Genomic DNA, 230,686 nt, shown 5'->3' on the forward strand with positions numbered 1-230,686 from the left:
CATCACCATAATCTAATCTCAGCTAATAAAAAATTTTAATTTCTCATTCGCAGTTATATTCGTTGTAAAAGAACTGATTATTTGCCTCAGCGAGTTTTTGTTTTTGAGGGAAGAGGACTTCCGTCTTTTTGACTCGTTTGGCTTTGCCGGCGATTTCCCATGCGGAAAAGGCCGTAAAAACCAATGTAGAGAATTGATGCGACCGGTCAAGGAAAAACGCAGATAATCGATCCAATTTTTCACAGGAAAATCGGAGAAGAACCGGAAAAAAGAATCTTGTTTGCACTGCGAAAAATGCCGATATCCAGGCACTCAATCACATATTTCTAATGTACCTGTATTTTCGTAAAATCGATCACCACCATTGTCTTCTAGGATAACCCAGCCATTGGAATCATATTCTAATGTATATCCTCCATTTGCTATCCCGATGGGACGGGTTCCACCACTGGCATAATTATAACCATAAGCACCACTGTTCTCCGGGAATCCATTCGTATCATAATCGTTATACGATTCCGTACTTGAGCTCATTTCGTTTTTCCTAGATAATAACCTTTGGGATGAATCATAAGTATATGTATAATGTTGTCCCACAGTGTTGGCTGGCGTTATCAGTTTATAACTTTTTAAACCCCTTTGAGAAACCGGTACAGGAGACTCTGGCGGATCGATTAAACCTAATTTAGCGGCTTTTGCAGACGCATAAGTCCTTACATAAGAAACTCCGGATGCAGAACAGGTGTATACTAATCCGGAAGTAGAACATTGATACGTACTAATAGTCGAAACACCATCATGCTTTCTGACTGTTTTTGGTACGGCCATACAATTCCTGCCGAGTAAGGCGAGAACAAGGGAATCGTTTTTAGAATCTTCTCCGCAATTCAAGTGAAAAGTTAAAAGCAAGAACAGGAGGGAAAATAGGATGCGATTTTTCATTTATATGGGTTCTCCAATATATGAATTTTTGTTTTTAAACAGTTTTAGATTATTAGTGAAGCATTAGAATTCAGTAATGCGATAGCGATGCGAAGGGGAAGTCGCGAATGCGACCGGAGCGACAGCGTAGCCCGTAGCAGCGCGGACTCCCGCGAAGCGGGAGGATCGCCCAACGTTTAAGATCAATCGCAAATCTGTAAGGACCCGGTATTTACAAAACCATAGGAATCTCCGTCCTCGAGTCCAATGGCCCATCCTTTTGAATCGAAAAGGATACTAGTACCGCCGACTGTTATATTACCCGGGCGCTTACCTTCTGGTCCATACGAATAGGTCGCACTGACTCCATCTACGTCTAAAGGAAATCCGTTTGAGTCATAATCTCCATAAACTCGATCATTAGAGTTAGTTGCATTGAATGCAGACACTAGGCGGTGAGAAAAATCATACGTGTAAGTAAAATCATATAATATGTTAGTCTGGTCGGAAGCGCTTACCGACTTATTTCTAAATAACCCTCTTTGAGAAGGAAAAAATCCGAAACCTTGATTGCCTGCAGGAGGGTTTACGACTCCCAATAATGCTCCTTCGATAGAAGAATAGGTTCTGGTTTGGATTACGTTGTCTCCGCTGCAAATATAAGCCTTACCTGATACTGAACAGTCAAAGTCTACAATAGGATTTCCACCTGAATCTAATACAGTGATGTCCTTCGGAAGGCTGATACATTTTTTGTTTAATAACAACGCAAGAACAGCATTCTGATCATCTGATGAGCCATCACAATTCGTGAATATTATAAGAGGGAGAAGTAACCCGAGAGCGTAAATTTTCATATATAGATTCCTGAAGAATATGGTAAAAAACTTTTTTAGTTTCAACCAACCGGGATTCTAACATGGGTGGGTTTAGGGAACAAGATCGGCTTCTACTAGGATTTCTTTCATTTCTTAGTAGAAATACTAAAAGGAAATATCACCTCACAGGGATTCTCCTAAAGGGATGGCTTTCTCATATTAATACTCTTCAGGTTCTGCCGAATAATTTTCGCCGATTGAAAACGCGCAAATACGAGATAGGTGAGTATAGGATAAGCCGGTTTCCTCGGCCCAAACATTAAATTGTTCCTGGATTGCCGACAGATCTTTTTTGGATTTTCCAGTCGAAGACAAGGAAAGTCCTATATCACGTAAACATAATATCACATCGGAAGATAGAATAAAGGAATCCCTTCCGATAAAACGTAAGAAGTATTGGCCTGTGTTGCCGCCTAATCTGGAGCCGTGTTTAGAAAGAAAATCCAGAAGTCCGATCTGGTCCTGGATTGGCCAATCCGCTAGAAATTTTCCGAAACTACCGTGTTCTCGAGCAATATCGACGACAAACTGCGCATTCTTTCTTACTGATGAAATCTTTTGCGCATTACGTATAATTTTTTCGTTCAATTCTAAGGCGTCCCAAAATCGATTCGGCTGCTTGAGTAATTTTGCGGGATCGAATCCCAGGAAAACTTCTTCAAATCCTGGCCATTTATTTTCCACAACCTTCCAGACAAAGCCTGCGGAGAAGACCCGCTTAGCCATTTCACTAAGTATTCGATCATCAGGGAGACGACCGAGTTTGCTCTTTGGACTTACTTTGGGAAGAAGGGATTGCAGGGCTTTCTCCCCACCTTTTCTTTTAGCCGCTCGTTTTTGAATCTTGTCAAAAGAGACCATTCATACTCCTGAATACAAACGATAAGATCGTAAAATAAAATATAAGTGGAAAACTCAAATCTACTTAGTAAAGGAAAAATCAAAACCGATTTCGTCTTCAGAAAGTAACTTTAAGACACGGGGAAGTAATGCGATAGCGATGCGAAGTGCTTTAGTCCTGGCGAAGCCAGGATGAGCGCGAATGCGAGAACACGTAGCAGCGCGACTCCCGCATCGCGGGAGGATCGCCCATTTCTTCTTCGTGCGCATGTTGGAATTCCAACATGAGTTGAGCGTGCGAAATTTAGTTGTGAAGATTAGGAAACTGTGCTAAGGGAGTTTTGCTGTTGTCTCTGGTACCACCGACCGGCCCCCACCCAATGAGGGTGGGGCCCTTTTAAAAAAATTCCCAACACACTGTCACAACCTCCCTCTTCGAGCGTCTTTCTTTTAAAAGAGGAAACAAATGAACACAAGATTCAATTACGCCAAAGTATATCCCCAAGTTTTGGAAAAAATGATGGAGATGGAAAACTTTGCGAAGAACTCAGGAATTGAAACAAAACTTTACGAGCTAATCAAGATCAGAGCCTCTCAGATCAATGGCTGCGCTTTTTGTATTAATATGCACACTGTGGATGCCAGAAAATTAGGAGAAGAAGAAAGAAGGATCTATCTTTTAAACGCTTGGAGAGAAGCTCCATATTATTCCGAAAAGGAAAGAGCTGCTTTGGAACTAACAGAATATGTGACTAAAATTTCAGAACATGGAGTTTCGGATGATCTGTATACAAAGGTTCGAGCTCATTTTGAAGAAAAGGAATTTATCGCCTTGATCGTTGTGATTAATACAATCAATTCCTGGAACCGGATCGCGATCTCTACTGGGATGACCGCTCCAAACTAATAAGCGGATTTTTTAACTTCATACGTTCCTTCTAATCGAAGGGCGTATGAAATATCCGTTTTATCTATATTTACCCTTACTCTAACTTAGTTGCTTCCAAGGTTTTTGTTAAAGACTGAGAAGTACCCTTTAGTCTTTCTAAACTAGTCCTGAGTTTTTCCGTGATCTCGGACATTTCCATCGACCTTTTACTCAGATATTCAATCCCATTCAAGATTTGTTTAGCTCCATTCGATTGTTCTAATGTAGAATTTTTCATTTCTTTGGAAAGATCGCGGATCTGCTTATTCTTATCTTCCACTTCCGTAGAAAGGCTTTTCTGTCTGTCTACAGAATCGCCCACTTGCGCAAGCGCTTCTCCAATAGAACCAATCCCGGAAGTCAATTCACGAAAAGCTTGAACCAATTCTCCGAATTTTTCAGAACTTGTATCCGAAGCTTCTCCCAAGGCGCCGATCTGTTTTACGATCTCTTTTGCATTTCTGGAAGAAGAATCCGCGAGTTTACTTACTTCTTCCGCTACAACAGAAAATCCTTTTCCTGCTTCTCCTGCTCTTGCTGCTTCTATGGCTGCATTCAAAGAAAGTAAATTTGTTTTTCCTGCAAGGTCCTGGATCACTCCCAAAATTTTACTCACTTCCTGGACGGTCCCCTTAAATTGAGAAAACACGTCTAACGCGATTCTGACTGTGCCCTCGCCTTCTATCGCAGTAGCTGCCGAACCTTCTCCCAAACTTCTAGCAAAAGATACTGCCTCGAATACTCGAACCATCTGATCTTTCCATTTATCGATAGAAGTAGAAGTATCATCCCCGAACTCGTCCTGTTGTTCCGCCATCTGTGCGATAGATTCTATATTAGCCCCCATTTCTTCCAGAGTGGCTGATGTTTCTTCTACCATACTTGCTAGGTCACGGCTACTATCCTCGTTCGCCTTGGCCACTTCCTCCACATCTATTAAGGATTTGCGAAGTTCTTCCGCAACCATTTCGGAACTTTGCAAGATTTCCTTGGCGGAGGTATAATTTCGGATTGCTCTTTCTTCTGCATTTTGTGCTTCTTCTACTAATCTTCTTACGAACTTGGTTGCATAAGAGATTGTAACTCCGAACGCGAATAAGAATACTCCCATTAAAATTACAAGTGGGGATCTTAATCGGATCATTCCTTCGTAACCCATCGTAAGGAGTTGAGGATTCAGAATCGTTAGTGCCATTGACATTGCAGTGAATTGAACCGCCAAAACTGTAGAAGTAATAAAAGTGAATCTAGGATTGAACCTAAAAATGGTTCCCGCTAAAATTAAAAAGTAAATCCCGTAGTTGGCAGGGCTCAAGATCCCATTCGGTTTCCATTGATCCTCGGTTCCAAAATATCCTGCCTGTACGATCGCGTAACCGATAAACTCCATGAAGACTGTAGCGTATTTCAGCCAAGGTCTATAGCCGAAAAACTTCATTACAGAAATGGAAAAGAAGATAATAAAGGAATAAGCTACGATCCCGCCTATATAATAACCTAAAACAGCCTGAATCCCACTTTTCCAAACTAACCCGAATGCGGTTCCGAAAATGAAAACTATGGTTAAAAAAATTCGCAGATAGTTTGCAGCAACTTCCCCTTGGCGCTCCAGTTCCAAATTTCTATTCATTATTCCTCGGTTAGGCGGTTTTAGTTTTTAGGCTAAAATCGTTTCAAATCGACCGAGTGTCAAGCAGGGATATTATGCAGATCTAATTTAGAAGAATTAAAAGTCAATTGGGACCATTAATGCGAGTTCAAGAGTACTCATGTGGATCGTATATCCTGAATCCTTGAACAACGGTCCATGCCAACTTAGCCTTGCTTTTACGAACCCGAATTTGGGAGTTTCTACATAGATCATGTATGCAAAAACTTGTTTGTCTTTTGCATTAATGCTAGTCCTAGATAATGCGCTCAAAGCTAATAATTCCAGAGGATTGTATTTATCCTGCAAATTCGCATAAACTAAAAGTGATATTAGATCCGTAGAAAAATGAGTCCCTTGGCTGGCGAGATATGCTCCCATGAATTCCAAATTGTTACCTTGGCTTAAATTTACCAAAAGATAATTGAAGATTGGATCTCCTCGCCTTAAATCCACCAAACCGGAACTCAATTGTAAAAAACTCAAAGTGTTCAGAAATGTGTCTCTATCACCCATTGCACCGTACATTTTTCCGATTGTTTCTCCCGGATCTCTAAAGTCGACATTACCTCTCATTCTCATGTCTGCTAAACCAAAACCGAGACCCATACGAAATCCATCTACTTCCGGATTCCCCCAATAGAATGTCGGTATTATATAATTATAATCTACTTTAACGTTTGTTCCTAAATCTGCAGTGACTGAATTTTTATCATTCTTTCCAGAGCTATTACTACTAGAAGAAGAGGAACTCGAATCCGAAGAAGAGCCTGCATCCGGAGCCGGCACAGAATAAGATTGTTTATCAAATTCTTTTCTGGCAGAATGGAACAAAAGTTGAACTCCGAAAGCTTCGTTGATCTTTAAGTCCTTACTACGAATATCAAAAAAGAAATTCGGCCTTTGAGACTCCGTCGTCATTGCTGCGGATCTCCCTCTTCCACTTATATCCAAGTCGGAAATAAAATCGTAACTTCCCCCGGGCTGTATGGAAAAAAACCTGGCCTTATTACTTTTAGGAACACCTAAGTCTCTATCGAACTTATTTGCTTTTTGTCCGGAATCGTAATGATCTCGGATCTCTTTTAACACATCCTCATCCAGATCTGCCTTTATGGGGGAAGCGAAATTAGAGATGGGAAATAAAAGACTGATCAAAAATAAGAAATAAAATTTTGCCTGAATGTTTCGCTTCATGTAATATATAGGAGAATATTCCTTCTTTCAAACCTACCAGAGTCAACTAACAAAACGGATTGAATAAGTAATGCTATCATTTAAGATGGGAACAATGGATTGGAGAATCACTTCTTTACTTATACTAAATTTATCCTTCTTCAGCCTTGGTTGCTTAAAAACATTTCCAGTTTTAGAAGAACCTAGTCCTGGACAAGAAGGTTTAGTAGCCTTCGGGTTGATTGTAGCAAAGGGAGGTATCTCAAATGGGATATTCACAGGTTTAGAAGAATCCATTCCGAAAGAAACAAACCTTTCTTCTATCTCAGGCCAAAAGATCAACTTAGAGGATCGAGGCAAAGAAATGGAAGGGGATGGAAATTACAGATTTCTCTGGGTCCAAAAATTACAATTAGGTAAATCGGAAAATGGAGTCCCTAAATATTTCGTAGTTACTAGACTCCCCCAAAACCAGTCTCTGGTTTTGGATAGCGCGTCTTATTCTTATACAACCACTCAGACATATACAACAGTAAACAAATATGGGCATGTCCAAACACATACTTATACCGTGCTTCATACCAGCTCTATTCCGATTGAATATGATCCATTAGAAAAATCTAAATTTTCTTTTTCCAATCCAGGAGGATTAGAGATTCGATTTATAGGAAATTTTATCGCACATCCGAAAGGAATAAATTTATCATTCGGCGGTCCTTATACAGGCACTTATGTTCTAACCAATCTGGATACTTATCTAAACGAAAATCCGGCTCTTATTTCCGATTTCAAAAATAAATTTTACGGTAAAGAAGAAGTAAGCCCAAAAGGAGCAGAGATCCATTTTCTAAAAAGATTTATCAAAGAAAATCGATCTCGTTACTGGCAGGACATCGCAATCAAAAAACTTTTCAGATTGGATCCGAAAATCAGGGAAGCAGCTATCAAGGCAAAAATCCAGATCCCCTCTCAGGATTTGAATTCTGAAAATCCTATCCAAGAACAAAACAAACTTTAAAATTTCTTTTCCCTACCTAATAGTTCGGCTAACAAAACACCTGTGAGCACCAAACTGCATCCAATCAAGCCGGTCGCATCCAATCTTTCTTCCAAAGTAAAATAGGCAAGAATAGCGGAGAAGACAGGCTCCAAAGAAAAAATAAGTCCTGCTCTCGTAGGAGAAATTCCCTTTTGGTACTTTGTTTGCAAGAATGTGGTTCCTACTGAAGAGATCAAACCATTGTAAAATAACGCAGGCATTACTCTGAAATCCATTTTGATAAACAAAGGTTCGAATTCAGTCCAATGTAAGATGAATGCCAAAAGAAAAGCGAATACACTAGTCACCAATGTTTGGGATAAAAGAAGAATATCCAGAGGACAGGACTTACTTGCCTTATCCACATAGATAATGTATAAGGAAAAGAAAAACGCTCCCCCCAAAGTAAGCACATCGCCCAAATGATAGGATATTACTAATTTATGATCTTCTCCTACCGACTCAGCGGAAAGGAAGAATAAGCCGAACATTACAACGATCACTCCCAGGAGATTTCCCGAGCTGGGCATACGTTTTAGAAATAAAGTCTGTAAAATAGGAGTGATAACAACCAAGGTCCCGGTCAAAAATCCGGACTTAGTTGCGGTAGTATATTTTAAACCGACTGTCTCGAATGCAAATCCAAGAAACATCCAAAAGCCCAATAGAAACGCCAAAAAATATAAATACTTGTTTGTCTTCCAATCTGGATACGATACCGGGTTCTTTCGGTTTTTAAGAAGAATATAAATTACAAAAACAAATGTCGCGATCGCAAATCGGATCCCTATAAATAAACAGGAAGAAATGGAAACCAAACTTAGTTTCGTAGCGGAGAAGGTTCCACCCCAGATCAAGGTACAAAAGATTAAGGCGGCCTCGTTTTTATATCTGTTCATGATCTTATTGGGCAGCCGCTTTCTTCCTTAAGACGATATCAACCGCTTTCCAGGATCTCCAAGTGGTTCCTTCCCAGTTAACTGTTTCGTATCCTTCTTTTTCGACTTTCAATTTAATACCTCTGATCCCTGGAAAAGATTGGAAGAACATTCCATCTTCCTTGCGAGAGGTTCGAACTTCTCCATGATAAAAAAGTATTTTTTCATATTTGATATTCGCTACTAATGGAGTCCCATGTTCGTCTTTGATCTTAAAGTAAAGTTTACTTCCATCAGCAATTTCTTCCAAAAGGATCGTCCAAGCCGGCCTTAAAGACTCTACAATTTTAGGAACATCGGAGTAAGGAGGATTTAAATGAGAAGATTCTATTAAATATGCAAGAGTTCCGTATTTAAAGAAATAATAATCTTGGTCGACTCCATCCACACCGTAGATATTTTTTTTGGCGCTGAAATTATGATTTGGATTTTTACTTTCTATGGAAGACGCAATCTTCTTACCCAAATTCCAAGCGAAGTCCGGCTCCGGATTAGAAGTTCCGTCTATCGTATAAGGAACTAAAATACAATTCGCAAAGGCGTGATAGCTGATAGAAGCGGCAAACCTTTCCTTTTCCGCTAAATTCATCATCGCTTGAGTTTCAGGTTCAGATCCTGGATAAGGCCCTCTAAAAAATACACTATTGGACAAAGAAGAAGTTTGGTTCGATTTTGTTTTTCCCCAAAAAAATGGATAGTTCCGATTGATATCCACCCCCGGATTATCTTTTTCGGAAATCTGTCCCCAACCAGGATATCCATTCTTTCTTCCCATAGACATATTCTCATGCCAGAATATTCTGGAGCCGTCAGGGTTCACGATCGGAACTATCCATATCTTCAACTTCGCAAACAAATCACCATACTTCTTCTTATGTGCCAGAAGTTCATAGATCACATCATAACAATGTTCCACAGAAACTACTTCATTAGAATGATGAGCGCAGTTAAATAGAACGGAAATTTTATCTTCGTCCGGAATGGCAATATCCGTGAGTAAGATTGCTGGGATCTCTCTTCCTCTGCTCGATTTTCCGATGATCTTGTGCTCAGTATGTTTAGGAAAAAGGCGATGTACCCAATATAAATAATGAGAATTTAATATATTATCCTTATAACCTTTCTTGATATCGGCTAAAGCAAAAATAGACTCCGATAAAGAATCCTGGTAATTTCCGGAATAGTATTTGAAAGGCATTCCCTTTGCGATATTGATCCCTTCTTTAGGAAAACCATAAACTTTTAGTTTTTCCCTAGGTATCACCGCATAACTATGATCCTTCTCTATAAATGTATAAGGAACTTCCCAAGAAGTTGCCTTCTCAAATTCTTCCCTTGCGTTTTTATCTATTTTTAGAAGAACAGAAATCGAGCCGTCGTTTAACGGCCTAGAAGGAATGGTTTCCCTAAGTATAGAACAGGAAACTAGATATGAATAAAAAAATAAGCCGAGTAGAGAGACCCGAAAGAAGCCCGTCACAGTAGTAATTTTCTGGAAGGGAATCGGAAAGAAAAGAAAGATTCAGTAATAGAAGGAATATTTATTGTTCCGTTCGGGAAAAAGGCTGAAACCCTTTCCCGAATCGGTAATGATCTTTAAATTATTTTTTCTGCCAGAATTGAGAACGGCCTATCAAGGAGAATCCTATATAACCGCGGACTTCTAATTTTTTTCCACCCTCGGTTGCTTTCAGACTACATTTGTACCAAGTTCCATCATTTGGATCTAAGATACGTCCGCCCGTCCATTTGTCTCCATCAGCCGATAACCCTTTAATGATTACCATTCCTAAGATTGGTTTATCTTTTTCAGGTCCATCACATTCGGTACAACGAGCAGGTTTTCCATCCTTATCGTTCGGATCAATAAGGCTCAGGATTTTTCCGAAAATTTTTCCGTCCTTCTCATAGATCTCAACTGTAGATTCTTCCTTGGTTCCTGCGTCATTAAATGTTCTCCAAACTCCTGTAACTGGAGCAGGATCGGCGGAAAGACTAAATGCTCCCGCAAAGAATAAAGCGAATAAGAATATTACGTTGATTCTCTTCACAAAATCACCTCGTTAAAATAGAAATAAAACGGGGAGAACTCTCCCCGCCACTTGGAATTTTATTTTTTAAGCCAAGTCTGAGTTCTACCGATCAATGAGAAACCGATGAACCCTCTAACGCTCAATTTAGCACCACCATCAGTGGCTTTTAATTTACATTTATATATTTTACCGTTATTAGGATCCATGATGGTTCCTCCGGTATATTCGTCATCGTCTAGGCTTAAACCTTTGATGATAACAAGTCCAATAACCGGTTTGTCTTTATCTGCACCTTCACACTTGGTACAAATTTTCGGCTTGCCATCTTTATCCAAAGGATCTCTTAAGCTAGCGATTTTTCCGTAAATTTTGCCGCCAGCCTCGTAGATCTCTACTACGGACTTTTCTTTACCGTCTTCGTCATCAATGGTTTTCCATTTTCCGACTACTGGAAGCGCGTCAGCAAATGTGGATTCACCCACTAAAAACGCCGCCAAAACGACAAACAAAACGAGTGATTTTTTCATTTTTGATTAACCCCTTAACGTTTCTATTGAAATCGGTTATATTTAGTCTTCTTTGGAACCTAGCAAGCAAACTATTCTTCGAACCAATTTTTTTGCTCAAAAAACCATGATTTTACGGGAAAGAAATAAGGTTTTACGCAAAAACATGTAGTCTTATAGGTTAATTATAAGAGAAGCCCGGTTTTTACTAGTTTTCTCAGAGTATTCTTTATGTTTTCGAATCGTTTCCTCCCCTATTTACGCGTATTTCTATCCGTCCTTATCTCGGTATTTTTCCTTTTTTATTGCTCTCAAGAAGATAAAAGTTCCAAAACAAATGATTTAGTCGCGTTATCCTTACTCACAAACAGGGATCAGGTTGCGGAGGCTTTGACCTCGGCTATGGATCCTATATCAGGTTCTATGGAAGGTTTAAGCGGAGAAGGCGCATCGGTTGCTATCCGAGGAAATCGTATCAGTTGGCCGGAAAGGATCAGTGCCCTAGGACATCGAATTTGGAATAAAGGACCTGATTTCGGAGAATTAGAAGCCTATAATTTCTCATTTAGTTGTTGGGGAGGCGGAAATTATTCTAGACAAGTATCTTCTACTGATGCAAACGCGTATGACTTCTTGGATTATATTCTGAATGGGAACGATCCTTCTTCTTCTTTCTTAGTTTCTAAAGAATTCGGGAATTGTAAATTTTTGCCTTTCAGCAATTGGACTATCGATGGGTTGACTGAAAACATTTGGAGTAATCTTTCCGCTTCTTCTCCTTTCGTACAAAACGGTACGAACTTGAAAATTGGAGTAAATCGTACGATCCAAAATTCATCCCAAGGAATTTCCATAAAGGCTACTGGAACAGGCGCACCACTTTCGTACGCCGCTGGAACTCCAACCACTAACCAGGCCTATTCTTTAACATGGAATAATATTCTTACTGGAGCTTCTCCTGGAATTTCCTCATATTCCCAAGATGTTTCCGTTTTGAGAGAAGGTTATTCAGGAACGGATCTGATTTTTTCTCACCAGGTTTCTTCCTTGAGTTCTTTGCAGTACGGTGCGGATAGAAGCGACTCTAATCCTTTATCCTGGTACCGTTTATGGAGTGCCGGTTCTTTACAAGTAGTCCATTTGGAAAAAAATTTCACATTAACTGTTTCGGTAGATGAACCGGTAAAATGGAAATACGTGGATTGCCTTCCTAGATCGGGAAAAGTATCCTTCACCCTGAGCGGAGATCTGACAGGTACCGGATCCATCTCCTTCTCAAGTGGATCAGGATATTATGTGTATACGGTGACTGATTCTAATGGAAATAATTCTACAGAGCAGGGAAATCTAGATTTCTCTTCTTGCAGCGTTCCACTTTTTATTCTCTAAAAATTTCTCTTGCATAAGAATGCGCCTGGGCGAATCCTCTTGGGAAAGGACTCTTCCAGGTTTGATGAACTCATATTCCTTTCGTCCGATCCATTTTATCATTCTATTTTTATCCATAATCTTTTTGGTCGCTCCTCATGTGCTTGGATCTCCAGATCCGAGCAAACCCTGCTACGGAAAAAAGATCAAAGGAATGCAATGTATTCCGGAAGGATATTTTATCCGAGGAAGTAATACACATGATCCTGACGAGGCCCCGGAACAAAAAATTTATCTCAGCGACTTCTTCATAGATCTTTACGAAGTCACAAATGAGGACTTCAGCAAATGTATAGAAGAAGGTTCCTGCAAAGATTGCCTATATAATGGGACCTGCGATTATATTGGCCCGGCTTACGGCGATCTGTATTTAAAACCCAAACAACCTGTGCTCGGAGTCAGTTGGTATACTGCAAAAGAATACTGTGAATGGTTGGGCAAAAGACTTCCAACGGAAGCGGAATGGGAGAAGGCAGCGAGAGGTCCGAAAGGGAATTTATTTCCCTGGGGCAACAGACCCGCAAACTGTAAGTTAGCCGTCATCGAAGAAGATGAGCGAAAAGGTTGTGTTTATAAAAAAATCAATCCTCCGAATTTAATGCCCACGGCTCCGGTAGGAAGTAGACCTGCCGGAGTATATGGGCTTTTTGATATGGCCGGAAATTCCTGGGAATGGGTCCAGGATTGGTACTCCGAAAATTACAAAGTTTGTGGAGAAGCCTGCAGCGGAAAAGATCCCAAAGGTCCCTGCGAAGGAGAAGATAGTTGTCCCGGTTTTGATAAAAAAACCTTAAAAGGTGGATCCTGGTGGTGGCCCGCAAGTTATGCAAGAGGTTCCAAAAGGAGAGCCCATGTCCCTCAAAATTACCCGGAATACCACCATTTTGGGTTTCGTTGTGCAAAAGACGCAGGTTAAAAAGCTATACAACTGACAGTGCTCTTATAAACAAATACGTAAGAAGCCAAAAATGGTTATGCGAAATGAAAACAAAAAATCCAAAGAAACCTATCGTTTCTCTCTTGTTGGTCCTCCTACTGGGACAATGTGGACCTACAGAGCCTTCTCCAATCACAGGAATAGAAACTCCATCTACAAATTGGGAACAAGAAAAAAGTCCTTATATAATTTCTAACTGGGCGTTTTCCGAAATCCCTCCTGGTAATTTTTTCCATGGACATTTCCCTGTTTTGCCAGGGCAAAATTCCGAAAACCCTTCCGGCCAAGATTCTTACAAAATAGAATCCTTCTTAGCTGCGCCTTCTAATATCTCGAATTATAATCCCAAACAAAAAGATTCCTCTTTTGTATTCTTTCATTCCGTAAAAAGAAGCAAAAACGATCTGGATATATTACTTTCTGCTTATGTACCTTTTTGTCCGTCCGGATGTTATCTGGGAGTAAAATCGGAAGGCAAAGAGCAACTGATTATACCGGGAGAATCGGAAGATTCTTCCAAACCCAGGATCGTAGTTATTCCATTCCAAAATGAAGAAGTGACTCTGGCCTTACAGTTATTCCCTTTTAACGGCCCCAGAAACATGATGGAAAATCCGATAGTGGGTAGCTTTTCGGAAATCCAAACCGTCTATCTGGTAAAAGCGCTTCGAGTATTATTATTTAGCTCTTTGGAGTTTTTTTCATTCTTCTTTTTTGCGTTCATTTATATAAGAAGGCCCCAAGATAAATTTAATCTTTCCTTCTCTCTTCTAAACTTATCTTTAGCTATCTGGTATCCCGCGTATGAAGGTTGGTTCCAATACGTAGTGGACTCTCCTTGGACTTGGGTCATTTTCGGATATTCCCTGGGAGCATTCCTTCCCATTCTATTTTATGAATTTACGATCGGAATCTTTCAGGCACCCAGAAACATCCCAGGAAGAATATTACAATTTCTTTTTATTCTGTTAACCATCTGGCCGTCTTTAGAATACGGACTCACAGGAGGACATCAATACTTCGGGAAGGTTGCCTTCCAGATATTTTTAGTCATATTAGTATTCTTTTATATGAATACTCTCTATATCTTTTTCAGATACAGATGGAGCAGTATTCTATCTTTCAGATGGGTGGTCACAGGCTTGATACTTGTCGCAGTGTCTTCTTTTTACACTGTGATGAGTTTCGCAGGTTTCGGCACGGCTCAGCCTTGGGTAAACGAAAGCTTTTTAGTGTTAACATTACTTTTCAGTTTGGCACTCGCAAAAAGATACGCAGAAGTTTTCAGAGCCCTAGAAAAATCGGAAGGTAAGCTCAAATCATTAAACGAATCTTTGGAAACAAAGGTAGAAGAAAGAACTAAAATTATAGAGCTCCAAAAAGCGGAACTTGTACAAAAAGGAAGAATTTTAGCGAAGGACCTTTCTATTGCAGGAAAGATCCAAAATGCGTTACTTCCAACGGAACTCCCGGTTATTCCTAATGCAAGGATCTCTTATAGATACAAACCAATGATGGAAATAGGCGGAGACTTATTGGATGTGATCTACGACCCTTCCACAAGTTCTTTAGGAATGTTCATCGGAGATGTAACCGGTCATGGTGTTTCCGCAGCACTGTTGGCATCCATGCTAAAAATGACTCTTGGGGATTGGTCTATTCTTCTACAAGATCCGTCTTCTCTTCTATTACATATTCGTAATCAATTCGAAGGCAAATTGGACGGTCATTTTATCACAGCCACTTTAGTAACCGTGGATCTAAGGTCCGGCAAAACATTAATCGCAAATGCAGGACATCCGGAATGTCTTGTATTGAGAAAAAGTGGGCTCGTAGAATTTTATAGGCCCAAAGGAGTCGCGATCTACGAGGCGATCCCAACCACTTACCAAACAGAATCAGTGGACTTATTACCTGGAGACAAGGTAGTATTATATACGGACGGAATTCCCGATTCCAGAAATTCGGAGGGAGAATTTTTCGGAGAAGATCGTCTATCCGACCTGCTGAGGAAAAATTCTTTTAGACCTCCTGAAGAACTTTGCGATTCGGTCATACATGGAGTTCAATCCTTTCAGGGAGAATTTCAACACCAAGACGATATGGCATTGCTGGTAGTGGAGTATTTGGGTTAATTTAAAGAGTCTATATTTTTCCAATTAATAGAAAACGCGCGAACGGATATGGATTTCCGTCCTCCTATCGATTCAGGCACGACTATGTTCCGTGATTTTTAAAGAAAGTAATGAATTTGAATATTTGGGTAGATGTAAATCTTCTGCGAGTTTTGCTGCTTCATTCAAATACGAATTGATTAGATCGGAGATCTGCCTTTCTAACTGGATTTCTCCCAAAAGCCCTAAAACTTCCTGCTTTTTATTCCTTTTCCAGTCTTGCCTTTTGTCTTCCGGAAGAAAATAGATCATAGAGGAAATGTCCTCATTTTCCAAATCTTCATTCAGATCTTGGTAATCGTCCAAAAGTCTCCAGGCCACACCAAAGAATTCGTACATTCTCTTTACGAGTTCAGCTTGGTCTTTGGAGAAAAAAGATCTGGCAAGCAAATACGGTTGTAAGGACCAAATTCCCATTTGAGAACGAAATCTGGAAAGATGAGCTTCTAAACTTTCTGCAATCCCTAAATCCACAATGGATTTAAAGTATCTGTCTATAAATTCCTCTGCGATCAGCACACCGTCATGCACTTCTCTACCAAATAATTTGCTAGATTGAGCATATCTAGTCCAAGCCTCAGTCCTAAGCTGAAGAATGATATGATTCGCTCTTAAAGATCCGTCTGTTAAATGATCATCAAGAGAATGAAGTAATAATGCAGAAGAGTGAGACTCGAGTAGCAAAGTTAGCCATGGATTTTCCCAAGGCAATCCATGAGCAGACTCATTTATCCAATACAGGATAGAATAACTTGGACTATAATATTTTCTTAAAAAATTAAATCCTTCCGTTACGCTATTCTCGGAATATTTATATAAAAATAAGACCGCCTCAGTTCTGAGAGAAATCGGCAATCCATAACAAATACTTAAAGCGGAACGATTCAGTAACTTGCAGAATTCTTCCGCCTCTCCGGGGTTATCCGAAAGACCGAAATCAAGCCTTTGCATGGCCACATATTGGAGAAATTTATTTTTTTTACCATTTATTTAATTTCTTCTAAGAAATTTTTGTGATAATTAAGGCTTTTCGAAGTTTCTTTCCGGAAATAATATTCCATTTTAGCATTTTAGAATTTAATAACAGTTTACCCTAATCAAGGTAAGCTATTTTCAGAATGTTGGATACAAGTTTATATTATGTCGCCTAATTTGAGGGCAATCTCTAAAAAAAGATACGTTATACTTCTTATTAATCTAAATCAAAATTCCATAAGATTATAAAATCGGAATACAGATTCCACTCCTTCCTGGATATTTTTCTTGAAGATTTTAAATCTTAAAAAAATCCTCCACGGATCGGCAGGAAGTAGTTTGAGAACTTTTTTAGATTTTATTCATACAGAAAAAACGAACCATCCTCAATTTATACTTAGCATACAAAAAGAAGATCCCAAACTTTTACAGAATTGGTTCCAAACGATAGGTTATGATGTTTCTACCTGGGAATGTTCCAAGGTAATTGAAACATTTAGGACTACATTAGGTCATAAAAGAAAGGACTTGGACCCTTCTTCCCTACATTAAAATTTTATAATAACTATCCTAGGACTGAGTTCAGGTCACGGGAAATTATATCGCAACCCCAAACAAGACCTGCAATTGAGCTCCATAGGGATTCTGATGAGTTCTTGCTTCTTTTTCAGGTTCCTGCCAATCTTTCTGCAATTGTCTATAATCCCAATTTGTATTGGTGCCGTACGAACCTCTTTGTTCATGAGTGGTTCTATCAGGATAGAATAGAATATTTCCTCCCACATGAATAAAAAATCCAGAGTTGAAAACATACCGGAAACCTGCCCCCGCAGAAAGAAAAAGTTTTTGTTGAGAAATATTCCAAGCATAGTCCCTATAATTTCCGCTTGGAACATAGGTCTCTGTCTTTCTTTGTTTTTCCGAATATGTTTCTAGTCCTGCTCCTGCCGCAAAATAATAAGGACCGGAAAAAGGAAACCATTCCATTTGGAGTGCCAATTGTCTTTGGATCTTTTCTGAATTTGTAAGCGTGAATACTCCTGATAGATCAGATTGCACGCCATTCACATCCAAATCGAATCTTTGGATTACTCTTTGTTCTTGCCATTGCAGAGAAGCGGCCAATTTGGAAGAAAATTGGATCCCTGAACCGAACCAACTCAAACCGTTTGAAGTAAACCCTCCAATGAAAAATTTTCTGGAATTTCTTCTTTCTGCCTGCTCGAGTTCACCTGGAACAGGAGCAAGATTATTGTTTCCTTGGGCAAAAGCCGCAGGTGCAATAAATAAGAAGAATGCAAAAATAATTTTTTGAACGAGTTTTTGTTTCATACGTGTCCGTCCAGCCGATCCAGGATTCCAAATTTCTTTGGAAAGGTCAAGCTACTCGGAGGAGACGTAGACAGTTCCTCCTTTATTTAAAAATTCTTGGGATTTTTCTTTGAATCCTTCTTCCATAGCCTTCTCGTCCGAGATCCCTTTCTCTTCCGCATATTTTCTAAGCTCCTGGGTCAAATGCATGGAACAGAAATGAGGCCCACACATAGAGCAAAAATGCGCCGTTTTCATTCTATCCTGAGGGAGTGTCTCGTCATGAAAGGACTGGGCAGTATCGGGATCCAAGGAAAGTGCAAACTGGTCTTCCCATCTGAATTCGAATCTTGCCTTACTCAATAGATTGTCTCTTTCCTTGGCGCCTGGGTGTCCTTTAGCAAGATCTGCCGCATGCGCAGCGATCTTATAAGCGATCACTCCCTGCTTTACGTCTTCTTTATCGGGAAGTCCCAAATGTTCTTTTGGAGTTACGTAACAAAGCATCGCGGTTCCATGCCAGCCAATCATTGCAGCTCCAATCGCGGAAGTGATATGATCATAACCGGGTGCAATATCAGTCACTAGAGGCCCTAATGTGTAAAATGGAGCTTCCTTACAAATTTCCATCTGCAGATCTACATTCTCTTTGATCTTATCTAATGGAACATGACCAGGCCCTTCTATCATTACTTGGATATCTTCTTTCCAAGCAATCTGAGTAAGCTCTCCCAATGTTCTTAATTCTGAAAATTGTGCCTCGTCGTTTGCATCCGCGATACTTCCCGGACGTAAACCGTCACCCAAGGAGAAGGATACCCCGTATTTTTTCATCACCTTGCAGATTTCTTCGAAACCTGTATAAAGGAAATTTTCCTGATGATGTGCCAAACACCATTTTGCGATGATAGAACCACCTCTGGAAACAATACCCGTTACTCTTTTGGAAGTCAGCGGAATATATCTAAGAAGCACTCCGGAGTGAATTGTAAAATAATCTACACCTTGTTCCGCCTGCTCTTCCAAAGTTTCTAAAAATACCGAAAGACTTAAATTCTCCGCCTTACCTTTTACTTTTTCCAAGGCTTGGTAGATCGGAACCGTTCCGATCGGGACGGGAGAATTTCGAATGATCCATTCTCTAGTCTCGTGGATATTTTTTCCTGTGGAGAGATCCATCACAGTATCGGCCCCCCACTTGATAGACCATCGGAGCTTCTCCACTTCCTCTTCAATGGAAGAAGAAAGAGCTGAATTACCTATATTCGCATTTATTTTTACTAAAAAGTTTTTGCCGATGATCATAGGCTCCAATTCAGGATGTTTCTTGTTGGAAGGAATGATTGCTCTTCCTCTTGCAATCTCACTTCTCACAAATTCAGGATCCATTCCCTCACGGAGAGCCACATATTTCATTTCTTCGGTTATCAATCCCTGTTTTGCGAAATACATTTGAGAATGATTTTGAACGGGAGAAGGACCTGAACTTCTTTTGCGGATCCATTCTTCCCTAAGCTTAGGGATTCCTGCCTTCCAATCGGAAGGATTCCATCCGTCTTTCCAAGGACCTTCGGTAGTGTACGCGTGATAAACAGTTCCGTCAGTTAAGCGAATTTCTTTGCGAGGGATCTCGGACGGAGTTAGAGTTTGATTGGATTCCATAGTTTTTCTCCCATGTCGGGGAGAATTCCGGAATCTGAAAAACGGGGAAAAGAAAAAGGATCCGGGAAAAAGTCCATGCGAAATTTATAATCTTTCGCGAACCTAGATCTCGGACATTTGTTTTTTTCCGTTTCCCTTCGCAGGCATTATCCTGATCAGGTTCCGGGGACTCTCTCAGAGACTTTTGGTCCCACCCCCAACGGTTCTCTCCATCTGATTCCTAAATTCTAGTCTTGCAAGGAGTTTTTCCAAAACTTATCGCTCGAACTAGTAAGAGAAAATTCACTGATTTTTCTCAAAGTTTAAAAAATTGAAATTAACGAACAGACGTTAAGCTTCAAATAGAAGAGGAAGTGAATGTTTATTTTTTACAACAAATGTTCAAAATAAAATCCTATATAACGGACTTTTTTATTTTATTCAGAATATCTGTTTGACACTCAAGTCCGCATCGATATTGTCCTGTCCAATGCTTGGGCCCAGGATATAGACATAAATGGTCCAAGTGAAAAACCACTCTACTATACGAAAAGTTTAAGGAGCTATTTAAATGGTTCGTAACATCACGAGAGCTTTGTTAGTTTTCGCCGTACTTTGTTCTTCATTCGGCTTGAGCGCAAAGTCTTACATCACTGGAGGCCTCGGTCTCCAATTTGACCTGGGATCATTGGGCGATACAATTGCAACTGATGGTTTGGATGCATCTGGAAGCTATGCTACTACTGATTCCACTGGAACTCAGGGTGGGGTTCTTCCTCGTCGTGCAATCATTCCTGAAAACCGTTTGTTAAGTTTACAACACACTACAAACGGATTGATCAGCGCTAAAACTAGCGGTGCGATGACAGGACTTACTCTATCCTTAGGATATGAGCACGATTTCGGAAAGGCTTTCTTCTGGAGAGCAAACGCGCACTACACTCGTAAAGTTGCGGGTGGAGAAACTGACGCGAAATTCTTAGGACAAAATTTCTACGATATTACTTGGGACTACCATGCACTTCAAGTTCCATTTAACGTAGGTATCAAACTTTCCGTTACAGAAGATACTTCCTTCTATATCGGAGCTGGGGTTCACTACTTCAACGGTGGATGGAGCTTAGCTGGAAGTAACCGTTTGAATGACGTTCATAATGCAGTAGTAAATGCTTTAGTTGCTGGCGGACAAACCCTTGCAGAAGCAAAGTCTTCTACAATCGCTGGACTGCTTGCTGACGGAACTGATCCTTCTGCTAACTACGAAAAAACTACCTTCCAAGTTTCTGGATTTGCTCCAAACTGGTTGATCGGAGCTCAATCTAGAATTTCCGATAAAGGTCATATCTATATGGAAGTTGAGACTCTGTTCTCCTTCAAATATGGAATTGGTCACCCAAGATCACAAGGTGGTATCGAAGGTTTAGCACCTTCTGTTGCGTATCCTCAAGTTCTTGGTGGAAACCAGTACAGATTCGGATACAAACACGAGATCTAATTCAAGGTCTTTGTTTGGATTATGTAAAGGCTCTCCGAAAGGAGGGCCTTTTTTATTTTTATTTTCTTTTTTTAAACACGGGCTTCTTCTCTGAAATTAATAAGCGAAATGTAAGTTTGCCCATCCCTAAGGGTATAAATTGGCTTCGTCGAATTTTATCACATAACGATCATGTAATGAATTAAATCGAAAAAAAGATGGCTACTCCTAAGCATATCTATTTCCAGTGAAAATGTTTTCAAACCCCACCCGGAGATAACCATGATACAAACTGCCAGAAGAACATTTCTCATCTTTCTTTTCATAGCACCTGGGATCTACTTAAATGCAAAAACATATGTAATGGGTAGTGCCGGATTACAATTCGATTTAGGAGATTTGGGAAATACAATCTCTACAGACGGTTTGGATTCATCTAGTAATTACGCGACTAAGGACAGCACAGGAACCACAGACGGAGTTCTTCCTCGATTAGCAGTCATTCCAGAAAACCGATTATTAACCTTACAACATTCTTCCAATGGTCTGATCAGCGCGAAAACAAACGGCGCAATGACAGGACTTACACTTTCCTTAGGGTACGAACAAGATTTCGGAAAAACATTCTTCTGGAGAGTAAACGCACATTACACTCGCAAGGTGATGGGAGGAGATACGGAAGCAAAATTTGCGGGACAATCTTTTTACCATATGACTTGGGATTACAATGCAATCCAGATCCCTGTAAATATAGGAATTAAACTTTCCGTTACGGAAGATGCGGCTGTATACATAGGCGCCGGAATACATTATTTTAAAGGTGGATGGAGTTTAGCAGGGCATAACCGCTTGAACGATGTCCATGAATTTTTGGTCGATGCAGGTGTTACGGATACTACTATCCTAGGCTTAGTCGCAGATGGAACAGATCCTTCTGCCAACTGGGAAAATACTAGATTTAACGTTTCCGGCATTGCCCCCAACTGGCTCGTCGGTGCTCAAGCAAGGGTTTCCGATAAGGGTCATATATATATGGAAATGGAGACGTTATTCTCCTTTCAATATGGAATTGCTCATCCTAGCTCGGAAGGTGGGATAGCCGGCCTCGCTCCTAGCGTCGCCTACCCGCAAGTTTTAGGAGGAACCCAATATAGATTCGGTTATAAACACGAGATCTGAAAATTTTAAATTAGATCCGTTCTTCCCAAAAGTGGTACAAATTTTACAGGCAATCGGTTTGTCTCATCAAATCGATTTTGTTTTTTCCTAAGAGTAAGAAGAAGCTGGACTTCTTCCTTCCATTCTACGGGAAACACCGCGATCCCTTCTTCTTGTAAAGATTCAAAAAGGAAACTTTCTGATCCTGGTATTTTTGGAAAACATGCAGAAGATACAAATTTAGAAATTTTTCCTTTTGTTTGGGTGAGAAGGTTCGCGTCTCCGAATAGAATCTCATTTCTTTCTGTAAATCCAGGAGACCAACTTTCCAAAACCGCTAAGGATCTTTCGTACAATTCAGGTACGATTTCTATGGAAAAAAGTTTTGCCCCCAGAAGATCCAAAATTGCAGCCAGATACCCGGAACCAGTGCCTATTTCTAAAATTGTATCTCCGGGCCTTACCCTCAATTGGTTAGCGATGTATGCGACTATATAAGGCTGGGAAATGGTTTGTTCTTCTCCGATCGGAACAGCTTTGTCTTCGTAAGAACATTCCCTGTATTTTTCAGGAAGGAAAATATGTCTGGGGACTTTTAGGAAGGCAGAAAGTAGATTTGGATCCTTGATCCCTCTTTCCGAGATTTGTGTTCGGACCATTCTTTCTCTTGCAAGAACAGTCCCAGCATCATCAAATCTGGAGACGAAGCCTAAATCAGGATTTTCCATTGACGTCTAGGCCGGACTCAGTATTTTGGTTCTGGGTTCGGCTTTGTAGCTCAGTCGGTAGAGCAGAGGACTGAAAATCCTTGTGTCGGCAGTTCGATTCTGCCCGAAGCCAAAACCCGCTTATCCCTTCTTTCTTTCCTCTCCCAGTTTCCATAATTCGGTAAATACCAGATCTTCCACTTGTTTGCAAAGTTCGGGCTTATATAATTTTTTCACCGGTGGTTTAGGATATATATGTATCTCATCCGTGTCCGGTATATAAGTAAGCATCCGTAAAATCTGGTCCTCCCCTTCGATCTCGTACATCGTGTAGGACATCCCCTTAGCTGGGATGATTTGAGAAGTTTCCAAGTATTTCATGATTCTACTGCTCTATCAAGTATAGATCTTTTGGAAAGAGATTTATTCTTCTTACAATTGGAGCCCTATCGGAGTGTAAACGCACCGATTCCTCTTATGACTATATGTTAAAAAGCTTGTACTAAAAAGCCTTTTCATATAATCTTTCCCAATGACTCGGTCCTCTCTTAGAACTGACGGGGCTTTTCTTGTCGGGATCACTGGGATGATCGGTGGTGGCAAATCCACTGCGACTCAGATCTTGGAAGAATTGGGCGGAGTGAGAATCAGCGCTGACGAGATCGCCCGTAAATATACGGATCCGGACAGCCCGATCTCAAAGGAACTGATCGATTCCTTGGGTCCGGAAATTTTGGATGAGTCCGGCAAGCTAGATCGAAAAAGGATCGCAAAGTTGGTATTCGGGAATCCCGAAAAACTGAAGATCCTAAACTCTTTAACCCATCCAAGGATACGTAAGGAGTTTCTAGAAGTACTGGGCAGCTTAGCAGAAGGTTGTTTGGTCCTGTGGGAGGTCCCACTACTTTTCGAAACGGACTCTTATACCCTTTGCGATGCCACTGTCTGCGTAATTTCAGACCCGGTAACTTCTTTGGAAAGGACAGTAAAAAGGGACGGGATTAGCAAAGAAGAAGCGGAAGCTAGAGCAAAAAGCCAGCTTTCACTTCAGGAAAAAGCGAAGAAGGCCGACTATTCCATTAAGAACACAGGGGATTTGCAAGACCTTCGTAAAGAATGCGAACATTTGTACGCTGAATTAAAAGGAAGAATGAAATGAAGGAAAAAGTTTTCTACGTCATCAATCTGGATAATAAAAGGATCTCATTGCTCTCCCTATTTTTAGTGGGACTTCTTTTTTCATTCTTCTTCTTAGGCGTTTCCGTCGGAAGAAAGAGAGGCCAAGTGCAAGATGACCTGGCTCTCAATTCCAATCGAGACAATATGCAATCATTATCATCTTCCACTGTGAACCAAGCAATGGAGGAATCTTCTGCGACTTCTAATATTAAAAAAGAAGAAGAAGTTAAATTCAGAAATCTTCCTCCAGGCGCAGAAGTTGTGGATCTAAGATCCGAAATTTCTCCTGCAAAAAAGGAAGAACCATCCAAGATAGAAGTAGAAGCCCCATCTTCTTCTCACACTGAAAAAAAATTAGTTCGGAAAGAAAAGGAATCCAAAAAATCAGTCCACACTTCTCCTCGTAAGGCGGCGGTCCACAAGGCTGATAATGATTTTTTCGTTCAAGTAGCAGCGTTCAAAACCAAAGAGAAGGCAGATGAACTCAAGTCTTCTTTAGGCGGGAAGTCTTACGTGAAAAAAACCAAAAACGGTTATTTTACAGTCCGTATGGGAAATTTCCCTTCCAAGGAAGACGCGGAAAAATCCATGAAAAAACTTCCCGGCAATTTGAAAGAAAACGCTTTGGTCTCTAAGGAATAATTTTTTTAGATATTTCCCCGGTGGATCTTCTATATTTTTTCAATTGACCCAGGAACAGTAAAACTCCAAGTTCGTTGTTAACAGAAATGGATCTGAAAGACCTCGAACCAGTTCGTCTTGCCGTTGTCAGATCCACAATCGAAAGATTGCGTCATACGTATTCGGATCTTTTAACATCGATTAAGGGCTACGACGGAATCCCCTCTTTTTTCGAAAACAATCTCTACGCTCCCACCAACAAAGAAGAAAGAGATAATGCTCTCGAAAGTTTGTACGAAAAATTGAAAACGGTCGCCGGGAAGGCGATGACCGATAATATCCATCAGATTATCCTACTGAACAAACTCACAGACTCTTTGGATTTCGAGACTGCTAAAGTAGTGATCGAAAATAATTTAATGGAGAACGGAGAGATCCCTCAAGAAAATCTTTATGCTGCCTTAGGTGCAGTCGGCAGATTCGAGGAAAGAAGAGCTCAGATCGGTATGGTTGGTGAAACTCTCAAATTTTTCTTTTCTCTTTCCAAACTTCCGATGGTAAAACTGATCATGGCACCGATCAAAGTTGCTGCATCTATGGTAGGGGCCACTTCTTTAGTGGATACTATGGAAGCAGGTTATAATCTATCTACAAAGATCAAAGACTTACAGCCGTTTATCGAGTCATTCGTAGATAGAGAAAACAGACTTTTAGGCAAACTGATCAACGGCGAAAAACACGAATCGATCTAATTTTAATTTTCGGAACAATTTCGTTTCGGATTCCCTCTTGCCTTTTTTTAGATTTCTTAAATCCTTTGCTCCGGCCGGAACTTCGGCCTTGGGGCAAACTCATGTTTATAGGACATTATAGCGTTTCTTTCGCTTCTAAAAAAGCCGAACCCAAAACTCCTCTTTGGGCGAGTTTTATCGGGGTTCAGTTCGTAGATATTCTATTTATGATCTTTATCTTATTCGGGATCGAAGGTATTCGATTCGTTCCTGGTTTTACCGAAGTGAATAATTTCGATCTTTATTATATGCCGATCACACATAGTTTAGTGGGAGGAATCGGCTGGTCTATCCTATGTTTTCTAATCTTCAAATTCGTCTTTTTAAGATCTAAACCATATTCAGATTCTTTAAAGAACAAAATTTCAGGACTGATCGGTTTGACTGTTCTTTCTCATTATTTTCTGGATCTTCCGATGCATACAAAAGATCTACCGATTCTATTCGATTCAGGTCCTAAAATAGGTTTCGGGCTTTGGCATAATAGAATTCTTTCTATCACGACTGAGGTAACTCTTACTTTGATCGGATTGGTCTTATATTTTAGAGCGACAAAACCGGGTTCCACTTTCGGTGGAAAATACGGAATGCAGATCTTCGGCGGAATACTTTTGGTCTTAGCGGTTGCGACTCCATTCTTCCCTCCTCCACTTACAATTCCTGAATTTTCTATCCAGGCGTTAGTAGGTTATGTGATTCTTGCTTGGGTTGCAGGCTGGTTGGACGGCAAACGGATTCCGATCGAATCTTAATCTTCGATTAATCATCTTTCTAATCCATACAGTCTTTAACGGGATCCCACTTATAGTTCTACATGGACTACAACTCGAGATCCCAGGTTTTTCTGCACCGATTGCCGGAAAAATTCAGGTCCTACAATCTCTTTGACTAGACCTTTTGGGTTTACTGATTACTTGTTTTGGACTATCTTTAACTTTCTTTTTATTTAGAACTAGGAACTAAAAAACCGCATAGGCTAACAATCCGAAGGTTCATTTTTTCTATTCGGATTACAACTGTGTAGTTTTCTCGTTTTTAGAAGTCGAACAGTATTGGCCGAAATCACTTGGCCATTCGTATATTCGCATCAATTCGTTAGAATTAGAAAAGGCAAAAAATAATGGCGGCAAACTCCATACAGACTACAAATTTTTCGGAAAAAGGAGCGATCAGCATCAATCGGATCCGGATCGGATTCTCCATCGTAATGCTTGCGGTAAATGTTTTAGCTTTATTTTCACAAGCAGGCTCCCAACAAGCGAGCACACTTATCAACTTTCTGATCGAACTTACAATTTTCGGATACGGAATTGCTCAGATCATTCTTCTGAAAAAAGGAAAACTCAAAGGTTCTTTTGTAACCTTATGTGTATTCTTGGATATTTTGATGTATTCCCTGATCTTCATAACGGTCACTGTGTATGCCGCCAATAAAGAAGCAATGGTCGGAAACCTAAAAATGCCGTTCTTTATCATGCTGTATTTTTTTGTGATGATTTATTCCGGTCTTCTTCTTTCCCCTAGAACCACTTTGCTTGTTGGATACTTGGCATTTATCGGAACATTCTCCATGGATTATTTCGCATGGTTGAATGGGGTGGAATTCAAATACAATACCGATAAGGCTGATGAGATTTCAGTATTTTTCGAAATCATACGATTTGTATTTTTCATCTTAGGGATCCATATCTTAACTTCCGTAGTTAAATTTTTAGTTTCGGTTTCGGATGTGGCAATCAAGTCAACAGTCGATGCGGAAGCAAAAAGTGAAGAAGCCGAGAAAACCAAGAATAGGATCACTGAAGAAGCAACTGTCTTAAACAAAAATACTTCCGAGATGAAAAACGAAATGGATACTCTGAATTCGGAGATCCAAAGCCAGGTCTCCAGCATGGAACAGATCAGCGCTTCTCTCGAAGAATTAGCTGCCTCCACAGACAGCGCTGCAGAATTTGTTAAGGCTCAGTTCGGAAAGATAGAAGAATTGAACAAAGAAAGTGACACATTAAACTCTATCTTAAAAGAAGTAAGAATTTCTACCGATTCCTTATCCAAAACGACAGAAGAATCCAAGGTTTATAGTAAAGATGTATCTGGTGCAATGGAAATATTAGGAAATAATTTCGGAGAAGTTAGTAAATCCTTCCAAAAAGTCCAAGATGTAAACGATATCATGAGAGAAATTGCGGACAGAACCAACTTACTTGCATTAAACGCATCTATCGAAGCAGCAAGAGCTGGGGAACATGGAAAAGGGTTTGCAGTTGTCGCACAAGAAGTAGCAAAACTTGCAGATAGTGCGTCCGAAAACGCGGCCACAATCTCTAAAATTATCGGAGAAGCTGCAAAACTGATCACAAACGGAAACACAGCGGCAGAAGAAACAAAACGAAAAGTTTCCGTCCAAGAATCCGGATTTACTTCCATTGTAGATAACCTAGGCCAATTGAGATCCAGAGTGGAAAACCAAGGACGTATCCACGAGTCCTTCTTAAAATCCTTCCGAGAACTATTCGATCTATCCCGACAGATAGAATCCATTGCAAGCGAGCAGAAGAACGGAACCAAAGAAGTGGTCCAAGCCCTTTCTTCCATCGAACAATCTTCGAATCTTATTTCGGAAGGTTCCAATAGAATGAGAGCTAGTTTGGAAGAACTTTCGGAACAATCCAAAAGATTGGTAGTTCAATAAGGTCTCGCCGGGCAGTTTTTAGAAGTTCAATATTCTTGACTTCCCGGCATCTGTTGAAAGACTGACTTTCGTAACCCGTCGCGAGTGTGGTGAAATTGGTAGACACGCCAGATTTAGGTTCTGGTGCAGTAATGTGTGGGGGTTCGAGTCCCTCCACTCGCAAAAACTTTCCTCTTTAAAACAACAAAATCATTTAACTAAATAAGATCCAAGGGACTCGAACGGCTGAGTCTGAGAGCGAAAATAGCTCGCGTAACGAGCGTATATTTTCGCGTCCGAAGCACAGGATGTGCTGAGGCAGGCGAAGCACGCCGCGGAACCAAGTCGAGCAGGATGCGAGACTGTGTAGCGGGCGAGTCCCTCCATTCGCAAAAACCTTCCTTAAAATATATTCATAAGTCTATCGCGAACTTGCCGCCAAATCGTTTTATATCTTTGAGTTTTTTACTTGAAGTTTATCCGTTTTATTATATTAAAAAGATCTTATAATGAATCGATTTTTATTTATCTCTTGTTTGTTTTTTCTAACCTGCTCCGCAGATCCCGACAAATTCGAATATCTTCGATCGCCTAAAAAGGCAGTAATCTCGGAATTTAATAGACCAAATTTACTTTTTGGAATGGCAGAAGATAAGGAATTCTTTGCAAAAATAGAAGACGGAGTTTATCATTTCCGATTTTCAGATACTAAGAATAAACATATAAAGTCACTTTTTACGATAGCGTATGATGGGGACTTTGAAATTGAGGCATCTGTTTCGGGCAATAAAGATAAGCCTGAATCGTATATAGGAATTGCACTTACTGATTTAAATGAAGGAGAGGATTTTATAGAATCGTCTGTGAATTGGAAAGATTCCTTTGCCGTGGCTAATCAAGAGAAATGGATTATGTATAGTAATGGGAATCAAAATATCACAAGCAAATTCCAGATTTTGACTATACGAAAAGTAGGATCGGATCTTTTTTTCTTCAAAAACGGAGTCTTCAAATATCAACATAAAATCGGAACGATCAAAAGTTTCAAAGTTGCAATCTCCACCGGAAATTCCGGTAGAGGCGCGATCGATTATTTTAAAATCATCCGATACTAAATCATTTATAATCTTAAACTCCTTAATTTTTCGCAGCAAGAGGACAGCTAACTCATGATCACTTTACATATACAATTTATAAAATTTTTTACGGTTTGCGCGTTATCGATCGCTTTCGTATTTTCAGCATGTAGTTCGATAGAACAGAAAAATAATCCTGAAACTATTTTCGTTGAGGATATGTTTGTAAACTATCCGATCCATTTACTTGCGAGATTCGGAAATTCGAATCGAATCGAAACCTTCTTTAAAAACAATTATTCCGATATCGATAGGGTCTCTCCTCCGGATGATTGGACCGCGTTAATGATAGCCGCCGCGTATGGCAATTTAGACGTAGTTAAGTATTTAATTTCTAAAGGTGCAAAGGTTAACTTTCGCTCTCCAAAATGCGGATGTACGGCCATATTAACTGCGACCCACCAACTGGAAACAAACGAAAATCATTATAAGATCGTCGAACTTTTACTTTCAAAGGGTGCGGACCTTAATGCCGTCGATAACTTGGATGATGATGCGATTACGGTTCCGGTAAAAAATAAAAAATACGAAATAGTCAAGCTTCTCCTCACAAAACATAAATTTAATATACGAAGAAAAAATAAGGAGGGGAAATCGGCAATCGATTACGCAAAAGATAATAAAGATACCGAAATGATTAAAATATTAGAACCATATACGGCCGGCAATCTTTGATTCATTAGATTATTATAAATTAAAACCTCAGCGATAAGCTACGAGGCCTGAATCTTCCATAAAGAGTCTTAATCCGCTTTCTCTTTCCAACTCTGGAACAAAGGCAACATAGCTTCCGCTAAGGCCAGGTCGGATTTTTCGGTGATTTTTAGATTATATGGATTGGATTCTACCAACTTGGGGGTGATACCTTGCCCTTGGGCCCAGGTGCATAGATCGGTCGGTTCTGTTGCAGATGGTTTTTCCAGGATCTTTTTCAGAATATCCCCTCGGATCCCTTGGGGAGTTTTCATAAACCAGATCTTTTCTCGGTTAAGAAATTTTAGATGATCCTTCTCTTCTTCCAGAACGGTTTCGTGATTTTTAGAAGCGAGTGAGGCCACTCCAAATTCTTCCGTAACGCTGGATAATCTGTCTAGATCGTCCGGAGAAACGAATGGTCGAGCTGCATCGTGGATAAGTATGATATCATTGGTTGCAAATTGAAGACTCGAAATCCCAGCCAACGTGGATCCATGTCTAGTGTCTCCGCCTTCTACAATTCGATCTCTTTCTCTCAGAAAGGGGGAGCAAAGCGTTTCGGATTTTAAGATATAATCCTTATGAGAAACGAGGACTATACTTTTGGTTTTTCCCCAATCTATAAAAGTTTCCAAACTATGAAGTAAGATAGATTTTCCGTTTAATTCTAAAAATTGTTTCGGAAGATCGGACTTCATCCGGGAGCCTGTTCCTCCCGAAAGAAGTAGTAAATAAATATTACCCGAGGGAAACCAGGACTTCATTCTGAAGGACTTGTTCCAAAGTTTGTTTCTTACGAACGAGTTTTGCGGATCCGTCTAGATCGATCAGAACTTCTTGGGTTTCCGGATAAGAATTATAATTTTTTACCGACATGGAAGAACAATAAGCTCCTGCTCCTTCCATCACTACCAAGTCTCCGATCTCAGGAACTTCTGTGGTCCTAAGTTGAGGGCCGCCGCCTTCTTCTTGTGTGATCAAGTCCCCACTTTCGCAACAATGTCCTACGTATACAAACTCTCCGGTCTTTTGTTCCGACTTTTCTTTTTCGGGGATCACTACCAGTGGATGTTTTGCAGCGTATAGAGCCGGTCTTGTATTCACATCCATTCCCATATCTAGTTTTACGAATGTATATCCCCCGTCCCCAGTATAAACGATATCATCTACCTGAGTGAGGATTGCTCCATTATTCACCATTAGGAAGGAACCAGGCTCGATTTCCATTTTAAGCTGAATCCCTTTTTCTTTGGCGTAATTTTCAAAGAGTTCTTTTACAGGCTTCCCGATGGTTTGAGGATCGGTCGTTTTTTCACCGATCATTCTTCCCACTTTGAAACCTCCGCCCAGATTCACAGTCCTACAATCAGGGAATTGTGCTGCGATCTCTAAAGTATAATGTGCCACAGCCTTCCAAACTTCTGGATCGGAACCGGATCCTATATGCGTGTGAATTCGAACCAGTTTGAGCTCGTATTTAGAAACGATCTCTTTTACTTTTCCGATTTCTTCATGCCAGATGCCGAAGGAGGATGTTTTACCTCCTACATCCGTTTTCTTGGTAGCTCCGGATCCTAGACCTGGATTAAAACGAACGCTCACTTCTTTTCCTGGAAAGTTTTTTCCAAATTCTTCCAATTGCCTCAAAGAACATGCGTTGAACTGGACTCCTTGAGGAATCAAATCCTTTAAGGATCTTGCCAATTGTTGAGAAGTGAGTAGAATATCGGAAGGTTTGAATCCTGCAAGTATCGCACGTTGCACTTCATGTTCGGAAGATGCGTCTATATGGATACCCTTCTTCCTTAATATTTCCAGAACCGTGCGCCCCGGATTGGCTTTCATTGCGAATCGAACGGTGAGACCAAAAGCGTTAGGAAAGGAAAGTGCATCGTCGCAACTTTTTTCGATTCCTTTGCGAGAGTACACAAAAACTGGGGTCCCGAAATTTGTTGCGATTTTTCTAGCTTCTTCGGGAGTCAAAAATTTAAGATTTTCTATTGATTGCATAGGGTTAGAGGGTTTTCTAGATCCTTCTAGGCCATCTTTTAGGGCGGTCCGGGTTTTTTCAAAGGCAAAATTCCGATATGGCAGGCAAAATCACTCATCTCGAAGCTCTTTCTCAAGTCTGCAAACATCTGGATCACGGAACCGCAGAACAAAGAAAGATCGCTAAACTTTTAAGAGAAGAAGGTACCCGTAAGTTTGCCAATATAGGCGCGATCGCTCCGGATATTTTTTATTTTTATCATGTTCTTTCTCCTGTTCGAACCAAAAAAGCCCTACCTTGGGGAGATCTAAGTCATCACGAAAATGTTTTGGAACTCATCCTGAATTTTCTGGACGGGGTTCTTACTGTAGAGGAAGGAATTTATAGAGATCGTTTTCTCGCATTCACTTTAGGTTATATCATCCACTGCGCCGTGGACATTGTCACTCACCCTTATATCTTTTTTATCTCCGGTGATTATTATAGTCCGGACAAAGAGATTAGCTCCAAAGCACAATACAATCATATGAGAGTAGAGTTTGCTTTGGATTCTTGGCTTCTGGATTTCAGATGGGGAATGACCCCGAAAGCTTATGATTTCGTGCAACATGTGGACGTGATCTTCAAAGGAAAAGACGGGAAGAAAAAAATGGATCCGATGCTTTGGAACTTCTGGCTAAAAGGTTTAAAAGCAACTTTCCCGAAAGAGTTCAAAGAAAAATATATAGGTTCGGAAGAAAAGATCATCCCTGGAGATATTCTGAACGAATCCTTCTTAGGTTATTTGTATTTCCATAGATACTTGGATTCCAGAAGTAAGATAGTAAGAGCAGCACTTAGCTTTTTAGATAAGATCACTTTACACAAAGTAAATTCTTCCGTTCTAATGCTTCCGTTAAAAGAGCATATAGACAAAAGAATCATGAATGAAGAAAAAAGAGAATGGTCTTATCCTGCAGACCCGAACCTCATCCGAAATGATTCTTTTGTAGAACTCATCAACAAGGCTTGTGAGGCCGCAAAGGATGCAGTCACAAATGCTTGGGGTTATGTTCACGACAAAACTTCTCGGTCTTCTATGGTTAAAGAATACCAAGGATATAATCTAGACACCGGACTTAGGTTCCATGGTATAGATAAGATGCGCCAATTTTCTCCTTTATAAAAATCAGAAATAAACCAAATGAAACACGAACCCGTAGATTTTTTCACAAGATATTTTGTAGTACTTTTTAGGGATAGGATCCAATCTCGTTTGGATTCTTCCGATCCTGTACGCAAACTGATCTATCTTGTTCTGGGTCTTATCTTCTTAAACGGATTTTTATTCGTATTCTCTATCAAAGATATTTGGCAGGTCCCTAAGGCGGATCGTTACGAAAAACCTTCTCTACTTTTCGGATTGAATACCGAAGGGAAGTACGAACCTATCGCGGAGTTTTATAGATTTTCCAGAGTAGTGATTACCGACGAAGATCTTCCTGGTGGTTGGGATGATAATAAGGTCATTCGTTGTTTTGTCTCTACGGAAGATAATAATTTCAGATCTCATAAAGGTTTGGATCTTCGAGGGATTTTTAGAGCAACCATGGTTAACCTTCTTGCAGGAAGAGTAAAAGAAGGTGCATCTACAATCACACAACAGGTTGCCAGATTAAAATTTTTAAACACGGAAAGATCCTTTTTACGTAAGGCAAGAGAAGCATGGCTGGCCCTACTTTTAGAATTAGTATTCGATAAGAAAACCTTAATAGGTATATACTTAAACGAAATCCCTCTTGGACACGGAACCATAGGCGTGGGTGCCGCTGCAAAGTTCTATTTCAGAAAAGATATCAAGGACTTAAGCTGGGGAGAAGCCGCCCTACTTGCAAGTTTGACCACAAGACCCAAGGAATTTTCTCCCTTAGTAAATCCGAATACATCGGCCTCCAAGGTAAGAGTAGTATTCAAAAAGCTGGTAGAAAACGGGATCCTGGATGTGGAAACCGCTGAGAGAGAGTTCGAAGCATTCTCCGAATATTATATAACCTTAAATCGTTCTCCGAATGACTCCGCATTCTCCGATCGTCTGAACAAATTCCCATATTTTACGGAATACGTGCGTAAGAACCTGGCCCGTTATATACCTTCTCAGCAGATCTATGAGGGCGGTTTAAAGATCTATACCACCCTAAATATACAGCACCAGACCCAGGCGGAAAAGGCATTGGCTGCAGGTTTGAAACAACAGACACAATTGTCTAACCAAAGGGCTTTTACCAAGATCGATTCATTCGAGGACACCTACGGTTCTACATTCAAACTTTTGGCGGAATTACATGATCTTCCTGAATTCAAATTTAAGATTTCCCGCTCTTATCGGACCTTCAATAGGGCCTGGCAGGAAGAATTCAGAGACGATTTAGCCGTTCTAAATTTGATTTCGGGCACAGAAGGTTTAGCGGAGGCAATCGACTGGAATTATAGGACCCAAGCTACAGAAGACCATTTACTTCCTGTAGAAGGTGCGTTAATCTCTATTCGTCCAGATACGGGTCATATCACCGCAATGGTGGGAGGCTCCGGATTCCGCTCCGACAACCAACAGATCCGTGCATTCCAAGCATATAGACAACCTGGCTCCGCGTTCAAACCATTAGTATATGCTTCTGCGATGGAATATTATCATGAACATCCCGACGATAAGAAGAATGTTACGGCAGCTTCTCTATTCGATGATTCTCCGTTGCAATATGTTTTAGAAGACGGAGATGAATGGAACCCAAGCAATTATTCAGGAGAATATTCCGGATTCATCCGTTTGAGAGAAGCTTTAGAACTTTCCAGAAATAGCGTCGCAGTCCGATTATTGGAACATACTGGTCTAAACAATCTTCTACCTAGACTCGAAAAACTTTTACAAGTAGAGAATAGAAATCTTCCGAGAGATTTTTCTATCGCATTAGGAAGTTTTGAAGTTTCTCCTTATGAACTTGCAAGATCTTATGCAGTATTTGCTTCCGGAGGAAAACAAGTATTTCCTCTCAGCGTTTTATATGTAGAAGACGAACAAGGAAATCTGATCAAAGATTTCAGAAAAGAATTCGAATCCAAAGAGAGAAAAAGATTACTCTCGCCGGAAACAAGTTACGTGATCACTTCGATGATGGAAGATGTGATCAAAAAAGGAACCGGAACAGGAGCCAGGTCTTACGGACTCACTCGCCCCGCCGCGGGAAAAACTGGAACTACAAATAATTTTAGAGATGCTTGGTTTGCAGGTTATACTCCGGAACTTGTAGCGGTCGTTTGGGTTGGTTATGATACCGGAACACTTTCACTCGGTAGAGGAATGTCGGGTGCAGTTGTAGCCGCTCCTATCTGGGGAAGATTTATGGCAAACGCGCTCTCTCACGAAAAATCAAAATCATTCGATTTCGGAGACGCAAAAATTGTGCGTAGGACCATCTGCTCTATCTCCGGAAAACTTCCAGGCAGTCATTGTTACCAAACGGAAGAAGAAGTTTTCGACAAAGATACAGTTCCGAAAGAAGTCTGCGAAGATCACCGCGGAATGACCGAACCGGATCCGACTCCTACCCATACCACAGACCCGGGAACTACCAAAAAGAAAAAACCGAACCTCTTCGAAGGCGATGAGGACGTAATCCGGTAAGGTCTTATACAAAAAGAGTTGTCGATTTCGGAACCACTCACCAAATAGATGAATCAGCAGTCAGGAGTAGCAGATGGCCATCGGTAAGGATAATAATAACAGCGTAATCGGCCCAGGTTCCATTTTTGAGGGCAAATTCTATATCGCTGGTTCCCTACGTATCGACGGAAAATTCGAAGGGGAAATTAAAACCGACGACGCATTATTTATTGGAGAAACCGGTAAGGTTCGCACTAACATTTCCGCAAGAGAAGTGATCGTAGCAGGAACTTTGATCGGAAACATTAAGGCGGAATCGGAAGTCCGCTTGGAAGAAACTGGACGTCTCTTAGGGGATATTATCGCTCCCGCTCTTTCCCTGGCAAAAGGTGTGGTAGCGAAGGGTAATATCACCGTGACCGGCGGACAGAAGAAAGACGTTAAAAAGATCGTGGAAGAATCTTTTGGCGGCACAAGGACCTTGGACAATGGTAAGGAAGAATAACTCTTAAGTCCCGAGTTCTTTTTCCCACCTCTTAGAATTGTTCGAATCAAAAACTCGGGTGGTTCTCCGCCCGATCGACCGATACTCATAGTATGATCTTCAAGAAGCCCAGGCAATTGACCGCAGGAAAAGAAATCCTCCGGACAGATAATTTCACCCTGATCTACCTGGGCGCTTTCCATTTCCATTATTCCTTTTATTTCAGAGGAAATCTATATCACGGAAATCTGGACTTCAGAAGACGTAAGTTCCGCGTTATCCCTCTTGTCGCATCCGTCATCTTTATGGTCCTATTTTTAGGAATTTGGATGAGTCCTTCCAATGCTTCTATGGAATCCGCATCCACAGAAGTAACCGAGAATGATTCGGAAGACTTAAAAGCCAAAAAAGGCGATGAAAAGTTTCTAGAAGAATCAGAAAAAGCAAAGCTCACCATTCTAATGGCAAATGAGATCAAAAGCGCCTCGGATAAAAAGAAACAACTCAAAGTGGTTACGTACAAAGTTAAAAGAAACGAAACACTTTCAGAGATCGCAACCCGCTATAAAGTCTCCATGGAATCCATCGCTGGTTCTTCTAATATCAATTTGGAAGACACTTTATACCCGGGACAAATATTACAGATCCCGAATAAACAAGGCCTACTATATAAATTCAAAGCAGGAGATACAGTAGCTAAGATAGCTTCTCTTTATAAAGTAAACCTGGATGAAATTTTAGAAGAGAATAAGCTGGATGATTTGGACATTCTTCGTCCCGGCCAAAAAGTTTTCCTTCCAGGTGCTGTGATCCCGGACCCTGCACCTAAGTGGGTGGTGCCTGTTGCCTCTCATGTAGTCACTTCCAATTATGGATGGAGAACATTCCCACAACATAAATTCCATGAAGCATTGGATCTAAAAGCGAACTACGAAGCAGTGATGGCGGCTCGTAACGGTAAGGTAGTATTCTCAGGCTGGATGGGTGGTTACGGAAACGCGATCGTCATCGAACATAACGACGATTTCAAAACATTATACGCTCATAATTCCAGACTAAACGTAAAACGTGGAGACTACGTGGTCGCAGGCAAGAAGATCTCAACCTCCGGATGTACAGGTTACTGTTTTGGTCCTCACTTACATTTCGAAGTAATCCATAAAGGAAAATCTGTAAACCCTGGAAAATATCTAAAAGGCCTTAGTTATAAACGAGGCTCTAAGCCAAACCATTAAGATTATATGATGTTCCGAACTTTCTTTTTTCTCATTTTCAGTTTTGTTCTTACTTTAGGCTGTGGCCCTTCCGTCTCCGAATATCTGGAAAAGAGAACTAATTCCCAATATTCTGCCACTCATGGGATCGAGGTATTTTTTAATACTTCCAGGGCAGTCAATCCAGGGACACAAGTCGCTTGTTCTAATTCTTATTTTCTGAATTTCGGAAATATGGGAACCCAATCAGGCTCCTGTCTCGTAAATGTTCCAGCAGATAGAGAGATAGGATCCCTCCCCTTTGGTTTGGGAAATAAAGAGAAATCATTTCAATTCTTGGAACATAGGGTTGCCATCGAAGGAAAGACCAAAGAAGAGCAAGAAAAACTTTGGTGGAAAAGAATAGAAGAAGACCCTTTCGAAGAAGCGATCGTGTTCGTTCATGGATTTAATGTAAACTTCGAAGAAGCTATCTTAAGAGCGGCTCAACTTAAATACGATCTGAAATTTCCCGGCAAGGTAGCGCTATATACTTGGCCTGCGGGAGGAGATGGTTCCATGCTTGGAACATTCTTCCTTAAAAGCACCTACGAAAAAAATTTAATCTCTGCAAGAAGCAGCAGAGATTCTTTCAAAAATTTCCTGAAAAGAATGGTCTCTACCAAAAAGAAAATCCATCTATTGGTACATTCTATGGGCCATCAGGTAGTCCTAAATTCGGTTTCAGAACTTTCTAGAGAATGGGGGGACAAACCTTTCTTGAAAGAATTGGTTTTGAATGCCCCAGATTATGATACCGGCGAATTCATTTTGATCCTGGACAGTTTATTAAAATCTTCAGAAAGGATTACACTGTATTGTTCCCCTGGAGATTCTGCATTGTTTGCCTCCGCCCAGATCCACCAGACAGGTAGACTAGGCGCCTGTTCCAAATTTCCAGGCGTGGATGTGGTCAATGTAAATCCGATCGATGCCTCTTTATTGTCATTGGGTCACGGATATTATTCTTCCCGTCCCATCTTGACTGATCTATACCAATTGTTTTTAGGCCTTGGAGCAGAGAAGAGACTATTCATCCGCAAGTCCTACGGAAACGAAAACTATATTCTCCGAAATTAAATCCTTCTAAATCCGGAATCGATCCATCCGTCCCTGGGATGGAAACATCCGTTTCCTAATCCACGTTAGACGATATATCAAAAAATTTCCAATTTTAGTCCGAAAGGATTAGAGAAGTTTTTATATTCTGATAGTTGTTTCAAAAAAGATTACAAGATAATAAGTAACCTCACAAAAATCTCACTTATATTCGATTTTACTTGCAAAGAAGGCTTTCAAATTCTTTTGCACATTTCCGCAGATATTTTCATTCATCATTTTACATTTATATGGTTGAAACAATCGGTTTTATTCGTAGATTAGAAGTATGCTCACAAAACCTAAGATCCTAGTTGTCGAAGATGAGATCATTGTCGCAGTCAACTTGGGCCAGAAACTTAAAAAATTAGGTTACGATCTTGTAGGCATCACTTCCTCCGGAGAGGAGGCCATCCAAAAGGCAGAAGAGAATCATCCGGATCTTGTCCTGATGGACATCAATATTGAAGGGAATCTGGATGGGATTCAAACTGCCGAACTTCTTCGAAACAGATTTCAAACACCCGTTATTTATCTTACCGCATACGCCGACGAGAACACTCTTAATAGAGCCAAAAGAACTCAGCCTCTGGGTTATATAGTAAAACCGTTCGAGTCCGACCAGCTCCGATCTTCTATCGAAGTGGCTTTATACAAGAACGAGCTGGAACACAGAAACCGCAAAAACGAAGAATCCCTAAAATCCACTTTGAACCAAATGGAATCGGGGATCATCACTACCGACGAAAATGGATTGGTATTATTTTGTAATCCTGTAGCCGAAAAAATCGCAGGTCTAAGTTACGCGGAATCCATTGGACTTTCCCTAACAAAGATTTTAAGATTAGAAGATCAAAATTCTTCTTCTTATACTCTTCCTGTCTTGGATGTATTAACTTCTCTCCAAACAATTGAGAAAAATGGAATATTCGCGATCGATGGGATCGGAAATAAAACGGCAGTTTCTATCCAGATCTCTCCTATTTTAAACACTGAAGGAAAATCCAGCGGCTCGATTACCGTTCTTCGTTTAGGAGAATCGGATAATACCAACCAATCTTATCTGAAAGAGATCCATCATAGGATCAAAAATAATCTTACTGTTATTTCATCTTTGCTGAGTATGAATGCTTCCAATCTGAAGGACCAGGAGACCCTGGATATTTTCAAGGACAGCCAGCATAGGATCCAGGCAGTGGCCCTTCTGCACGAAGTGCTTTATGAAAATCACGACCTATCTTCGATCAGCTTTGATCTGTATGTACGCAAACTTACGGACCTTCTTTTCGAAGTGTATAAGGTAGATCGTTCCAAGTTCAAACTAGTATTGGATATCCAGACTCCAAAGATACCAAGCGAGATGGGAATGAACTGTGCTTTAATCATCAACGAACTTCTTACTAACTCATTCAAACATGGATTCAAAGGTAGAGAAAGTGGTTCTATACTGATCCGTTTTAGTTTGAATGACGAACGATATTTCTTAGAGGTCAAAGACGACGGCGTAGGTCTGACTGATACAATGCCTCAGACGCGCAATTCAGGCTCTTTGGGACTTTCCTTGGTAGATTCTTTCGTAAAACTTCTAAGAGGAAAACTGAAGCTCGAGAACGAAAACGGCTGCAAAGCTACACTTAGTTTCCCAGTAAAACACGAGACCTAAAAAACGTTTTACTCGTCGGCTGAATCGGATAACTCTGATCCCGATGAAGACAAACTTTGAATTCTTTGAAATCGTCGAGAGAGAAGACGGGGTCGCCATCGTCTTCTTAAACCGTCCCGACAAAAGAAATGCGATGAACTGGAGTTTCTGGAGAGACCTTCCGGATGTAGTCGAAGAAATTAACTCGAACCAAAAAATCCGTTCCTTCGTAGTAGCTGCAAGAGGTAAATCATTCTCCACAGGTTTAGACCTGGACTCATTCTTCCAAGAATTCGGATCCGTAGTACAAGGTACATACGGGGATGATCGTAAAAAATTCTACGAATTAATCCTAAGAATGCAGAAAGGAATCAACGCAGTTTATGATTCTCCTAAACCTTCTATCGCCGCAGTCCAAAAACATTGTATCGGTGGAGGATTAGATCTGATCTCTGCTTGTGATATCCGTTATGCGACTTACGATGCAAGTATCTCCCTAAGAGAAGCAAAGGTAGCAATAGTAGCGGATATGGGTTCCATCAACAGGCTTCCATCCATCATTGGACAGGGAAATACAAGAGAACTCGCCTATACCGGTAAGGACATAGACGGAGAAGAAGCTCTTAGAATGGGACTTGTTTCTAGATTGTTCAAGGACCAGGACCAACTTTTGGAAGGAGCTATCGCAACCGCTTCCGAGATCGCTGCCAATCCAAGAATAGTGGTAGAAGGTACTAAGGAAGTAATGAACTACTCCGAAGGAAAACCTTTAGCTGTAGGTTTGAACTATGTCGCGGTTTGGAATTCCAGCTTTATGGATTCCAGGGATTTTAGAGAAGCGATGAAAGCCTTTAAAGAAAGAAAAAGGCCGGAATATAATAAGAGCTAACCTTACTGAGCGTGGATGTAGGAGTTCCTACAAACGATAATGCGTTTTGTGGAATTCCAACATCCCTGTTAAACGTATAAATCCAAAAGTCTGGATTTTCCTTCGGAAGCCTGGGTCTGTAACTGCGCTTCTACGTTCAATTTCAAAAGTTTAGAATTCATATCCGACTGAGCCTGGAATATTTCCCTAGGCAGATTGGCGATTCTTTCGATCATGAGAGATTGGCTGGTTTGGTTGCCGATTTCCATTTTCTTTACCTCGATTAATAAGGGGATTTTTTCTTTCCTTTGCCCCCGTTTCAATCATCGGTTGATCTGCGGAAAACTTGATTATTTTAGGAATTTTTTTAGCCTGTCCCAGTCGTGGGTTTTAGGGAACTAATCATTAGCGCCATCCATAGGGAAAGGCAGAGAGAATTTACTAAGGCATTCAACCTATACAAGGAATCCCTGAATTTTACCCAAAATCCCAAAACCATCCTGAAGGTGAAAAACCGCCAGGCCTGGTGCCAATATTATATTGGAAATACCAGGGAAACTCTGAACCTTTTCCAGGAATTGCAGGACCGATTTTCCACTCATCCGGAAAGCAGGCTCTATTATGCGAATTACTTAATCAAAGTTCATAATTATAAATCCGCGAAAAAGATACTCACTTCCGCAATCGAGCTCTTTCCAGATCAATTGGAATTGTATCTTACACTTGCAAGTCTCTTAAAAGATACCGATAGATCCAACGAAGCGATCCAAGTATTAAAACAAGCTTTGTCCCAGGAAAAACTTTCTAGAGGAAGAGGGATTAAACGAAAAGATATCTGGTCTGAACTGGGATATTTGTATTATCAGAGGGGAGATTATAACTCCGCGTTAGCCTCTTTAAAAACAGCCATGAGAATGGACGAAGAAGAAACCTTTTTGCATTACGATATGATCGCTCAGTGTTATCTGAAAGTTTCGGATCATAAGAACGCGCTTAAGTTTATTGATTTGTATATTAAATATTTCGGAGAATCGGACGCAGACATACTCGTTGTAAAAGCGAGAGCCCACGCCCAATTGCAAGAAAGCCATTTGGCCTGTGCTTCCCTGCTACAGGCCTACTCCATGGAAAATGGTCTTAAACTTTCCGCGGAGGATATGGTAGATTTCGGTCCACTATTGCAGACCGGCTTTTTTGATACATTAGAGAATGTTGAAATAGACGAAGCCTAATCACTTCTCCTCTAATTTTTTCTTAGCAAGTTCTTGGATCTTCAGAAAATCTTCTTGCTTCAAATTGTTTTTTTCTCCGACCGGGGAATTACTCAGCTCGCTGTGATTATGAACATAAGGAATCCCGATTTTTGACAGATCGGCTTTATCGATCACAATCGTTTTTGTTCCTTTTGTAACGGTGAGATAATCGGACGTAGGAATCATCTTAGAATGATCTGCACTATTCTCTAGTTCCACCTTACCTTGGCAATGGCAGATAAGAGTTACACCATCCTGAACCGTAGTGTAAAATTTAGTTCCTCGAACTCCTGCGGTTGTCGTTGGAGTTCCTAAACTCAAACCCTCACCTTTTACAAGTTTATTGGAAAGAAGCCAAGATCTTCCCTTCTCTTGGAAAAACTTTTTGTCCGATTTGATATCATCGAAACGAAATCTGGAACCGGATTGGATCTCTAATAGGGAAGCGTTCTCCCCAAATGCAATCATTGCAGTGGCGCCTTCGTCTGTAATCAGTACGTCACCGTTTTGGATCTCTTTGCCGATGTCCGCCTTGGATTTTTCGGGACCTCTTTCTAAGATCACGTTCCCAACTACGAATGTAATCACTCCCTTGCCTGGATCCGCTTCTTTTTTACCGCAAGAAAACAAAACACATGTTAAACCTAGAAAAAATAGAGCTGTTAGCTTTTTCATAGCCGTCGATTTTGGAAGCAACTCGAAAGGAAGTAAATCGATTTTTAAAAAGGAAGATGATCTTATAGTCTATCTCAAGACTTAAGCCATCTATAAATTTCCGGTCTTGGGCTTCAAAAGCCTGGATAACAGGCTCTTATAATTGTTCTAAACGAGTAAGAAAGTGTAGAAAAATCTTTTTGACGCTTATTTTCTCTTAACCTTTTTTTTAGGAGCTGGGACCCTCCTCTTCGTTGTCTTTTTCTTAGGAGCTGCCTTTGCACTTTTATTATAATCCAAGGCGAGGCCGATCCAATACTCAAATTCCTTTTCGGATTTTAATTCTTCTACATTTACGAATACGAATCCTTTCATCAGATTTCCATTATGGATCATGGGCCTTGCTTTTTTCTTTTCTAATACGGATTCGTAATCTTTAGGATCTATTCTGAACATAAGTTCTTGGTCCCTGACACAAATGCACATCTTTCCGTTTACCATAAAGCAGAGACCGCCGAACATTTTTTTCTCTTCCACTTCTTTTTGTTTGGTGAGTGCTTTTCGAACACGTTCAGCGATCTTTTCGTTAATTGCCATATACTTTCCTGAAAAGATCAGAATATTCTTCTTTGTGCGACTTGATAAAGAACAAATTTCTTAAACTAATCAGAGTGGAATATTCGCAAGCTGGTTCACATCCTCTCCTGGGACCAGAATAAATTCTCCGTTGGAACCTTTTAGCCTACTTTCTAAAAACGGTTTGTATTCTTCGGAATGATAGAAGTTTTGCATCGCATCTTTGGAAGGCCATTCGATGATTAAAAATAGCTGAGGGAGTTTTCTGTCCCCCTCTATCTTCTCCATATTTGTGGTCCGGGATAGATATCTTCCCCCAAATTTCTCCACCATCTTAGTTACATTGCGAACATAGGCGGGAATCCAACGGGCGCTCGTGATATTCAATTCTGCTACAGAATAATACTTCATGACCTTCTCCCATCTTAGATTTTGAAAACTAAGCAAGCCTTTTCGGGATTGATTTGAGATATAAACTAGTGCTGCCACCGGTAATCTACACAGCATTTATTTGAGAAGAATGGAGAAATTCCGGTATATTCTTATCATCTCGAACGAATTTTTGAGGGTGATATTATAAGATCAGTCGAATCTTACTCGGTTTTAGTGCAAAATCCTTTCCGGAAAAGCGGGATATAAATATATCCACCGAGGAAAAAATGAACAAAGAGCATTTCGATGTGATCACTGTAGGCGCAGGTTTATCAGGGATCAGCGCCGGCTATCATCTGCAAAAACTTTGCCCGGGTAAAAAATATACCATCTTAGAAAGTAGATCCGATATAGGCGGAACCTGGAGCCTATTTCGTTATCCGGGAATTCGTTCCGATTCGGATATGTTTACCTTGGGATATTCTTTCCGGCCTTGGAAAGAAGCGAAGGCAATCGCCGACGGACCTTCTATCCTAAACTATGTGAGAGAAACAGCATCCGAATTTGGAATAGATCGTAATATACGTTTCGAACATAGAGTAACGTCCACTTCTTGGTCCAGTAAGGAAAATTTTTGGACAATCAATGTAGAAGTCGGGACAAAAAAAGAAAAACGTACATACACTACGGACTTTCTTTATATCTGCAGCGGTTATTATAATTACGATAAAGGATTCACACCCAATTTTCCAGGAGTAAAAAACTTTAAAGGGCAGATCATCCATCCGCAACATTGGCCGGAAAATTTAAACTATAGCGGCAAAAAAATAGTAGTGATCGGAAGTGGTGCCACTGCTGTCACCTTGGTTCCATCTATGGCAGATGAGGCTTCTCATATTACGATGTTGCAAAGGTCACCGACTTATATTACGAGTCTTCCATCCAAGGATATAGTCGCAGATTTTTTAAGATTCATTTTACCTGCGAAACTGGCCCATCATATCACTCGTATCAAAAACATTCTTATTCAAATTTGGTTCTATCAAGTTTGTAAAAGATCGCCGAATTTCGCCAAGTGGTTAATCAGAACAAGATTGAAAATTTCTCTTCCGAAAGGATATGATATAGATACACATTTCAAACCGAATTACCAGCCTTGGGACCAAAGAGTTTGTTTGGTTCCCGACTCCGATCTATTTAAGGCGATTTCTAAAGGAAAGGCGTCTATCGTTACGGACCATATCGAAACTTTCACTTCCAAAGGTATTAAATTAAAATCAGGAAAAGAATTGGAAGCGGATATTATAGTCACTGCGACCGGATTGGAATTACTCGCAATCGGTGGGATCCAGTTGAAGGTGGACGGTGCAGAAGTGGACATTTCTAAACAATTTACATTCAAAGGTCTGATGCTGAGTGGAGTTCCGAACTTTGCATTCTGCGTAGGTTATACGAACGCGTCCTGGACATTAAGAGCGGATCTAACTTCAACCTATGTTGCAAGATTGCTTAATCACATGCAAGCGAACGGTTATAAACAATGTATGCCTGTTTGTGATCCTGCCAAAATGGAGAAGGAGCCGATACTCGATCTGAATTCCGGATATATCCAAAGAGCGATAGACCAATTCCCTCAAAGAGGGGCGAATCGACCTTGGAGATTCCATCAGAATTATCTAATGGATCTATTCGATATTAATTTTGCCAACGTAAATGATTCTAACTTATCCTTCGGATAAACACAAAATAGGAAGAAGAAAACCAAATGAAAAGTTTTAAAAATAAAGTTGCCGCTATCACCGGCGCCGGATCAGGAATGGGAAGAGAACTTGCAATTCAGCTCGCCGAACAGGAATGCAACCTTGCATTATCAGATGTAAACGAGGCAGGCCTTGCGGAAACAGTCCAATTAGTAAAGAAGAAGAATCCGAATGTTTCTATTACTAGTCAAAAACTGGATGTGTCCGACCGATCCGCTGTTTTTGATTGGGCTTCCAAGGTAGCTAAAGATCATAATAAGGTAAATTTAATATTTAATAATGCAGGCATTGCTTTCGGGTCCACGATAGAAGGATTCGAATCAAAGGATTTCCAGAGAGTAATGGACATCAATTTCGGCGGAGTAGTGAATGGGACCCAGGCCTTTCTACCCCATCTCAAAGAAAGTGGAGAAGGACATATCATCAATACTTCCAGTGTATTTGGAATCATTGCCGTTCCTGGAACTTCTGCATATAATGCTTCCAAATTCGCAGTCAGAGGGTTTACCGAAACCTTAAGACAAGAATTGGATTTTACCAAAGCAAAAGTTTCTGCAACGAGTGTTCATCCAGGAGGGATCAAAACTGCGATTGCAAAAAGTTCCAAAACTAACGATAGCGTAAAGGCTCTTGGTTTGGATCCGAGTACGGCAGGAGAAAAAATGTCGGCTCAATTTATCACGAGTCCGGAACGGGCGGCAAAGGTGATCTTAAAAGCAGTGAAGAAAAACTCTCGCAGAGTTCTGATCGGACCTGATGCAGTGTTCTTGGATTTGATGCAAAGAATTTTCCCAAGCTCTTATCCGAACATCATTACTAAGGCACTTATGGGAAGAATGGCAAAGTAAGAATTGAGATGAAGAGCAGACTATTTATTTTACAAGACAATAGATATTATGCTCTTCGAGTTCTTTTAAGAACTGAAATTCTTGGGAGTTAGGATCTTCAATTGATACCTTATAACTCTTATCTTTTGAAGTATCGACCCATATAATAACAACAAAACGATACCCTAATCTATAAATAAAAGCCTGCCCTATCGCTTCACGGATACTTGATCCTGTTCGGATTACCTTTACCTCTATTGCAACTCCATCTTTGCCGATGCTCATATCAGGACGATGGTCATGTCCAAAAGCAGTGATCCTAGTCATAACCTGCTGAATGTTTCGCTGGTCGATGAAATCATCGAAATTCGGTTGCAGAGCACCGGAAAGCCTATCTTCAAATTTACGTTCATCTTCTGCGTTGATATCTAAAGAAAGACGACCTACGATTTTTTTAATCGTATCTAAACTTTCCCAATAATATCCTGTTTTCCGGTTTGCTACAAAGACAGACATGATTTCACCTTTAAAAGAAAAATAATTTTTGTTTTACACTTCTTCTACATCAGCATCAGCTGCATTCTTCTTTATAGACTCGATTCCTTTTAAACATGCTTGTTTAGAAGAATAACCCTCACCGGTTGCAATAATCTCTCCATTAGAAGCTTTTAATCTAAATCGATATTCTCCGCTTTTATCCTTATAAACCTCAAATTTTGCAGACATCCGAAACCTCCAAACGATGGGAGGCAATACTGCATAACGTACGAAGGAAGGTCAATTTATTTTTTTTGTAATATATAGTATTTATAAATAAAAAAGGGGTAACGATCCTGATAGAGCATTCCGCAAAAAGAACTATGATATTCTAATCCAGGTGATTAATTTTCCGTTTATAAGACTACTGAGTGAAATTAATTATTCAATGCCAACCTAATACCCACTCCAAACTGTAGGTAAAAAGTATTTAATATTCTCCCAGTAAATTGGTCGGAATAGATCCGAGTACTTTGCCTATAAAATTCAATCATATAAAAATACTTAGGACTAGCATGATAGTTGGCACCAATTCCTACTCCCCACGAAAAAGCACGGCCATTCGTCATCGCCGAATTTCGAGCTAAATAATCGTCTCTGGAACTTGCATGTACATTATCGCTTACGGGGAAAGTCATCCCGGCTTTTACTTTAATATATGGATCAAATTTATGTTTTGGTAAAAGATGAGCAGAAAGAAATGTTAAAGCCGATACATCGGAATAAACCTGAACATCTTTCGGTAAAGTTGTTACATCTTCATTTAATGCGAAATGAATTTGTTTTTGAACTTTTTGCCTAACTGCGTGAACAGCTTGGCCTTGAAAAGTAAATCCGTAGCCGATATAATCAGTCCATCCGGATTCCAATTCGATCCCATATAGACCGCTACTTTGATAAATTGGGCGATCATATGTGGAAATTGCAGGCATTCCAACTATATTTCTTTTTACTTCACCGACTTGAATTCGATTTAAAAGAGTATGATCGTATTCTTTTTCCGCATCTATGAACGAGCCGCTTGGCGGCCCGAGAGGTCCTCCATAAAAGAAGGAAAAAGAAAAATAGTCTTTAGAGAATCCTATTTTAGAATTCGTTTCTTCCGCATACGTCGAAAAATCATTTCGAGGGACCATTTCGGCCAATAATAATTCCGGAAATCCAAGAATGAACGAGAAAAGGAAAATAAATCGTTTCATCTTTTTACCCCTTAAAAAGTCGCTAACGTATTAAAATGATTCGACCTTACCTTGGGACAAATTGGTTCCCGACTGAATTACTTCTTACTATAACATTAATGAATTTTAATTTTTAACAAATCTAATGCCACATCCACGATCATATCTTCTTGGCCACCGACCATTTTTCGTTTACCCAATTCGATAAGAATATCAACTGTTTTGATGCCAAATTTGCGAGATGCTTCTTCTGCATGGCGTAAAAAGCTAGAATAAACGCCCGCATATCCGAGTGCTAATGTTTCCCGGTCTACTCTCACAGGTCTATCTTGCAAAGGACGGACTAAATCCTCTGCTGCATCCATTAAAACGAATAGATCTGTCCCATGATTCCAATTCATACGCGAAGCCGCCGCTATAAATACTTCCAAGGGAGCATTCCCTGCACCTGCACCCATACCTGCAAGACTCGCATCGATTCGATCGCATCCCTCCTCCACTGCGATAATAGAATTAGCTACTCCTAAAGAAAGATTATGATGAGCATGGATCCCAGTTTGGGTATCCGGTTTCAGAATATCTTTCATAGCGCGAAAACGATCTCGGATATCGCTCATATTCATGGCTCCACCGGAATCCACTATGTAAATACATTCCGCTCCGTAACTCTCCATCAATTTACCTTGTTCAGCTAACTTCTGAGGAGAAATCATATGGCTCATCATTAAAAAACCGACTGCATCTATTCCTAAAGATTTTGCGTATTCTATATGTTGTTTGGAAATATCCGCTTCCGTACAATGAGTCGCAACCCTAACCGAACGAACACCTGCATTATAAGCATCTTTTAGATCATGGATCGTTCCGATACCAGGAAGAAGTAGAGTCGCAATTTTTGCATGTTTCACAATTTTAGCCGCTTCTTCAATCATCTCCAAATCAGTATGAGCTGAAAATCCGTAATTGAAGCTGGAGCCTTGGAGTCCATCTCCATGTGCGATCTCAATGCTATCCACTTTAGCATCATCAAGTGCATGTACAATATTTTTGACGTGAGCGAGCGAGTATTGATGACGGATTGCATGACTTCCATCCCGCAAAGTTACATCTGAAATAAATAGTTTTTTGTTACCTGGGAGATTCATTTCACAATCTCTTGTAGTTTAGAATTTTTGAATTTAGCGATCCTCTCTCCGATTGCCAGAGCGGCAGAAGTCATTATATCAAGGTTCCCTGCAAAAGAAGGCAGATAATGTGCCGCTCCTTCTACTTCTATAAAAACGGTAGTTTTTAATCCGGAAAAAGTTCCTATGCCAGGGATCTTTAGAGGTTTGTCTTTAGGAACGATGTCGAATAAAACTTTTTGTTTCAAACGATATCCAGGCACGTAACCTTGGACTTGTTTCACCATTTCTAAAATCGATGTTTCAATTTTAGATTGGTCCTCCAATTTCGAGAGAATATAAATCGTGTCTCTCATCATCGGAGGAGGTTCTGCGGGGTTCATCACTATAATAGATTTTCCCTTTTTTGCTCCGCCGACCAATTCTAATGCCTTCGAAGTTGTCTCCGTAAACTCATCGATATTAGCCCTAGTGCCTGGTCCAGCAGATTTACTGCTAATAGATGCGACAATCTCAGCATAGTAAACATCTACGATCCTAGAAACTGCATATACAATCGGAACGGTTGCCTGGCCACCGCAGGTGATCATATTTATATTTTTTTGATCTATATTCCGATCCAAGTTCACCACCGGAACACAATAAGGCCCGATTGCAGCTGGAGTTAAGTCGATCATTCTTATATTCGGATTTTCTTTTCTCAAAATTCCATCGTTTTCAACATGAGAAGAGGACGAAGTAGCGTCGAATACGATCTCTATTTCATTAAAATTTGGAAGCTCTAATAAACCTCGCACTCCTTTGTGAGTCGTAGGAACTCCCAATCTGCTTGCCCTTGCCAATCCATCCGAGTTTTGATCGATACCTACAAGAGCGCCTATTTCCAGACTTTTTGAATTTCTTAAAATTTTGATCATCAGATCCGTTCCAATATTCCCGGACCCTATAATAGCGGTTTTTACTTTTCTTTCCATAAGAAGAACCTAATTTATAAATAAATATTAAACCATTTTACAAGAGACTCTTCCGAGTCCTTTGATCTCTGCGTCCAAATCGTCTCCAGCCTGAATGGATATCATGGGCCCTAATGCACCGGATAAAATAATTTCCCCTTTTTTCAGGCCTTGGCCTCTCTCTATTAGATTTTTTGCAAGCCAATAGGCGGCTCTTAGCGGATGATTCAAACACGCAGCGCCGGATCCGACAGATTCTACCTTTCCGTTCTTTCTAAGAAACATACCTGCGCCGGCCAGATCGAGATTTCCCAAAGTGATAGGTTGATTACCCAATACAAAAAGACCACATGAAGCATTATCAGCCACAGTATCCTCAAGTTTGATCTTCCAATCTTCAATAGCACTATCTACGATCTCCAGAGCAGGAAGAGCATATAAGATAGAATTCAAAAATTCTCCGTAACTAGGTATATTTCCTTGTATATCTTGTGCCAATATGAAAGCCACTTCTGCTTCAACTTTAGGCTGAAGAAGTTTTGAAGTCGGCACTTCATCCGAATCCAAATATTCCATATCAGAGAAAAGAGTTCCAAAATCGGGTTGATCTACACCTAACTGCGACTGAACTGCTTTAGAAGTCAGCCCTATCTTCTTACCGATCTCCTTTGCACCCGTTCCTAATCGTTCTATATTATTGATCTTAGCTATTTCATAAGAAATTTCTAAACCATGAATACCGAATGTTTTAGTGATCGGTGGAATCGGCTTCCCGTTTTTTCTAGCTCCCAATAACGCAGAAGCGGCGGATCTAATATTCGAAAAATTTTCCAAATCGCCCATATTAAACCCCAACAAACGATTTCAATCGCTGGTTTCTAACGGGAGAAATCACACCAAGCTGATGTTTTAATTCTTCGACAAGTTTATCACCGTTTGACCTTGACATGCCGAATACGAATTTGTCCGGACGAAGTAAAACTAATGCATTTTTCTTATATCCTGCTTCATAGAACCAAGGCTTTAAGAGGCTATAAATATCTTCTACTTCGCTCAGATCCGAATCAAAGTCTCGACCCACTCCACGAATGCCTTGAGGCCTTCTTCCTTTTTCATAAATTGTAATATACTTAGTACCGATAGAATTCAGAAAAGATAGAGACTGATCGGAAAGGCCTTCTCTCGGATCAATACCCTGTCCAATCAAAGCGAAAGAATTTCCGATGATCTGATCCATTTTTTTATTTGTACCGTCCATGATCTGAAGATCCGGTTGAGGTATCAAAGTGCCTGCATGACGGTTGGCAGAATTCCTTGGTAAGCCAAAATATTTTCCATTCTTATATTTAGGCTTAGGTTTAAATTTTCCTTCCTGGAATATTTTATACAAACTTGGGATCGATTTAATTATTTTTAATATACCATTTCTCAACGTAGCAAGAAACTTATTTTCCAAAGAAACTACGTCCTTTAGGATCGTAGAAACTTGGATCATAGCTTTGGCATGAAAGTATCTTTCATTCTGATATGTATCCAATAACTTTTCGTTTGCTCTTCCATCGATCACTTCGATCAATTTCCATCCAAGATTAAAAGCATCTCGTATCCCTGAGCTCATTCCTTGCCCCATAAACTGAGGAGTCATATGCGCCGCATCGCCTGCCAAAAGAACACGACCGTCTTTCCATTTTTCCGCAACGAGTCCGTTAAACGTGTATACCAATCTGCGTTTTATTTCGAAATGATCCGGATTCACATGTTTAGACAATAACATCCGTATTGTCTCCGGCCTTTCCATGTGTTCCTTAGAAGTTCCTGCTTTTAGCCTAAATTCGAATCGATGGAAACCGTCAGGCTGAGGGCAACTCACGACAGGTCCGTTCGGGTCGCAGTAAAAATTGAAATACGGTAAATGACGAAGTCCTAATTCCAAATTTTTCTGTCTTAAGTCTACAACCAGCCAAGGTTCCGGAAAATTTTTCCCTTTTAATTTTATGTTTAAAAATTCGCGTACTTTACTTCTTCCACCATCGCAGCCAACAACAAACGAGGCTCGAATAGATTGCTCATCCTCTTGTTCCTTCGGTTTAGGATTTTCAGATTTCTGCCCATAGGCCGTTCCTTCGGAGGCAATATGATAAACAGTCACGCCCTCCGGATCCTGTGCAAGAGAACGAAATTCTCTACCTCGAAGAACTTTTACATTGTCGTATTGGCCTAACTTTTCGCTGAGTTTTGTTTCCAAATAAGGTTGGTATAAAAAGTTAACGATAGGCCATCCATTTGGAGTTCCTGTCGGCATATATTGACCGAGAGGCGTTCCATCTTCGTAGGTAAATTGAACGGGGATATCGAACATCATATCCTTATGTATTTCATCAGCAACACCTGCTGCCTGAAAAGCCCTCAGACATTCATCGTCCGTGTATACCGCCCTAGCGTTTCCGTAAAACACCGGCTCCTTTTCGAGAATGATAACATTTAATCCTCTTTTACCTAAGATATGAGCAAGAGTAAGTCCGGCAGGACCCAATCCTATAATCGCAACATCATAAATGAGCCTATTCGATCTATTTAAATTTTCCATAATATATTATTCCTCCTAGATTAGAACGGGATGTATTCCGAACGAAATAAAGAGAAAACTCCTCTTCGAAATTCATTCAACCTAGATAACGCAGTAGAAATCTCCGGCTCATGGCCCCAAGCACTGATCTGTTTATATTTATTCTGTTTCCATTGGATTTCGCTTACTGAGATAGGATTCCATCCTATTTCTAATTCAAAACCGGAAGGAGTAACGATATAGAAAGATAGCTCCAGATCGTTCGGATGTTGTCCTATCCCATGGGCGATTTCAAATCCTAACTCCTTACAACGCCGGTATGCCTGAGTCATATCCTCCAAATTTTTCACTTCTATATTCAAATGTTGGATCTTAGTAGAAAGTGGGTCCATGCGAAGGCCTCGAGTTGCAGCTATAGCGATGGAGTGATGGCGAGGATTCATTCTTAGGAAGGTAATATCCAATATTACCCCGGACATTTTTTGTTCTATTTGATCACTAACCCTTGCTCCAAAGATTTCCTTCCAAAATTTGATCAGCCTTTCCGGTTGTTTGGAAACTATAGCCACATGACCCATTCCGAACTGTTCCGTTACAAAACCTTTAGATAACATATTTAAAGGTGTTTCAGTTAGAATAGGATTAGTGAAGATCTCGATCTTCAATCCCTTAGGACCGGAAAATTCCCAAAAAGCTTCAATTCCTCTTAGGCTCGCTTCGATCCCGCTCCCTCTTCGAACTTCTACTTTTCGTTCTTTCAATTTTTCTAATATTTTCTTAAGAGAATTCTCATCCTTAATCTGAAACCCTAAGACTGTAAAATCTTCTGCGTCCCCCTTCCTAATAAGAAATCGCCTAACGTGCCAATCGATCCGGAAAGATAGTATGTCTTCGGACAAATATTCCGCATGAAGACCGATTGCATCCTTTCCCAATTGAAGCCATCTATCCAAATGATTGGACTCGATGATTACATACCCTAATTGTGCGGAATTGAATAAATCCGCCGGACCGTTCTCGAACATTTAACGAATCCTCCCGGATACTTTCGATTGTGAATGTAAAGAGATAAAAGATTTCGTAATGGAATTGAACTCTTCCGCTCTCTCCCATTGTACCCAATGCCCTGTCTTATTAAATAGATATAGATCGCAATTCGGTAAGCGTTTTTGCAATGAAGGGCCACCACTTGGTCGGTTTACCTTATCCTCAGTTCCCCACAGCACCAATGTAGGGATCTCGCATTTCAAAAGTCTTGGATCTCTTGTGAAATCGAAATTTTTAAAATTTGGAATCCCTTTGGGTCTACGTAGGGGAGGAGCTTGGATCACTTCCGGATCAATACTGGACTTATACCTTTCTTCAATTAAGGCAGAAGGAACGTTGATCCCTTCGAAAACCAAATATTCTCGAATAAATTCAGTAATTTTTTCTAAGCTCGGCCCTTTTCCCGAATAATAATTAAAAAGTCGGTTTAGACCTTTCGTTGGAAGAGATCGAGTCGTATCCACCCCACCAGGCCCCATTAGGATAAGAGAAGAAATCATATTCGGTTTTTCTAATCCCATTCGAAGAGCACAAGCCCCACCCAATGAATTTCCAATCACATGGACCTGAGATACTCCGAGAATATCTAAAAATTGTAACATTGCAGTCGCGAGATCCCCGAATGGATCTTTTCTATTAATTCCTTTCGTTGATCCTCCATAGCCCGGCATATCCGGAACAATCACCCTGAAATTTTCCCCAAGAACTTCTATATTCTTAGAATAATTCGATATTCCGGAGGCCCCGGGCCCGCCTCCATGTAACATTAAAACCGGCTCACCTTTACCGGTTTCATAGAATTGGATCTTTCTAGCTCCGACAGATAATTTCTTTAGTTCTGGCTTCGAATCCGACTTCCTCAGTTCCATATTCTCTTCCTTAAAGGTTTTCTTAACCCTGATCTATCCTTGTTTTCGAACGTTTATTCTAAAATGAATAGAATATTTATGAGATATCTCTCATTTTTTAATATATTTTTATTTTTGCAACATTCCTCATAATAAAATTTTGTCAATCAAAAATAAAGATCTATTCTAAGAAATGAATCTTATTTTTGCTAAAAAATTCATAAAACGGTTTGACGGTTATTTATTTTTTGAAATATATCTCATTTTTATGCAGTATATATAATTATGAGAATTTTATTTTAATCGTATAATTATAATTTTAAATCGTTATATAGAATATGAAAACTCGGAGGCTTTCTTATGCGTAAACAAATCAGCGCAATCGACGTGCATCATCATTTTATTCCTTCTTTTTATACGGAAGCCCTCTATCGACAGGGAATAAAGGTAGTTGCAGGGGCTCCTCTTCCTTCCTGGAATCCTGAACGTTCTTTGGGGGCGATGGATATAAATGGGGTCCGAACCGCGATTACTTCTATTTCATCTCCGGGTGTATATTTTGGGAATCGTGAAGAGGCTGTTTCTTTGGCTCGTCGTTGCAATGAATACGCGAGAGAGATAAAAGAATTATATCCTGGAAGATTCGGATCTTTCGCGATTCTACCGATGCCTCTTCCTAAAGAAGCAACTCAAGAGGCGATTTATTCTTTAGATACTTTGAAAGCAGAAGGAATCGTCCTACTCGCCAGTACCAGAGGAAAATTTTTAGGAGATCCTGACTTTGAGGAGCTTATGCTTGAACTGGATAAAAGAAATGCTGTTGTATTTGTACATCCTGATATTCATCCAAGTAGTGAAACATTAGGTTTGAAAACTCCCGGTTTCATATTGGAGTTCCTCTGCGATACTACCCGGGCGGCAGTAAATCTAATCTATACGGGCACTCTCGAGAAGTATCCTAGGATCAAATGGATTCTTGCTCACGCAGGAGGATTTCTGCCTTATGTGGCATGGAGAATATCTTTGGGAAATCTTCTGCCGGAAATTTCCGAAAGAACTCCTCAAGGTATTATGACCTATCTTAGAAGGTTTTATTTTGATACTGCTCTATCCCCTTCTCCTTTTGCAATGGCTGCGCTAAAAGAATTAGTGGAACCGGATCATATTTTGTTCGGTAGTGATTTTCCCTTTGCTCCCGAACCTTTATTTGTGCATCAAAGAGAAGAGCTTAGTACATTAAAAGAATTTGATCCTTCTACTCTTGCCGGAATTGACAGAGGCCACGCTTTGAAACTTTTTCCAAACTTAGCAATGAAGGGAGAAGTTTCAGGAAAAGCGCCTATTTTCGATCGAGTAAATCTAAGTACAGCGATCAAATTCCAAGTAATCAAACGGTTTGTAAGTTTGGCTTCGAGAGCCAGGAAACGTTAGTTAGAAGGTAGTTTGAAAAAGAATTTTTACTCTTTCCAAACTCTATCAAAGGCTCTTTGGCTGATATTCTTAGCGGTAGTCGCAGAAACGCCGAACGCTTTTAGAACCAAAGCTATCATTTCCACGTCATGGGATTTATTTTTCACTCTACCTTCCAGAATATTCCTGATTCCATAATGTAAAGCACCAACATACAAACCCAAAGCGGATTCTTCGGAATCGATTGTAAACTTTCCGACCTTGATAGCTTTTTGCATATCTTTCATAGGTTGGGCTCGAAGAAGTTCGCTCATTCTGGGTGCGACCGCGGCAACACGAATCAAAGCCCAAGCCCAATCTGCATCGTTTCTTGCTCTTTTTAAAAAAAGCATTCCACCCAATGCCATTCTCTCGGCCCCATCCGTGATATCAGGCATCAATCGCACTGCTTCTGCAACCAAGGATTCTGCCAAGGCTAACGCAGATGCTTCTAATAATTCTTCTTTCGTTTTGAAATAATTATAAAAAGTTCCGTTCGCAATTTCGGCTTCTGCAGAAACTTCTGCGATCGAAGTTTCTCCCGCGTCTTTGATAGCGAATAATCTTAGAGCAGCATTCATAATTTGCGCTCTTGTTCTTTCTCTCTTAGGAAGTAGAACTTTTCGACGCTTCGCAATTGCCATGAATACCATTTCGTTGGTATCAATTGCACGAGCAACTACAATATTGAGAGAGATCTCATTTATTGATTGTTTTATATCAATACATATTACTCGCTGGCCTTATGGATTTACTTTCTTATAATACACCTGGATTACTTTTCCCTGCTATTTCTCTTTTGATGTTGGCATTCACAAATCGATTTTTCGGGCTCACTTCCCTTGCAAGACAACTTCTGGAAAAGTATCGGGAAACAAGAGAAGAGCTGCTTGTAGCTCAGGTAAAAAACTTAAGATTTCGGATCTCACTCGTAAGATATTCTCAGTCGTTCGGAATTTTGAGCCTGATCTCTTGCACACTCTCTATCGGGTCGATTTCGTTACATAACAATCTAGCTTGGTTTTTTTTCGGAGCATCTCTCTTATTAATGATCTTCTCCTTGGTTTATTCTTTACTCGAAATCCATTACTCGACCAAAGCACTAAAAATAGAAATTGAAGACGCATTAAAAGAAAATTCCCATGAATAGACAACTATTTATAGTTGACCAATATTTCATTTTTGATAATACTCTCATTTATAATCGACATGCCAACACGCATTCCTAAACGATCGGAAAAACCGATTAGCAAGGCTCAAGATATCGCCTACATTAGATTAGGTAGAAAAGACCTAGAGTCTGCGTATCGTTACTATATCGATTTCGGTCTCAAGGTCAAAAGTAGAACGGAAGATAGAATTCTTTTCCATGCTATTAGCTCCGGATTCCCCTGTTGGTCTATCGAAAAGGCCAATAGGGATTTTTTACTCGGTTTTGGGTTTTTCGTTTCGGACAAGAAACAATTTGCTGAACTACAAAAATTAGATGGAGCAATATTCCATCCAAAAGGAAGATTTGGGGATATTCCATCAGTCACTCTATTCGATCCTTCCGGTCTCCCGGTAGATGCAGTTAATTCTTCTTCTCATCAAATATCGAAAGTGAATTCCAAGAGAATTTGGAATCATTTTGATATAATCAAACGTATCAATACGCCTCAGCCGAGTATCTCAGGTCCTCCGAAGGTGATTCGATTAGGACATGCAGTTTTTCTAAAACAGGAATTCTTTAAAAACGCACAGTGGTATTGTGATACCTTCGGCCTGATTCCTTCTGATATTCAGTTACTACCAAAATCAAAAGAGCCTGTTCTGGCCTTTCTTAGATGTAATAGAGAAGGAGAATTGACTGATCACCATACGATCGTAGTTGCCACTGGAGCAGACGATCGTTTAGAACATTGCGCCTTCGAGCTAAAAGACTTAGATGAAATCGCCCAAGGAAGGGAATGGTTGCTCAGCAAAGGTTGGAAGCCTGCTTGGGGATTGGGAAGGCATTTATTAGGAAGCCAGATATTCGACTATGAAAGAGATCCAACTGGAATGTTAGTCGAACATTATACGGATGGAGACAAATTTGATCATTCAGTTCCTGTGGGATTCCATGAGATAAGCCGAAAAAGTTTATATCAATGGGGACAAGATATGCCCGAAGATTTTTTGGATACTAGATTGAATTTTCAAAGCTTAAAGGAACTTATCAAGGGATTAATTGCAAAAAGAGAGATCCGAATCAAAACGTTAATACAAATGAAAACGATGGCTTCTAAATCCCCCAGAAAATGGATTAAATACTAAGGAAGAGAGAATGGCAAAGAATTATATTCGATATGAGAAAAACAATAAAATCGATTGGGGATTTTATAAAGACGGATCGGTAACACCCTTAGGGTTCGGAGATCTAAGCACAAAGGAATTTTTAGAGGCTATACAAAAAAATTCAAAAACAAAAATCGAAACAAAATACACGTTAGACAGACTTTCCATTCTTTCTCCGATTACGGCCCCATGTCAGATCGTATGCCAAGGAGCGAATTATAGACAACATTTAATAGAATCAGGGTTAAACCCGGATGACAAAACCTATAATATGTTTTTTACTAAATCGGATGCCTCTCTTTCTTCTCCTCTAGGGAACGTGATAAAGCCAAAACATGTTAAACTTCTGGACTATGAAATCGAATTAGGATTAGTCTTCGGCAAAAGAATAGATTCAAATTCTAATGTGACTTTAGGCAATGCCTCCCAATTTGTCGCCGCATTCTTTATGGCAAACGATATTTCCGCAAGGGACATTCAGTTACCTCAACTCCAATGGTATAAAGGAAAATCTTATAGGACCTTTTTACCTGCAGGGCCGATGCTTGCGATTTTAGAGCCGGGAGATTTCGAACTTCTAGAAAATTTAGAACTAACCTTATTGGTAAACGACGAGATCCGACAACACGATACTGCTTCTAATTTGGTTTATAAACCTGCCGAAACAATTTTAGAACTATCAAAATTTTGTAATATAAATCCGGGAGACATTCTCATTACTGGTACTCCTTCCGGTTGTGCACTAAAAGCTCCAGGAAAATTGATCCAAAAGATCGGCGGCCTTTTATCTGAAAAGAAAAAATGGGAACTGTTTATAAAGGGCCAATCTAAACGAAAAGAATATCTGCAGCCAAAGGACAGGATCCGCTCTTCGATCCGGACTGCAGACAGGAGGATCGACTTAGGCGACCAAATTTTAAATGTAGTGCAAGATCTTACTTAGAAACTTCGACTTTTCTATTTAACTTTGCCCATTGTAGCTTTGCATTTACTATAAAGATACCTAAGATCACGAGAAAAGCTCCGCCAAGATCGAACACGTTAGGAGCTTCTCCTAAAACCCAAGAAGTTAACATTGCAATCACCGGGATCAGATTTCCAAAAATGACCGCTTTATCAGGGCCTACAGCTTGGATGCCGTAATTCCAACAAAGATAACCTAAGAAGGTACTCAAGCCTGCCATATAGAGAATGGATAACCATGCCGAGTTGGGAATATCCTTAAACCCTACGCTCCAGTCACCGTTGATCAAAGTTAAAACTAATAAAGCGATAGTTCCGAATAAGGCAGTAAATGCGGTTGTTTGGATTGTAGAGACTCCCGGAATATATTTTTTCATTCCTACCGAATAAAAACTCCAGCAAGTAGCCGCAATCAAAATGGGAAGTATCCCTTCTCCATGAAATGCATTAGTAAGAGCCACCATGCTTCCATCGGAGATTACAAGTACAACTCCTAAGAAAGAGATCAAGGTTCCCAGGTAATGCTGAAATTTAATTTTAGTATTTAATAGAAAGTAAGAGAGAAAGATAGCGATCGCTGGACTAGCTGCAATCACAATCGCAGCATTCATGGGAGAGGCTTTTTTCATTCCCATAAAGAAGAAAAAATTGAATCCAAAAACCCCGATAATCCCGAGTGAAACGAATACGATTAAATTTCTTTTATCTACCTTTAGTAATTTTCTATCCGTAAGAAGTACGAATAAAAACAAGAACAGAGTAGCAAATATAAAACGGAGTGCTCCGGCTAAACTCGGCGAAAAAGAGGCAAGCGCTTCTTTAGCCACATGAAATGTGGTCCCGGTAATCAAAGCAAAAAATACTAGATAAAGATATGGCTTAATAGATAACATTTTGAATTCCTATTCTGTTTTTAAAAGAGTCTCATATTCTTTTAATTTCGATTTCGCAAGTCGGATCATCGATTCTAGATCCTTCTTCTTTTGTTCTAACTTTTGTAGATGGGTCTCTAAGATCCGGATCCTTTTGTTTAAAGGTGGTTTGAAATTTTCTCCACTCTCTACCTTGTCTAGAATACATCCTTCCAAGAAAAATTCCTTAATATCATCCAAGGACATATTCATTTCTTTTAAAGCTTTGATTCCCTTAAGATGGCGGATCTCCTTCTCAGAATATTTCCGATCTTTTCCATACATTCTTTCCGGTTTGCGTAGGATTCCGATTTTCTCGTAATAACGAAGTGTATAAGGACTAAAATTCGTGATCTCTGAAATTTCCGAAATACTTAGAAACTTACTCATTCTGATTCTCCGGATTCCTTTAAATCCTATAGATCAGACTCACCTAGAGTTAGCTCTAAGTCTAAATTTACTTCTAAATTTAAGAAAATTTTAGTTTTGTAAGGAAACGGAACAATTCATAGGAGCCTGGATTAGTTCTTTTTGCTGAAGGGTCAAAATACGAATGAATACCGAATCTATTTCGCAATTATATTCACTCGAAAAATTCGAATCCGATGCCCCACCTTTCTCCGTTACAAAGACACGAATAGAAAAACTTACACCTAAACGATCGGCTTTATCGTAACGGAGAATAACCTTACACGGCCTTATGTTTGCAGAACATTTCGCATGATCGAAATCAATACCGTTCCATTCAATTTTAATCTTAGGGTGGATTTCTTTGGAAGTGAATATAAAGGAATGATCTTTTAGTAGATCGCCAAAGGGTCTATAAAGCATATTATACTCATAATCAGGAGAAACTATATCCTTACTTTTAACCCAACCTATTTGATTTTCATCACTTTCAAGTTTGATTTTAACCCATTCAGTAAGCTCGGAGCCTTTATTATTTTCAGTCGACTCCTCATTTGAGTCCAATTCACTTAAAAGAAATATACCCGCATTGTGCGGAATACGGTTTTCAAGGGAATCACTAGATTCTTTAGGCTTTCTGTATAAAATGGTTCCTTCCAAAGGATGAATAACGTATTTCGATTCATATTTTAAGGAAGAAGCTAATGCATGATACTCTAGATCATCCACAGCTACTTTGATAAAATTTTCGCTCTTAGCGCCTACGATGCCCACTTTAATCGATGTGAGTTTTCCTGAAAAATCCGTTAAGATCCTAACCTTCTTAACAACAGGATATTCTAATTCGTTTGTATAAGCGCGATCATAGTTCTTACTCTCTAAAACCTTCAAAGGTTCATTTCTTAAATAGAAAATAGGACAAGATGAAAATAATCTGCAATCCGTATAACAATCAAAAAGAAACAAAAGCGGGAGACATAGAATAATGACTGAATAATAATTACAAAATAAGATTTTAAATTTCAATTTGAAACCTCAGTGATTAGAGTGTCCTGGTATTTAGTACCTTTATACACGCTCAAAATCTCAATTGCCAGAAATGTATGCGAAGTTTTTACTCCACCTTCAGAATCGTTTAAATATTCGAACTTAGGTATAGGTAAGTCTTGATAACCATTCAAATCTTTTAAAGAAACCTTACCCTTTCCGATCCTATATATATCATAAACAACTGGGCAACATTGACTCGCGGCCGCTACCCCCGCTTGCAGAACATATACCTCAATTTCCTTTGGGCGATTATTCGCGTAAAATAATTCTTTCGATTTTCCGAAACCTGACCAGATTTTTACAGGCTTATCTATATCTATCTGAACGATAATAATCTCGCCAATTCCATCGCCTGAAACGCCTTCCGACCAAGCAGTCTTGGTATTTTTATCATTAGCCGAATAAGCAGAATATTGACATGACCATTTTTCGTAGTCGATTCTGCCATAACCTAAATCATCTTTTTTAATTTTAGGAGGTGTTCCCGCTGCTTTCAATAATGACGTAGACCAATACTTAAAATTTCCCGGTTTTCCTCCACCCTCTAAGCTAGAAATAATTTCACCGTTCTTTAATTTACTTATAATACTCCGATCGCCTTGATTCGTACACGGACTTAATTCGTACGATTGGGATTTCATACCGTAACTTTGAAAAATCAAACAAATTAGAATAATTTTGATATTCAGTAATCTTTTCATTACTACTCCATTAATTATTAAATATTCCTTAAAGTAAGCAAAGATTTCCATAATCTCTTATTGCGGAAACCGACATTCAATTTAATCAATCCGATCGTTCAAATAAATATTTCCAAGACCACGTAAATGTATTTTAAAACAAGGGAGATGTCCGGTCCGAGAATCTTTCTCGCTAAAAATAAAAAAGTTTAAAACTTTCTACATTAGTCTTCGATTCTACATATGGAAATTATGAATTTGCAAAAAATGAAATCATATATCATATTAGGACTTTCTATTTTAATAGCATTACTTGGCGGATTATTTTTTCACCACCGATCATCTAATATCCATAATTTGATAAAATTAGTATCAATTTATTCGATCGGCATATTCTGTCCCATCTTTCTAATGCTGAATATCTATCATTTTATAAAACCGCCCTTTTCTTCGATAGCGGTCACCATATCCACAGTCTACCCTGCGTTTTTTATGATCTTTGTATTCTTAACCACCGGAGAACCCGATTTAAATCATTTTTCATTTTTAATCATCTCGATAATTTATCTAATTTTAATTCTTACCGGGCGAAAAAATGCAAAATACGTTTTCGCTATAATTATTTCGATTTCCAGTGTACCTTTCGGTTTACTTTATTTTAAAAAGTTTAAACAATTCGGAATATTTCTTACCATTGCCTTGGCATTGCCAATTGTCATAATCTGGTCTATTTATAAATATTCCGACCCTAACAGCTTCGCAATAATCGTTTTAATAAGCTCAACCCTTTATATCGTATATTTTTCAGCTCTGTTGTTTTCGATTCTAAGAGGTGAAAAGGATAAAACCATAGTTTCTCAAACTGAAAATCAGATCAATTTGCGACTCTTCCTCTTTTCTTTATACTGCGTAACGATTTCATTTTCCGCGGCCTTAATTATCGATTTCCTATATAGTGAAAAACTCAATATTTATATGGCCAAAGGGAGCGCTCTAGAGCCAAATATTTTGGACGGGGACATCCTAATCGCAAAAAGAGATAATTTTGTAATCAACCGGGGAGACGTTGTTTTGCGATCCTACGAAGATTCGGAAAGCCTTGTTAGAATTATAGGAATACCGGGCGACAATATCGAATGTATAGCAAAGAAGAATTCTTCAAATTTGTATCATATGGAGATCTTTATTAATAATGTTCAACTCCCGATAGAGCTAAATTATAATTTTCAATTTAAGGACTGGGAAAATAATACGCGACCGGAGCTCGTTAGTGACGATGCATATAATGAAACAATAGATGGGCACACTTACCAGATCATTGTCCCAACTGATGATATAATACACAAATTCCTTGGAGGTTTTCCGAACGTCCTTCCAAATCATTTTACCATTCAACTTGAAAATGAAGAATACTATCTTCTCCCTGATGATCGACAGTATTTCTGCTACTTTTCATTAATTGAAAAAGAAGTCTCGCGGTCAAAAATTGGAGGAAAACTTATTTATAGAATATTTTCGTTCGATTGGGCGAATAAAAATTGTAGAGATTCGAAAGGAAAAATTAAGCCAGACAGTAAAGAATACTGCGAGGAAAATCTTTGGCCTCGAATCCATGATTCAAAATTCCGATACGACCGGATCGGACCAATTTAAAATAAATAGTTTAATTTTTTACGATATGATCGTACGTTTTTGACTCCTATTAATACTTCCGTAGCCCAATATTTATAAAAAAATTTATTACCCAACGAGCCGACTCCCTTCATTGGAGCGCAAAAAGATTCTTCTACAAGAATTGTTAGTCATCACTAAATCTAAGCGTTTTGTCAGTCTTATTCTGAATTTGCAGGTTTCCATTCTTTAGATGTAATCTTCTTTCTTCTTTAATTTCATAATCAACAATTTCCTGGAATTGTGCTGGGAACTGATTAAACTGATAGAATTCATTTTCACCAGTTTTAAAAGTTATAACATCCTCGAAGTCGGAATCGTTTTTCTCTTGTTTAAAATCCTTAAAATCTATAAATCTCAGACTCCCAGTATTCATTAATATAAGCTTTTCTTCGAATTCTAAATTAGAAACTCCTGATTCACATTTTTTCTTGATCCTATCTAGATCCCCTCCTTCGAGCTGAAGTGATTTATACAAGTATATATATAACCCATCGTTTGCCCAAATATATTCGCCGATCATAGCTCTTTCTTTTTTAATACAAATCTCTGGATCAATTATAAAAACCGCCGTTCCTTTTTTGGAAAAGACAAACGTATTGCCGGATCGTAAATCATTGATACCCACCTCTTTCCATATTCCGAACATTTTAACGGGGAAAGGTGGGAAATTATTGCCGCTTTCTTTACAACAAAATATAAAAAGGAAAACCAATGAGATTGAATATAGTTTTCTATGTTTATACATACAACTCATCATTGAGCATAAAGAGATCCAAAGATCACGCCGACGCAGTCCGATTTTATCACTATTCATTTAATACTCATAATCCGAACCGAGGACCACCTTTCCTTCAATCCAAAACCGCCCTCCCATACATCAGAATTAGAAAAAATTCAAGTATAAATTCCCTTCAGGCAGAATCGCAAAAACACCACAATCCAGCAATCAACACTGACTATTTCCTTAAAATAACCAAAAAGATTCTAAATGACTTCTACCCAAAGCATTGTTCAACTCCTGAGTGTGACAATAGAATCTTAGACAAGGTAGGATTAGGCAATGATATGGTAGTATCGAATCTTTACCTTTCCTTCCAATCCTTTTACAATCCTATATATAAATTGCCTATTGTAGGAGGATCGAGATGGAACGATTTTTTAAAAAGGATAATTATGAAATCGGCATCACACGGACAGAATCTAAAAACATAATTGTTCTCCCGTATATATGTTTTCTTTTCTCTATCTTATCCGGATGTTGCGTGTCAAGTAAATACCCGAACTCGGATCATTTCAACGGGAAACGTTTTCACAATCCAACCCAACTTGAAGAAAATGGAATATGGAGAACTTTAAAACTTCTGGCCACAATTGATTTTGAAGAATGGCCAAAGGAGGTTCGAAATGAAAAAACAAAGCTTATTAAAAATCCATTATATAAAAATCAAATCGCAATCACTTTCATTAATCATGCCACTGTATTGATCCAATCCCGTGAGATAAACATCCTTACCGATCCGGTTTGGTCTGAGAGGATTAGCCCGGTGAGCTGGGCAGGAACAAAAAGAGTGAGAGAACCAGGTATTCAAATAGAGGACCTTCCTCCGATAGATCTGGTCGTAATCAGTCATAACCATTATGATCATCTAGACTTGGAAACTTTAAAATCGCTCAATAGAAAATTCTCACCTAAGTTTCTTGTTCCTTTGGGAGATAAGGAACTATTACAATCTGTAGGAATTCCAGATACAGATGAGATGGACTGGTGGCAAACAATCAAAATAGAAAGGAAAGCAGAAGTAACTTTTGCTCCGACCCAACATCTTTCCGCAAGAGGTATGTTCGATTGGAATCGCAGTTTATGGGGTAGTTACATGATCACAATAGGGAATAGAAAAGTATATTTTGGCGGAGACGCTGCGTATTCTTCTCACTATAAAGAAATTAAAAGACGTTTAGGCGAGCCTGATATTTCTCTTTTACCGATCGGAGCTTATGAGCCTAGGTGGTTTATGAGGTTAGTTCACATGAATCCATTAGATGCAATTCAAGCTCATTTGGATTTAGGTTCTAAACTTTCAATAGGAATACATTTTGGAACATTCCAACAAACAGAAGAAGCATTAAACGCACCTGTTGAAGAATTAAAGAAGGAATTACTTAAAGCCGGATTGAATTTAAGTAATTTTATAGTACAGAAAGAAGGAATAGTACAGATTTATTAAATTTTCTAAATCGATTTTAAAAGGTCTCGACTATCGCCGAGTATTCTTCCCAAAAACAATGTAATGCTAAAGATCGCGCAAATGTAGTCCGATTCTATCACTACTCATTTAATACTCGTAATCCGAACCGAGGACCACCTTTCCTCCAATCCAGAGCCGCCCTCCCTCGAAGAAATATTAGAAAAACAGAAAATAGAAATCTTTCTCCAACACCTTTACCCAAACACTACAACCCAGCTCTCAACACTGACTACTTCACTGGAATAACAAAGAAGATCCTAAATGACTTCTACCCAAAGAAGTGTCCAACTCCTGAGTGTAAGAGTAGAATATTAGACAAAGAGATCTCTACAAGACTCGATCTAATTAGATGTCCTCAATGTAGGTATCTAACCTCAAGACTAAGCTACACTCCCCTTCACCATTTCAAACTACCAATATGGATGTTCGGATATGTCCTTTATGAATCTATAATACAATACCCAAAGGTAGTAACAGCGACAGAACTAAGTAAGAAGTTAAGAATAGGATATAATGCCGCAAGCTTACTCAAGAGAAGATTCCAGCTATTCGCTTCTGACCAACTTCCAAAGTATAAGCAACTCACTTACGAAGCGTTGAGTGATCAGTTCAAGGACTTCCTACTACCTCCGAATGAAAATAGAGACATCACCAAGATCATGTCAAAGCGGCCATACGTATGCGTAGACACTGCTGTATTGTATTCTGCAGGTGAGAGAGCAAGCCAAGGAAGGAAAAGATACAGCCACAGAGGACAAACCTCTTCTATATACCTTTCAGAAAAGCTTGGTGGTAAACAAATAGGAACTCTTGTCCAGACTATAGCAATCAAGCAAGGACCAGTATTCTTTTCATCAGTCCCAAACCAGAAAGCAGAAACTCTGGGACCTTTAATTAGAGAACACTTACCAACGACCACTCCCTTATTCACAGACCAAGGATACCCATGGCTTTGGGGAATATATAGAAACCACAGGTCCGTAAATCATAGTGCAAGATCAAAGGACAATAGGTTTAGGTTTGCTCGCAATAGATGGAGTAAGAATGGAGTCCATAACCAAGTAGCAGAAGGAAACCATAGAGTCCTTAAGACTGCCTTTGCTTCTTACGGATACATAAAGCCAAAGTATTCGCAAGCATATCTGAATGAGTTCAGCTTCATTAAGAATGCGAATGTATTCGGACTCGATATACTAGTTGAAGGTGATGATTCTTGTTTGAGTAGGGATCGTTCTCCTTCGGAAAAGAAAACGCCCGGGAACGGAGCGGTTGCGATTCGAAGGAAAGGATTTGTCCCTAAAAGTCATAAGAAAAAGCGGGAAAATTGGCTTCAAGTTTCCTTAAGAGAAAACTCATATAAGGTCCTTCCACTTGAATCTGTTCCAAAGATTTTAAGTCACACAGGATACGGAATTCTTAATCCTTTAGACAAAATTGAAAAAGCAAACAAAACTTTAAGGAAGGAATTAGAAAGATACAATTTCTTTTGGACCAATGATTCTATAAAGCGATTCAAAAGAGATCGAGAACTTGAGTATCAAAAGACAGCTTTTAAAATTTGGAATCTAATAAACTCCAAAGAAAGAGATTCCAAACATACTGTAGAGCAAATTTGCGATGAACTAAATATTCCAAAACATACAGCTATGACCATTCTGAGGAAATGGCTGAAACTAAAACTAATCGTTAAAAGGAGAGTCGGCTATAACTACTACGACAGAAGAATCAATTTCTATATCAAAGTTATAAAGGATCAACTACCCCACGTTCTCTATACTAATTTCCGGCAAAAGAAGAAGAATTCTTCCGGGGTTAGTAAAAATGAAAAATAACCCTAAGAAGAAGGATTATAAGTTTGTAGCGAAAGATTTCTATAAGCTTCTCGAAATCCAGGAATGGAAATGCTTTCTTACGGGCAGAACATTAGAACCTGAGAATACAAATGCAGAGCATATTCAACCTCTTAGAAAAGGAGGAGAACATGAGTTTAAAAATATCTGCTTCGTAGTAGAGCCATTAGCTAAACTAAAACGTTACCATACGGAAGCAGAGATAGTTCATTTAGCTTATGAGATCATCCTTTGGAAAGGTCCTAAGTATGGATATAAGGCTCCTATTAAATCGATAGGAGGAAGAAAAGTAAAATGAAGCCTAAAATTCCCTATTGGTTTGCTAAGAAGATCGCAGACATTATCAACTTTAAATACCAGACTTTTAAGAGAGAAAAGGTTCCAGATCCGAAATGGACCGATTGGAAAGATTGTCAGAAATTTAATAGGAATAGATTTGAAAGTCTCTTAAAGGAGAATCGCGTCTCTAAAGCAGAATATAGCCCAGCTTGGAAATTTAGATCTATCCAAATTAAGAATCGTTTACAAAGTACCTTTTTAAATTCGCTCCCCTCAATTCGCGAATCCTATATTAAGAAATCGATCAATGATTTCTCCAGAAAGAAAGATTCGTTCGAGAAATTAAGCCCCATTTTTATGGAAGCCGCTCATCTGAAGATGACAAGATTAAACTGTTATGCTCGGGATCTTAGCGATAATGAAAGAGCATATAGACCGAAAAAATGGTATCTTTGCGCTAAGAGGAACTATCTAAGAATGCGATCTGGTTTATTTTCACATATCGCTGATGATTATTCCAAATGGGATCTATGCTTCATGGCAAACCGTAGATCTTTTGATAATATTAAACTCAATTCTTGGGAAACTACCTTCTTGAAAGTAGAAAATGCTCTGAAGATAACTTTTAAAAATGAAAGAAAATTATAACCTAAATAAATTAACATTAGAAATGGAAGATCCTCTTCTGGATCGGAAGGAAATTATTATACAATTCCTTTCCTGTTTCGATAGACAGATCCTAAAGGTAACAACTTGGGAGGGTGAATCGACTGTCGGTTTTTTTAAGTTTTTCTTAACTGATGATTTAGAGGAGAAGCAAATTGTATCCACTCCATTTGATTATGGAGAGATTCTATTATTTGATACTTATGGAGAAATGAATGTTTTTGAGGTTGGGGAGATAGAAACGATCGAAGTAATTACTGATCCTGTTACATTAGCAATTTTTGAAGAACATGGATTAATTAGTTACTATTTCAATAATAAATACTGTTAGAAAATACTAAGCTGAAGCAAAGGTGGAGTAGACAAATGTAAAGAGTTAGAATAATATAAGGGTTATCTACTCCACCCAGCAAATTAAAGGAGAATTTCAGCAGAATTCAGTTAAACCAGAATCGATACATTTCTTCTATAAAATCTTTAGCCGTTATTGGATATCCTGATTTAGAACCAATTACTGAATCGATCCCACAATTTGGGCAAAGAGCAGTTTTACCTCTTGGATCTTCTTCGTCACACCAGTCTAGGATCTTTTCTGGATCAAAATTCGTTTGGCAATAGAAACAACAACACAATTCACTATCCATAATTTCAGAATGATGAAATATAGAATGCTTATGAGCTTTTCTTAAAAACTCTTCGGTAAACTTCATTGGCCTATATTCTCTTGAATCGATTTTTCTAAAACCTTCATTTACAAAGTACCCAAAGTCTATTTGATCTAAATAATATTATCACCCGCGCTTGAAGTTGTATTAAACAATGAGGCACAGGAAGGAAAGCTCGGATAAACAACGACATTTGTTATCGCTCCTCCAGCACAATCTGATAAGTAAACTTCTGCAAGACAAGTTTTAAGGGGACCTGATTCCACGTAAGCGTAGCGATTTCTACAGCTTCTAAGTTCTCTCAATTCGTTGTAATTGCTATTAGGAACTAAACCCTCACCACATTCATTGCTGAAAAGAGTTGTAGATCCTTTTATCAAAATATCATTCGTGTATTTCGGATCGCAGGAAGTTGCTTTTATTAGAACCGCATTATAATATTCCGATAAGGCTTGGTCTCTTGGAATCTTATTATCACTTAGATCATCTCGAATTTTCCAGATTGGATCAAGAATACAATTGGATAAGAGTAACTTAGCAACAATTAAGTATCTCATAAATTTTCAATTAAAGGATTAACTATTCTCCGACCTTGAACATCTCTTGGAAAACCTACTCTTTTGGGGCCACACAACCGAGATAATAAGAAACTCCAGCAGCTTTTGCATCATCCGGCGTTCCAGTATAGGCTTTTTCAACAGATATCGCAAGCAAGGCACATTCCGCTGGAGACAGCACTCTACCTCCACAGCCTATACAAGGCTCGCAATTATAAAATGACAAGAATGAAAAAGGAATAAGTAAAGAAATTAAAGATTTCATCATGCGCGCTTAAGGAACCTGAAAAATTCCTGCAACTTTCAAAATCTTACGAATCTCTAGCCCCTTCAACTTAGAGTAGAGATATTCTAAATTAGAAGGTCTAAAGTTCGTATTCTTTCTAACAAACTTTGATAGCTCATTCTGGTCATAATCAAAAAGTTTTTCTAATTGGGAGTAGTTATACGTTTCATATAGCTTCTTTAAAGTTTTACGAAGGAATTCAGTTCTTACTCTATCTATCCTATCAATTCGATACCGGGGTTTTCGAGAATGAGCGAAAATTATTTCAATATTAGGAAGCTTGTTGTATTTGATTAGTCCCAGAGCTTTATTTGTTTTGGCTAATCCACCGAATAATTCCAATGCTGCCTTGTCGTATACCATTGCAGACTCTTCAGCGGTTGCAAAGCTTCCTAAATTATATTTAACTCCATCTTTGCTAATTGTCGCTACATACGTGTTATTCTTCTTATTATAAGTAGTCCCCTTATAAGATTTTCCATTTGAGTTCTTCTTTCTAGAATATGTTTGTTTTCCTCTATCGATAACCATCAAATTTCTTTTCCTATTATCAAATGGATTTCCGTTTTTATGTACGACGACTTTCTTAACATCAGATAGACCTAATATCTCTCGATGCAAAAGAACCATTCGGCTTTTACCTTTCTTCAAGGTAGTTCCACATATCAACTTTGTATTTCCATTTTGCTTCACATACCAGTTTCTCGATTTTAAAGATAAGTAATCTTCATCATCAACGATTGCAGGCTTTCCGTTGGTCGTATGAATTTTTCTCATAACTTACGATAACCAGAAGAAATTGATCTTAAACTATAGATTCACTGACAATTTTGTAAGCATTAAAAATTTGTTCAGTTAATTATTTGGGATTTATTATTGAGGCGTCTACATGCCTAATTTCTGCTGGAGGATAAATTAGACCTAAGGTAAATAGTGCAAAAAAGAAACTACCAGCAAACCTAGAATCATATCTGTCCGTAATAATTATTCTTAAAATTGTTTCCTTGTTTGCTATAATTTTCACAGCTCCGCAGCTCAGCTCATCATAGAGGGACCATCCGTCGTCTATAAAATTCATTTTACATCCGATCGTTGAATTCTCGTTAAATAATGCTCTGATCGAAACTCTATCAGATGCATCTGAATTTTCCCTAATTCGTAAATTACCAGTATAACTACCTTCTAACATAGGTATTGAAATACCTTTAACACCAACTGGTATTATCTGATTTGAAACTGTATCGTTTTCCACCTGGTCCGACTTTAAAGGAATCTTAGAAAGTGAAAATTTAAGAATTTCTAAATTTAAGTATTTTTGTCCGGATTTATCTTCAGCTACTATTCGAAGGGTTCCTACTCGGGCATCATTTGGTAGACTCGGAGCAATTGCTATCTCGGCTCCAGAACAACCAAAAATGAATAGGACTACAGTAAACTTCTTCATTGAAATATAAATCCCTTGTTAGCAATCTGTAAATACAGTTCCACCAACATTACATTGACCAGGTGGCAGTATAATACCATGAGTCACTCCATACCACATCCGATGTTAGGTTAAAGCACTTTAGTCTCAATTAATTGAATTCTTGAGATTTACTTTAGTGTGGCGAATGTTCATTTGAGGGGAAGCTAATCCAAAACTTATAATACCAATAAAAAGTGCCTCCCCAAAGAACGACTCAAATTTACTCGTTATTTCTAATTCAATTTCCGTAGTTTTACCATTACGAATTTTGAGTTTAGTACATTTCTCTATATCTAAAAAACTCAAGCCTTCTGCCACTTCAGTATGACTGCATTTAGAATTTTCTGAAACTCTTGAGTCAAAAACTATTCTGGAATATATATTTTCGAAATCCTCACTCCCACGAATCTGAATAAAACCGACAAAGTCTCCTTCCGGAATCGAAATTTTCTGATTCGATGATTTCGAAGTTTCTATTCTTAACCTTTGAAATCCAGAGATCACACAGTCCAAAGATTCAAGATCTTTTTCCGTTGGCGCAATGCAAATTCTTTCCAATATTAAATTATCATAATTAATGCCAGAATTGTTAATAACAATAAATTTGATCGTTCCTTCTTTCCGATCGGACTTCTTTATCTCATATTCAGATGGAATTACCAGAATGTCTTGAGAAATGCATCGTATTCCAAAAATGAATATTATTATGAAAAAAATATTTTTCATTTTCTAATCGCAATCATAGAATACGGTTCCGCCAACGTTACACTGCCCCGGGGGTAAAATCATTCCACGTTGAACACCATACCACCACAATAAATATTGCACTAATGGATTTTGATCAAAGTGATATTGATAAAATATTAGGACAGCCATAATCTTTGCTTCGTTTGAAAATTCCTCATAAGGAAGATATCCACCTGAAGATTTATATAAATAAATTCCAATATCTACTAAAATACTGACCCTAAACCAGGCCCAAGAAAACTCTAAAAAATCCAGGCAAAATCTTTATCGAATTGAAGTTTTGCAACCTGTGTATGCTCAATAACACTTCTCCTTTTTAGTTAACTGGTATAAGCACATATTCAGAGAAGCATTGTAGAGATCAGAGTTTTGAGCATCCGGCTCTAATAGGGAGTAACATGCCAAATTTATATCAGCCTGATTCGATACACACGTACCAGGTAAATGGCAGTTATTACCAACGCAAATCGTTACCAATGTTTGAAAAAGAATTATAATTATTTTCTTCATTTATCCACTATTCCGTCGTAATCGTACAAGCTGTATATAAAATAAATGTAGTAGCGAAAACTTCAATTTCAGATGGACCGCGATTCGGTGTACCATCCGGATTTTGTGTCCCGTATGGAGAGCCATATTCAGTTTCCCTTCCCCAAAAGAAATCACTTGTTAAAGATTTCGTAGAGGAACAATTTGTATTACTAACTTCAAATATTTTTCCAAAAATTTCGCTTAAATTAAATGTAATTCCCCTATTAAATGGGTTATAAAGTCGATTATAATGTGACTCAAATCGATTATAAATAGCCCAATTTAGATAAAATAGAGCAGTACAAAATTCTTCACCGTGCTCGTCTTTACAATCTTCGCTTTTTGCATAGGCATCAACGATCCTTGCAAAATTATAATTTGCGGTATTCGTTATCTTACTTCCCCATGATCCAGTCGAAGACTGCCACCAGCGACCTACTCTTCGGGCACTAAAAACTCGATTGGCAACATCGTAATGATATCTTTCATCATGCACAAAAAATCCACGACTGATTCCTGCTCCTATAGCATTACCAAATCGTTGTAAATCGCTTCTATGTCTTACTTGTCCACGACCATACCCATAACCTAATAGGAATCCTTGTTCCGGGGTTAAACCAAACTGAGGAGCCGCATAATATCCTACAATCGCCCAGGCTAAAGGAGTTGAAATATTATTACCGCTCGCATCTCCGTAACGCACAGGATTTCCTTCCGTATACATGTAGCGGTTAAATCCTTGTGTCCTATTTGGATAGATAGCTGTGTCTGCTTGAAGAAATCTTGCGATCGTTGGATCGTAATATCTAGCATTATAATAATATAATCCAGAATCTCGATCTTCCACCTGACTTGTATATTTAGATCTAAAAACGTCAGGTCCGGAGGAATCTGTACGATCTATTTCACCGTAAGGTTTATAACTTATGTGAGATGCACCGGGCATATCCCCGCCAGAAAGTGGGTTTCCTTCTGCGTTTGTTGCCATCGTTATAGAACCCATATGATCCGGATGAAAAAACACCATTCCTGGAACAGGAGTTCCGGAAATAGTACCTCCATCTGTTGTTCCACCATCACCTGGAGGTGAATCAACGGATGGTGTATTTCCGGCTACGGCTAGTGGAAGTAAATCCCAAGGAGCAGTCCCAGATCCTCCGTTATTCATAAGTTCGTCCAAACATCCAACGCTAAAAGAAAATGAAAAAAGTACGATCAAAGGTGCGGATAAAACTCTAACCCATGCTGGCGATAGAGATTCTTTCTGTTTAGAAAATGCTAATACGAGTCCTAAAAATATGATTGAAGCCCATGCGAAAGCTAAGAATCCATCAGAAAATTTGCCGTGAGAATTATATACATACCCCAGAATGAAATTTATTAATCCAGATTTTGCTCTTCCATTCCATTCTTTCCAAAATGCTGTGTCTGCCATACCCGGTTGGTTATCGGTAGTGGCTGCTGAAATGAGCGTAGCATCTGTTCTAGCGAATTGAGCAACAAGCTCTCCCTTCACACCTCGAAGATAAAGAGTGTGTTGATCAGCATAACCAGGACGACGTAGAACTTCATAAAGAGGATCAGGAGAATAAATTACCGAAAGATCAGTACTTCTGCTTTTTTTAATACGATTTCCAGCGAAATCATATAGCATGCTCAACTGATCCCCTCCATTGAGAGTATGTGTAATCAGTTTACCGTTAGCATCGTAAATGAGACTTTCTCCGTTCCGGGAAATCATATTCCCCGCAGCATCATACGAATAATTAATCGTTCCTGTATTTGTACTATTTACTGAAGTTACCGCATGAACATGGGAAGAATTTCCATATGTATAAGTATAATCTCCTTTTTTGAGAAGATTTCCGCTATCTGTATACTGATATGCTTCCGTTCCATATTTACCAACGGCTTGGACTAAGCGGTTTTGTTCATCATAGGTGTAAGTTTGGTTTCGTGCGGCATTTTGGAGATCATTTATCTTTTTGATATTTCCTTTAGCATCAAATTCCAAAGCCACCTGTTGTGAAACTGTACCATTTTTAAGGTTCGTCTGATAACCGGTAGGTCGATCATAAATTGGGTCATACCCGATATAGGAAACTACACCATTACCTGTCGTTCTGGTAAATTGAAAAGAACCAGATGCACCTGGAAACGGACCATCGTAAGAGACAACAGGATGGTCATAGCTTCCTTTATCGGGTACATCCATTCGGATCCCGGTGAGATGATTTCCTTTGGAATATACATTATGTGTAATACTTCCGTCCGGATAAGTCGCAGAAATTACTCTCCCCATTGAATCATACGCATATTTAAAAACAAGAGTCAGGTCATCGATAATCCGAACTTTTTGGGAGATATTACCTCGAATATCATACGTTAAATTTAATATACCAGCCGCGTCTTGGATCTGAGTAGGTCTACCTTTTCCAATAGTAGATCCATCGTAAGTAATTACTGTAGCCGGACTACCGTCAGAAGGAGTCGAAATTATCATTCGGTTTGAAGAGTCATAGGACTTTTGAATGCTTTTTCCGCGAGAGTCCGTTTGGGAGATCAAATTTCCTTCGGAGTCATACGCATAAGAAATTGTTCCTGAATTCGGATCGGTTATACTTGCTTTTCTGCCGGCTGCATCGTAGGTCAGGGTCGTTGTTCCGTTTTGCGGATCAATCGTTTTCCAAAGACGACCTCCTGTATTATACGTATATTGGATCGTTAGCCCGTTACTTGTTTTCGTAAGATCCTGATCTAATTCGTCTTTAGTAAGAGACTCTTCCAATAAGACTGTAGATCCGCTCTTTATCTGAGTTGTAATAGTTCTTCCAGAATAAACTATACTTTTGGTAGTTCCATCGGGAAAATTAATTTTTGAAAGTTGTCCTTCCGGGCCATCGTATTCGTATGTGGTAAATACCGGAGAGATTATACCTTCCACATATTCGTTAGATTCGGTTAGTACTTTCCCGAGGGATGAATAGGTCTTTGTGGATGTCGCCCAGTTATCCTGAAGAGTGGTCGCAGAACGTTTTACCAACCAACCTTGAGGAGTATAAGTTTCAATCGTAACTGCTTCTCCATTCTCATCGTCTCTGATTCGCCTTTCTACGTAAGAAGTTTGTTCTCCGGAAGTAATTCCATAAGATAATTTCTCACTCCAATCAGCTTCTCCCGGAAAGTCAGTTTGGATCAGTCGGCCGAATTCATCGTAGTATTTTTTAGTAATACCGCCGTTTGGAGCTGTCTCCTGGGTTAAAAGTCCGCGATCCGTATCATATTCTTTTAATGTAATAAGACCGCTTCCGTCGGTTGTGGAAATTGCGAAAGTATGAACAACCGGATCATACTCAATTGTAGTTTGATTCCCTCTCGAATCCGTCACAAGAACTTGGTTCCCGTAGGCATCATAATCGTAAGTATATGTCTTAGCCCCGGACGTTCCTGAAAATTCCGTTTCAGACACAGGCTTAAAATCAGAATAAGCGATCTGTGTTTTCTCTAAAATTGTACCATTGCGAGTTACAGTTTTAGCGGTCTGTCGATTTAATATCCAGCTATTCGTATCACAAACAAAAGTCCCTGTCGTCACCGTACTATACGTTTCGTTAATTTCCGTGGCTGAGGAAACATTTCCGCAAGAATCGTAACCCAAGGATGTGGACACATCCGCGACCAGGGCCCCTCCCAGATATTCCTTCCGAGTAGAGGATTGGATACGAGGATAACTTCTTCCTGCAAAAGTTCCTGTTTCTGCAACTTGAGTTTCATTTTTTACTAGAGAATAGATTGTATTCGTGCCGGATATAGTACCAATATAACTTCTTCTGGCTTCCATCAGGCCAGCATATAAACGATTTGTTTGGAAATAATCTATTTCAGTCTTTTCTAAAGTCCTAGAATTAGTTTCCGTAATTGTCCTAAACCCGTAGGAAACCCGGTTTAAGGGAGTTCCTAAATTCATTCTTGAATTTGTATAAGAGTAGGAAAGTGTCTCTGAGACCCCGTTGCCTAGGTTATTAGCAATTTGAGTCAGGATCACCTCGTTATACGTATTCGGAACATTCGGATAGGAACCTGCACTTGTGGAAATGGCCCCGCTTAGATCCGTTTTCCAAGAATAAGTAAGGACCGAACTTTTGAATTGGTTATCCGAAACGGAGGTCAAAAGATTTCCTGGAAGACCAATACCAAGCGAGTAAACTCTCAAATTTCCTACGACTGCGTTATCTGCAATATTCATTACGGATAGATCTATTTTTCTATCCGAGTTGACATCTACTAGCTGAACTTCTCCCGTTAGATCGATCCCGGCAGAAGGAGAACTAGAAAAAGTATTTCCGTTGGAAAAATAAACATTCACTCGGGAACCATTCGCCCAAACAAAATCCCCGAATCCATCCCCGTTCAGATCACCTATACCGAAAAATTTATTTTTTCCGGATTGAACATTAAGATTAATCGTGCCTATGTTCACAGCCTGGGGAGAAGTCGCCAGTTTTCCATATTCGTTCCGATAAACATAAAGAAAATCGCTATTATATGCTACAAGGTCCGGCAATCCGTCCCCATTCAAATCTCCCCACCAACGCCCACCATAAACAGGAGTGGCTGCATAGGGAGCAGGGTCTTGTCCGACAATTGGTAAGGTCTGAGTCGTTTGTGTAAAACTCGTTAAAGTAGAATCGAAAGATTGGATCACTAAATCCGATCCGCTAAAATAAACAAACTCGGGAATACCGTCCCCCTCTAAATCCAGAAAGGTTCCGTCAGAAGATGTAGCTCCGCTCAAAGAAACAGACACAGGATCTGCAAAACTAGTCCCTTAGGACAAAGAATAACTGATTGTAGATCCATCCACCACCCAAAGATAATCCGACCTGCCGTCTCGATTCAAATCAAAGCTATACGATTTCTGGTACTGGATCGGATAGTCGGTGATCGGGACAGGTGCAGGAGCGGAGATGGGGACGTTAGCATATGTTACGCTAAATGAATTGGAATTTCCATCCGAAATATAGCCAGACAAAGACGATCCAGAAGAGATGAACAAATCGTTTCTTAAATCCCCATTACCGTCCCCAAAGGTCATTGTATTAAGAATATTATATTGAAAAGCAGGTAATTTCAAACCAGTGTAGTTACTAAACCCGCTGGTCCTTTTAATATAGGAAGAAGGATAAATCCCCGAATCCACATGTCCTGACAAGTATTGTATATCTAATTTACCGTCAGAATTTAAGTCCGCCCAACCTCCTAAAAATGTGGAAACCACCTGCCCCCCATTGCATGGATCAAACCAGGTATATGTGTAGACATTGCAACTAATAATAGCCGCATTCACAGTTGCAATACAGGCCGCCCCTCCTAAATCGATCGGGGGACATGCTTGCCCCGCAACAAAACACCAATAAGCCCCTTCGATACATGGTGCCTTATCGTATAAAGGGATCCTAATATTCGCCTTTAGAGTAACCGAATCTAAATTATAATCTGTTAAATTTTGAAAGGAAGAATTGGCGGAGCTATCCGTATAACTAAAAGACAAAGGTAAATAGTCCTCGTCTCCCCATTGGGAAGAATACTCCGACCTTTCTAACGAACTGAGCCTGGATCGGCCGTATGCTCCGTTCTCGTAATTAAAACGGTATTCTCGAATTAGATTCCCACCCGTCCGGATCTGGATCTTACTGATCACTTGGTTCCAAGTCTCTTGCCCGCCCGAAGAAAACACGGATCCCATGTTCCCGGAACGAGAAGTATAAACAAATTCCACCTCCCGGTTTCCATAAGTATACTTCCAGGGATACAAGACTCCATTCGTTGTCTGGTACTGGATCTCATAGGAATTCTCCCATTGATCTTCCACTTTACTCAAAGCCCAAAATCTCGGGACAGTCCCAGTAAGAAGAACCGAACTCGTATTTCCACCGAATGTATATTTCAGTCCGCTTTGATCTACTGCTGTCCAGGTACAGGAGGTAGAACAGTCTCCTGTGGAAGTATATAACATAAAGGATTCATTATAGGTCCTAAATGTTCCGCTGCCGCTAGAAACGAGACTCCCTCCGAGGGAACTGATAAAAGGATCGGAAGAAGAAAAAGTAATTTTATCTCCCGGATCCCTCTGGATCCAATCCCATCCAGTTAAATCCCAAGCCTCACCTACGATACCCCTGCTTGCGTCCGTAGTATGAACTATAGAAAGATTCGGGACAATCCCCCCTGCACCAGGAGGCAATTCGATAGAAACACTTGCATTTCCTTTTCCGGAGGGATCCACCTGGATAGCAGGGAACGGTTGAGAGATCGGATCTGCATTTGAGGAGGAAAAAAACGATTGTATCCAACTTAATGGTTCAAAAGAGAACTGTAAAAATATGAGCAATAAAATTGCGAACTTCCCTGATTTCTTATAAACGAAGAGAAAATGGAAGAACTTATAAATTCGATTTAGTTCCAAATTATTCAAATTTTTCACATCTTTCTCCCAAAAAAAATCAATGAGACCGAAAGGTTTTCCATTGACACACATAACTCAGGTCCGACTTTAAATTTGTGTCAATTGAAAAAAAGAAACACTTTAAACTTAGGTCTAAAAACACGTTAGCGGAACAGAAATTCAATCTTTTCGGTTTCTTACTTCTTTCCCTATTCCATTGCCAGTACCTAAATATTCCAGGTACCGGATCCGTAAAAGGATCGGAAGCAAAAAGACAGATCGATTCCGCAATCTCAAGTGCAGTAAATCTTTCTAATATACTTGTCCTCTCGAATTCAACTGCCTCCGGGACCTGCGGAGGAAGCGGCGGTGGATCTAGTTCCGGTTCCGCAAATGATCCGGAACCGAACGAAACTTTTGCAAGTGCCTACTCCATCAATCTGAGTGGAGGTGTAGGCTATACTTTTTCTTTGACCGGTCAAATCTCCAGCAACGGAGATATTGATCTTTTTTCCTTTCTCAATACTTCCGTTAAAAAAGGAATCAGTATAAATTATGACTCTGGTGATGCAACTTGTACGATTTTTAGCACCACTAATGACCAAAGTTCAAATAATACTGCGACTCATACTTCCGATCCTGGCTCTACCTTTCCATCATCTGGATTCGCCGGTTCGATAAATATAGGGTTTAATGCAGGTCTAGGTGGAAATACATATTACTCTTACCTAAAATGTGAAGGAACATCAGGGCAGACTTATAATTTTACAATCACGGTCGACCAAATCTATAGTTCTACCGATGGTTCGGGCTCCAGCTCGGCCACTACGGAAAATATCTATCTCTCCCAGGCAATCTTTGATTCTCTGATCTCTCTCGATTCCGGAAAGTCTTACACAAAAGACTCGGTCGATACATGTGTAAATGCGATACGGACCAAAGGCAGTTTGTACGCAGTCGCAAAAGGAGAAGCGGTTAAACAAGCCGCCATCTGCGGGACATCGGCGGAAATACCGGATCGTAGTATCTTCTTAAAAGACGATTGTACATTAGAAGAAACCCATTGGATCCAGATAGATTCATTCGGAATCCCATAAACTAAAAGAAATAAACTATTTGATAGGAATCAACCATGCTCAAAATGAAATTTCTCCGACTGGTTTGGACGAACCGGGCAAGATGTGCTGGCGTATCTTCCGATAAGACACCGGCATGATACGAACGATAATTAGTAAGCATAACAAATTTAAGAATATTGTTCGCAACTTGAATACTCGATTAATCCCTTGGCGACTTCTATTAGTTGGTATTACCCTTTGTCTATCATCTCCTATTTTAGCGGCTGATTTACTTCTTTCGAACGGAGACGGGTTCATTCTAGATTTAATTTCCGAAGATGAACGAGCCGTCACTGTTTCTTGGAAAAACAGGGTCTATGTGATTCCCAGATCCGAAATTTTGAAAGTAGATGCCAGCCGAAAAGGACCTCATACTTCTTATCGAACCTCACATTTCATCCTGAAAGATAGTACATCTATACGTGGAGTTTTAGCCGAAGAAAAAGAAACTTCTTATACGGTTAAAACCGATTTAGGCTATTTGGATATAGATAAGTCTCGGATTAAGAATTCAAAAATTCCCCAGGACCAAGATGCAAAACTTCCTTTAGAATTTTTAAGCGAGAAAATGACCCAGCCTGAAACTAAATGGGGAGGATCTCTTTCTACTTACGGCGGAATCGGATCTATCTCAAATTCTGCTCCTCTATGGTTATCCGGCTCTTTGTTTATCGAACCAGCTTACTTTAAATTAGGAGAAAGAAATCAACTTGGTATCAGAGTTGATGCACTTGGATCAACGGGCGGAACAAATACAAGATATTCCGTACTGATGCCGGAGATTTATCTGTTTAGAGGATTCGGATTTTCCGAAGAAAGAAACTTTTACCTATCTATCGGACTAGGACCTGCGGCGGTTCAATCTAAATCCGGGGGTGAAACACAGTCCGGAATAGTTCCTGGTGCTCATTTAGAAATCGGTTACCAAGGTTGGAAATGGGATACAAGCTTTCTCAGAATTGGAGGGAAGGTTTTATGCTTCGCAGATGCCACTTCTCCATTTTGTACGGCGGGTTTGGAATTTTCTTTTGGAGCGAGACTATGAGAACCATACCTACCAAAATTTTTAATTATAGCAGTTCGTTTTTTTGCAAAGGTATTCGATTCTATCTTTTCATCTTACTCGTTACTACATTTGGTTGTGATTCCCCTTTCGCATGGGGAGAAGATAATAACGATTTAAAAGTTGATTCATTTTGGATACAACCAGGCTCTACTAAAATTACCGTGAACTTGAAATGCTCTGCTGAGTCAGATGCATACGCATATGCGATAGGATCTTCTGAATCACAAATCAGTATGAGTTTATCACAAGCGAAGGCACATTATCTTCCAATACAAGATCTAACTCCGGATTCAAATTATACTTTGGTTTTTGGATGTGGAAAAATATCTAACTCAAATCCTACTCGAATCCCTTTTACTACTTGGGTTAGTGACCAACCAATAGTTTCCAGAGGAATTTACTTAGTCGGTGGTGTGGACGGAAATGGGTATCCAATCGCTGAGATTGATTTATTCGATCCAGTAGAGTCAAAATGGTATCCTGCATTTACTTCCATTCCTACGCCTCGAAGTTTTGCTCTTACCATCTATCATAAGGGAAAAATTTTCGTGATGGGTGGAGCAAAGCGGGCTTCAGGAGGAAGCTGGACTGTAACGAATGAAGTAGAAGCTTTCGATCCGTTTACAAAGACCTGGACGACTCTTGCTCCGATGCCTTCTACTTTACATGGAGCCGTCGGCGGAAGCTCAGGAGATGAAATCTACGCAATCGCAGGAAGCACTTCCCTAAATACTACATCTGGAACTCTTTTGAATACGGTTTATCGCTTTTACCCGGAAATAGGTTTAACCGGTACTTGGGCGAGTCCTTTCACTTCCCAAACCTCTATATTTCCGAAAATTGATATGTCGGGCTGTGTATTTGATGGAACCTTTTATTTTACCGGAGGTAGACAATACAATGATGGCTCCGCATCGGCAACATCAGATAGCTATATCCCTTCTTTAAATGCTACTTCAGCCATAACAGAATCATCCTTAATTACAGCAAGACACGGTGCTGCAATCGCTTGTTACCGTCCACAGACTGGGGATCCTAGTCCAGGAGCTTCAAAATACGTTTTGATCGCAGGGGGATCGAGTGGATCTAATTTTTTTCAACCAGCTACTAGTGTAACTCCGGTATCAAACTATGAAGTTTACGCAATATCAACTACAACTAATGCTTATGCTACAGGACCATCACTTTTACAAGCATTGTACTTTCCTGCAATGGAAATTTCTTATGATCTAAATCAAGCTTACGTTTTCGGTGGAGCTTCATCTATCAATGTTCCAACTGATTTTGTTTATTCAATCGGATTATCAAATCCGACTGCTGGTCCTTGGACTCTCTCCACCCAAAGAATGCCACGAGCACGCTATGGTCACAAGGCGGTAATATTAAGATGAGATTTACGTTCAAAATTGCCTTCAGTCTTTTATTCTATATTCTATTTTCTTTTGTATCTGGAATATCTTCTGAAGAAGACAGCGTTCAATCGCAAATTAGAAGCTTAATCAACTTTGGAAAATACCAAGAAGCAGAAGAAATTTTAAAACCTTTATTAGAAAATAATCCGACCGATGTAACTTTAGGTCTTTTTCAGACTGAAATCTGGATTGGAATAGGGGAAAGCCTCTACCAAAGAAAGCAGTATAAAAGTTCCTTTCCTTATTTTTCAAAGGCATTCGATGCTTGGCCGAGCCATCCCTTATTACGTTCTCGTTATGAAGAGTTAAAAGGAAAAAAGTTAGTAGATCAAGTTAAAGTCGAAACGCCGCCAAAAGTCGGTAAGTTATCTATTGAATCTCAGACAAAAAATACCTTAATAGTTTTAGCTGATCCAGAAATTATAGAATTAACTAATCAACTTAAAGACAAATTGAAATCAAGGATTAATGAGTTAGAGCAGATAACCGTAGGCCCCGATAAAAAGACAGATTTCTTTAATATTCCGCAAATATGGATTCTATCTTTATTAGGAATCTCACTTTTGATTAATTTATTTCTATCGGTATTATTCTTCAGAAAGAGTTAGAATGAAATACTCCTCCCTATTTCTCATATTTTTAATAGTAAATTGTGTCAATAGATACGGAACAATAAAAACCGAATCTAATGGCTCAAATCCATCGACATCAATTATTAATTTCGAAGCGTTACGTATAAATGGGTATTATTCTGGTAGAGTAAAATTAAAGAAATTAGATAAATTCGGCAAGGCAACTGTTCTACATCTAAATGGAATTATAGACTTCAACCTTTCCGATACACTTAGAAAACAGCTAGCAAACGTGGAACTAGAAAATGGGATATACAAGGGAGAAATTATTATATCAAATAGAAATAATCAATTTTTCCAATATGCAGTCGAAGGAGAAGCTTCTATTGTGTTTGACTCGGAGGACCATAAAGAATTTGGAGGAAAATTTGGTGGACCTTGCATTCAAAAGGAATTTTCAAAATTAATTTGCCGTGACCTGGTTCTTTCAGGAAATTCTTTTAACTTCTCAATAGAAGATTTACAAAGCGACGAATTTTCTTTTCTATTAACTTTCGCTATTCTTACCTTTCCTGCTTATACAACATTTAAGATCGGCTTACCTATACCTTTATTTGGATTTTGGGGATATAATCGGAATTTAATTATTAAAGAAATATTATAGTGAAACTTGAAAAAAATTAAAGAGCCAGAATGAAACCATTTCCTTTTCCCTCAATAATAATCTTTACTATTATACTTTTAGGGACCAACTGCTTTGCAGTTCCTACGAATGAAAGAACTGCCTGCCGATACAGACTCAACAATACTGCAAGCTTAGTGAGTAATGATAGTTGTAATTTCGCCACTGGTGAGTTGTTAATTTATTCTGATCCATCCTCAACTTCGGAGCAAAAGGGAAAGGCAGGCTTCAATTCAATGCTCTTTCTTTCAGAATGCGTAGAATACCATAAAAGACTCGAAGAATGTAATAAGGAAATTAATAAATATATTCCAACGCTACACCCTCAATAAAGAGTCATTACCCCCGGATATACCCTCTTAATCACATCATGCCATTTATCATCAGGAATCCCAGTAAACCACTTCTCTATTGCTTTCGTTAACAAGGCTTCATTCAGTTTATCGCCTTCGATAGAAACTTCACCTACGGCCAGTATTCCACCATCTTCAACGGAAATTCGAATTAATTCCGCTTACCCCGTCACTACAGCGAATTTCTATACAAAGCCTTACATTGATGGGAGTGATTACTTAGAATGGTAAATCATATTTTTCGATTTGTCTACATTGGCACCCGTTTAGCGGATCTACAATATCGGGTACCAATGTTTTCTAAAGATAAGACTAACTCCTACTCTTTCAGATCTTTAAACACACCCGAAAAATTAGCATCGAATACCTCACCATCGTCAGATAGTAGAATAAAAAGATTCTTATTCAATTTCTGATTCGTGAATCTAATAATATAGTAACCACTTCCTTCTTTTTTGATTGCTCTAGAGGTTACGGCTTTATCGTTCCATGTCGCATCCAGCTCGACTCCTTCTATTTTTTCTTTCTTGGAGATAATGGAAGCGACACCTTTCGCAGCAGCAGAGATTGCCTCTTTTTTTCCGAGTTTTCCCGCTTCTTCATGTTTATGGTCACCGTGAGCATATACGTTTGCACCAACCAGCAGTCCGATAATCGAAAATGCGAGTGCAGTGTTTAAAAATTTGTTTTTCATAGTTTTTCCTTTATTAATTATTTTGATTCTTTTAATGAGTATGTGTCGTTCCATCACCATGGGTGTGAGCATTTTCGTTTAACAGTATCTTCTTCTTGTATCCTTCCAGGGCGGAAGGTTTTGATTCTGCCTGCATTTCCTCATGAACATGATGATGATCGTCCCGATTCAAAGGGAAATCATCCGGATATGCGGAATGCGAGTAACCATGCAATTGCATAATAAATAGTAATGCACCGACGAATAAGAGACCGGAATTTGCCAATTTACTGAAGCTTTGGAAGGATTGTGTTTTTCTCCAACCGGATAAGAGAAGGATCATCAATCCAAGAGCAAATATCTGCCCTGCTTCCACTCCTACATTAAACGCAAGAATATTCCAAACAAGACCTTCTTCCTGCAAAGGTAACTGTTGCAAACGTGTAGAAAGACCGAATCCGTGAATTAGACCAAACGCAAAAACCATCCACAATAGGTTCGGCGATTCGGTATTCAGATATTTCTTAAATCCATCCAAATTATCGAAGCCCTTATACACTACGGTGAGTGCAATAAAAGCGTCTATTAGAAAGTAATTGGCTTGAATACCGTATAATGTGGCGAAGATCAAAGTGATCGAATGTCCTACGGTAAAAGCAGTGATAAACTTGAATACGTCTTTGAACTTAGTAAGAAAGAAGATCACTCCGAATAAGAAAAGCAAATGATCGTATCCGGTCAACATATGAGAGGCCCCAAGCTCGAAGTATTGCCAGGACCCTGCATCCAATATTTTTTGTTTATCCGCATCCGACATACCATGAGCGAAAGTATCCGCACCGATGAGTAGAATGGATAATATATACAGTATATTTTTCATTTTATTTCCTCGAATCTTATTAAAGAGTTTTAATTTACACATTTTATTTTCGAATCCTTCTCGCAAATTTCGCATATACTACCGGTATCATGATGAGGGTAAGAGCGCTTGCGCTGATCAGTCCACCGATAACGACTGTCGCCAAAGGTCTTTGCACTTCGGAACCCGGCGATGTGGACAATGCCATCGGTAAAAATCCGATCGATGCTAATAACGCTGTGGTTAATACAGGTCGAAGTCTATGCTCTGCCGCCTTGGCGATCGCCTGTTCCGGTTCTTCTCCCGCATGCTCCGCCTCTTTCGCGAAAGAAACTAGTACAAGTCCGTTCAAGATCGCAACCCCGAATAAGGCGATAAATCCGATCCCTGCGGAAATACTGAAAGGCATTCCTCTTAATAAAAGCGAAAATACTCCGCCGGTCACTGCAAACGGAACATTCAAGAAAATGATCAAGGTCGGATATATCTCTTTAAACGCAGTGAATAAGATTATGAAAATTGCAACCAATGTCACTGGAACAACTACAAGCAACGTGTTCCGGGCTGACTGGTATTTTTCAAAATCCCCACCGAGTTCGTATCTGTAACCTGGAGGGAAAATAATCTTTGATAGAACTTTTTTCTCCACTCGATTCACTGTGCTTAGCATATCGCTTCCTCTCACATTGAATTGAACGAGTGCGTATCTGTTCTGGTCTTCGTGATTGATTTGAACGGGTCCGTCTTCTATGGATATGTCTGCGAGTTCTCCGAGAGTCACGATCCTACCACCGATCCCGACCGGTAAGGTTTTGAGACTGATCAGGTCCTTTTCGAAATTCCAATCGGACACAACGGCTACATCGAAACGTTTCGGTCCTTCAAAAACTACACCCACTTTATGACCTGCGGATAAAGATTCAGCAATCTGATTCAGGTTTTCCATCTCGAATCCGTATCTGGCCATTGCTTCTCTTTTTGGCCGAATCTTTAAATAACCTAATCCGGTAAGTTGCTCTATCCTTAAATCTGCGACTCCTTCTATGTTTTTAGAATGAGCTGCGATTTTTTCAGCGAATGACTTTAAGGTTTTCAGGTCCTCTCCGAAAATTTTGATCCCTACATCGGCCCGAATTCCCTGCATCATCTCGTTTGTTCTCATTTGGATCGGTTGAGAAACTCCTACTGCGACTTCAGGCACTGCCTTAGAGACCACTTTTGAAATTTCCTCTTCCAATTCTAGTTTGGAAAATCTCCACTCGCTTTGCGGCTTCAATTCCAAGAATACATCCGATTTATCGATCCCCATCGGTTCGTTAGCAAGTTCCGGAGATCCTGTTTTAGAAACGATGCTTGAGATCTCCGGAAATTTCTCTAAAAGGATTTTTTCTATCTTTAGAGTAGTATCCAAAGATTGTTTCAAGGAGCTGGAAGGCAGACGGGAAATTTCCAGAAGAATGGAACCTTCGTCCAAGGTAGGCATAAATTCCGCACCGATGAACACGAATCCAAGGATGGAAAGGGAAAAAACACCTAACACAGAATAAGCGACTCTTCTCGAATTCTCCATACATTTTTTTAGGAAAGGGGAATACCAAGCGCTGATCCTTCTAAAGAAAGGTGTTTCTTCCTGCCTATTACTTTTGGGGTCTATAAAGTAAGAGGCTAAGACTGGGATCAATGTTAAGGTTAAGATAAACGCGCCGATCATCGCAAATAAAACGGTAAGCGCCATCGGAATGAACATCTTTCCTTCCGTTCCTGACAAGGTAAGAATCGGAAGATACACGATCCCTATGATAATCTCTCCATAGATCGTGGCTTTTCTCACTTCCATGGTAGCGCTCATGATGATATCAAGTCGTTCTTCCTGGTTTAATCTTCTCCCTTTCTGTTTTGCTACTTCGGATAATCTTCTAAAAGAGTTCTCCACCAAAATCACAGCCCCATCCACGATAAGTCCGAAGTCGATCGCTCCTAAAGACATTAAATTCGCGGTTTGATCCCGAAACTTCATGATAGAAAGAGCGAAGAACATTGCAAAAGGAATAGTTAATGCGATTACAAGACCGGATCTAAGATCTCCGATCATTAAAAGAAGTATGATCATCACAAGGATCGCACCTTCTCCCAAGTTCCAAAGGACAGTGTTAATCGTACTCTTTACCATGAGGGAACGATCATAGAAGGGTTCTATCTCCATTCCGGCAGGTAATATTTTCTTAATCTCTTCTAGCTTGTTACGCACATTCTCGGTTACCTGAAGTGCATTTTCGTTTACAAGCATAAGAGCCATAGATCCTACCACTTCTCCTTTCCCGTCGGAAGTTGCCCCACCTTTGCGGAGAAGATACCCTTCCTCCAGCTTGGCAACAGTGGATAGATAGATCGGAAATCCGTCGGAGGTCCTACCAATAGAGATCTTGGAAAAATCCGCAGTGTTCTTTAAAAGGCCTTCCGTTCCGATCACTACATGTTCCTTATCCTTCTCTATATAACCTCCTCCCGCAGAGGCATTGTTTACAAGGACTGCGTCCGCAATATCTTTTACTCCGAGCCCGAGAGACGCAAGCTTTGGAATATCCGCGACAATCCTATATTGTTTCACCCTCCCTCCGAAAGTATTTACCTCCACCACTCCCGGAACTGTCTTCAAGATAGGATTGATAAACCAGTTCAGATATGTGGTAAGTTCGATCAGGGAATGAGTCTTACTTTTCAAAACAAATTGGTAAACTTCTCCTAACCCTGTGGAGATCGGTCCGATCTGCGGTCTTCCGTAATTGGGCGGGATTTGGTTGGAAACATCCACAAGCTTTTCGCTAACGAGTTGCCTACTTAGATATAAGTCCGCGCCTTCTTTAAAAACGACTGTGACAATGGAAAATCCATAACGGGAAATCGCTCTCACCTCGTCCACTTTCGGAATTCCGGAAACGGCTCTTTCCACCGGATAAGTAACGTATTGTTCTATCTCTAAAGTGGAAAGTGCCGGAGCGGTAGTGATAATATCCACCTGCACATTCGTGATATCAGGCACCGCATCTATCTTAAGCTTTCTTGCGGAGTCTATCCCGACTAAAAGTAGTAAGGCGGAAAAACCCAAAACATAGATCCGGTTATGAAGGCTCCAACGAACGATAGAAGTAAGAAACTCCATTATTCCTCCTCTCCGAAGGAAGACTTCAAGAATAAGGATTTAAGTTCGAAAACTCCTTTCGTGACTATATCTTCTCCTTCGCTTAGTCCTTCCTTAACTTCTATATTCGTTTCTTCCGAACTTCCTAAGATCACCTTTTTAGGTACAAACGAATCGGCAGAAAGTTTCACAAAAACAAAATCGTCGTTTTGGATCTTGAAAACGGATTCCTGTGGGACGAGGATCCCAAGGCCGGTATTTGTGACTACCTTCACCGTTCCGAACAATCCGATCTTTGCCTTTCTCCCTATATTAGAAAAAGAAAATCTAGCATGGATCGTTCTGGAATCCAAATCCACCTGCTCTCCGATATGTTCCAGAACTCCCGCAAAAACAAGATCCGGATAAGAATTCAAGATCACATCGGCCTTGCTTCCTTCCGAAATTTTAGAGAGATCTCCTTCGAAAATTTTAGCCATAAACCAAAGTCTGGAAATGTTTCCAACGGTTGCCAGGTTTTGGGTCCCCGTCACAATGGAACCGGGTAGCGCGTTCCGATTTAAAACGATCCCACTCATCGGAGAATAGATATAGTATTTCCCGCTCGTTTCTTCGTTCGGTTCTAGACCGTTGGCTCTTAGATTTTCTTCCGCCGCTTTCAAATCCGCAGCATTCACTTTCAATACCGCTTCCGCATCAATCTCTTCCTGCTTGGCAGCTAGCTTCATAGAGACTAAATTCCGAATTCTCTCCAAGTTCAGAAGAGCTGCGGAATGTTTCGTCTTGGAAGAATGAAAAGAGGATCTAAGCCTTGCTAGCTCCGGAGAATCCAGGACCGCAAGAAGTTGCCCCTTCTCAACTTTAGAACCTTCTACGAATTTGATGCTTACAAGCCTTCCCGAAACTCTGGATGGAACTTCCACCACTTGGTCCGGAACTGCGGCTACTTCCCCGATCAAAGGAATTGTACGTCTGAAATTTTTCTTTTCGATACGGATCGATTCGAGTTGAAACAAATCTCTTTGCTCCTTCTCTACTTGGATCGGTTCGAATTCCGTAGAACTAACAGTTTCCAAGACTGTACGATTGGATTTTGACTTAAAGAATTTCTTATAAACCCAAATCGACCCTCCAATCAAGGATACCAAAATAATAATGATAAAAATGGATCGTTTCACTGTTTGATTTCCTTTAAATGATCCTCGAAAGACAATCCGAGAGATCGAACAAGCTCTATCTGCGCGAGTGAGAATTCCGTCTTAGAAAGGATGAAATTCAATTTCGCGTTGGCTAATATTCTCTGAGAATTGAGAGCATCCGCAACTTTCATTCTTCCGAAACGGATTGCTTCTTTTAAGAGATCTAGATCCTTATCCAAGTCCTTGATATAACTCGGATCGTACTGCTCAATTTCAGAATGAAGAGCCAAATAATTTGAAACGGAAGATACAATCTCGGTGCGAATCAAACGTTCCGTAACTTTTGCATTTTCCTGAGCTTGTTCATGTATAGCTACTGAACTTTGGATTTCCCCTTCGTATGTTCTCCATAAGGTAACAGGGAGACTTACCTGAGCACCTACTACTCTTTCATTGAAGCCGTCGTTTTGTACGAAGCCACCTATAGTAAGATTTGGAATTTTTTGGAGTTTGACTTGCTCTAATTTTCTGGTAGCGAGTAAGATCTCGTTCTCCGATACTTCCACTTCCGGCCGATTCGTCATTGCGATCTTTACCAAACTGGAAACGTCTTTTGGGAGTTCCTTTAATTCCAAATCCGTAATATCAAATTCTATTTTTTCCTCCGGAGAAGCACCCATCAAGACGAGAAGTTCCCCTTTAGCAGTATCCGATTTTCTCCCAGCTTGCTGTAGCACTCTCCAAAGACGAAGTTCTTCCGCCTTTGCTACGTCCACATCCATAGAAGGAGCAACTCCCTCCTTTGCTCTTGCGGAAGAAAGTATTCTTAAGTCCTTTGCAAGTTCATAGAGAGTTTTTGTTTCCTCGTATTCTCTTTTGAAACCGCTGTATCTAAGAACGGAAGAAAGAATTCTTGAAAGTATATTCCTTCTAGCGATCTCCAATCTTCCTGCTTGGACTTTATATTCTTCGTCCGCAACTTCAAGAGCCTTTGCTCTCTTGCCTCCAACGAATATTTCCTGAGTTACGATAATCTGTTGATTACCCGCAGTCGGCGCAGGACCACTTCCTAAGATCCCTCCCTCGGAAGTAGTTCCCTTACGATGAGCAAGATAACCTCCGACCACCGGGTTGGAAGGGAAAAGATAAGACGCTACTTTCTTTCTACCGGCAATTTCTTTTAGTTTTAATTGTTCAATCTTGTATTCCGGATTAGAATCCAATACGCATACGGTGATGCGTTGCAGATCCATAATACCGACACAACTCGACGGACCGGAATTTCCCCCGGCCTGGGAATATAGGGCTTCCGTCATGAAGACACAGGAAAGCCCGAGCATAAATGCGCGCATGATTCCTCCATGAAGGAACCGGATTAAATATTATAAGGTTCCTTCAAGATCGCGGGTATTAAGCGATGGAGGAAATTTTAGGTGGGCGGAATAAACGGATAGGATCTTCGTAAGTGAGGATTACAGGTTCTTGGATCTGATAGAAGGATACGGAAAGGATTCCGTAGATCCTAGTCATATAGAGATCCCAAGATACGAATAGAGTTAAATTACAAGGGCAATTGATACAGATATGATTGTCCATATCGTCGTCATGATCTGGTGTGTGAATCGCGTAAGGACAATGATCCTCGCTTTCACCCACTGCTCCGCAAACCGCTTCGTTATCGATCACTTTCTGGATAACGAAATTGCAGACGAACAGAATAATGAAAAAGCGAAGTATTCCAGTCTGTATAAGCCGCAGATTCATGGTTATCTCATTACACTGGGACTACTCAGTTTCTTCATTTCAAGCAAAAAAAGGTAGGAAGACAAAAAAACCAGTCCTGCTTAAATACATTCCTTTGGTCATAAGAGTTTGATTCCAAATCTCTCTAAGATAAGGTTAAATGAAAAAAACAAGGCCACTGTTAAAAGGATACATAAACCTATTGCGGACCAAAACCCAAAACTCGCATATAATTTCGGAAAGACCAAGAACATAGGAAGAGTGGGAAGAACAAACCAAAAAGTATAGTACGCATGATTTGAGATCTTTTCCTGTTCAGCTTTTTCAAACTGCAGCCAAAGCAAAGTTAAGATGGTTACAATCGGTAAGGAGGCAATCAGTCCTCCAATCTTGTCGCTTCTTTTTGCAATTTCTGAAATCAGAACAACTAGGCCAGAAGTGACTGCGTATTTGAAGATGAGGTACAACATAATACGACAACAAGGATATGTTTCGTATTTTTAGAAATTATAATTTGGAAATATCTCGGCAGTCTATTTCGAAATCCTGGATAGATTGCAGTTGTGCGAGATCGGGAGAGATTTTTAAACCAGTCTGGCTAAATTTTCCCTTCTCCATTTTACTATATCCGATTGAAACGCGAAACGTATCGATAGAATTTATATTTTCAAAGTCCTCGCCGATTTTAAGTTTATGAGATTGTCCTGGCAATATAAGAGAAATCGTTTTAGCGAGATTTTTTGTTTGCTCTTCAGAAGTTTTGGAATTCTTTGCGGAACCGAAAAAATATCCTAACTTTGCTTCTGAATGATTTCTTTCGATGGAAGGCAAAGCCGTATTTAATAATATTACAGGATCAGAATCCCTGTTTTTGATTGTTATTTCATTTAAGATCTGATCGCAACGAATATGGTCCAATGCAAGAGAATTGGGTGCCTGCTGGAAGTCGCCTATTCCTTTACATGAAAAGAATGCGAAGAAAAAAAGAAGATTAAACAAAAACTTTGCATTCATAATCGTATACTCTTGTAATATTTCAGATGGGATCAATGAAAAGACGAAAAATCCTTTTCGAATTCGAATACATTTCTTCAAAATGTAATGAATCATCTCCGGCCCATTTGAGAAATTTTTTCATAAAAATTAAAAGCCAAAAATACAAACTTTGCATATTTTGTTTTTCTTAAGGAAAAGCAATAAGGACACTCTATGATAGAAAAGCTCGTGGAATTATCGATTCGCAAAAAAGGTACAGTCCTAATCATCGGCGCCGTATTTTGTATTATCGGTCTTTTTAATGCTTTTAAACTTCCTATAGATGCGGTTCCGGACGTAACGAACGTTCAAGTCACCGCGGTTACTTCTTCGCCCGGTTTGACCCCGTTCGAGGTAGAACAGTTCATTACCTACCCGATAGAATTAGAATTAAATGGAATTCCGGGAGCAAAAGAGATCCGCTCCATTTCCCGCGCAGGAGTTAGTTCCGTTTCCGTGATCTTCGAAGACGGGACGGATATATGGTTTGCAAGACAACTTGTAAATGAACGCCTAAAAATAGTAGGTGGTCAAATTCCACCGGAATACGGTTCTCCCGAATTAGCTCCAGTGGCTACCGCCTTAGGGGATATCTATGAGTTTACTCTTTCCTCAGACCAACATTCTCCAACGGAACTTAGAAGTTATATAGATTGGGACTTATCCAGAAAACTGAAATCTGTTCCAGGCGTAATCGAAGTAAATACGTTAGGTGGGACCTTAAAACAATACCAAGTGCTTATCGATCCCAAAAGATTAGCGGCTCATAATCTTACTGTGACTGAGATCTTGGACGATATTAAAGCCGCCAACTTCAATACCGGAGGAGGATACGTCCAAAAGGGAGAAGAACAATTAGTAATTCGAGGCGAAGGACAATTTGGAGGCATAGAAGAATTAAGACGTGTCGCAGTCAGAACTTCCGCAGACGGTATTCCTCTTCTATTAGGTCAAATCGCTAAAGTGGAAGAAGGGCCCGCGCTTCGCTTCGGTATTGCAACCCAAAAAGGAAAGGAAGTAGTTGCTGCTACGGTGATAATGCTTCTAGGACAAAATTCCAGAGATGTAGTCGATCGAGTCCGCGAAAAAGTAAATGAGGTCAAACCTACTCTTCCAAAAGGAATGAAACTGGAACCTTTTTACGACCGTTCCGAATTTATCAATAGAGCATTAAAAACGGTTTTCATGAATTTGAGCGAAGGAGCAGTCCTTGTATTTCTTGCATTAGTCCTAACCTTAGGTACTGCAAAGGGAGGTGCTTTAGTCGCTGCGGCAATCCCAGTTTCCATGTTAGTTGCAGTTATATTTATGCGGCAATTGGGAGTCGTAGGAAACCTGATGTCTTTAGGCGCTCTCGATTTCGGTCTACTTGTGGACGGTTCCATTGTAATGCTCGAATCGGTGCTCGCGGGCTTTTATCTGGGAAGAAAAAATTTCGATCGGCCTATGAACGAAGAAGAACTTCGCATCGCGACTGAAAACATTATCTCGGATCGATGCAAACGAGTAGCAAAGGCTGCAGCTTTTTCGGTAGCGATCATTATGTTAGTCTATCTTCCGCTTATGGTATTAGAAGGAGTGGAAGGTAGAATGTTTCGCCCCATGGCGATTACAGTCGCCTTGGCACTTGCAAGTGCGTTAATCTTTTCAGTTACTATCTTCCCCGCAAGTCTTGCCTATGCCTATAAACGTCCGTTTATTCATAAGGCACATGCCTGGGAAAAAATAGAAGAATACTATATTAAACTTTTGGAATGGGGATGGGTCCGAAAAAAGCAGATCATACTTTTTTCCGTTGGAATCATCGTTTTCTCCTTCTTATCCGGAAACTTCCTCGGATCGGAATTTTTACCCAGGATCGATGAGGGGGAACTGGAGATTGATGCCAAACGACTCCCCTCTACCGCAATAGATTATTCCAGAGATTTAAACATCGAAATCGAAGAGGTTCTCTCCGGATTTCCGGAAATTGCAAGTGTGGTCTCTCGTGTTGGCCGTGGAGAATCGGCGGCGGAACCGTTAGGAACGGAAGAAACCTCCGTGATGGTAAAATTAAAACCCAAAGATGAATGGGTAAATGCGGACTCTAGGGAAGAACTAATGGATAAGATCAAAAACAAACTGATCGCTGAAGTTCCATCCACTTATTTTAGTATGTCCCAGCCTATCGAGAACAGGGTAAACTCTCTTCTTACGGGTTCCAAGGCAGATGTGGTCGTAAAGATATATGGAGATGATCTAAAAACGATCAAATCAATAGGAGATAAGATTGCCTCTACCATGCAGAAAGTGCAAGGAACGGGCGACCTACGTGTTCAAAGAGTTCTCGGCCTTCCTATGCTCCAGATCAATACGAACTATGATAGGATGGCTCGGTATGGAGTCTCCGCATCTGAAATTCTTAGAACGGTAGAGATGATGAGAGTCGGCGCGAAGGCTGGAAAAATATTCGAAGGAATGAGAAGATACGATCTTGTATTAAGACTAGATTTGGAAGCGGATGATTTACCCGAAGTTGCGAATATTCCGATCATGACAGCTTCCGGTAATACGATCCCTCTCGGACAGGTTGCAGATATTGAAGTTTTAGATTCTGCGGCAGCAATCTATAGAGAAGCTCTCAAAAGAAGGATCTTTGTAGAAGTGAATATCCGAGGAAGAGATTTAGTCGGTTATATCAATGAGGCCAAAGAAAAAGTGCAACCGATTGCAGACAGTCTTCCTCCCGGATACGAAATCGAATGGGGAGGACAGTTCGACAATTTCGTCCGAGCAAAAAATAGGCTGATCCTTGTTGTCCCTGTTGCATTAGCTATCATATTCTTCATGCTTATGGCAGCTTTCAATAGTGTGTATTATGCGCTGGGAGTCTTCGCAGTAGTTCCTTTGGCAACCGCAGGTGGAATTTTGGGCTTAGTGTTACGCGGCTTACCCTTTAGTATCCCTGCCGCAGTCGGATTTATCGCAGTAAGCGGAATTGCTGTTTTAAACGGAGTAGTTTACGCCTCCACATTAAAGGAAGAAATTCAATTAGGAAAACGAATTGAAGACGCGGTAATTTCTGCTGGGATCCTTTCCTTACGACCGGTCTTAACTACGGAGTTTATCGCCGCTATCGGGTTTCTTCCTATGGCCATTTCTAGCATGGCTGGGGCGGAAGTGCAAAGGCCGTTGGCGACTGTAGTGATCGCAGGAGTTTTGGTTGCAACTGCGTTATCTCGTTTGGTTCTTCCTATCGTAATGGAAACACTTTTAGGTTGGGATGAAGCACGGATAAAGAGAAACGAAGAGATCCGTAGGAAGAAGGAAAGTACGTATATTCGGATCGATATCGGAGAGCACCACTCCACTGCCATGGTAGAACATCATAGTGAAGTTCTGATTGATGAGAATGGTCATGAGCCGGAGTTGATCAAGAAGAAGGGTCCGGGAAAGAAGAGGAAATGATACAGATTACGCATTATGGAAAGCAGTTGGTAATTCGAGTTGTAATCATTAATTTAATTTACGTTATTTCCCTCTAAACGAATATATTTCACCAATTATATCTGTTCGGAGTCTTAAGAATACCTTCTCCATCTCTCCAACAGATTTAACTGCATTTTCTTCCTCCGATATCATTTCTGAAACTTTATCAAAAGCAGAATCTGCCATAATGAGTAACTTTTTATACAGTGAATTATCTATTGCGATAAAATTATCGATGAAATTGATCCTGAGTTCACTAAGAAACGTCAGCAAAGATGAATTCAATTTTATCTTCTGGCCTATTGTTTTTTTAGATAAGTTATACTTTTGAAGATCATTAGCGATTGATTTAAAAAGTTCAAAATAATCTTTCATTCTGTAATCGAGAATTAAAGCCTTTATACCTTGAATTTTTCGATCTTTCTCCTTTTCGTCAGTGTCTAGACCGGTCTTTGTCCAAAATAAATATATGGTAGTTAATAAATTTGTGAAACTTAACACTACTACACAGATTTTATACGTTACGTCCAACCAATCCAAGTGGCAATCAGTCAATTGCAGTAGAGTTTCGTAATATTCTATCAACGGCGTCATTCAAGGATTTTTCATAAGGGAAACTACCCTTACTTTCAAACTTAACTTTTTTAAAAAAATCTTCTCGCCCAAGTTTCCGAACCACATTAACAAAAAGCTCTTCGAAAAATGAAGGATTAATCGAATATATATCAGTAGGAATTCTTATAATAATTTCTTTGTTATTATCTTCCAAATTATCTAGATTAGATTGTTTTCGGACCGTCATTCCTCGATCACGTCCAGTAAAGACTTTCGCACGGGCGTCCCGAAAGTCATCTAAATCGATGATATTTCCTTTACTCTTTTTCATGGCCAATTTACTCAAATTGTATCCTTGCGCTTATTAATGTCCCTGGAAAGTGAAATTTCCTAGTACGAACATACTTTTTATCCGGTAATTCTTCCAAATTTCCAGATGAATTAAAAGACATAACTTTGAAAACATCGTCTCCATTGCTTCTTTCGTTTATTCCATATTCTCCGCTAAATTGTATATTTGTTGAACCAGATATAATATTAAGCCTCGAAATCAAGTCTTTACCTTTAGATCCCCTTAAATTGAAGAAACTCTCAATAAATCGAATGGAACCATTTCCTCTTTTTAAAAATTTGTCTGTGGAAACTGAAGTTACTCCTTCTTGTAACGCATAAAGTGTCCAAAGAGATTCTTCTGTAACACCAGATATTCCAAGCAATTTTCTTAACGAGAATTTACCTGATAGTTCATTCATCTTACTTACAATCTCTCTATTTGGGCAATCTGGATCTTTAAATTTGTCGTAAATCGTTTTTCCAAAATTCATAATAACTAAACGAAATATAGAAATACGTTTTCCATTTTCTTCCTTTTCTTGAAAATATCCAATCGAATACCTTACTTCATTACTGGAATGTTCTTCTGCGTTTATAAGTATTTCACCAACAACAGTGCATAGATCATGCAAGTTCTCCGGTGGCAATTCTCTATTTAATCTTGCAAGGCATTCTTTAACGTAATCAACCAATTCTGTAGTATCTATATCCTTTTGATTTTCAAGATGTTTCTTCTTTTTCCCTCTTCTCTCATGAATTCGCAATTTGTACGGAATAATATCTTTATGACTCTTTCCTAGATTCGTAAAGATATCTATCGAACCAACTGTAGTCAGCATTTTTCCAACATCTTGGTTATTAATATGTCTTCCGTTAATAGTCTTTATTCGCTTTTCCTTATGATCTTTTCGTCTTTCATAAAAATAAATAATTTCAAGAATAATAATATCCAATAAAACTTGAGCACCCAGATCAATTTCTTCAGTTAAAGAATAATCGATATTAACTTCAACGGAATGCGGAAAAATAAAAAGTGACATTAGATCAGCAAGGAAATTAGTACTCTCCTCTTCGTTATCCAAAAGCGAAAATTTTTTCGGAACAAATATTACACCATCCTTGGGTGGTGTTCTTTTCTCTATTTCATCAAAATAAAAAGGTGATCGATCATCAAAAAGTAAATCATTCAAATTGGGAGGTGTGTATCGTCTCAGAAACTCACGATAGGTTAGGGCTTCTTCCGTAACTCTTGTACGTTTTTTCTTTTTTCTCTCCTTTTGTAATTTTACAAAACGCCTCCTTGCTTTTCTCTTTATTTCTTTTTCTAAACTCTTTTTAGGATGCTTTAATTTTCGTAATTCCTCTTGCTTCATTTAATTACTTTTTCACCTAATCATTCCGTGCTTCAAAACCAATTACATTCCGCTTTCAGAAAAGAAACGGAATGTGTTTTATGTTTTTATAATATTATAAAATTACTTTTTTAAATTTTGAAATCAGAAAAATCCTTTTCTTTTTCTCAACAAAAAGCTACACATCCGGTTAGCCTCATTTTGGATTAGCTGAAAATCATGTCAATAAGAACTAACGTAATAAATCTTACAGAATTTCGCAATGCAAGGACAGGGCCTCCGAAGAGGTCAGAACCTGAATCGGGACTAATGCTCGGAAAGGGCTTAACAGACCAGACTATGATTGATCTTATTAAGAAATTTTCTAATCCAGTATCAGAACGAGACTATAGAAATAGAGCATTGCTTAATTTAATGTATCTAACCGCCTTACGTGCGAAGGAAATAGTTTCCCTTAAGTTTTCCGATCTTTTCCTAGCTCCTTCTGGAGAAACACTAATCTCCTACACCAAGAAAGGCGGAAAATTGGCCTTTGCAGTTATAGCTGAGGAAACTCTATTCTTTATCCGTGAATATCATTCTACTTTCGAAGGTGACCATGCTTATTTCTTTCTCTCTCTTCCGCGAGGAAATCAAAAGGAACGATCTAATTTATCTACACGAGGACTTCAATTAATTGTTAATTCTTGGAATGTTAAAACATGTTCCAACAAATTAATTCATCCTCATAGCCTGAGACATACGGCAGCTTCAAAGCTTATGGACCTCGCCGGATCAATCGCAGTACAAAAACTCTTAAATCACTCATCACCTAACACGAGTTCGTTGTTTTATACGAAACCCTACTTCAATGCTTCTAAGTTTATTAGCTGGGAATAAAGAAAGAATGACCTTACTCGATAAACTTGAAAATAGCTCGCTTCAAGAACTGATCGAATCCGGAGAAATTGTTAGCCTTATGGTTCCTCCATATAGATACCGCGTAGAAGAATTCTATACCTGCCAGGTATACGTTTCTAAAACAGTTTGGTCCGAGTTGAATACGATATTCAGTAAATTTCGAGATAAGAAATCTCCTACGCGAATAGTATATAACCTAATGGCTGGTAGTGCAGGCCGAGTAGTTGATGAAGTAGATGATGATATAGAAATATTCTTAGTCTATTTCAAAGGACTATTCCCTTCCCTAAATAGATACAGAGCCTTTAGGAAAATTTCATTACCGAAAGACTCGGAAGATCAATACTTACTAATCTTGAGCATGAACGAAGACTAAATTCTTTTTCTAATGATTTCCATTTTTTCCTTTTCGTATTTTACTGTTTTCGAATATTATTTTAGTGGCTAAAAAAATTAACGAAAAACACGAGTGGCTTCAAATCAATGAAGAAGGTTTAACTATCTTCAAAGATATTCTTAGCTCTTTAATTGCCTTCCATGAAATGCTCCATGGTAAAATTCAGAGTTCAGAAGAAAACTGGATATTCAAGTTAAGAGTAGTCGAGTCCGATTCACCAGTAATAGCTATAAAAAGGTTCGGAGACTACGAATACTTAGTTTTCGCCAAAATAAAAGATAAGTATAATTCCTGGATCCACATTGATGGAATACAAATGGAAAGACTCGAATTAGAAAGGACCGGAGTGCTAAATCATGATGTTTTCAATATCCTCAATATGACTGACATCTATACAAAACATTGCGATCCCTATGCTGGAGAGATTCCTGAAGATGTTTAAATCTACTCATAGAAACATAAGGGTATTGTAGGTTGGATCTATTAAAACTCTATAGGGGGAGTAGATGACTAGTATTTTTATTATAAAATTTAATCAACATCTACTCCCCCTTACGTCTTATAGAGGTTTTGGAAACTTAAAAATATAAGTTCTCTTATTAGGAGTCATTTCTCTTCCTAAGCTTCTTAGTCATTCCACATCCTGGAACTCCCATACAAGCCCAAAAAGGACCATATTTCCCACTCCTAGCTTCCATTCTTAACTTACATTTGCAAATAGGTCCGAGTTTAATCTTCTGACCTTTATCATTTGTCTTTCGTTTACCCCAGGGAATTTCTGATTCACTTGTTTTATCAATCAGATAGTATTTTGTGCTAGTAAGCTCATTTGTTTTATAAACTGAAGTTCCGCATTTTTTACAAGGCACGTCTACAATCTGAAGTTGACGACTACCTGAATTATCTTTGCAGAGATCAAACTCCGCATGACAATATGGACAAATTAAATTAGCCATTTCTGATTTCCTCCTAATTTGTTTAATTAGTGGAAACAGTTCTGAAATGTTTCTAATAGAGTTGGAATAAATGAGCCAATGAGTTCCCTTCTTAATCTACATTCATTTCTTCTGAATTACTGAAATCTCCTACTAATTCCTTAGAGAAAAAATCTATGGAATTCAAACATATTACACCTATTAAAGACTCTCCTAAAGAAGTCAGAGAACGACTCATCATTTCCAAAAAAGTAAAAGATGAAATCAAAAAAGCCAACGAGAAGAGTAAACCTCCGAAAGATCCTGAAACAATTTTACAAGATATAATTCGCGGAAGTAAAGAAGGTATTATAACAGAGCTTACTCAACGCATTAAGCTTTTCTTAGTTCGTTTTTCCCCTGTTCACCTATTCCAAATACCTTTTCAAGTTTTCGTCGCCATATCTTCAACTGATGATTTTGGTCAGCAAGTTACATACATCCGAACTCTCGACGAAGACGACTTCAAACCAGAAACCATTTCAATACAGTCACAAGGAGAATAAATCTATGTCTATAAAATCTAATGTAATCTACTTATTATCCCTTTATCCTAAATCCGAACAAAAGGATCCAAACTTCTCATTAACTGAAAATAGACTTTCAGAAGAAACGCTTAAAAAACTGTATCAGGCTTTCTCTGAACCTACAACAGAGGAAGAGTATAGAAATAGAGCCCTCTTTCTCGTTATGCAGGAGTTAGGTTTACTTGCTATGGAAATAGTTTCTCTAAGGCTCTCAGATGTCTCTAAAGAGCACTCAGAGCAGTCTTACATTTGTTATATGGGAAAATGCGGGAAACAGAAATCATCAGCCCTAAGCGAGACTTCTTTAAACGCTGTAAAAGAATATCACGAGAAGTTTAAAATCGAATCCGACTATTTCTTTGTAAGCCGTCCAAGAAAAAACCAAAAGGAGAGAAGAAATCTTACTACTAGAGGATTGCAATTGATTGTAAACTCTTGGAATGTTCGAACTCTTTCTGGAAAACTCATACACCCTCAAAGCTTGCGAAATACTGTAGGTCAAAGACTATTGACCGGGACCTACCCCTAAATGATCCCGGCCAACAATCATTCTAATTCCTTATAAACATAATTGCATTTACTTACTTCAGTACCTTAGCTCAATGGAGAACTCAGGACCAACTAACTCTTTACCTAGCTTTTCAATTACATTTAGGTTGGAGTTGAAACTTTCTAAAGGATCCACTAACCCTCTAGTCAAGTATTTGATAAACATTTTCAGTTTCTGTAAGTTTTTTTCATATTCCACAAACATTTCCACAGTATCCCGGTGACATCCAGGACGATGGCTTTCATAATTGTCAGGATATTTCATGGAGACTGCTCTTCTCCAAACAGACCCCATCTCCTTTTCAATTATATCTAAGTTTTCTAATATCTTTAGAAGTGGATGCACAAAGCCTAAAGAGTTAAAGAACACTTTTGCATTTTTATTCATCACTTTTTTAAGATTGTCTTCATTCAATGTCTCAAGAGAAATTTTACCAAGTGCGTCCTTAACACTTTGTGCATTTTCTAAAACTACATTAAACTCTACTTGGTATTTTTTTTGGGCCTTTTTTTTCCAATGAGTATCATCTTTTTCCCAGAAGTCTTCCATAATTCTACGGACTTTTCCACCATTGATCAAATCTTCTGTTTCTTCAAGCTTATAGAATGCTCCATTATAGTTTCCAATTAACCACAATTGTAATTGGAAAAGTTCGTTATCATCACCTTCAACATTGACAAGTTGTATTAGATGAAGCTTTTCAATTTCCATGTTTTCGAAGGTACGTATTGCACATCCCTTTTGGCCTGCGAGTTCCGAATCAAATTTCATTAGAAAATGATACTCATCATCTAAACTATCTCCAGGAAGTGCAAGTCCACTAAACAATTGTGCCAGAGGATAAGTTAAATAAACTTTTCTACCACTGACTTGAACTTCAATTTTAGAATGCTCAGGAATATCTTTGTCTTCAATAGATATTTTTTCCAGGCTAAGCTTCTCAACGTCTTCTATAGGAAACGAGAAAGTAATTTTCTCTATCCCAATGTTTACTCCACTTGGGCGTGAGAGACAGTAGCCTTCTACCAACCCCCAATCATTCGATTCAATAAGTTCCATTATAGGAACCTCCTTAAATTTTAGTACCCAGTTCAAACTCTGGATTTTCAGGATTTGCTCCTTTCAATTTCCAGTGCTCGAACTTGGGCCTGCTTAATTAGTAGAAAATTTTCCAGATTGTTTCCGGTTTCCGACCAGGGTCCAAAATACATTTTCAATTTATGGTTCTCCATTTATAGTTTTCACTTTTTTCAAACCCTGTTCAGGACCCCGTTTTCCTTCCGGATTCCTTTTCTTTATAGTTAGTAATAAATTTTAAAAGTTTTCAGAAGTTTCTTGAGTAAGTGTCCAAATCAAAACTCAGGAATTTGAAAAATTAGGTTTTTAAAAGGTTATGTTCCAATCGAGTCCGAGATTTGCCTTATTATATGGTCAGTGGGTGTCTGGGTTTTCCGAAAGGGTTTCAAGAGCAGGGAAAGGGAATGTCTGGCTGACCCTATATAATAAGAAAAAATTCGGACGCTATTCTATTTAATTAATTAGTTTTTCTGCCGTTTTTAGCAAGTTTAAAGGCATTATGTCCCGTGAGTAGCGACTCACTATAAAAAACTACTAATGGATTATCAACGCGTCAATTCCGGTTTCATAAGCTGGAATAGTTTTTAAGACATAAGTTGGAAGTCCTGAGTAGTTCAGTAATCCACCGAGTGAAATAAGACATAAGAGCGTTGAAATTTATTTAGGACGCTTTTTATGACCTTCACCTCAACATTAGACCCCTATTCCTACTTGGGAATTGATACCGTTCATTTGTTCACCCCTAACAACAATTTGTCTTTCGATTCAGATATCGTAAAGTTCCGAACCTATGTTAAAGATGGGAAGAATATCGTAGAATACCGGACTAAATACATCAATATTAGGTTTAAAGAAATTACAGAAAGAAAAAGGGAGTATTGGTTCTATTTCTCCTTAGCTAAACTCTTTAGCGAAAGTAACCTCTACTCTGACTCTCCGTTGGGTCAGGAACATCTTCAAGAATTCCTTATCCAGAAGCTGGCTGATATAGGAATTACAATCAAAAACTGGAAGAAAGTTAAAATCGGTCGTCTGGATATATTCCAAAATGTAAAACTTTCCAGTAAGTATAGCGAATACATTCACCTATTGAAATTGCTGGATGTACCAAGAACAAGTATAGTATTAAAGAGTAATACAGTTTACCACGAAAACAAGTCTTGGGTTCTATGTGCATACGACAAACGTGAGCAATTAAAGCTGCCAGTCGGAGAAGACGAAATACTTAGGGTTGAATTAAGATTCCTGAAATCTCAAAAAATAAAGAATGTGTTTGGGACCAATCTTCTACTATCAGTATTTGATAAAATAGATGATGTGTTTGTTAAGTATATACAACAAGCCTTTGGATTTCTTGGACAAATACAATGTATGTCTGATATTATCCCTCTAGATTGTCAAAAGATTCAAGAAGCTCTTACCTTGTATTATTCTAAGACTAAGAAGAACAAGTTCTTGCAGACGACAGAGGATACATTAAATGTCATGAATATTCCATTTACCTCACCTAAGAAAACGTCTTCCAAACGAAAGCCTATAGTCGTCGGAAACAAAGAGGCAGTGCGGAAAACAAAACAGCGCAGTGCAAAAAAAGAAAAGCTACTTAAGCAGACTGGGGTATTGGCTTTAGATTTAATACAAGGCTATGGAGGGTTGGCTCAGGAACTAATAGAAGCTTTTTGGGATAAGAAAGTTAGGAAGTCAAATTTCCTTCTTTGAGAAAGCCCTTAATATAAATTAAGGCCTTAGTTAGATGTAGATAGGGGTAGTAAGGATTTATAGCCTGCTCTCCTATTCATATCTCCTAAATCGCCTTTGCCAACAACCAAAGATCGTTATTGAATGAGACTAGTCTATCTATGCTAGTTAGGCTCTTAATTTTCCTTTGTCCAACGGAAGGTATTATGTATCGACCAAGTCCCTTAATAAAGGTCTCTTGTATGCGATTAAGTACCTTCCAAGAATCAAAACCTTGGTCCTCAGGCCTTCTTACTCTAAGAACTGATCTTTCGATACTTTCCTGGTCTATGACAAAGTCGGCTCCGAATCGAAGACCTACTGCCTTCCTAACGAATAGCTTTACCTTATCCGGAGAAAGTTCTTTGGCTTTTAGAAACCTTATTTCTTCAATAAAATTATCAAATCCGTTCAATACTTGGTTAATCTTATTCTGAATCGGCTCTTGATTCTTTTTATAGTGACGAAAGACAGAGTGATCCCCTGCTCTTCCTATGTTTCGAACCATTAATTGGTTACTGCAAACAACTCGCATAAAGCCATAGAATAATTCGAGGGAGTTGGTTTGATCGTGAGAATTGCGAATTACTACATTTAGATTCCCTTCGTCTTCGATTCTATAGTCTTCGTGCTTTAGAATAACTAAGTGCTTTTGGAATCCTCTACGTGCATCAGTTCGCACATTCATTTCAGTAGCAGCCTGAACCTCCCATCCTTTGTCGAAAAAGTGTGAGAGGACATCAGAGGTATTTATTTGCATGTATCGTTCGCTTGGCTTGCCATAACTGGCATCCTTGAATACGGAAGGGACTCTTTCTTTTAACTCCTCAAGACTAATACTCATTTGAACTCCTAAGAACTAGGAGCCTTCATTCCCTTCTAACGTTTAAAAAAAAGTTTTTTTTCTGTAAACATAAAATTAAAACCGCATTTTCATTGCTAATCAACATTTAGAATGTCAAATTAATAATATATTAAGAAATCATTTATTATGGACAATGAACTAATCGCAAATTTTAGAACCTTCCAGGTCATCGGCCCACCCCCAGCAAATACAAAATGCGTGATATGTAAAAACTCTTTCACGAGCAAGAACTCACCATCATCAGAGCACCTGTTTCCTGAAAGTATCGGAGGAACGATAACTATTGATAAGCTATATTGCAAAAAATGTAATTCTAAGCTCGGCAATGAAGTGGATCGTGAATTATTTACTAATTTTCAATTTATATCTACTGTTCTGAACGTTAAAAGATCCACTAACAACCCATTACCGAATATGAAACTAAGGTCTCATAGTGGGAAAGAATTCGTTGTCAAACCCGGTGGGAGAATTGAATTGCATTCGTTAGTTGAAGATGAAATTCGAGATGGAAAAAGGAACTTAATCGTTCGGGCAAATACAGAAAAAGAGATTCTAAAAAAAGCTAAAGAAGTAAGTCAATCTTTGATGAATAAAGGGAAAACATTTAATATTTCCGAGTTTAAAAAATTAGACTCAACCTTGGTATATGAGGAGGAACTTAATAATTTTCGACTTGATTTCACAACTGGCAAACACAGCACGCTTTTATCAATTCTAAAGACTGCCTTTAGCTATGCCTTAAGTCTAAATATACCTTTAGAATTCATGGATCATATTCCTATGATTCTAAGGCGTGAGATAAAGCAAGGCAGCATTGTTATTCCTTACATTTATCCACCATTAACGCCCGATCCAATAGTAAAAGAAGATGTAAGTCATTCTATATTACTCATTGGCCTACCTGAGGAAAAAATATTATTTGCCGTTATAGAACTCTTTTCCAGCTTTAAATACTTTGTCCTTCTCAGTTCGCGATATGCCGGAACAAAATCGTCAGCGTATATAAGTCAAAATAGTATAACTGGAAGAAAGAATGATGTGCCGGAATTTTCATTATTGCTCGAAAAATATATACGACCTGAACAATTTACGCTAGAGGATTTGACAAAGGCTTTCGGGAGAGAATTCGGCTCTTTAAGAAGAATAATCGATAGAATCTTATATTCTCAGCATATAGGAAAGACTATGGATTTCGATTTTGGTCCCTTCAAAAAAGGAAATTTAGTAACCGAGAATGAAGTTGATTCGTTTTTAAAGAATAGGCCAGAACTTCATTCATCTGTTGAATTTCTTTAGCGGATAAATGAAGTAAGATTATGGCAAATGATAAGAAACATTCTAGCGATTTATTCGGAAATGTTAAACTTAATATAAACAATAAGTAATTTTAAATATGCATACCAGGTATTTGCTATTTTATTTCCAATTCCGTAGAAACCGTATCCTCCAAACAATCCTGTCAAGAATCGCTTATAATTATTCGATTCAATTTTAAAAAACTCTTGTATACACCAATCCATACCCATTGGTATTAACATTATTAAAAATATCCAATATGAGATTGAAAAATGCCAACTCCAAATTATTGATATAATAAATGTGATTTGCCCAAAGTAAACCCCAGTACATCGAGCACAGACCGGAAAAGGATGACCTTTATAAGAGAAGGATCTCTCTTCCCACTGATGACAGAAATAGGGAAAGTAAGAAAGAGACTCTCGGAGTGAATCCATTTTCTTCAATAGAACTCTTTCGATATGAGACCAGAGACTTCGAAGATTCATTTTACTTCTTATAGATTCGAGTCTTACTCTTACCCATACCGCAAAGCCCACACAGTAATCCAAACGGACCTAAGCAAATAAATCCGAAGCATGACCTTATCCATCCGAATCCTTTGGTTTTTGTTTCAATGATTAATTCTTCTTTATCTTCTTTCATTCAAGGGCATTCCTGAATTTATTGGTTTGGCGATTCAGCTAATTGAAATATACTTTTGGGATAATACTGGATCTTCTTAACTTCCAACTTAAGTAACTTCGCCTTGTAATTTCCACCTTTCAAATTATCTAAAGCCTCCCTACAGTCCTTAATATTTGCCGGAGTTAATTCTTCCTTATTTCTCACATATCTCCTATTGTAGTAAACGCAATCAATAGGTCTTTCTAAATAGAAAAATCCTTTTACTTCACGAATAATTAGAAATACACCCACTCCATTTAATATTTCTTCTGCTTGGTCCAACGAATTTGGTTTAAATTTTATGATTTCATCGGGCCATTTAATATCTCTATAAAATGGAACAATCGAAAAATTACCTCCGTTGGATGTTCTTGATTGTTGAATCTCGAATTGCAGATAATCATTTAACTCTATGGTCTGACCTTTGCGATTATATTCCTTTTTAAACTCACTTGGAGAAGCCCAAGAAACTATGTATTTAGTTTTCGCTAAATTATTATAATAATCCTTTTTTCGCAGGAACTGTATTTCACTAATTGATTTTTGCCATGCTCCATCATACTTATTTGAAATATTAGGATTTTCATAGGGATTGAAGACGGAAAGTAAGTAGTCAGTATTCTTTAATAATTCCTCTTCAAGAAAATAAGTATCTGATCCTTTTATTAAGTTTGATTTTTCAACAAAGTTTCTTTGAAGATTTTTAATAAGCATCTTCATGTAAGGGATATCCCCCAAAGCAGTAGGAGTATTATTTTTCCCACATAGAGCGTAAAATAATTCCCTGAAAATTAGATACTCTTCTTCCGATTCTATCGACGAACTATTTCGAGCTATTTTAACAGGTATTGCTAATAGCTTACCTTCCAAATCTATAGAGTATACCGATCTTTCATCGGAATCAAATCCTCTAAAATCGGCTGTTCCAAATACTGAGCAGTGCTCATTCCGATAATTTTGCTTATAATTATCATTCAAATTTTTCCATCGATCTACGATTTCTTTCTCTGATTTCAAATTAACGGAAGTACAACTTAAATTTAATAATATTATTACATTAACTATAACTAATATACTTTTCATTATTACCCTCTTTTCGAAACTGACAAACTTCTTCCAAAAATAAAAGAAAAGCTTTTTTTCTAATATATCGGATTAGCAGGTTTTAGGTGACATTGAAGCATTGCCATGAATCCAGGAGACCTAATAAGATAACCCCAGGTTTGAATCTCACTGATGCAACCATCTACATCTGATTTATAATAGTAATCTCCGGAATTGATACCGACTAAGCTTGAAGCCTGAGCATTCAAGATCGCATTACTAGCGGTCAGAACTGAAGGATCGTAGGACGCGGCAACGGCAACATAGGTATTTACTGCATCTTGGATCCTCTGCTTTACTTCAGATCCTTTTTGTCGGTCATCAGCTAACCCTGCTTCATTGAGAAGGCTGCAGGAAAAAGAAAGAAAAAAAATTAGAAACAATTTCGCATCCAATAGGAATCGAAGCATAGAAACACTCAATTAACGATATTTTTACCCACATTAGAATGTGGCTTTTATTTTCGTCAAGAAGACCCACATTAAAATGTGGCTATATTTGAAATTTTTACTTATTTTCTATTTTTTCAAGCCGCCCACATTTCGCACTGTAGGTATGATTCTGATCCAACCCACATAATAATGTGTGTGGATTCAGACGAATTTAAGAAAAGACTCGGTAAAAGAATTAAGAAGCTTAGACTCGCTGCCGGATTAACACAGGAGGACATGGACGAAGGTGATTTTGCCGTCCATTTCAGAACGATTCAAGAAATCGAAAATGGTCGGACTAATCCGAATGTGAATACTTTATTTCGGATTTCAAAAAGACTGAAGGTGAAGCCCAAGGATCTTTTTGATATTTAAGAAAAGTGGAGCTGACGGGATTCGAACCCGCATGCAGGGTTTTAATGAATGCACAAATTTTCACTCCTGCATTTATTAAGAACCTCGCTTTTCCATTAAGCTACAGCCCCTTCTTTATTTAAATTTTTATTTTTCTTTAAACTGTCAAGCATTTTCTTAAAGATGAGTTTCACAAATTAGATCAATTTATTTCTTAATCTATCCAGCTTTATTTGTTTGATAATCATTATCCTTGTAGAGTGATTATCGAGCAGTTGTCAAAAACCGGCAGCATAAACTATATACAATAAAACATTGATATTTGAATCAAAATCGTAACCTAATTTCATCAAGCGATATAATTTACGTAATAGATTCACTTAACGGTATTCCGTAAATATAATGTTGCAGATGGTCAGGCCAATTCTTTCCTAAGTTTTTATTTAGCAGAGTTAATAGCGCCGAATAATCAATAAGTTCTATTTGTGGATTGTACTTCTCAAAATCTTTCGCTTCTGCAGTAAAGGACGAAGTTGTAACCAAGATTCCTTTATTAGCTCGTTCACTATGAACAACTCCAAGGAGTTCTCTAATTTCTTTTACAGAAATAGGCTTTTTGTATTTCTTACATTGAATTAGATTTTTTGTTTTCACCCCTTTTTCAATGATCTCTGCAAATATATCTATTCCGCCGTCATGAGTTCTTTTGGTAGCCTGTGTTTCATAACCCATTAACGAGTAAAGTTTAGCAATTATGATTTCAAATCCTTCTGGCGACAAATTAGTTAAATGATCACTCGAGTGAGAGACGTTAATATATCGGGCTGTAACTATCGATGTCGCATCACTGATACCCCGAATGGCACTATCCGGCAGACTCATTGACTGAGATTCAAAATATAGCCCTATTGCGGAAAGAGCTTTAGCAGGATAATTAGGAAGAAAGTCTAAAACCCATGTAAGCCCTTCACGCGCATTTTTTATATCTTCGGATATTCTGAAATAAAGTTCCCTCGAATTAATTAATTCTTCCTGTCCTTCTTTTGAAAAAGAATATAAATATCGAGAAAGATCTTCGTCATAACTAAAATATCCATTGTTTATTAAAAAGCACCGAAGAACGGCTCTAATTTCTGATTCAGTCCAACTTTGAATCTTTTCTAAAAATTCATTTTTTATATCTGACGATGGAAAGTAATTATTCGGTGTCATCAAAGGGCTACGAACTTTAATAAAGTCAAACCACAAGTTGAAGGGTAAATCTTTTGCTGGTATAAACTTTGTCATATTAAATTTTCACTTCAGATCGCTGTATCCTCTACATAAAGATTCCATCATGTATTTTACCTTTAAAATATCGCTCAATATTAAAAAATATGAGACCTATATTTGAACTTAACTGATCCCGTCAAGATTTCGCTATACGAATATTATAAATACTAAAATCCAGACTATTATCAAAGAAAATGCGCGAAATTATTTTTTCGTTATAAATGTCTTCCATTCACAAAGCTGTATATTCTTAATTAATAGATCAATTATCGGATTAATCGCGTCAGGATATTCTTTAGTCATTTTCTCCGCAAAAAACCTACCGGCCAAAGGTTTGCTTGGAGTTCCATAGAATTTCGTAGACTCACTCTTGATAGTTTTGTAGTTTTCCGAAGCTTTGTGAAATACTGTTTCAAAATCCTTTTCCCATACGGCCATCTGTTGGCTAATTGTTGTTTCTGGAAAAAAATATTCAGATTCGGCGTAGGGCACACCTATAAATGTAAAAAGTTCTTTATTACGTTTTGATTTGTGCTTTATGTCTTCGACCTGATTCGTTGGTATTGAAGACAGATCAAAATCCGGCTTATCACCATCAAATATTACATAGCATGGTATTTTAAACTCATTAAAGAGTATAAACAAGTATGATATGGTATCAACTGATCCAGCCGAAATTATTGAAATGCGATTTGTATCTAAATCAAAGCCCTTATTTTTAAGATAGATTGGTAATGAATATTTCTCGGTCTCCCCCTCAATTATTATTACTTTCTTTGCAAAGAATCCTTCGTTCTTAGATTCATCACAAATATGATAAAATCGATGGCGTAAACTTTTCGCATCTATGCCTTCTTTGCCGTAACGATTCTTATAAAAATTAAGGAGAGAATCTACAGAAAATTCATACACATTTGTTCGAAGCTTAGTATTCTCATATTTCTCCTTCCTAAAAAGACGTATCTCATCGAAGTTTTCTACTTTTACAAAATAGCTATCATGAGTTGTATAAATTATCTGAGTACCACTTTCAGAAAAATCTCTAAAAAAATTATATGCAGATCTTTTCACATGCGAATGTAAATATATTTCTGGCTCTTCGATACCAATAATAATATCATCAGAAGCTCCCGCAGCCTGTTTGAATTGATGATAAGTTCGTAGTAAAGCAAAGATTGCAAGCCTTTGCATTCCGTGCCCTTTATAAATAAGTTCCGAATTGAATCCGTCATCACCATATAATTTTGGTAAAATTAAATCCTCAATCGCTGGGGGAGCAAATTTTAAATTTAGCAAACAGTCAATATCTATCCCAAGATTACTGTTTAGTGATCTATTAATTTCATCAATTCTTGATGCCCCGCCGGACGTATCTATTTTGCCTATTATTGTATCAATGAATTCTTTTGTTTGTTTATCTATTTCATCCTTAAGCTCTTTTCCTATTTGATTAGTTAAAAATGAAATAATGGATCCAAAGGGCGATGTTTTGGTAAGTTTTAAATCATCTTGCAAATTTTTCAGAGCCGGTATCAAAAAATATCTAGGAAGATTTCCTTTTAGAATTCCTCTCCAACCTAGGATTTTATCGTCGCCTGTGATTTTTCTTTTTGGAATGCTTCCTGAGTTCCACAATTCCTTGATCTTATTATGATATTCTTCAGGAGAAGGCTGCTTATTTGAAAAAAAAGACTTAATATCATTCCCGTTGATATGAAGATCCATCTTCCACCATTTTGACAAATTAGTTTTCGTTGGCGGTTTATCGATGCAGTTTAACCATTCATAATCTTCTGGAACTGTCCATTTCGAACCATGCTTTGATTCGTATATATTTAATTCATCGGAAGGAATTTCATCTTCATCAGATTCTTCTCCATCTAAACTTTCGGACAAATTGACTATTTTCTGCGTTATAGTTAAAGACTCATTATCATCCGCAAGGTGAAGCTTAAAGCGATCCTTTTCTATTGCTGTTAATTGAAACAGCGTAACTTCAATCTCGATTTGCTTTGTAGTGTCTTCATGATGAAAACTTTCTTTTTTAATCTTTCCTTTACTAAAATTAAAAAAAATATCTATCGCTTCAAGAACGTTTGATTTTCCAGAACTATTTTCACCCACCAATCCTGTTAATGCCTGAAATGTTATGTATACCCCATTGGAATCAAAAGTTTTAAAATTCTTCACCGAAATGGATTTAATTTTCATTTTTATTCCCTATTATCGATTAACTAAAGCGCAAAATCAAGACCAGCCGAAAGTCAAAATGAATCTCTCTCCGAATAATCCTGCAGCTTCCTTTTCATTCGACTCCCATATTTATTCCAAAAAATACTTTTCTTTTTAATGTGTCTAACGTTTTGTTTCCTTAAAAAACAAAAAAGTAATACACATGCAAACCTCTTTAAAATATCCAGAAATTGACTCTTCCGGACAATCCTTCACTCCTACTCGGCCTTGGCTTGAATTCGGAATATTTAATACTCGTAATCCGAACCGAGGACCACCTTTCCTCCAATCCAGAGCCGCCCTCCCTCGAAGAAATATTAGAAAAACAGAAAATAGAAATCTTTCTCCAACACCTTTACCCAAACACTACAACCCAGCTCTCAACACTGACTACTTCACTGGAATAACAAAGAAGATCCTAAATGACTTCTACCCAAAGAAGTGTCCAACTCCTGAGTGTAAGAGTAGAATATTAGACAAAGAGATCTCTACAAGACTCGATCTAATTAGATGTCCTCAATGTAGGTATCTAACCTCAAGACTAAGCTACACTCCCCTTCACCATTTCAAACTACCAATATGGATGTTCGGATATGTCCTTTATGAATCTATAATACAATACCCAAAGGTAGTAACAGCGACAGAACTAAGTAAGAAGTTAAGAATAGGATATAATGCCGCAAGCTTACTCAAGAGAAGATTCCAGCTATTCGCTTCTGACCAACTTCCAAAGTATAAGCAACTCACTTACGAAGCGTTGAGTGATCAGTTCAAGGACTTCCTACTACCTCCGAATGAAAATAGAGACATCACCAAGATCATGTCAAAGCGGCCATACGTATGCGTAGACACTGCTGTATTGTATTCTGCAGGTGAGAGAGCAAGCCAAGGAAGGAAAAGATACAGCCACAGAGGACAAACCTCTTCTATATACCTTTCAGAAAAGCTTGGTGGTAAACAAATAGGAACTCTTGTCCAGACTATAGCAATCAAGCAAGGACCAGTATTCTTTTCATCAGTCCCAAACCAGAAAGCAGAAACTCTGGGACCTTTAATTAGAGAACACTTACCAACGACCACTCCCTTATTCACAGACCAAGGATACCCATGGCTTTGGGGAATATATAGAAACCACAGGTCCGTAAATCATAGTGCAAGATCAAAGGACAATAGGTTTAGGTTTGCTCGCAATAGATGGAGTAAGAATGGAGTCCATAACCAAGTAGCAGAAGGAAACCATAGAGTCCTTAAGACTGCCTTTGCTTCTTACGGATACATAAAGCCAAAGTATTCGCAAGCATATCTGAATGAGTTCAGCTTCATTAAGAATGCGAATGTATTCGGACTCGATATACTAGTTGAAGGTGATGATTCTTGTTTGAGTAGGGATCGTTCTCCTTCGGAAAAGAAAACGCCCGGGAACGGAGCGGTTGCGATTCGAAGGAAAGGATCACTACTCGAACAGTATTCGCATCTTCTTACTAAAAATATAATGCTGTAGGAAGACCATATCATCCGGGTTAGAATCAAAAAAGTTCACGCCTAATTGATATTTCCCATCTGCAATCTCCAAGAATCGGACCACTTCTCCCCTTAGAACCAAATTTCTTTCCGAAATTGGAATGAACATTTTAATAATATTATGCTTTTTTAAATAATTAAAAGTTCTTTCATCTTCTATTTCGAATAAAAGGCCGTTCATACTAATGTCCAGGATCCGAGTGACGGCCTCTTCATTTCTAAAGTTTTCTTGGCGGATATACACCTTTGTCAGAGCGTAGGTGAGAATATCCCCTAATTCTTCTATATACAATGCCTGTTGCTGGACGATAGAGAATTTATCCATCGCAGTGGAGAATACCTTCACATAGCCGATCGGGTCATTAAACAAACGAATAGGGGTAACTATATAAGAAATCAAAAAATTACGAACTTCTTCTTTTTGAAGTTCTCTGAAAAACTCATCTGCCTTTGCCTGTCCTCTCGCTTGGATCAAACTCAGATATTCATCCCTAAAATTATTCAAATAAGGATCCGCTTCTTCCCCGATATAACTCTTAATTAATGAACAATCCGAGACGTATACGGAACGATTGTATTTTTTAATAAAATCTCCGAAAAATCCTCCATCTTTTCCGGGACCGAAAAATACGATCTCATAATCCTTTGAAATCCCTAGAATATATTCAGTAACCATCAAGTTGATCAATTTTAGGCTTGGATTATCCTTCTTAATCTCCTTCATAAGATGGAAAAATCTTTGTTCTACGCTAAGATTTTTTCCGAGTTCTCTTTCTCCTCCACTCAGGGAGCGATAGAGGATTACATAATTCATAAAAAGGTCGTCTACTGCGACCCTTAGGTTTTTACGGAATGCAGCCGCCTGTAACTCGGAAGGAATTTTGACTCGGACATGATCTTCCCAAAAATCCAGAAGTACTACTTCGAATTGATAGAGTATATTCAAGATTTCGAAACTGATTTTTGCTCTAAGTATACCTTTGGGCTGAAGATAAGGAACATAAAGAACAAGAGTGTCCTCACTCACTTCTTCCACTACGGAGGTAAGCTTCTCCCCTTCGTAATCGAAAGGGAATTCTCTTTGATCCGCTTTCAAACTATAGAATAGGTGTTTAACCAAATTGATATCGGAACCGATGATTGTTTCTCCAAACATCGTTTCTAAAATCGTAATCAGTTCCTGGAGTGTATCCGATCTTCCTACAGCCATGACGGTCCGGGTAAAATTTTCCCTTATCTTTATTTTCGACTTCGGGACTTTAGGAATCCAGTGCCGTCTCTCGGAATTCGGAGCTTTCTTCTTTTTTTCGAAAATGAGACATATACGAGTATTTTCCGGAAGGAAATTGTTCAGGGGATTTTTATGCTTTTGCCGAAAAATAAACCATGGCAGAGAACAAGTCCGAACTGAATCCAGAACTTTTCGATATGATGCGTCGGGGACAACTTTCCGCGAATAAGATCCTTAACTTGATTTCACTTAGAGATCTTGTGGATAAATTCGCTTCCAAGCCGTTTTTGGAAGAGGAAAAACTCCAGGAAATTAAAGAACGCACTGGAGTGGAACCGGACATTCTTACTTGGGGTGATTATTTCCAAACTGAGATCGCTTCCCGTTATTTTAATAAAACTGATTCTGAATTTTCCAAGATCGTAGATACGATTCGTTTCGATCTCATTTCATCTCATCTCATTTTTTCAGATAAACCTGACTACTTTGTAGACTCTGTTAGAGGCCAGGCCCTCGTTTCTAAATCCATCGATAGTTCTTTTTGGACTTTGGAAGATGAAGAGAATGTTCATTTAGAAATTCTATTAGATTATTACGACCAAATGGGCATTGGCGAAAAGCCTCTTACCGTTTCGGATAGAGTTTGGTACGAAAGTTTCGAATTAAAACAGGAAGCTGTTTAATGGCATTAGTTGATTCAGAAACAGTAGAACTTTCTTCCGACTCAAGAATCGAAATTCTTTATCTGAACAACCCGGAAACTAAAAACTCCATGACTGTTCCCATGGGTCTGGAGTTCCAAGCCCATATTGAAAAATTAAAAAAGAACCCGCCTAGAGCTGTTGTGATCACCGGAAAGAATGATATCTTCTCTGCTGGTGGCAATTTCGAATTATTAAAATCTTTCGCCGAGAAGTCTTTCGAAACGAACAAAAAAGAAATGTTCGAATTTTATAATCTATTCTTAAGCGTTAGGGATCTGAATGTTCCTGTGATTTGTGCTGCGAACGGTCATGCGATAGGCGCAGGCCTTTCCATCACTCTTGCTTGCGATCTAAGAGTTTTTGCGGATGAGGGAAAATACCAATTCAATTTTGTGAAATTGGGAATCCATCCCGGAATGGGATCCAGCTATCTGACAAAAGAATTGTTCGGGATGGAAACTGCAAATAGACTTCTATTCTTAGCGGAAACTGTAAGTGGGAAGGAAGCTCTTTCTTTAGGAATTTGTTATGATTCCGTTCCGAAAGCGGAAGTTCTACAAAGAGCAACTGAGATCGCAATTTCTTTGAGTGAAAGTGCTCCTATGGCACTTAGCGAATTGAAAAAGAATATTTACGATCGTGAGAAGTTAAACGCTGCTTTACGTAAAGAAGCGGAGTCCCAGGCTCTAAATTTCCTTTCACAGGATTTCCGAGAAACTATTCGGTCGATTGAAGAAAAGAGAAAGCCGGTATTTCGCGGACTATAAGAACCTATCTATCGGCTCTTGCAGCCCGAAAAAGAATGTTTGTTGATGGCCTTGGTTTTAGGACCGGACTATAATTTTATAAGTTCTTTAATAACGGTTTTAATTCCAGAAGGATCTGTTCTTCCGGAATAGCAAGATCCAGCTTATCTACTTTTTTAGGGATCCTTCCGGAAGAAACATCATCTCCCAATGCCTTGATCTTAGTTAAGATCGTTTGGTCCGTACAATTGGAGATAGAAATGATATTAGGGACTTCTTTTCCCCAGGAAAATTTTAGTCCCGGCGAATCTACAAAGAAAGATTCAGTGATCCCGTCTCCTTCTTTATCTATCATCGTATAAACTGTGGAATCTCCAGTAATAACTGTGACCTTCTTACCCTTTAAAAAACGATCCACTTTGATCCGGGTATTTGTCATGTCCCGATTCCAAATATAATAATACAATTTATCTATCTGAGAATCTATCAGTCGGTCCACTGCGGTCTTAAAAAGTTGTCCGTATTTTTTTCCGACTTCTTCTTCTCCTTTCATAAGACCGTCTACTTCTCTTGGAGTGGTGGAATGTAGATAAAAATCAGGAGCTCCGTTGGAATGATTCGTATAGAATATCTGTTCTTTTCGATCTCCCGGATAAGGATTCGAATCAACAGATGTATTATGCAAAAAGCCTAATAGGAATTTTTTTCTTTCCTGTGTTTTGGATTTCAATTCTTCGAATCTGGTTCTAAGTGAACTTGTCTTAGGAGAATCTTTTCCATAGATACGTTCGGTTCTTACGTATTCAGCATGGGCAGCCTTCTCCGCCGCGTAAGACTTCAGAAGTTCATCATCATATTTTAATAGAAGATCGAATTCTTTATTCTTCTCTTCCGGCTCGGAAGAAGGTCCTGCAGTAGTAGTCGATTTACTTGTTTCCGCCTGGTTTGGTTCCGTTTTAGAAGAAGGTTTGGTTCTTTCCGATTCGGGTAATTTATAATATTCCTGTTCCAGATCTTTTAATCTGGTGAATTTATAAATTTTATTTAAGTAGTCCTTTTCCTTCTCCTTTACCTGGGCAGGATCATCGAATCCGTCCTTTAAAAGAGTTAGTTGCCCTCTATCAATGATGAGTAATGTAGATTCTGAAGTATCGCGGTTCAAATTCCTTTCCGGAAGAGCCTTACCTTCTTTATCCACCAATTGAATATAATGAAATGCTACACGGTCCGTTCTGAAATCATTGATGTTTGTTACATCGGGAGAATTTTGCAGATCTGGAGCTGCGGATAATATGACCCCGGAGATCAAAAGTATAAAAACGACTAAGGTTGTACGTTTAGATCCGGACATGACCTTAATACTATCGGCTTTGAAAAGGGCCAAAACAACCCTTTCGTCCAGTTAATTTACGCGGAAAGTTTCGAAATCTTAAGGTTGTCTAGTATGAGAAGAAGAAAGCAAATAGCTTAAACCGGGCAGATCTCCCGCTTCTCCACCTAACTTGTATTCGATCCGATTTAGATCAGGATAGTTTTCGAATAAGGTTTTTTCTACCGCTAAGAATGCAGAAGACAATAAGACCAATTTTTTACGCTCTATCTCCGCGGATTTTTGTTCCTCGGTCATTTGGCTTGCATAAGTGTAATCGATCCTGAACTTCATATCGGAAAGTAGGCTTTCTAATGTGGATTTTCTCAGATCCAAGATCAATAGATCTCCTCTTTTCCAGATGGAGATCACGGAGTCTTGTAGGTTCGGAAGTTTTTTCAGATTCCTAAATTGAGCGGAAGCATTCGGAACTGTCGGATCGAAATAACTGGATTCTCCCGCTTCTCCCACTAATGTTATAACATCATGTCTGAAATCTTCTCCAGTTAAGAGAACTTTTCTTTTTACAGGAAAGACCTCGCCTTCTCCATCTGAACCGTATATTACGATTTCCTTTCTAGGATCTAGATTGGGTAGATCGTATAAGGTAAATGGTACGAGCAGTTTTAACGGATTTTTTCCTGCGAGAATGAAACCTGTAAGGAATAATAATACGATGATCCAAGAATAGGTTAAGAATAAAATCCTTTTGGATTCCTTGGAATCGGCGGCTCTCGTGGCCAGCTCGAAAATCCAAGTATAGAAGGTATCCAAATGAGTGAGGAAGCGATTCCAAATCTCTTTAATCTTTTGCAAGTTCATACGCTCTCACACCTTCTAATATACTTTTAGCCAATTTCACTTGGTGAGTTTTATCGGCCAATACCTCTGATTCTTTGTTATGGGTGAGGTAACCCATTTCAACCAGAATGGCAGGCATCAAACTTCCCCTTAATACGGAAAAGTCCGCCTTCTTCACTCCTCTAGACAATATCTTTGGACCAAGGTTTTTTTTCATCTCGGATTCGACACTTCTGGCAAGAAGACGGCTTCTTCTTTGGATCATGGAGGACATCATTCCTGCCTGGATCTTCCCGTAGGAGGTCCCGCCCTTTTTACCCGAAATCCCATTTTCGAATAATGAGACTTCTCTTGCCGTTTCCGTGCTAGGAGTTTGGGACAAATAATAGACTTCGAATCCGTTCACATCCGAAGAGATAGAAGCATTACAATGTAAACTCACGAATAAAACCGAGCCGCCCTTTTGGATCTCCCGATTCGCGATCTCAGACCTTCTTTCCAATTCAATAAATGAATCATTGGACCTGGTCAGGATCACTCGGACTTCAGGATAGATCTTATTCAGGAATTTTTTCAGGAAACGAGCCACCTGCAAAGAGACCAATTTCTCTTGGGTTCCTTTATCTGAAGAAGTCCCCGGGTCTTTCCCACCATGTCCCGCATCCACTATGATCGCTGAAAGTTTTAATCTTTCCGCTTTAGGCAATAGATCGAAGACAAGTTCGTCTTCTTTAAATTCATAACTTACGTCCCCGGGTAATAAGCGTACAAAGATGGCTTCAACCAGATCAGGAGGAAGTAAAAAGTCCTTATCTTTATAGACTACAGGTAAATTCGTTTTTTCTAAACTACCGTTGATCGCATAAAAGGAGGCTCCGATCCGAAAACGGATCTCTCCTGAAGCGTGGAAAATAGAACCTACTAATGTGGCGGACTCGAATTTGGATTGTAGTCCGGGGATCTTTTTACGGATCTCCTCGAAAGAAACATATCCGTTCTTGCCGATCGCCTGTATCCTTGACTCGGCAAAAACGGGTCCGCTAAAAAGTAAAAGGAATCCTAACCCCCAAAGAAGGATTTGATCTTTATCCAAATTGATCCCTTCTTCTTGTCTGAGGACCTTTTAGAATCGTTTATATCGAATAGGTTCCGCTTGCTCTTATCGTAATTCGATTTCTGTTTTTTATTCTCTTGATTTTTGTGATTAGGAGAATGTTGCTTTTGGAAATCTGGACGTTGTTTTCCTTTCTTCTGATTCTGATTTTTCTGGTTTCTATCTTTACGAGCACCGTTAGAACCGAATACACTGTCCGCTTTTTGTAAAAACTCTTGGGCTTCTTGGATAGCAGCTTCCGGTCTCTTTTTGTGTCCGCCGTTTGGCTTGCCCGGTTTTGAATCTCTGTTGAAATCTTTTTTACGATCTCCGGATTCTCTGTTCCAGTTTTTCTCGCCTCTTTCCCTTTGGTTCCCGTTACGTTGGAATTCCCCTCTTGGTTTTTTAGGGCCTCTATCTCTTCCTTGGTTTCGATTTCCATTTCTTTCGACAGGAGCATTATCGAATGCATCTCCTCCCACAAAAGCTTGGAATTCCCCTACAGGGAAAGTAAGTGCTTCTTCATGAACTGGGAGGACTTCTATCTTTTGTTTCAGATATTTTTCTATCTTCTCCAATTCAACATAATCGGATTCAGAGCAGAAGCTGATGGACTTACCCATTCTTCCCGCTCTTGCTGTCCTTCCGATCCTATGTACATAGTTCTCCGTGTCCTGAGGAAGATCGAAATTGAAAACTACTTCGATATTCTCCACGTCTATACCGCGGCTAGCAACGTCTGTCGCGACCATAAACTTGAACTTTCCGGATTTAAAATCCCTCATCAATCTCAGTCTTTTTTTCTGATCTAAATCGGAAGAAATCCCTGTAATAGGAATTCCAAATCTTCTGAGAGAATTTACTATTTTAGGAATATTCGCTTTAAAATTTGTGAATATAATTCCTTGTCCTTCCAGTTCTTCGGCAAGGATGGAATTCACCATATAAGGTAACTTCTCCTCTCTTCCCAAGTGAACCAGTTTTTGATCTATCCTTTCCGTGATTAGCTTGTCCGGATTGATCTGGATCTCCACAGGCTCGTTCATAAAACGATATGCAAGGCGCATAACTTCGACCGAGAGAGTTGCGGAGAAAAGTAAAGTTTGTTTTCTATTCTTACATTTATGAAGAAGCCAACGTATATCGTAAATAAAACCCATGTCCAACATACGATCCGCTTCGTCCAAAATGAAGAACTCCACCTTTTCCAGGTCGGCGCTTCCACTTCTTGCGAGATCGATTAATCTTCCTGGAGTTGCAACGATAAGACCGTTGAGTCCGTTCAGATCTCTGTTTTGGATTTTATAATCCGTTCCACCAATGATAGGGACCACTCTATGGTCCGTATGTTTTAGTAGTTTTTCGGCTTCTTCAGAAATTTGGATCACTAACTCTCTAGTAGGAGCAAGGATCAAAGTGCTAACACCTTGTATTCCCCTTGTCAGAATAGAGTGAATGGTGGGAACCAAGAATGCCACCGTCTTACCGGTTCCCGTTTGGGCTAAACCGGTTACGTCCTTTCCTTCCATTCCGGGAGGGATTGCTTTTTCTTGTATCGGGGTGAGCTCAGTAAAGCCTGCTTCTTGGATTGCTTTTTGCAGGTTTGGCTCTAGATTTAATTCTTCGAATTTCATATTTTTTTAATCGCGATTGAGTGGAATGTGTCGGCGTAGCAGGAGAGGTTTGCGAAGCGAACAAAGAGCCGATGCGTCAGGTATTTGCCTTTCCATCCCTTATCTCTATTAGGGTGGTATGACATAGGTTTCTTATATACCGTGACGAGACCGTACATTTTCAACATTTTTTTCAGAGAATCGGGTGAGTAATCCCAAAAATGGTCCGACGGATGAGTACGAAACCATTCTTCAGGGTTCGTTTGAAAAGAAGGTCCGTTCAAAGAAGGAAGACCTAAGAATAATAGCCCGCCCGGCTTTAACAATTTATTGATCCTCTCGAAAACAAGCTCCGCATTCGGAAAATGTTCTATTACAAAAAACGCACAGACCGCATCGAAAGTTTCTTTAGGAAAAAGTGAATCATCTAAGAAAGAACCGGAAATCACATCCAAACCTAATTTATCTCTGGAGTATTCCGCTTCGCTGGAAGAAAGTTCTAGGCCTTTAACCTTATACCCTTTCTTCTCCGCTTCTGATAAGAAGAAGCCTGCAGCAGATCCGATCTCGAAAAGAGTTTTTCCTTTTGGATCTTGAAAGGTGTTCATCATTTCTAAACGTGTCTTAGCTAAATTTCTAAGCTGAGGTTCGTCCTCGTAGTAGGTCTTTTTGTACTGATTCTTGTATTCTTCCTGAAAATAGGAATCTTCGTAATCCCTTTCCTTTGCCAATTTATAGAAATGGACCCCCGTGCGACGGCATACCATATAGGCTTCCGGATATTCTGGGTGGGGTTCCAATTCGAGTATTGAGGACATGCTTGCCTACAAGAAGCTTGTCATAAAGTCTCCCTCACGTAAAGGAAAATCCCCAGGCCAGGAACGAAATACATGCTTGAAAAAACGAGAAACCATCCAGGAATAGAAGAGAATGAGCATCCTTGAAAAAATTAAATCCCTTGGGTTGGAACTCCCACCTGCACCTAAGGCGATTGCCGCCTATATACCTGCCATACAAACAGGAAATCTTGTATTCACTTCCGGCCAATTGCCCCTGAAAGAAGGCAAACTTATGCTTACGGGAACCCTGGGAGCCGGGCTTTCTATTGAAGATGTGAAGGCTGCCACAGAACAGGCGGCCTTGAACGGACTTGCTGCAATCGCAGGAGTGATCGGCGATCTGGATAAGATCAAAAGTATCGTAAAGATCGGAGTATTTGTTTCTTCCAGTCCTGATTTTACGGAACAACATCTTGTCGCAAATCATGCATCCAATCTACTCTTAAGTATTTTTGGAGAAGCTGGACGTCATGCGCGCTTTGCTGTTGGAAATTCCGCTCTTCCATTAGGAGCTCCGGTGGAAGTAGAAATGACGGTTTCCTTAGGATGATCAAAAACCTACTCAGAGATCTTAGTCTTGCATTACCTGCAACATCCATAGTTTTAAATGGATGGAAAAGGTTTCTTTCCCAACTTTTAGGAAGATTTATAGAATTTTATTCCGAAAAAAGTGGGAAGGAAAAATTGATCTTCGTTCTGGCATTACTGCAGTTATTTTTCAGCTTGGGAAGTTGGATCAATTATTCCATCAATTTAGGTGTAGAATCCCAATTGGATATTATCTCCAGGCTTGGTAATTTTTTCGGAATAGAACCTAGTCGTAGCGGTATAGAAGAAGTGAATGTAAGGACCGCATCCAATATATTTTTTATCATCCCTTGTTTTTTAACATTCTTCTTTGGTGGTTTTTGGAGAAGTGAATGGATCGGCAAAACGATTGTGATCTTACAAGGATTTTCCGGGATATTACTTCTGCTCGGAGCTTTATTACCAGACGTATTTTTCGTAAGTTTCATAAGAGATCAGGACTATTATTATAATTTTAATTTTTACGCGTTCTGTTCCTTTTGGGCGTTAACGACCGCTTCTTCCTTAACATTATGGAATTCTAAACTTTAACTCTGTCTGATGGATACTTTCGACTGGGACTCCATCAGATATCCTCTATTCCTTACACTTAAGGTAACTTTTTTCTCCACATTCTTTGCCGCTTTACTAGGGATATTTTTCGCCTATTGGATGTCAAAGCTCCGATTTTTCGGAAGGGCATTTGCGGATGCTGTTTTGACCTTGCCGATGGTTCTTCCTCCCACAGTGCTTGGATATTATCTTTTAGTCCTATTCGGGAAAAAAGGAATAGTCGGTCATTTCCTTTTGGAACAATTCCAATATTCTATATTATTTAATTTGCATGGAGCAGTTTTAGCGTCCACAATCGTATCCTTTCCTTTAGTTTATAGATCCGCAAAGGCTGCCTTCGAAGATCTGGATCCTGAATACGAAGAAATTTCTCTCACTTTAGGAAAATCCAAATGGGAAACCTTTTTAACCGTAATTCTCCCGCTTTCCTGGAGGGGAATTATAGCGGGATCCATGATGGCCTATGCAAGAGGAATGGGAGAATTCGGAGCTACACTTATGATCGCAGGAAATATTCCTGAAAAAACACAAACAATCGCGCTAGCAATTTATGATTCTGTTCAATCTGGAAAGGATGAGTTTTCGTTAGTCTTAGTATTCGTAGCATCTATTACTTGTGTATTGGTATTGACAGTTTCCGGGATTTTACTTAAAAAATCACATTGGTAAGGACAGGACACGAATGATCAAAAGATTATATATATTACTCCCAGTTTTACTTCTACTCATCCAATCTCCTTCTTATACACAAGAGAAGGAGAAAGAGATCACCATTTCCGCCGCATCCAGTTTAACCGATGTGCTCAAAGAACTTGGAACCACATTCAAACAAAAAACCGGTGTCAAAGCTGTATTCAATTTCGGATCTTCCGGAAGTTTATACCAACAAATCGAAAAAGGTGCTCCGGTAGATGTCTTCATATCTGCGGATCCGGATATTGTAGACAAAGGAATCAAAGCGGAAGTTTTGGAAACTTCTACAAAAACTATTTTATTAAAAAATACTTTGGTGCTCATCCAGCCTAAAGCGAGCGAGCTCAAGATCAAAAAGTTAGAAGACTTACAATATCCTGAGATCAAGAAGATAGCGATCGGAAACCCAAGCTCTGTTCCGGCCGGAAAATACGCGGAAGAAGTGCTCACTAAGAACAATCTAAACCTTTCCTTAAAAGAAAAATTCATCCCTGCGGAGAATGTCCGTCAGGTCTTAGATTACGTAGGAAGAGAAGAAGTAGAAGCCGGATTCGTATACGTCACAGATGCAGCGATTGCAGAATCTAAAGTCAAGATTGCATTGACTTTAAGCGGACACAAACCGATCTTATACCCGGGAATTTTGGTGACCGGGACCAAAAATCCGGAAGAAGCAAAATCTTTTCTGGAGTTCTTGAAAAAATCCCCGGAAGCGAAAGAAACTTTTCTGAAATATAAGTTTATACTTCCTTAATGTCTTTAACCGTAGATATCAGAAAAAAACTCTCCGATAGAAACCGAAAATTCGAGCTGGATGTTCAGTTCGAATTTTCAGGAGAATTTCAGGTATTATACGGACCTTCCGGAGCAGGAAAAAGCCTCACCTTGCGGGCTCTAGCAGGACTTTTAAAACCGGATTCAGGACGGATCTCTTTCGCAAATACTGTCTATTTTGATTCTTCTTCCAAAAAATATATTCCACCTCAAAAAAGAAATCTAGGTTACGTTCCTCAAAGTTACGGACTATTTCCTCATCTCACAGTCAGGAAAAATATAGAATTTGGATTAAACAATTTCTTTCAACTTACTACGAGTAAAAAGACTAAAGAAACGGTTTCTAATCTTATGAATTTATTCGAAATAGAAGAAACTTCTGAAAGTTATCCGAAACATCTTTCGGGTGGACAAAAACAAAGAGTGGCGATCGCAAGAGCACTTGCCCGAGATCCTAAAATTTTACTTTTGGATGAACCATTTGCGGCACTCCACGCGGATTTAAGACAGAAGATGAGAGAAGAGCTAAAAGGTTTAAGAAAGAAGATCAGCATGCCCATACTTCTAATCTCTCATGACCCAAAAGATCTGGAGTATTTCGGGACTTCTGCTCTTTATATGGAAGACGGTAAGATTCTTAATAATCGTTCTTAATAATCGAAAATCCCCAGATCCATTTTAGCTTCTTCGGAAGCCATTGCTCTTGGATCCCATTTAGGTATCCAGACCACTTCTACTTCGACAGAGTTGATACCTTCGACCCGAAGAGCATTGTCTTGGATCTCTTGTTTCATCTGTGGACCTGCGGGACAAGCCATAGAAGTATAAGTCATTTCAATCTTGGCCTTATCACCTTCAACCTGGATCTTATAGATCAAACCTAACTCAGCCACGGAGATCCCGATCTCGGGATCTTCTACCCTATGGATCTCAGCATAGACCCTTTTTTCGATCTCTTGAGTTGGTTGTTCTAATAATTGCATCTAACCATTAGTCTACCGGAATGGCGACTTCGTGTAAAGAATTTTAAGACTCTTTTATTTTCCATCAGAACGGATTTAAAAAAGGAGCGCTTAAGCCTAGGATCAGTATCAACCAATTCGGAACTTTTAGAAAAACCATCAATACAAACAATGTACAGAACACAAAAAGATCATATGCGGAATACACCGAAGAAGTGAAGACCGGAGTACAGAAGGCGGACAATAAAATTCCCAAAGCGGAGAACTGGATTGCGTCTATCACAGCCCTCATTTTGGAATAATTTCGTATCTCTTCCCAAAGAGGAAAAAACCCAAACACCAAAAGAAAAGAAGGAAGAAATATAAAAGCGGTAGAGAGGATCGCTCCGCTAAAGCCGAAGATCATAAAACCTAAATAAGAAGCGAATGTAAATAAAGGACCTGGCATTGCTTGTGCGGCTCCATATCCTGCTAAAAATTCTTCCTTTCCGATCCAACCTTGTCTTACTACTTCATTTTCCAATAAAGGAAGGACCACATGTCCTCCGCCAAAAACCAAGGCGCCTGATCTATAAAATGAGTCCGAGATCGTAAAAAGAAGTAAACCGGTGAATGATCTTAATAAAGGTAATAAGAAAAGAAGAAGGAAAAAAAATCCTAAGGACCAGAATGCGATCCGTTTCGGAATAGAGAAAGAAACCGAAACATAAGGGAGATCCGATTCTTCTTGAAATAGAAAAAATCCGATCCCTGCGCCTATCAAAATTACGATCAATTGAGTATATGCGCTCGAAAACACTAGAGCAATAATTGCAGAACCTATGACCAAATAGATCTTGTAAGGATGTTTCTTGGAATTTTTCCACATCGTCAAAATTGCGTGAGCCACAACTGAGGCAGCGACCAATTTTAAACCGTGAACCCATTTTAGATCCGGAACTATATTCGATTTTAATAAAATTCCAAACCCGACCATCAACAAAATAGAAGGAAGCGTAAATCCAATCCAAGCCGCGCATCCTGCTTTCCAACCGGAACGAAGAGTTCCGATGCAGATCCCCAATTGGCTGCTCGCAGGACCTGGGAGAAATTGGCAGACAGCTAATAATTCTTTATAAACTTCTTCCGAGATCCATTTTTTTTGAATTACGAATTCTTGATAAAAATAAGCGAGATGGGCAGTGGGCCCGCCAAAAGAGATCAGGCCCAGTTTTAAGAAGGTGAAAAATACTTCTTTCATTCGAAAACACTATTTAGGCCCTGCGTGTCGACCCCGCAAGACCTTTCGGAAAATTTAATCCTCTACTGGGATCCAAATTTCTAATCCACCCATTCCTGTGACTGGATTAAATTCTTTTCCGTATCTCTCTAGGTTTGCACCCTCGAAAGGTTTTACACCGGAATCCGGAAACCATTTGCCTGCTGCTGCAAAGGTTGCTCGAATCCCGGCAATATGACCCTTATGAGTAAACACTGCATACTTCTGAGTAGGGATCTTAAGTACCTGAAACTCTTTAGGTAATCCGGAAGAGTTTGAAACTTCTATACCGCACATATAATCAAAGTTACCTTCTGCATCGAAATTATAACAAACTCCGTAAGCAGCATCTCCTACTTGAGAAGGAATATTTCCCAAGTATGCTCCGAAAGTTTGCCATTGATTTGGAATTCCTGCAGGCATTTGACAATCATAATGTTCTACAAGACCTGCAAATAGCCTAGAGGGAATAGTTTCGAATCTGGGTGGATCGATTTTAGGAATTGGTTCTGCGTTCAAGGTGATAGCCTCCACTAAGTTCACATTACCAAGATGACCCTGGGACTTCAGTTGTTCCGGAGTGATAGAAAATTGATCTCTAAAAGCCCTTGTAAATGCTTCGTGAGATCCATAACCTATATCCAAAGCGATATCTAAAATATTGGATCCTTTATCTACCAATATTTTTGCAGCTTCGCTCAAACGTCGTCCTCTTAGATATCTCATCAAAGAAACTCCCATAGTTAAAGAAAAACTGCGGGTCAGATGAAAAGGAGAAACCCCTGCATTCTTTGCCACATCCTCCAGAGAAATATCTTCTTTGGAATGACCTTCTATAAACCAGAGAGCTTTTTGAATAAAATCCATACAGTCCTTGGTACTGTTTCCCACATCCTAAACTTTTCTTTTTACTCTTGCTTGATAGTTCTTGCGATCTGAAAAAATTTTTATTTTTTCGGATAAAGTTTAAAACCTAATTTTTTGGCCACAGACCTAAATTTTTCATCCATAGAGCAAAGTATCAATTCGTCCGAGATAGCCTTTCGAATATGTAATGCAGTGGCCAAATGAGCTGCATCCAAGGACTTTAATTCCAAAATTTCCTTATTCTTTTTAATCTCAGTTCGAACATCATCATCCAGATTTTTTAAATTGATCTGAGAAATGAATTCCCCCAAAAAGTTTTCCGCATCTTTAAACCAATTTTTCGATAGATGTTTTGCTTCTTTAGAATAAGTGAAATTTAAACTTCTGAAACTTTCTATCTCAAGTAGAATCGAACCAAACTTGAGGTCCGATCTGTTGAAATAATCCAAATGGTCTTCGTAACCGGCTTCTGCATAAAGAATATTTAATAGAAGACTAGTATCTATATATAAGACCATTCAATCCCTGTCCGCTTGGTAAGCTTCCCTCCAAGCTGTGGAGACTCTGGTTTTGACTCCAGTATTTAATAGAATGGATTTCGGAATATTGATTCCTTTTGGAGTTTTTGCAGGGATAATAGAGTTCGCGTTAGCCGCTTCTTTGAGATATTGTTGAGTGCGATCCGATTTTTGATCCACTTTTTTGATCTCAGCAATCGGTTGATTTCTATCCAAAATGAGAATAGTCTCCCCACCTCTTACAAAATCCAAAAAACTGCTCAGGTTATTTTTTAGATCCTTGATACCAACCGCTTTCATGCCTTTATGGTAGCCACCGGAGCCACTTTGTCAATTCCTTTTGGACAAAAATTCCTTACTTCCCAATCGCCTTTTCTAAAGTGTTCCAAGCTAAGGTCGCACATTTAATACGAGCCGGAATCTTCTTTACCGCTTCCATAGATTCCAGGTCTTCATATTCTTCCGGAAAATTAGGGGCCTTATCTTCTAAAAGCATTCCTTTAAATTCTTGTAGAAGTGATTTTGCTTCAGAAATAGTTTTTCCATAAAGACTGTCAGTAAGCATAGAAGCAGAAGCTTGGGAGATAGAACAACCCTTCCCCACAAAACTGATCTCAGAGATGATATCTCCTTTCAGCTTTAGGAATAATTCTACCTCGTCACCGCAGAGTGGATTCACCCCTTCTTGATGAAGATCGGAGTGTTCCATCTTTCCGTGATGTCTTGGATTCTGGTAATGATCGAGTAGTACTTCTTGGTAAAGACTATCGCTTAAGGACACGGCCGAAAATCTCCTTCACTTTCTTTAGACCTACCAAAAGAGAATCTACGTCTTCTTTGGTATTATAAAGATAGAAAGAAGCACGGCAGGTGCCTGCGATTCCTTTGAAATCCATAAAAGGTTGGGCGCAATGATGTCCCACACGGATCGCAATCCCTTCTTCGTCCAGAATGGAACCTACATCATGAGGATGTACTCCGGGGAAATTGAAGGAGATGACTCCCCCTCTTTTGCTTAGATCATTTGTCCCGTACAATTCCAAACCGCCGAAATCTTCCAATCGATCCAAGGCGTATTGTAGGAGTTCCAACTCATGGTTTCTGATCTCCTGCATTCCTACTGATTCCAGGTATTCTAAAGCCGCTCCGAACCCTATAACTCCGGAGATATTCGGAGTACCTGCTTCCAATCTTGCAGGAAGATCCGCATAAGTGGATTTTTCCTTCCATACCTTGGAGATCATATCCCCTCCCCCCATCCAAGGAGGCATAGTGTCTAAGATCTCTTCTTTAGCGTAAAGAACTCCTACACCAGTTGGTCCGAGCATCTTATGAGCGGAGAATGTATAAAAATCAAAATCTTCTTTTTGAACGTTTGTAGGAAGATGGCAAATCCCTTGGGCACCATCTATCAACACTTTTGCTCCGACTTCCCTTGCTCTACGAATAATAGCAGAAAGATCGTGAATGGTGCCTGTTACATTGGACATCTGAGCAAGAGCGACTAACTTTACTCTTTCCGTAATGATCTCGTCCAGGTTACTAAGATCCAAAGTAGAATCTTGGTTAAGAGGAATAAATTTAAGAACAGCCTGTTTTTCTTGGGCCAACATCTGCCAAGGAACTAAATTAGAATGGTGTTCTAATTCAGTGAGTACGATCTCATCGCCTTCATGAATATTGGTACGTCCCCAAGATTGAGCGACTAGATTAATGGATTCAGTAGTATTGCGTGTGAAGATGACCACCTTAGCGCAAGCGGCTCCGATAAACCTGGAAGTTTTGATCCGGGTCATCTCGTATTTTTCGGTGGCCTTTTGGGAAAGATAATATATCCCGCGGTGAATGTTCGCATTCTCCGCTTCATAATATTTACGAATGGTATCTATGACAGACTTAGGCTTTTGAGAACTAGCTGCGCTGTCCAGAAACACCAAGGGCTTACCGTTCATCTGCGTAGACAGAATCGGAAAATCTCTGCGTATCTTTTCGAGATCAAAACTCAAAACTTTTGCTCTCCTCGGTTCCCCATGTCAATCCTCTAATTCCACTTCGACTTCGTCACCCACGATTCTAGTCTTATAGACTGGCAAATCTTCCACTGCAGGCATACAAAGTACCTTGCCGGTGCGGATATTAAACTTTGCAGAATGTCTTGGACAAACGATTACGTCCCCTTCTAATTCTCCGGTCGAAATATCCTCTCCGTCATGGGTGCAAAGATCCGCAAATGCACAGATCTCGTCCCCCAGTCTAGTCAACCCTACCCTATGGTAACGGGTTTCTGCTACGAAGATCTCCCCTTCTTTCAGATCGGAAAGTTTAGCTAGTTTCTGAAATTCTCCCATTACTTGCCAAGCATCCTAGATTCTATCATAGAGGATAATTCTTCGCGAACTGTTTCGGAAGGAAATTCTCGGATTACTTCGTTTAAGAAGCCTTCTACGATCATTTTGCGGGCCTCTTCTTCCGAAATACCTCGAGAAGCTAAGTAAAATAATTGCTCTTCGTCTATTTCTCCGACAGTGGCTCCATGTTCACATTTTACACTGTCTGCGAATACTTCCAATTTCGGAATGGATTCCGCTCTTGCAGTTCTGTCCAGGAGAAGGTTATTATTGATTTGGATCGCACCCACATCCTTACAATGAGAAGGTATATGAAGGTTTCCTGTGAATACATGATGAGCCTTTTCTCTTACAACAGTACGATACAAAATAGAACTTTGTGCATGGCTTTCTGAATGAAGAATGCGTATTTCAGTATCCTGGAATTCCCTTCCTTTTAAAGGAGAAAGACCAGCATAACGTGTCCAACATCCTTTACCGGCAACATTCGTATCGTAGAATGATTTCCCCTTATATCCGCCCCAAGAAGCAAGACTTGCATGAAACTTAGAATCCTTCTCTTGGATCCCGTATGTAGCTCTAAAATGAAAAGTAGAATCCCCCAAGTTTTCCAGACTGGAATATTGGAAATCTCCGTTGGGCGGCGTAAGAAGAATGGTAACTCCGCTCATCAAGGTCAGATCTTTTTGAGAAGCAGACTCCCATCTTTCTATAAAATTGGATTTGGCTCCCGAAAAAGCATCTACGATCAAAAGTGGAAGAATAATATTTCCATCCTTACATTCAATTTTGATCTCAGGAAAAGAAGAAGGATCCGAATCTAATTGTACATAATACGCGTGAGTGAATCTGGAAAATACAAAAAGTGGAAACCATTCTTTAGAATAAAAGGAAACCGCAGGCGCAGCCTTTTTCAGAACTTCCGAAAGTTTTTCCGCAGGAAGATCCTGTAATCTAGTGATTTTTGCATTTCCGGAAACAGTTACAGAAGAATCAGGACAAATCTTAGTATATTCTGAAATTTTAAAATTAGAAAGGCTGATTTTTCTCCAAGATTCCAGAGAAGAATCCGGAAAAACGGCAGAGTTCAGAAGTTTTTCGGCGTTCGTACGGAATTCGGAAAGAATGGATGGCTCCTTCTTCTCCTTAATATATTCCGAGATTGATTCCGCCAAAAGCATTCCTTTAGTTCGCTCCGTTTAGGATCCAATCGTATCCTTTTTCTTCCAATTCCAGAGCGAGCTCGCTTCCACCTGTTTTAAGAATCTTACCTTGTGCAAAAACGTGAACGAAATCAGGAGTCACATAGTTCAACATTCTTTGGTAATGTGTGATCAGAAGTATGGATCTATCTGCGGATTTGTTTTTAGTGATCCCTTCGCTAATAATTCTAAGTGCGTCTATATCCAAACCTGAATCTGTCTCATCCAAAACGGAAAGTTTAGGTTTGAGAAGGGTCATCTGAAGGATCTCGTTCCTTTTTTTCTCTCCACCGGAAAAACCGTCATTCACGTATCTTCCGATCCAAGTATCAGGAACTTCTAATAAAGCAGTGGCTTCTTTTAATTCTTTGCGGAATTCTTTAACAGGTAGGTCCTTGCCTCGGACCGATTTTAATATGGTGCGCAAAAAATTTCCGATCGTGACACCAGGAATACTAGTGGGATATTGAAAACAAAGGAAGATACCGGCCCTTGCTCTTTCGTCGGTTGGTTTTTCAAGAAGGGATTCCCCTCTGAAAAATATATCCCCGGAAATCACCTTATATTTTGGGTGACCCATGATGACATTTGATAATGTACTTTTTCCGGATCCGTTTGGACCCATGATGGCATGGACTTCTCCCTCGCCGATTGTAAGGTCTACCCCTTTGAGGATTTCCTGTACTTCACCCGATTCGGTTTCCACTCCGGCGCGAAGATTCGAAATTTTTAGTAGTTCCGCCACGTATAGGACCCCTGCCTAGGACTATGTTTTTATTCCTGAGGCGGAGATCAATAGGAAAGATGTTTGGAAGCCGGGTCTTCAGTAGGATTCCCAGTCCAGGCGGAGGATAAGAACGTGATCCTCGCCCAAATTCAGGGTGAATAAGACATATTGACGTTTGGTTTCTATATCATGGAAAGGTTCCGTAAATCCGGAAACTCGGCTGGAATGGTAAGTTTCTGCCTTATGGCGGATGAAGAAAGGTTTCCAAGCATAGTTATTTCCTACCTCGGTGAGTAACCTTGCCCAAGGAAGATCATAAGCTTCCCTCTTGAAAGTAGGAGTTACCTGATAACCATGCATGTCCGTGACCAGAACAGAAGTGGTCTCCAGAGGAAGTCGATCCAAAATACTGCTTAATGCTTCCGCCATCGATTCTTCGGAAGAAGTTTCCAGATCCTTGAATAAGTTCACAAACTGATCCAAGAAGGATTGTTCTTTTCTGAGATTTTCCAGGATTTCTAAGAACCTAAGCCCTGAGAATTTTTCGAGAGAAGTTTTAAGAGTTTTATTAAAACGTTTTTTGTCCTGAAAGTCCAGAGTCGGACGAGAGAAATAAAAACCTTGTAAAAGATTAGCTCCCATAGATAGAGCAAGATACAATTCGTCTTCATTCTCCACCCCTTCGAATAGAAGTTGAGAACCTAATCTTTGGGACATTTCAGAAATTGCGGAAAGAACATTTTTGAAAGAGCGTCTATTCAAACTCTCTCTCATAATTTTTATGTCCACTTTCATAATATCCGGATGGATATAGCCGATTCTTTCTAAATTGGAAAAACCGACTCCAAGATCGTCGACTGCAATCTTGATCCCTCTTTCTCTAAATAGGCTTACTATATATAAAAGTTTTTCGATATTTCCTTCGAACTTATCTTCTGTGATCTCTAAAACTAGATCATTCGGGTTAATATCATACTTGTCTATAAGATGAAGAATATGCAGACGTTTGATATCCAACACTTCTCCCGTGTACACCATGGAGAGAAAGTTTGGCATCATATTCAGGAAAATTTTAGTCTTGAGACCGGTTTCCTTCACATGTTTGATCGCTTTTTCACGAATAATACGATCTATATGTACTAAACGTACGGTATCCGTATCCGGATTATGAAAATGATAACCTAAGGAATGGTATTCGTTGGATTCAGGAGAAAAAACCCTCCCTAAAACCTCGTAACCTATAATATTACGATTCCCGACGTCTAAGATCGGCTGGTAATGAGGGGTGTAATATCCTTCTCCAAGAGAAAGAATTTGTTGGGACTCGTATTCGGCGAGCATGCAGATTCCAACACTACTAGAATCCGGTTGAAGTTTGCATACAAGCATATTTCCCTGAAACATCGTTAGGAATGAAGACGAAAGCTTGGAAAATTCCCCTTTTTTTCTTATCCTTTTCCCACATTATGGCAAATTATTTGTTTTCTTTTGTTACAAAGCCCCGTCTTAAACGGGTTTTTATTCCAGAAAAAAATAGACGACTAATCGTCATTAGATGAACAATCCATGAAAGAACATTTAGGCTCCATTCTTCATCCTTCCACATTAGAACCTTTGTTTGGAAAATATTTCGGTCCAGTGCAGATCGATAATTCCAAAGAATACAACTCCGGATTATTTTCCAAATTCAGATCCGTGGACTCCGTGCTTGTAGATATACTAGGTGAAAAAATATTTTTAGAACTCAGGATCTACGCGAGCAAATTTAAATCGGGTGCCAATCTTTTGCTCTGGAATAGGGAAACAGGAAATCTACAAGAGGTCTCTCTTTTGGAGAATGGGACTTCTTCTTTTATCCACCAAGGAAGTTTTAAGAACGGTTATTGGAGTTTTACCAAATCGGACAAAAGATTCAATTTTAGATTAGATGATAATATTCGCCAAGGTTATACACATTCCGCCATCTGGGAAAAAAATTTGAACTTTCAATTGGATGCACTTGCTTATACGGGAGACAAGAACAAGGGCAACTGGTTCACTCAAATTTCTCCTTCCGGCAAGGATTGGGTTTTTAAAAATCATTCTCCTGACTTAAGGTTAGAAGGGCAACTTTCCTGGAACGACTTATCCGTTTCTCTGGAAAATGGACTTTTGTCTTATACTGTTGGAAAGGGTTTTGGACCGGAAGTATTTCCTTTAGAAAACAGGATCTATCTGAATGTTTCTGCCAAGAAAAAGATTCATCTTTATTTGGAAGATGAGATCCTAGTTTGGACCAATGGAGAAGTTTCGAATTTAGGAAATGCGATCTGGTCCGGAAATGGGAAACGTAAGATCGTCCAAGATCAAAATTCAAAACTGGAACTTACGTTAGAACCAGAGATAGAGGCAAGCTTCTCTCGTCCCAAAAACTTTGGAACGGAAAAGTTTATAAAAACATTATATACAGTTTCCGGATGGGTCAAGACAAAATCTAAAAAGGAAAAGATCTCAGACGGGATTGCAATTTTAGAAAAACTTCAAAAAGTTTAAGAAGCTATCAGAAGATCCAAAACGGTTTTACCGTCCATCTCGCCGGTGATCGGATTCATCGCTCTTTCAGGGTGAGGCATCATTCCTGCCACTTTGAAATCCGGAGAACAGATCCCTGCGATATCATCTAAACTTCCGTTCGGATTGTCTCCCGCGTACAGGAATAGAATCCTACCTTCTTCCCTTAATTGTTTACGAATCTCTGCTGACGCAAAATAACATCCGTCCCCATGAGCCACTGGAACTCTTAAAATTTTATCATCGGACAAACTACCGCTGATCTTATTTGAGTTAGAAGCTTTTTTAAGACCGATGGTCCTGCAAACATACTTTAGATTTCTGTTACGTATTAATGCGCCTGGGAGATAACCTGCTTCCGCTAAAATTTGGAATCCATTACAAATTCCGAATAGTTTTCCACCACGATCAGTATGTTCTTTTACTGATTTCATTACCGGAGAAAAAGGAGCCATTGCTCCGGATCTTAAATAATCTCCGTAGGAAAATCCTCCCGGAAGAATAACCAGATCGTATTTTTCGGAGAATTGGTCCTTATGCCAGACCTTGTCTACTTTCGCGGAATAGAATTCTGAGAGAACTCTTACGATATCATTATCACAATTTGAACCTGGAAAAGTGACTACCGCTGCTTTCATTCCGTTACGATCTCCGAACGATAAGTTTCAATCACATGATTTACTAAAAGTTTTTCGCAGAGATTGGCCACTGTCTTCTTTGCAGTTTCCAAATCGGGAGAATCCAATTTGACCTCGATATATTTTCCGACTCGTACGTCTTGCACCGATTTTTCGCCCAGTTCTTGTAGAGTGGACTTCACAGTGTTCCCTTGAGGATCGAGAACTGATTCTTTTAGAGTTACGTTGATTCTTGCGATAAACATTTTAATAGTCGATCCTGTATTTCCTTATATGCCGCTTGCAATTCCACAACCAGACTTTCCGGTAAATCCGGAGCTGGAGGAACTTTATTCCATCCGGATTTCTCCAGATAGTTCCTTAAGATTTGTTTGTCCATGCTGGGCGGAGTGGTCCCGATAACATAAGTACTTTCAGCCCAGTACCGAGAAGAATCCGGAGTCAAAATTTCGTCGATCAAGATGACCTTATCATCCGAAATTCCGAATTCGAATTTGGTATCACAGAGCAAAATCCCGGCCCCTGCTACAAGTTCAGCGGCCCTGGTATAAAGGGAAATCGATTTTTCCTTCAAAATAGAGAAGAGTTCGGACCCGATCTCGTTTTTCATCCTCTCTTCGGAGACGTTCTCGTCGTGTCCCGTATCGTTTTTGATTGCAGGAGTAAAACTTGGCTCGGGCAGCTTTTCGGATTCTTTCAAACCTGTAGGGAGTTTTTTAAAAGCGAGAGTGCCATCTTGTTTGTATTCTTTCCAACCCGAACCGGAAAGATAACCACGGACCACACATTCGAAGTCAATCCGTTTGCATTTTTTAACTAGTACTGAACGATCCTTTAATTCTGGATGATCTTTATAAGGAGAAGGAAATTTAGAAACATCAGTCTCTATGATATGATTCGGAATGTCCTTAAAGTAGGAAAACCATTCTGCTGAGATCTTATTTAAAACTTTTCCTTTACCGGGGACGATCTGACGGAAAACCACATCGAATGCGGAGACCCGATCTGTAGAAGATAATATTAGGGAATTTCCTAAATCGTATACGTCTCTTACTTTGCCTATATAAGAAGGTCTGGGGAGTTCACTCATCCTTGGATAACCATGAGAGCGATATCATCGTCGTGGGTCATATTTCCAGAATGTGCCAGTATCTTTTCCAAAGAGAAATTCAGTATATCTTCTTTGGATTCAACAGCTTCTTTCAGGATCTTCTTCAGACTTTCTTCGCCCAAAATATTATAGTTCTCATCCGTTATTTCAGTGGCCCCATCCGTGTAAAGTAATAGAGAAGCACCTTTTTCCAAGACTACGGATCTGAACTCATCTTCTGTCCCGAGTTCTATAGGAATGATTAGAGGTCCCATACCGGGCAATTCTTCTACATTCCCCTTAAAGTACAATAGCGGAGGAGGATGGCCTCCGTTCGCATATTCGAAATTGCCCTTTTTATCTAAGATACCATAAAAGAATGTGATGGAAAAATCTTCCGGCAGGATCTTCTCCAATTGTTGCCTAAGAGTTTTTACTTTTTCTACAAGAGTATTACTTCTTCCTAAATTGGAAACCTGCATCTTTACCATTGCGGAAAGAAGCGCTGCAGAAGGACCATGGCCCGAACAATCTGCGATAAATACATGTAGTTTGTCTTCTTCTATCCATGCGTCGATGAAGTCACCGCCGATCTGCATCAAAGGATGGAATACTGAATTTATACTAAAGCCGTTCCACTCCAATTGTTTTTCGGGCACTAACTCTTGTTGGACCCTTCTCGCCATCACCAATTCTTTTTCGTATTTTTTCTTTTGTTGTAAAAGTTCGTCCTGAAGATTTTTAATACGGATAAATGCTCTGATCTTAGCTACCAATTCTTTTGGCTGGAAAGGTTTATGAAGAAAGTCGTCTCCACCATGAGCGATCGCTTCGTCGAATCCTAACTCTCTATTATAGGCAGTGATAAAAAGGATAGGAAGAAGATTGAATCTATCTATTTCTCTCAATTCCTTACAGAAAGAAAATCCGTCCTGACCAGGCATACTCACATCCAGAAGAAGTACATCTACTTGATTGGTTGCAAGAAGTGTGCGCGCTTCTTCCGTGTTCATCGCGGTTAAAACTTGGAAACCCAGAGGTTTTAAGGTATGAACCAAAAGTTTGAGGTTAATATCCGAATCATCGACCGCAAGGATAGAATAGTCGGAATAATTCAACTGACTCTCTGGCTTCTCTCTATCCACGATCCATTCCTATCATTACAAAATTCGTATTCTATTAAATTGAGCAAATTTTTCAATCAGACAATTCTTCTCGAACTGCTTTGATCTTATCCAAACGATAAACCAATCTATATAAGACCAAAAAAAGTAGATGGTAGGCTAAAATCCCCAACCAGAAAGAGATCCTCATATCCGGATCCATTCCTTTTTTTCCTAATACGGAAGAAGGGTGATTTCCAGGATTGTCCATCCAACGAATGGCCCCCCAGGTTAAGATAGCATTCACACTACAGAACAAACTTAAAAAGGCGGAGAAGATATATTTTTTAGTTTGGTCCAGGACTAAAAACCGCAATAGAAAATAAGCCACAAGACTTAAGACCAATACAAAAAATGAATTTAAACGAGCATCGGTCGTGTCCCAAGGAGTTCCCCAAGCCAAGTAAGCCCAGATCGGTCCGGAAAATAAAACACCAATCGAGAACAAAAGAGAGATCTTATTTGCAGAAAGTGAAAGTGTATCCCAGGTCCTATTTTTAGTCACCAGATACGCAATCGCACAAATAGAAGAAATTCCAGGACCGTACAAAGCCACCCAGGCAACGGGCACATGAAAATAAAAAATCCTGTGGGAGATCCCCTGTTCTAAGATCACATTGGGGTAATATAAACCCAGAAGCACCGCAAACGGAAAAATTGATAAAAACAAAAGAGAGAGTATCCAGTCCCAAGCGGGATGCAGGAGGCGAATATTCATACGCTTGGAAGTGTGCAGGTATCCGCAAATTGTATCAACAAGAATCCTATTCGTCGGAAGTCATTTCTACCAGAAGTGCACCCATAGAACCGTAAAAAACTGCGAATGCCAAAATCAGAGAAAAGGAACCGACCAAGGCGGAAAAAGGTTGGGAGATAAATTTCCTCTCCGCTTCCATTCCATATAAAAATACAGGAATAGAAAGAGGCACGAGAAGTAACGGAAGAAGGATTTCTTTCAGGCGAGAAGATAAACTGATATGGGAAAGAGAAACTCCCAAAAAGGAAAGGCATAATAGGCCGGGAAAGAAGAATACGATCTGTCTTCCAAATTCGTTTATATCCGCGGGAAATGCTGAAAACATCAAAGCAAAAAGCCCCATCAGATAAATGGCGGAAGCTGACAGCGCAATGAACACCAAAATCGATTTAGAAAAATATAAAATCCAAGGAGAAATAAATAGTCTACTTGCAGTTCCGCCTCCTGCTTCTCTTTCTTCCCAGGTGAATTGACCGACTAATACGAACGAGGCGACAAATAGAATGGCCCATTTTAATCCGATAAGAGCGACCAGATCTATTTTACCGTTTCTTTCCAAAGCATAATGGAATAAAAACACCATCGCAGAAACCAAAACGAGTAAGGACAAGATCCCATTACTTGCTTTTCCTAATAGCCGGAACTCTTTTCGAATCAGAGCGAAAATCGCTTTCATTTGGAATTTTCTCCCAATTCCAAAAGTCTGGACTTTGCTTTTAAATTAAAATTAAGGTCATGAGTCACCATGATAATAGAAGAAGAATCCAGCACATTCTCCAAAACAGATCTTGCTTTAGTTTCCCCCTCGCTATCCAAAGCAGTTAGCGGTTCGTCCAAAAGGTAGAGATCCACGTTAGGCAAAAGAGCGCGGACTAACGCGGCTTTTTGCTTCATCCCCCTGGAAAAAGAAGAAACAGGATCCTTTCTTCTTTGCCAAAGACGAAAATCCTTTAACCAGGAAATGATCTGATCTTCGGGACGGCAATCTCCAGCAATCCCTCTGAAATATTCCAAATTTTCTTCTAAGCTTAAAGTGGTATATAAACCCAGATCATGACCTAAGTAGGAAAGTTTAGGTGACCGGGAAGAAGGGAATTTGATCCGGTCCTTGAATTTATCATGTTGCAGAATGGACTTAAGCAATGTAGTCTTTCCGGAGCCGTTCATTCCTCTTACAAATAAAACCTCGTTCGGAAAAACGGAGAAGGAAACGTTCTTTAAAACCGATTTTCGTCCGATACTGTACGATAGGTTAGAACATTCCAATACTGGGATCGATGTTTGCGATGAGACCAATGAGGACAATTTCCCTTTTAAAAGAGTATTTACAAGGCTTAAATTTTGCCAAGCCTCTCTGCATATTTTTATTCTTGATCTTTCCTAATATTATCCATGCACAATTTAAGATTGGTGACTCCGAATACGCAGGTATACTCTGGGGAGAGAATGATTTTTTAGATCCTGAGTTTTACCAAGACGGAAGCCTTGCTCGTTCGGAGCAGGACTTCATAGTAGCAGCCGGCAGACATTGGAAAGGAGCCCCTCCCCCTTCTAAGGCAAGTTTTGAATACGAAGGAAAACAAATCGTCAATTGTGGGATTTTCAATAATGAAGCGGTAGGCTTATTACAGTCTGCTGATCCTAAAAAAAGAGAAAAGGCAATCTCCATGCTGGAGGCAGGAATGAGATTCGACCCTTCCTTCTTCGCTTTTAGATATAATTTAGGAAGAGCTTATCATATTGAAAAAAAATACCAAAAGGCGATCTTTCAATATGAATACGCTACCGCAGAAGTTCCTAAATATTATAGAACTTATTTGCACTTAGGGGTTCTTTACGAACTTCTGAACGAGCAAATACAGGCAGTCATATATTATAAAAAAGCGGTTGAGTTGAATCAGTTCCAAACGGAAGCATTGGTACTTCTCGCAGAACATTATATCAGAACTGACCTGAAAAATAGGGCCCAGATTTATATTAAGAAAGCATTAACCATAGACCAAAACAGCCCGGACGCAAAGCTAGGGCTCGCACGTTTAGAGATCATGGGCGGAAGAGATTACTACGCCTATAAGATATTCCGGAATACGGACCTGTACGATGATCAAGGGAAGAAGAGACCTTATAATAAAAAATTTCATTTCTATTTTGCTGAAACCGCAAGTAAGATCGGCGATTATGTCACAGCTGCAAAAGAATATGAGGAGTTGTTAAAATTCCCCAATGACCCTTTCTTTACCGAATTCTCCCTGAAAATTATAGAGAGAAGAAGGGACCTGGCAAAAAGATTCGCAGAGATCAAGGCTGCTGACGAGGAAGCGGAGAAGGAAGGGCAATAGCCAAACCCGAAAAAGACTTGGCAAACGAAAAGAATTCGTCCAATCTTACGGACGGAGGATCCAATGAAAAACCAAACCAGGCTTTTCGCTTTGGCGACCCTCTTCTTCTTCGTTCCATTATTGGCCCAACAAAAACAAAAGGTCAACGAGGCGGACGTATTTCAGGACGAAACCAGCGAATACACCAAGTCCCTTAAAAAAATCATCGTAGGTCTGGAAGCAACGATCAACGAAAGATTAAAAGACTTGGAGCGCAAACACGATATCCTCGTGGTCCTGATGCCGAAGTATGAGAAACGCCAAACCATTGTCACGGAAGACATTCCTTTCCAAGTTGAAGACGGTTACGAAAGCAATTTGCTCAAGTACATCACGTTCCAATTCAACGGCGGGAAGGTATCCGATATCACTTTAGCATCCGAAAGTAAAAGGATCTACTACGAGGTGATGTTCGAGAATAAAAAGATCGTCTTCAAACCGGCAGATTTAAAATCGAGTGAGGTCACCCACGAAGTTTTCGAAGCAACCGAAGTGACCAGACTCAACGAGATGTCTCTCGAAAACCAGATCAAAGCTTTAAGATTATTGGAAGCGAGTCTTCGTTCTTCCATTTATCGGATAGACATTCTATTGGCTTTGTATAAGGACAAAAAAGACCGCAAAAACTTGTATCATATCGAGTTCTAAAAGACTCTTTTGATCTAGTTTTGTTGAAACCCCGGGGTTTTTAAACCTTGGGGTTTTTTATTTTAGGAGACTCTTATAAAACTAAAATCCAATGGATTGTAGAATATAAGATCCCGCCTATAATTGCGGAAGAAGCGGAGAACCGGAGGACAGCCGGAATAAATCCATCTGCAGTCTGGAATCTATCCCATAATCCAAGTCTTTTCTGCAATTCTCTTTCCCTACCGGGAGTCATTTTAGGATAATCTTTCACAAGAACGGAAGTTTCCGGAGCAGATTCCACCTTCACTTTTTTGTTTAGAGTCCAATTTAAAATTTTGGCCTCTACAAGAAGTAACTCTTCCAAAGATGCATAACGTAATTGAGATAAAGAGCTATAGGTCGCATTTATCCAAGAATCCACAACTTTTAACCATTCGTTCATATTTTCCCTCGTAGGAGGAACAAACTCGAATTTTCCTAGTCCGGCAGCCCAAGAATCGATTCCCAATCGTTTTAAAAGTATCGGGTCTAACTCTATCCTTTCCGCATGCCTGAACACTATCTCAAGTGCATTAAAAAGTTCTGTTCCTGCTGCAACAAGTCGGTCCAATTCTTTGGAGCTGACATCTCTATCCGCAGTTACTATCATATAAGCGTTATTAAAGAACCCTTGAGCATCTACTACATCCGTGCGAGAATGATCCGCGTAATGTAAGACTCCCAATAGACCGGATAAATATTCCGGCCAACCTTTTCCTATTTCCTTTGCTGCCTGAAAATATGCGGAATGGCAAAGTTTATCATGGTCGAAGACCCTTTGCAAAGCCTGCTCGTATTCTTGCCGAATCGTTTCGATCGACTTGGGCAATTCCCGCTTTTTGATTTCGGCTCCTCGAAATCGGATAACTCCATCGGGAGGTACTAAAAATCCATCTCTCAGAGCGGAAAGTAATCCAAGCTCCCTTTCTAAATTTCGCAATTTTTCCAGATCTTCGGATAAGACCGGAGGATATAACTCTTTCAAAGTATTGGATAAGGATTCAATCTTAAGATCGAAAAAGTTTTCCGGCCTCTCTGCGTATAGAGTGAAGGAGCGCCCTAAATAAGCTCCTCTATATTTACTGTTTAAATATTCCTGCTGGTATTCCTCGTCCAGTTTTCCGATCAAACCCTCGTCGGTAGATACTTCTTCCGGAAAATTTATAAGAAGTTTTTTCATAAATTTTTCCTTAAGTTCTTCCGGATTGTCGAAGATCACCCAACTTTCTCTATCATCTAGTTTTGCTGAGATATACCTTCTTTTAGCGTTATTTTCTCTCTCATGATTATAAGGATGTGTTGCCCACATCTTGGGAGGCTGTGCAATGTCGGTTGTAAACACCCTATGCTCGCTCGCATTCGTTTCAGGAAGAACTGTAACCCTACAGTAACCTGGATCATTTAGAATTCTGCCCATATGATCTATTGTACGCAAATGTACCTTGAAAATATTCGCAGTAGCCTTATGTTCCTGTGCTTGCCTATAAAAGAAACTCTGCGCGCTGTCCCAAGTAGAATCCGCTGCTTGCAATTTATGTAATGCATGGATCAATGCGTCACTTCCAGTTACAGATACCGCGACTAAATCCGCCTGGAACTCCATTTCTCTAGAAAGAGCATGCTGGGCCATAAGTACCAAATTGAAAATAGTCTCCAGAGAAGCGCGCAAAGACCAGATCGCTATCCGCATAATCCAAAAGATCCAAGCCAATCTAAGATCCGTATAAGACCAACTTTTTAAAAAATTATCTAATGCATCCCTTCTTGCAATGATATGAGCTGCGATTTGTTGAGCTATATAAACCCAATTGCCGACAGCCATACTTCTTTGTGCAAAATGTCCGAACTCGTGAGCAAGTACTGCTTTAAGTTCGCTAATCGTAAGAACATTCACAAGCCCAAGGCCGATCTCCAGATTCTTTTTAGACGGGAAGAAAAAATTCAGAATAGATAGATCATAGAATACGCAAGCATTTACCCTTGAAGAAAGAAACACTCTATGAGGTCTAGGAGCTCCAGTTTCATCGGCCAATCTATATAAAAACCGGAACAGTTGAGGTTCACTTTCCTCCTTTACCTCATATTCTTGGGAAATTTCTCCTTTCTTCACGAAGAACAATGCCTTAAGCATAAAAAAGGCGATCATACCCGAAGCCAAGGCGGAGATAAAAGTAAATATATCTGAATTTTTAGAACGGAAGCCTACAGATACCAAATAATAAGTAGCCCAGGTAAACCATGCAGTGATCGCAATATAAACGATTGCAAATCCAATAAGTCCGACTACGGCCAGCCAGAGATTTCTTTTATGATTTTTAGTAGGGATCGTCAGATCTTTCGGAACATGAAGAGGGTTTTCGGGATATACAAACTCCATACATTCGTTTCCTTCCATTTATGAGATAGGTATAACAAATAAAGCTCGGATTACGAGATTCCCGACAAGGGAATCCAATTTTTTTGGGGATTTAAAGTACTTTTAGTGAGAGTCAATCGGAATACGATTCAATTTTTCCAATTCCAAAACTCGAGAACAGAATTTACCGGCAGATTTCACATTATGTGTCACCCAAATAATAGTAACTCCTTCTTTCCGATTTAGATCGGAGAGCGCCTGTAAAACCTGATAATTTAAAATTGGATCTAATGCGGAGGTCGCTTCATCTAAACATAAAATTTTGGGGCGGCAAATTAGCGCACGAAGAAGAGAAAATCTTTGGAGTTCTCCGCCCGAAAAAAAAGAAGGAAGTCGATTTCTATCCTTATCTTCCAAACCCAAGACAGGGAGCCACTGTTCTAGTAAAGACTCGTATAAGTTTTCTTCTTTGAATAATTGCAGAGGTTCTCTTAAACTTTTTTCCAAGGTCCAAATCGGATTAAAAACCAAAACAGGATCTTGAAAAACCGGTTGGATCCATCTGGCTGGGATTTCTTTTTTGGATTTTCCGAAAATCCGAATGTTTCCCGTTTTTTTCCAAGAAGAAGGAATCGGAAGGTCTAATAATAGTCGTAAGAGTGTGGACTTTCCGGAACCGGAACGACCTAAAATTCCGAGAAATTCTCCTGAGTCTATTTGTAGGTTTACTCCGGACAAGTACGTCCTTTCGGAAGAAGATAGGGAAACTTCTTCCAAAACGATGATCGGGTCTTTTTTCTCGGACACGAATACCGGTTTAGTGCTTGCTTAGAATTCTGACAACCAATCCCTTAAAGACATGAGTTTGAAAATTACGGAAGTGGGACCAAGAGATGGACTCCAAAATGAAAAGTCGGAGGTTCCAACAGAAGATAAACTAGTTTATATCCAAAAGCTGGTCGCTGCCGGCCTAAAACATATAGAAGCCACCTCTTTCGTAAGAAAAGAAAACATTCCTCAGTTAGGAGATGCGAAAGAACTCTCCGCCTCCTTGGATCTTAAAGGAGATGTTCATTTCAGCGCACTTACTCCAAACCTAAAAGGATACCAAGCTGCAATCTCTTCCGGATTTAAAGAAGTAGCAGTGTTCACTGCCGCGTCTGAATCATTCACCAAAAAAAATATCAATCGCACCATCCAAGAGTCTATAGACGGTTTTAAGGAAATTTTTGCGGAAGCAAAGAAGGACGGAGTATTGGTCAGAGGTTATGTTTCCACAGTGATCGATTGTCCGTATGAGGGAAAAATTGATCCGAAAAAAGTTTTAGAAGTTTGTAAAATACTTTTGGACCAAGGTGCGTACGAGATCTCTTTAGGAGAAACCATAGGCACGGCGGTTCCCGCAGAAGTAGAAAAATTGCTCAACATTCTTCTGAAAGAAATTCCCACAGATAAATTGGCCGGACATTTTCATGATACATATGGAATGGCAATCTCGAATGTCCAAAAATCGTACGAGTTAGGAATTCGATCCTTCGATTCTTCTTCCGGTGGTTTAGGGGGTTGTCCTTATGCAAAAGGTGCATCCGGAAACTTGGCCACGGAGGATTTAGTTTACTTCTTCCATAAATCCGGAATACAAACAGGGATAGATCTTTCTAAATTATTGGAAGCTTCAGCATTTATGGAAGGGATCTTACAAAGAAAATTAGCTTCTCGTTCCTATATCGCATTAAAAGCAAAAGCAGCTTCTTAAGCAGATATCGCAAGGAACTATAAGTGGGCCGTTCTTCTGTTCCGAAAGAGAAAAACTTGAAAAAAAGTTTCGATCTTCTGTACAGGAACTATACCAAACCTGAATTCTTAGACTCTGATCCGTTATTTTTATGTTATCTTTATGATTCTCCGGAAGACAGAGAATTTGTAGGACTTCTCTCTGCGTTATTCGCCTATGGAAATGTAACCGCGATTAGGGGATTTCTATCCAGACTTCTGGAACCGATGGGCAAACATCCCAAACAATATTTACTTTCTCACGGGACCAAGATTTGGAAAAACAAATTAGGACCTTATCGTTTCCAAAAAGAAAAGGACATTCTTCTATTCTTACAAGCGATCCGATTGGCTTATCTGGAAATTGAAAAATCAGGAGAGAAATTTTTAGAATCTTGGTTTAGCCCGATCCATCCTGCAGATACAGGTTTAGAAAAAAGAATTGCCGGTTTTCAATCCAGGCTTTCCGAAATTTTAAACGCCTTGGATCCGAGTTGGAAATCCTACGGCCTAGGTTTTTTGATCGGACTCGGAAATCCTAAATCCGCACATAAACGTTATTGTATGTTCTTAAGATGGATGGTCCGTAAAGAAGAACCGGATCTGGGCTTGTACAAGAACATACAAACATCCGAATTATTATTTCCTTTAGATACTCATATCAATCGTCTTTCTAATATTTTGGGGATTACGGAAAGAAGGACTTCTGATCTCAAAAAATCCAGAGAAGTCACCCAATACTTCCAAAAATTTTATCCGAAAGATCCGTTGAGAATGGACTTTGCTCTTTGTAGACTTGGGATCTTGCGTAAATGTAGGAGCATTTATATCGCAGAGCTATGTGAGTCCTGCGATCTGAAAGAGGTTTGTAAGATTTATGAGAAGAGGAGGAAGACAGTTGGTACCGCCACGGAGAATTGAACTCCGGTTACCAGGATGAAAACCTGGTGTCCTAACCACTAGACGATGGCGGCGTTTTTTTAGCTCAGCTTGAGTCGTTTGGGATTCGAACCCAAGACCCTCTCATTAAAAGTGAGATGCTCTACCGACTGAGCTAACGACTCGAACGTAAGAACACGATATTTTTCGGCCCTCTCTGGTCAAACGAATTTCCAATAGTTTTTTACTAGTTTGGAGAAGTTTCCAAACCCGAAAAATTTAGCCGCTTCGCTCCGAAAACCCTCGTTTGAAGGCGACACTATAGGAAAAACTTTGTCCAATTTTAGAATCCTGAAGCGATCGTATCCTTTCTGTCAGGTCCGGTAGAGATTAAGTCAATACGAACTCCTATTAATTTTTCCAATGTACGGATATAATCCTTACATGCGGATGGAAGTTTGTCGAATTCTCCAATCCCAGTGATGTCCGTTTTCCAACCTGGGAATTCTTCATAAATCACTTTTACTTGGTCTAGTCCCTGAGAAGGGAAACAATCCAACTTTTTGCCGTTCCTTTCATAGGCGACTGCCACAGGAATTTTATCATAAGCAGAAAGAACATCGATCTTAGTGAGTGCAATGGATGTAAGTCCATTGATACGAACTGCATGTCGGAGTACTTCCGTATCAAACCAACCACAACGTCTAGGTCTTCCTGTAGTTGCGCCGTATTCCGCGCCTAGAGTTCTGAGTTTTTCGCCTTCTTCTCCGTGAAGTTCCGTAGGAAAAGGACCTTCTCCCACTCTCGTGGTATACGCTTTTGTAATGCCGATCACACTTTTTAAATGATGGAATGCGATCCCGGATCCGATGAATGCCCCACCCACAGTAGGATTGGAGCTAGTTACATAAGGATACGTACCAAAATCCACATCCAGTCCGGTTCCTTGCGCACCTTCCAAGAGGATTTTTTTGCCGGCTTTTAATTGGGATTCCAAGTAATAAGGAGTATTGATGATATTCTTTTGGATCTTGGAATAAAATCTTTTTATATTGTCTAAAATTTCTTTGGTAGAGATCTCTTCTACGTCGTAGAGTTTTACGAGCTCTCTGTTTTTTTCATCTACCAGATGTTGGAGTTTTGTTTCAAAATCAGGCTCTAAAAGATCTCCCACTCTGAGACCTATCCTCATCATCTTATCTGCGTAACAGATACCGATCCCTTTTTTAGTGGTTCCGATCTTACGATCCGGAGCACAATTGCTCTCTCTTGCAGAATCGATCAGTCCATGGAATGGAAAAAGAAGATGGCAGGCATCGCTGATCAGAAGTTTTTCATACACCGGAAATCCTTCGGCCTGTAGTTTATCACATTCTTCGATGAAGAATGTAGGATCTAAAACTACTCCGTTACCGATCACACAAATGGTCTGGTCGTAAATGACCCCTGATGGCACCAAATGAAAAACGTATTTTTTACCGTGAACCACCACTGTATGTCCAGCGTTGGCTCCGCCTTGGTAACGCACTATGATATCCGTATCTTTGGAAAGGTAATCTATTACTTTTGCTTTCCCTTCGTCCCCCCATTGGGTTCCGACCACTAATGTTGCGGGCATTGGATTATTCCTTCATTCCTGTTTCTTTTGTATCTGACCGATTGTTTATATATAAATTCAATTTTGGACGCTCTTCTCTTTCAAACCGGTTTCCCGTCATTCAATTCTCAAGTTCGTTCCAACACCGCTTCCAATGCGTCTACATTGATCGCAAATCCGCAGGCGTCTTTTTGGGTTCCGGAAAATAATTCGTAAAGATGGTCATACGCCCCTCCGGTTAGAACCGGTTCTGAACTCCCTGATACATACCCTTGGAAAACAAATCCGGTATAATATTCCAAATCCGGAATCAGGGTATAATCCGAACAAAATTCCACACCGGGAGTTTTGCCGAGAGAACCTATAATTTCTCCGGTTTCGGAGATGATCTTTTGGAAAGAATTAGAAAGTCCTAAAGAAGCAAACTTTTTACCTAGATCTTCCTTATGAGAGACAAATCCCAAACATAAAGATTCTAATACCGGGAAAATTCTGGAAGCGTTTCGGCTCTCCAGAAAACGACGGATCTCAGGAAGGTTTTTCCTATATAATAAAAACGATAATTGCCTTTTTTCGGATCTGGAAAGTTCCAAGGACTCCAAAACAGAATGAAAAACTCCTACGTTACCAAGGACTACAGTTAATGGCGAACGCAGTTTAATTCCGGAGAATAAACCGGAAATCTCTTTCAAAATTCCTAAAATAGCTGGGGCGCCGGAACCGCCTATATGTTCTGCACCTACTTGTAGGATCTCTTTCCGAGATCCGCTCTTACGCCCATAGTCTCTGAAAATTTTTCCCTGATAAAAGATACGTTGGTTTTCTTTGCGGTGCGCAAAACCGGCCATACCTTTTACAGCCTGTACAGTCAAATCCGCGCTAGGAGAGATCTCATTTCCATCAGAATCTCTGAATCTATATAAAGCAGAGGAGTCTTCTGCTGACATGGTAAGCAAAAAAGAAGAAGAATAATCAAAAGAAGGTAAAAATACCTCAGAGTATTTGAATTCCTTGAGCTTGGAACTCAGGGAATTGAGAAGTTCCCTTCTTTCCGAACTCTCGTTCGGTCCAAAAAAATGAAATCCATCCGGGATCCATTTTTTCTCGCTAAACTCTGGAGGATTATGTGTCATCTGTCTTTACGAAAAGCCCCAAAGAACAGTTCCTTTTGGCTAGGGTAGAATTCAAATCGTTTTTCCCAAAAAATAGAATGACAATAAGCCTTCCAAGGATAGAAAGTATTCTCCGGAAATCGCGTATCGAACCTTAAAGTTCGAGCTCTAAGCACCGAAACCAGATTAACCGCAAGACTTACATACTGAGCGTACCATGGCAGAAAAAGAACAATCCGTCGGAAGATGGCAGAAGGAATTCTTCGAGAACATTCACCTTTTCAAAAGATCAGGGATGAGCGAAGAAGAAGCAAAAAAGATACTTCAAAAATTTCTTTATCTTTGTTCCGTAACTCCAATGCCTCCGGTCATGGATGTTTTTAAAGATCCATCCTCTCTCGAAAAAATCGGTGTTTATACCCCTCCTGAAAAGAAGGCCCGCGAATTCATGATCGAATTCCTTTCTCCTATCATGAAATTTTTTACGGTAGAAGGTATCGAAAACTTAAGCGCAGTTAAACCTTTGATCGGAAAATACCCGGTCACCTTGATTTCCAACCACCTCAGCCATTTGGATGCTCCTGCAATCTTCCAACTTTTATATCACGCTTCTCCAGAAGGTAGAGAAGTCGCGGAACAATTGGTGTTCATCGCCGGACGTTTAGCATATGAGCCTGATTTTACCAGACTAGGGCTGTATATGTTCGGGACTCTGCTTGTTTGTTCAAAAAGAGATATGGCGGATAACCCAAGTCTTTCCGACGTAATGACCAAAATTAATATGAGGGCATTCCGACATTCCCAAAAACTACAACAAGAAGGAAAGATCGCTGCAATCTTCCCAGAAGGAACCAGATCCAGAGACGGAAGATTAATGCCTTTTGTGGACACTGTCTATCACTATGTTGCAAATAAGGTCATTCTTCCAATTTCTTTGGAGAAGACCGACAAAATCCTTCCTACCACAAGTTTACTTTTCAATCAGGTAGCAGGAAAACTAACGATCGGTAAACCTGTGTTAGTTGGGGAATTGTCCAAAAAGGAAATGGCTCATTTCCCTAAGGATATTGAACATCTTCCATTCCCTGAACATGGAGACAAAAAACAATTCCTGATCGATAATTTAGCTTTGCTTGTAGGACAAAACCTAAACAAACACCAACATGGTATTTACAGGAACTTGTACAGTGCGGATGCAAGAGACCAAAACAAACTGATCAAGGTGCCTAAAGAACCAAAAGAAAAAGTGGTCGTGATCGGAAACAGCAGTATGGGAATTGCGATCGCAACCGTACTTGCAAACAAAGATATTAATGTTTTAGTTTATCATCCTGACAGCGAATATACTTCTCAGTCCAATGCAGAAAGAAGAGATCTCAGAACTTATTCTCTCTATAAACTTCCTCCAAACCTAACATTTACTTCTGATCCGGAAGAATTAAAAACAGCGACCTTGTTTATCCAAGGAACCAATCCTTGGGAATTGCATACGATCTATCCAGATCTGCAACCTCATCTTTCTAAGAACAAGGCTCCATTCTTCAATATTATCAAAGGATTTACGAGTGCAGGTTTGATCCTGGACGATCTGCAACATGGATTAGGATTGGAAGATGATAGGATTGGAGTGATCTCCGGTGCTTCTTATCCGGACCAGATCATGGAAAGAAAAATTTCAGGATTCGAGATAGCGGCCGTGAATGAGAGCCTAATACCTCGTATTCAAAAATTATTAACTACTGGTTATATTTTCCCAAGACCTGCGATCATTCCTACCGATGTAAAAGGGGTCCAATTAGGTGGAGCTCTCAAAACAATTTACGCTCTTGTAATGGGAATTGTAGAAGGTTATTTCCAACAAACCCTAGGCGGGAATGTGGATAATTCCCTATTCCATCTTTCTAATCGTTTCTTCAACGAAATGGTAAAAGTGGGAGTTAGTATGGGAGGAAAACCGGAAACATTCCAAGGTTTATCCGGATTGACCGACTTTATGTTATCCTGTTTTGGAACGGATGCAAAAGACAGAAAGACCGGCTACGATATAGCAAACGGCCATCCTTCCGAGAAGATGTCTAACGGATTCTACGGATTGAAAGTAATGCCAAACCTAATGAAAATAGATCCGAACGAGGTTCCAATCATGTATGCAGCTTACGAAGTTGTCATCAATAAGAAAGACGTTCGCAAAGTTGCAGAAGGAATGGAAGAAAGACTTTCGAGAGTGTAAACAAAGTAGAATACCTCTCTTAGAGTCAAAACGGCGAGCGGAGTAATTTCCTTTTCGCCGTTTTTATTTTCCTACCAAAATTTTATCGTCCGTTTACGAAAATTTCCAGCAACCCTTCTGATAGAGCTTCTATCTCGGTAGCTCTTTCTTTCAGAAGTCGGAAAGTTTTTTGTAATGCGATCTCCATTTCTTCTTTAGGAACTCCGAATGTAGTCAGTCCCAGTTGGATGACTGTAGCCATCATTCTGAGTCTGTCTATTTTTCCGGAATGTACCATTTCTTCCAAAAGACTTTGGAATACACCTCTGAATGCCAAGGTGCGGATCAGGTATTCCTGCTCATCAAACTCAGGATTATATTTTTCGAATAAGGCTTTACTTCTATATGAGCCTCGGTTTCCGATCATGTCGGTCACACCTTGGGTTTTATAAGCAGCCAAGTATGTTTCCGCTATGGTGAGTTTTTTCTGGCAAAGATAGAATTGTAATCCTACTTCCATGGCAAAAACCAAAGGAGGATCCATTTCACCTACCAGACGTTCTGCGGTCTCGCCTGCTTCATTGAATACTTCTCCCGCGATTGCGAGGAGTATCTCTTCCTTGTTCTTGAAAAAATGATACAAACTTCCGGTAGTGATCTCTGCTTCCTCGATGATCCTACGTATGGTCGCCTTCTCATATCCTTCACTTACGAAAAGTTTTCGGGATACTTCTAAAATTTTCGCCCGAACTCGATTGGACTGTTCTATTCTCTTCATCTGTTGACACCCTGCCTGAACCGAGATCGTGAATTCTATTCTTGAATCACAAAAATATCCATACCCTTAAAAGTGTATTTCATAAGGAGTCCCTTATGGGATAAGCTCGGTCCTTTTTATTTATATGTATTTAAGATTGCGTAATGCGCCTTATTAGCCTCGTACAATTTTTTGAATACGGAAAAATTTCGATCGTATACCGATTTATTCACGGGATTCGGATTCCATCTTTCTTTACTCGGTATTAGATTTTTGATCTCTTCGAAAGAATGAATTTTACCTAATCCTAATGCAGCTATCGCTGCCGCACCAGTAGCTCCAGCATTTTGAGGATGATCAATTGTTTCGATAGTTCTGCCCGTAATATCCGCCAAGATCTGGCAAATGATAGGAGAACGTGCGACACCTCCCACAAATCGAATTGTAGATGAAGCGGGGACCTTTGCCTGAGATAACTCTAAAATCCAACGTTTATGAAATGAAATTCCTTCGATTACAGATCGGATTAGCTTTCTTTTTCCAGTGTCCAAACCTATATTGAAGAACATTCCTCGTGCTGCTGGATCTTCGAAAGGGCAACGGTTTCCGTGCAACCAAGGAGTGAAGATAACTCCATCACTTCCTGCAGGAGTATCCTTGATGGATTCAAACAAAAATGCAAAAAGACTTTCGTGCACTGCGTCTTCACCTTCTGTTACATTCTTTTTTTCTAAATAAACATCTATCTCGTCTAGGGCAAGATGATCCTTGACCCACTGCAGACATTTACCCGAGGTTTCCTGTTCTCCAAAATAATTATAATAACCGGCTCTCGCGCCCACGATAGATGCAATCCTAGCGTTGATATCCACAGTCCTTTTTTTAGTCACCGTAGAAACCCAACCGGAGGTCCCGGCATAAATATGAGTGTCTCCTTCTTCTACAGCGCCTGCCCCTATTCCGATAAGAGTGGCATCCCCTCCGCCGCCAAAAACTGCAGTTCCTTCTTTTAGCCCAAGTTCTTTTGCTGAGGTTTCAGTCAGTCCACCGATCAAATCGGTAGATTGAATGAGATCAGGAAGATGTTCCGGACGAACTCCGAACATTTTACAAAGTCCTTTATGCCAACGGCTTTTGCCTGGACGAGAATCATATAAGAAAGTGGCAAATGCGGAATCCAGGGTCATGGTCGCCCTGCCAGTACATCTGGTGGTCAGATAATCTTTCACATCCAACCACTTATGAACTCTAGCAAATCTTTCGGCTTCTTTGGCCTCGACCCATTTATATTTCCATAATGGATCCTTTACACTTCCCGCGACTGCACCTGTAATCTGTAAGGAACGAAGAAGTTTATATGCATTCAGACCTTCTATCTTGATCCCATGCTCAATTCCTTTTTTCATTTGTTCGCGGGCTCTTTGGTCCATATAACTCATTGCTGGACGAACCGGTTTCAGATCCTTATCCACTAAGACGAGACCTTGCATTTGGGAACAGAAGGAGATTCCACGAATTTCCGCAGGGTCAAGTTTCGCTTCTTTTAAGACTTGGGCAGTGGTGTCTCTCATGGAATTCCACCAATCTTGAGGATCCTGCTCTACTCCTCCGCCTTCTAAAAGTGTGAGTCCATATTCTTGCGTCGCAGAATGTACAAGAGTAAGCCTATCACCTATTTCAAATAGGCAAGTTTTGGTCCCGGTAGTTCCTATATCGTAAGCCAAAACATAGACTTTTGATTTCATGCAGCAGATCCTCCGAGGCCCAATAACGAATCACTCGATGAGTGAGCACTCACTCATCAGGAGATTGGAAAGTCCCCTAAAAAGGGCAATCCTTTTTTCTAAAATGAGAAGGCGGTTATATGTGATTGTCCTTTCGTGTCAATAGAATCGCGGGAACCAGCCGCGACAGCGATGCGCAGGGGAAGTCCCAAAGGGACCGGAGCGAACGCGTAGCCAGGAGCAGCGCGGTCCGAGCGAAGCGAGGAGTCGCCCCCAGTCACTTGATAAAAATTATCTACCTATGATCCCTTCCGCTTCCGGCTTGAATCTATAAATATAATAAGGTCCTTTACTTAAAATGGTCGCGTCTGTTTGCAGGAATACTTCGTTTAACGCGCTGCAAGTTAGATACATATATCCATCCGGAGCGTAACTAAATCCGTCGGGCCAACGGAAACTCGGATCCTTGAATAATGTGGTAATCTTTTTATCAGGATCGATCAGGTTCACTGCAGAATGCTCCGCGTCGGTCACATAAATATTTCCGCTCTTATCGATGCTAATACCGTCACTCATTGATTTTAAAGAATATTGTTCTACCTGTGACGCCAGTTGAGCTGCGGTTAACGTGGAATCCCGCAAAACGTTCGTTTTAGCGCGATATAATTCTCCGGAAGTAAAAGGAGCAAAATATAACCATTCTTTATTTTGATCCAAAGCGATAGAATCCGCATTAAATATGATAGAAACACCTGCCACCTGGAAAGGAGCCCCATTTACCACGATCTCGTTTCTTTCTCCCACTACGGAAGCATGATCTTTCAGCAGGCGTCTTGCTTTTTTGTTTGTGATATCATATACCACTAACCCAGGATCAGGAATCAAAGGGCTTGTATCCGTGATAAAGATTGTTTCAGTCACCGTATCAATCTGCATATCATTGAACAAAGAATCCTTAGGAGCGATCGAAATAGGGAATTCATACTCGTGGATCGTAGCCCCAGTTTCTATATCGAATGCATAAACCTTTGGTCTCGTTAGTCCTAAATTACCGTAATCCAGGGTCCAGAGCCGATTCTTATCATCCACTCTCACTGAAAGGACTGTATTGAAGTTTTTCTGAAAGTTCTGGTTCGGAAAAGGAAGGACCTGGCCGTTCTTTAATTCCGCCACTTTAATCGGAGGTGATCCTTGGGGGAAAAAAGAGAAGAAGATCCTTCCCGATGTCGATGCACTTATATTGCCAGGAGGACGATCCAGCTGGATCACTTTTTCCAGAGAAGAATTCGGATACTTTGGTAACGTTGTCCTATCTTCTAAATTTCCTGTTTCACATTTTACAACGGCCGAAACCAATGCTAAGACTATAGCCCATTTTTTTAACATAAAATTTTCTCCACTGCCTCATATCATAAGGCAAAAAAGAAAAGGGTCGTCCGCATTGTTTAAGTCGAACGTCCGAATTTAAGAAGTCGGTCCCTTCTCAAAAATCTAAACTTACAACTTTCTTATTTCATAAAGTACTAGGTCTTGATTAAATCTCATGTGATTGTGAAAAAGAACGGGATTATAGGATCGAATTACCGTGCACTTATATGCGTCTTACATTTTACAAAATCACTTATTCGCATAATATTTAAGTCGTTATAATTAGAAATTAAAATAGCAGGTACTTCTTATTCCAAAATTATAATTTGCTTGGAACTAGAACATATACCTCCTATACTGTCATTGTTACTTCCGAGCATAGATTGTGATGATTCCCTCGGACCTAAGTGATGCGAATTATTATCTTCCACTATTTAAATAAAAACGGGGCTTTCTATGCGTGAAAACCAAGTAAAGGTATACGGCTACAGATGGGTGATTCTTGGTCTATACGCGTTAATTACGGCGATTATCCAAATCCAATGGCTGACTTTTGCGCCTATAGCCAGAGAGGCTAAAGTATTTTACGATGTATCAAGCCTTCAGATAGATCTTCTCTCCCTGATCTTCATGGGAGTATTCGTATTAATGGCAATCCCTGCTTCTTATATCATCGATACTTACGGAATCCGAATCGGAGTCGGAGTGGGCGCTGCTCTGACAGGAATTTTCTCCTTAAGCAAAGGAGTATATGCGGATAATTTCAGTATAGTGATCGCATCTCAAATCGGCTTGGCGATTGCACAACCTTTCATCTTAAACGCAGTCACAAAAGTGAGCGTACAATGGTTTCCTATTACAGAAAGAGCTACTGCTGTAGCCATCGGAACCTTAGCCCAATTTATAGGTATTATTTTAGTAATGGCAATCACTCCTAGAATGTTAGGAGAAGTGAATCCGAATCCACAAGAGATCCCAGGTATACTTTTGAATTATGGATTGGTGGCAATAGCAGGAGCCGTAGTGTTTTTGGCATTCTTCAAAGAGAAACCTCCGACTGCTCCAGATCTAGCAAGTCAGCAAAATTCCAAATTTAAGGTATTCGAAGGTTTAAAACATATCCTTAGCCAAAAGGACATGCGAAAATCACTACTTCTATTCCTGATTGGATTAGGAATTTTTAATGCAGTTAGCACTTGTATAGACCAGATCTGTGAAACTAAACATTTAAACATGACCCAGTCCGGAGAAATTGCAGGAATGATGCTTATGTCCGGAATTATCGCAGGCGTCTTTGTTCCATTAATCTCCGATAAGCTGGGCAAAAGACAACCTTTCTTAGTGATTTCGATGGCTGGATTTTTGCCTGGAATGTTATTATTCTCCTTAGCAAACGACTATAACTTAGTTTTAACCGGGGCATTCTTGATAGGATTTTTCTTACTTGGAATCGGAGCACCGATCGGGTTTCAATACTGCGCTGAGATCACCTCTCCTGCACCTGAATCTTCTTCCCAAGGGCTTTTACTTTGGATCGGTCAGATATCCGGGATCTTCTTTATTTTAGGGCTGAACTTTTTAGGAATAGATCTATTCTTAAAAATATTCATAGGTCTTGGGGTATTGAACCTAGCCTTATCTTTTTTACTCAAGGAATCTCCTTTGATGTTAGGAGCAAAAGTCCAAGAGAATTCTTTCTCCAGAAAATAAAAAAAAGTCCGTCGGAATTTCTCCGACGGACGGTTTAAGGTTTGCTATTCAATGGATTAAGTCGTCATTTAGATGCGATCCGCTTTGAGAAATTTCGTTCCAAAAATTTTTTGTATTTCTTCGCATTACGTCTTCCCCTGATCTGATCTCTAATCATATTCCAGATCAAAGAACCTGGAAGCCTAGGTTCTTTTCCTTCTCCCATTCTTCTGAACTGAAGACGGATCGCGGACATCTTAGAAAGTGAATTTAACGCAGGATTAGAAAGTTTCGGTATTTCTACAGAGACCTTTTCTATTTTTCCGGAAAGTAATCCATTTACGAATGTAGGATGAAACGCAAAAGGTGCTGCGATCCCGACTAAATCTGCTTCTTTGGAAACGATAGCTTCTTCCATTACAGATTTACTTCTAAATCCGCCGGTGACTAGTAGAGGAATTTTAGTGATCTCTTTTGCCTTTTTAGCAAAATCTAAAAAGTATGCTTCTCTTTTGTTCGTGCCTGTTCCTTGCATTGCAGGAGATTCATAATTCCCTCCTGAAATTTCCAAAAGATCCAAAGCGATCGGTTCCAGCATTTTGATAACTTGGATAGAATCTTCCTCTTGGAAACCTCCTCCCTGGAAGTCCGCAGAATTTAATTTGACCCCAATTCCGAAATCGGATCGAACGGAAGCTTTGATACCTTTCAAAACTTCTAAAAGGAATCTTGCCCGATTCTCTAAAGAGCCGCCCCATTCATCTTTTCTAATATTAGTAATTGGAGACAAGAATTGGTTTAATAAATATCCATGAGCTGAATGAACTTCTACTCCATTGAATCCTGCCTTATCGGCTATGACTGCAGCATCTATGAACTTTTGGATGAGGACTTTGATCTCTTCTCCTCTTAATTCTCTGGGTTCTCCAAAAACTTTTGCGAACATTCTTCCTGGTATATGCACTTTTATTGGAGAAGGAGCAACAGGAGTCTCAGTAATAAAACCGAATGTTTGTCTTCCCGGATGATTGATCTGCATCCAAATTTTGGAGCCACCGGATTGTCCGATCTCTGCCCATTTTTTCAATGAAGAAAGATCCATTCCATTTCTTAAGATCACATTGCCGGGACCGGTGAGTCCATTCGGGTCCACCATTACGTTTCCGGTAAGAAGAAGGCCCGCTCCTGATTGGGACCATCTTTCATAAAGTTTGAACAATCTTTGGCTAGGAAGAAATTCCTTGTCCGAAAGACCTTCTTCCATCGAAGCTTTTACAATTCTGTTTTTGAGTATCTGACCATTTGGAAGTTTCAGTTCGGAGGATATTCCTTCCTTGGATAATGCCTGGATCATAAAATTCTCACTCAAGTTATTTCCTACCATTCGGTATTTATTGGACTGGCCTGGTCAATAAAAATTCCTACCGGTTGGTATTTATTTTTGGGAATTTTGGAGAATTCGTTTGACGGGTCGAGGAAAAGTTTAGAAACAGAGGGCAGGAATGAAGCTGAACAAAGCTAAGCCAGGCTGGAAAAAAATGCCGGAGGAGGTCCGAAAGGAATCCATCCTTCAAGCAGCTATGCAATGTTTTTTTAGCAAGGGTTTCGAAAGAACCTCTGTCCAGGACATTGCGGATGCGGCAGGTCTTACCAAAGGTGGGATCTATTTCCATTTCGAGAGCAAAGAAGAGATCAGGGACACTCTTATCCAAAACTTTTTGTCCTGGGAAAGATTCGGGTTCGAAGAACCTGAAGTAAAAGCCCTCCCCTCCCACTTAAGATTGGTGGAATATTTAGAAAGACTCGCGAATCGATTAGCGGTAGAAGGGAATTGTAGTCCTCGTTTGTTTGCTGAAGCGACAGCCTGCGGAGCAATGGAAAAAGAAATATTAAGTTTTTATGATTCTTTAGAAAAACTTTTCGCTAAGACAATTAAGGAATCCCAGGAAAGCGGCAAGATCAAGGCTGATCTTTCACCAGAACTTTCTGCCAGGACATTACTTGCTCTTTTTGACGGATTACAGATCCAATCCGATATTTCCAATAAGAGGGCTTTGCAAACTGTAGGCAGAGAAGTCCTGAAGGTATTTTTTAAATCTATGTTATTCCTTCCTCAGGATAACTGCGAAATTTAAGGGATCATCATTCTGAAGAGAGAGTTCTTCAAATCTTGATCGGAAGATAAATACTCACTAGCAAGAACGCTAAAGAAATAAGGATCGCCATTAACGGTCTGACGATCCTATAAAATTTCCAAAGTTTCAATTCGAATCTTTTGTTCTTCATCTCTACATATTAGATAACAAATGAAAAATGTAAGACGGTCAATTTTTGGATTTTTTTTAGAGTCCCTTAAGTGAGTGTTGTCGACCAAGGATTAAATTATTTTAATTCTTTATGTCTTTTTTTGATCCAAAGACCGTACACGATCCCGACGACAAATCCGGATACGATTACTATAATTAGAATTGGGTCCATCTTCTCCCTAGATTTATATTTTATCTAGGTTTTGCAAGAGCTTACTTGTTTTTACTAACGATAGAAGTAATCTCCGTATTTGCCCCAGGTACTTTTAAGTACGTCCAATCGGAACTTAGAGTTGGCGAAACTCCTGTAGTACCAATAGAACCTGCGTCGCCGACAGCTACAATTCGATTCAGTTTCGAACTATATGTAGCAAAGATCCAATCCTCATATGAACTGCTAGTTCCACAAGCATCCAACGTATTGATCGTAGTCCAAGAACTTCCCTGATTGGAAGAGTAAGCCCATTTGCATGAATTCCCGAAAGTGTAAATATTTCCTGATTCGTCGTTTGCAAACCCGTTCGGCCTATTATTCGCTCCAAATCCCACCGCAACAGAAGCAGGCCATACTCCGCTCGTACTCATTCGAGAACTGACTGCTATATTATCAGTCTCTCTTGTCCCAAAAACAAAAAGTGAATTTGCCCTAGATACGAAAAACTGGAAGGAATACATATCATACACGGAAGTATTTGGAGGGGCATACGTTAAGTTTTCTAAGGAATCAGCACTCGATGGAAAAGCCGACATGCTGGAAGTAGAAGTACTAGGATTGTATTCCAAAGTGGCGTTATAAGAACCTCCTTCTTGCGGGCAATACAAGGTATCGTTATGAAAGATCACAAAACAAGATCCATTTGCAGTACCATGGTCAGTGTAAGGAATATCTTGCATCACTGTCCAAGTTTTCCCGTTTGTACTTTGGATCATGTACAATTGGTCCGCACTAGAGTCCGAACCAAACTTAGAACCTGCAGCTACGAATTTTTTTACACCACCCACTCTTCCATAAGAAATGGAACGAAGAGGCAAATTTCCTTGGGAGGAGTATATACTGCTATTAGGGCAAGGAATTCTTGTCCAGGTTTCTGCATCTGGACTTGTCCATAGCCCACAATTATTTGTTCGTGAATCAAATCCTGCAGAAAGAGTTCCTACAGCTACGTAAAGTCCATTGCCGTAAGTAACCGAATATAAGTTGCCCGTACAATCCGGTAGAACAGAAGAACCTCCGGTTGCAGCCCAAGTGACTCCATCATTGCTAGTCCATATAATGCAACCGAGACCTACTGCTAAAAATTCTGGGCCCAGTTCAGAATCCGGTTGAAGAGCCTCAGACAATGATAAATCCAGAGAAAGACCCACTAAAGATTGGGAAGCGTCTATATTCACTTCCTTTGCTTGGTTACAATATAAGATTTGAAAAATACTAATTAAAAGAACGATTCTTTTCATTCCGAGCCTTTACTTAATAACAAATTTCCTCGAGATCTTTCCCTTATTTTTTTGGGACGCCAGCGATCATTTTCAGGTCCGGATCGTTTTAGATAGTTTAGGGCTCCAACTTATAATCGGGTTCCAGGATACGAGGACAATGACTGAAAATGATTCCTAAATAATGTCTGGCTAAGGAATGAAAAAGCCATTCCCCCGCTGTTTTTTGTACTTCTGCAGAACCGATCTCTGAAAAACCTTTTTTCTGAAAAAAGAATCCAAACTCCAATCTTCTTCCCCGGGGATCACTTGTACTTTTAACATAGCGTAGAAGGAGCCGGAATCAGGATCGAATCGAAACACAATAGATCTGCCACCTAGTGGATTTCGAATGGAGAAGGTGGCCCATTTTGCCTTGGGTCCGGAGCTTTCGGACTTTAAATCGTACAATTCGTATTGTAAATCTTTCTCATCTCCGAAAAACTCATGAAAAGCGGAGCGAAATGCATCTCCGAATTCCAATCGAGTTGGGAAATAAGAATCTTCCGAAGGATCCATAGGACTAATTCTTAAAAAGACAGATACACCATCAAGTTTTTAGAGAAACGGATCTTCGGAAAATAAACGAGATGGTAGTATTTTTGAAGATCTGGCCGAAATTAGAAATATGAACTGGAAAAAATTCAAAACCCACCTTATGCAATTTTTTTCCTTATTTATACTTGTGGGAATTTGTGTTTTATCCGGCCCAATCTTATCCAAGGATCTTTCCGGAATTTATAAAGAATACGTAGTCCAAGATTTTGAAACTGAGGTATTTGGAGAAGAAAACGTAAAAGCAAAACTCGGTCCTGATTTCAGTCCGGAAGTTAGGATCTCTACCGTATTCAGAACTCCCGAAAGAGAATCCGAAAAATCTTTGTATGTAGAACTCAGCGCGGAAAAAAACCAATCCTTTCAGATTTTATTCAAGAAGCCTTGGTCTTCTAAAGAGTTTGTAAAAGAGTTCAAATTCCATGTGTATGCGAACGATGGTGGAGGATCTCTTTTTGTTTTAGTGAGAGATTCCAGTTTGGATATGAAAAAGATATTACTTACACATTTTAATTTTTCTGGATGGAAGGTTTTATCTTTAGACATCACTCGTAAAGTGAGACAAGATGATCTAGTTACTCATCAAAATTCCGAACTTGTGTTTTTAGGTTTTTTATACGAAGCACCCTTCGAAAGAAAAAGAGGTACGAGAGAAGTTTTCGTAATAGATGATATTCTTGCTAAGACAAGACCTAAATATCTTCTTTTTCCGAATGAAAAAGCTTTAGTAAAATAGTCATTTCACTCCTGAAATCCGTTTAGTGAACTATAGGATTCTCTAATCTAGATTCGCAAGTCCCAGATCTTTTCTGGCCGGGTAAGAATTCCGTCTTTTTTCGAAATATTCCCAATCCTGATTTTTCCAAGATTCTCTCAAGTCCCGATCTTCTTCTTTTAAAAAAGTTTCGGTCGAAATCGGTTGGTTCGGTTTTAAAAATTCGGAAAGCGGAGGAAGTGATTGCTCCTTATATAAAATACATAATTTCTCCGCAAGTCGATACGTTCCGAGTAATCTTCCCAGTTGGCTATATCCTGCGATATGAGGAGTAAAGATAGAATTTTCCAAATTCGCCATTTGTTCTGCGATCTTTCCTTTGGGTGGTTCCGGAGAAAAAACATCTATCACCTTGTATAGATCGGTTCTATCCAAAATAGTTTGAAAGGTTTCTTCGGACCAAACTTCTCCTCTGCTTGTGTTCAGAAGAAGTGTACCTTCTTTCAATTTGAAAATTTTATCTTTGTCTAATAAATTTGTCGTAGGATAAGGACCATCGCCAGTAAGCGGAACATGAAGACTGATTATGGAACATTTTAATATCTCATCCAAAGATTGAGAGCGATCCTTGATAAATGGATCATTGTAGATATAAGGGATCTTCTTCTTTTCTAGGATTTTGGCGAACTTCTTGCCTGTATTTCCGAAGCCGATGATACCCACATTTTTCTTTTTCAATTCTTCTTCCGAAAAAAAATGAAGTAAAGATACCCAACAATACTCAGCAACAGAACCTGCATTACTTCCCGGAGAATTGATAAATATTCGAGATTCTTTTTTGAGATCCGAAAAATTCACATGATCGATGCCGGAACTCACTGTTGCAAAAATTTTAACACTAGGAAACCTCCGACAGGTCTCTCGATTTACCTTGAGTCTAGTGTTTGCGATTAATATGGTAGGTTTGAATTTTTCGATCTCTTCCGGAAATTTGGCAGGGTACGATCTCACATCTAAGTTCCGGAAATGAGAAAAAATTTCCGAAGCACCGACGGTTCCTTCCGGATAAAAAAGAATTGGAAGAGACATGAAGGAATCTTTTAAAAAAGGACCTGAATCGCCAATTTATTTTCCGTAAAAACTCTTGCCTTCTCGCCCCCAATCCATAGCCTCAATGCTTTCCAACCGGTAAATATTTCAAATGTTAGAACGTTTAAAAGAAATCCCCCCTAAAATCTGGCTTTTTGCCTCTGGTTTTTTCATCCTTATTGTATTGATCATATTCCTTCTTTGGGAACCAGGTTCAAAAGGAAGAGACTTCGGTTTTGATGGAGATGATTCTCCAGGCTTTACCGTAACCCAAAACGAGAATGGAGAATGGATCATCAACCCAGAGATCATGGCTACTTCTCGCGAATTGTACAAAGACGGCCAATGGTTGAGTTACGACGAGATCCTAAAGTATGCCGCCAATGGAGAATTGGATCTGGTATCTTCTCTTTGGGAATTGAGAAGAAAATGTCCTACAGATTATACTCCTGAACAATGTAACGAAATAGTAAAAGCATTCATCTTGGAACAATATCCTGGAGCGGATGGGGAAAGACTTGTAGGTCTTTTCAGAAAGTATCTTTCTTACGAGATCGTATTAAGGGAGTTTGAACAACCTAAGGGCAAAAGCCAAGAAGAAATTTACGAAATCATAAAGAAGAAGAGAAGAGAGATTTTCTCCGACCAAGATGCTAAGTTGATCTTCGGGTTAGAAGAAGCGGAGAAGGATTTCCAATTCGGATACGACCAATTCTTGAGCGAGGTTAAAAATCTTTCCGGAGATAAAAAGCTCGCGAGATACGAAGAATATCGTAAGGGTGTTTACGGAAATTATTATAATACGATCAACAAAAGAGAGCCTAAGTTCAATAAATACGAAACTGAACTTTACTTCAAAGAAACTGATCTAAACAAATTATCCGCTGCCGAAAAAGATCCTCAGGTACGTGCAATCCGAGAAAAATATTTCGGAAAAGATGGCGCAGACAGGATCGAAAAAGTCCTGAAAGAAATAGATGCGGAAAAAAAGAGAGAAGAGCAAACCGCACAAGAAGAACAAACTTGGTTAAAGTCCCATCCAACAGCAAGACCTGAGGAAAAAGAAAAGGCCCTAAATGAGATCCGAGTTAAGATTCTAGGCCAAGAAGAAGCGGAGGCTTACGGTAGAAGAAAAGCCTTAGAAGAAGACCAAAAACGTTTGCAAGGCAAATGATTCGGTTTTCCAGAAATCCGATCCGTCCTTTTTTGTGTCTGATCGGAATCGCGTCCGGAATCCTTTTCGGAATGGAGCCCTTCGAGTTTTTTCCTGCGGGAGGGCTCTCCGCGTTATGTGCCTATATTCTATTTTTAGAATTAAGAGAATGGAAACTTAAGTCGGCAATCTTCTGGCTATTAGGTCTTTCACAGATCATTAATTTGATCGTATTTTATTGGATCCCCTCTTCTATTTCCGCAATTTCGGGAGCAGGCGCGACCATCTCTTGGATATTATTCCTGGTGTATGGAATTTTCTCCCATTGCAAACTTATCATTTTCTATTTGGGATGGAATTTTAGCTTATCATTATATACTAAGTATAATAACTCTACTGATAGGGCTCCTATATTCGGTTGGTTAATTTTTCCTATTTGGGGAGTTCTATCCGATCTGATCATGCCCCAACTGTTCCCTTGGTATTGGGGAAATTTAGCGGAAGGAAATCTTTCTTTTTCACAAATCGCGTCTTGGACAGGTATATTTGGAGTAGGATTTTTTCTGCTCTTAGGAAGTTCTTCTTTAGTATTGTTTAGGAATCCTTCTTTAAAAAGATATGGAATTGCCGGGATTCTCATTTTCGGGATTGTCTGGACACTGGGAGGTTTTAGACTTTATTCTGCTCCCGATTACACTGTTCCGAATTCCACTCCCGCGGTTGAAGACGGTGTTTTAAAACTTTCGGGGGTTTTGATACAACCCAATACTTCTCCGGGAAAAAGAGAACTGGCTGAAAATCCTGAATTTGTAGGACAGACAATCAGCACAAGTTTGGAATTAGGTCTTCGTTCTTCTCTAGAAACTTTTCCACCTCCAGACCTGTTATTTTTGCCCGAGTCTGCTGTTCCATTTCATGGAACTATTCCGAATGAAAACCTGGGACAAGGAGTATATTCTTCTACATTCCATGGCGCTTTAATGTATCTAACGTATAAAACCGGCGCGGATATTTTATACAATGAGTTAAACCGTTTTCCGGAAGGTTTAAAAAACCAGGTTACTCTTTTATCTTCTTCTAATGGAGAAGTGGGCCGTTATGATAAAAGAAGATTGCTCGCTTTCGGAGAATATATTCCTTTCGAGTCTACATTTCCTTTTTTAAGAAAACTGTTTAAGGAGACTTCCTTTTATATTACCGGAGGTGATCCTAAACCTTTAATCGGAAGTCGTTCCTTGCGAAGAGAAAGAATTCCTTCTTTGCCTACGGAAGAAGAAACTCCTTTGATCCAAAATCCCGATCATTTTCGTCCAATTTTAACTAGCTCTGGCAAAGAAGAAACCGTTTCCTACCAGATCCTACCTTTGATCTGTTACGAGGCGATGTTTTCTTATCTTGTTAGAGACTCCGTAAAATTCGCATCTAAGGATATGTTTACGTTTTTTGTAAATCCAACCAATGATTCCTGGTTTTCATCCGAGGTCGAAGCCTGGCAACATGGAGGAGCAGTCCGGTTTAGAGCGATAGAATTCGGACTGACCTTGGTTCGCCCTGCGGTTACTGGAATTTCATTCGCAGTAGATCCATATGGTAGAAGCCTAAATCATCCAACCAGATATGGAGAAAAAGATACCAAATCCTTTTTACTCCCCGCCACAAAATTAAAAGAAGGTGGAAATACATTCTATTCCGAATGGGGAAATTTCCCTTTTTATCTATATACTCTTCTGGTATTCACGTTATTCTTCCTTGTCGGGAAAAAGGCGTTTTTCAAAACTAAGGGTTAGCATACCAAGGGGGATCATTGTTAGAACATACATTCTGCCATCTCCCCGGCATAGACGTGATCGAAGAGGGAAAACTTTGGGACCAAGGAATTCTACATTGGGACGAATTCAGAGAAGTATTAAAAGAAAAAGTAAAATTCCCTTCAGACATGCATTCCAGATTACTTTTGGACTCTCTGGATTTTTCCAGAAAGGAAATGGATAGAAAGAACTGGGACTATTTTTTCTTCGCCCTACCCAGCCAACAAAAATGGAGACTATTTCCTATCATCCGAGAAAACCTTCTCTACTTGGATATTGAAACTTCCGGTTTAGGAAGTGGAGATTTTGTGACTGTTGTAGGAACCTACGACGGTAAAGATTTCAAAACATATCTTAGAGGCAGAAACATGGATGATTTTCCGGAAGAACTTTCTTCTTCCCATGTTTTTGTGACTTATAATGGCGCTGCATTCGATGTTCCTTTTTTAGAAAAAGAATTCGGTAAAAAATTTAAGAACCGCCATATAGATCTAATGTATATTCTGCGTAGTCTTGGGATCAAAGGTGGTTTGAAAGGATGCGAGAAGGCCTTAGGTATTAAAAGAGATCTCCCATACGAAGTAAACGGAGCCGATGCAGTGCGATTATGGTGGCAGTATGTTCAGTACGATGACCAGGATGCATTGGATCTTCTTTTGAAGTACAATAGAGAAGATGTGGTCAATCTAGAACTTTTGTTTATAAAAGCTTATAACTTAAAGATCAAGGAAACGCGATTTTTCGGAGAAGTGATTCCCGAGCTTTGAGGCACGAAGATTGAGAAAGAGATGATGCTTCTTGCAATTACAGTGACGCATTACTTATATAAAAACGTCGATGGCGGAGGTGATGACGACTCACTTTTTGTATATATCATCTAATTACTAAAAATACTAAAACAAAAGGGTGACCTTGATTTAAAAACCTAAATATTTAAGTTGAACATCATCAATTTTAAAAGGATTTATTTTTGGGATTAAAAATTTCGAACTAAAATCACAAGGAAGAAATAAAATTGAATTATATAGGTAATTAACATCTTCAAGTCTATAATAATTTGAATTAGTACATGATCCATTACAAATCAGATAATCAGTATAGTCAGTAAAATTTAAAACATCTGAGAATTCATTTTTTTCTAAGCACAAAGCAATTTTGAGAATAGATGCATCTCTAATTTTTTCAACAGCCTCTTTTCTTGTAATAAGGTTATTTTGAAGCTGTGCTTCGAGGTCTATAATTACACACCTATAAAGGGAAAATATTAATCCGATAATTAAATAGGTTTTATTTGCCATGGAACAGATTAGTTTGAGTAAATACCTGAAACAGATAAACAATTCGCCTTTGCACCTACATTATCCCAAATAAATGGTAAATAATATACAGTGTACCTAATTTCATTTTTAATGATATAGCAAGATGACAGCGGGGTTTGAGAAACACAATTTCCATTTGAGAGAACAAACCCGCCAGTTTCACAAATATTTTTCACGAAATTTATACCGGTCGAATTTTTTGGCTCAATACAAATACCTCTATATGGGATTGTACAAACTTGACCAATGGGCTGAGTGAATTGTTCAGTATTGTAAAGAACAAATAGTATCAAAAAGATTCTTAAATTTTTCATCAATCAGCTCCTTATTTACAAATTCCGGCTAAATAACAAATAATAAATAAACATACGACGTCGTTCCCCTCTAAACCAAAGATAGAGCAGAATTGATCAACAGCTTCTTCAGGGGATGGTGGTGGTGGTCTATAACCATAGATCGACCTAATACCATTTATATCATCAGTAGCTGGTTTATTAACAAACACATTTACCGTTGGATACATAATAGCGGAAGAATCTGCAGAATGATTTAATCCAGTTGCATGACCTAATTCATGAGTAACGGTTGCTTTGAAATAATTTTGATCATTATACATGCTATAGTTAACACTTCCGTTTTGATATAAGCCAAAAATAAAAATCGGAGCACTCGTTAATAACCAACCTGACGTTTGCGGCAACGTAACACCAATAGTGTTAGGAGTTAAAAACCTTAAAATATTCAAAGTAGTGTCAAACCTTAAGGGAACATTCGGGGGACCGCCAGCTCCACCAAAAGGATCTAAAGAGGCAGGTGTAACATAAACAAAATTTGATTTTCCATTCCAGGCAGCTACTGATTGCTCCACAATGGAGTTATAATTTGATCCCAAGTTATCCTTAAATGAATTGTCATATCCATAGGTAGCTTGATAAATCGCGAAATTCGGATTAATTGGTCCGATTGGAGAACCCCACCTTGATCCCATTACTTGATATGAAAAAATTGCTAATGGAAATAATAATAATGAAAAAAATAAAATTTTCTTAAAATTCATAATTCGACCTTTCCGAAGTTACCTTGAACCGAAATTATATCAGACATGGATTTTTTTAAAAAAAGTAATGATTGATCACCTGTACTGTAATAGGCCGCATTTTGGGTTTTCATAATATTGTCCCCTATACTACCTCCTAAGCCTTTAACATTGAAGCGATTATTCTGTGAACAATTTACATCAAATTTCATTTTTAAACAATTTATAGGTTTAACCTGCGCTATTGTAAATATTAATGGAACACCCATATAATCTTCTGAGTAACTTTGAGTAGAATCAATACTAGCAGTTAAAATTAAATCGGCTTCTGTAATTATTTCATCATACCGTTCCTTCGGTAATATGCTTAATTTGTTCTCCACCTCGATCGATAAAGAAGAATAACTTGTGAGGGTAAATATGGGTGAGTGAAAATACTCTCCAGAAATTAATTCAAAAAGTCTGAAAGAATGATTTTTTTCACTCAATATGCTAACAGTTCTTCCGCCTTCTGAAGTAAAAGGTCCTTTAATTTCTAAATATGGCTCATTTGACGAAGTCGGAATTTTTATAGTTATTTCAGAACCGTCCTCAGCTATACCTTTGGCTTTTTTTATATTAAAAATGATCTTAGAATACTCTCCTTTGGGAAAAATTGGATACTTAATAGTATTTGAAAGATTTCCTGTAAGAATTTCGCTAAGTTTCAGCTTTAAATTATTTTCATAATTTTGACTAACTTTAATTGTCTGATCCAGATAGAGTTGGTAAGAACTTAACTCATACTCAATGTCAGTTAATGGTATCTCCGGTTCGGAAACAAAATCGTTTACCATCTTAGACCCGTTTGCGATAGAAACGTTTTTCCCTATTAAAATACCTGTTACTTTACTCTTATCTCCTATTTGTATGTCTGCATAAGGGGAATAGATACTTGCATTTATATAATTATTCCCAGTAGCTGAAAAACCTTCTTCATCAAATATCCAATCTCTTATTTTTTTAATTTTGTTAATATATAAAAGGAGATCGTTAGATATATTTGATTGAGAATAAATTTTTGACTTATATCCTAATTCCACATTTTCACTTACAAGTATAATGCAAAGTTTCTCACAAATAAGGGAGGAGGATTGATTTAAACTTTTGGATTTAAATGAGTACACACCACCTTTGAGTGTTACAGCAAATTTTGGCTTAATTTTAATTCTACCATATTTGCCTTCTAATAATTCGAAACCGTTTGACGGCGTTAGGGATTCATTTGTCGTAGAGTTTTGATCAAAAACAAATGGAGGCAACTTAGGTAGTGATGGAATATTATTTGTAAAATTTGTTACGGTCGTATTTGGAAGCCTAATGAGATCATTCGCAAAAATATTTCCGAGGACCTTGGAATAGGGAAATAAGAAAACTTTATCACCCTTTATTTCGAAACCTGAGTTTTGTATAGTCTTAGAGAATAGGCTAATACTACTAAGTTTTTTCAAGCAACCGTTCTTTCCAAATAGTCCCCTGCATGATCCTAAGGAATATAGATTACTATTGATTTCACCGCGTTCACCGATAATTATATTCTTTAATGCAATAATTCCATTGGATTTATCTTTTAACTCTGAAGCTGGTTCTTTTACATCTGGAGTAGTTTCCGATTCTACTATCGTTGTATAATTTTGTAATTTAGACTGGATGTGTTTCGAATAAAAGCCTTGTGTCTTAATTTCCTCTTCGACTTTTTGTTGAGCTTCCTGGTCATTTTGGGAAAATTGAGCGAATAAGCCGGGAAACAAATTCGAAGATTTACCTGCTTCACCACAATTAATAATAGTTAATATCAAAATAAATAGAATAGAAATTCTTGAAAACATTCGCCACATAAAGCACGCATGACTTTATTTTGCAATTACTACCTGCTGGAAAAGAAAACAATAGGGCATAATGTGAAAAAGAATTACTTCTTTAAGAGTTATGATTGAAATCAAATATCCCATTTGCAATATAATGAAATAATTATTCCTATGATCAATAAACCTTCGTTAAATATAATTTGATATTATGAAGTATGCTTCGATAGTATTTATTCTTCTTTTTTCGACCAATTGTGTGGTTGAAAAAGATAATAAGAACATGGAAAAATTGGCATTATATACTACTTGGAGAAGTATATTCGAAATCCCTCTTTCCCAGCATCCAGAATTTTACGGAACTTGGCAACAAAGCTCAACACCGAATCCGTGTGATCCAGATACATTAACTTATGAATTTAATTTAAGCACTTACGGCACTTACCGAATAATAACTCACGATCCTTCTTGTATAGTTTCGGATGTATTAATTAATTTTGAATGGAAAATTGATGCAGGATCATTCTGTCAAAAATATATCCCTTCGTCAGGACCATTCAATTGCTACTCATATTCCATAAACTCAACATTACTTATTGTTGATGGAGAGGGTTATAATTATACTCCTTAATCATAATTAAATTTAATAAGACTTCGTGATAAAGATGACGCGTAACTTTGATACATTACCATCTAATATGGAAATGAAAAAGATGCTTAAATTTATTTCAGAATAAAATCACATATAGGGAAGCCATAACTTTAAAAACAGGCTTTGCTAATGATAAATAAGCTAAAGAGTTATATAAATTATAATCAGCTTAATCCTTTTTAAGACTTTCAATCTATATATATGAAACTAATTTAATGTCTTATTCGGGAAAATTGAGTAAATTTTCAACAGAATTCTCCGAGTCTTTGCGCCTCTCCGAGAAAATAAAACACTGTAACTCTTCCTAACTCTGTGTCTCCACTAACTCTGAGACTCCTGACCAGCAATCCAGCGATAGGTCTCATAAGGTGGTTCCGTTTCTATAATTTCCACCCAGCCCTTATCTATAAACTTGCGAACCATAGAATGTAAGATTGCCATTGCAGTATTATAATATCCTGAATTAGCGACCTTCTCCCCCATAGCTTCCAAAGTAAGTGCGGAAAGATCGTATTCTTTTTCCTTAAGTCTGCGGATAACTCCTCTTTCCAAAATCTGCAATGTTTTATGTAGAAGTTTAATTGCCTTTTGAGGAGATTCCGGTTCTGGTCCGTGTGCCGGCAATAATCTGCGGATACTCATTTTAGAGATCCTTTCCAAAGAACGGTAATAATCCTCTAGGTTTCCGTCTATCTCAGCATAAATGGAAGAGATGTTTTGTAAGACCAAGTCTCCGGTAAAAAATATATTCTCTTCCAGGATATAAGGTGTGAGATGCCAAAGATTATGACCCGGAGTATGCAAGAATCCTATATCTCTTCCACCGGCATGGATCACATCTCCTTCTACCAATTCTATATCGAATTTTAATATAGGATCGATACGAGTTCCTCTACTTAATGTATTTCTTAAGTTAAGATTTCCTTCTTCTATTCTTACCAATTCTCTTTTTCTGTCTTCCGGAACTCTATGTCCTTTGTACACCAATCGTTTGGAAGCTCTATTGAACATTTCCACATGTTCCAGATAATTTCCGATCCCGGAAGCCATTCCTTTCATCGCGTAAAGTTTTGCGTCCGTATAATATCGGATCGTAAGAACCGCGCTAAGATGATCCAAATGATTATGAGTATAGAAGATATGTTTGATCTTATTTAGGCTGAGTCCAATTTTTCGGAGAGCTCTCTGGAGCATTCCTAAATTGGCAAGATAACCGGAATCTATCAGTGCAGGCTCACCTTCCGGAAGAATATAAATATTATTAGGTGCATAAAACGGTTGAGGGATCTCCGTTTTAAAAATTCCGTCCCCGATTTCTTTTACGTCTGGAATTGAGTCATAATGATAAATTTTCAAACTCGAATTCTCCCTTACCTATATAGATCGACCTAGTCCGTCTTCTAGGAAAATAGGCGACTCCTTTCTCTGCAAGCTTCTAAATTTCCTTTTCGGATGTACTCGGAAAGAATTCGAATAGAGTCCAAATTTTCCTTAGCTTCTTCTCCCAAAATTCGTTTGATATGTTTCGTTTCGAAAGAAGAAAGTTTTCCGTCGAAGGAACATGCAATACATAATAAGCGTAGGCAGGCTTTTCTTTCTTCCTTGGATAATTGGGAGACCAAACTTCCGAACGTATCCAGATCATCCAAGGATCCGTTCGGAGAATTTAGACCGAATCCTTTATGCATTTTAATCAGCATGTATTCCAAATTGGGATGAAATCCTTGTGTGAATACTACTGAATTTCCTACTGCTGCCAAGAACGCTACCTTTGTATCTTTGCTGAGTCTATCCGTATTCCTTAATATTTCGTCGGTAACTTCTCTTGCAATGATCCTGGAAAGTAACCTTATCCTTAGTTCTTTTAAGATCAAATACATGACCACTCCGTCCCAGATCGCTGTGATAGGAGCAGCAATATAGTCCGCATATACTCGAAGTGAGTTTCTTGCTAAAATTTTTCGTAATACAATTTTTGCGAGAAGGTTAGAAAGTAAAACCTTGGTCTTATAAAAGAATGTTCGTATGAGTAAACTTCTTTTGTCGGTGAGTCGAAGTGGGTCTATTCCTAATAGTTTAAGATCAGGGTCCGGAATTTCCAAAGCCATTCTGGAAAGTAAATTTGCGTTTCCAGTGACAAGATCAGGATCTTCTTCCAATCGGATGCCGGAAAGTTTTGTGAGTTTGTATGCGGCCCATAAACCTAATTTATAGAGTAGATAAAATTCTACTATGGTTCCAATGGCAAGGGCTGCTCCCGCATAACTCCATTTTTCTATAAACTCAGGAGAGAATACTTCCGGAGATTCCGGAAAAAGTTTCTCGACCAAGATGATAAAATAAGTAGTCCAAAATCCGATCTGCAATCCTAAGAAGGACGCCCACCAGATGAGCCAAGTACTTTTGGGAAAGAAGTCCGAGCTTGGGCCAAGTGTTCTTTCTTCTTCCTTCTCTTCATTGACATAATTCCGGAGAACTTTAATCCCCCATTTTTCCAAAAAACCTGGTTTATAATCTGAATAAGACTCGGCCCTTACATTCATCAGAAGGACGATCGGAAACCAAATTCGGAGGCAAGTCAACTCAATGGTGGAACCTTCCGGAGAGTTTTCAGGGTCCAAAGTCCAATTGGTCGAGTTTTCGTTCCCAAGATTTCATTCTTGACCATGATTTTCCGAAGATAGATATTAGAATTATGGCGTTCTCTAAACCGTTTATTTCCAAATTATTCCCTGCATTTGTCGGCCTAATCGCCACGGTCGCTGTGCTTGTGTCTTGTAATACTGGTGATACCAATAAAGTAGATCTTACTGTTACTGGAACCGATGGTTCCACCTTTCCTATCCAGGGAGAAATTGATAAGGACAAGACCTCTAACTGCGGGTCCGCAACTCCTTATTCTAGCTCCACCAGCGGAACCACTACAGGAACTACAAGCACAGGTTCCACTACGAATTTATTTACAATCAATTCCAGGATGTATTTTACCACAGGAGCATTCGTAACCTTGAAATTCGTTTACGATGCTACTCAGAACCAGGGAACTGTCGACGCTCAACAAGGATTTTCCTTCTCCGGTTTACCTGCCCTGGGGATTTCGCCTGTGGTAGCAAACTACGGAAAAATTTTCTGGGGAGGAAGTGGAGTACCTGTGGATACAGGAACTTCTAGCACCCAGGCCCTTTCCTACCTGACTGTTACTGTGGATTTGGTTGGAAACAAAGTAACGACAGGATCTGCAGGTCTTGCTTTGACCCAATGTTATACTACGGACTTCATCAATTGTACTTCTGCAACTTCTTCCAGTATGTGTTATACCCAAGACGGTTTAAAATGTTATAATACGAATACAGCCAGCGGTCCTACAGTTTCCATCAAAGGTGATATCAATTGTACAAGTAACGCAATTCCTTCCGGTTCTTCCACTACTAGCCAGTAATCGGTAAGCTTAGATAGATCAAAAGAAAAGCCGCAGTGTTTACTGCGGCTTTTTTATGTAATTTTACTTTCCATAATACCTCGAACCATTTAGGACCCAAAAATAGAAATCCAAATATTTGCATTTTTATTAAATAATTCGCCCCGCTTGCCCAAAACAAATTTGACCGTTACGCGCATTAGAAAATCATACTTTTTTAAAACTTATCATAAGGATAAAAAATGAATCGCAAAATCGTTTTCCTGGGAGCCCTCGCCCTAGTCGTATTCAACTGTGCATTTCCAGCCACAAGGGAAGGGATGTTAGTAACCGATTATAAGGCACCAAAAAAAGTCGGAGATAAAATTTACATTAGCGAATCGGTAGGTGGAAAAACCACATTACCTTTCTGGATGTCGAAGATCTCCGACGAGGAATTTACCGCTGCGGTAAAAGAGTCCGTTAAAACAGCCGCTCTTTTCGAAACACTAGAAGAACAATTCGGAAATAACTGGAGCCTTAAAATCGAAATTTTGGACTTGGACCAACCTTTAGTAGGAACAACTTTTACAGTAAAAACTAAAATTAAATATACTCTATCGAAAGGTGCAGATGTTGTTAAGGAATTTTTGATCGATGAGTCCGGTGCGGCGACCGTGGGAGACGCCATAGTCGGAGTAAAACGAATGAGATTAGCAAACGAAAATTCCGCAAAAGCCAATATTAAAAAATTCTTGGAAGAAGTTTCAAAAATACAAGTAAAGGCCCCCGGCAAAAAATAATTATTTATGTGTTACAGAAGACGGGAAAATTCCTCTCGTCTTCTGTTCCTCTGATAAAAAGATCACACTTCCATCAATTTACGGAATTGTTCTTTGACGAGGTTACCTTCGTCGGACTCGGGATAAGATTTTAAGAAGCTCAACAAGCCTTCCACATCCGATACAAATTCTTCGTTTAGACTTTTTCGAATATTGTATCGATTTAATAAGGAAAGAATGACTAGATCGTCATCCGAATTTCTTTCTTCCTTAGCGAATAAAGAATGAGCCAGTTTTTTGTCGTTCTTGTCCGCAATCTCCAATAGTTTCAAGATCGGATACGTATATAAACCATTACGAAAATCTTTTAGAGGGATTTTTCCGGTTTGGTCTCCGGCCTGGAAATAATCGATTGCATCATCCTGCTTTTGGAATAAAGATCCTAAGCGGATCCCGAACTCATGGAGTTTTTTTCTGGTCTTTTTGGGAATATCTGCCAATATCCCCGCAGCTTCCGAAACTGCTCCGAATAAGGACGCAGTTTTCCCGTAGACGACTTTATTATAAATATCTAATGTAATTTTGGGATTTTTTTCCCATTCCATCTGAATGAGCTCGCTAACGGAAAGATCCTTGATCACCGTCGTGAATAGATCCATCAAATCCGGAGAACCTAAACTGTTTAGATGATCTATCCCGCAGGCGAGAAGATAATCTCCGGCCAGGATAGAAGTTTTATTCCCGAATTTGGAAGGAACACTTGGCATCCCTCTTCTGGTTTGGGCCTCATCCACCACATCGTCATGAAGAAGGCTAGCAGCGTGGATCAGCTCAGCGATCGCACCTACGTCGGAGTATTTATCTCCCTTATAACCGAGGATCTTACAAAGACAATAATGTAGAATGGGACGTATCCTCTTTCCACCGGACCGAATCGTATATTCTTTGATCTCGGCCAAAATACGCAGATCTTCGTCTATGATATCTTTTAGTTTTTTATCGAACTTGCGGACTAAGAGATCCTTCAATCCTTTTGATTTCACGCGGGTTTCCTGTTACGACAGTATTTAGAAACGAATTTTCGGCTCAAGCAGTAAAGGAAGCGAGGAGAGAAGTTCGGGACCAAATTCTGGTCAAGGTTTCCACTTATTGTCCAGGGCGAGAAGATGACGGGAAAGGATCTTTTCCATATCCCTGTCCTCTTTTTTGCGGTAGATATGGATGAGGTTGCGGAACATTCTTTTGAGAATTGTCAAACTACTTGCATGAGTGAAATATCTTTCGTGAGCCTGGAATCCGTTCGCTTTTAGAAAACGAATGCAGGTGGAACGATCTAACATTACACCGCCATGATAAGAATCAATATATGTCTGGAATTCGGAAGATTCGAAATGTAAGAGAAAATGCAGAGGCATATTGACCCCATATAAGGGAAGCTGTAATCTATGCGCTACTAATAGATAGATTACGGAAAGAGAAATCGGAATTCCTTTTTTAGATGAGAATACCTTGTGCAGATAAGAATTGTTAGGATCCTCGTATTGGTCGTGGTTTCCGCCAAAACCTTCTTCCTGTGAGAGAACTCTCGTTAAAAAATGCACCTTAACTTCGTCGGAAGCAAGGTCTTCGTTCAGGTCTACTAACTCTTCGACTCGAATCGCGATCTTATCCAAGTAAGTTCTGAATTCCAAATAAGAAAGATCTGAATCAATAACGGAAGAAAGAAGGAACACACCTTCCTCAAGATCATCATAATGATTTGGATGACCCTTTTCCGCTAAGATAGAATAACGATAACTGATCCTTTCAGAATGAACCGCAGCGCTTACCGAACGTGCAAACACTCTTAAAGTAGGATCTTTGAGTTCATCTGCAATATCCTGAACTCTAACTTGCCAAGGGATCATGCTAGCGATCTCTTTTATGATTCTAGATTTATCTTGTAGAGATGAAAACTCCAGCTGATAAAACTTGTCCTCGATCTTGTCCGGAGGAAAAGGAACTGTGCCGAAGGAAGAATCGGAGGATTGCATATCTATAAAATCTAATTTCAAAAACGAAAGTCAATTCGGATCTGAAAGATCTAAGTAAAAAAAGGATGAGTACAATAAATTAACTATGTCTTCCATCTTTTTCGAACGCACTTGTTTAAGTGATCGGAAAATGAATGAGACTTTTGTTATGTTAAGGAGAATGTTTTTGGGTTAGAAAAATTTCTTTCTCTAACCCGAGAGGATTAAGCGATTACTTGTTCTAATTCTTCCAATGCTTTCTTTTCTTGTTCCGCATTCGGAGGAGTTCCATGCCAACCTGGATTATTTTCCATGAAGGAGACACCTTTTCCGAGTACGGTCTCGAAAAGAATAATTGTAGGAGAACCTTTATGAGATTTTGCTTTTTCGAAAGCGGAAATAATGGACTCAATATTATGACCATCCGCTTCTAATACATTCCATCCGAATGCAGCAAACTTTTTGTTTAGAGGTTCCAGATTCATTACGTCTTTGGTGAATCCGTCGATCTGAATCCCATTTTTATCCATAAACGCAATCAAGTTATCGGTTTTATAATGAGCAGCGGATTGAGCCGCTTCCCAGGTCATACCTTCTCCACATTCTCCGTCAGAAATACATGCATATACTTTGTAGTCTTTTTTAGAAAGTCTTGCTCCTAAAGCGATCCCAACAGAAACAGAAAGTCCCTGTCCCAAGGATCCGGAAGAACTTTCGATCCCTTTTAAATAACGGGTAGAAGGATGTCCCTGTAATTTGGAGTTTATGTTCCTAAAGGTGAGAAGTTCGGACTCGGGGAAAAATCCGGCTTGGGCCATAGCAGCATAACGTACTGCGCATACGTGGCCGTTAGAAAGGATCAATCTGTCTCTATCTTCCCAATCCGGATCGGAAGGTTTATGGTTTAAGACCTTTTTGTATAATACGGCGTAAATATCCGCTAACCCCAGAGGACCACCCGGGTGACCGGATTTTGCCGCAGTAACCATTTTGATCACGTTTTTGCGGATATTATTAGCGAATATTTTGATTTCTTTGGTGTCTTCCATGGTTGCAGAGGCTCCGTATTAATTCGAACGGAACAGAAACAGTCCCGAAAGATAAACGAGTGTGTATAATGGTAGAAAAATAAAATGAAGCTTCCTATGGAATTCTTTTTTTCTAGTCAGTCCCGACCAACCCATGAGTAACATCAGAATCAGGGTAATAGCCGCGACCGCTCTGTGAATATCTATATACAGTTTATCTACTGTTGCGATAAGACCCGCCTGCTCGATCCCTTCTCCTAAATACTTTAAACCAAGTAAATAAACTGCAGTCCCCAGATTGAAAAGAATTCCTCCCGAATTAAAAATCCTATGAAGTCGATTGTTCCGAATGCGAAACCAATAGCCTGTATAAAAAAATAGGATAGAGAGAGTCATTCCGGTATTGATCAGAAAAAGAGACATCTGTCCAAAAGACAATAATCGAAAGCAGGAGAAAATCCTTTTTAATCGATTGACCCGACAAAATGGTTTCGAAAACTGTCTCTGAACGCTGCCTTAGCTCAATTGGTAGAGCAGCTGATTTGTAATCAGCCGGTTGTGGGTTCGATTCCTATAGGCAGCTCGTTCATTTTTCGAATAAGATTGACCGGCCACCCTGAGCAAAAATAATGGCTCTCAACAACGGGTAGGTACTCAAGCGGTCAACGAGGGCAGACTGTAAATCTGCTGGCCCAGCCTTCGAAGGTTCGAATCCTTCCCTGCCCAAAAGTTTCTCTCTTTCCCCTTAAAACAAAATCTTAATATACCAAAAAATCCGGAAGGATTCGAAGCTTGCGAGCGAAAGCATTCATAGCGACCCGTAGGGAGCGTAAATGAATGCGACTCGAGCCATGGATGGCGAAGAGCGCGAGCAAGACGCCGTGGAGCCAAGTCGAGCATGAGGCGAGACTGCGTAACGGCGAATCCTTCCCTGCCCAAAAGTTTCTCTCTTTCCCCTTAAAACAAAATCTTAATATACCAAAAAATCCGGAAGGATTCGAAGCTTGCGAGCGAAAGCATTCATAGCGACCCGTAGGGAGCGTAAATGAATGCACTCGAGCCATGGATGGCGAAGAGCGCGAGGAAGACGCCGTGGAGCCAAGTCGAGCACGAGGCGAGACTGCGTAACGGCGAATCCTTCCCTGCCCAAAAGTTTCTCTCTTTCCCCTTAAAACAAAATCCTAATATACCAAAAAATCCGGAAGGATTCGAATAGAGCAATGCGTTCGCGCCCCATAGGAAGCGATGCGAGACAGGAGCGACGGGGAGCCTCTGCAGAAATCTCAAAGATTAGCAAATAGTAGAAAACAGAAACCTACTATTAAATTAAAGAATCGTTGAGTTCCATCTCTTTCTTCAGAATAGCATTAATAATTGTGCTTAGATCTTCATTCTTTTTTAGAGCAATTTTTTTATAATACTCTTCCAACTTTGGATCCAAATAGATTGGAAAGTGAAGGTTTTTCAGATCGCGGGAATAAGTTCCGCGTTTGCCTTTTGAAAAATCGTATTCGTCTCTCATATCATTTAATATCGTTCGAGTAATATTGGTTTTCCTCGAATTTGGTCGCCTTTCTGGCAGATACTATTCGAATAGTTTCCTCTTCATTTTTAGATCTATCAACAAAAATAACTACTGCAATCGTAATATTCATTATTTTTCCCAAAGCAATTTCTCTTATTTCTCCAACTGAATGATCTGGGTCTGACATATATATTGCCCGCGGATCAGCAAAAACGAGAGAAGCTTCTGTAAATGAAATATTATGTTTTTGAATATTGATCTTTTCCTTTTCAATGTCCCATTCAAAACGCATGCGAGCATTTTCGAAGAATACTTAGTAGATGTAAATGTATATCTTGAACAAAAAATATTAGACAACTAGAAAATACGTTCCCCTCATGATTCCTCCTTTGCTTTCTATACAATGTCAAGGCTTCGAAATTCGATATTTCCAAACTACTACCGCGACAGCGATCGTAGCGGTAATCCGGCAATGCGCCATTTATGGTGCTTTGCTGATTGAAGCGTAGAGCGCGGTCCGAGCGCTCGCGAGGAGTCGCCCAAATGATAATTCTGTGGAACCTTCTTCCCAGCCAAGGTCTCATGTTGAACGAGAGTTACCCTATCATGAAAATCAAAAAAGAATTCGTTACGCCTTATTTAGTTTTTATCTTTCTTACCGTGGGGGCCACTGGTGTCTTGATGTTCTTTCATATCTTGGATGATTATACAAAAGTTGTTCATGAGTTTTTAGGGCTAAGTTTCGTCGTTTTTGCAATTTTGCATGTACGAATGAATTGGAGTAATATTAAAAATTATGCGAAGAAGCGGCAGCTTCTTATTCCAAGTATTGCGATTCTTATTCTTTCAATTGCGTTTATCGTCGGAGGGAAAATGCATGGGAATTTGGAAGACCAGATTTTGGAAAAATTCGCTAAGTCTCCGGTTTCCGATTCTTTCAAACTTTTGAACGGGGACTATCAGCAATCCGTAGAAATTCTGAAAAAGAATAATATCATTATAGATGACCCTTCGAAATCACTGGAAGAGATCTGTATTCAGAATAAAAAATCTCCCGAAGAAATTATAGAATTAATTTTAAAGTGACCACCAGCATGAATTTTAACCTGCAAACCGAACATTATCAATCTTACATTCTGAAAATAATCTTTGCAGTGACGGTAACGACCGCGGCCTTCTTTTTGATTGACTGTAAAAAATCTGCAGCTTCGGAAGATCAGACAATCGCTATCATCAACGCAAATATCTTCGATGGAGAAGATCTAATTAAAGATCATGTATTGATCATTAAAGGAACTCATATAAATTCTATAGGCGGAGAGATTCCAGAAGGTGCAAGGATCGTAGATGCGAAGGGTGGCCTGTTGATGCCCGGCCTAATCGATTCTCATGTTCATACCGATATAGATGGATTGCGTGATGCACTCTTATTTGGAGTTACTACAGAATTGGAGATGACAGGCCAATGGATGTTCTGGGAACGTTGGCAGCTTGCAAATCGAAATGATATTGCAGACATGCGTTCCGCGGGTATGGGAATCACTCCTCCTGGTGGGCATCCTACACAATACATGCAGTTGAGTAGCAACTGGTTCTTAAAAACGTTTTATCGTTATCCATTCGTTTCCTCTCCGGAAGAAGCGATCAAATTTGTGGACAAACAAGTAGAAGAAGGTTCCGATTTCATCAAGATCATCATAGAAGACGGAGAAACTGTAGGCACTCCAGGACTTCCAGTCATTGATGATACAACATTAGTTGCTTCTGTAAATGCTGCTCATCGACATGGGAAGATGGCAATCGCTCATGTTACTTCCTTGGAAGGAGGACGTAGAGCAATTTCCGCAGGAGTAGATGGATTAGCACATATGTTCTTTGATGAAAAACCGGATAAAGAACTAATCTCTGCTATTCGATCTTCCGGAACTTTTATCGTTCCCACATTGACTACACTTTCTACCGCTTTCGGAAACAGTCCCAGAACATTAGTCTCAGATAAACGTGTTAGTTCTAAGCTGAGCAAAGAATGGTTAGAAGCTCTTTCTAAAAACATGAATGTTTATCCCAAAGGGAAATTAGAAGATTCTTTTGAAAGTGTGATAGCTCTTCATAAAGCCGGTGTGGATATATTGGCCGGCAGTGACGTTTCAGAACCGATCGCGGATTTAGGAGGACTTGCTCATGGCGCAAGCCTTCATCATGAATTGCAACTTTTGGTCGCGGCCGGATTCAAACCAATAGAAGCATTACGTGCTGCAACTTCTATTCCGGCCCGAAGATTTAGCCTAAACGATCGTGGTAAAATTTTTCCAGGGGCAAGAGCAGACTTGTTGCTGATTGATGGAAATCCGCTTCAGAATATTTCGGACACTTTGTCCATCGGTAAGGTTTGGCGGGCCGGTGTGCAGCAGTAGTTATAAAAGACCATATTAATTCTTATTCCAAATCACATACGAAGGTTTTACGGAAACCACAAAGTATTTTTCCTTTATACGTATCTCTGCGTAAGCACGATTTAGAACTTTACGATATACTATATATTCCAGATTCCAAGGGCCAGGCTCGGAAGAAGGACCCAAAACTTTCGGTTGAACGGGCTCTCCATTCGATTCAGATTCAGGCCCGTTTTTCCAGATCAATTTTACGGAAAGTGGAAGATAAGCAGGATCTGCAAATGCAAAGCTAGACTCTTCCACCTCTTCCGCTACTATGGAAAGTAATGTTTCCAAACTTCCCGGGGAAACCTCCTTACAGAACTGAGGTTGGATAGAAGGAGTTCCAAAGAATGGCCTACGGATCACCTTGCATAAATATTTTGCTCTATCCGGAACTACAAGATCAGCTTCTTTGTCGCGAGCATCCCAGAAAGGAAATTTATTTCTGCTCTCTGGAGGGATGAGTTTATTTAGGATATCTGCCGATTCCGAATCTTCTTCCGAGTCGTCGTCTTTATCGGAAACTTTAGAGCCCACTTGTTTTAAAAATAGATCGATTGCTTCTCTGCCACCACCTTCAAGTGCATAAGCAAATACTGGATCTGGACTTTCTCTCATCAGAATTTTGAGAGCAGGCAAATAAGTTTGTATCCAATCCCAATTGCCTGACTGGCAGATCTTCTTCATCAATATTTCGGATTCATCTCCTGCGTTGAAAGAATCTCCGATCATTGTGCAGGCTTCTTTCTTTCTATCCATGATCAGAAGATTTTTCGCAGTCTCCCATTTTCCTCTTTTGGAAGAAGCATAGGTCCCACTTGTCAGAAAATATCTTGTACTAGATTCAAACTTTCCGTTATGCCGGAGAAACTTGGCGTATAAAAATAATAGATCCGATTTGGATTCGTTGCTTAATTCTTTGAATCGTCCGGAAAAAAAAACTCTTCTGTAAGGTGTTCCTTTCCCGGATTGTATAGAAGATCCTACCCAAAGTGGAAGTGCCTCATCTCTTGTCAGAATGTCTTTAGAAAATAGGAAGAAGAATACGTTATCCCAGCCCTCAAAATCTTTTTGTTTCATTTTGAGGGAATAACAAAGACGAATCAAAGAATGATTTTCCTTTCTGGACAATACTCTATAAGGATCGGGCGGACTAGGTTGGATCAGTTCTCCTGTTTCGGGATGAACGGTAGGCTCAGGCGGTTCCCATACTGGAGTTTCTTTAGAACATGAATTTATAACGGCCAATAAGGAAAACGGTGTGACTCCTAATCCATCCGAAAGTGTTTTTACTAGAGAGGACCATTCTCCCTTTTTGTTTTTCAAACTTCCCGCTCTAGTTTGGTATTGGATAGCAGGAATGTATTTATTAAATTTTTCGTATAGAAAATACAATCTGGAAGACGCGGTTTTTTTAAAATCGCCTGTACCGGAAGATCGGACTACATCTTCGTATAATGGGATCGCAAATATCGGAGAAAGTTTTTCTAACTCGTAAGCTTCTTCATAAGAAACCGCAAAGCTCAAACTCGGGAATAGGGACAATGCCAGAAAGAAAAGTATCCTGATCTTTCTTTTAGAAAACATTCTTCAAAAGCTCCTGTTTTGCATCCGACTTATGGGTCAGAGGACAGGTCTCCGCAGGAAGATGAGATGGATGAAATAGTTCGCTGGTCTTTTTAGGACAGTCGGGTCCGGGAAGTTTACCGGATTCGGGACAGATTTCCATACTAACTGCTCTTTGAGAGTATTGGTATTTTTTTCTTTCTTCCTTATCGCCCGATTCCGCTGAATCAAATAGTTTAGCGATTGTTCCCCATAAAGGAGCAGCAATTGTTCCGCCTAACGCAGAAGTTCCCATACCGAAACCGGGAGAATCGTAACCTAACCAAACTGCCATTGAAATTCCAGGTCTAACTCCTACGAACCAAGCGTCTCTGTGTTCGTTTGTGGTCCCTGTTTTTCCGGCGACTTCTCCCCTATAGCCTGTGTTACGGACTCCTGCGTGATTCGCACTTCCATGCAATAAATCCACCATGATCTCAGCAGTAGGAGGAGTGATCGCTTTTCGAGTCTGAGGCCATTTCAAATTGAATTCGTCCTGATCCTTTCTTTGATAGACCACGTTACCCGCTCTATCTACCACTTTTTCGATCAAATGAGGTCGCACTATATTTCCGTCGTTTGCAAATGCAGAATACGCGGAAGCCATTTCTAAAGGAGAAAGTTCCAAGGAACCTAACGCCAAAGAAAGATCTCGTCTAAATCTGCTCTTTAATACCTTTTCTTCGGGAAAGAAAAATCTTTCGAATGCACTTGAAATCTCGCCTAATCCTAGTTTTTCGGCAATCTGGACCGCGGCGGTGTTTTTGGATTTTGCGAGTGCTATTCTAAGAGAAATATCTCCGTCATATTGATTTCCGATATTTTCAGGCATCCAATTCGAAACCGAATTTTTATAGATCAAAGGTGCATCTAAGATATGAGTCGCCGGATTTGCGATCCCCGAATCGATCGCTTCCGAATAGAGAATCGGTTTGATTGTGGATCCAGTCTGTCTATACATTCCAGTGGCTCTCGGGAACTGGTTGTCCGATTTGAATTCCGTTCCTCCATGCATAAGAAGAACATCTCCTGTTTGTGGATCTACTGCTACGACTGCTGCTTGTAATCCACTGTCGCCCCCGGTTACAAATCTATCCGTATCTATGAATAATTCTAATGCAGGAGAAAGTTCAGCGACTAAATTCCGAAAAGGAGTTACATCCGCATTTTTACCGTTCTCCGTGAGTCGGTTTCGTCTAACTTGTCCGCTCTTTAAAAGATTTTCCACATGTGTTTTGACCACCTTCTGCAATTCCGCTTGGACCGGTTGAGAAATTGTGGTATAAACTGAAAATCCTCCACTTTCGTATATATTCGTATCCGGATACATCGCCTGCAGGAATTTTCTTACATGTTCCGTTACATAAGGAGAATCATCCTTACGATTTCCATACACTGTCTCTCCGGGAGAACGAGTATTAAATGCCTGATAGATCTCTTGGATAGTGGGCCTTAGATCTTCTTTTAAGGCCCCGTCGTTCTCCAAAGATCGTAAGATCGCCTCTACTCTTCCGGAAGATAGATCAGGATTTTTTAATGGAGAAAAACGATTAGGGGCAGATGCCAATGAAGCCAGAACGATCATCTCCGCTACATTTAAATCTTTCGGTTTTTTTCCGAAATAGAACTCTGATGCACTTGCAAACCCGAATGCACCATGACCCAAATAAACATTATTCATATAATGTAATAGGATCTTTTCTTTATCCAGGGCGGATTCCAGAGCATAAGCAAGCTGGGCTTCTTTCAACTTTCTTCCCAAACTTTTTTCACGATCGTTCAGAAGGATACGAGCCAACTGTTGTGTGATGGTAGAAGCGCCTTGTTTAAAACGAAAACTTATTATGTTTACGAAAAATGCACGAAGTACGGAAGAATAATGAATCCCACCATGTGAGAAGAAGCTGCGGTCTTCTACAAGTAGCACCATTCTTTTCAAATTTTCAGGATAAGCTTCCCATTCTAAATTACTGGTTTTTTTACCGAAAATTTCGGAAACCTTTCTACCGTCTCTATCATAAATGACAGTGGGCTGATGAATATAAAAAATACTTAATAGACCTGGGACTTCCGCTTCTCTTTGGATAACCCCCATCCAGAAAAAGATCAGGAACACTAATGCCAAAGGTAATGGAATAAGAACGAACCATATATTCGGACGGAATTTAGGAAATTGAAACCTTCTTCCCTTCTCTAATAATCTTTCGGATAAGGTTTTGATCGGACGATGGAAGGGTGTTGGTGATTCTGTTTCAGTTCTGACTTTTTGGAACCAAGGTCGATCTTCCGAAGAATTTTTAGACCAGGATTCTTTCCAGTTTTCCCATTTGGTTTGTAAACCTTCTATGAAACCCGCAAGTGGAGATTTTTTAGGAATTTCCTTTTGGATAGGACGAACAATAGGTCGTTCTCTTTCCTGAAATGTTGGAGGTCCAACAGGTGGCAATGGTATCTCCTCTTTGGGAGATTCTTTTTCTTGTATAACTTCAAGTGGAGAAGAGACGTATTTGACCAATGCCTTTTGGCCACAACGATAACAGGTGAGTTTAAAAATAGTCCCCGTAGGAACTCCTTCCGGCAGCCTGGAAACGGTTCCGCAAGAAAGGCATTCAAACTTGGTTTCTGTAAGAGTGCGAACCCTGGTTTCCAACATCTCTATTAATGTCGGAGAGATCCGCTTACCCTACAAGCAAGAAAGTGTTTATGGGACGGGTTTTCTTTCGGTGATTACGAGGAAATCCGCCAATTTCCAATCTTCTTCCTGAAAACTTTTGCCTTCTTCAGAAGGAAAAATACTGACAGTCAAAACATTCAAGCCCATCTGTTTCAGCCGATACGTCAGTCCTAAACTTCTATCAGAATGAAATCTTCCGTTCACATGTACAATTTTTCTTTTTAACAAAAAGTAAGCCTCTGCGATCGAGTCAGCCATAGAAGCGTCCCAAACATATTGAGCATCTATAAACTTTTGTTTATCCGGAGAAAAACCTGTAGGCGCATGTTCTGCAATCATTGCAGAGAGAAGATCTTCGTATTCTTTTTGCCTGAATAAATTATAAGTGTATCGAGGTGGTAGAAAAGGAGATCTAATTCTATACAAAGACTCCAAACCTTGATGAGATACAAGATTCACATACTTTCTAGGAGCATTAGCTGCAAGCACTGGAAGATTTTTTTCTTTCGCAAAAGAAACCATTGGATGATAATCCGTTTGGTAATTCGGCCAGAATTTTCCCGAATTCAAAAAACCTCTTTCGGTGATTTCTCCCTTACAATACTCATCCACCGATCTTTGCTGATCCTTTTCTAACATCTCCAAAGAAAGAAGAGTAGAATATACGGAACTTATCTTTTTGAATGCCTCCAACTTCCAAGCATGCCCGACCTTATCGTTATGCTCTTCTCCAAATATGATCACGTCGACATCCTTCGCCTTTTCAAGGATAGAAGAAAGGTCCACCTTGGATTTACTTTTTGAATCGTAAATTTCAGGATTAAAAGTTTGGGAGAATAAGAAAGAAGGGAAAAGAAGAAGGAAACAGAAAATACGAACCGACATGAAACTAGTTTGGAAATCGAAAGAAAAAAGAAAAGAACTTAAATAGGCATTACAATGTTGTAAATCGATCGACAAAGATACAAGAGATTAGATCTTTCTACCTGCTTTTACAGAGGTGAAAATGAATACGGAAACAGTAATTATCAACACAGCTCATGGAGAGATGCAAACATTCGTGGCTTATCCGGATTCTTCTCCTTCTCCTTGTATTTTAGTATTACAAGAGGCATTCGGAGTGAACGATCATATCAAAGACGTAACAATCCGATTTGCTAAAGAAGGCTATCTCGCTGTCGCTCCCGAACTTTATTATAGAACTGCTCCTCCAGGATTTTCCGGAAGTTACGAAGACTTTATGGGATTAAAACCTCATTTCAGCCAATTAACTCCTGAAAATTTGCAATCGGATCTGAATGCTGCTCTAGATTGGATCAAATCGAATCCAAAAAGTATCCCGGATAGAATTGCAAGCATCGGTTATTGTTTAGGTGGATGGGTTTCCTTTTTAGCGAATTCACTTTATACTTTCAAAGCCGCAGTTTCGTATTACGGATCTAGGATCGTCCAGACTTCGGAAGAATATTCCCCAAAACAAAATGCACCCTTACTGTTGGTTTGGGCCGGAAAAGACAGAAGTGTGAAACAGACACATATCGCTGCGATCTCCGAATTGTTAAAGAGTTCAGGAAAAAATTTTGTAGAGTTGGTTTTTTCTGAGGCGGAGCACGGGTTCTTCTGCGATGCAAGAGCGGCGTATCATAAACCTTCTGCCGCTCAAGCTTGGGCAATCACATTAGCTTTTTTGAAAGAACATGTTTAGGAACTTCTACATTGTTAAAACTGCAATGTTGGAATTCCTACATCACAGTTGCACCGTTGTTAGAGCTCCAACAGTGCATACAATAAGATTCCTCTATAAGTGCATCCCCTATTTCAGAACCTTCTCAATTTCATCCGTGACTTCTTTGCTATCCGGTTCTGTGCCCGAACGAAATCTCGCCACAATCTTGCCTGCAGGAGAAATCAGGAATTTTTCAAAATTCCATTTTACATCTCCAGGGTCAGGAGAGCTGGAAGTGAGATAAGTATAGAGAGGATGTTGGTCTTCTCCCTTCACTGAAATTTTAGACATCATATCGAAGGTTGCGCCCTTTTTCACTCTGCAAAATTGTTCTATCTCTGCATCGCTACCAGGTTCTTGTGAGAGAAAATTATTCGCAGGAAAACCTACGATCTCAAAGCCCTTCCCCTTATATTTTTTGTATACCTTCTCCAAATTTTCATATTGGTAGGTATACCCACATTTAGAGGCTACGTTTACGATGAGTAAGGTTTTACCTTTGTATTTGGAAAGTGCCACATCCTTTCCTTTGATATCCTTTACAGTAAAATCATACACAGCCTTAGGAGCGGCGAATAGAGAAGAGGAAACAATCAATAAGGAAAGTAAGATCAAAACGGATTTGAAAGCCATAGTGGAATCATATACGAATCCCGGAAACAGGTCCATCCGTTTCCGGGATATTCTTTCGGTCTTACACCGGTTTTTTAAAAGAAGATCGTTTTATTGCAAAACGAACTCTTTGGAAGTTCCGGTGAATTTTTTGTAAGTCCAGAAAATTCCCCAGAATTGTTTCGCCAAACCGTTGTATACGACCCTGTAAGTTCCGGCTTGCTGACTACGTATCAACCAAGTGATCGTAACCTCGGATGTAGCAGAAAGATCTCCGCCTGTTCTTGCCCAATCATAAGCGGTATACGGGTTATTATCGTTAGCTACAGTCGTCCAAGAACTTCCATTCTTCTTTTGGATTTCCAAATATGTGTAAGTATTCGGATCATAATAAGAAGAAAGAGATCCATCCAATTTTTTGTCCTGAACCACTCTTGGATGTGAACCCTGGAATTTGACCGTCACGCTATCCTTAGTTCTGTTATAGGAAGAATTGGCATCCGTCAGGACTTTTCCGAAATCTCCTCCATCATTCACTATACCGTTTTGGGATAACCAAGTTTGCACAAACTGCTGGTTGGAAAGATCCGGCGGATTCGGTCCTGCAGTTGTCGAACGATTTGCTACTATATCCTTTGCGATCCGATCGAATTCTTGGATCAATGCTGCATTTGCCCAAGGGCCATAAGCGGTAAATCCACCTTCGAAATTCTGAGCGGAATATTCTTCTCGAGTAGTTAGGTATTGTGCATAAGCATTTGCCATCGCTCCTACCACTACGTTGGAGATTCCTGCCGAAGCAAAAGTAGTCGTTAACTTTGCTTTCAACCTTCTTCCTGCATTTGTAGTTACTTCAAAAGGAGAAGCCACAATCGCTGTATTGCCTATCGTAATCACTTGTAATGGAAGAACTACCGGAACAAAAGGTACTTGTGGATTCGGGAACCAGAAATTATCAACTTCTCCTACCGGAAGAAGTGTGAATTTTTCCTTATCGCAAGCCTCATACTTTGTGGAACCCAATGCCAATTGAGCAAGTGGCCAAAGATATCCTAAAATTTGAGCGGCGCCGCTTAAGTTGGTTAAAGAATAATTCTTCTTAACCCAGGCCCCGTTCTCGAAAACGAAATCGTTTCGGATCTCACCTTCTTTTGCAAATTCTACAGGTGCACCTTCTTCATCCCCTGCCAGGAATCCACCACCAATTGTTGCCACGCAGGTCGTATTTCCAGTGCCCGTATCCCAAGGCATGGAGAAGGTTCCGATATAGGAAGGATCTACAGCAACTTTATTATTCCAAACTACGTGAGAATGCCTATATCCGACATTTCCAGTAAGTACGGTGGTAGCCGCATTATATAATTCTAATGCTTTACCTCCTTGTTTGGTTCCATGAACGATAGGGTTTTCTAAAGCATCCAGACTTGGATCTATATCGTTCGGTCTCAAGAAAGGTTTTGTAATATCGGTAGGATCGGGAGTATTCGGACTCACGTCTCCCATAGGTCCCTGAGGGAATGCGGCCACAAAATTTCCGCCAAATGTGTTTTCTACCAGATAAGAAGCGTAACCCTTATTATCTCCATGTGCCCTACGATTTGTAATTCCTAAAGAAGTTCCATGAACGGCGAACCAGTTTAGCAACCCGATCGGAGAACCATCCGTACCTTCAAAACGAAGCAAACTCATTGTCTCGTTTATATTTGTAGGATAATTTGCTTTATCCAAGTTCCAAGAATAAGCAGCCGAAGATCTATTATTCGCAAGATTGGAGAGATTTCCCGCAACAAATTTGATCCTTGCTTCTTTTCTGTTATTATAAGCAGTCTTGATGGCGTCCGTGATTCCGTTCACTACGATATTATAATGAACCTTATCAAAACCAATCACTCCATTGAATAGATTGAATAAAGTATACCAAGAAATATTGGAAGGAGCAGAATGTGTATGAGTCGCGAATAAAAGAATATTATCATTATTAAACGCGGATCCATAGCCGTCAGCCTGTAACTTTTTAACAACCCCCATCTTCACACTTTGGTACATATGGATCATATCGTTTGTAACGATAACCACTCGTGCACCACCAGGACGTTCTATTACGAATGCTCTGGAATAAAGTCTCATCGCCAAGCCTGACATCTGGTCACCAGGACTATTATATCCGGTGCTAGATTGCACAAAAGGTCCAGTAATATCAGCCTTTGCAGCGCCCACCAAAAACACATCTGCAGCAGTAGATGTAGGTAAAGCGAGACTATTCAGAATTGGATTAGAACCGGATTCCGTAACTCCATTAGAAGAAACGGCTAGTTCTAGTAATTTATCGTCGTTTGACTTCTGATCACAACCGCTTAGGACGAGGATCAGAGCCAATGCCAAGGTTAAAAATTTCGTATGTTTGTTTTTCATTTACCTTGCCTCCACAGTTCATGAAGTGGGGTAACCGAAATTTAAGGAAGGTCAAACGATTTTTAAAAAAGATGTAAGTAAGCGCTTACGTTCGAAAAAAGTATTATAAGTTTTGAATTTATTTCGAACGAAGCGTATCAATCTTTCAAGAGTTTTATAATTAAAATATAAGTGATCGGTACACTCATGTAAGTGAAGCTGCGAATTTGGCTGCTGTATAAAAAAAATTTTTATTTCTTAGCAATAAACCAATCGAAACTGAAACTAGCTACATTAGCTTGAGTTTCATCAAAAAGTTCCACTCCAACAGTAAGTCCCGCTCTTCCCTTTTTTTCTAGTTGGGCCATAAACGTCGCCCATTCCTGCTCATCAATAACTCCCTTGGAGACCACTCTTCCCTGAGCAGGTTTTTTGTATTTTACTTCGGATTTGCGCACTACCGGAATAATTTCAAAAGGAAGAGAAGCCACTCTGGAAAGTAAATATTCTCCACCACTTCCTTCTGCGAGAGCAAATAACGCAGCAGCGTGTCCGGAGCCCACATGGTTTTTATAGATCGGTTTATCTTCCATGACTAAGAGAGCATCCTCTCCCTGTTTAGGCCTGGAAAGTTGGATATGCACATTGAACGGTATGGATAAAACGTCGAATTTCTCTGTCATATGCATAGTTAGAAATTTCGTTCGTTTTATATCAAATCGAAAAGAAAGCGAATTCCGGATTTATTCTGAGATTCGTTTGTAAAACGAACTTTTGAATTACTCCATATCCAGCATTTTCATTTGGTATTGTAACTTCCCCCTGGATATTTTCAAAAGCCTGGCGGCTTCCGATTTGTTCCCTTTACATTTTTGTAATGCTGTTTCTATCAATCTTCTGGAATACATAGAAACCAAAGGCTCGAAACCGGCAGCATAAGATCCGTTCGCGATAGGAATTTCCCCAATTTCTTCTCTTTGCGAATTTTTCAGTTCTAATAACTCGGGAGGAAGATCCGAAATTTTGATATGATCTCCTTTCAAATCTGCAAGTGTACGAATGATACAGTTTTCCAATTCTCGTATATTTCCGGACCAAGGAAATTCCAAAAATAGATCCATAACTTCTTCGCTTATATTCGGTTTGTCCATTTCCATTTGTTTGGAATAATGTTCTACGAATCGATTCGTAAGAAACGGAATATCGGATCTTCTTTCTCTCAAAGGTGGGATCCCTATCTCGAACACATTTATCCTGTAATACAAATCCTCTCTAAAGGTTCCCTTTGCGACCATCGATCTAAGGTTTCTGTGAGTGGCAAATATTGCCCTACATTCTGCTTTAAGTTCGGAACGACCACCCACTTGTTTGTATTTGCGTTCTTGCAATAATCTTAATATTTTAGGCTGTATCTCGATGGGCATCTCGCCCACTTCATCGAAAAATATGGTCCCACCATTTGCCTCAGCAACGAGTCCCGCATAATCCGACTTTGCATCTGTAAATGCTCCTCTTACATAACCGAAAATCTGGCTTTCCCATAGATTCGCCGGAACTGCTGCACAGTTAATGGGAACAAACGGGCTATCTTTTCCTCTTCCTAATTCATGAAGAAGTCCTGCAATGATTTCTTTTCCTGTGCCTGTTTCCCCTGTGATCAAGACGGGTTGTTCTCTTCCGGAAATTCTTTCTACTCTATCTACTACAGCCTGCATACTTCTGGAGGCATATATTAAGGTTTTATTAGATAAGATCCTTTCTTGAGGGACAGCATCATAGATAGAATCCCTTTCCAAAATGGTTCTTTCTAGATTGGAAGTGTATTGTTGGAGTTCCTGCCTAGCTTCTCGAATGGACCGAACCATCGCGTTGAATGCGTGTGTCAAGAGTCCGATCTCATCCTTGTTTCGGACCTCTACTTCGACGGAAAGTTCTCCTCCTTCTACCCTATCCAAACCTTTTAATAAAGCAAATAAAGGATTTAAGATGGAGATCTTCATAAAGATCAGAAAACCCAAAATCAGTACACAAAGACCTACAAATAATCGGATCGCCCAATCCAGAACATAGGCGTGGACAAAATTTCTATAAGAAGAATATTCCAGTCCCATCTCCGTATTATTAATAAAATTTTGATATACGAGCAGAGGTTTTCCGGAAGAGGTTAAAATGAACGAACGAACTCCGAGAACTGCTGCGCTCAGATCCGATTTGGAAGTATTTTCCCCAATCTTAGAAAGAAAAACAGAGTCCTTAGGAGGAGAAGATAGTTTTGCATTTTGTAATACGTTTGTTTGGATACTATCGTATTCGTTCTCTATCGCTTTACTTAATCCACCCGACATCACTTGGGTCACAGATAAGGCCATTGCAAGAACTATAGTTAAGATCCTGACGGTGAGAGAAGTTCTATGCCCTCCATAACTCACGAAAAATATATGAAACACAAAAAATCCGAAGATCACAGAGATTGCTAATGCGTTTACAAAAACTTCTGCGCTTACTTGACCGAGCCTGAACAATGTAAGATAGATCGTGGGTATTAAAAAATTCAGGAAGAAGGAGCCTAAGATCCCTGCAAGTGCAATCCTTTTCTGATCCTTGTTCCTTAAGATCTGAACAATTGCTATGACGATTACACTTAGAACTAAAAATAAGGAAATGATCGCGACAACTCTTCCTGGAAATGTAGCAGTTAGATCCCAATATTGTCCGTTAAATCTAAAAGTTTTGACCGAGTCCTTCGTCTCCCATACGAACCAAAGAGAGATAAACGCGGCGATCCCTAATTGGATCTTAAAAAGATAAGAAGAAACTTTAGGAAAAATAACGGAGGGGAATTTTAGAAAAAATCTTTGGAAAAAAACAGCGGCGAACAACGCTGCAGAAACTGAAATCCATCTATGCAATGCTCCTCTTGGATCTGTTTCGATGGAGGCATATACGCATGCAGAATATAAAAAGACCAAACATAAAAAGGAGAGCATCAACTCCCTGATCCCTGAGATCTTATTTTTTACGCTCAGGCAATAGACTACGCCCAAAATACATAGTAGCACTGCGATTAAAAAGGAAAGGGTCAGGAATTGGAGATACATGAAATAAAAGCGGAGTTTAAAAAGACCATTCCGAAACGGAAGGTCAAGCGACATTTCGATTTTCTTGGATCAAGTTCCGAAACGCCGCTTAAGTGATAGTTCTAACGTTTTCCTTTCTTATTGAAATATTCTTCTAATCTTTCCTTCACATTCTCTCTGATATCCGAATAGAAGAGTCCATAATCCGAAATATGATAATTTTTCTTATTACCTCTTCTGGATTCATAGTTCGGATTAGAAGGTAAATCCACCCAAAGCATTTCTCCTTCACATTTTGTTCTAACATAAGCTTTATCCAACTCAGAGAATTGTATGCCCACTCCGCCCTTATGTTCTTCTTTAGGAGTTTCGGGACTGTTCGGAGTCCAGTTCACCGGATTCACACAAATGCCTCCTACATATCTTTCCGGAGGAAGTGCAAAGTCGGAAAGTTGTGACCCCCATTTTTTGGAATTCCAACTGATATAACATCCTAGATCTTTGGAGTTCTTACAAACTTTCAAATTATGAAACTCGGAAGAATGTATTGCCCAACCAGGAAGATATGCTGCTACAAAGTTCGAGACCTTCTTCTTATCCAAATATTCTTTTAATACGTGAACTAGCATCATCGAACCTTGGCTATGACCTGCGATAAAAAACGGTCTTCCTTGGTTATAATTTTTTAGATAATGATCGAATGCTGAGAGCACGTCTTTTTTTGCAATCTCGAATGCCTTCTCTCCATTTCCGGAATCATCTATAAAAGAATATAAGGCAGCTTGTCTGTATCTAGGCGCGTAAACTTTTGCAGACTCATTAAAAACGGAAGCTTGCATTTTTAAAGGAGAAAGTCCGTAAACGATGAGACTACTTCCAATCTCAGCATTCCATCCTTCTGCCTTAATAAACGTGGTAGGATGAACAAAGAATACATCCGCCTTCGCCACATTCTGCCCGTCCTTCCAACCAGCGATGGCAGGAACCTCATCCGGATCATCCTTCAATTCAGGAAGCGCTGCCCAGGATTCTTTTTTAGAATAATCAGGAGAATTCGGAACCTTCTCCTGGGTAAAAGGACCGGAAGGTTTGATCAAATACAGAAAGATCGAAGTGCAGTTTGAAAATAAAAATCCCCAAAACAGCAAAGAAGAATATAAGAAAAGTCTCATGCGTTAGAAATCCTCCTCTTTCCCTCTGATTTTTTCGGGAAAGATATCAAAGGATACAAAGCAATATCCGTGCCGAGTGAAGAAGGTACGAACCCTGAAGATTCTCCGCATATAACAGCGATTCGACTAGTTTGCGGAATAGAAATCGATTGAAATCAATCAATTGTCTATTTTCGGCGATTGAAAATGATCATTCGAATTTTCTTAAAATAACGATTCAGCGAATACTTTCAAAATTTTGAATCCATTTTGTAGAACATACGCTATGCAAAACATTTTTTTCGTTAGGCACAGCTCTTGCTTTAGGAAGCATACCGGCCCGAATGAATTCGGTCCGGGGAGGAAAAAAAATGCTGAAGAGAATCACGATGTTAATGCCTCTACTGATCGGCGCTCTGTTATTTGCAGGAGCCGGAGAAGTGGACGCTGCTCGTTGTAAAACAACCGGTCTATTGATCAAGACGACCAGTTGCTCTTACTCTACAAAAAAAATCGAAGCTAGGCCAGGGATATTTAGGGATGTAAGATACCAAGTACCCGAAGGAACTGCTCCTGCTGGAGGATGGCCTGTGGTAGTAATGTACCAAGGATCCTTCTTTACGGTACAATTCTCTCGTACCCAAGGAGAACCGTTTGGAGGGTACTACGAAGTAAAAGTCATTGAGAAGATGTTGGATAATGGATTTGCAGTGATCGCTCCGGACGCGGGCTTGGATCTTTTCTGGGAAACCAATTTACCTACGATCTACGAACTGACAGCGGATTATATTTTCTTAAATAATCTGTTTGCTGCAATCCGTAATGGAAGTTTCGGTCCAATCAATGCGAATAAAAAATTCGCAACCGGTATTTCCAGCGGAGGATACAACACAAGCCGTATGGCAGTATCGTTCCCGGGAGAATTCAAAGCATTGGCTATACAGTCCGGTTCTTATGCTACATGTAGCGGACCGATCTGCATCGTTCCAACACTTCCTTCCAATCATCCGCCCACGTTTTTTATGCACGGATTCTTGGATGCTGTAGTCCCTTGGTGGACCATGGATTTGTATTATGACAAACTCAGATCCCAAGGAATTCCTACGGATAGATATACGGATTACCTTGCAGGACATGAATGGGTATCCGCATCCGCAGGCAAAATATATTCTTGGTTTAACCAATACCGTTAAGTAAATTCCAATTCGAATCCGGTGTTCCCCGCCGGATTCTCTTTTTAGGAAGAACCTATGAGATCCTTATCCAAATTCCGAATTTTAATCTTCTCAATTCCTTTTATAATAGTAATATTTTATTTTTATTTTTTACCTTCGGAATCTGATCCGGAAATCCTTACCACTTCGAAAACCTGGACAGAAACAGAAGAGTATCTTAACTTTACCGAAACTTCTAACGAATCTATTCTTTCAGAAGAAACTTCCGAATCAGATCTTGATAAAAATTTTACGAACTCTTTCGTACTAATCTCGCTAGTAGACTTTCCTTTTTTATCCAAAACAAGAGAGATTTTTGAAAATTTAGGAGAGAATATTTTCAGTCCCAGTCCAGACCAATCTGAAAAAGCGAAATCATTTTATGAAAAACTTGAATATCTGGAAAACAAAAGATCTTTTACAGGCCTAAATACTTTCGAAGAAGAAGAATATATTCTTTTGCAGTTGAGAAAAAAAAAGGATCTACGAGAGATCCTGAACAAAACATTCGAAAAGCTTAAAGAAGAACTTTCTGAGACCCGGAGAAAAGAATTCAGAACGGAACTGGAATCTTTGGATCGATCTATTTCCGAACTTTCTAGAAAGAACGGAAAATATTAGTCTTATTTACGCATTAGGTCGATCCTTTCCATCGACCTTTTTTAATTTCTATTTTCCTATCCGATATACGCCTATTTAGAATGTAGTAGTGAATACTGGCCCGATTGCCCAAGATCTGTTAAAACTGAATAAGATCTCCGGTTCTGCATACGAATAGTTTGCCATGATTCCCATATTCGGATGTAAGAATACCATGAAGGTTGCAGAAATGTTCCACGCTGCTTGGGTAAAGTTCCTTCTTGCATTGATAGTAAGGCTTATGAACTTTTTATAATCCATAAAGAAAACGATTCCTGCACTTCTTGCCTGTCTGGAAACTTGGGTCATGGAATCTACTGTGCTCACGGAACCGACTCCTTGGTAATACCAAGCATCCAGCATACCGTTCGGATCCGCAGGATATCCATTCACATTATTCTGTACAGTTCCCGCAGTAGTTCTTACGTTAATATGATATTCGTTACCCGCATATTGGAAGTATGGAGTAATATACCAGCTTTGGATCGGCAACTTAATACGAAGACCGGCCTTACCAACATTGGAACTATATCCATCGTCTGCATCTATGGTAGGGAAGGATTCATAAAGTCCATTACCTACAGTAGTCCCAATAACGTTACGCGCCTTATAATAAGCTCCGAAAGCAGCATATCCTACGCCTACCATTGGTTGGACATAACGACTTATATTCATATAATAGTCTAAGTTGGTAGAATAAACATTTCCTCCCGCATTTCCTTCCGCAGTATTCACTCCTATCGGAGGATTTCTAAGAGGAGCGAAATTCACATCCACTCTCGCATAGGTGGCTTGAAAAACCAGAGAATCGCTTAGAACCATGAACTGTAGTCCTTTCTGAGGACCAATACCTTCCACACCTAAATCCATAGCTCCATTTTGAGTAAGGCCGCTCGTTCTACCTAATGAAGGAATTTCTCTCTGGCCGGAGCTTGGATTTGTATATGTAAACGGAAGTTTCGTTTGTAATTGTAAATCGAATTGTCCGGCAAAGGCCCCGAGTAAAATTCTCCATTTGTCTTTTGGCTGTTCCGCAGCTTCTTTTTCGTCTGCAGAGATTGGTAAGACCATAAGTGGAAGAAATAGTGAAAGAACAAATATCTTCGCTAACCTTCCTTTCCATCCGTATCGCATTAATATTCTCCTCGTTTTTTATAGGAGTCTCCAAAATTCATTCTGAAGTTTTCTGGAGACTAATCTCCTTAAGCAGTTTTCGTGCCAGACAGAAATTTATAAAACTTCCCCGAGAAACATGCATAAAACAAAGAGATCGAGCATTTCAACAAGTGACTGATTAAAATCGATCGACCGTTCTTTGTCGTACTGATTGAAAACAATCGATATTATAGGTTTCAAAACGATCGGAATAAATTGATTACGAAATCGGTGCAGAATACGAGGTATCATCAAAAATAAAAATCCAAACTAGGATTGGCACACTTCCTGCTAAAAGTCTTCGGGGGCTTTATGAGCTTACAGCTGACTTTTTTTTCTTTTGGATCTTTGATCGTTTGTATATTTACCGCGGTGCTGGGAAGTTTTTTAGCCGCAATCCGAAACAGATCTAAATCCAGTTTTTATTTGGCTGGAGCATTTTTTCTATTATCAATCCACGCGTTTGCATTCGTGATCGCATATAGTATAGACTCTCCAGCAGCAGCTTATCATAGATGGCTAATTTTGGCCGTTATCCCTGCATTTTCTTGTATGGGGCAGTTCTTTTTCTTCTATCCGAATCCGTTAAAAGAAAAATTTGCATTTCGTTTTCTAAGCTTTCAATTATTCGTTTGGATTACCTTTTCTGCATATTATATTTTCTGTACATTTCAAAAAGAACCTATATTTGATTTTTCAGAACAGATCTGGACCTTTTCACTTCCTTTAGAGAACAAAATACTAAGTGTTTTGGTATTAATTTATTCTTTTTTAATGATATTCACGGGGATATGGAGAAGTTGGACTGCTTCCAAAGAATCCAATCGTTTTACGGGACTATTCGTCTTTTTCTTCTCCCTTCTCATCTTTCCCCCGGTGATCGCGAACAGCATGAGTCGCGCAGGATTGATCTCCAGAACCGACTTCTTGACGATTTATACTTTCTTCATGATCCCTGGAAGTTTTGTGATCCTGGTGCTTTATATCAATACCACTTCAGACCAAACTCGCTTTTTGAACAGGATCACTGGAATTTGTTTGGGCACATTCTTACTCATTTTGTATTGGATAGGACTCGCTTCTGTTTCTAGACAAGAAGATACATTCGATCTGAGTAAGTTGAGAGAGGCCGAGAATTCGATTTTTATAAAGAAGAATGTCCCTAGAGCAGATTCGGTATCGCATGTTGGAATTCCAACAAATCAGAATTTAAACTCCACCGCAGGCGTAGAAGTTTCTACAAACAGAGACTCCAGCAAAAGATTCCCGAGGCAATCTTCCGGATATTATGACTCAGTTTTTCCTTCGGAAGCGGAACGATATTTTATAGAAGGTACCGAAGAAAAACAAAGATCCGTATTATATAAATTTTTTCTCGAGAACCCGGATCGAAAATACGAAGCAACATTTCCATACGAAGAATATAGGAATTTTCTTCATCGAATGATCAGGCCTTACTTCGCAGTTTTATTCATCACTGTATTTGTAGTACTTTTTGGATTCAGGCTCTTTTTTAGAGGAGCGATCTGGAATCCTCTAAAAAATTTATTAATAGGAATTGGTAAAGTAAACCAAGGCGATTTGAATACAAAAATCCAAGTTCGAATCCAAGACGAGATCGGTTTTCTTACCGATTCATTCAACGGAATGGTAAGCTCCATTCGAGAAGCGAGAACTGCTCTTTCCGTATATGCGGATACATTAGAAGATCAAGTAAAGGACAGAACTTCCAGGCTAACACAATTATTGGAACAACAACAGGGAGATTATTTTTTAACGTCCCTTCTTCTAAAACCTTTCGGAATAGAAACAATCCGGAATGGAAGTGTCTTTGTAGAATCTTTCACCCGCCAGAAAAAACAATTCGTATTCAAAGAACAAAGCCACGAGATCGGTGGTGATCTTTGTATGTCGACCAGCCTTAAAATCGGAGGAACAAATTGTACAGTGTTCATGAATGCGGATGCAATGGGAAAATCCATCCAAGGTGCAGGAGGTGCAATCGTTCTAGGTTCCGTTTTCGGTTCCATCTTAAATAGAACAAGGTTATTCGAAGATAAAACGATAGAGTTTACTCCTCAACGTTGGTTACGTTCCGCTTTTTTAGAACTTTCTAAAGTGTTTGAAATTTTCGAAGGAAGTATGTTGGTTACTGCCGTTATAGGTGTGATAGAAGAATCCACTGGTAAAACCTATTTAGTAAACGCAGAACATCCTTCTCCCATCTTATACAGAAATGGAAAAGCAAGTCTGATACCGACCAAACATTTTTTCAGTCGGATCGGATTGCCATTCGATCCATCTACAACCTTCACAGTCCAATCCTTTCAACTTAAACCAGGCGATTGTTTGTTCTTAGGCTCTGACGGTAAAGACGATCTGATCGTAGGCATCCGTGAAGATGGAAGCAAAGAGATCAACGAAAACCAAGAAGCTTTTTTATCTAGAATAGAAGAAGCGCAAGGAGATCTACATAAGATCTACCAGGACATGGAGGAATATCTTACGGACGATATTTCTTTTTTAAAAATAGAATACTCTCTTTCTAGAGTGTCGATCAGAACGAACGGACAACCTACAAGACTCGTATCAAAAGAAACGAATTAAAAAACAATAAGGAGAAAAAAATGCAAAGTGGATTTTTATTGGAGATAGTTCTTCCGATCTCACTTTTTATAATTATGTTCGGGATGGGATTATCTTTGACACTCAAAGATTTCGAACGAGTAGCTCTATTCCCTAAAGCAGTATTGGTAGGACTTTTGGCTCAACTTTTACTATTACCGTTTTTAGGATTTATGGTGGCTACTATGTTCCACTTGGAACCATTACTGGCAGTGGGATTAATGGTTTTATCCTGTTGCCCTTCAGGCCCGACTTCAAATATGTATTCGTATTTGTTCAAAGGAGATGTGGCGTTATCTGTAACATTAACTGCTCTTATTAGCGTGATCAAACCTTTCACACTACCGTTTTTAACTTACTACTCCATGGTATATTTTATGGGAGAAGGGAAAACGATCGATCTTCCTATACTCAAAACCATTTTACAACTTTTCATCATTACGGTCCTTCCGGTCGGAATTGGTATGGCTGTAAAAAATTATTCTCCGAAATTTGCTGCTGCTTGCGAGAAACCGGTAAAGGTTTTTTCAATGATCATTCTGTTTGCAATCATTGCAGGTCTTGTACGTCAGAACTGGGAAAAGATGTGGGGATTTTTTGCACAAAGCGGAGCCGCTGCTCTTACTATGAATTGTATCTGTATCAGCCTTGGGTTTTTACTCGGATTACTTTTACGTTTAAGTAGAACTCAAGCGGTCACGATCGCTTTCGAGTTAGGGATCCAAAATGGAACAACTGCACTTTTGGTAACGGGAACTATATTACAAGTACCTACGATGACTGTAGTCCCCATTACTTATAGCCTACTCATGTTTTTAACAGCACTGGTTTTCGGATTGTTTATTTTAAAAAACAGAAGGTCTATTTTAGACCAACCATCTTTAGAAAGAGCAAGTTAAACCTAATTAATAAAAACCCCGAAAGAATTTTCCTTCGGGGTTTTGGCTTTAGAGTTAATTTTTATATCTTTCGATCAACATGGAGCCTGCAATTCCTCCATGAGCACATGCGGTAAGTAATACTGTATTTGCCTTTGGATCTTCTTGCAGGTCCATGATCGCATTATTCACTAAACGAACTCCAGTCGCACCGAATGGGTGACCGATCGCAATGGATCCTCCATTAGGATTGATCTTCTTCTCATCGAATCTTTTTTCCCAATCCCAACCAGTATCCATTTTCAATTGTTCCATGGCCGCTACTGCAGTAGCGGCATACGCTTCATGGATCTCTACATAATCCATATCTTCTAATTTGAGTTGTAGGTCTTCCAACAAACCTTCTGTGGCAACTGCTTGTCCAAGTCCCATCAAATTCGGATGAACACCTTTCATTCTCCATCCGGAAAGTAACCCTTCTATCTTTAACCCGAGAGCCTTTGCTTTTTCTACAGTAGTGATGATCACTCCTGCGGCTCCGTCGGAACGAGGGCTTGCATTGAAGATAGAAACTGTAGGCCCATGCGTCTTCTTCAGATCTTTTCCATATTTTTTCTTAAAGTCTTCGAATTTACTTTGAGGATTATCAAATAGAAGCATTGCTCTTCCCATACGGCTTGGGTTTTCTACGAGGCCTTTTCTAAGTTCTACCGCCTCGTCTATTTTTAATATATTACCTTCTTGGTCTTTTACAGGAATGATAAACGGCTCATATCTCCCTGCCATAGAAGCATCATACGTGCGCTTAAATGATTCGAATGCGATCTTGTCTGTGATCTCGCGAGACAATTCATAATTCTGTGCAAGTATTTCTGCGGTGACCTGCATACCGTAAGAGCTCTCTCCATCGTCTAGACCATCCTCGAGAGTGTCTCTTAACTCTACTCCTTCCGGAAGGTTATCTGGCAGGAGTTTATTCAATTTTTCTAATGATCCGGTTTTCTTATTCAAACGTGCATTTTTTACGATAAAAGGCATATCGGTCTGAGACTCCTCACCGATCACAAGAAATACTTCTCCTTCTCCCAAGATTATCCTTCTGGCGGCTTCTGAGATAGCCTCCAATCCAGATACACAGTTATTTGAGAGAGTGATGGAAGGGATTTCATCCCTGAGCCCGATTAGATTTGCGATTACTCGAGCTGGATTCGGAGAACTTGGAAATCCTTCCCCCACCACGATACCGTCTATTTCTTCTTTTTTGATCCCACTTTTTTGGATGATACTTTCTGCCACAATCTTTCCTAAGTGATGAGCCGGATAAGCCCCCAACCCTTTTGCGATCTGTGCGAATGGAGTCCTAAGCGGAGTACAAATTGCGAGTTTAGTTTCGAGTTTCATCGTTTTTCTCCCGATTCTATTTCGAAAATTTTAATTGGTGCATATACACTATTTAGACCACAAAATGGAGAAGATTGAAAGCAAAATATTTCGAGGGCTCATCTATAGATATGTAAATATAGCAATCCGAGTGCATAAAAAAACCCCGAAGAAGTTTCCTCCTCCAGGGTCCGATTCGATTCAAGAAGTTAAGAATTAACCTTCGAATCTTTCGATGAGCATTGCTCCTGCAATTCCACCGTGAGCACAAGCAGTGAGAACCACTTTCTTAGCTTTAGGGTCTTCTTGAAGGTCCATGATCGCGTTGTTCACCAAACGGATACCAGTAGCTCCGAATGGGTGACCGATAGCGATAGATCCACCGTTAGGGTTGATCTTCTTCTCGTCGAATTTTTGCTCCCATTTCCAACCGGTATCTTTTTCGATTTGAACAAGAGCCGCAACTGCAGTCGCAGCAAACGCTTCATGGATCTCAACGTAGTCTACGTCTTCGATCTTAACTCCGGTGTCTTGAAGAAGGGCTTCAGTAGCATAAGCTTGTCCGATTCCCATCAAGTTAGGATCCACACCGTACATTTTCCATCCGGAAAGAACTGCTTCGATTTTTAATCCAAGAGCTTTAGCCTTTTCAACAGTAGTTAAGATAACACCAGCTGCTCCATCAGAACGAGGGCTCGCGTTGAAGATAGAAACGGTTGGTCCATGAGATTTTTTAAGATATTTGGAATACTTGGTTTTGAACTCATCAAATTTCATTTGAGGGTTTTCAAAAAGAAGCATCGCTCTTCCCATACGGCTTGGGTTTTCAACAAGTCCTTCACGAAGGCCAACTGCCTCATCAATAGTAAGTTCAGTTCCATCTTCGTCTTTCATAGGGATGATGAATGGAGCGTATTTTCCTGCTTTAGAAGCTTCTAATGCTCTTTTGAAGGATTCAAACGCTAATTTATCAGTGATCTCGCGAGAAAGTTCGTAATTCTGAGCAAGGATCTCAGCAGTTACTTGCATTCCGTAAGAAGTTTCTCCGTCACCAAGTCCGTCCTCAAGAGTGTCTCTAAGTTCAACACCTTCAGGAAGATTATCAGGAAGAAGTTTTTTCAGTTTATCCAAGGATCCCGCTTTCTTGTTCAATCTTGCGTTTTTCACAACGAAAGGCATAGAAGTTTGGGACTCTTCTCCGATTACTAAGAAAAGTTCGCCTTCTCCAAGAACAATACGGCGAGCAGCTTCGGAAAGAGCTTCGATCCCGGATACACAGTTATTGGAAACTGTGATCGAAGGAACTTCGTCTCTGAGTCCGATCAGGTTAGCGATTACTCTCGCGGAATTCGGAGCGTTAGAGAATCCTTCCCCAACCACGATCCCGTCGATTTGATCTTTTTTAACTCCACTCTTTGCAATAATATCTTCAGCCACTATACGACCTAAGTGATGGCCAGGATAGGGTCCTAAAGCTTTCGCAATCTGAGCGAAGGGAGTTCTTCTTGGCGTACAAATCGCCAATTTTTTATCGAGTTTCATTGTCTTTCTCCAGACCTTTTATTTGGTACGTTCATTAGAATAAGATAATATGTCATTTCGAGCCTCCCTCGGGGAATTCGGTGACTCGTGCGAATATTTTCAGCAGATCTTCCCCAGGTTTTTTAGGTCTAGATTTGCTTACAGATACTACGAGTAGGTCATCCATTGATTCCGCTAGAATCTCTCCAGTTTCGGAGTCGCTGACTTCTTGTCTCATACGGCTCCAAATTTTATCAAAACTATGAATCCAAGTTTGTATCTTAGCTCTTCTACCTGCGGCGAGAGGTTTACGATAACGGATCTTTCCACCCATATAGAAAAGTGTGGTATCCATTGCGACCAGATCTTCCAGACTTAGTCCGCATTCAGCGGTAAAATTCCAGCGACCTTCTTCCAATAACCTCCAATAATGAGAAGGATTATAGTCACCGAATGGATTTCTTTCGCAGTAAAATAGATCTCTTTCCGCAAGCGTGCGTTCGCAAGTTCCGGAAAAAGAAGGTACAGATTCGAAAGAAGAGATCAGTTCTTCGGAAGGATCTTGGGCTGCGATGAGTTGGAAAGGTTTTCCGTCCTTCTCAGTTCTTACTAATGTTTTGATCTCTGCTGCAACTTTTCCGTTTGGATCCAAAACTTCTTGGGAGAAGGCTAACAGGCCGTCTTGCCCGGAGCGATAACTAGTGCGTATGGATAATTCAGTGTTTTCCATTTGTTGGGCAAGAAAACGTATATCTGCCCCGACGGTTTGTAATCGAACTGATTCTTCGATCATTCTTTTCCAAGAATAGCCCGCTTCTTCTAAGATACGATATCTATCTCCTAGACAAGAGTCTTCATAAGTCCTGCTAGTAGTATGCCTTTGTGTATCTAGATCCGAAAATCTGGTTCTGACTTGTTCTTTTTCCGTAACAGACATTTTGAACCGTCCTGACACTAGCTTAGACCCCTGGGAAATCGGGGCAATAAAAAAATACAGAACGTTCGTTCTGGTTTTTTATACGCTAAACCCAAATTCTATTGACGAAACGAGGTTTTTAGGGCAATACTGAAAAAATAACGTATTTAAGCACATGACCGCTCAAAGAAAAAAAAGAGATTCCGGTGCCAGTGTCCGAGAAAGAATTCTAGATACTGCGACAGATCTTTTCTATAAACAAGGATTCTCCAATACCGGAATGAGACAGATTATCCAAGAATCCGGTTCGGTGGCTGCTAGTCTTTACGATCATTTTCCTTCTAAAAAAGAACTTGGGATCGCTTACCTTGCTCGTCAGGAAGAGAAGACTCTTTCCGATCTTGGTTCTCTCATGGAAAGATATCCGGAAGTCCAAGAATTTTTAAGAGCGTGGGTAATCTTGAAAGAAAGACAGATCCGCCATCATGAATTTTTCGGAGATCCGTTTGCCGGTTTTGCAAATCAGGTTATGGATGCGGACCCAGAATATACAGAATTTCTAAAAGGTATCGCGGAGAAATGGACTAAGATGATCCGAGACTATCTTAGTCGTGCAGTTGCTTCTGGACAATTTTCCAGAACGATGGATATACAATATGTTTCCAGAAGAGTATTGATGGCGTATCACGGTTCCATCACTCTATGGAGAATGACCAAAGATCTGCGTTATATTCGAGAAATGGAAGATAGTCTTAGAGAAATTTTCGAAGATTATATTGCAAAATAGATCATATTCATTTCCGTGCTTTGGATCCGAATTTAATCCTAGATGCCGCTTTGCCTTTTTGAGGCTCTTCTATCACATCTTTTAATTCCGTTTTTTCTGCCTGCAAAAGTTTTAGCGGACTTTCTGCACTTACCTTACAATCCTGCATATGAGTTGCTGAAAAATTCGTAACGGCCAACATCATCTGAGACCAAGCAGTCATACTTTCCGGATTTCTTTTTGCACTTTGTAATCCGTACAAGATAGGATCCTTCATCTTATCCATCAAATTACAGGCGGGAAAATAAATCCCCCCTCCCCTCTTCAAAAATCTCGAGACCGGAATAAAAAGAAAATTTCTAATATGGCTTGGCTTCCCTTTAGAAGCTTCTGCAAATTTAAGATAGATGATCAGATTTTTTTCCGCAAGAGTTTCTGCCTCCTTGATTGAGGCGAGATCCTTCCTGATAATGGATGAAGATCTTGCAAATCCTCTTTCTATCTCATGCCGAATGTGACGAGCACATAGATGTTGTATCATCTCCCATCCTCCCAGCACCACCGATTGAGGACGATAGTATGTGATAGAATCGTCCTTTTCCAGATAGAAATGTCTTCCTTCTTTCTGGTTCAGGTCATAATATAAGTCACCGATGATCACACTATTAGAGGCGTGCTCTTCTGCAGAATGTCGTAGTTCCTCTAAGGCAACCGCATCCTTCAACGGAACAAAAGAGTCGTTTCCGGCCAAAAAATCCAAACAACTTCCGATAAATTCGTGATGTTCGCTATGCTCCTGATAAGCGATCACTTGGGGAGAGCTGCAGGAAAAGTGGAAGAATAAACTAATTAGAAAAAAGAACAGAGATCGAGCCATAATCTACCCGACCGAGTTTTTCATATTCCGTAAATTCTGTCGGTCAAAATCTCGGATCCGGTTTTATAAATATTTAGATTTAGATTGATTATAAAGGGAAGTTTGAAAATAAATTTCCATCCATAGGATTTTAGATTTGAAATCGCAGATTCTATAACGAATCTTCATCCCTCATGAAAGAGAAACTAGGCATTTTCAAAAGGCTCCGTTACCATTTCGATAATTTTATGTCTAGGGGAGGAGGTTCCGTCTTTGTAGCTCTCATGACCCTATTCTTAGGAGCATTCGTATTCCTATCCCTAGTACGGATATTTGGGGCATTCCTCTTTCCGGATGAATCGATTAAAGAGTCAGGTGATTTTTTATGGAGAGTATTTTTGCAAATCTCAGATGCCGGAGCAGTTGCAGAAGACGGAGAATCCAATTGGTTCAATAAGGTTACAGGAATCTTAAGTGTATTTTCAGGTTTAGTCTTATTCTCCAGCTTAGTTGCATTTATCACAAACCAATTCGATCAGAAAATACAAGAACTCAGAAAAGGAAAAAGTGATGTTTTAGAGTCGAATCATACTCTAATCTTAGGATTCGGGATTCGCACGATCGAAATATTAAGAGAATTGATAGAGGCAAATTCTTCCGAATCGGGGAAGGCAGCCGTTATACTTTCTGACCAAGACAAGGAAGAAATGGATGATTTTCTTTCCGAAAATCTGGAAGATACTAAGACCACAAAAATTATCACAAGATCCGGACTACCTTCTCATCTTCATTCATTAAAAAAAGTAAATGCATCCAAAGCAAAAAGTATTATCATACTAAATCCTTCCGGTTCTGAAGAGTCGGAAGAAGGTAAATCGATCGGAGATGCAAAAGTATTAAAATCCATTATGGCCCTCGTTGCATTAAACGGAGAGTCAGGTCTTCCTCCTATCGTTGCGGAACTTCATGGATCAGAAAATCGAAATATTGCATCCGATCTTTCCGAGTCAGTCCAGGTCATGGACGAAAGAAGTATTCTTTCTAAATTACTCGTACAAACGTCCAGGACTTCCGGTCTCGCAATTGTATATTCCAATTTGGTCGGTTTCGAAGGAAATGAGATCTATTTTTATAAACCTAAAAACGGCTGGAGAGGTTTAAACTATTCCGAAATTTCATTTAGGTTCAAAGAATCTGTTCCATTAGGTTTTAGAAAGATGAGCGGAAAAATCATTTTAAATCCTGATCCTGAATATTTACCAGAGAATGAAGAGGACGCAATCATTCTTGCAGAAGACGATTCTAAGATCAAATTCGACGACAAACCTATGGTTGTGACTGCGGCGCTTTCCTATCCGAATACTACTCTTTCACGACCGATCGACAAACAATTGATTATAGGTTGGAATTCCAAAAGCAGGATCATCGTTGATGAATATGCAAAATTTTCCTCTCCGGACTCTCAAATTGATCTTTTAATAAACGAATCCAACGAAGAGATCAAAACCATTCTTGCAAAACTTAAGAAAAAATATCCTCAAATCAAACTTAGATCCTTGATAGCAAATCTTTCTCAAGAAGGCATTCTGGAAAAACTTTCTCCGGAACAGTATGATTCCGTAATATTCTTAGCAGAGGAGAAGGAGAATATCGAAGAAGTAGATGCAAGGACCATTTCTCTTCTGTTAAGGTTCCGCCAATACTTCAAGAAGAAACACCAAACAGGCGGTAAAAAGGCAGAAACCCAGCTTATCACAGAGATCATGAATTCTGAAAATACTGAGCTTGTTTTGGAAACAGGAGTGAAAGACTTCCTGATCTCGAACCAGTTCGTTTCCAAGATGATGGCCCAGGTTTCCCAAGAGCCGGATGTAATGAGAGTGTATGAAAGTTTATTCGATCCGGAAGGGAGTGAAATTTATCTCAAACCTGCATTTCTATATTTCGAGGACTTTCCAAAACGGGTGAATTTTGCGGATTGTATGTATGCGGCCCAGCAAAGAAAGGAAACCTGTTTTGGAATCAGAATTGTTTCGGAAGAAACGGATGAATCCAAGGGTTACGGTGTATATTTGATCCCGGATAAATCCGAATATTTTTCCTTGCACGAATCCGATTCTTTAATCGTTCTATCAGAAGACCAGTCTTAGTTTATTCCGCCTCTTCTTACATTAAAATGGGAGAAATACATTGATCTTAAAAATTTTCCAAATCCTTCTTTACACTTTAATTTTCACTTCCGCATTTTATGCACAAGGCCAACCTACTAAAGTGGAATTGGTAAATGGTTCCGATTCTCCTAAGTTTACTTTGTCTAATTTGAAAACTGCCCCCGCTAGCTGGGAAGAATTAGATAAATTCCCTTTTCCAAATGGAAAAAATTATACATTAAAAATTCCGAATACAACTGGGCATTATATCGGTCCAGATGGAGGAGCTGTCTATCAATGGAGCCCTGGGGTTTATAAATGGGATCTGAAAGACGGAACTAGCTTCATGCATAGGTCCTCGGAGGAATGGGGATTGGAAAAAGACGGAGTAAAGGTCTATTCGTTTCCTAAAAAATGTCCGAACTGCCAATCCGAGCAAGCAATCATATTTCCGGATAATTCTCGGATCACCTCTTCTTTTTATACTGTATCAGAAAAATTAGAATATCTGTACGAGAATGCGTCAGAGAAAAAATTCTTCCGATTTACGAAACCCGGAAGATACGGAAAACTTTCCGAAGAGAAAGATCGTTTTTATTTCGAGTTCGAGCCTAAAAATTCGATTTTCGTTCATGCGTTTACTGAATCCAAGACCACTCAGGATTTTTTCAAAAAGGCGGAGAATGATTTTGATTTAGTACCTTCCTCTAAGATCCTTGTGGCGTTTCTTCAGGATGTTAAGTCTTTCAGAGAGTTTAATAATCTGGCCGGAATCCCATGCAGCGGAGGAAGGGGCGGAATTTACGGGATCAGTTTTTGTGATCCAAGTTCTGAAAAAGACACAATCACGGAAGATTCAGATCGGGAGATAAGAAGGTATCAATACTCTGCTCAGCCCGTTCATATGATCTATCATGAGATCACTCACCATATGCAGCAGATCAAATGTGGTGCAATCCGAGCAGGAAAGAACCTGCCTCCTATCGTCCAACCTGCTTGGCTTGTAGAAGGTCATGCTGAGTTTATAGCGCAATACGGTTGGCCAAAATATAAAGGTACTAAGTATAGAGAATATTATGAAAACATTATTCTCAAAAAGAACAAATTGCAGCTAGAAAAATCGGATCCTTATCTTGCAGGATTTCTGGCGATGGACTTTATATCACAAAAGTACGGGAATTCTAAAATCAAAGATCTTTGGGATAAAACTTGCGAAGGAGAAAGTATAGATTCCGCATTAAAATCCGTATTGAATTCAAATGTTTCCAAATTACAATCGGACTTGCTAAGTTATTTAGATTCGGAAACCAAAGATCTTCCGGCAAAATTTTTAGAATGGGAAATCATCGGAACTCTTATAGTACCTTTTGTTTCGTCGGAGGCTTCTTCTTTCAAGACGGAAGAAATTGGAGAGTTAACGAATATCACCGATCCTTCTTCTATTCCTGATATTAGAATTCCTTTTTCTTTGAAGATAGAGGCACTGAAAGGAAAAGTAGAAGGCGTATTTCAATCTCCTAGAAAGGAAAGGGTATTTCTTTTTAAAAATGGGACGTATCGATTAGAAACTCCTAAATACCAAGTGAATGTCTTTCCGGATGGGACCACAAGTTTCACCTCTGAAAAAAATTCGATTACTGTATGGGGAGCCGGAACTAGGAAATGGGACTCCGGTGGAAAATCTCTTACCTATTTTCCACCGAAACAATAACGAAGACTAACGTTTCTTTTTAGGTTTTGCTTTTTTAGGGGCGGGCTTAGCCGTTTTCTTTTTAGCCGGACTTGCTTTCTTAGTCACAACCTTTTTAGTCGAAACTTTTTTGGAAGGAGCAGAATTAACTGTCTCCTTCTTAGCTTCTTCTTTAGCCGCAGGTTTTTGTTTAATAGGAAGTGGGTCCTTCTTCTCTTCCGAAGTGACTAACGAGCCCAGACACTCAATTCCGAGTGGTCCTAAATATAAATTCAAATGTCCGTATTCGGGGATCTCTACATCGTCAAAATGGCCGAGAGTAGCGCTTTCCCAAGGGCGGACGATACCTTCTCCCTTTGTAAAGACTGCTTGTACATTATGAAATTTTGAATAAGTTTCTACAACTTCTTTGACTAATTTAGATCCAGGCATCATCTGCCAGGTGCAAGGAAAGATAGGAGCAAGGTAAGCCATATAGGTTCCGTTCATAGGAGATCCTACGACGAAAATTTTTCGGACCCTGTCTCTACCTTTATAAGTTAAACCTGCGGCGATTAGTCCGCCCATAGAATGACAGATCAAATAACAATCTTTGATATCCTTCTCTATAAGGAAATTCTCTAGTATCTTGCTTTTTTTACGGATATTTCCCGTTTGGAACCCAAGTGGGACCACGTATACCGGATGCCCAAGAGAGATCAAATGTTTGCGCATTGCAGTCCAAGTCAGACCTCTTCCTAAAAATCCGGAAACGCATACGATAGGTCGTTTGTATCCTTCAGTATGGTCCGGGAGTTCTATAAAGATCCCCAGAATATGACAGAAAAAATAATATATATGGTGATAGATCTCAGCTAAATGTTGTACGAATACGGGACGGATATTCCCTTTTTCGGGAAGGTAAGTAAGATGGTCTCTCTTCATTCGGTTTCTGCCGCGGGCGAAAATCCCGCCCTAGGGTAGAATCCATTCTTAGCCCCGAGGCGCAAACAGAATTTTATGCTCCTTCTACTCTATGAAAAGTGGAAGAATGTCATTTTGTTTTGGTCTCGTATTCTGCAAAAAAATCGCATAATTCTTTATGAGAATACTGATGATCCGCATAGGTAAAAGTACCTGAATTTTTAATTTCAAGTGCAGCCTGTCGGATGAGATGAAAACAGGCCCGAGCAAGACTTCCCCCGATACTTATTCTTCGGACCCCAAGCGATCTTAATTCTTCAACCGTAAGTTGATTATGACTTAAACCCATTACTACATTCAATGGGCCATTAATAGAATTTACTAATGTCCCTATGGTTTTAGGATCTCCTATCCCCGGTATAAAAAGACAATCTGCTCCTGCTTCTCTGTAAGAATTACAACGAGTTATAGCTTCTTCCAAGGCATTCGGATGATTCGTTAAAAAAGCATCCGTTCTTGCGGTGAGTGTAAAAGAAATCCCACTCTGGTCCGCGGCCTTTCTTATTGCATAAATTCTTTCCGCAGCAAGTTTGATATCTAACAAAGGAGAAGAAGAATCCCCGCTTAGATCTTCTATATTACACCCGACCACCCCGATCCCAATCGCTTGTTTCACAGTTTCAGCGACTTGAGAAGGCTGGATTCCGTAGCCGCCTTCCAGGTCTGCGCTTACTGGAATTCCCACGGAATCCACAATGGATTTTACTTCTGCAAGCATGTCTTCTTTACTCATGATCTGGTGATCGGGCAGGCCCGCCGCAAAAGCGATTCCTGCACTCGTTGTCCCGATTGCCGAATACCCCGCACCTGCCAACATACGAGCGCTCCCAGCATCCCATGCGTTAGGCATCACGAAAATATCTTTAGAATGTAGGTTTCGGAATATTTCGCCTAACTGATTTTGAGTAGAAGTCATTCTTTCCTTTGAATATTAATCTTTTTTAAATTTTAAAGAAGCTGAATTGATACAGTATCTTAGCCCGGTCGGTTCGGGACCGTCAGGGAATACATGTCCCAAATGTCCTCCGCATCTTGCGCATAAAACTTCTGTGCGAGTCATTCCATGGCTCGTATCCGTTTCGGATTGAACGGACTTGTCCGCTGCGGGTTTATAAAAAGAAGGCCAACCACTTCCGGATTCATACTTAGTATCAGAGTTAAACAACTCGGCACCGCAGGCAGCGCAAAGGTATTTTCCTTTTTCCTTATTGTAATAATATTCTCCGGTAAATGCTCTTTCTGTCCCTTTTTCCCTGATGATCCTGTATTGTTCAGGACTTAGGGCTTTTTTCCATTCTTCTTCCGACTTCTGCACTTCGTATTTCATCGTACCTCCTTTCTTATCTTTTGGAGCTCCTATAGATTCGGAACATCCGAATAGACAGTTTCCTAATAAACATATAAAACCGATTCCTAATCCGATTCGATCCATTGTATTATTTCCTCGCCAGAAACTTCGATTTTTCTCGGAAAAGGTTACTTTGCTAGTTAAATTACTATGTTGTTCCGGTCTTAAAGTTCAAACATTATTCCAAACACCTGTTCGGTTCTTCTCCTTTGTTCGTATTACAAACCAAAGTTATCAATCCAAAAATGAAGTAATCGGCGTAATACTTGACACAAGCTTAATAAAGCAGTACACCTAAAACCTCTAAGCGACAGGGAGTACACAAATGATTCAGGGAAACTATTTCCAAGATAATATCGACTTACAAACTCATTTTGATAATCTAATAGATTGGGAGGAGATCGTAGCAGCGTACGAAGGCGATTTCCATGACGCCGCCAAATATAGGCAAACGAACGATGAAAGATTTGCATATGCACCTTCTAATGTGCAGGAAGCGATAGATTATTATAAATCTACGGTGGAAGCTTTGGGAGAAATTATGGGAGATTTCGTGGCTCCTCGTAGTAAGGAAATGGATCAAACCGGTTTAAAATATGAGAACGGCAAGGTCACCTTCCCAAAAGCACAAGAAGAATGTTATAAAACCTTAAAAGACGCAGGACTCATGCCTATTTCTATCTCCAGAAAATATGGGGGTTTAGGTTTGCCTGCAACCGTTCAATCTATGATGTGCGAGATAGCCGCCAGAGCAGATGCAGCGTTTTGTCTAGCATACGGAAATATTAATATTGTTGAGATCATGGAAAGGTACGCTTCGGACGAGATGTGCAATGAATGGTTGCCTCAGATCGCTGCCGGAAAATTCAGCGCCGCTATGGCTTTGACCGAGCCTAACTATGGTTCCGATCTACCTAATGTGCAAACCAGAGCGACTCAAGATCCGGACGGAACTTGGAAGATAAACGGAGCAAAACGTTTTATCACTCATGCCTGCGGTTATGTGGATTCTCCTTCCGTAATTCTTACCTTGGCTAGAACAGGAAGCCCAGAAAGTGGCGCAAGAGGACTTTCTTTCTTCTTAGTGCAAGGAAAAGATGTTCATGTTGCTGGAATCGAGCATAAAATGGGATTACACTGCTCTCCTACTTGCGAAGTGGTTTTTGAAAATTCTCCTGGAGTACTGATCGGAAAAACAGGTTACGGTCTCGTTAAATATTCGATGGGAATGATGAATGCTGCAAGGCTTACCATTGCTACCCAATCTTTAGGGATCGGAACTGCTGCATATTTCGAAGCAAAAAAATACGCGTCTGAAAGGATACAATTCGGTAAACCGATAGAGAAGATCCCTGCAGTCCGAAAAATTTTGGATAAGATGGAAAGAGAAATTTTAGCCACAAGATGCCTTGTTTCCGAAACAGGAAGAACTATCGATCTCTATCATTGGAGGAAAGAAAGAATGCTCAAAGAAGAAGGTAAGAGCGAGAGAGATGTAAACCAAGACGAAACAATCCGTCGTTGGGAAAAACTCGCAGACTTATTCACTCCAATGAGTAAATATTACGCCTCCGAAGGTTGTGTGGCACTTGCATCCGACGCAATCCAAATCCACGGCGGAAGTGGCTACACCGAAGATTACGATGTAGCAAGAATCTACAGAGATAGCAGGATCACCACAATTTATGAAGGCACTACTCAATTGCAGATCGTAGCTGCAATCGGAGGTGTAGTTTCTGGAATGGCGGCAAGCGGTCACCTAAGAGCTTATGCGGAAGAAGAAATGTCCAAATTTTCTCCTTCTACAGATCTAAGATCTCTTTGGGAAAAATTGGAGCAAGCGGTTCATTCTTATAAATCGATCGGAGACGGTTTTACAAAAGACGAACTCGCTTTCGAAACTGTTGAGATCGCCGCAAGATTCGTGGCAGGTATGTTATTAGAAAAATCCCTTACTCAAGTGGATGGGGATTTGAAAAAACAAAGGATCAAACATTCACAAGATTATAATATAGATTCCTTAGCTATCGCAGAAGGAAATCTATTGCGTCTTGAAAGAGCAAACAGGCAAGCGGCAGCAGCTGTTTAAAAAAGATAACGGCCGGCAATTGTCGGCCGTTTGTTTATTCTTCCTTTTTTTCTCCGGGAAGATGAGGAATTTCTCCGATCGCAACCCCTAGGGCAATACGATTCAAAGAATGTTGGTGCAACATTTTACGATAAGTAATCTCGGCATTTAACATTGCGATCCTGGAAGCAATCGCTTCTATTCTACTATTTCTACCAGAACGATATCCGCTTGCTTGGCTTTGAGAAGTTTCTTGAGCGGATACAAATGCCTTTTGGTAGATCGCTAATATCTTTTGGGAATTTTTAAAACTTTCAAAAGCGTTCCTTATTTCCTGAGTAGCAACTCTTCTTGTTTGAGAAGCTGTTAACTTTGCTTGCTTCTTTGCGGAATCCGCAGCCTTTAGGTCCGCCATTTGGGAGAATGGAGTCAATGGCATAGTAATCTGCAACTGAGCAGTAATATCCTTGGAATGAGTCGTACCTGGATAAGGAAACGAATAATAATTATTTAATGCGATTGTAGGAGCAAAACCCACCCAGGCCTTGTCCTTTTGTGCTTCGGCCACTTTAACACTTTGGTGGGCGGAAAGAACATCATATCTTTTTGCTAAATATTCTTCAGGCTCCATTCCCGTAGGAACCGGTTCCAATTCTGCCTTGAATCCAGCAACAGAAATAGGTTTTTCATAACCGACCATAGTGGCCAACGTGATACGCACTTGTTCCAGTTGGAATTTTGCATCAGCAAGAACAGCCTCCGCGTTAGAAAGACTTGTCTCTGAATTCAGAAGATCGGATCTCATGATCCTTCCTACTGCATACATTCTTTTTCTTTCCTGCAAGGAGTCTTGGTTCAAATCGTATGCTTCTTGGGAAATTTTAACACTTTCTTCCAATTGTAAAAAGTTGAAGTAGGCCTGCGCAATTTCCAGATACATTCTGCCAGCTTCATGTTTTGCTTCTAGTCTTCTCTGCTCCGCCAAACTTTTAGAGGCTCTATAATCTTGGTAAGAAGCAAGTCCTGCAGAGAGCGGAATACTGAGTAATAAACGAGAACCCGCTCCCACAGTAGGTGGAAGGCTACTTCCGGAACCGGAAGAAGGTAATAGACTGAGAGGATCCCCACTTTGAATTGCCTTATATGTTTTATAATTATCTACTATAGAGGGCTGCTGTGTATGCCCCGGAACCGAATAGAATTTGTTAAACACGTAAGAAAGAGTAGGCATAAAACCTGCAAATGCTTTATCTTTCTGCGCTAAAGCTTGTTCTGTCGCCTCGTTCTTTAAGGCAATCCGTTCTGTTCTTTCCACTGCAAGAATATAAAGATCGTCCAAGCCGAATGTTTCTTTTGCGACTGTCTTCTCTACATCTTGCGTTGTGATCCCTGTAATATTTTTTAAACTTTCTTCCACGACTCCGTCCGCAACTTTTACCTCCGGGCTGGAAGCACATTCCCAGAGAAAAAAACAGGCAATAATGGAGAATATTAATTTTTTATAATTTTTAAGAGTATCTACGTACTTCATCTTTCTCATTTTCCATAAGATAATAAGCGGCTGGAACTACCACTAAAGTGATTAATGTTGAAACGATCAAACCGCCTAAAATGGTGATCGCCATGGGTATCCGAGTTTCCGCCCCAGGACCCAAGGCCAAGGCGGGCGGAATAGCAGCCGCAATTGAAGAGAAAGTAGTCATCAGCACCGGTCTCAAACGGACAGGGCATCCGATCCGAATTGCATCAGCAATATTTTTACCTTCTCCTCTTACATGATTCACAAATTCCACCAGAAGGATCGAGTTCTTCTTCACAAGTCCTAAAAGCAGAATCAATCCTATAAAACTATACATATTAAAGGACTGCCCTGCAATCCAAAGAGCGATTAACGCACCGGAAAAGCTAAAAGGCATAGAAAGAAGAATATAGAAAGGCTGCTTTAAACTATTAAACTGGCTTGCCAAGATCATAAATGACATTATGATACCTAAGATCAAAGCACCGGATAAACTGGACTGAGATTCTGAAGCCGTTTTTGCGGAACCTGTGATATCTACGTGATAACCTTCGGGGAGCATTTCTCTCGCAATCCGAATGGCTTCGTTTGTTGCCCAGGTTTGTCCTTTTTCTTTCGGCGGGTTTCCGAAAATTTTAATGGATCTATCTCGGTTCACTCTAGTGATATTTTTGAGAGTGTTGGTTGCTTGAAGAACTAATACATCTTTCAAACGAACAATCTCTCCGTAAGTGTTCCTGACCCCGATATTAGGAATGATGTCTGTATTTTCTCCTTTGTCCTTGTCGATCTTGACTCGAACATCGAAACTTCTACCATTCTCCGTAAAACGACTTACATTACGCCCCCCCATAAGAGGTCCGATCGTATTCCCTATATTTGCCATACTCACACCGCGGAGTGCGGCTGACTCCCTATTCGGAAGAATTTTCACTTCCGGTTGGCCGGAAACATAGTCGGTGTCTATATCCAAAATCGTTTTAGAAGAATCTAATTTTTCTCGGATAGAATCCGATACTTTGGCGAGTGTGGCCCAATCAGGTCCTGTCAAAACTAACTCAACAGGATAACCTCTTCCCGCACTGAAACCTCTTTGAGAAAGATCTTGGACGGAAAACTTCGCCTCAGGCACAAGATCTTTCAGATCCTTTCTGAATTCTGTGAAAACTTCAGACTGAGTGATCTCTCTTCCCGTTTTTTTACTCTTAGGACGATTTCCCATATCCTTCATGGTAACGAAGAACATACCCGTATTGGATTCGGTACCTCCCATTCCTCCGATATTACTCATGTATTTTTCCACAATAGGACGGGAGCTGAGATAACTCTCCACCTTCTTCATTGCTTCATCCGTACGAATGATGGAAGAACCGATCGGCATTTTTGCTCGAACGATAAATCTTCCCATGTCCTGAGGAGGAATGAATTCCTTTTTGAGTAAGAACAAAAAAATAAGAGAGAACGCAAAAAATAGAACGGAAGAAACGAGCACCGTCCCAGGTTTACGAATTACAAATTCTAAAACTCTGCCGTACACTCTCTCGGAAAATTGAAGAAAGTTCTCTATTACAGGATCCATTCTTTTGAAGAAAGAAAAACGATCCGCTACGTTCTTTAATTTAGAAAAGAATGTGTCAGCAGGTAGGGTAAAAGGAGATTTTGATTTTTGTTTTTTCTGGGCCTCTTTACTTTCTCTGTAACGAGAAGCTCTCATTGGGGTAAAACTTAAAGCTTCAAAAAGAGAAAGTGCAACTGCTACGGAAACTGTAACTCCGAATTCCAAAAAGTAACGGCCGATGATTCCTTTCATAAACGCTACCGGAAGGAAGATCGCAATGATCGCAAGTGTAGCGGCTAACGCAGCGAATCGGATCTCGGAAGCTCCGTCCAATGAGGCCTGAAACCATGTTTTTCCGGATTCTCTGTGTCTACTGATATTCTCCAATACCATGATTGCATCGTCCACGACAATACCCGTCGCCAAAGAAAGACCAAGCAAAGTAAATGTATTTAATGTGAAACCTGCAAAATATAAGATCAAAAAGGTTCCCATCACTGAAGTAGGAATTGCAAGAAGAACGTTCCAAGTACTACTCCAATTCCCCAAAAACAACCTACATACAATTCCTGTCAGTACGGCGGAAAGTATAAGAGTAAAAACTAACTCGTGAACCGAATCTCTGATAAAAGTAGTATTATCATTGGAAATATTCAGTTCGAATCCAGGAGGAAGACTTGGCCGAAGCTCTTCTAACTTGACCTTGACCAAGTCGCCGACTTCTACAGCGTTTGCTCCTTTGATTTTTTTGATTCCGAGACCCACTGCAGAAACTCCATTAAATCTAGAAATTCTGCGGATCTCATCTAGACCATCTTCGATCTTGGCAACTTCTCTCAAGCGGACGGGGCGGAACATTGCGGCTCCACTTCTGGAGTTAATATATATATTAGAAAATTGTTCTACAGTCGGAACATCCCCCACCGCTCTTAAGGAAACTTCGGAAAGTTTATTCTGCACTCTTCCAGAAGGGACTTCTATATTCTGTTCGGTTAATGTATTGATGATATCAGTTACTGTAAGTTCCGCTCTTAAAAGACGTAGCGGATCTAAAAATACATTGATAGTGCGGTCTACATAACCTCCCAGAATGATCTCTCCAACTCCCGGAATTTCTTGGAACTTATCCTTGAGTCTGGTCTTGACGAAGACCATCTTTTCCTGATCGCTTCTGTTTGGAGCGGTTAATGCCACCCAAATGATCGGTTGGTCATCCGGGTTAGATTTCATGATGACTGCAGGATCCAAATCATCCGGAAGTTTATTGCTGACTTGAGCGATTTTGGTTTGGATCTCTTGGACTGCTACATCCACATCACGTTTGAGTTCCAACTCCACCGTGATGGTTGCAGAACCGTCTGTGGAAACGGAACGAACTTCCACCACACCTTGGACTGTCATCAGAACTTCTTCGATAGGATCGACTACGTCGGTCTCCATGACCTGAGCATTTGCGCCGGTCAAGTTGAGAGTAACGTTCACGATCGGAAAGTCCACGTCTGGCATCTGAGAAAGACCCATACGGGAGAAGCCGATACTTCCCAGCAGGATGATAGCAGCCATCATCATCCATGCGAAAATTGGATTACGAATAGAAACCTCAGAAAGTTTCAAAGGAACCTCTTTCTATATATATTTGTAGGGAGGGATTTTTGTTTAATTATAGGACCTGTCTTTTTCACACAAGTGCCAGATTTTTTCTTGTCTGAAGGATCAGAAAAAGATACTAAACAGAACTCATGTCGTTTCAACTATTGGATCCCGAAAAGGGAATATTTCTCTCAGAAGCAGGTTCCACTAATACCATCCTAAAAGGAAAGGAATTCCCACCGGGTTCCTGGATCCTAGCGGATTTTCAATCTTCCGGAAGGGGTAGAAAAGGGAAAACATGGAGTATTTTGGGAGAAGAACCCTTTATCTTTTCCGGCAAATTTTCCTCTGATTCCAACTTATCTTCTCCCGGGTTATTCTCCTTATATGTTGGGGTTGCAGTCGCTAAGACGATTTTGTCTATATATCCTTCTGCCAGCAAAAAAGATCTGAGGATCAAGTGGCCGAACGATATCTATTTAAATGGAAAAAAAGTCTGCGGTATCTTAATAGAAACGGAAAAAGAAGGAGAAGTTTGGGATTGGATCCTCGGAATCGGGGTCAATTTGTTCGGCACTGAAATTCTGGATTATCTGAGTGATGCAGGGTTTATCACAGACGATGAAAACGAAAAAGGAAGAAGGAGCCGATTTTTAGAAACCTTACTTCCTCTTCTGAACGATGCAGTATTAGCAATTTCAGATGGAGAAAAAAGGATAGAATTTATAAATGAAAAACTCCTCTGGAAAGGAGAAACCATTGCATGGACGGAAAGCGGGGAGCAAAAAACCGCAACCCTCCTTGGAGTGAATGAAGAAGGAAAATTATTAGCCCGGACCTCGGTCGGAAACATGGTCGAATTCATTGACAGCCCCGAGGATTTTAGGTCCTTGGGATAGAATGATCTTAGTAATCGACGTTGGGAATACCAACACGGTCTTCGGTATTTATAGGAACGGTTCCAAAGAACCGATTTTCCATAGAAGAACAGTCACTCGAAGAGATAGAACCTCCGACGAAATGGGACTTTATCTCAAGGGCTTCCTCCGAGAATTCGAAATAGATAGCAGCCAAATTGTTGGTGGAATTTATTCTTCTGTGGTTCCTACGTTGAATCCAATCATAGAAAGAATGATCAATGATTGGTTCCAAATAGAACCGATCAGAGTTCAGTACCAAATGAAGTTGCCTTTCGGGATCAAATATCCCAGACCTTTCGAGATAGGCGCAGACAGACTAGTAAATGCTGCAGCCGCAGTAAAAGATCATCCGGGAAAATCAATCATCATAGATTTAGGAACTGCTACTACATTCTGCGTAGTGGATGATACTCCTGATTATTTAGGAGGAGTGATCGCACCTGGACTCAAAGGTTCTATGGACGCTTTGACCAGAAACACAGCTCAATTACCTCCGATCGTATTCCAGGCTCCTTCTAAAATATTAGGAGATTCTACTATAGAATCCATACAGGCAGGATTTTTCTTCGGATGGATAGGACTTTTAGAAGGGATCATCAAAGAAGTCAGAGCGGCTCATGGAAACGATTATAGAGTAATCGGGACTGGCGGACTTGTAACAACCATCCACGCAGCAAATCCTAAAATTTTCGATAAGATAGAACCCCTACTTACTTTAAGGGGACTGCAAATATTATACGAAGATAATACAAAATGAATTTCTTGATCGTAGGGTTAGGAGGGTTTTTAGGATCAGTTTGCAGATATATGATCTCTCAAACGATCGCTAAAGAATCCAGCCCATTTCCTATTTCCACATTTACAGTAAACATCCTAGGTTCTCTGTTGATCGGAATATTTTATGGACTATCTCAAGGAAAAATTTCGGAAGAAATTAGACTATTTGCAACGGTAGGTTTTTGTGGAGGATTTACAACCTTCTCCGCATTCGCTTTAGAAAACCTGAAATTTTTACAATCAGGAAGCTATTTTAGTTTTTTTGCATATATATTACTCAGCACGACAATTTGTATCGCTGCCGTGCTTTTAGGTGTATATCTAAGTAAATAAGAAAATATCGCTCTTAGGGAAGACGAATCTCTTTTTTAAGGCCGCCCTTAGATCCGCGTAAGGTTTTAGTTTCAGGATCAATCTCAGAAAGAGAATCATATTCTATCTGAACTACAATCTTTCCGGTTTTATCGATCAGACCGTATTTTCCACCTTCGATAGTAGAATGTTCTCCATCGCTAATCGACTTACAATCGTTACATACGATCGAGAAACCTTCTTGGATCGGAAAAGCAAAATCATAATTTGCAGGAATTACCTTTTTACAGGATGCGTCGAAGAATCCGAATTTAGACCCTTCTACAAATCGAGCTAAACCTTCTGAAAAATAATCCGGACCATTATCGAAAGTAAAGACATTCAATAAGACCTTGTTTTGAGGATCTATACAAACCCATCCGTCTTTACCAAAGGAAAAGCCTACACCATTCTCATTAAAATCATGAGCGAGTGCATATTGAGGAGAGATTAGGACTTTTCCGTTCTGGTCCTTATAACCATAAACATCATTCTCTTCGAAAGCAGTTAATTGTAATTTTTTAGAGCAGAAAACCAGCAAAGGCAAAAAAGCCAAAATTACAAGAGGCATAAATTTTCGATCCATAGATTCTCCAATAGTTCATTTTTTCTTAAAAGAGCCGCTCATCGCGAAGCCTACATAAGCAGACGCAATAGCATCCCAAGAATCATCATGCCCAGTTAAATTTTCGAGACCCAAAAGAAGTTTAAGAGCAGCTTTAATATCTTTTTTGTCTGCGGTCCCGCTTCCAGTAGTTCCTTTTTTGATCTGAGAAGCAGTCGGCTCGACTACTGGAATATTATGTTCTCCTAATGTTAGAAGAACGACTCCCCTCGCCTCATAAACTTTAGCGGCCGTCGTTCTATTTTTGGCAAAAAACAACTCTTCCACGGAAGCTAGATCCGGATGATACTCATCCAAGATCGCGTCCAACTGTCTGCGAATAGCGATTAAATTGACAGGACTTTTCGTTCCACTTGGAACTTCTATTGTGCCGTAAGTGAGAACATGAATTACAGACTTATCTTTTTTGAGAACGGAATATCCTAGACGATGGGACCCAGGGTCTATTCCTAAAATTTTCACTAAAAAGACTCCTGAGTTAAAATTTTGCTCTACGTTGTAGGAACTCCTACATGAGTAAAGGGGCGCCCCCGCCCAGCTTCGGGTGGGGGGAGTGGCTTGTGGGAGAGCTAATTCCCCATTATCATAAATCCTTCAAACCAGCAATAGAATTTTCTTGCACAAAACCTTGTAGGAATTCCAACAAAGCCTCGGCAATCACCGATCCCCAAAAAAGGAAGAAGAAGCGCGAAGAAAAAATCTCAGCCGAATTCTTTTTCCAATTCCGGCGAAAGCTCGAAATTGGAGTTCACACCTTGAACATCATCATGACCTTCCAAGTTGTCGATCAACTTCATTACTTTTTCCGCAATCTCCTTGTCGGAAACTTCTGCACCGACTAAGGCCACAAATTTGATCTCGGACTCTTCGGATTTAATTCCTTTATCGGTCAAGGCCGTTTGGACTGCTTCATAATCGTCCGGAGAAGTCACTACTCTAAAAACTTCTCCCTCGTTTTGAACATCTTCAGCACCTGCTCCAACTGCTAATTCGAATAATTCCTCTTCGGAAATTTGATCGGAAGGAATTACGATAATCCCTTTTCTTTCGAAAAGGCGACTAACGCTACCGGTAGTTGCCAAGGATCCGCCTAACTTAGTAAGAATACTTTTGATTTCCGGAGTTGTCCTAGATTTTTTATCCGTTACCGCCTCTACCATAATAGCAGTTCCGCCTGGTCCGAAACATTCATACAGGCATTCTTCGTATACAATGCCTTCCAATTCTCCGGTACCTTTTTTAATGGCCCTGTCGATATTGTCCTTAGGCATATTACTGGCCTTTGCCTTCAATACCGCAAGTCTAAGTCTCGGATTGGTATTAATGTCCCCTCCACCCATACGCGCCGCAACAGTGATCTCCTTGACCACCTTGGTGAAAATCGCCCCTCTTTTAGAATCGATAGCGTCTTTTTTGCGTTTAATCGTTGCCCACTTACTATGCCCGGACATCGGATTTCCCCTTACATTTAAGAATAGATCACTTAAAAAATATATTAGATCAAAAACGGGAACGCAGGCTAAAAACCTGTCCCACTTTTTCAACAAAACCCGGTTTTTCCAGTCTGTCCATCCTTTTTGGGCTTCCCCATTCTCCGGAGAAATCAAAGCAAAAAGTCCACTGCCTCCAACAAACTCAAAGCCCAAAGGACCACAAATCGAAAGAAACCGAGAGTATATTATAAATTTATAAAATATGCGGACGGCTCCCTCGCGAACAACCCAAAGGCATCGCAAACAACCTGCAAAGCTCGGGCCGCGCTGCTACAGGTTCGCGCAAAAGCGCTCATCCGGGCGAACCCGGACTAAAGCCCTGCGCATCGCTGCCGCAATTGTAAGCGTAAAAATCTCTGTGAATGAGGACTCTTTTTTAAAAAAAGATCTCCCCACCCTGCCTTGGGTGGGGGCCGGTACGGTGGTACCCCAAAAAAACTTTCGAACAAACAAATCGTTTTGATTTCGCCTTGTGGCTCATCCGGCCTTGATTCTCTCGACCAGCGACTCGTTGAAACGGCGCCCTCTCGCTCCCTATGGGTCGCTCCGAAGGGCCCGCGACACTCAGAATCATGGCCTTTATCACAATTCTCCACAAAAATCAATCAAATATGATCTCCTACATGTTGGAATTCCAACATGATTTTCAGTTGCAAAATAAATTTCCAAACTTCTTCCGACCTCACATATTTCGCATAACGTATATCAGTTTATTAGTAATTTTGTACAAAAAATCCAAGCGTTATTAATAACAATTGTTTTACATAAAACGATCCATTCGTCCCCCAATACGATCTCTTTGTCCCTAATAAATTGACTAGTTTTAGAACCTGGAGTAAACTCCCGCGTATGCGAATCCTAATCGTAGAAGATGATATATTGTCCTCTCGTTGTTTGGAAATCTTAGCGAAAGAATTTTTGAATGAACGGATACAAAGTATTCATGCAGTTTCTGATCCCGAATCTGCAGCTGAATTTATACGCAAAAATCCTCTGGATTTATTATTCTTGGACATTAATCTCCAAGGAGAAACTGGTTTTAAACTTTTAGAAATCGAAAGTAGAAGTTTTTTTCAGACAATCATTGTATCTTCCGAGAGAGACAACGCAGTAAAAGCTTTCGAATTTTCCGTGTTGGATTTCCTACCAAAACCGATCACAAGAGAAAGATTCGGAATCTCTATCCAAAGATACCTTTCATCCAATCCTAATACATTCTCTCCAAAAGGAATTCCTCTCAAAAAAGAAGAAGGGATCAATCTGATAGAGCCAGAGAATATAGTTTTTGCAAGATCGGAAAGAAATTATACCAGATTATTTACTAAAGATGGAAACGTGGAGAAGGTCCGAAAAACTTTAGACCAACTCCAGAAAGATTTAGAAGGCCATGGATTTTTCAGAGCCCACCGAAGTTATCTGGTCCGATTGGAGGAGGTCAAAAAGATCTTATTCAAAACACCTACTACTTACCGACTACTATTGCATACTGATCACAATATTCCTGTTAGTCGATCCCAGGGAAGTAAACTCCTCTCTTTATTCAAAAACTCGAATCATAAGGTTTTAGGTTTATTGTGAAACATTTCTACGTTGCCATTCGATTTCGGACCAAGAACTTTCTATTATTTATAAAGAGACATTTTCAGATCCTAAGAGAGCTCAGAAGTAACGAAGAATTTATCCGATCCGCTTACTTCGAAGTGTATTTAATCCTCAGATATCTTTTTCCATTCTTATTCGTAGTTTATATTCCCTTTGCCGTCCTAGATTGGACCGACTTTCTCAAAAACTCCGGATATTTTCCTCTCTTAATTTATAACTCTGTTTTTATTCCAGGCTGTTTTCTTTTTACCGCTCTTTTGAATTTTCCCATTCTAAAAAGTGAAAACAGTAGAAGATGGCTCACGGTAGCAGGAACCTTATTCTTAACGTCCGCAGGCACGGCGATGAACCTGCTCATCTTTCAATTTGGGACGGATATTTCCTTATTCGCATTTACTCAATTAGGAATAGCCGTTCTTCTTCGTTATCCTGATAAAACGAAGAAAATTATCTATTTCACAAATTACGCAGTGTTCTTCGCTGCTATGTTTTGGTTGGGCAAGAACTCGTCCTTTTTGATCCAAAATTTTTTCTTCACAATGGTCATGACTATCCTATTGGACCTGATCAGTTTTCTTACTAAGGTTAATTCATTTCATAAGGAACAATCTATCCGAGATCTGAATCGGAAATTGGTAATGGAATCGATCAGAAAATCTGAAATTTTAAGAATCGCAATCCATGATCTCAAAAGTCCTGTCACAGGAATCTTAAGTTTAGTAGGTCTTTATACGAGAGAACCGAGCCATATTTCTCCTTCTAATAAGATCGCTTCTTCCTATGCAGATCCTCCTGAAATTCTGGATCATATCGATAGAACTTCTCGTAAAATTTTAGAATCGATAGAAGACGTTTTATATCTCGCAAGTTCCGGTGACATAGAAACCATCGAGAACCAAACCCAAAAATTAGATCCGGAGTTATTATTAAAATCGGTAGCATGTAATCTAAACTTCTTATTCTCCTCAAAAAACATAAAGGTAAGAGATGAACTATCAGAGCACAATATTTACTTTCAGGCAAATCCGCAAATATTGTATAGAGTATTCGATAATCTTTTAAGTAACGCCGCCAAATTTTCTCCGGAAAGTTCAGAAATTTCCCTCAAAAGCGAACTCGTTTCGGAATTACATGAAAAAATCCTAATCATCAAAATAGAAGATTCAGGACCAGGGTTCCAACCCGAAGACGAAAAAAATATGTTCAGGGAATTTTCCATTCTCTCTGCAAAACCTACTGGCTCCGAATCTTCTAGTGGGATCGGACTAGCATTAGCTAAAAAATTATTAGATAGAATGGGAATCCGTATTCGCCTAGGCAATTCCGAAACACTCGGAGGAGCCAAGGTAATATTAGAATTTCCGCAATCAAAAGCGAAATAGGGAGTTAAGAACTGGAGGCAAATCAAAATGAAAGATGTGAAGAGAATATGGTTAGGGGGAATAGTACTAGCGTTATCCGTAACGTCATTCTACTGTAGTCCCAACCAAAATACGAACAATGCACAAGACCTGGCTTTATTAGGAGGACTTTTAGAAACTCCGGAAAAAGGTGCGGGGAATCTGGCTGGATTAGATAACACGGATCCGAAAGCCCAGAATATTTTGGACGATCTAACGAGCGTTGTCTATGGTTCCTACGATGTAGTATACATTCCGGGAGCAGTATGCAGCAACGGAACACCTTATAAAATATTCGTGGATCGTGCTGATGGGATCTTGGATTGGATTTTAGGATATTCGAGCAGACTGTTGGTATATCTAGAACCTGGAGGAGCATGTTGGGATTACGAAAGTTGCACAGGGCAAACTGGTATCAGAGGAGCTGCAAATCCGAACGGTATTCCTGATAACCACATGAACTTCGGAGCGTTTATAGATCCGAATGTTCCTGGCGGAAGTCCGAATGCGGTAATCTCTCCGATCATATTAAGAAACCATCCGACTGGACAAAACGTTAAGACTTCTAATTGGAATAAGGTCTTTCTTCCATACTGCACCGGAGATGTGTATGCTGGTAATAAGGTCGCGACATATTCTGATCCTACCGGACAGAATCCTCCGATTACCTATCGCCACGTAGGCGCTAAGAATATGGAGCTGGTTATCAATTGGCTGAAGAATAACTTTAATAAGCCAAAAGAGATGCTCGTATCCGGATGTAGCGCAGGTGGAGCCGGATCTTTGATCAATTATCACTTCATTAGAAAAGCTTTAAGTCCTTCCAAAAGTTATCTATTGAATGATTCAGGCCCTATATTCCCTGCCCCTGGGTTTGGGAACCAATGGCCTTTGCATCAAAAGATCAAAGACGCTTGGAATACAGAGTATTTTATCGGTAAGGCCCAGCCGGATTTCCCTTCCGTGGATATCCGTGCGGATTATGGGAAGATCAGCGAGGCACTAGCCCAAAAATATCCGAGCGACAAATTGGCGATCACTCTATTCAGAAGGGATGCCAATTATTCCATGTATTCTTATGCAAGATTCTATGGATTGGATGAAAACAATCCGGCGGATAAGGAATACATCATTTCTACTCTATGGGGTCAAGACATCGAGAATTTGAAGGCTCAATACGATAGGTATCCGAATCTCGAATACTTTATACCGTATTACAGAAGTATCAATGATAGCCATTGTACTTCTATTGTGGAATTTACCGGAACAGAGATAGAAAATACCGGAATTACACTCGGGACCTTCATTAACGATTATCTGTTAGGAAGTTCTACGTTCAGAAGTTTCTTCGAAAGTGTGAATCCAAACGATGCAAACGTAACGAATTTCTGGTTCGCGTTAGTTAATCTCTTACTATGATCTCTCGGAAGAAGGCGGTGAATGCCGCCTTCTTTTTTTTCATTAATCCTTAAGCCGCTTTTTCTTCTTTTAGTGGAACTACATAGCCCCAGAAAAGAGCCATCGCTATTCCCGCAATGTACATCCAAATACTGAAGATCGCAGAAGGAAGAGCCACCTTAGGTCCAAAAAATTGGATCGCAAGAGTCATACCGAGAGTGGTATTCTGGATCGCAACTTCGATAGAGATCGTTCTTGC

The 230,686-nt window shown here is 39.6% G+C and carries 216 protein-coding genes, 6 tRNA genes, 2 pseudogenes and 1 riboswitch (1 of these 225 cut by a window edge); of the genes and pseudogenes, 94 read left to right on the forward strand and 130 right to left on the reverse strand.

Features of this window, described 5'->3' with window-relative positions:
- Nucleotides 1–312: 312 nt before the first annotated feature.
- From CH365_RS07030 to CH365_RS07040, 3 genes are all read right to left on the reverse strand, one after another.
- Complete coding sequence (locus CH365_RS07030) at nt 313–828, reverse strand: hypothetical protein (protein WP_100768258.1); 516 nt, start codon at nt 826–828, stop codon at nt 313–315.
- Between the two features lie 296 nt (nt 829–1,124).
- A complete protein-coding gene (locus CH365_RS07035; RefSeq protein WP_100767895.1) occupies nt 1,125–1,778 on the reverse strand; it encodes a hypothetical protein in 654 nt (217 codons plus the stop codon).
- Between the two features lie 180 nt (nt 1,779–1,958).
- Nucleotides 1,959–2,660, reverse strand: a complete 702-nt coding sequence (locus tag CH365_RS07040; RefSeq protein ID WP_100767896.1) for a DNA-3-methyladenine glycosylase I — start codon at nt 2,658–2,660, stop codon at nt 1,959–1,961.
- Between the two features lie 445 nt (nt 2,661–3,105).
- Here CH365_RS07040 and CH365_RS07050 point away from each other — a divergent pair, with 445 nt between their 5' ends.
- A complete protein-coding gene (locus CH365_RS07050) occupies nt 3,106–3,546 on the forward strand; it encodes a carboxymuconolactone decarboxylase family protein (RefSeq protein WP_100767898.1) in 441 nt (146 codons plus the stop codon).
- A 76-nt stretch (nt 3,547–3,622) separates the two neighbouring features.
- Here the strand turns inward: CH365_RS07050 and CH365_RS07055 are convergent, their stop codons facing one another.
- Entirely contained in the window at nt 3,623–5,197 is a 1,575-nt protein-coding gene (locus tag CH365_RS07055) for a methyl-accepting chemotaxis protein (protein WP_100767899.1), read from the reverse strand.
- A gap of 96 nt (nt 5,198–5,293) precedes the next feature.
- Entirely contained in the window at nt 5,294–6,412 is a 1,119-nt protein-coding gene (locus CH365_RS07060; RefSeq protein ID WP_100767900.1) for a hypothetical protein, read from the reverse strand.
- Nucleotides 6,413–6,482: 70 nt separating this feature from the next.
- Here CH365_RS07060 and CH365_RS07065 point away from each other — a divergent pair, with 70 nt between their 5' ends.
- Nucleotides 6,483–7,409 carry a hypothetical protein gene (locus tag CH365_RS07065; RefSeq protein WP_100767901.1) on the forward strand — a complete coding sequence of 309 codons (927 nt, stop codon included), beginning with the start codon at nt 6,483–6,485 and terminating at the stop codon, nt 7,407–7,409.
- Here the strand turns inward: CH365_RS07065 and CH365_RS07070 are convergent.
- The 4 genes from CH365_RS07070 to CH365_RS07085 form a co-directional block, all read right to left on the reverse strand.
- The gene (locus CH365_RS07070; protein WP_100767902.1) at nt 7,406–8,329 is read right to left on the reverse strand and encodes a DMT family transporter; all 924 of its coding nucleotides are present in this window, start codon (nt 8,327–8,329) and stop codon (nt 7,406–7,408) included. The two genes, CH365_RS07065 and CH365_RS07070, sit on opposite strands and share 4 nt — an antisense overlap.
- A gap of 4 nt (nt 8,330–8,333) precedes the next feature.
- The gene (locus tag CH365_RS07075; RefSeq protein ID WP_100767903.1) at nt 8,334–9,848 is read right to left on the reverse strand and encodes a M14 family zinc carboxypeptidase; all 1,515 of its coding nucleotides are present in this window, start codon (nt 9,846–9,848) and stop codon (nt 8,334–8,336) included.
- Between the two features lie 121 nt (nt 9,849–9,969).
- Nucleotides 9,970–10,419 (reverse strand): DUF2147 domain-containing protein, encoded by a 450-nt coding sequence (locus CH365_RS07080; protein ID WP_100767904.1) that lies wholly within the window; start codon nt 10,417–10,419, stop codon nt 9,970–9,972.
- Between the two features lie 59 nt (nt 10,420–10,478).
- Complete coding sequence (locus tag CH365_RS07085; protein WP_100767905.1) at nt 10,479–10,928, reverse strand: DUF2147 domain-containing protein; 450 nt, start codon at nt 10,926–10,928, stop codon at nt 10,479–10,481.
- A gap of 210 nt (nt 10,929–11,138) precedes the next feature.
- Here CH365_RS07085 and CH365_RS07090 point away from each other — a divergent pair, with 210 nt between their 5' ends.
- From CH365_RS07090 to CH365_RS07100, 3 genes are all read left to right on the forward strand, one after another.
- Nucleotides 11,139–12,296, forward strand: coding sequence for a hypothetical protein (locus CH365_RS07090; RefSeq protein WP_100767906.1), 1,158 nt, complete (start codon nt 11,139–11,141; stop codon nt 12,294–12,296).
- Between the two features lie 64 nt (nt 12,297–12,360).
- Nucleotides 12,361–13,251: a formylglycine-generating enzyme family protein gene (locus CH365_RS07095; protein ID WP_100768259.1), complete on the forward strand. Its 891-nt coding sequence runs from the start codon at nt 12,361–12,363 to the stop codon at nt 13,249–13,251.
- A 65-nt stretch (nt 13,252–13,316) separates the two neighbouring features.
- Nucleotides 13,317–15,407, forward strand: coding sequence for a PP2C family protein-serine/threonine phosphatase (locus tag CH365_RS07100; protein ID WP_100767907.1), 2,091 nt, complete (start codon nt 13,317–13,319; stop codon nt 15,405–15,407).
- Nucleotides 15,408–15,479: 72 nt separating this feature from the next.
- On the opposite strand, the gene CH365_RS07105 is transcribed toward CH365_RS07100, so the two are convergent.
- Nucleotides 15,480–16,397: a class 1 isoprenoid biosynthesis enzyme gene (locus CH365_RS07105; RefSeq protein ID WP_208861172.1), complete on the reverse strand. Its 918-nt coding sequence runs from the start codon at nt 16,395–16,397 to the stop codon at nt 15,480–15,482.
- Between the two features lie 363 nt (nt 16,398–16,760).
- Between CH365_RS07105 and CH365_RS07110 the strand changes: the two genes are divergently transcribed.
- Nucleotides 16,761–16,973: a hypothetical protein gene (locus CH365_RS07110; protein WP_100768260.1), complete on the forward strand. Its 213-nt coding sequence runs from the start codon at nt 16,761–16,763 to the stop codon at nt 16,971–16,973.
- Between the two features lie 45 nt (nt 16,974–17,018).
- On the opposite strand, the gene CH365_RS07115 is transcribed toward CH365_RS07110, so the two are convergent.
- Both CH365_RS07115 and thiC read right to left on the reverse strand, forming a co-directional pair.
- Complete coding sequence (locus tag CH365_RS07115; protein ID WP_100767909.1) at nt 17,019–17,753, reverse strand: hypothetical protein; 735 nt, start codon at nt 17,751–17,753, stop codon at nt 17,019–17,021.
- Between the two features lie 51 nt (nt 17,754–17,804).
- Nucleotides 17,805–19,394 (reverse strand): phosphomethylpyrimidine synthase ThiC, encoded by a 1,590-nt coding sequence (gene thiC / locus CH365_RS07120; protein WP_100767910.1) that lies wholly within the window; start codon nt 19,392–19,394, stop codon nt 17,805–17,807.
- A 115-nt stretch (nt 19,395–19,509) separates the two neighbouring features.
- A riboswitch (TPP riboswitch) is annotated at nt 19,510–19,602 on the reverse strand.
- Nucleotides 19,603–19,944: 342 nt separating this feature from the next.
- Here thiC and CH365_RS07125 point away from each other — a divergent pair.
- Nucleotides 19,945–20,868: a porin OmpL1 gene (locus CH365_RS07125; protein ID WP_100767911.1), complete on the forward strand. Its 924-nt coding sequence runs from the start codon at nt 19,945–19,947 to the stop codon at nt 20,866–20,868.
- Nucleotides 20,869–21,129: 261 nt separating this feature from the next.
- Nucleotides 21,130–22,026 carry a porin OmpL1 gene (locus CH365_RS07130; protein WP_100767912.1) on the forward strand — a complete coding sequence of 299 codons (897 nt, stop codon included), beginning with the start codon at nt 21,130–21,132 and terminating at the stop codon, nt 22,024–22,026.
- Nucleotides 22,027–22,031: 5 nt separating this feature from the next.
- On the opposite strand, the gene CH365_RS07135 is transcribed toward CH365_RS07130, so the two are convergent.
- Nucleotides 22,032–22,733 carry a protein-L-isoaspartate O-methyltransferase family protein gene (locus CH365_RS07135; protein WP_100767913.1) on the reverse strand — a complete coding sequence of 234 codons (702 nt, stop codon included), beginning with the start codon at nt 22,731–22,733 and terminating at the stop codon, nt 22,032–22,034.
- A 39-nt stretch (nt 22,734–22,772) separates the two neighbouring features.
- Between CH365_RS07135 and CH365_RS07140 the strand changes: the two genes are divergently transcribed.
- Nucleotides 22,773–22,845, forward strand: a tRNA-Phe gene (locus CH365_RS07140).
- 8 nt (nt 22,846–22,853) lie between these two features.
- Here the strand turns inward: CH365_RS07140 and CH365_RS07145 are convergent.
- A complete protein-coding gene (locus tag CH365_RS07145) occupies nt 22,854–23,093 on the reverse strand; it encodes a hypothetical protein (protein ID WP_100767914.1) in 240 nt (79 codons plus the stop codon).
- A gap of 151 nt (nt 23,094–23,244) precedes the next feature.
- On the opposite strand from CH365_RS07145, the gene coaE reads away from it, so the two are divergent.
- The 8 genes from coaE (at nt 23,245) to CH365_RS07190 (ending at nt 29,785) form a co-directional block, all read left to right on the forward strand.
- Nucleotides 23,245–23,871 (forward strand): dephospho-CoA kinase, encoded by a 627-nt coding sequence (gene coaE, locus CH365_RS07150; RefSeq protein WP_100767915.1) that lies wholly within the window; start codon nt 23,245–23,247, stop codon nt 23,869–23,871.
- Nucleotides 23,868–24,533, forward strand: a complete 666-nt coding sequence (locus CH365_RS07155; protein ID WP_100767916.1) for an SPOR domain-containing protein — start codon at nt 23,868–23,870, stop codon at nt 24,531–24,533. Before coaE ends, CH365_RS07155 begins: the two co-directional genes overlap by 4 nt.
- Nucleotides 24,534–24,619: 86 nt before the next feature.
- Nucleotides 24,620–25,264 carry an FFLEELY motif protein gene (locus CH365_RS07160; protein ID WP_100767917.1) on the forward strand — a complete coding sequence of 215 codons (645 nt, stop codon included), beginning with the start codon at nt 24,620–24,622 and terminating at the stop codon, nt 25,262–25,264.
- A 101-nt stretch (nt 25,265–25,365) separates the two neighbouring features.
- Nucleotides 25,366–26,055, forward strand: a complete 690-nt coding sequence (locus CH365_RS07165; protein WP_100767918.1) for a hypothetical protein — start codon at nt 25,366–25,368, stop codon at nt 26,053–26,055.
- 368 nt (nt 26,056–26,423) lie between these two features.
- The gene (locus CH365_RS07175; protein WP_100767919.1) at nt 26,424–27,995 is read left to right on the forward strand and encodes a methyl-accepting chemotaxis protein; all 1,572 of its coding nucleotides are present in this window, start codon (nt 26,424–26,426) and stop codon (nt 27,993–27,995) included.
- Between the two features lie 80 nt (nt 27,996–28,075).
- A tRNA-Leu gene (locus CH365_RS07180) sits at nt 28,076–28,157 on the forward strand.
- Between the two features lie 326 nt (nt 28,158–28,483).
- Nucleotides 28,484–29,089: a hypothetical protein gene (locus tag CH365_RS07185; RefSeq protein WP_100767920.1), complete on the forward strand. Its 606-nt coding sequence runs from the start codon at nt 28,484–28,486 to the stop codon at nt 29,087–29,089.
- Between the two features lie 54 nt (nt 29,090–29,143).
- Nucleotides 29,144–29,785 carry an ankyrin repeat domain-containing protein gene (locus CH365_RS07190; protein WP_100767921.1) on the forward strand — a complete coding sequence of 214 codons (642 nt, stop codon included), beginning with the start codon at nt 29,144–29,146 and terminating at the stop codon, nt 29,783–29,785.
- 68 nt (nt 29,786–29,853) lie between these two features.
- Here the strand turns inward: CH365_RS07190 and CH365_RS07195 are convergent, their stop codons facing one another.
- The gene (locus CH365_RS07195) at nt 29,854–30,570 is read right to left on the reverse strand and encodes an IspD/TarI family cytidylyltransferase (protein WP_100767922.1); all 717 of its coding nucleotides are present in this window, start codon (nt 30,568–30,570) and stop codon (nt 29,854–29,856) included.
- A complete protein-coding gene (locus CH365_RS07200; RefSeq protein WP_100767923.1) occupies nt 30,545–31,816 on the reverse strand; it encodes a diaminopimelate decarboxylase in 1,272 nt (423 codons plus the stop codon). Before CH365_RS07200 ends, CH365_RS07195 begins: the two co-directional genes overlap by 26 nt.
- A 77-nt stretch (nt 31,817–31,893) precedes the next feature.
- On the opposite strand from CH365_RS07200, the gene CH365_RS07205 reads away from it, so the two are divergent.
- The 7 genes from CH365_RS07205 to CH365_RS07235 all read left to right on the forward strand — a co-directional run bounded on the left by CH365_RS07205 (nt 31,894) and on the right by CH365_RS07235 (nt 40,799).
- A complete protein-coding gene (locus CH365_RS07205) occupies nt 31,894–32,961 on the forward strand; it encodes a zinc dependent phospholipase C family protein (protein WP_100767924.1) in 1,068 nt (355 codons plus the stop codon).
- Nucleotides 32,962–32,979: 18 nt separating this feature from the next.
- On the forward strand, nt 32,980–35,454 hold the full coding sequence (locus tag CH365_RS07210; RefSeq protein ID WP_100767925.1) for a penicillin-binding protein 1A: 2,475 nt from the start codon (nt 32,980–32,982) through the stop codon (nt 35,452–35,454).
- 73 nt (nt 35,455–35,527) lie between these two features.
- The gene (locus CH365_RS07215) at nt 35,528–35,938 is read left to right on the forward strand and encodes a bactofilin family protein (protein ID WP_086446969.1); all 411 of its coding nucleotides are present in this window, start codon (nt 35,528–35,530) and stop codon (nt 35,936–35,938) included.
- A gap of 92 nt (nt 35,939–36,030) precedes the next feature.
- A complete protein-coding gene (locus tag CH365_RS07220; protein ID WP_100767926.1) occupies nt 36,031–37,152 on the forward strand; it encodes a peptidoglycan DD-metalloendopeptidase family protein in 1,122 nt (373 codons plus the stop codon).
- Between the two features lie 9 nt (nt 37,153–37,161).
- Nucleotides 37,162–38,250, forward strand: coding sequence for an alpha/beta hydrolase (locus CH365_RS07225; protein ID WP_100767927.1), 1,089 nt, complete (start codon nt 37,162–37,164; stop codon nt 38,248–38,250).
- Between the two features lie 307 nt (nt 38,251–38,557).
- Complete coding sequence (locus CH365_RS07230; protein ID WP_100767928.1) at nt 38,558–39,931, forward strand: histidine kinase dimerization/phosphoacceptor domain -containing protein; 1,374 nt, start codon at nt 38,558–38,560, stop codon at nt 39,929–39,931.
- Nucleotides 39,932–39,974: 43 nt separating this feature from the next.
- Nucleotides 39,975–40,799 (forward strand): crotonase/enoyl-CoA hydratase family protein, encoded by an 825-nt coding sequence (locus CH365_RS07235; protein WP_100767929.1) that lies wholly within the window; start codon nt 39,975–39,977, stop codon nt 40,797–40,799.
- Nucleotides 40,800–40,867: 68 nt separating this feature from the next.
- On the opposite strand, the gene CH365_RS07240 is transcribed toward CH365_RS07235, so the two are convergent.
- Nucleotides 40,868–41,047 (reverse strand): hypothetical protein, encoded by a 180-nt coding sequence (locus CH365_RS07240; RefSeq protein ID WP_100767930.1) that lies wholly within the window; start codon nt 41,045–41,047, stop codon nt 40,868–40,870.
- A gap of 114 nt (nt 41,048–41,161) precedes the next feature.
- Between CH365_RS07240 and CH365_RS07245 the strand changes: the two genes are divergently transcribed.
- Nucleotides 41,162–42,010 (forward strand): tetratricopeptide repeat protein, encoded by an 849-nt coding sequence (locus tag CH365_RS07245; protein WP_100767931.1) that lies wholly within the window; start codon nt 41,162–41,164, stop codon nt 42,008–42,010.
- On the opposite strand, the gene CH365_RS07250 is transcribed toward CH365_RS07245, so the two are convergent.
- From CH365_RS07250 to CH365_RS07260, 3 genes are all read right to left on the reverse strand, one after another.
- The gene (locus CH365_RS07250) at nt 42,011–42,706 is read right to left on the reverse strand and encodes a FecR family protein (protein ID WP_208861173.1); all 696 of its coding nucleotides are present in this window, start codon (nt 42,704–42,706) and stop codon (nt 42,011–42,013) included.
- Nucleotides 42,707–42,892: 186 nt separating this feature from the next.
- Nucleotides 42,893–43,282, reverse strand: a complete 390-nt coding sequence (locus tag CH365_RS07255) for a TfoX/Sxy family protein (protein WP_100767933.1) — start codon at nt 43,280–43,282, stop codon at nt 42,893–42,895.
- 69 nt (nt 43,283–43,351) lie between these two features.
- Complete coding sequence (locus CH365_RS07260; protein WP_100768261.1) at nt 43,352–43,672, reverse strand: DUF1330 domain-containing protein; 321 nt, start codon at nt 43,670–43,672, stop codon at nt 43,352–43,354.
- Between the two features lie 248 nt (nt 43,673–43,920).
- Here CH365_RS07260 and CH365_RS07265 point away from each other — a divergent pair, with 248 nt between their 5' ends.
- Nucleotides 43,921–45,372 carry a flavin-containing monooxygenase gene (locus tag CH365_RS07265; protein WP_100767934.1) on the forward strand — a complete coding sequence of 484 codons (1,452 nt, stop codon included), beginning with the start codon at nt 43,921–43,923 and terminating at the stop codon, nt 45,370–45,372.
- Nucleotides 45,373–45,398: 26 nt separating this feature from the next.
- Entirely contained in the window at nt 45,399–46,241 is an 843-nt protein-coding gene (locus CH365_RS07270; protein ID WP_100767935.1) for an SDR family NAD(P)-dependent oxidoreductase, read from the forward strand.
- A gap of 24 nt (nt 46,242–46,265) precedes the next feature.
- Here CH365_RS07270 and CH365_RS07275 read toward each other — a convergent pair whose 3' ends face one another.
- The 9 genes from CH365_RS07275 to CH365_RS07315 all read right to left on the reverse strand — a co-directional run bounded on the left by CH365_RS07275 (nt 46,266) and on the right by CH365_RS07315 (nt 54,494).
- Nucleotides 46,266–46,736: a hypothetical protein gene (locus tag CH365_RS07275; RefSeq protein WP_100767936.1), complete on the reverse strand. Its 471-nt coding sequence runs from the start codon at nt 46,734–46,736 to the stop codon at nt 46,266–46,268.
- A 33-nt stretch (nt 46,737–46,769) separates the two neighbouring features.
- Entirely contained in the window at nt 46,770–46,946 is a 177-nt protein-coding gene (locus CH365_RS07280; protein ID WP_100767937.1) for a YegP family protein, read from the reverse strand.
- A gap of 188 nt (nt 46,947–47,134) precedes the next feature.
- Complete coding sequence (locus CH365_RS07285; protein WP_100767938.1) at nt 47,135–47,956, reverse strand: hypothetical protein; 822 nt, start codon at nt 47,954–47,956, stop codon at nt 47,135–47,137.
- Nucleotides 47,957–48,051: 95 nt separating this feature from the next.
- The gene (gene dmpG / locus CH365_RS07290) at nt 48,052–49,080 is read right to left on the reverse strand and encodes a 4-hydroxy-2-oxovalerate aldolase (protein WP_100767939.1); all 1,029 of its coding nucleotides are present in this window, start codon (nt 49,078–49,080) and stop codon (nt 48,052–48,054) included.
- Nucleotides 49,077–50,033 (reverse strand): acetaldehyde dehydrogenase (acetylating), encoded by a 957-nt coding sequence (locus CH365_RS07295; RefSeq protein ID WP_100767940.1) that lies wholly within the window; start codon nt 50,031–50,033, stop codon nt 49,077–49,079. Before CH365_RS07295 ends, dmpG begins: the two co-directional genes overlap by 4 nt.
- Nucleotides 50,034–50,060: 27 nt before the next feature.
- Entirely contained in the window at nt 50,061–50,855 is a 795-nt protein-coding gene (locus CH365_RS07300; protein ID WP_100767941.1) for a 2-keto-4-pentenoate hydratase, read from the reverse strand.
- A gap of 1 nt (nt 50,856) precedes the next feature.
- Nucleotides 50,857–52,599 (reverse strand): bifunctional 3-(3-hydroxy-phenyl)propionate/3-hydroxycinnamic acid hydroxylase, encoded by a 1,743-nt coding sequence (locus CH365_RS07305; protein ID WP_100767942.1) that lies wholly within the window; start codon nt 52,597–52,599, stop codon nt 50,857–50,859.
- Nucleotides 52,600–52,619: 20 nt separating this feature from the next.
- Entirely contained in the window at nt 52,620–53,603 is a 984-nt protein-coding gene (locus CH365_RS07310) for a VOC family protein (RefSeq protein ID WP_100767943.1), read from the reverse strand.
- Nucleotides 53,604–54,494, reverse strand: coding sequence for an alpha/beta fold hydrolase (locus tag CH365_RS07315; protein ID WP_208861174.1), 891 nt, complete (start codon nt 54,492–54,494; stop codon nt 53,604–53,606).
- 339 nt (nt 54,495–54,833) lie between these two features.
- On the opposite strand from CH365_RS07315, the gene CH365_RS07320 reads away from it, so the two are divergent.
- On the forward strand, nt 54,834–55,904 hold the full coding sequence (locus CH365_RS07320; RefSeq protein ID WP_100767944.1) for an amidohydrolase family protein: 1,071 nt from the start codon (nt 54,834–54,836) through the stop codon (nt 55,902–55,904).
- A 26-nt stretch (nt 55,905–55,930) separates the two neighbouring features.
- Here CH365_RS07320 and CH365_RS07325 read toward each other — a convergent pair whose 3' ends face one another.
- Complete coding sequence (locus CH365_RS07325) at nt 55,931–56,566, reverse strand: TetR/AcrR family transcriptional regulator (protein WP_100767945.1); 636 nt, start codon at nt 56,564–56,566, stop codon at nt 55,931–55,933.
- Nucleotides 56,567–56,667: 101 nt separating this feature from the next.
- Between CH365_RS07325 and CH365_RS07330 the strand changes: the two genes are divergently transcribed.
- From CH365_RS07330 to CH365_RS07340, 3 genes are read left to right on the forward strand one after another with little or no spacing between them, the layout of a single operon-like run.
- Nucleotides 56,668–57,072 carry a DUF2721 domain-containing protein gene (locus tag CH365_RS07330; protein ID WP_100768263.1) on the forward strand — a complete coding sequence of 135 codons (405 nt, stop codon included), beginning with the start codon at nt 56,668–56,670 and terminating at the stop codon, nt 57,070–57,072.
- A 59-nt stretch (nt 57,073–57,131) separates the two neighbouring features.
- On the forward strand, nt 57,132–58,220 hold the full coding sequence (locus CH365_RS07335; RefSeq protein WP_244283035.1) for a VOC family protein: 1,089 nt from the start codon (nt 57,132–57,134) through the stop codon (nt 58,218–58,220).
- A 10-nt stretch (nt 58,221–58,230) separates the two neighbouring features.
- Complete coding sequence (locus CH365_RS07340; protein WP_100767946.1) at nt 58,231–59,184, forward strand: fumarylacetoacetate hydrolase family protein; 954 nt, start codon at nt 58,231–58,233, stop codon at nt 59,182–59,184.
- Here CH365_RS07340 and CH365_RS07345 read toward each other — a convergent pair.
- From CH365_RS07345 to CH365_RS07360, 4 genes are all read right to left on the reverse strand, one after another.
- On the reverse strand, nt 59,177–60,097 hold the full coding sequence (locus CH365_RS07345; protein WP_100767947.1) for a DMT family transporter: 921 nt from the start codon (nt 60,095–60,097) through the stop codon (nt 59,177–59,179). The genes CH365_RS07340 and CH365_RS07345 overlap by 8 nt on opposite strands.
- Nucleotides 60,098–60,106: 9 nt before the next feature.
- Complete coding sequence (locus tag CH365_RS07350) at nt 60,107–60,505, reverse strand: MerR family transcriptional regulator (protein ID WP_100767948.1); 399 nt, start codon at nt 60,503–60,505, stop codon at nt 60,107–60,109.
- A 90-nt stretch (nt 60,506–60,595) separates the two neighbouring features.
- Nucleotides 60,596–61,414 (reverse strand): hypothetical protein, encoded by an 819-nt coding sequence (locus CH365_RS07355; RefSeq protein ID WP_100767949.1) that lies wholly within the window; start codon nt 61,412–61,414, stop codon nt 60,596–60,598.
- Nucleotides 61,415–61,545: 131 nt separating this feature from the next.
- Entirely contained in the window at nt 61,546–62,325 is a 780-nt protein-coding gene (locus CH365_RS07360; protein WP_100767950.1) for an NADase-type glycan-binding domain-containing protein, read from the reverse strand.
- Nucleotides 62,326–62,745: 420 nt separating this feature from the next.
- On the opposite strand from CH365_RS07360, the gene CH365_RS07365 reads away from it, so the two are divergent.
- Entirely contained in the window at nt 62,746–63,906 is a 1,161-nt protein-coding gene (locus CH365_RS07365) for a S26 family signal peptidase (protein ID WP_165782580.1), read from the forward strand.
- Between the two features lie 145 nt (nt 63,907–64,051).
- Here CH365_RS07365 and CH365_RS07370 read toward each other — a convergent pair whose 3' ends face one another.
- Nucleotides 64,052–64,552: a hypothetical protein gene (locus CH365_RS07370; RefSeq protein ID WP_125226296.1), complete on the reverse strand. Its 501-nt coding sequence runs from the start codon at nt 64,550–64,552 to the stop codon at nt 64,052–64,054.
- A 637-nt stretch (nt 64,553–65,189) separates the two neighbouring features.
- Between CH365_RS07370 and CH365_RS07375 the strand changes: the two genes are divergently transcribed.
- From CH365_RS07375 to CH365_RS07395, 5 genes and pseudogenes are all read left to right on the forward strand, one after another.
- Nucleotides 65,190–66,152: an MBL fold metallo-hydrolase gene (locus CH365_RS07375; protein WP_244283037.1), complete on the forward strand. Its 963-nt coding sequence runs from the start codon at nt 65,190–65,192 to the stop codon at nt 66,150–66,152.
- Nucleotides 66,153–66,313: 161 nt separating this feature from the next.
- Nucleotides 66,314–67,375, forward strand: a pseudogene (locus CH365_RS20150) (transposase); the annotation flags it as partial.
- Nucleotides 67,376–67,994: 619 nt separating this feature from the next.
- Nucleotides 67,995–68,321: an HNH endonuclease gene (locus tag CH365_RS07385; RefSeq protein ID WP_100767954.1), complete on the forward strand. Its 327-nt coding sequence runs from the start codon at nt 67,995–67,997 to the stop codon at nt 68,319–68,321.
- Nucleotides 68,322–68,779: 458 nt separating this feature from the next.
- The gene (locus tag CH365_RS19970) at nt 68,780–68,950 is read left to right on the forward strand and encodes a hypothetical protein (protein ID WP_165782581.1); all 171 of its coding nucleotides are present in this window, start codon (nt 68,780–68,782) and stop codon (nt 68,948–68,950) included.
- Nucleotides 68,934–69,299: a hypothetical protein gene (locus tag CH365_RS07395; protein WP_100767956.1), complete on the forward strand. Its 366-nt coding sequence runs from the start codon at nt 68,934–68,936 to the stop codon at nt 69,297–69,299. The genes CH365_RS19970 and CH365_RS07395 overlap by 17 nt, the downstream gene beginning before the upstream one ends.
- A 106-nt stretch (nt 69,300–69,405) precedes the next feature.
- Here CH365_RS07395 and CH365_RS07400 read toward each other — a convergent pair whose 3' ends face one another.
- From CH365_RS07400 to CH365_RS07435, 6 genes are all read right to left on the reverse strand, one after another.
- Nucleotides 69,406–69,678, reverse strand: coding sequence for a hypothetical protein (locus CH365_RS07400; protein ID WP_100767957.1), 273 nt, complete (start codon nt 69,676–69,678; stop codon nt 69,406–69,408).
- 786 nt (nt 69,679–70,464) lie between these two features.
- A complete protein-coding gene (locus tag CH365_RS07415) occupies nt 70,465–71,253 on the reverse strand; it encodes an AP2/ERF family transcription factor (protein ID WP_100767960.1) in 789 nt (262 codons plus the stop codon).
- 82 nt (nt 71,254–71,335) lie between these two features.
- Complete coding sequence (locus tag CH365_RS07420) at nt 71,336–71,920, reverse strand: hypothetical protein (protein ID WP_100767961.1); 585 nt, start codon at nt 71,918–71,920, stop codon at nt 71,336–71,338.
- A gap of 126 nt (nt 71,921–72,046) precedes the next feature.
- Nucleotides 72,047–72,667 (reverse strand): hypothetical protein, encoded by a 621-nt coding sequence (locus CH365_RS07425; protein ID WP_100767962.1) that lies wholly within the window; start codon nt 72,665–72,667, stop codon nt 72,047–72,049.
- Nucleotides 72,668–73,205: 538 nt separating this feature from the next.
- The gene (locus CH365_RS07430) at nt 73,206–78,026 is read right to left on the reverse strand and encodes an RHS repeat-associated core domain-containing protein (protein WP_100767963.1); all 4,821 of its coding nucleotides are present in this window, start codon (nt 78,024–78,026) and stop codon (nt 73,206–73,208) included.
- Nucleotides 78,027–78,047: 21 nt separating this feature from the next.
- Nucleotides 78,048–79,703 (reverse strand): hypothetical protein, encoded by a 1,656-nt coding sequence (locus tag CH365_RS07435; RefSeq protein WP_165782582.1) that lies wholly within the window; start codon nt 79,701–79,703, stop codon nt 78,048–78,050.
- A gap of 77 nt (nt 79,704–79,780) precedes the next feature.
- On the opposite strand from CH365_RS07435, the gene CH365_RS07440 reads away from it, so the two are divergent.
- The 6 genes from CH365_RS07440 to CH365_RS19885 all read left to right on the forward strand — a co-directional run bounded on the left by CH365_RS07440 (nt 79,781) and on the right by CH365_RS19885 (nt 84,846).
- On the forward strand, nt 79,781–80,761 hold the full coding sequence (locus CH365_RS07440; RefSeq protein WP_100767965.1) for a hypothetical protein: 981 nt from the start codon (nt 79,781–79,783) through the stop codon (nt 80,759–80,761).
- 169 nt (nt 80,762–80,930) lie between these two features.
- Nucleotides 80,931–81,827 carry an LA_3334 family protein gene (locus CH365_RS07445; protein ID WP_100767966.1) on the forward strand — a complete coding sequence of 299 codons (897 nt, stop codon included), beginning with the start codon at nt 80,931–80,933 and terminating at the stop codon, nt 81,825–81,827.
- Nucleotides 81,824–83,239 (forward strand): Kelch repeat-containing protein, encoded by a 1,416-nt coding sequence (locus tag CH365_RS07450; RefSeq protein ID WP_165782583.1) that lies wholly within the window; start codon nt 81,824–81,826, stop codon nt 83,237–83,239. The genes CH365_RS07445 and CH365_RS07450 overlap by 4 nt, the downstream gene beginning before the upstream one ends.
- Nucleotides 83,236–83,868: a tetratricopeptide repeat protein gene (locus CH365_RS07455; RefSeq protein WP_100767968.1), complete on the forward strand. Its 633-nt coding sequence runs from the start codon at nt 83,236–83,238 to the stop codon at nt 83,866–83,868. The genes CH365_RS07450 and CH365_RS07455 overlap by 4 nt, the downstream gene beginning before the upstream one ends.
- Nucleotide 83,869: 1 nt before the next feature.
- A complete protein-coding gene (locus CH365_RS07460; RefSeq protein WP_100767969.1) occupies nt 83,870–84,496 on the forward strand; it encodes a hypothetical protein in 627 nt (208 codons plus the stop codon).
- Nucleotides 84,497–84,525: 29 nt separating this feature from the next.
- Complete coding sequence (locus CH365_RS19885; RefSeq protein ID WP_125226297.1) at nt 84,526–84,846, forward strand: hypothetical protein; 321 nt, start codon at nt 84,526–84,528, stop codon at nt 84,844–84,846.
- 340 nt (nt 84,847–85,186) lie between these two features.
- Here CH365_RS19885 and CH365_RS07465 read toward each other — a convergent pair whose 3' ends face one another.
- The 8 genes from CH365_RS07465 to CH365_RS07500 form a co-directional block, all read right to left on the reverse strand.
- On the reverse strand, nt 85,187–85,561 hold the full coding sequence (locus tag CH365_RS07465) for a DUF6488 family protein (RefSeq protein ID WP_100724242.1): 375 nt from the start codon (nt 85,559–85,561) through the stop codon (nt 85,187–85,189).
- 31 nt (nt 85,562–85,592) lie between these two features.
- Nucleotides 85,593–86,420 carry a HupE/UreJ family protein gene (locus CH365_RS07470; protein ID WP_208861175.1) on the reverse strand — a complete coding sequence of 276 codons (828 nt, stop codon included), beginning with the start codon at nt 86,418–86,420 and terminating at the stop codon, nt 85,593–85,595.
- Nucleotides 86,421–86,463: 43 nt separating this feature from the next.
- Entirely contained in the window at nt 86,464–89,559 is a 3,096-nt protein-coding gene (locus CH365_RS07475) for an efflux RND transporter permease subunit (protein WP_100767970.1), read from the reverse strand.
- Nucleotides 89,559–90,716 carry an efflux RND transporter periplasmic adaptor subunit gene (locus tag CH365_RS07480; protein WP_100767971.1) on the reverse strand — a complete coding sequence of 386 codons (1,158 nt, stop codon included), beginning with the start codon at nt 90,714–90,716 and terminating at the stop codon, nt 89,559–89,561. The genes CH365_RS07475 and CH365_RS07480 overlap by 1 nt, the downstream gene beginning before the upstream one ends.
- Nucleotides 90,713–92,029: a TolC family protein gene (locus CH365_RS07485; RefSeq protein ID WP_100767972.1), complete on the reverse strand. Its 1,317-nt coding sequence runs from the start codon at nt 92,027–92,029 to the stop codon at nt 90,713–90,715. The genes CH365_RS07480 and CH365_RS07485 overlap by 4 nt, the downstream gene beginning before the upstream one ends.
- A gap of 58 nt (nt 92,030–92,087) precedes the next feature.
- Complete coding sequence (locus CH365_RS07490) at nt 92,088–92,441, reverse strand: hypothetical protein (RefSeq protein WP_100767973.1); 354 nt, start codon at nt 92,439–92,441, stop codon at nt 92,088–92,090.
- Between the two features lie 98 nt (nt 92,442–92,539).
- Nucleotides 92,540–92,890, reverse strand: a complete 351-nt coding sequence (locus tag CH365_RS07495; RefSeq protein WP_100724247.1) for a DUF3147 family protein — start codon at nt 92,888–92,890, stop codon at nt 92,540–92,542.
- Between the two features lie 37 nt (nt 92,891–92,927).
- Entirely contained in the window at nt 92,928–93,470 is a 543-nt protein-coding gene (locus CH365_RS07500) for a hypothetical protein (RefSeq protein ID WP_125226298.1), read from the reverse strand.
- Between the two features lie 159 nt (nt 93,471–93,629).
- Here CH365_RS07500 and CH365_RS07505 point away from each other — a divergent pair, with 159 nt between their 5' ends.
- Nucleotides 93,630–96,902: an efflux RND transporter permease subunit gene (locus CH365_RS07505; RefSeq protein WP_100767975.1), complete on the forward strand. Its 3,273-nt coding sequence runs from the start codon at nt 93,630–93,632 to the stop codon at nt 96,900–96,902.
- 63 nt (nt 96,903–96,965) lie between these two features.
- Here CH365_RS07505 and CH365_RS07510 read toward each other — a convergent pair whose 3' ends face one another.
- The 3 genes from CH365_RS07510 to CH365_RS07520 are packed head-to-tail and all read right to left on the reverse strand — an operon-like array spanning nt 96,966 to nt 99,184.
- On the reverse strand, nt 96,966–97,454 hold the full coding sequence (locus CH365_RS07510; protein WP_125226299.1) for a hypothetical protein: 489 nt from the start codon (nt 97,452–97,454) through the stop codon (nt 96,966–96,968).
- Nucleotides 97,455–97,470: 16 nt separating this feature from the next.
- Entirely contained in the window at nt 97,471–97,824 is a 354-nt protein-coding gene (locus CH365_RS07515) for an STAS-like domain-containing protein (RefSeq protein ID WP_208861176.1), read from the reverse strand.
- Complete coding sequence (locus CH365_RS07520; RefSeq protein ID WP_100767977.1) at nt 97,817–99,184, reverse strand: hypothetical protein; 1,368 nt, start codon at nt 99,182–99,184, stop codon at nt 97,817–97,819. Before CH365_RS07520 ends, CH365_RS07515 begins: the two co-directional genes overlap by 8 nt.
- Nucleotides 99,185–99,382: 198 nt before the next feature.
- Between CH365_RS07520 and CH365_RS07525 the strand changes: the two genes are divergently transcribed.
- The 3 genes from CH365_RS07525 to CH365_RS07535 all read left to right on the forward strand — a co-directional run bounded on the left by CH365_RS07525 (nt 99,383) and on the right by CH365_RS07535 (nt 100,902).
- A complete protein-coding gene (locus tag CH365_RS07525; protein WP_100767978.1) occupies nt 99,383–100,042 on the forward strand; it encodes a tyrosine-type recombinase/integrase in 660 nt (219 codons plus the stop codon).
- Entirely contained in the window at nt 100,014–100,439 is a 426-nt protein-coding gene (locus CH365_RS07530) for a hypothetical protein (RefSeq protein ID WP_244283041.1), read from the forward strand. Before CH365_RS07525 ends, CH365_RS07530 begins: the two co-directional genes overlap by 29 nt.
- A 64-nt stretch (nt 100,440–100,503) precedes the next feature.
- A complete protein-coding gene (locus CH365_RS07535) occupies nt 100,504–100,902 on the forward strand; it encodes an LIC_13246 family protein (RefSeq protein WP_100767979.1) in 399 nt (132 codons plus the stop codon).
- Nucleotides 100,903–101,059: 157 nt separating this feature from the next.
- Here the strand turns inward: CH365_RS07535 and CH365_RS07540 are convergent, their stop codons facing one another.
- Nucleotides 101,060–101,416: a hypothetical protein gene (locus CH365_RS07540; protein ID WP_100767980.1), complete on the reverse strand. Its 357-nt coding sequence runs from the start codon at nt 101,414–101,416 to the stop codon at nt 101,060–101,062.
- Between the two features lie 155 nt (nt 101,417–101,571).
- Between CH365_RS07540 and CH365_RS07545 the strand changes: the two genes are divergently transcribed.
- Nucleotides 101,572–101,940, forward strand: a complete 369-nt coding sequence (locus CH365_RS07545) for a hypothetical protein (protein ID WP_100767981.1) — start codon at nt 101,572–101,574, stop codon at nt 101,938–101,940.
- A gap of 4 nt (nt 101,941–101,944) precedes the next feature.
- The gene (locus tag CH365_RS07550; protein WP_100767982.1) at nt 101,945–102,490 is read left to right on the forward strand and encodes a tyrosine-type recombinase/integrase; all 546 of its coding nucleotides are present in this window, start codon (nt 101,945–101,947) and stop codon (nt 102,488–102,490) included.
- A gap of 57 nt (nt 102,491–102,547) precedes the next feature.
- Here the strand turns inward: CH365_RS07550 and CH365_RS07555 are convergent, their stop codons facing one another.
- Nucleotides 102,548–103,570 (reverse strand): hypothetical protein, encoded by a 1,023-nt coding sequence (locus CH365_RS07555; RefSeq protein ID WP_100768268.1) that lies wholly within the window; start codon nt 103,568–103,570, stop codon nt 102,548–102,550.
- Nucleotides 103,571–104,263: 693 nt separating this feature from the next.
- Between CH365_RS07555 and CH365_RS07560 the strand changes: the two genes are divergently transcribed.
- Nucleotides 104,264–105,307: a phage/plasmid replication domain-containing protein gene (locus CH365_RS07560; RefSeq protein ID WP_100767983.1), complete on the forward strand. Its 1,044-nt coding sequence runs from the start codon at nt 104,264–104,266 to the stop codon at nt 105,305–105,307.
- Between the two features lie 85 nt (nt 105,308–105,392).
- Here the strand turns inward: CH365_RS07560 and CH365_RS07565 are convergent, their stop codons facing one another.
- Nucleotides 105,393–106,169 (reverse strand): DUF932 domain-containing protein, encoded by a 777-nt coding sequence (locus CH365_RS07565; RefSeq protein ID WP_100767984.1) that lies wholly within the window; start codon nt 106,167–106,169, stop codon nt 105,393–105,395.
- 147 nt (nt 106,170–106,316) lie between these two features.
- Between CH365_RS07565 and CH365_RS07570 the strand changes: the two genes are divergently transcribed.
- The gene (locus CH365_RS07570) at nt 106,317–107,486 is read left to right on the forward strand and encodes an HNH endonuclease (RefSeq protein WP_100767985.1); all 1,170 of its coding nucleotides are present in this window, start codon (nt 106,317–106,319) and stop codon (nt 107,484–107,486) included.
- A 50-nt stretch (nt 107,487–107,536) separates the two neighbouring features.
- Here the strand turns inward: CH365_RS07570 and CH365_RS20155 are convergent, their stop codons facing one another.
- The 3 genes from CH365_RS20155 to CH365_RS07585 form a co-directional block, all read right to left on the reverse strand.
- Nucleotides 107,537–107,974 carry a DUF2085 domain-containing protein gene (locus CH365_RS20155; RefSeq protein WP_425268544.1) on the reverse strand — a complete coding sequence of 146 codons (438 nt, stop codon included), beginning with the start codon at nt 107,972–107,974 and terminating at the stop codon, nt 107,537–107,539.
- A 175-nt stretch (nt 107,975–108,149) separates the two neighbouring features.
- Nucleotides 108,150–109,235, reverse strand: a complete 1,086-nt coding sequence (locus CH365_RS07580) for a hypothetical protein (RefSeq protein ID WP_100767986.1) — start codon at nt 109,233–109,235, stop codon at nt 108,150–108,152.
- Between the two features lie 59 nt (nt 109,236–109,294).
- Nucleotides 109,295–109,666, reverse strand: coding sequence for a TIGR04452 family lipoprotein (locus CH365_RS07585; RefSeq protein ID WP_100767987.1), 372 nt, complete (start codon nt 109,664–109,666; stop codon nt 109,295–109,297).
- Nucleotides 109,667–109,843: 177 nt separating this feature from the next.
- On the opposite strand from CH365_RS07585, the gene CH365_RS07590 reads away from it, so the two are divergent.
- On the forward strand, nt 109,844–110,062 hold the full coding sequence (locus tag CH365_RS07590) for a helix-turn-helix domain-containing protein (protein ID WP_100768270.1): 219 nt from the start codon (nt 109,844–109,846) through the stop codon (nt 110,060–110,062).
- Nucleotides 110,063–110,404: 342 nt separating this feature from the next.
- On the opposite strand, the gene CH365_RS07595 is transcribed toward CH365_RS07590, so the two are convergent.
- Together CH365_RS07595 and CH365_RS07600 are read right to left on the reverse strand one after the other, a co-directional pair.
- Nucleotides 110,405–111,328: a restriction endonuclease gene (locus CH365_RS07595; protein WP_100767988.1), complete on the reverse strand. Its 924-nt coding sequence runs from the start codon at nt 111,326–111,328 to the stop codon at nt 110,405–110,407.
- A 189-nt stretch (nt 111,329–111,517) separates the two neighbouring features.
- Complete coding sequence (locus CH365_RS07600) at nt 111,518–113,524, reverse strand: ATP-dependent nuclease (protein ID WP_100767989.1); 2,007 nt, start codon at nt 113,522–113,524, stop codon at nt 111,518–111,520.
- A gap of 184 nt (nt 113,525–113,708) precedes the next feature.
- Between CH365_RS07600 and CH365_RS07610 the strand changes: the two genes are divergently transcribed.
- Nucleotides 113,709–115,046, forward strand: coding sequence for a transposase (locus CH365_RS07610; RefSeq protein WP_244283045.1), 1,338 nt, complete (start codon nt 113,709–113,711; stop codon nt 115,044–115,046).
- Here CH365_RS07610 and CH365_RS07615 read toward each other — a convergent pair.
- Nucleotides 114,999–116,276, reverse strand: a complete 1,278-nt coding sequence (locus CH365_RS07615) for a PilZ domain-containing protein (RefSeq protein WP_100767992.1) — start codon at nt 116,274–116,276, stop codon at nt 114,999–115,001. The two genes, CH365_RS07610 and CH365_RS07615, sit on opposite strands and share 48 nt — an antisense overlap.
- 176 nt (nt 116,277–116,452) lie before the next feature.
- Here CH365_RS07615 and CH365_RS07620 point away from each other — a divergent pair, with 176 nt between their 5' ends.
- Nucleotides 116,453–116,980 (forward strand): hypothetical protein, encoded by a 528-nt coding sequence (locus CH365_RS07620; protein ID WP_100767993.1) that lies wholly within the window; start codon nt 116,453–116,455, stop codon nt 116,978–116,980.
- Nucleotides 116,980–117,768, forward strand: a complete 789-nt coding sequence (locus CH365_RS07625; protein WP_100767994.1) for an enoyl-CoA hydratase/isomerase family protein — start codon at nt 116,980–116,982, stop codon at nt 117,766–117,768. The genes CH365_RS07620 and CH365_RS07625 overlap by 1 nt, the downstream gene beginning before the upstream one ends.
- Nucleotides 117,769–117,844: 76 nt before the next feature.
- On the opposite strand, the gene CH365_RS07630 is transcribed toward CH365_RS07625, so the two are convergent.
- From CH365_RS07630 to CH365_RS07650, 5 genes are all read right to left on the reverse strand, one after another.
- Complete coding sequence (locus CH365_RS07630) at nt 117,845–119,098, reverse strand: hypothetical protein (protein WP_100767995.1); 1,254 nt, start codon at nt 119,096–119,098, stop codon at nt 117,845–117,847.
- Nucleotides 119,099–119,176: 78 nt separating this feature from the next.
- A complete protein-coding gene (locus CH365_RS07635; RefSeq protein WP_100767996.1) occupies nt 119,177–119,938 on the reverse strand; it encodes an LIC_10740 family protein in 762 nt (253 codons plus the stop codon).
- A complete protein-coding gene (locus tag CH365_RS07640; RefSeq protein ID WP_100767997.1) occupies nt 119,919–121,010 on the reverse strand; it encodes an N-acetylmuramoyl-L-alanine amidase family protein in 1,092 nt (363 codons plus the stop codon). Before CH365_RS07640 ends, CH365_RS07635 begins: the two co-directional genes overlap by 20 nt.
- Nucleotides 120,977–122,644, reverse strand: a complete 1,668-nt coding sequence (locus CH365_RS07645) for a DEAD/DEAH box helicase (protein ID WP_100767998.1) — start codon at nt 122,642–122,644, stop codon at nt 120,977–120,979. The genes CH365_RS07640 and CH365_RS07645 overlap by 34 nt, the downstream gene beginning before the upstream one ends.
- Complete coding sequence (locus CH365_RS07650; protein WP_100767999.1) at nt 122,641–123,441, reverse strand: class I SAM-dependent methyltransferase; 801 nt, start codon at nt 123,439–123,441, stop codon at nt 122,641–122,643. Before CH365_RS07650 ends, CH365_RS07645 begins: the two co-directional genes overlap by 4 nt.
- Before the next feature lie 112 nt (nt 123,442–123,553).
- Between CH365_RS07650 and CH365_RS07655 the strand changes: the two genes are divergently transcribed.
- Genes CH365_RS07655 through CH365_RS07675 form a run of 5 tightly spaced genes read left to right on the forward strand, consistent with a single transcriptional unit; the run spans nt 123,554 to nt 126,723 of the window.
- Nucleotides 123,554–124,012, forward strand: coding sequence for a RidA family protein (locus tag CH365_RS07655; protein WP_100768000.1), 459 nt, complete (start codon nt 123,554–123,556; stop codon nt 124,010–124,012).
- A complete protein-coding gene (locus CH365_RS07660) occupies nt 124,009–124,581 on the forward strand; it encodes a hypothetical protein (RefSeq protein ID WP_100768001.1) in 573 nt (190 codons plus the stop codon). The genes CH365_RS07655 and CH365_RS07660 overlap by 4 nt, the downstream gene beginning before the upstream one ends.
- Nucleotides 124,582–124,590: 9 nt before the next feature.
- Entirely contained in the window at nt 124,591–125,271 is a 681-nt protein-coding gene (gene modB, locus CH365_RS07665; RefSeq protein ID WP_100768002.1) for a molybdate ABC transporter permease subunit, read from the forward strand.
- 13 nt (nt 125,272–125,284) lie between these two features.
- Nucleotides 125,285–126,049, forward strand: a complete 765-nt coding sequence (modA, locus tag CH365_RS07670) for a molybdate ABC transporter substrate-binding protein (protein WP_100768003.1) — start codon at nt 125,285–125,287, stop codon at nt 126,047–126,049.
- Nucleotides 126,049–126,723, forward strand: coding sequence for an ATP-binding cassette domain-containing protein (locus CH365_RS07675; RefSeq protein ID WP_100768004.1), 675 nt, complete (start codon nt 126,049–126,051; stop codon nt 126,721–126,723). Before modA ends, CH365_RS07675 begins: the two co-directional genes overlap by 1 nt.
- Here the strand turns inward: CH365_RS07675 and CH365_RS07680 are convergent.
- The 11 genes from CH365_RS07680 to CH365_RS07730 all read right to left on the reverse strand — a co-directional run bounded on the left by CH365_RS07680 (nt 126,720) and on the right by CH365_RS07730 (nt 135,292).
- Complete coding sequence (locus tag CH365_RS07680) at nt 126,720–127,052, reverse strand: metal-sulfur cluster assembly factor (protein ID WP_100768005.1); 333 nt, start codon at nt 127,050–127,052, stop codon at nt 126,720–126,722. The genes CH365_RS07675 and CH365_RS07680 overlap by 4 nt on opposite strands.
- Before the next feature lie 64 nt (nt 127,053–127,116).
- Entirely contained in the window at nt 127,117–128,271 is a 1,155-nt protein-coding gene (chrA, locus tag CH365_RS07685; RefSeq protein WP_100768006.1) for a chromate efflux transporter, read from the reverse strand.
- A 54-nt stretch (nt 128,272–128,325) separates the two neighbouring features.
- On the reverse strand, nt 128,326–129,156 hold the full coding sequence (locus CH365_RS07690; protein ID WP_100768007.1) for an AraC family transcriptional regulator: 831 nt from the start codon (nt 129,154–129,156) through the stop codon (nt 128,326–128,328).
- Nucleotides 129,157–129,236: 80 nt separating this feature from the next.
- Nucleotides 129,237–129,674: a PIN domain-containing protein gene (locus CH365_RS07695; protein ID WP_100768008.1), complete on the reverse strand. Its 438-nt coding sequence runs from the start codon at nt 129,672–129,674 to the stop codon at nt 129,237–129,239.
- Complete coding sequence (locus CH365_RS07700) at nt 129,675–129,974, reverse strand: type II toxin-antitoxin system Phd/YefM family antitoxin (protein ID WP_100768009.1); 300 nt, start codon at nt 129,972–129,974, stop codon at nt 129,675–129,677. It abuts the gene before it with no gap.
- A 55-nt stretch (nt 129,975–130,029) separates the two neighbouring features.
- Nucleotides 130,030–130,455 carry a Fe-S cluster assembly sulfur transfer protein SufU gene (gene sufU / locus CH365_RS07705; RefSeq protein ID WP_100768010.1) on the reverse strand — a complete coding sequence of 142 codons (426 nt, stop codon included), beginning with the start codon at nt 130,453–130,455 and terminating at the stop codon, nt 130,030–130,032.
- A complete protein-coding gene (locus CH365_RS07710) occupies nt 130,439–131,680 on the reverse strand; it encodes a cysteine desulfurase (protein ID WP_100768011.1) in 1,242 nt (413 codons plus the stop codon). Before CH365_RS07710 ends, sufU begins: the two co-directional genes overlap by 17 nt.
- A 27-nt stretch (nt 131,681–131,707) precedes the next feature.
- On the reverse strand, nt 131,708–132,022 hold the full coding sequence (locus CH365_RS07715) for a non-heme iron oxygenase ferredoxin subunit (protein WP_100768012.1): 315 nt from the start codon (nt 132,020–132,022) through the stop codon (nt 131,708–131,710).
- Nucleotides 132,022–133,203 carry a SufB/SufD family protein gene (locus CH365_RS07720; RefSeq protein WP_100768013.1) on the reverse strand — a complete coding sequence of 394 codons (1,182 nt, stop codon included), beginning with the start codon at nt 133,201–133,203 and terminating at the stop codon, nt 132,022–132,024. Before CH365_RS07720 ends, CH365_RS07715 begins: the two co-directional genes overlap by 1 nt.
- Before the next feature lie 4 nt (nt 133,204–133,207).
- Entirely contained in the window at nt 133,208–133,969 is a 762-nt protein-coding gene (gene sufC, locus CH365_RS07725; protein ID WP_100768014.1) for a Fe-S cluster assembly ATPase SufC, read from the reverse strand.
- Between the two features lie 78 nt (nt 133,970–134,047).
- On the reverse strand, nt 134,048–135,292 hold the full coding sequence (locus CH365_RS07730; RefSeq protein ID WP_100768015.1) for an EAL domain-containing protein: 1,245 nt from the start codon (nt 135,290–135,292) through the stop codon (nt 134,048–134,050).
- A gap of 225 nt (nt 135,293–135,517) precedes the next feature.
- On the opposite strand from CH365_RS07730, the gene CH365_RS07735 reads away from it, so the two are divergent.
- Complete coding sequence (locus CH365_RS07735) at nt 135,518–136,483, forward strand: DUF2804 domain-containing protein (RefSeq protein WP_100768016.1); 966 nt, start codon at nt 135,518–135,520, stop codon at nt 136,481–136,483.
- Here the strand turns inward: CH365_RS07735 and purQ are convergent.
- Genes purQ through CH365_RS07770 form a run of 7 tightly spaced genes read right to left on the reverse strand, consistent with a single transcriptional unit; the run spans nt 136,480 to nt 141,445 of the window.
- Nucleotides 136,480–137,139 carry a phosphoribosylformylglycinamidine synthase subunit PurQ gene (purQ, locus tag CH365_RS07740; RefSeq protein WP_100768017.1) on the reverse strand — a complete coding sequence of 220 codons (660 nt, stop codon included), beginning with the start codon at nt 137,137–137,139 and terminating at the stop codon, nt 136,480–136,482. The two genes, CH365_RS07735 and purQ, sit on opposite strands and share 4 nt — an antisense overlap.
- Complete coding sequence (gene purS, locus CH365_RS07745) at nt 137,136–137,384, reverse strand: phosphoribosylformylglycinamidine synthase subunit PurS (protein ID WP_008593368.1); 249 nt, start codon at nt 137,382–137,384, stop codon at nt 137,136–137,138. The genes purQ and purS overlap by 4 nt, the downstream gene beginning before the upstream one ends.
- Nucleotides 137,360–138,229 carry a phosphoribosylaminoimidazolesuccinocarboxamide synthase gene (locus CH365_RS07750; protein ID WP_100768018.1) on the reverse strand — a complete coding sequence of 290 codons (870 nt, stop codon included), beginning with the start codon at nt 138,227–138,229 and terminating at the stop codon, nt 137,360–137,362. The genes purS and CH365_RS07750 overlap by 25 nt, the downstream gene beginning before the upstream one ends.
- Nucleotides 138,226–139,374, reverse strand: a complete 1,149-nt coding sequence (locus tag CH365_RS07755) for a PP2C family protein-serine/threonine phosphatase (RefSeq protein ID WP_100768019.1) — start codon at nt 139,372–139,374, stop codon at nt 138,226–138,228. Before CH365_RS07755 ends, CH365_RS07750 begins: the two co-directional genes overlap by 4 nt.
- 52 nt (nt 139,375–139,426) lie before the next feature.
- Nucleotides 139,427–140,110 (reverse strand): cytochrome c biogenesis protein CcsA, encoded by a 684-nt coding sequence (gene ccsA / locus CH365_RS07760; RefSeq protein WP_100768020.1) that lies wholly within the window; start codon nt 140,108–140,110, stop codon nt 139,427–139,429.
- Nucleotides 140,111–140,156: 46 nt separating this feature from the next.
- On the reverse strand, nt 140,157–140,825 hold the full coding sequence (locus CH365_RS07765) for a heme exporter protein CcmB (protein WP_100768021.1): 669 nt from the start codon (nt 140,823–140,825) through the stop codon (nt 140,157–140,159).
- Complete coding sequence (locus CH365_RS07770; protein WP_100768022.1) at nt 140,822–141,445, reverse strand: ABC transporter ATP-binding protein; 624 nt, start codon at nt 141,443–141,445, stop codon at nt 140,822–140,824. The genes CH365_RS07765 and CH365_RS07770 overlap by 4 nt, the downstream gene beginning before the upstream one ends.
- Between CH365_RS07770 and CH365_RS07775 the strand changes: the two genes are divergently transcribed.
- On the forward strand, nt 141,445–142,488 hold the full coding sequence (locus tag CH365_RS07775; RefSeq protein WP_100768023.1) for a tetratricopeptide repeat protein: 1,044 nt from the start codon (nt 141,445–141,447) through the stop codon (nt 142,486–142,488). The two genes, CH365_RS07770 and CH365_RS07775, sit on opposite strands and share 1 nt — an antisense overlap.
- 63 nt (nt 142,489–142,551) lie before the next feature.
- The gene (locus CH365_RS07780; RefSeq protein ID WP_100768024.1) at nt 142,552–143,175 is read left to right on the forward strand and encodes a hypothetical protein; all 624 of its coding nucleotides are present in this window, start codon (nt 142,552–142,554) and stop codon (nt 143,173–143,175) included.
- A gap of 73 nt (nt 143,176–143,248) precedes the next feature.
- Here the strand turns inward: CH365_RS07780 and CH365_RS07785 are convergent, their stop codons facing one another.
- Nucleotides 143,249–145,573, reverse strand: coding sequence for a M48 family metallopeptidase (locus tag CH365_RS07785; RefSeq protein ID WP_100768271.1), 2,325 nt, complete (start codon nt 145,571–145,573; stop codon nt 143,249–143,251).
- Nucleotides 145,574–145,675: 102 nt separating this feature from the next.
- On the reverse strand, nt 145,676–146,359 hold the full coding sequence (locus tag CH365_RS07790; protein ID WP_100768025.1) for an ATP-binding cassette domain-containing protein: 684 nt from the start codon (nt 146,357–146,359) through the stop codon (nt 145,676–145,678).
- Between the two features lie 52 nt (nt 146,360–146,411).
- Between CH365_RS07790 and CH365_RS07795 the strand changes: the two genes are divergently transcribed.
- Together CH365_RS07795 and CH365_RS07800 are read left to right on the forward strand one after the other, a co-directional pair.
- On the forward strand, nt 146,412–147,308 hold the full coding sequence (locus CH365_RS07795) for a hydroxymethylglutaryl-CoA lyase (protein ID WP_208861177.1): 897 nt from the start codon (nt 146,412–146,414) through the stop codon (nt 147,306–147,308).
- Between the two features lie 23 nt (nt 147,309–147,331).
- Nucleotides 147,332–148,246, forward strand: a complete 915-nt coding sequence (locus CH365_RS07800) for a TIGR02757 family protein (RefSeq protein WP_100768026.1) — start codon at nt 147,332–147,334, stop codon at nt 148,244–148,246.
- On the opposite strand, the gene CH365_RS07805 is transcribed toward CH365_RS07800, so the two are convergent.
- The 4 genes from CH365_RS07805 to CH365_RS07820 form a co-directional block, all read right to left on the reverse strand.
- Nucleotides 148,225–148,299: transfer RNA gene (locus CH365_RS07805), tRNA-Glu, on the reverse strand. The two genes, CH365_RS07800 and CH365_RS07805, sit on opposite strands and share 22 nt — an antisense overlap.
- Before the next feature lie 17 nt (nt 148,300–148,316).
- Nucleotides 148,317–148,389: transfer RNA gene (locus CH365_RS07810), tRNA-Lys, on the reverse strand.
- 158 nt (nt 148,390–148,547) lie between these two features.
- Nucleotides 148,548–149,822: an adenylosuccinate synthase gene (locus tag CH365_RS07815; protein ID WP_100768027.1), complete on the reverse strand. Its 1,275-nt coding sequence runs from the start codon at nt 149,820–149,822 to the stop codon at nt 148,548–148,550.
- Between the two features lie 107 nt (nt 149,823–149,929).
- Nucleotides 149,930–150,934, reverse strand: a complete 1,005-nt coding sequence (locus CH365_RS07820) for an ATP phosphoribosyltransferase regulatory subunit (protein ID WP_100768028.1) — start codon at nt 150,932–150,934, stop codon at nt 149,930–149,932.
- 196 nt (nt 150,935–151,130) lie between these two features.
- On the opposite strand from CH365_RS07820, the gene CH365_RS07825 reads away from it, so the two are divergent.
- The gene (locus CH365_RS07825; RefSeq protein ID WP_100768029.1) at nt 151,131–153,143 is read left to right on the forward strand and encodes a 1-acyl-sn-glycerol-3-phosphate acyltransferase; all 2,013 of its coding nucleotides are present in this window, start codon (nt 151,131–151,133) and stop codon (nt 153,141–153,143) included.
- An 82-nt stretch (nt 153,144–153,225) separates the two neighbouring features.
- Here the strand turns inward: CH365_RS07825 and CH365_RS07830 are convergent, their stop codons facing one another.
- The 3 genes from CH365_RS07830 to CH365_RS07840 all read right to left on the reverse strand — a co-directional run bounded on the left by CH365_RS07830 (nt 153,226) and on the right by CH365_RS07840 (nt 156,989).
- On the reverse strand, nt 153,226–153,900 hold the full coding sequence (locus CH365_RS07830; protein ID WP_100768030.1) for a TetR/AcrR family transcriptional regulator: 675 nt from the start codon (nt 153,898–153,900) through the stop codon (nt 153,226–153,228).
- A 116-nt stretch (nt 153,901–154,016) separates the two neighbouring features.
- On the reverse strand, nt 154,017–155,624 hold the full coding sequence (locus tag CH365_RS07835; RefSeq protein WP_100768031.1) for a xylulokinase: 1,608 nt from the start codon (nt 155,622–155,624) through the stop codon (nt 154,017–154,019).
- A 270-nt stretch (nt 155,625–155,894) separates the two neighbouring features.
- Nucleotides 155,895–156,989, reverse strand: coding sequence for an L-dopachrome tautomerase-related protein (locus CH365_RS07840; RefSeq protein WP_100768032.1), 1,095 nt, complete (start codon nt 156,987–156,989; stop codon nt 155,895–155,897).
- A gap of 438 nt (nt 156,990–157,427) precedes the next feature.
- Here CH365_RS07840 and CH365_RS07845 point away from each other — a divergent pair, with 438 nt between their 5' ends.
- Nucleotides 157,428–158,681: an MFS transporter gene (locus CH365_RS07845; protein WP_100768033.1), complete on the forward strand. Its 1,254-nt coding sequence runs from the start codon at nt 157,428–157,430 to the stop codon at nt 158,679–158,681.
- 64 nt (nt 158,682–158,745) lie between these two features.
- Here the strand turns inward: CH365_RS07845 and CH365_RS07850 are convergent, their stop codons facing one another.
- On the reverse strand, nt 158,746–160,029 hold the full coding sequence (locus CH365_RS07850; protein ID WP_100768273.1) for an NADH:flavin oxidoreductase/NADH oxidase family protein: 1,284 nt from the start codon (nt 160,027–160,029) through the stop codon (nt 158,746–158,748).
- A gap of 133 nt (nt 160,030–160,162) precedes the next feature.
- On the opposite strand from CH365_RS07850, the gene CH365_RS07855 reads away from it, so the two are divergent.
- On the forward strand, nt 160,163–160,795 hold the full coding sequence (locus CH365_RS07855) for a TetR/AcrR family transcriptional regulator (RefSeq protein WP_100768034.1): 633 nt from the start codon (nt 160,163–160,165) through the stop codon (nt 160,793–160,795).
- Between the two features lie 384 nt (nt 160,796–161,179).
- On the opposite strand, the gene CH365_RS07860 is transcribed toward CH365_RS07855, so the two are convergent.
- Both CH365_RS07860 and CH365_RS07865 read right to left on the reverse strand, forming a co-directional pair.
- On the reverse strand, nt 161,180–162,421 hold the full coding sequence (locus CH365_RS07860) for a hypothetical protein (protein WP_100768035.1): 1,242 nt from the start codon (nt 162,419–162,421) through the stop codon (nt 161,180–161,182).
- A gap of 97 nt (nt 162,422–162,518) precedes the next feature.
- Nucleotides 162,519–162,958: pseudogene (locus tag CH365_RS07865) on the reverse strand (hypothetical protein).
- A gap of 109 nt (nt 162,959–163,067) precedes the next feature.
- On the opposite strand from CH365_RS07865, the gene CH365_RS07870 reads away from it, so the two are divergent.
- Entirely contained in the window at nt 163,068–163,730 is a 663-nt protein-coding gene (locus CH365_RS07870; RefSeq protein WP_100768036.1) for a flagellar assembly protein FlaA, read from the forward strand.
- A gap of 42 nt (nt 163,731–163,772) precedes the next feature.
- Here CH365_RS07870 and CH365_RS07875 read toward each other — a convergent pair whose 3' ends face one another.
- Nucleotides 163,773–164,798 (reverse strand): NAD(P)-dependent oxidoreductase, encoded by a 1,026-nt coding sequence (locus CH365_RS07875; protein WP_100768037.1) that lies wholly within the window; start codon nt 164,796–164,798, stop codon nt 163,773–163,775.
- 112 nt (nt 164,799–164,910) lie between these two features.
- Between CH365_RS07875 and CH365_RS07880 the strand changes: the two genes are divergently transcribed.
- Genes CH365_RS07880 through CH365_RS07890 form a run of 3 tightly spaced genes read left to right on the forward strand, consistent with a single transcriptional unit; the run spans nt 164,911 to nt 168,526 of the window.
- Entirely contained in the window at nt 164,911–165,972 is a 1,062-nt protein-coding gene (locus CH365_RS07880) for a lipase secretion chaperone (protein ID WP_100768038.1), read from the forward strand.
- On the forward strand, nt 165,969–167,738 hold the full coding sequence (locus CH365_RS07885; protein ID WP_100768039.1) for an apolipoprotein N-acyltransferase: 1,770 nt from the start codon (nt 165,969–165,971) through the stop codon (nt 167,736–167,738). Before CH365_RS07880 ends, CH365_RS07885 begins: the two co-directional genes overlap by 4 nt.
- A gap of 17 nt (nt 167,739–167,755) precedes the next feature.
- Nucleotides 167,756–168,526: a ribonuclease H-like domain-containing protein gene (locus CH365_RS07890; protein WP_100768040.1), complete on the forward strand. Its 771-nt coding sequence runs from the start codon at nt 167,756–167,758 to the stop codon at nt 168,524–168,526.
- Nucleotides 168,527–168,676: 150 nt separating this feature from the next.
- Here CH365_RS07890 and CH365_RS07895 read toward each other — a convergent pair whose 3' ends face one another.
- The 3 genes from CH365_RS07895 to CH365_RS07905 form a co-directional block, all read right to left on the reverse strand.
- On the reverse strand, nt 168,677–169,057 hold the full coding sequence (locus CH365_RS07895) for a hypothetical protein (protein WP_100768041.1): 381 nt from the start codon (nt 169,055–169,057) through the stop codon (nt 168,677–168,679).
- Between the two features lie 346 nt (nt 169,058–169,403).
- Complete coding sequence (locus CH365_RS07900; protein ID WP_100768042.1) at nt 169,404–170,135, reverse strand: matrixin family metalloprotease; 732 nt, start codon at nt 170,133–170,135, stop codon at nt 169,404–169,406.
- On the reverse strand, nt 170,132–171,982 hold the full coding sequence (locus tag CH365_RS07905) for a hypothetical protein (RefSeq protein ID WP_125226300.1): 1,851 nt from the start codon (nt 171,980–171,982) through the stop codon (nt 170,132–170,134). The genes CH365_RS07900 and CH365_RS07905 overlap by 4 nt, the downstream gene beginning before the upstream one ends.
- A gap of 235 nt (nt 171,983–172,217) precedes the next feature.
- Between CH365_RS07905 and CH365_RS19890 the strand changes: the two genes are divergently transcribed.
- A complete protein-coding gene (locus CH365_RS19890; RefSeq protein WP_125226301.1) occupies nt 172,218–172,589 on the forward strand; it encodes a hypothetical protein in 372 nt (123 codons plus the stop codon).
- Between the two features lie 342 nt (nt 172,590–172,931).
- On the opposite strand, the gene CH365_RS07910 is transcribed toward CH365_RS19890, so the two are convergent.
- Together CH365_RS07910 and CH365_RS07915 are read right to left on the reverse strand one after the other, a co-directional pair.
- Complete coding sequence (locus CH365_RS07910) at nt 172,932–173,966, reverse strand: MBL fold metallo-hydrolase (protein WP_100768044.1); 1,035 nt, start codon at nt 173,964–173,966, stop codon at nt 172,932–172,934.
- Between the two features lie 44 nt (nt 173,967–174,010).
- Entirely contained in the window at nt 174,011–175,153 is a 1,143-nt protein-coding gene (locus CH365_RS07915; protein WP_100768274.1) for an LBF_2804 family protein, read from the reverse strand.
- 152 nt (nt 175,154–175,305) lie between these two features.
- Between CH365_RS07915 and CH365_RS07920 the strand changes: the two genes are divergently transcribed.
- Nucleotides 175,306–176,049, forward strand: a complete 744-nt coding sequence (locus tag CH365_RS07920) for an LIC10920 family plasminogen-binding lipoprotein (RefSeq protein WP_100768045.1) — start codon at nt 175,306–175,308, stop codon at nt 176,047–176,049.
- 221 nt (nt 176,050–176,270) lie between these two features.
- The gene (locus CH365_RS07925) at nt 176,271–176,810 is read left to right on the forward strand and encodes a hypothetical protein (protein ID WP_100768046.1); all 540 of its coding nucleotides are present in this window, start codon (nt 176,271–176,273) and stop codon (nt 176,808–176,810) included.
- A 62-nt stretch (nt 176,811–176,872) separates the two neighbouring features.
- On the opposite strand, the gene CH365_RS07930 is transcribed toward CH365_RS07925, so the two are convergent.
- The 4 genes from CH365_RS07930 to CH365_RS07945 form a co-directional block, all read right to left on the reverse strand.
- Nucleotides 176,873–177,832 carry a polyprenyl synthetase family protein gene (locus tag CH365_RS07930; RefSeq protein ID WP_100768047.1) on the reverse strand — a complete coding sequence of 320 codons (960 nt, stop codon included), beginning with the start codon at nt 177,830–177,832 and terminating at the stop codon, nt 176,873–176,875.
- A gap of 90 nt (nt 177,833–177,922) precedes the next feature.
- Complete coding sequence (locus tag CH365_RS07935) at nt 177,923–178,822, reverse strand: transglutaminase-like domain-containing protein (protein WP_165782588.1); 900 nt, start codon at nt 178,820–178,822, stop codon at nt 177,923–177,925.
- A 203-nt stretch (nt 178,823–179,025) separates the two neighbouring features.
- Entirely contained in the window at nt 179,026–179,850 is an 825-nt protein-coding gene (locus CH365_RS07940; RefSeq protein ID WP_100768049.1) for a transketolase, read from the reverse strand.
- An 18-nt stretch (nt 179,851–179,868) separates the two neighbouring features.
- Entirely contained in the window at nt 179,869–180,252 is a 384-nt protein-coding gene (locus CH365_RS07945; protein WP_100768050.1) for a hypothetical protein, read from the reverse strand.
- Nucleotides 180,253–180,339: 87 nt separating this feature from the next.
- On the opposite strand from CH365_RS07945, the gene CH365_RS07950 reads away from it, so the two are divergent.
- Both CH365_RS07950 and CH365_RS07955 read left to right on the forward strand, forming a co-directional pair.
- A tRNA-Thr gene (locus CH365_RS07950) sits at nt 180,340–180,412 on the forward strand.
- A gap of 61 nt (nt 180,413–180,473) precedes the next feature.
- Nucleotides 180,474–180,555 (forward strand) — tRNA-Tyr (locus CH365_RS07955).
- A gap of 595 nt (nt 180,556–181,150) precedes the next feature.
- On the opposite strand, the gene CH365_RS07965 is transcribed toward CH365_RS07955, so the two are convergent.
- Both CH365_RS07965 and CH365_RS07970 read right to left on the reverse strand, forming a co-directional pair.
- Entirely contained in the window at nt 181,151–181,351 is a 201-nt protein-coding gene (locus CH365_RS07965) for a toxin-antitoxin system, antitoxin component (RefSeq protein WP_100768052.1), read from the reverse strand.
- Between the two features lies 1 nt (nt 181,352).
- Nucleotides 181,353–181,646 (reverse strand): BrnT family toxin, encoded by a 294-nt coding sequence (locus CH365_RS07970; protein WP_100768053.1) that lies wholly within the window; start codon nt 181,644–181,646, stop codon nt 181,353–181,355.
- Between the two features lie 251 nt (nt 181,647–181,897).
- On the opposite strand from CH365_RS07970, the gene CH365_RS07975 reads away from it, so the two are divergent.
- Together CH365_RS07975 and CH365_RS07980 are read left to right on the forward strand one after the other, a co-directional pair.
- On the forward strand, nt 181,898–182,440 hold the full coding sequence (locus tag CH365_RS07975) for a DUF4405 domain-containing protein (RefSeq protein ID WP_100768054.1): 543 nt from the start codon (nt 181,898–181,900) through the stop codon (nt 182,438–182,440).
- A gap of 8 nt (nt 182,441–182,448) precedes the next feature.
- A complete protein-coding gene (locus CH365_RS07980; RefSeq protein ID WP_100768055.1) occupies nt 182,449–183,768 on the forward strand; it encodes an amidohydrolase family protein in 1,320 nt (439 codons plus the stop codon).
- 15 nt (nt 183,769–183,783) lie between these two features.
- Here CH365_RS07980 and CH365_RS07985 read toward each other — a convergent pair whose 3' ends face one another.
- The 3 genes from CH365_RS07985 to CH365_RS07995 are packed head-to-tail and all read right to left on the reverse strand — an operon-like array spanning nt 183,784 to nt 188,953.
- Entirely contained in the window at nt 183,784–185,376 is a 1,593-nt protein-coding gene (locus tag CH365_RS07985) for a hypothetical protein (RefSeq protein WP_100768056.1), read from the reverse strand.
- On the reverse strand, nt 185,366–188,047 hold the full coding sequence (locus CH365_RS07990; RefSeq protein ID WP_100768057.1) for a transglycosylase domain-containing protein: 2,682 nt from the start codon (nt 188,045–188,047) through the stop codon (nt 185,366–185,368). Before CH365_RS07990 ends, CH365_RS07985 begins: the two co-directional genes overlap by 11 nt.
- Nucleotides 188,048–188,095: 48 nt before the next feature.
- Nucleotides 188,096–188,953 (reverse strand): ChaN family lipoprotein, encoded by an 858-nt coding sequence (locus CH365_RS07995; RefSeq protein ID WP_100768275.1) that lies wholly within the window; start codon nt 188,951–188,953, stop codon nt 188,096–188,098.
- Between the two features lie 121 nt (nt 188,954–189,074).
- Between CH365_RS07995 and CH365_RS08000 the strand changes: the two genes are divergently transcribed.
- On the forward strand, nt 189,075–189,773 hold the full coding sequence (locus tag CH365_RS08000; protein WP_100768058.1) for a dienelactone hydrolase family protein: 699 nt from the start codon (nt 189,075–189,077) through the stop codon (nt 189,771–189,773).
- A gap of 108 nt (nt 189,774–189,881) precedes the next feature.
- On the opposite strand, the gene CH365_RS08005 is transcribed toward CH365_RS08000, so the two are convergent.
- The 5 genes from CH365_RS08005 to CH365_RS08025 form a co-directional block, all read right to left on the reverse strand.
- Nucleotides 189,882–190,427 (reverse strand): glutathione peroxidase, encoded by a 546-nt coding sequence (locus CH365_RS08005; RefSeq protein WP_100768276.1) that lies wholly within the window; start codon nt 190,425–190,427, stop codon nt 189,882–189,884.
- Between the two features lie 90 nt (nt 190,428–190,517).
- Entirely contained in the window at nt 190,518–192,818 is a 2,301-nt protein-coding gene (locus CH365_RS08010) for a neutral/alkaline non-lysosomal ceramidase N-terminal domain-containing protein (protein ID WP_100768059.1), read from the reverse strand.
- Between the two features lie 230 nt (nt 192,819–193,048).
- A complete protein-coding gene (locus tag CH365_RS08015) occupies nt 193,049–193,480 on the reverse strand; it encodes a YiiD C-terminal domain-containing protein (protein WP_100768060.1) in 432 nt (143 codons plus the stop codon).
- Nucleotides 193,481–193,576: 96 nt separating this feature from the next.
- Entirely contained in the window at nt 193,577–195,949 is a 2,373-nt protein-coding gene (locus CH365_RS08020) for a sigma 54-interacting transcriptional regulator (protein WP_244283048.1), read from the reverse strand.
- Nucleotides 195,950–195,996: 47 nt separating this feature from the next.
- Complete coding sequence (locus CH365_RS08025) at nt 195,997–197,046, reverse strand: DUF3089 domain-containing protein (protein ID WP_100768062.1); 1,050 nt, start codon at nt 197,044–197,046, stop codon at nt 195,997–195,999.
- A gap of 350 nt (nt 197,047–197,396) precedes the next feature.
- On the opposite strand from CH365_RS08025, the gene CH365_RS08030 reads away from it, so the two are divergent.
- Together CH365_RS08030 and CH365_RS08035 are read left to right on the forward strand one after the other, a co-directional pair.
- Complete coding sequence (locus CH365_RS08030; protein ID WP_100768277.1) at nt 197,397–198,218, forward strand: extracellular medium-chain-length polyhydroxyalkanoate depolymerase; 822 nt, start codon at nt 197,397–197,399, stop codon at nt 198,216–198,218.
- Between the two features lie 57 nt (nt 198,219–198,275).
- Complete coding sequence (locus CH365_RS08035; protein ID WP_100768063.1) at nt 198,276–198,860, forward strand: OmpH family outer membrane protein; 585 nt, start codon at nt 198,276–198,278, stop codon at nt 198,858–198,860.
- Nucleotides 198,861–198,935: 75 nt separating this feature from the next.
- On the opposite strand, the gene CH365_RS08040 is transcribed toward CH365_RS08035, so the two are convergent.
- Nucleotides 198,936–200,012, reverse strand: a complete 1,077-nt coding sequence (locus CH365_RS08040; protein ID WP_100768064.1) for a hypothetical protein — start codon at nt 200,010–200,012, stop codon at nt 198,936–198,938.
- A gap of 333 nt (nt 200,013–200,345) precedes the next feature.
- On the opposite strand from CH365_RS08040, the gene CH365_RS08045 reads away from it, so the two are divergent.
- Nucleotides 200,346–202,640, forward strand: a complete 2,295-nt coding sequence (locus CH365_RS08045) for a SpoIIE family protein phosphatase (RefSeq protein WP_100768065.1) — start codon at nt 200,346–200,348, stop codon at nt 202,638–202,640.
- A gap of 20 nt (nt 202,641–202,660) precedes the next feature.
- The gene (locus tag CH365_RS08050; protein ID WP_100768066.1) at nt 202,661–203,557 is read left to right on the forward strand and encodes a bile acid:sodium symporter family protein; all 897 of its coding nucleotides are present in this window, start codon (nt 202,661–202,663) and stop codon (nt 203,555–203,557) included.
- Between the two features lie 54 nt (nt 203,558–203,611).
- Here CH365_RS08050 and CH365_RS08055 read toward each other — a convergent pair whose 3' ends face one another.
- The 3 genes from CH365_RS08055 to CH365_RS08065 all read right to left on the reverse strand — a co-directional run bounded on the left by CH365_RS08055 (nt 203,612) and on the right by CH365_RS08065 (nt 207,374).
- Nucleotides 203,612–204,937 carry a thiolase family protein gene (locus tag CH365_RS08055; RefSeq protein ID WP_100768067.1) on the reverse strand — a complete coding sequence of 442 codons (1,326 nt, stop codon included), beginning with the start codon at nt 204,935–204,937 and terminating at the stop codon, nt 203,612–203,614.
- 195 nt (nt 204,938–205,132) lie between these two features.
- Nucleotides 205,133–206,458 carry a thiolase family protein gene (locus tag CH365_RS08060; protein ID WP_100768068.1) on the reverse strand — a complete coding sequence of 442 codons (1,326 nt, stop codon included), beginning with the start codon at nt 206,456–206,458 and terminating at the stop codon, nt 205,133–205,135.
- 52 nt (nt 206,459–206,510) lie between these two features.
- Nucleotides 206,511–207,374: a thioesterase family protein gene (locus CH365_RS08065; protein ID WP_100768069.1), complete on the reverse strand. Its 864-nt coding sequence runs from the start codon at nt 207,372–207,374 to the stop codon at nt 206,511–206,513.
- Nucleotides 207,375–207,528: 154 nt separating this feature from the next.
- Here CH365_RS08065 and CH365_RS08070 point away from each other — a divergent pair, with 154 nt between their 5' ends.
- Complete coding sequence (locus tag CH365_RS08070; RefSeq protein ID WP_100768070.1) at nt 207,529–208,140, forward strand: TetR/AcrR family transcriptional regulator; 612 nt, start codon at nt 207,529–207,531, stop codon at nt 208,138–208,140.
- Between the two features lie 7 nt (nt 208,141–208,147).
- On the opposite strand, the gene CH365_RS08075 is transcribed toward CH365_RS08070, so the two are convergent.
- The gene (locus CH365_RS08075) at nt 208,148–208,996 is read right to left on the reverse strand and encodes a hypothetical protein (RefSeq protein ID WP_100768071.1); all 849 of its coding nucleotides are present in this window, start codon (nt 208,994–208,996) and stop codon (nt 208,148–208,150) included.
- A gap of 173 nt (nt 208,997–209,169) precedes the next feature.
- Here CH365_RS08075 and CH365_RS08080 point away from each other — a divergent pair, with 173 nt between their 5' ends.
- Complete coding sequence (locus tag CH365_RS08080) at nt 209,170–211,125, forward strand: CASTOR/POLLUX-related putative ion channel (RefSeq protein WP_100768072.1); 1,956 nt, start codon at nt 209,170–209,172, stop codon at nt 211,123–211,125.
- A 40-nt stretch (nt 211,126–211,165) separates the two neighbouring features.
- Nucleotides 211,166–212,836, forward strand: coding sequence for a DUF6055 domain-containing protein (locus CH365_RS08085; RefSeq protein ID WP_100768073.1), 1,671 nt, complete (start codon nt 211,166–211,168; stop codon nt 212,834–212,836).
- Nucleotides 212,837–212,842: 6 nt separating this feature from the next.
- On the opposite strand, the gene CH365_RS08090 is transcribed toward CH365_RS08085, so the two are convergent.
- From CH365_RS08090 to msrB, 3 genes are all read right to left on the reverse strand, one after another.
- Complete coding sequence (locus CH365_RS08090) at nt 212,843–213,739, reverse strand: esterase/lipase family protein (protein WP_100768074.1); 897 nt, start codon at nt 213,737–213,739, stop codon at nt 212,843–212,845.
- Between the two features lie 109 nt (nt 213,740–213,848).
- Nucleotides 213,849–214,694: an isocitrate lyase/PEP mutase family protein gene (locus tag CH365_RS08095; protein ID WP_100768075.1), complete on the reverse strand. Its 846-nt coding sequence runs from the start codon at nt 214,692–214,694 to the stop codon at nt 213,849–213,851.
- A 15-nt stretch (nt 214,695–214,709) separates the two neighbouring features.
- Nucleotides 214,710–215,105, reverse strand: a complete 396-nt coding sequence (gene msrB, locus CH365_RS08100) for a peptide-methionine (R)-S-oxide reductase MsrB (RefSeq protein WP_208861186.1) — start codon at nt 215,103–215,105, stop codon at nt 214,710–214,712.
- A gap of 346 nt (nt 215,106–215,451) precedes the next feature.
- On the opposite strand from msrB, the gene CH365_RS08105 reads away from it, so the two are divergent.
- The gene (locus tag CH365_RS08105) at nt 215,452–217,215 is read left to right on the forward strand and encodes an acyl-CoA dehydrogenase family protein (protein ID WP_100768077.1); all 1,764 of its coding nucleotides are present in this window, start codon (nt 215,452–215,454) and stop codon (nt 217,213–217,215) included.
- A 34-nt stretch (nt 217,216–217,249) separates the two neighbouring features.
- Here the strand turns inward: CH365_RS08105 and CH365_RS08110 are convergent, their stop codons facing one another.
- Together CH365_RS08110 and CH365_RS08115 are read right to left on the reverse strand one after the other, a co-directional pair.
- On the reverse strand, nt 217,250–218,725 hold the full coding sequence (locus CH365_RS08110) for a TolC family protein (RefSeq protein ID WP_100768278.1): 1,476 nt from the start codon (nt 218,723–218,725) through the stop codon (nt 217,250–217,252).
- Complete coding sequence (locus CH365_RS08115) at nt 218,703–221,840, reverse strand: efflux RND transporter permease subunit (RefSeq protein WP_244283085.1); 3,138 nt, start codon at nt 221,838–221,840, stop codon at nt 218,703–218,705. Before CH365_RS08115 ends, CH365_RS08110 begins: the two co-directional genes overlap by 23 nt.
- A gap of 170 nt (nt 221,841–222,010) precedes the next feature.
- Here CH365_RS08115 and CH365_RS08120 point away from each other — a divergent pair, with 170 nt between their 5' ends.
- From CH365_RS08120 to crcB, 3 genes are read left to right on the forward strand one after another with little or no spacing between them, the layout of a single operon-like run.
- The gene (locus CH365_RS08120) at nt 222,011–222,760 is read left to right on the forward strand and encodes a biotin--[acetyl-CoA-carboxylase] ligase (protein ID WP_100768079.1); all 750 of its coding nucleotides are present in this window, start codon (nt 222,011–222,013) and stop codon (nt 222,758–222,760) included.
- Nucleotide 222,761: 1 nt separating this feature from the next.
- Nucleotides 222,762–223,538: a type III pantothenate kinase gene (locus CH365_RS08125; RefSeq protein WP_100768080.1), complete on the forward strand. Its 777-nt coding sequence runs from the start codon at nt 222,762–222,764 to the stop codon at nt 223,536–223,538.
- Entirely contained in the window at nt 223,535–223,891 is a 357-nt protein-coding gene (gene crcB / locus CH365_RS08130) for a fluoride efflux transporter CrcB (RefSeq protein WP_100768081.1), read from the forward strand. The genes CH365_RS08125 and crcB overlap by 4 nt, the downstream gene beginning before the upstream one ends.
- 13 nt (nt 223,892–223,904) lie before the next feature.
- Here the strand turns inward: crcB and CH365_RS08135 are convergent, their stop codons facing one another.
- The 3 genes from CH365_RS08135 to CH365_RS08145 form a co-directional block, all read right to left on the reverse strand.
- Complete coding sequence (locus CH365_RS08135) at nt 223,905–224,495, reverse strand: WG repeat-containing protein (RefSeq protein WP_100768082.1); 591 nt, start codon at nt 224,493–224,495, stop codon at nt 223,905–223,907.
- Nucleotides 224,496–224,510: 15 nt separating this feature from the next.
- Nucleotides 224,511–224,996 carry a crossover junction endodeoxyribonuclease RuvC gene (locus CH365_RS08140; protein ID WP_100768083.1) on the reverse strand — a complete coding sequence of 162 codons (486 nt, stop codon included), beginning with the start codon at nt 224,994–224,996 and terminating at the stop codon, nt 224,511–224,513.
- A 239-nt stretch (nt 224,997–225,235) separates the two neighbouring features.
- Entirely contained in the window at nt 225,236–225,985 is a 750-nt protein-coding gene (locus CH365_RS08145; RefSeq protein WP_100768279.1) for a YebC/PmpR family DNA-binding transcriptional regulator, read from the reverse strand.
- An 891-nt stretch (nt 225,986–226,876) separates the two neighbouring features.
- On the opposite strand from CH365_RS08145, the gene CH365_RS08150 reads away from it, so the two are divergent.
- Genes CH365_RS08150 through CH365_RS08160 form a run of 3 tightly spaced genes read left to right on the forward strand, consistent with a single transcriptional unit; the run spans nt 226,877 to nt 230,448 of the window.
- Nucleotides 226,877–227,605, forward strand: a complete 729-nt coding sequence (locus CH365_RS08150; RefSeq protein ID WP_100768084.1) for a LytR/AlgR family response regulator transcription factor — start codon at nt 226,877–226,879, stop codon at nt 227,603–227,605.
- A complete protein-coding gene (locus tag CH365_RS08155; protein WP_100768085.1) occupies nt 227,602–229,011 on the forward strand; it encodes a sensor histidine kinase in 1,410 nt (469 codons plus the stop codon). Before CH365_RS08150 ends, CH365_RS08155 begins: the two co-directional genes overlap by 4 nt.
- 27 nt (nt 229,012–229,038) lie before the next feature.
- A complete protein-coding gene (locus CH365_RS08160; protein ID WP_100768086.1) occupies nt 229,039–230,448 on the forward strand; it encodes a pectin acetylesterase-family hydrolase in 1,410 nt (469 codons plus the stop codon).
- Nucleotides 230,449–230,497: 49 nt separating this feature from the next.
- Here CH365_RS08160 and CH365_RS08165 read toward each other — a convergent pair whose 3' ends face one another.
- Nucleotides 230,498–230,686: the 3' end of a bile acid:sodium symporter family protein gene (locus CH365_RS08165; protein WP_100768087.1), read on the reverse strand. The gene runs 693 nt beyond the window's last position; 189 of the gene's 882 nt are visible here — the last part of the coding sequence; its start codon lies off the right edge, out of view; the stop codon is at nt 230,498–230,500.

The organism is Leptospira neocaledonica (assembly GCF_002812205.1).
Classification (GTDB): Bacteria; Spirochaetota; Leptospiria; order Leptospirales; family Leptospiraceae; genus Leptospira_B; species Leptospira_B neocaledonica.

Excerpts from the sequence above, each read along its gene's own strand:
- CH365_RS07030 (WP_100768258.1), bottom strand. The coding sequence starts at position 828 with ATGGCCGTACCAAAAACAGTCAGAAAGCATGATGGTGTTTCGACTATT.
- CH365_RS07035 (WP_100767895.1), bottom strand. The coding sequence starts at position 1,778 with ATGAAAATTTACGCTCTCGGGTTACTTCTCCCTCTTATAATATTCACG.
- CH365_RS07040 (WP_100767896.1), bottom strand. The coding sequence starts at position 2,660 with ATGGTCTCTTTTGACAAGATTCAAAAACGAGCGGCTAAAAGAAAAGGT.
- CH365_RS07050 (WP_100767898.1), top strand. The coding sequence starts at position 3,106 with ATGAACACAAGATTCAATTACGCCAAAGTATATCCCCAAGTTTTGGAA.
- CH365_RS07055 (WP_100767899.1), bottom strand. The coding sequence starts at position 5,197 with ATGAATAGAAATTTGGAACTGGAGCGCCAAGGGGAAGTTGCTGCAAAC.
- CH365_RS07060 (WP_100767900.1), bottom strand. The coding sequence starts at position 6,412 with ATGAAGCGAAACATTCAGGCAAAATTTTATTTCTTATTTTTGATCAGT.
- CH365_RS07065 (WP_100767901.1), top strand. The coding sequence starts at position 6,483 with ATGCTATCATTTAAGATGGGAACAATGGATTGGAGAATCACTTCTTTA.
- CH365_RS07070 (WP_100767902.1), bottom strand. The coding sequence starts at position 8,329 with ATGAACAGATATAAAAACGAGGCCGCCTTAATCTTTTGTACCTTGATC.
- CH365_RS07085 (WP_100767905.1), bottom strand. The coding sequence starts at position 10,928 with ATGAAAAAATCACTCGTTTTGTTTGTCGTTTTGGCGGCGTTTTTAGTG.
- CH365_RS07090 (WP_100767906.1), top strand. The coding sequence starts at position 11,139 with ATGTTTTCGAATCGTTTCCTCCCCTATTTACGCGTATTTCTATCCGTC.
- CH365_RS07095 (WP_100768259.1), top strand. The coding sequence starts at position 12,361 with ATGAACTCATATTCCTTTCGTCCGATCCATTTTATCATTCTATTTTTA.
- CH365_RS07100 (WP_100767907.1), top strand. The coding sequence starts at position 13,317 with ATGAAAACAAAAAATCCAAAGAAACCTATCGTTTCTCTCTTGTTGGTC.
- CH365_RS07105 (WP_208861172.1), bottom strand. The coding sequence starts at position 16,397 with ATGCAAAGGCTTGATTTCGGTCTTTCGGATAACCCCGGAGAGGCGGAA.
- CH365_RS07115 (WP_100767909.1), bottom strand. The coding sequence starts at position 17,753 with ATGAAACAAAAACTCGTTCAAAAAATTATTTTTGCATTCTTCTTATTT.
- thiC (WP_100767910.1), bottom strand. The coding sequence starts at position 19,394 with ATGGAATCCAATCAAACTCTAACTCCGTCCGAGATCCCTCGCAAAGAA.
- CH365_RS07125 (WP_100767911.1), top strand. The coding sequence starts at position 19,945 with ATGGTTCGTAACATCACGAGAGCTTTGTTAGTTTTCGCCGTACTTTGT.
- CH365_RS07130 (WP_100767912.1), top strand. The coding sequence starts at position 21,130 with ATGATACAAACTGCCAGAAGAACATTTCTCATCTTTCTTTTCATAGCA.
- CH365_RS07135 (WP_100767913.1), bottom strand. The coding sequence starts at position 22,733 with ATGGAAAATCCTGATTTAGGCTTCGTCTCCAGATTTGATGATGCTGGG.
- CH365_RS07145 (WP_100767914.1), bottom strand. The coding sequence starts at position 23,093 with ATGAAATACTTGGAAACTTCTCAAATCATCCCAGCTAAGGGGATGTCC.
- coaE (WP_100767915.1), top strand. The coding sequence starts at position 23,245 with ATGACTCGGTCCTCTCTTAGAACTGACGGGGCTTTTCTTGTCGGGATC.
- CH365_RS07155 (WP_100767916.1), top strand. The coding sequence starts at position 23,868 with ATGAAGGAAAAAGTTTTCTACGTCATCAATCTGGATAATAAAAGGATC.
- CH365_RS07160 (WP_100767917.1), top strand. The coding sequence starts at position 24,620 with ATGGATCTGAAAGACCTCGAACCAGTTCGTCTTGCCGTTGTCAGATCC.
- CH365_RS07165 (WP_100767918.1), top strand. The coding sequence starts at position 25,366 with ATGTTTATAGGACATTATAGCGTTTCTTTCGCTTCTAAAAAAGCCGAA.
- CH365_RS07175 (WP_100767919.1), top strand. The coding sequence starts at position 26,424 with ATGGCGGCAAACTCCATACAGACTACAAATTTTTCGGAAAAAGGAGCG.
- CH365_RS07185 (WP_100767920.1), top strand. The coding sequence starts at position 28,484 with ATGAATCGATTTTTATTTATCTCTTGTTTGTTTTTTCTAACCTGCTCC.
- CH365_RS07190 (WP_100767921.1), top strand. The coding sequence starts at position 29,144 with ATGATCACTTTACATATACAATTTATAAAATTTTTTACGGTTTGCGCG.
- CH365_RS07195 (WP_100767922.1), bottom strand. The coding sequence starts at position 30,570 with ATGAAGTCCTGGTTTCCCTCGGGTAATATTTATTTACTACTTCTTTCG.
- CH365_RS07200 (WP_100767923.1), bottom strand. The coding sequence starts at position 31,816 with ATGCAATCAATAGAAAATCTTAAATTTTTGACTCCCGAAGAAGCTAGA.
- CH365_RS07205 (WP_100767924.1), top strand. The coding sequence starts at position 31,894 with ATGGCAGGCAAAATCACTCATCTCGAAGCTCTTTCTCAAGTCTGCAAA.
- CH365_RS07210 (WP_100767925.1), top strand. The coding sequence starts at position 32,980 with ATGAAACACGAACCCGTAGATTTTTTCACAAGATATTTTGTAGTACTT.
- CH365_RS07215 (WP_086446969.1), top strand. The coding sequence starts at position 35,528 with ATGGCCATCGGTAAGGATAATAATAACAGCGTAATCGGCCCAGGTTCC.
- CH365_RS07220 (WP_100767926.1), top strand. The coding sequence starts at position 36,031 with ATGATCTTCAAGAAGCCCAGGCAATTGACCGCAGGAAAAGAAATCCTC.
- CH365_RS07225 (WP_100767927.1), top strand. The coding sequence starts at position 37,162 with ATGTTCCGAACTTTCTTTTTTCTCATTTTCAGTTTTGTTCTTACTTTA.
- CH365_RS07230 (WP_100767928.1), top strand. The coding sequence starts at position 38,558 with ATGCTCACAAAACCTAAGATCCTAGTTGTCGAAGATGAGATCATTGTC.
- CH365_RS07235 (WP_100767929.1), top strand. The coding sequence starts at position 39,975 with ATGAAGACAAACTTTGAATTCTTTGAAATCGTCGAGAGAGAAGACGGG.
- CH365_RS07240 (WP_100767930.1), bottom strand. The coding sequence starts at position 41,047 with ATGGAAATCGGCAACCAAACCAGCCAATCTCTCATGATCGAAAGAATC.
- CH365_RS07250 (WP_208861173.1), bottom strand. The coding sequence starts at position 42,706 with ATGAAAAAGCTAACAGCTCTATTTTTTCTAGGTTTAACATGTGTTTTG.
- CH365_RS07255 (WP_100767933.1), bottom strand. The coding sequence starts at position 43,282 with ATGGCAATTAACGAAAAGATCGCTGAACGTGTTCGAAAAGCACTCACC.
- CH365_RS07260 (WP_100768261.1), bottom strand. The coding sequence starts at position 43,672 with ATGAAGTATTATTCTGTAGCAGAATTGAATATCACGAGCGCCCGTTGG.
- CH365_RS07265 (WP_100767934.1), top strand. The coding sequence starts at position 43,921 with ATGAACAAAGAGCATTTCGATGTGATCACTGTAGGCGCAGGTTTATCA.
- CH365_RS07270 (WP_100767935.1), top strand. The coding sequence starts at position 45,399 with ATGAAAAGTTTTAAAAATAAAGTTGCCGCTATCACCGGCGCCGGATCA.
- CH365_RS07275 (WP_100767936.1), bottom strand. The coding sequence starts at position 46,736 with ATGTCTGTCTTTGTAGCAAACCGGAAAACAGGATATTATTGGGAAAGT.
- CH365_RS07280 (WP_100767937.1), bottom strand. The coding sequence starts at position 46,946 with ATGTCTGCAAAATTTGAGGTTTATAAGGATAAAAGCGGAGAATATCGA.
- CH365_RS07285 (WP_100767938.1), bottom strand. The coding sequence starts at position 47,956 with ATGAAACGATTTATTTTCCTTTTCTCGTTCATTCTTGGATTTCCGGAA.
- dmpG (WP_100767939.1), bottom strand. The coding sequence starts at position 49,080 with ATGAATCTCCCAGGTAACAAAAAACTATTTATTTCAGATGTAACTTTG.
- CH365_RS07295 (WP_100767940.1), bottom strand. The coding sequence starts at position 50,033 with ATGGAAAGAAAAGTAAAAACCGCTATTATAGGGTCCGGGAATATTGGA.
- CH365_RS07300 (WP_100767941.1), bottom strand. The coding sequence starts at position 50,855 with ATGGGCGATTTGGAAAATTTTTCGAATATTAGATCCGCCGCTTCTGCG.
- CH365_RS07305 (WP_100767942.1), bottom strand. The coding sequence starts at position 52,599 with ATGGAAAATTTAAATAGATCGAATAGGCTCATTTATGATGTTGCGATT.
- CH365_RS07310 (WP_100767943.1), bottom strand. The coding sequence starts at position 53,603 with ATGTTCGAGAACGGTCCGGCGGATTTATTCAATTCCGCACAATTAGGG.
- CH365_RS07315 (WP_208861174.1), bottom strand. The coding sequence starts at position 54,494 with ATGGAACTGAGGAAGTCGGATTCGAAGCCAGAACTAAAGAAATTATCT.
- CH365_RS07320 (WP_100767944.1), top strand. The coding sequence starts at position 54,834 with ATGCGTAAACAAATCAGCGCAATCGACGTGCATCATCATTTTATTCCT.
- CH365_RS07325 (WP_100767945.1), bottom strand. The coding sequence starts at position 56,566 with ATGGCAATTGCGAAGCGTCGAAAAGTTCTACTTCCTAAGAGAGAAAGA.
- CH365_RS07330 (WP_100768263.1), top strand. The coding sequence starts at position 56,668 with ATGGATTTACTTTCTTATAATACACCTGGATTACTTTTCCCTGCTATT.
- CH365_RS07335 (WP_244283035.1), top strand. The coding sequence starts at position 57,132 with ATGCCAACACGCATTCCTAAACGATCGGAAAAACCGATTAGCAAGGCT.
- CH365_RS07340 (WP_100767946.1), top strand. The coding sequence starts at position 58,231 with ATGGCAAAGAATTATATTCGATATGAGAAAAACAATAAAATCGATTGG.
- CH365_RS07345 (WP_100767947.1), bottom strand. The coding sequence starts at position 60,097 with ATGTTATCTATTAAGCCATATCTTTATCTAGTATTTTTTGCTTTGATT.
- CH365_RS07350 (WP_100767948.1), bottom strand. The coding sequence starts at position 60,505 with ATGAGTAAGTTTCTAAGTATTTCGGAAATTTCAGAGATCACGAATTTT.
- CH365_RS07360 (WP_100767950.1), bottom strand. The coding sequence starts at position 62,325 with ATGGAAATCTTTGCTTACTTTAAGGAATATTTAATAATTAATGGAGTA.
- CH365_RS07365 (WP_165782580.1), top strand. The coding sequence starts at position 62,746 with ATGATCTTTGTATTCTTAACCACCGGAGAACCCGATTTAAATCATTTT.
- CH365_RS07385 (WP_100767954.1), top strand. The coding sequence starts at position 67,995 with ATGAAAAATAACCCTAAGAAGAAGGATTATAAGTTTGTAGCGAAAGAT.
- CH365_RS19970 (WP_165782581.1), top strand. The coding sequence starts at position 68,780 with ATGCGATCTGGTTTATTTTCACATATCGCTGATGATTATTCCAAATGG.
- CH365_RS07395 (WP_100767956.1), top strand. The coding sequence starts at position 68,934 with ATGAAAGAAAATTATAACCTAAATAAATTAACATTAGAAATGGAAGAT.
- CH365_RS07400 (WP_100767957.1), bottom strand. The coding sequence starts at position 69,678 with ATGAAGTTTACCGAAGAGTTTTTAAGAAAAGCTCATAAGCATTCTATA.
- CH365_RS07415 (WP_100767960.1), bottom strand. The coding sequence starts at position 71,253 with ATGAGAAAAATTCATACGACCAACGGAAAGCCTGCAATCGTTGATGAT.
- CH365_RS07420 (WP_100767961.1), bottom strand. The coding sequence starts at position 71,920 with ATGAAGAAGTTTACTGTAGTCCTATTCATTTTTGGTTGTTCTGGAGCC.
- CH365_RS07425 (WP_100767962.1), bottom strand. The coding sequence starts at position 72,667 with ATGAAAAATATTTTTTTCATAATAATATTCATTTTTGGAATACGATGC.
- CH365_RS07450 (WP_165782583.1), top strand. The coding sequence starts at position 81,824 with ATGAGAACCATACCTACCAAAATTTTTAATTATAGCAGTTCGTTTTTT.
- CH365_RS07455 (WP_100767968.1), top strand. The coding sequence starts at position 83,236 with ATGAGATTTACGTTCAAAATTGCCTTCAGTCTTTTATTCTATATTCTA.
- CH365_RS07460 (WP_100767969.1), top strand. The coding sequence starts at position 83,870 with ATGAAATACTCCTCCCTATTTCTCATATTTTTAATAGTAAATTGTGTC.
- CH365_RS19885 (WP_125226297.1), top strand. The coding sequence starts at position 84,526 with ATGAAACCATTTCCTTTTCCCTCAATAATAATCTTTACTATTATACTT.
- CH365_RS07465 (WP_100724242.1), bottom strand. The coding sequence starts at position 85,561 with ATGAAAAACAAATTTTTAAACACTGCACTCGCATTTTCGATTATCGGA.
- CH365_RS07470 (WP_208861175.1), bottom strand. The coding sequence starts at position 86,420 with ATGAAAAATATACTGTATATATTATCCATTCTACTCATCGGTGCGGAT.
- CH365_RS07475 (WP_100767970.1), bottom strand. The coding sequence starts at position 89,559 with ATGGAGTTTCTTACTTCTATCGTTCGTTGGAGCCTTCATAACCGGATC.
- CH365_RS07485 (WP_100767972.1), bottom strand. The coding sequence starts at position 92,029 with ATGCGCGCATTTATGCTCGGGCTTTCCTGTGTCTTCATGACGGAAGCC.
- CH365_RS07490 (WP_100767973.1), bottom strand. The coding sequence starts at position 92,441 with ATGAATCTGCGGCTTATACAGACTGGAATACTTCGCTTTTTCATTATT.
- CH365_RS07495 (WP_100724247.1), bottom strand. The coding sequence starts at position 92,890 with ATGTTGTACCTCATCTTCAAATACGCAGTCACTTCTGGCCTAGTTGTT.
- CH365_RS07505 (WP_100767975.1), top strand. The coding sequence starts at position 93,630 with ATGATAGAAAAGCTCGTGGAATTATCGATTCGCAAAAAAGGTACAGTC.
- CH365_RS07520 (WP_100767977.1), bottom strand. The coding sequence starts at position 99,184 with ATGAAGCAAGAGGAATTACGAAAATTAAAGCATCCTAAAAAGAGTTTA.
- CH365_RS07525 (WP_100767978.1), top strand. The coding sequence starts at position 99,383 with ATGTCAATAAGAACTAACGTAATAAATCTTACAGAATTTCGCAATGCA.
- CH365_RS07530 (WP_244283041.1), top strand. The coding sequence starts at position 100,014 with ATGCTTCTAAGTTTATTAGCTGGGAATAAAGAAAGAATGACCTTACTC.
- CH365_RS07540 (WP_100767980.1), bottom strand. The coding sequence starts at position 101,416 with ATGGCTAATTTAATTTGTCCATATTGTCATGCGGAGTTTGATCTCTGC.
- CH365_RS07545 (WP_100767981.1), top strand. The coding sequence starts at position 101,572 with ATGGAATTCAAACATATTACACCTATTAAAGACTCTCCTAAAGAAGTC.
- CH365_RS07550 (WP_100767982.1), top strand. The coding sequence starts at position 101,945 with ATGTCTATAAAATCTAATGTAATCTACTTATTATCCCTTTATCCTAAA.
- CH365_RS07555 (WP_100768268.1), bottom strand. The coding sequence starts at position 103,570 with ATGGAACTTATTGAATCGAATGATTGGGGGTTGGTAGAAGGCTACTGT.
- CH365_RS07560 (WP_100767983.1), top strand. The coding sequence starts at position 104,264 with ATGACCTTCACCTCAACATTAGACCCCTATTCCTACTTGGGAATTGAT.
- CH365_RS07565 (WP_100767984.1), bottom strand. The coding sequence starts at position 106,169 with ATGAGTATTAGTCTTGAGGAGTTAAAAGAAAGAGTCCCTTCCGTATTC.
- CH365_RS07570 (WP_100767985.1), top strand. The coding sequence starts at position 106,317 with ATGGACAATGAACTAATCGCAAATTTTAGAACCTTCCAGGTCATCGGC.
- CH365_RS20155 (WP_425268544.1), bottom strand. The coding sequence starts at position 107,974 with ATGAATCTTCGAAGTCTCTGGTCTCATATCGAAAGAGTTCTATTGAAG.
- CH365_RS07580 (WP_100767986.1), bottom strand. The coding sequence starts at position 109,235 with ATGAAAAGTATATTAGTTATAGTTAATGTAATAATATTATTAAATTTA.
- CH365_RS07585 (WP_100767987.1), bottom strand. The coding sequence starts at position 109,666 with ATGCTTCGATTCCTATTGGATGCGAAATTGTTTCTAATTTTTTTTCTT.
- CH365_RS07595 (WP_100767988.1), bottom strand. The coding sequence starts at position 111,328 with ATGACAAAGTTTATACCAGCAAAAGATTTACCCTTCAACTTGTGGTTT.
- CH365_RS07600 (WP_100767989.1), bottom strand. The coding sequence starts at position 113,524 with ATGAAAATTAAATCCATTTCGGTGAAGAATTTTAAAACTTTTGATTCC.
- CH365_RS07610 (WP_244283045.1), top strand. The coding sequence starts at position 113,709 with ATGCAAACCTCTTTAAAATATCCAGAAATTGACTCTTCCGGACAATCC.
- CH365_RS07615 (WP_100767992.1), bottom strand. The coding sequence starts at position 116,276 with ATGGCTGTAGGAAGATCGGATACACTCCAGGAACTGATTACGATTTTA.
- CH365_RS07620 (WP_100767993.1), top strand. The coding sequence starts at position 116,453 with ATGGCAGAGAACAAGTCCGAACTGAATCCAGAACTTTTCGATATGATG.
- CH365_RS07625 (WP_100767994.1), top strand. The coding sequence starts at position 116,980 with ATGGCATTAGTTGATTCAGAAACAGTAGAACTTTCTTCCGACTCAAGA.
- CH365_RS07630 (WP_100767995.1), bottom strand. The coding sequence starts at position 119,098 with ATGTCCGGATCTAAACGTACAACCTTAGTCGTTTTTATACTTTTGATC.
- CH365_RS07635 (WP_100767996.1), bottom strand. The coding sequence starts at position 119,938 with ATGAACTTGCAAAAGATTAAAGAGATTTGGAATCGCTTCCTCACTCAT.
- CH365_RS07645 (WP_100767998.1), bottom strand. The coding sequence starts at position 122,644 with ATGAAATTCGAAGAATTAAATCTAGAGCCAAACCTGCAAAAAGCAATC.
- CH365_RS07650 (WP_100767999.1), bottom strand. The coding sequence starts at position 123,441 with ATGTCCTCAATACTCGAATTGGAACCCCACCCAGAATATCCGGAAGCC.
- CH365_RS07655 (WP_100768000.1), top strand. The coding sequence starts at position 123,554 with ATGAGCATCCTTGAAAAAATTAAATCCCTTGGGTTGGAACTCCCACCT.
- CH365_RS07660 (WP_100768001.1), top strand. The coding sequence starts at position 124,009 with ATGATCAAAAACCTACTCAGAGATCTTAGTCTTGCATTACCTGCAACA.
- modB (WP_100768002.1), top strand. The coding sequence starts at position 124,591 with ATGGATACTTTCGACTGGGACTCCATCAGATATCCTCTATTCCTTACA.
- modA (WP_100768003.1), top strand. The coding sequence starts at position 125,285 with ATGATCAAAAGATTATATATATTACTCCCAGTTTTACTTCTACTCATC.
- CH365_RS07675 (WP_100768004.1), top strand. The coding sequence starts at position 126,049 with ATGTCTTTAACCGTAGATATCAGAAAAAAACTCTCCGATAGAAACCGA.
- CH365_RS07680 (WP_100768005.1), bottom strand. The coding sequence starts at position 127,052 with ATGCAATTATTAGAACAACCAACTCAAGAGATCGAAAAAAGGGTCTAT.
- chrA (WP_100768006.1), bottom strand. The coding sequence starts at position 128,271 with ATGAAAGAAGTATTTTTCACCTTCTTAAAACTGGGCCTGATCTCTTTT.
- CH365_RS07690 (WP_100768007.1), bottom strand. The coding sequence starts at position 129,156 with ATGGATTTTATTCAAAAAGCTCTCTGGTTTATAGAAGGTCATTCCAAA.
- CH365_RS07695 (WP_100768008.1), bottom strand. The coding sequence starts at position 129,674 with ATGGTCTTATATATAGATACTAGTCTTCTATTAAATATTCTTTATGCA.
- CH365_RS07700 (WP_100768009.1), bottom strand. The coding sequence starts at position 129,974 with ATGAAAGCGGTTGGTATCAAGGATCTAAAAAATAACCTGAGCAGTTTT.
- CH365_RS07715 (WP_100768012.1), bottom strand. The coding sequence starts at position 132,022 with ATGGGAGAATTTCAGAAACTAGCTAAACTTTCCGATCTGAAAGAAGGG.
- CH365_RS07720 (WP_100768013.1), bottom strand. The coding sequence starts at position 133,203 with ATGCTTTTGGCGGAATCAATCTCGGAATATATTAAGGAGAAGAAGGAG.
- CH365_RS07730 (WP_100768015.1), bottom strand. The coding sequence starts at position 135,292 with ATGCTCGCCGAATACGAGTCCCAACAAATTCTTTCTCTTGGAGAAGGA.
- CH365_RS07735 (WP_100768016.1), top strand. The coding sequence starts at position 135,518 with ATGAAAGAACATTTAGGCTCCATTCTTCATCCTTCCACATTAGAACCT.
- purQ (WP_100768017.1), bottom strand. The coding sequence starts at position 137,139 with ATGAAAGCAGCGGTAGTCACTTTTCCAGGTTCAAATTGTGATAATGAT.
- purS (WP_008593368.1), bottom strand. The coding sequence starts at position 137,384 with ATGTTTATCGCAAGAATCAACGTAACTCTAAAAGAATCAGTTCTCGAT.
- CH365_RS07750 (WP_100768018.1), bottom strand. The coding sequence starts at position 138,229 with ATGAGTGAACTCCCCAGACCTTCTTATATAGGCAAAGTAAGAGACGTA.
- ccsA (WP_100768020.1), bottom strand. The coding sequence starts at position 140,110 with ATGAATATTCGCCTCCTGCATCCCGCTTGGGACTGGATACTCTCTCTT.
- CH365_RS07765 (WP_100768021.1), bottom strand. The coding sequence starts at position 140,825 with ATGAAAGCGATTTTCGCTCTGATTCGAAAAGAGTTCCGGCTATTAGGA.
- CH365_RS07775 (WP_100768023.1), top strand. The coding sequence starts at position 141,445 with ATGAGGACAATTTCCCTTTTAAAAGAGTATTTACAAGGCTTAAATTTT.
- CH365_RS07780 (WP_100768024.1), top strand. The coding sequence starts at position 142,552 with ATGAAAAACCAAACCAGGCTTTTCGCTTTGGCGACCCTCTTCTTCTTC.
- CH365_RS07785 (WP_100768271.1), bottom strand. The coding sequence starts at position 145,573 with ATGGAGTTTGTATATCCCGAAAACCCTCTTCATGTTCCGAAAGATCTG.
- CH365_RS07795 (WP_208861177.1), top strand. The coding sequence starts at position 146,412 with ATGAGTTTGAAAATTACGGAAGTGGGACCAAGAGATGGACTCCAAAAT.
- CH365_RS07815 (WP_100768027.1), bottom strand. The coding sequence starts at position 149,822 with ATGCCCGCAACATTAGTGGTCGGAACCCAATGGGGGGACGAAGGGAAA.
- CH365_RS07820 (WP_100768028.1), bottom strand. The coding sequence starts at position 150,934 with ATGACACATAATCCTCCAGAGTTTAGCGAGAAAAAATGGATCCCGGAT.
- CH365_RS07825 (WP_100768029.1), top strand. The coding sequence starts at position 151,131 with ATGGCAGAAAAAGAACAATCCGTCGGAAGATGGCAGAAGGAATTCTTC.
- CH365_RS07830 (WP_100768030.1), bottom strand. The coding sequence starts at position 153,900 with ATGAAGAGAATAGAACAGTCCAATCGAGTTCGGGCGAAAATTTTAGAA.
- CH365_RS07835 (WP_100768031.1), bottom strand. The coding sequence starts at position 155,624 with ATGAAATCAAAAGTCTATGTTTTGGCTTACGATATAGGAACTACCGGG.
- CH365_RS07840 (WP_100768032.1), bottom strand. The coding sequence starts at position 156,989 with ATGTTAAAAAAATGGGCTATAGTCTTAGCATTGGTTTCGGCCGTTGTA.
- CH365_RS07845 (WP_100768033.1), top strand. The coding sequence starts at position 157,428 with ATGCGTGAAAACCAAGTAAAGGTATACGGCTACAGATGGGTGATTCTT.
- CH365_RS07855 (WP_100768034.1), top strand. The coding sequence starts at position 160,163 with ATGAAGCTGAACAAAGCTAAGCCAGGCTGGAAAAAAATGCCGGAGGAG.
- CH365_RS07860 (WP_100768035.1), bottom strand. The coding sequence starts at position 162,421 with ATGAAAAGAATCGTTCTTTTAATTAGTATTTTTCAAATCTTATATTGT.
- CH365_RS07870 (WP_100768036.1), top strand. The coding sequence starts at position 163,068 with ATGAACTGGAAAAAATTCAAAACCCACCTTATGCAATTTTTTTCCTTA.
- CH365_RS07875 (WP_100768037.1), bottom strand. The coding sequence starts at position 164,798 with ATGTCTCTTCCAATTCTTTTTTATCCGGAAGGAACCGTCGGTGCTTCG.
- CH365_RS07880 (WP_100768038.1), top strand. The coding sequence starts at position 164,911 with ATGTTAGAACGTTTAAAAGAAATCCCCCCTAAAATCTGGCTTTTTGCC.
- CH365_RS07885 (WP_100768039.1), top strand. The coding sequence starts at position 165,969 with ATGATTCGGTTTTCCAGAAATCCGATCCGTCCTTTTTTGTGTCTGATC.
- CH365_RS07895 (WP_100768041.1), bottom strand. The coding sequence starts at position 169,057 with ATGGCAAATAAAACCTATTTAATTATCGGATTAATATTTTCCCTTTAT.
- CH365_RS07900 (WP_100768042.1), bottom strand. The coding sequence starts at position 170,135 with ATGAATTTTAAGAAAATTTTATTTTTTTCATTATTATTATTTCCATTA.
- CH365_RS07905 (WP_125226300.1), bottom strand. The coding sequence starts at position 171,982 with ATGTTTTCAAGAATTTCTATTCTATTTATTTTGATATTAACTATTATT.
- CH365_RS07915 (WP_100768274.1), bottom strand. The coding sequence starts at position 175,153 with ATGAATGTAAGGGCCGAGTCTTATTCAGATTATAAACCAGGTTTTTTG.
- CH365_RS07920 (WP_100768045.1), top strand. The coding sequence starts at position 175,306 with ATGGCGTTCTCTAAACCGTTTATTTCCAAATTATTCCCTGCATTTGTC.
- CH365_RS07925 (WP_100768046.1), top strand. The coding sequence starts at position 176,271 with ATGAATCGCAAAATCGTTTTCCTGGGAGCCCTCGCCCTAGTCGTATTC.
- CH365_RS07935 (WP_165782588.1), bottom strand. The coding sequence starts at position 178,822 with ATGCAATCCTCCGATTCTTCCTTCGGCACAGTTCCTTTTCCTCCGGAC.
- CH365_RS07940 (WP_100768049.1), bottom strand. The coding sequence starts at position 179,850 with ATGGAAGACACCAAAGAAATCAAAATATTCGCTAATAATATCCGCAAA.
- CH365_RS07945 (WP_100768050.1), bottom strand. The coding sequence starts at position 180,252 with ATGTCTCTTTTTCTGATCAATACCGGAATGACTCTCTCTATCCTATTT.
- CH365_RS07965 (WP_100768052.1), bottom strand. The coding sequence starts at position 181,351 with ATGAGAGACGAATACGATTTTTCAAAAGGCAAACGCGGAACTTATTCC.
- CH365_RS07970 (WP_100768053.1), bottom strand. The coding sequence starts at position 181,646 with ATGCGTTTTGAATGGGACATTGAAAAGGAAAAGATCAATATTCAAAAA.
- CH365_RS07975 (WP_100768054.1), top strand. The coding sequence starts at position 181,898 with ATGATAATTCTGTGGAACCTTCTTCCCAGCCAAGGTCTCATGTTGAAC.
- CH365_RS07980 (WP_100768055.1), top strand. The coding sequence starts at position 182,449 with ATGAATTTTAACCTGCAAACCGAACATTATCAATCTTACATTCTGAAA.
- CH365_RS07985 (WP_100768056.1), bottom strand. The coding sequence starts at position 185,376 with ATGTTTTCTAAAAGAAAGATCAGGATACTTTTCTTTCTGGCATTGTCC.
- CH365_RS07990 (WP_100768057.1), bottom strand. The coding sequence starts at position 188,047 with ATGTTGGAAACCAGGGTTCGCACTCTTACAGAAACCAAGTTTGAATGC.
- CH365_RS07995 (WP_100768275.1), bottom strand. The coding sequence starts at position 188,953 with ATGTCGGTTCGTATTTTCTGTTTCCTTCTTCTTTTCCCTTCTTTCTTA.
- CH365_RS08000 (WP_100768058.1), top strand. The coding sequence starts at position 189,075 with ATGAATACGGAAACAGTAATTATCAACACAGCTCATGGAGAGATGCAA.
- CH365_RS08005 (WP_100768276.1), bottom strand. The coding sequence starts at position 190,427 with ATGGCTTTCAAATCCGTTTTGATCTTACTTTCCTTATTGATTGTTTCC.
- CH365_RS08010 (WP_100768059.1), bottom strand. The coding sequence starts at position 192,818 with ATGAAAAACAAACATACGAAATTTTTAACCTTGGCATTGGCTCTGATC.
- CH365_RS08015 (WP_100768060.1), bottom strand. The coding sequence starts at position 193,480 with ATGACAGAGAAATTCGACGTTTTATCCATACCGTTCAATGTGCATATC.
- CH365_RS08020 (WP_244283048.1), bottom strand. The coding sequence starts at position 195,949 with ATGTCGCTTGACCTTCCGTTTCGGAATGGTCTTTTTAAACTCCGCTTT.
- CH365_RS08025 (WP_100768062.1), bottom strand. The coding sequence starts at position 197,046 with ATGAGACTTTTCTTATATTCTTCTTTGCTGTTTTGGGGATTTTTATTT.
- CH365_RS08030 (WP_100768277.1), top strand. The coding sequence starts at position 197,397 with ATGCTGAAGAGAATCACGATGTTAATGCCTCTACTGATCGGCGCTCTG.
- CH365_RS08035 (WP_100768063.1), top strand. The coding sequence starts at position 198,276 with ATGAGATCCTTATCCAAATTCCGAATTTTAATCTTCTCAATTCCTTTT.
- CH365_RS08040 (WP_100768064.1), bottom strand. The coding sequence starts at position 200,012 with ATGCGATACGGATGGAAAGGAAGGTTAGCGAAGATATTTGTTCTTTCA.
- CH365_RS08045 (WP_100768065.1), top strand. The coding sequence starts at position 200,346 with ATGAGCTTACAGCTGACTTTTTTTTCTTTTGGATCTTTGATCGTTTGT.
- CH365_RS08050 (WP_100768066.1), top strand. The coding sequence starts at position 202,661 with ATGCAAAGTGGATTTTTATTGGAGATAGTTCTTCCGATCTCACTTTTT.
- CH365_RS08055 (WP_100768067.1), bottom strand. The coding sequence starts at position 204,937 with ATGAAACTCGAAACTAAACTCGCAATTTGTACTCCGCTTAGGACTCCA.
- CH365_RS08060 (WP_100768068.1), bottom strand. The coding sequence starts at position 206,458 with ATGAAACTCGATAAAAAATTGGCGATTTGTACGCCAAGAAGAACTCCC.
- CH365_RS08065 (WP_100768069.1), bottom strand. The coding sequence starts at position 207,374 with ATGTCTGTTACGGAAAAAGAACAAGTCAGAACCAGATTTTCGGATCTA.
- CH365_RS08070 (WP_100768070.1), top strand. The coding sequence starts at position 207,529 with ATGACCGCTCAAAGAAAAAAAAGAGATTCCGGTGCCAGTGTCCGAGAA.
- CH365_RS08075 (WP_100768071.1), bottom strand. The coding sequence starts at position 208,996 with ATGGCTCGATCTCTGTTCTTTTTTCTAATTAGTTTATTCTTCCACTTT.
- CH365_RS08080 (WP_100768072.1), top strand. The coding sequence starts at position 209,170 with ATGAAAGAGAAACTAGGCATTTTCAAAAGGCTCCGTTACCATTTCGAT.
- CH365_RS08090 (WP_100768074.1), bottom strand. The coding sequence starts at position 213,739 with ATGAAGAGAGACCATCTTACTTACCTTCCCGAAAAAGGGAATATCCGT.
- CH365_RS08095 (WP_100768075.1), bottom strand. The coding sequence starts at position 214,694 with ATGACTTCTACTCAAAATCAGTTAGGCGAAATATTCCGAAACCTACAT.
- msrB (WP_208861186.1), bottom strand. The coding sequence starts at position 215,105 with ATGAAATACGAAGTGCAGAAGTCGGAAGAAGAATGGAAAAAAGCCCTA.
- CH365_RS08105 (WP_100768077.1), top strand. The coding sequence starts at position 215,452 with ATGATTCAGGGAAACTATTTCCAAGATAATATCGACTTACAAACTCAT.
- CH365_RS08110 (WP_100768278.1), bottom strand. The coding sequence starts at position 218,725 with ATGAAGTACGTAGATACTCTTAAAAATTATAAAAAATTAATATTCTCC.
- CH365_RS08115 (WP_244283085.1), bottom strand. The coding sequence starts at position 221,840 with ATGATGATGGCTGCTATCATCCTGCTGGGAAGTATCGGCTTCTCCCGT.
- CH365_RS08120 (WP_100768079.1), top strand. The coding sequence starts at position 222,011 with ATGTCGTTTCAACTATTGGATCCCGAAAAGGGAATATTTCTCTCAGAA.
- CH365_RS08125 (WP_100768080.1), top strand. The coding sequence starts at position 222,762 with ATGATCTTAGTAATCGACGTTGGGAATACCAACACGGTCTTCGGTATT.
- crcB (WP_100768081.1), top strand. The coding sequence starts at position 223,535 with ATGAATTTCTTGATCGTAGGGTTAGGAGGGTTTTTAGGATCAGTTTGC.
- CH365_RS08135 (WP_100768082.1), bottom strand. The coding sequence starts at position 224,495 with ATGGATCGAAAATTTATGCCTCTTGTAATTTTGGCTTTTTTGCCTTTG.
- CH365_RS08145 (WP_100768279.1), bottom strand. The coding sequence starts at position 225,985 with ATGTCCGGGCATAGTAAGTGGGCAACGATTAAACGCAAAAAAGACGCT.
- CH365_RS08150 (WP_100768084.1), top strand. The coding sequence starts at position 226,877 with ATGCGAATCCTAATCGTAGAAGATGATATATTGTCCTCTCGTTGTTTG.
- CH365_RS08160 (WP_100768086.1), top strand. The coding sequence starts at position 229,039 with ATGAAAGATGTGAAGAGAATATGGTTAGGGGGAATAGTACTAGCGTTA.